215 protein-coding genes and 1 other RNA gene (1 of these 216 only partly in view) are annotated in these 225,930 nt (G+C 68.4%); 135 read left to right on the forward strand and 81 right to left on the reverse strand.

All coding sequences use genetic code 11. The annotated features are described in order from the left end of the window. Nucleotides 1-92: 92 nt before the first annotated feature. The 7 genes from ACZ5ZX_RS26770 to ACZ5ZX_RS26800 all read right to left on the reverse strand — a co-directional run bounded on the left by ACZ5ZX_RS26770 (nt 93) and on the right by ACZ5ZX_RS26800 (nt 5,697). A complete protein-coding gene (locus ACZ5ZX_RS26770; protein WP_465504725.1) occupies nt 93-281 on the reverse strand; it encodes a hypothetical protein in 189 nt (62 codons plus the stop codon). Between the two features lie 112 nt (nt 282-393). Continuing rightward, nucleotides 394-744 carry a GntR family transcriptional regulator gene (locus ACZ5ZX_RS26775; protein WP_465504726.1) on the reverse strand — a complete coding sequence of 117 codons (351 nt, stop codon included), beginning with the start codon at nt 742-744 and terminating at the stop codon, nt 394-396. Between the two features lie 648 nt (nt 745-1,392). Beyond that, entirely contained in the window at nt 1,393-2,067 is a 675-nt protein-coding gene (locus tag ACZ5ZX_RS26780) for a hypothetical protein (protein ID WP_465504727.1), read from the reverse strand. Between the two features lie 28 nt (nt 2,068-2,095). Then, the gene (locus ACZ5ZX_RS26785; protein ID WP_465504728.1) at nt 2,096-2,641 is read right to left on the reverse strand and encodes an NUDIX hydrolase; all 546 of its coding nucleotides are present in this window, start codon (nt 2,639-2,641) and stop codon (nt 2,096-2,098) included. After that, nucleotides 2,638-4,032, reverse strand: coding sequence for a coenzyme F420-0:L-glutamate ligase (locus ACZ5ZX_RS26790; RefSeq protein ID WP_465504729.1), 1,395 nt, complete (start codon nt 4,030-4,032; stop codon nt 2,638-2,640). The genes ACZ5ZX_RS26785 and ACZ5ZX_RS26790 overlap by 4 nt, the downstream gene beginning before the upstream one ends. Beyond that, nucleotides 3,968-4,966: a 2-phospho-L-lactate transferase gene (gene cofD, locus ACZ5ZX_RS26795; protein ID WP_465504730.1), complete on the reverse strand. Its 999-nt coding sequence runs from the start codon at nt 4,964-4,966 to the stop codon at nt 3,968-3,970. Before cofD ends, ACZ5ZX_RS26790 begins: the two co-directional genes overlap by 65 nt. Next, complete coding sequence (locus ACZ5ZX_RS26800) at nt 4,963-5,697, reverse strand: GNAT family N-acetyltransferase (RefSeq protein WP_465504937.1); 735 nt, start codon at nt 5,695-5,697, stop codon at nt 4,963-4,965. The genes cofD and ACZ5ZX_RS26800 overlap by 4 nt, the downstream gene beginning before the upstream one ends. Before the next feature lie 52 nt (nt 5,698-5,749). On the opposite strand from ACZ5ZX_RS26800, the gene ACZ5ZX_RS26805 reads away from it, so the two are divergent. The 3 genes from ACZ5ZX_RS26805 (at nt 5,750) to dapC (ending at nt 7,465) form a co-directional block, all read left to right on the forward strand. After that, nucleotides 5,750-5,944, forward strand: a complete 195-nt coding sequence (locus tag ACZ5ZX_RS26805; protein WP_465504731.1) for a hypothetical protein — start codon at nt 5,750-5,752, stop codon at nt 5,942-5,944. Between the two features lie 112 nt (nt 5,945-6,056). Then, the gene (gene fdxA / locus ACZ5ZX_RS26810; protein ID WP_016331413.1) at nt 6,057-6,377 is read left to right on the forward strand and encodes a ferredoxin; all 321 of its coding nucleotides are present in this window, start codon (nt 6,057-6,059) and stop codon (nt 6,375-6,377) included. Then, entirely contained in the window at nt 6,374-7,465 is a 1,092-nt protein-coding gene (dapC, locus tag ACZ5ZX_RS26815) for a succinyldiaminopimelate transaminase (protein WP_465504732.1), read from the forward strand. Before fdxA ends, dapC begins: the two co-directional genes overlap by 4 nt. 106 nt (nt 7,466-7,571) lie before the next feature. Here the strand turns inward: dapC and ACZ5ZX_RS26820 are convergent, their stop codons facing one another. After that, nucleotides 7,572-8,180 carry a TetR/AcrR family transcriptional regulator gene (locus ACZ5ZX_RS26820; protein ID WP_465504733.1) on the reverse strand — a complete coding sequence of 203 codons (609 nt, stop codon included), beginning with the start codon at nt 8,178-8,180 and terminating at the stop codon, nt 7,572-7,574. A gap of 79 nt (nt 8,181-8,259) precedes the next feature. Here ACZ5ZX_RS26820 and ACZ5ZX_RS26825 point away from each other — a divergent pair, with 79 nt between their 5' ends. After that, nucleotides 8,260-9,663, forward strand: a complete 1,404-nt coding sequence (locus ACZ5ZX_RS26825) for an FAD-dependent monooxygenase (RefSeq protein WP_465504734.1) — start codon at nt 8,260-8,262, stop codon at nt 9,661-9,663. Here ACZ5ZX_RS26825 and ACZ5ZX_RS26830 read toward each other — a convergent pair. The 3 genes from ACZ5ZX_RS26830 to ACZ5ZX_RS26840 form a co-directional block, all read right to left on the reverse strand. Continuing rightward, nucleotides 9,639-10,610: a CHAD domain-containing protein gene (locus tag ACZ5ZX_RS26830; protein ID WP_465504735.1), complete on the reverse strand. Its 972-nt coding sequence runs from the start codon at nt 10,608-10,610 to the stop codon at nt 9,639-9,641. The genes ACZ5ZX_RS26825 and ACZ5ZX_RS26830 overlap by 25 nt on opposite strands. Before the next feature lie 117 nt (nt 10,611-10,727). Continuing rightward, nucleotides 10,728-11,714, reverse strand: coding sequence for a 2,3,4,5-tetrahydropyridine-2,6-dicarboxylate N-succinyltransferase (gene dapD / locus ACZ5ZX_RS26835; protein WP_465504736.1), 987 nt, complete (start codon nt 11,712-11,714; stop codon nt 10,728-10,730). 28 nt (nt 11,715-11,742) lie between these two features. After that, nucleotides 11,743-12,132, reverse strand: coding sequence for a hypothetical protein (locus tag ACZ5ZX_RS26840; protein WP_465504737.1), 390 nt, complete (start codon nt 12,130-12,132; stop codon nt 11,743-11,745). A 48-nt stretch (nt 12,133-12,180) separates the two neighbouring features. Here ACZ5ZX_RS26840 and dapE point away from each other — a divergent pair, with 48 nt between their 5' ends. Then, nucleotides 12,181-13,254 (forward strand): succinyl-diaminopimelate desuccinylase, encoded by a 1,074-nt coding sequence (gene dapE / locus ACZ5ZX_RS26845; RefSeq protein WP_465504738.1) that lies wholly within the window; start codon nt 12,181-12,183, stop codon nt 13,252-13,254. Between the two features lie 39 nt (nt 13,255-13,293). On the opposite strand, the gene ACZ5ZX_RS26850 is transcribed toward dapE, so the two are convergent. Then, nucleotides 13,294-14,550, reverse strand: a complete 1,257-nt coding sequence (locus tag ACZ5ZX_RS26850) for a helix-turn-helix domain-containing protein (protein ID WP_465504739.1) — start codon at nt 14,548-14,550, stop codon at nt 13,294-13,296. A 312-nt stretch (nt 14,551-14,862) separates the two neighbouring features. Between ACZ5ZX_RS26850 and ACZ5ZX_RS26855 the strand changes: the two genes are divergently transcribed. Next, nucleotides 14,863-20,142: a type I polyketide synthase gene (locus ACZ5ZX_RS26855; RefSeq protein WP_465504740.1), complete on the forward strand. Its 5,280-nt coding sequence runs from the start codon at nt 14,863-14,865 to the stop codon at nt 20,140-20,142. Here ACZ5ZX_RS26855 and ACZ5ZX_RS26860 read toward each other — a convergent pair. The 5 genes from ACZ5ZX_RS26860 to ACZ5ZX_RS26880 all read right to left on the reverse strand — a co-directional run bounded on the left by ACZ5ZX_RS26860 (nt 20,078) and on the right by ACZ5ZX_RS26880 (nt 27,146). Further along, the gene (locus ACZ5ZX_RS26860) at nt 20,078-21,133 is read right to left on the reverse strand and encodes a chitinase (RefSeq protein ID WP_465504741.1); all 1,056 of its coding nucleotides are present in this window, start codon (nt 21,131-21,133) and stop codon (nt 20,078-20,080) included. The two genes, ACZ5ZX_RS26855 and ACZ5ZX_RS26860, sit on opposite strands and share 65 nt — an antisense overlap. A gap of 206 nt (nt 21,134-21,339) precedes the next feature. Beyond that, nucleotides 21,340-22,938, reverse strand: a complete 1,599-nt coding sequence (locus ACZ5ZX_RS26865; RefSeq protein ID WP_465504742.1) for a M28 family peptidase — start codon at nt 22,936-22,938, stop codon at nt 21,340-21,342. A 95-nt stretch (nt 22,939-23,033) separates the two neighbouring features. Then, the gene (locus ACZ5ZX_RS26870) at nt 23,034-25,298 is read right to left on the reverse strand and encodes a M4 family metallopeptidase (RefSeq protein ID WP_465504743.1); all 2,265 of its coding nucleotides are present in this window, start codon (nt 25,296-25,298) and stop codon (nt 23,034-23,036) included. A 278-nt stretch (nt 25,299-25,576) separates the two neighbouring features. Then, nucleotides 25,577-26,899, reverse strand: coding sequence for a helix-turn-helix domain-containing protein (locus tag ACZ5ZX_RS26875; protein ID WP_465504744.1), 1,323 nt, complete (start codon nt 26,897-26,899; stop codon nt 25,577-25,579). A gap of 37 nt (nt 26,900-26,936) precedes the next feature. Beyond that, nucleotides 26,937-27,146 carry a DUF397 domain-containing protein gene (locus ACZ5ZX_RS26880; RefSeq protein WP_465504745.1) on the reverse strand — a complete coding sequence of 70 codons (210 nt, stop codon included), beginning with the start codon at nt 27,144-27,146 and terminating at the stop codon, nt 26,937-26,939. Between the two features lie 183 nt (nt 27,147-27,329). Here ACZ5ZX_RS26880 and ACZ5ZX_RS26885 point away from each other — a divergent pair, with 183 nt between their 5' ends. The 3 genes from ACZ5ZX_RS26885 to ACZ5ZX_RS26895 all read left to right on the forward strand — a co-directional run bounded on the left by ACZ5ZX_RS26885 (nt 27,330) and on the right by ACZ5ZX_RS26895 (nt 30,668). After that, entirely contained in the window at nt 27,330-29,192 is a 1,863-nt protein-coding gene (locus tag ACZ5ZX_RS26885; RefSeq protein ID WP_465504746.1) for a glycoside hydrolase family 9 protein, read from the forward strand. Nucleotides 29,193-29,304: 112 nt separating this feature from the next. Then, a complete protein-coding gene (locus ACZ5ZX_RS26890) occupies nt 29,305-30,090 on the forward strand; it encodes an LOG family protein (RefSeq protein WP_465504747.1) in 786 nt (261 codons plus the stop codon). Continuing rightward, nucleotides 30,090-30,668 carry an LOG family protein gene (locus ACZ5ZX_RS26895; protein ID WP_465504748.1) on the forward strand — a complete coding sequence of 193 codons (579 nt, stop codon included), beginning with the start codon at nt 30,090-30,092 and terminating at the stop codon, nt 30,666-30,668. Before ACZ5ZX_RS26890 ends, ACZ5ZX_RS26895 begins: the two co-directional genes overlap by 1 nt. Before the next feature lie 309 nt (nt 30,669-30,977). On the opposite strand, the gene ACZ5ZX_RS26900 is transcribed toward ACZ5ZX_RS26895, so the two are convergent. Further along, the gene (locus ACZ5ZX_RS26900) at nt 30,978-31,652 is read right to left on the reverse strand and encodes a lysophospholipid acyltransferase family protein (protein WP_465504749.1); all 675 of its coding nucleotides are present in this window, start codon (nt 31,650-31,652) and stop codon (nt 30,978-30,980) included. A gap of 51 nt (nt 31,653-31,703) precedes the next feature. Between ACZ5ZX_RS26900 and ACZ5ZX_RS26905 the strand changes: the two genes are divergently transcribed. Next, nucleotides 31,704-32,606 (forward strand): glucosyl-3-phosphoglycerate synthase, encoded by a 903-nt coding sequence (locus ACZ5ZX_RS26905; RefSeq protein ID WP_465504750.1) that lies wholly within the window; start codon nt 31,704-31,706, stop codon nt 32,604-32,606. A 68-nt stretch (nt 32,607-32,674) separates the two neighbouring features. Here the strand turns inward: ACZ5ZX_RS26905 and cydC are convergent, their stop codons facing one another. From cydC to ACZ5ZX_RS26925, 4 genes are read right to left on the reverse strand one after another with little or no spacing between them, the layout of a single operon-like run. Next, a complete protein-coding gene (gene cydC, locus ACZ5ZX_RS26910) occupies nt 32,675-34,228 on the reverse strand; it encodes a thiol reductant ABC exporter subunit CydC (RefSeq protein ID WP_465504751.1) in 1,554 nt (517 codons plus the stop codon). After that, on the reverse strand, nt 34,225-35,784 hold the full coding sequence (cydD, locus tag ACZ5ZX_RS26915) for a thiol reductant ABC exporter subunit CydD (protein WP_465504752.1): 1,560 nt from the start codon (nt 35,782-35,784) through the stop codon (nt 34,225-34,227). Before cydD ends, cydC begins: the two co-directional genes overlap by 4 nt. Nucleotides 35,785-35,793: 9 nt before the next feature. Further along, nucleotides 35,794-36,786, reverse strand: a complete 993-nt coding sequence (locus tag ACZ5ZX_RS26920; RefSeq protein WP_465504753.1) for a cytochrome d ubiquinol oxidase subunit II — start codon at nt 36,784-36,786, stop codon at nt 35,794-35,796. A gap of 3 nt (nt 36,787-36,789) precedes the next feature. Beyond that, entirely contained in the window at nt 36,790-37,968 is a 1,179-nt protein-coding gene (locus tag ACZ5ZX_RS26925) for a cytochrome ubiquinol oxidase subunit I (protein ID WP_465504754.1), read from the reverse strand. A 140-nt stretch (nt 37,969-38,108) separates the two neighbouring features. Here ACZ5ZX_RS26925 and ACZ5ZX_RS26930 point away from each other — a divergent pair, with 140 nt between their 5' ends. From ACZ5ZX_RS26930 to ACZ5ZX_RS26960, 7 genes are read left to right on the forward strand one after another with little or no spacing between them, the layout of a single operon-like run. Continuing rightward, nucleotides 38,109-38,435: a helix-turn-helix transcriptional regulator gene (locus tag ACZ5ZX_RS26930; RefSeq protein ID WP_465504755.1), complete on the forward strand. Its 327-nt coding sequence runs from the start codon at nt 38,109-38,111 to the stop codon at nt 38,433-38,435. Continuing rightward, the gene (locus tag ACZ5ZX_RS26935; RefSeq protein WP_465504756.1) at nt 38,432-39,106 is read left to right on the forward strand and encodes a permease prefix domain 1-containing protein; all 675 of its coding nucleotides are present in this window, start codon (nt 38,432-38,434) and stop codon (nt 39,104-39,106) included. The genes ACZ5ZX_RS26930 and ACZ5ZX_RS26935 overlap by 4 nt, the downstream gene beginning before the upstream one ends. After that, the gene (locus ACZ5ZX_RS26940; protein WP_465504757.1) at nt 39,103-39,777 is read left to right on the forward strand and encodes a permease prefix domain 1-containing protein; all 675 of its coding nucleotides are present in this window, start codon (nt 39,103-39,105) and stop codon (nt 39,775-39,777) included. The genes ACZ5ZX_RS26935 and ACZ5ZX_RS26940 overlap by 4 nt, the downstream gene beginning before the upstream one ends. A gap of 28 nt (nt 39,778-39,805) precedes the next feature. Next, nucleotides 39,806-40,480 (forward strand): permease prefix domain 1-containing protein, encoded by a 675-nt coding sequence (locus ACZ5ZX_RS26945; protein ID WP_465504758.1) that lies wholly within the window; start codon nt 39,806-39,808, stop codon nt 40,478-40,480. Next, nucleotides 40,477-40,779: a DivIVA domain-containing protein gene (locus ACZ5ZX_RS26950; RefSeq protein WP_465504759.1), complete on the forward strand. Its 303-nt coding sequence runs from the start codon at nt 40,477-40,479 to the stop codon at nt 40,777-40,779. Before ACZ5ZX_RS26945 ends, ACZ5ZX_RS26950 begins: the two co-directional genes overlap by 4 nt. After that, the gene (locus ACZ5ZX_RS26955) at nt 40,776-41,225 is read left to right on the forward strand and encodes an SRPBCC family protein (protein WP_465504760.1); all 450 of its coding nucleotides are present in this window, start codon (nt 40,776-40,778) and stop codon (nt 41,223-41,225) included. The genes ACZ5ZX_RS26950 and ACZ5ZX_RS26955 overlap by 4 nt, the downstream gene beginning before the upstream one ends. Next, nucleotides 41,218-41,787 (forward strand): DNA-3-methyladenine glycosylase I, encoded by a 570-nt coding sequence (locus tag ACZ5ZX_RS26960; RefSeq protein ID WP_465504761.1) that lies wholly within the window; start codon nt 41,218-41,220, stop codon nt 41,785-41,787. Before ACZ5ZX_RS26955 ends, ACZ5ZX_RS26960 begins: the two co-directional genes overlap by 8 nt. Nucleotides 41,788-42,136: 349 nt before the next feature. Here ACZ5ZX_RS26960 and ACZ5ZX_RS26965 read toward each other — a convergent pair whose 3' ends face one another. Beyond that, nucleotides 42,137-42,931: an enoyl-CoA hydratase-related protein gene (locus tag ACZ5ZX_RS26965; protein ID WP_465504762.1), complete on the reverse strand. Its 795-nt coding sequence runs from the start codon at nt 42,929-42,931 to the stop codon at nt 42,137-42,139. Between the two features lie 195 nt (nt 42,932-43,126). Between ACZ5ZX_RS26965 and ACZ5ZX_RS26970 the strand changes: the two genes are divergently transcribed. Together ACZ5ZX_RS26970 and ACZ5ZX_RS26975 are read left to right on the forward strand one after the other, a co-directional pair. Next, on the forward strand, nt 43,127-43,294 hold the full coding sequence (locus ACZ5ZX_RS26970) for a DUF3117 domain-containing protein (RefSeq protein ID WP_005155393.1): 168 nt from the start codon (nt 43,127-43,129) through the stop codon (nt 43,292-43,294). A gap of 90 nt (nt 43,295-43,384) precedes the next feature. Next, on the forward strand, nt 43,385-44,860 hold the full coding sequence (locus ACZ5ZX_RS26975) for a leucyl aminopeptidase family protein (RefSeq protein WP_465504763.1): 1,476 nt from the start codon (nt 43,385-43,387) through the stop codon (nt 44,858-44,860). Nucleotides 44,861-44,867: 7 nt separating this feature from the next. Here the strand turns inward: ACZ5ZX_RS26975 and ACZ5ZX_RS26980 are convergent, their stop codons facing one another. Together ACZ5ZX_RS26980 and ACZ5ZX_RS26985 are read right to left on the reverse strand one after the other, a co-directional pair. Beyond that, entirely contained in the window at nt 44,868-45,479 is a 612-nt protein-coding gene (locus ACZ5ZX_RS26980; RefSeq protein WP_465504764.1) for a phosphatase PAP2 family protein, read from the reverse strand. A 69-nt stretch (nt 45,480-45,548) separates the two neighbouring features. Further along, nucleotides 45,549-46,433, reverse strand: a complete 885-nt coding sequence (locus tag ACZ5ZX_RS26985; RefSeq protein WP_465504765.1) for a LysR family transcriptional regulator — start codon at nt 46,431-46,433, stop codon at nt 45,549-45,551. 105 nt (nt 46,434-46,538) lie between these two features. Between ACZ5ZX_RS26985 and ACZ5ZX_RS26990 the strand changes: the two genes are divergently transcribed. Further along, nucleotides 46,539-47,798 carry an MFS transporter gene (locus tag ACZ5ZX_RS26990; RefSeq protein WP_465504938.1) on the forward strand — a complete coding sequence of 420 codons (1,260 nt, stop codon included), beginning with the start codon at nt 46,539-46,541 and terminating at the stop codon, nt 47,796-47,798. Nucleotides 47,799-47,811: 13 nt separating this feature from the next. Here ACZ5ZX_RS26990 and ACZ5ZX_RS26995 read toward each other — a convergent pair whose 3' ends face one another. Then, nucleotides 47,812-48,465 carry an O-methyltransferase gene (locus ACZ5ZX_RS26995; RefSeq protein ID WP_465504766.1) on the reverse strand — a complete coding sequence of 218 codons (654 nt, stop codon included), beginning with the start codon at nt 48,463-48,465 and terminating at the stop codon, nt 47,812-47,814. Nucleotides 48,466-48,663: 198 nt separating this feature from the next. Here ACZ5ZX_RS26995 and sigE point away from each other — a divergent pair, with 198 nt between their 5' ends. Beyond that, nucleotides 48,664-49,263: an RNA polymerase sigma factor SigE gene (sigE, locus tag ACZ5ZX_RS27000; protein ID WP_016331450.1), complete on the forward strand. Its 600-nt coding sequence runs from the start codon at nt 48,664-48,666 to the stop codon at nt 49,261-49,263. Then, entirely contained in the window at nt 49,260-49,970 is a 711-nt protein-coding gene (locus ACZ5ZX_RS27005) for an anti-sigma factor family protein (protein ID WP_465504767.1), read from the forward strand. The genes sigE and ACZ5ZX_RS27005 overlap by 4 nt, the downstream gene beginning before the upstream one ends. Before the next feature lie 9 nt (nt 49,971-49,979). Here ACZ5ZX_RS27005 and ACZ5ZX_RS27010 read toward each other — a convergent pair whose 3' ends face one another. Continuing rightward, nucleotides 49,980-50,651, reverse strand: a complete 672-nt coding sequence (locus ACZ5ZX_RS27010; protein WP_465504768.1) for an LppU/SCO3897 family protein — start codon at nt 50,649-50,651, stop codon at nt 49,980-49,982. A gap of 161 nt (nt 50,652-50,812) precedes the next feature. Between ACZ5ZX_RS27010 and ACZ5ZX_RS27015 the strand changes: the two genes are divergently transcribed. Continuing rightward, entirely contained in the window at nt 50,813-52,354 is a 1,542-nt protein-coding gene (locus ACZ5ZX_RS27015; protein ID WP_465504769.1) for a S1C family serine protease, read from the forward strand. A 55-nt stretch (nt 52,355-52,409) separates the two neighbouring features. Further along, nucleotides 52,410-52,829: a Sec-independent protein translocase protein TatB gene (tatB, locus tag ACZ5ZX_RS27020; RefSeq protein WP_465504770.1), complete on the forward strand. Its 420-nt coding sequence runs from the start codon at nt 52,410-52,412 to the stop codon at nt 52,827-52,829. A 126-nt stretch (nt 52,830-52,955) separates the two neighbouring features. Here the strand turns inward: tatB and ACZ5ZX_RS27025 are convergent, their stop codons facing one another. From ACZ5ZX_RS27025 to ACZ5ZX_RS27040, 4 genes are all read right to left on the reverse strand, one after another. Continuing rightward, nucleotides 52,956-54,101 carry an Mrp/NBP35 family ATP-binding protein gene (locus ACZ5ZX_RS27025; RefSeq protein ID WP_465504771.1) on the reverse strand — a complete coding sequence of 382 codons (1,146 nt, stop codon included), beginning with the start codon at nt 54,099-54,101 and terminating at the stop codon, nt 52,956-52,958. A gap of 157 nt (nt 54,102-54,258) precedes the next feature. Further along, a complete protein-coding gene (locus ACZ5ZX_RS27030; RefSeq protein ID WP_465504772.1) occupies nt 54,259-54,768 on the reverse strand; it encodes a DUF1003 domain-containing protein in 510 nt (169 codons plus the stop codon). After that, nucleotides 54,761-56,080: a magnesium transporter MgtE N-terminal domain-containing protein gene (locus ACZ5ZX_RS27035; protein WP_465504773.1), complete on the reverse strand. Its 1,320-nt coding sequence runs from the start codon at nt 56,078-56,080 to the stop codon at nt 54,761-54,763. Before ACZ5ZX_RS27035 ends, ACZ5ZX_RS27030 begins: the two co-directional genes overlap by 8 nt. 44 nt (nt 56,081-56,124) lie before the next feature. After that, nucleotides 56,125-57,036 (reverse strand): aminoglycoside phosphotransferase family protein, encoded by a 912-nt coding sequence (locus ACZ5ZX_RS27040; protein WP_465504774.1) that lies wholly within the window; start codon nt 57,034-57,036, stop codon nt 56,125-56,127. 88 nt (nt 57,037-57,124) lie between these two features. Between ACZ5ZX_RS27040 and ACZ5ZX_RS27045 the strand changes: the two genes are divergently transcribed. Continuing rightward, nucleotides 57,125-57,976, forward strand: coding sequence for a slipin family protein (locus ACZ5ZX_RS27045; RefSeq protein WP_465504775.1), 852 nt, complete (start codon nt 57,125-57,127; stop codon nt 57,974-57,976). A 44-nt stretch (nt 57,977-58,020) separates the two neighbouring features. Here ACZ5ZX_RS27045 and ACZ5ZX_RS27050 read toward each other — a convergent pair whose 3' ends face one another. Together ACZ5ZX_RS27050 and ACZ5ZX_RS27055 are read right to left on the reverse strand one after the other, a co-directional pair. Beyond that, complete coding sequence (locus ACZ5ZX_RS27050) at nt 58,021-58,668, reverse strand: DUF4190 domain-containing protein (RefSeq protein ID WP_465504776.1); 648 nt, start codon at nt 58,666-58,668, stop codon at nt 58,021-58,023. A gap of 49 nt (nt 58,669-58,717) precedes the next feature. Next, nucleotides 58,718-59,074, reverse strand: coding sequence for a DUF4190 domain-containing protein (locus ACZ5ZX_RS27055; RefSeq protein WP_465504777.1), 357 nt, complete (start codon nt 59,072-59,074; stop codon nt 58,718-58,720). Nucleotides 59,075-59,296: 222 nt separating this feature from the next. On the opposite strand from ACZ5ZX_RS27055, the gene ACZ5ZX_RS27060 reads away from it, so the two are divergent. The 8 genes from ACZ5ZX_RS27060 to ACZ5ZX_RS27095 all read left to right on the forward strand — a co-directional run bounded on the left by ACZ5ZX_RS27060 (nt 59,297) and on the right by ACZ5ZX_RS27095 (nt 67,671). Next, the gene (locus ACZ5ZX_RS27060; protein ID WP_410605431.1) at nt 59,297-60,493 is read left to right on the forward strand and encodes an acyl-CoA dehydrogenase family protein; all 1,197 of its coding nucleotides are present in this window, start codon (nt 59,297-59,299) and stop codon (nt 60,491-60,493) included. A 473-nt stretch (nt 60,494-60,966) separates the two neighbouring features. Then, the gene (locus ACZ5ZX_RS27065) at nt 60,967-61,554 is read left to right on the forward strand and encodes an OmpA family protein (protein ID WP_465504778.1); all 588 of its coding nucleotides are present in this window, start codon (nt 60,967-60,969) and stop codon (nt 61,552-61,554) included. Between the two features lie 131 nt (nt 61,555-61,685). After that, the gene (locus tag ACZ5ZX_RS27070) at nt 61,686-62,201 is read left to right on the forward strand and encodes a YflT domain-containing protein (RefSeq protein ID WP_465504779.1); all 516 of its coding nucleotides are present in this window, start codon (nt 61,686-61,688) and stop codon (nt 62,199-62,201) included. A gap of 248 nt (nt 62,202-62,449) precedes the next feature. Then, nucleotides 62,450-63,772 (forward strand): ABC transporter substrate-binding protein, encoded by a 1,323-nt coding sequence (locus ACZ5ZX_RS27075; protein ID WP_465504780.1) that lies wholly within the window; start codon nt 62,450-62,452, stop codon nt 63,770-63,772. Next, a complete protein-coding gene (locus tag ACZ5ZX_RS27080) occupies nt 63,769-64,719 on the forward strand; it encodes a carbohydrate ABC transporter permease (RefSeq protein ID WP_465504781.1) in 951 nt (316 codons plus the stop codon). The genes ACZ5ZX_RS27075 and ACZ5ZX_RS27080 overlap by 4 nt, the downstream gene beginning before the upstream one ends. Then, nucleotides 64,719-65,561 carry a carbohydrate ABC transporter permease gene (locus tag ACZ5ZX_RS27085; protein WP_465504782.1) on the forward strand — a complete coding sequence of 281 codons (843 nt, stop codon included), beginning with the start codon at nt 64,719-64,721 and terminating at the stop codon, nt 65,559-65,561. Before ACZ5ZX_RS27080 ends, ACZ5ZX_RS27085 begins: the two co-directional genes overlap by 1 nt. Before the next feature lie 3 nt (nt 65,562-65,564). After that, the gene (locus ACZ5ZX_RS27090) at nt 65,565-66,746 is read left to right on the forward strand and encodes an ABC transporter ATP-binding protein (protein ID WP_465504783.1); all 1,182 of its coding nucleotides are present in this window, start codon (nt 65,565-65,567) and stop codon (nt 66,744-66,746) included. Between the two features lie 163 nt (nt 66,747-66,909). Continuing rightward, nucleotides 66,910-67,671, forward strand: coding sequence for an NPP1 family protein (locus ACZ5ZX_RS27095; RefSeq protein ID WP_465504784.1), 762 nt, complete (start codon nt 66,910-66,912; stop codon nt 67,669-67,671). Nucleotides 67,672-67,678: 7 nt separating this feature from the next. Here the strand turns inward: ACZ5ZX_RS27095 and ACZ5ZX_RS27100 are convergent, their stop codons facing one another. Beyond that, a complete protein-coding gene (locus ACZ5ZX_RS27100; protein WP_465504785.1) occupies nt 67,679-67,879 on the reverse strand; it encodes a PspC domain-containing protein in 201 nt (66 codons plus the stop codon). A 229-nt stretch (nt 67,880-68,108) separates the two neighbouring features. Between ACZ5ZX_RS27100 and ACZ5ZX_RS27105 the strand changes: the two genes are divergently transcribed. Further along, nucleotides 68,109-69,059, forward strand: coding sequence for a hypothetical protein (locus ACZ5ZX_RS27105; protein WP_465504786.1), 951 nt, complete (start codon nt 68,109-68,111; stop codon nt 69,057-69,059). A gap of 48 nt (nt 69,060-69,107) precedes the next feature. On the opposite strand, the gene ACZ5ZX_RS27110 is transcribed toward ACZ5ZX_RS27105, so the two are convergent. After that, the gene (locus ACZ5ZX_RS27110) at nt 69,108-69,785 is read right to left on the reverse strand and encodes a TetR/AcrR family transcriptional regulator (protein ID WP_465504787.1); all 678 of its coding nucleotides are present in this window, start codon (nt 69,783-69,785) and stop codon (nt 69,108-69,110) included. A 121-nt stretch (nt 69,786-69,906) separates the two neighbouring features. On the opposite strand from ACZ5ZX_RS27110, the gene ACZ5ZX_RS27115 reads away from it, so the two are divergent. Next, entirely contained in the window at nt 69,907-71,424 is a 1,518-nt protein-coding gene (locus ACZ5ZX_RS27115) for an MFS transporter (protein ID WP_465504788.1), read from the forward strand. A 72-nt stretch (nt 71,425-71,496) separates the two neighbouring features. Here ACZ5ZX_RS27115 and ACZ5ZX_RS27120 read toward each other — a convergent pair whose 3' ends face one another. The 3 genes from ACZ5ZX_RS27120 to corA all read right to left on the reverse strand — a co-directional run bounded on the left by ACZ5ZX_RS27120 (nt 71,497) and on the right by corA (nt 74,244). Next, complete coding sequence (locus tag ACZ5ZX_RS27120) at nt 71,497-72,336, reverse strand: chromosome partitioning protein ParB (protein WP_465504789.1); 840 nt, start codon at nt 72,334-72,336, stop codon at nt 71,497-71,499. Further along, a complete protein-coding gene (locus tag ACZ5ZX_RS27125) occupies nt 72,333-72,980 on the reverse strand; it encodes a metallophosphoesterase family protein (protein WP_465504790.1) in 648 nt (215 codons plus the stop codon). Before ACZ5ZX_RS27125 ends, ACZ5ZX_RS27120 begins: the two co-directional genes overlap by 4 nt. A 175-nt stretch (nt 72,981-73,155) precedes the next feature. Then, the gene (gene corA, locus ACZ5ZX_RS27130; protein WP_465504791.1) at nt 73,156-74,244 is read right to left on the reverse strand and encodes a magnesium/cobalt transporter CorA; all 1,089 of its coding nucleotides are present in this window, start codon (nt 74,242-74,244) and stop codon (nt 73,156-73,158) included. 248 nt (nt 74,245-74,492) lie between these two features. On the opposite strand from corA, the gene ACZ5ZX_RS27135 reads away from it, so the two are divergent. Both ACZ5ZX_RS27135 and ACZ5ZX_RS27140 read left to right on the forward strand, forming a co-directional pair. Next, nucleotides 74,493-75,071 carry a MaoC family dehydratase gene (locus tag ACZ5ZX_RS27135; RefSeq protein WP_395882848.1) on the forward strand — a complete coding sequence of 193 codons (579 nt, stop codon included), beginning with the start codon at nt 74,493-74,495 and terminating at the stop codon, nt 75,069-75,071. A 33-nt stretch (nt 75,072-75,104) separates the two neighbouring features. After that, nucleotides 75,105-76,211, forward strand: coding sequence for a DUF2332 domain-containing protein (locus ACZ5ZX_RS27140; RefSeq protein WP_465504792.1), 1,107 nt, complete (start codon nt 75,105-75,107; stop codon nt 76,209-76,211). Between the two features lie 268 nt (nt 76,212-76,479). Here the strand turns inward: ACZ5ZX_RS27140 and ACZ5ZX_RS27145 are convergent, their stop codons facing one another. Continuing rightward, entirely contained in the window at nt 76,480-76,908 is a 429-nt protein-coding gene (locus ACZ5ZX_RS27145; RefSeq protein WP_465504793.1) for an NUDIX hydrolase, read from the reverse strand. 138 nt (nt 76,909-77,046) lie between these two features. Between ACZ5ZX_RS27145 and ACZ5ZX_RS27150 the strand changes: the two genes are divergently transcribed. The 7 genes from ACZ5ZX_RS27150 (at nt 77,047) to ACZ5ZX_RS27180 (ending at nt 82,274) form a co-directional block, all read left to right on the forward strand. Continuing rightward, the gene (locus ACZ5ZX_RS27150; RefSeq protein WP_465504951.1) at nt 77,047-77,256 is read left to right on the forward strand and encodes a hypothetical protein; all 210 of its coding nucleotides are present in this window, start codon (nt 77,047-77,049) and stop codon (nt 77,254-77,256) included. Nucleotides 77,257-77,279: 23 nt separating this feature from the next. Next, a complete protein-coding gene (locus ACZ5ZX_RS27155; RefSeq protein ID WP_465504794.1) occupies nt 77,280-77,840 on the forward strand; it encodes a PH domain-containing protein in 561 nt (186 codons plus the stop codon). 178 nt (nt 77,841-78,018) lie between these two features. Further along, nucleotides 78,019-78,882 (forward strand): PHP domain-containing protein, encoded by an 864-nt coding sequence (locus tag ACZ5ZX_RS27160; RefSeq protein WP_465504795.1) that lies wholly within the window; start codon nt 78,019-78,021, stop codon nt 78,880-78,882. Continuing rightward, a complete protein-coding gene (locus ACZ5ZX_RS27165) occupies nt 78,879-79,508 on the forward strand; it encodes a MarC family protein (RefSeq protein WP_410577993.1) in 630 nt (209 codons plus the stop codon). The genes ACZ5ZX_RS27160 and ACZ5ZX_RS27165 overlap by 4 nt, the downstream gene beginning before the upstream one ends. A gap of 761 nt (nt 79,509-80,269) precedes the next feature. Beyond that, complete coding sequence (locus ACZ5ZX_RS27170) at nt 80,270-81,139, forward strand: RecB family exonuclease (protein ID WP_465504796.1); 870 nt, start codon at nt 80,270-80,272, stop codon at nt 81,137-81,139. Nucleotides 81,140-81,166: 27 nt separating this feature from the next. Then, nucleotides 81,167-81,511 (forward strand): hypothetical protein, encoded by a 345-nt coding sequence (locus ACZ5ZX_RS27175; protein WP_465504797.1) that lies wholly within the window; start codon nt 81,167-81,169, stop codon nt 81,509-81,511. A 118-nt stretch (nt 81,512-81,629) separates the two neighbouring features. After that, nucleotides 81,630-82,274: a hypothetical protein gene (locus tag ACZ5ZX_RS27180; RefSeq protein ID WP_465504798.1), complete on the forward strand. Its 645-nt coding sequence runs from the start codon at nt 81,630-81,632 to the stop codon at nt 82,272-82,274. A gap of 42 nt (nt 82,275-82,316) precedes the next feature. Here ACZ5ZX_RS27180 and ACZ5ZX_RS27185 read toward each other — a convergent pair whose 3' ends face one another. Both ACZ5ZX_RS27185 and ACZ5ZX_RS27190 read right to left on the reverse strand, forming a co-directional pair. Continuing rightward, nucleotides 82,317-83,711 (reverse strand): Rv3212 family protein, encoded by a 1,395-nt coding sequence (locus tag ACZ5ZX_RS27185; protein ID WP_465504799.1) that lies wholly within the window; start codon nt 83,709-83,711, stop codon nt 82,317-82,319. Nucleotides 83,712-83,746: 35 nt separating this feature from the next. Then, nucleotides 83,747-85,354, reverse strand: coding sequence for a DEAD/DEAH box helicase (locus tag ACZ5ZX_RS27190; protein ID WP_465504939.1), 1,608 nt, complete (start codon nt 85,352-85,354; stop codon nt 83,747-83,749). Between the two features lie 463 nt (nt 85,355-85,817). On the opposite strand from ACZ5ZX_RS27190, the gene ACZ5ZX_RS27195 reads away from it, so the two are divergent. The 3 genes from ACZ5ZX_RS27195 (at nt 85,818) to ACZ5ZX_RS27205 (ending at nt 88,158) form a co-directional block, all read left to right on the forward strand. Then, nucleotides 85,818-86,471 (forward strand): ferritin-like fold-containing protein, encoded by a 654-nt coding sequence (locus ACZ5ZX_RS27195; RefSeq protein ID WP_061988445.1) that lies wholly within the window; start codon nt 85,818-85,820, stop codon nt 86,469-86,471. A gap of 61 nt (nt 86,472-86,532) precedes the next feature. After that, nucleotides 86,533-86,763 carry a DUF3107 domain-containing protein gene (locus tag ACZ5ZX_RS27200; RefSeq protein WP_005167610.1) on the forward strand — a complete coding sequence of 77 codons (231 nt, stop codon included), beginning with the start codon at nt 86,533-86,535 and terminating at the stop codon, nt 86,761-86,763. A gap of 114 nt (nt 86,764-86,877) precedes the next feature. Then, nucleotides 86,878-88,158, forward strand: a complete 1,281-nt coding sequence (locus ACZ5ZX_RS27205) for an acyltransferase family protein (RefSeq protein ID WP_465504800.1) — start codon at nt 86,878-86,880, stop codon at nt 88,156-88,158. 462 nt (nt 88,159-88,620) lie between these two features. Here the strand turns inward: ACZ5ZX_RS27205 and ACZ5ZX_RS27210 are convergent, their stop codons facing one another. Further along, nucleotides 88,621-88,947 (reverse strand): DUF4873 domain-containing protein, encoded by a 327-nt coding sequence (locus ACZ5ZX_RS27210; RefSeq protein WP_465504801.1) that lies wholly within the window; start codon nt 88,945-88,947, stop codon nt 88,621-88,623. Next, nucleotides 88,944-89,723, reverse strand: a complete 780-nt coding sequence (locus ACZ5ZX_RS27215) for a TetR/AcrR family transcriptional regulator (protein ID WP_465325348.1) — start codon at nt 89,721-89,723, stop codon at nt 88,944-88,946. The genes ACZ5ZX_RS27210 and ACZ5ZX_RS27215 overlap by 4 nt, the downstream gene beginning before the upstream one ends. Nucleotides 89,724-89,775: 52 nt before the next feature. On the opposite strand from ACZ5ZX_RS27215, the gene ACZ5ZX_RS27220 reads away from it, so the two are divergent. Then, complete coding sequence (locus ACZ5ZX_RS27220) at nt 89,776-90,684, forward strand: AurF N-oxygenase family protein (protein ID WP_465504802.1); 909 nt, start codon at nt 89,776-89,778, stop codon at nt 90,682-90,684. Then, nucleotides 90,681-91,604, forward strand: a complete 924-nt coding sequence (locus tag ACZ5ZX_RS27225) for an alpha/beta fold hydrolase (RefSeq protein ID WP_465504803.1) — start codon at nt 90,681-90,683, stop codon at nt 91,602-91,604. The genes ACZ5ZX_RS27220 and ACZ5ZX_RS27225 overlap by 4 nt, the downstream gene beginning before the upstream one ends. A 110-nt stretch (nt 91,605-91,714) precedes the next feature. On the opposite strand, the gene ACZ5ZX_RS27230 is transcribed toward ACZ5ZX_RS27225, so the two are convergent. Continuing rightward, the gene (locus ACZ5ZX_RS27230) at nt 91,715-92,251 is read right to left on the reverse strand and encodes a carboxymuconolactone decarboxylase family protein (RefSeq protein WP_465504804.1); all 537 of its coding nucleotides are present in this window, start codon (nt 92,249-92,251) and stop codon (nt 91,715-91,717) included. A 167-nt stretch (nt 92,252-92,418) separates the two neighbouring features. On the opposite strand from ACZ5ZX_RS27230, the gene ACZ5ZX_RS27235 reads away from it, so the two are divergent. Next, entirely contained in the window at nt 92,419-93,840 is a 1,422-nt protein-coding gene (locus ACZ5ZX_RS27235; protein ID WP_465504805.1) for an amidohydrolase family protein, read from the forward strand. Between the two features lie 75 nt (nt 93,841-93,915). On the opposite strand, the gene ACZ5ZX_RS27240 is transcribed toward ACZ5ZX_RS27235, so the two are convergent. Next, on the reverse strand, nt 93,916-94,539 hold the full coding sequence (locus ACZ5ZX_RS27240) for a TetR/AcrR family transcriptional regulator (protein ID WP_037316399.1): 624 nt from the start codon (nt 94,537-94,539) through the stop codon (nt 93,916-93,918). 321 nt (nt 94,540-94,860) lie between these two features. On the opposite strand from ACZ5ZX_RS27240, the gene ACZ5ZX_RS27245 reads away from it, so the two are divergent. The 3 genes from ACZ5ZX_RS27245 to moeZ all read left to right on the forward strand — a co-directional run bounded on the left by ACZ5ZX_RS27245 (nt 94,861) and on the right by moeZ (nt 98,266). Continuing rightward, nucleotides 94,861-95,718, forward strand: coding sequence for an alpha/beta fold hydrolase (locus ACZ5ZX_RS27245; RefSeq protein ID WP_465504806.1), 858 nt, complete (start codon nt 94,861-94,863; stop codon nt 95,716-95,718). Nucleotides 95,719-95,798: 80 nt separating this feature from the next. Then, nucleotides 95,799-96,968, forward strand: a complete 1,170-nt coding sequence (locus tag ACZ5ZX_RS27250) for a DUF3152 domain-containing protein (protein WP_465504807.1) — start codon at nt 95,799-95,801, stop codon at nt 96,966-96,968. 119 nt (nt 96,969-97,087) lie between these two features. Then, nucleotides 97,088-98,266, forward strand: a complete 1,179-nt coding sequence (moeZ, locus tag ACZ5ZX_RS27255; RefSeq protein ID WP_465504808.1) for an adenylyltransferase/sulfurtransferase MoeZ — start codon at nt 97,088-97,090, stop codon at nt 98,264-98,266. A gap of 253 nt (nt 98,267-98,519) precedes the next feature. On the opposite strand, the gene ACZ5ZX_RS27260 is transcribed toward moeZ, so the two are convergent. Continuing rightward, a complete protein-coding gene (locus ACZ5ZX_RS27260; RefSeq protein WP_465504809.1) occupies nt 98,520-99,500 on the reverse strand; it encodes a hypothetical protein in 981 nt (326 codons plus the stop codon). A 106-nt stretch (nt 99,501-99,606) separates the two neighbouring features. Here ACZ5ZX_RS27260 and ACZ5ZX_RS27265 point away from each other — a divergent pair, with 106 nt between their 5' ends. Then, the gene (locus ACZ5ZX_RS27265; protein ID WP_465504810.1) at nt 99,607-100,404 is read left to right on the forward strand and encodes a TIGR02569 family protein; all 798 of its coding nucleotides are present in this window, start codon (nt 99,607-99,609) and stop codon (nt 100,402-100,404) included. Nucleotides 100,405-100,769: 365 nt separating this feature from the next. On the opposite strand, the gene ACZ5ZX_RS27270 is transcribed toward ACZ5ZX_RS27265, so the two are convergent. From ACZ5ZX_RS27270 to ACZ5ZX_RS27280, 3 genes are read right to left on the reverse strand one after another with little or no spacing between them, the layout of a single operon-like run. Next, nucleotides 100,770-103,010 carry an FtsX-like permease family protein gene (locus ACZ5ZX_RS27270; protein ID WP_465504811.1) on the reverse strand — a complete coding sequence of 747 codons (2,241 nt, stop codon included), beginning with the start codon at nt 103,008-103,010 and terminating at the stop codon, nt 100,770-100,772. Beyond that, nucleotides 103,007-103,687, reverse strand: a complete 681-nt coding sequence (locus tag ACZ5ZX_RS27275; protein WP_465504812.1) for an ABC transporter ATP-binding protein — start codon at nt 103,685-103,687, stop codon at nt 103,007-103,009. The genes ACZ5ZX_RS27270 and ACZ5ZX_RS27275 overlap by 4 nt, the downstream gene beginning before the upstream one ends. 26 nt (nt 103,688-103,713) lie before the next feature. Beyond that, entirely contained in the window at nt 103,714-104,238 is a 525-nt protein-coding gene (locus tag ACZ5ZX_RS27280) for a PadR family transcriptional regulator (protein ID WP_465504813.1), read from the reverse strand. A gap of 189 nt (nt 104,239-104,427) precedes the next feature. Here ACZ5ZX_RS27280 and ACZ5ZX_RS27285 point away from each other — a divergent pair, with 189 nt between their 5' ends. The 6 genes from ACZ5ZX_RS27285 to ACZ5ZX_RS27310 are packed head-to-tail and all read left to right on the forward strand — an operon-like array spanning nt 104,428 to nt 113,287. Further along, nucleotides 104,428-106,497, forward strand: coding sequence for a molybdopterin oxidoreductase family protein (locus ACZ5ZX_RS27285; RefSeq protein ID WP_465504814.1), 2,070 nt, complete (start codon nt 104,428-104,430; stop codon nt 106,495-106,497). Beyond that, a complete protein-coding gene (locus tag ACZ5ZX_RS27290; RefSeq protein ID WP_465504815.1) occupies nt 106,494-107,921 on the forward strand; it encodes an FAD-dependent oxidoreductase in 1,428 nt (475 codons plus the stop codon). Before ACZ5ZX_RS27285 ends, ACZ5ZX_RS27290 begins: the two co-directional genes overlap by 4 nt. Before the next feature lie 47 nt (nt 107,922-107,968). Next, nucleotides 107,969-109,339: a nitrate/nitrite transporter gene (locus tag ACZ5ZX_RS27295; protein WP_465504816.1), complete on the forward strand. Its 1,371-nt coding sequence runs from the start codon at nt 107,969-107,971 to the stop codon at nt 109,337-109,339. Next, on the forward strand, nt 109,339-111,843 hold the full coding sequence (gene nirB, locus ACZ5ZX_RS27300; RefSeq protein ID WP_465504817.1) for a nitrite reductase large subunit NirB: 2,505 nt from the start codon (nt 109,339-109,341) through the stop codon (nt 111,841-111,843). The genes ACZ5ZX_RS27295 and nirB overlap by 1 nt, the downstream gene beginning before the upstream one ends. Beyond that, nucleotides 111,840-112,187 carry a nitrite reductase small subunit NirD gene (gene nirD / locus ACZ5ZX_RS27305; RefSeq protein WP_465504818.1) on the forward strand — a complete coding sequence of 116 codons (348 nt, stop codon included), beginning with the start codon at nt 111,840-111,842 and terminating at the stop codon, nt 112,185-112,187. Before nirB ends, nirD begins: the two co-directional genes overlap by 4 nt. After that, entirely contained in the window at nt 112,184-113,287 is a 1,104-nt protein-coding gene (locus tag ACZ5ZX_RS27310) for a uroporphyrinogen-III synthase (RefSeq protein WP_465504819.1), read from the forward strand. The genes nirD and ACZ5ZX_RS27310 overlap by 4 nt, the downstream gene beginning before the upstream one ends. Before the next feature lie 5 nt (nt 113,288-113,292). Here the strand turns inward: ACZ5ZX_RS27310 and ACZ5ZX_RS27315 are convergent, their stop codons facing one another. Continuing rightward, nucleotides 113,293-114,411, reverse strand: a complete 1,119-nt coding sequence (locus ACZ5ZX_RS27315) for a DNA glycosylase AlkZ-like family protein (RefSeq protein WP_465504820.1) — start codon at nt 114,409-114,411, stop codon at nt 113,293-113,295. Nucleotides 114,412-114,595: 184 nt separating this feature from the next. Continuing rightward, nucleotides 114,596-114,991, reverse strand: a complete 396-nt coding sequence (locus ACZ5ZX_RS27320) for a DUF3224 domain-containing protein (RefSeq protein WP_465504821.1) — start codon at nt 114,989-114,991, stop codon at nt 114,596-114,598. Nucleotides 114,992-115,053: 62 nt separating this feature from the next. Between ACZ5ZX_RS27320 and ACZ5ZX_RS27325 the strand changes: the two genes are divergently transcribed. From ACZ5ZX_RS27325 to ACZ5ZX_RS27335, 3 genes are all read left to right on the forward strand, one after another. After that, complete coding sequence (locus ACZ5ZX_RS27325; protein WP_465504822.1) at nt 115,054-116,022, forward strand: helix-turn-helix transcriptional regulator; 969 nt, start codon at nt 115,054-115,056, stop codon at nt 116,020-116,022. Further along, nucleotides 116,015-116,815, forward strand: coding sequence for a uroporphyrinogen-III synthase (locus ACZ5ZX_RS27330; protein ID WP_465504823.1), 801 nt, complete (start codon nt 116,015-116,017; stop codon nt 116,813-116,815). Before ACZ5ZX_RS27325 ends, ACZ5ZX_RS27330 begins: the two co-directional genes overlap by 8 nt. Nucleotides 116,816-117,186: 371 nt before the next feature. After that, nucleotides 117,187-118,476, forward strand: coding sequence for a sensor histidine kinase (locus ACZ5ZX_RS27335; protein WP_465504824.1), 1,290 nt, complete (start codon nt 117,187-117,189; stop codon nt 118,474-118,476). A gap of 577 nt (nt 118,477-119,053) precedes the next feature. On the opposite strand, the gene ACZ5ZX_RS27340 is transcribed toward ACZ5ZX_RS27335, so the two are convergent. Continuing rightward, a complete protein-coding gene (locus ACZ5ZX_RS27340) occupies nt 119,054-119,896 on the reverse strand; it encodes a siderophore-interacting protein (protein ID WP_465504825.1) in 843 nt (280 codons plus the stop codon). A 14-nt stretch (nt 119,897-119,910) separates the two neighbouring features. Further along, nucleotides 119,911-120,234: an MGMT family protein gene (locus ACZ5ZX_RS27345; protein ID WP_465504826.1), complete on the reverse strand. Its 324-nt coding sequence runs from the start codon at nt 120,232-120,234 to the stop codon at nt 119,911-119,913. Between the two features lie 54 nt (nt 120,235-120,288). On the opposite strand from ACZ5ZX_RS27345, the gene ACZ5ZX_RS27350 reads away from it, so the two are divergent. Both ACZ5ZX_RS27350 and ACZ5ZX_RS27355 read left to right on the forward strand, forming a co-directional pair. Next, nucleotides 120,289-123,513 (forward strand): ATP-dependent helicase, encoded by a 3,225-nt coding sequence (locus tag ACZ5ZX_RS27350; RefSeq protein WP_465504827.1) that lies wholly within the window; start codon nt 120,289-120,291, stop codon nt 123,511-123,513. Further along, the gene (locus tag ACZ5ZX_RS27355) at nt 123,510-126,764 is read left to right on the forward strand and encodes an ATP-dependent helicase (protein ID WP_465504828.1); all 3,255 of its coding nucleotides are present in this window, start codon (nt 123,510-123,512) and stop codon (nt 126,762-126,764) included. Before ACZ5ZX_RS27350 ends, ACZ5ZX_RS27355 begins: the two co-directional genes overlap by 4 nt. Before the next feature lie 208 nt (nt 126,765-126,972). Here ACZ5ZX_RS27355 and ACZ5ZX_RS27360 read toward each other — a convergent pair whose 3' ends face one another. Next, a complete protein-coding gene (locus tag ACZ5ZX_RS27360; RefSeq protein ID WP_465504829.1) occupies nt 126,973-127,359 on the reverse strand; it encodes a DoxX family protein in 387 nt (128 codons plus the stop codon). 89 nt (nt 127,360-127,448) lie between these two features. On the opposite strand from ACZ5ZX_RS27360, the gene ACZ5ZX_RS27365 reads away from it, so the two are divergent. Next, entirely contained in the window at nt 127,449-128,525 is a 1,077-nt protein-coding gene (locus tag ACZ5ZX_RS27365) for a potassium channel family protein (RefSeq protein WP_465504830.1), read from the forward strand. A 149-nt stretch (nt 128,526-128,674) separates the two neighbouring features. Continuing rightward, nucleotides 128,675-129,082 (forward strand): hypothetical protein, encoded by a 408-nt coding sequence (locus tag ACZ5ZX_RS27370; RefSeq protein ID WP_465504940.1) that lies wholly within the window; start codon nt 128,675-128,677, stop codon nt 129,080-129,082. A 92-nt stretch (nt 129,083-129,174) separates the two neighbouring features. On the opposite strand, the gene ACZ5ZX_RS27375 is transcribed toward ACZ5ZX_RS27370, so the two are convergent. Beyond that, nucleotides 129,175-130,257, reverse strand: a complete 1,083-nt coding sequence (locus ACZ5ZX_RS27375; RefSeq protein WP_465504831.1) for a neutral zinc metallopeptidase — start codon at nt 130,255-130,257, stop codon at nt 129,175-129,177. Between the two features lie 217 nt (nt 130,258-130,474). On the opposite strand from ACZ5ZX_RS27375, the gene ACZ5ZX_RS27380 reads away from it, so the two are divergent. From ACZ5ZX_RS27380 to ACZ5ZX_RS27405, 6 genes are all read left to right on the forward strand, one after another. After that, nucleotides 130,475-131,575 carry a DUF7847 domain-containing protein gene (locus ACZ5ZX_RS27380; RefSeq protein WP_465504832.1) on the forward strand — a complete coding sequence of 367 codons (1,101 nt, stop codon included), beginning with the start codon at nt 130,475-130,477 and terminating at the stop codon, nt 131,573-131,575. Then, complete coding sequence (locus ACZ5ZX_RS27385) at nt 131,569-132,210, forward strand: DUF4129 domain-containing protein (RefSeq protein WP_465504833.1); 642 nt, start codon at nt 131,569-131,571, stop codon at nt 132,208-132,210. Before ACZ5ZX_RS27380 ends, ACZ5ZX_RS27385 begins: the two co-directional genes overlap by 7 nt. After that, entirely contained in the window at nt 132,207-133,331 is a 1,125-nt protein-coding gene (locus ACZ5ZX_RS27390) for a DUF4350 domain-containing protein (RefSeq protein WP_465504834.1), read from the forward strand. Before ACZ5ZX_RS27385 ends, ACZ5ZX_RS27390 begins: the two co-directional genes overlap by 4 nt. Before the next feature lie 44 nt (nt 133,332-133,375). Beyond that, nucleotides 133,376-134,335 carry an AAA family ATPase gene (locus tag ACZ5ZX_RS27395; RefSeq protein ID WP_465504941.1) on the forward strand — a complete coding sequence of 320 codons (960 nt, stop codon included), beginning with the start codon at nt 133,376-133,378 and terminating at the stop codon, nt 134,333-134,335. Beyond that, the gene (locus ACZ5ZX_RS27400) at nt 134,335-135,621 is read left to right on the forward strand and encodes a DUF58 domain-containing protein (RefSeq protein WP_465504835.1); all 1,287 of its coding nucleotides are present in this window, start codon (nt 134,335-134,337) and stop codon (nt 135,619-135,621) included. The genes ACZ5ZX_RS27395 and ACZ5ZX_RS27400 overlap by 1 nt, the downstream gene beginning before the upstream one ends. 115 nt (nt 135,622-135,736) lie before the next feature. Further along, nucleotides 135,737-136,519, forward strand: coding sequence for an RICIN domain-containing protein (locus tag ACZ5ZX_RS27405; protein WP_465504836.1), 783 nt, complete (start codon nt 135,737-135,739; stop codon nt 136,517-136,519). A 406-nt stretch (nt 136,520-136,925) separates the two neighbouring features. On the opposite strand, the gene ACZ5ZX_RS27410 is transcribed toward ACZ5ZX_RS27405, so the two are convergent. Continuing rightward, entirely contained in the window at nt 136,926-137,933 is a 1,008-nt protein-coding gene (locus ACZ5ZX_RS27410) for a stage II sporulation protein M (protein ID WP_465504837.1), read from the reverse strand. Between the two features lie 62 nt (nt 137,934-137,995). On the opposite strand from ACZ5ZX_RS27410, the gene ACZ5ZX_RS27415 reads away from it, so the two are divergent. Continuing rightward, a complete protein-coding gene (locus ACZ5ZX_RS27415; protein WP_465504838.1) occupies nt 137,996-138,955 on the forward strand; it encodes an RDD family protein in 960 nt (319 codons plus the stop codon). Between the two features lie 465 nt (nt 138,956-139,420). On the opposite strand, the gene ACZ5ZX_RS27420 is transcribed toward ACZ5ZX_RS27415, so the two are convergent. Next, entirely contained in the window at nt 139,421-140,875 is a 1,455-nt protein-coding gene (locus tag ACZ5ZX_RS27420) for a neutral zinc metallopeptidase (protein ID WP_465504839.1), read from the reverse strand. A gap of 101 nt (nt 140,876-140,976) precedes the next feature. On the opposite strand from ACZ5ZX_RS27420, the gene ACZ5ZX_RS27425 reads away from it, so the two are divergent. The 13 genes from ACZ5ZX_RS27425 (at nt 140,977) to ACZ5ZX_RS27485 (ending at nt 157,523) form a co-directional block, all read left to right on the forward strand. Beyond that, complete coding sequence (locus ACZ5ZX_RS27425; protein ID WP_465504942.1) at nt 140,977-142,746, forward strand: DUF2207 domain-containing protein; 1,770 nt, start codon at nt 140,977-140,979, stop codon at nt 142,744-142,746. A gap of 1 nt (nt 142,747) precedes the next feature. Next, nucleotides 142,748-144,355: a DUF2207 family protein gene (locus ACZ5ZX_RS27430; RefSeq protein WP_465504840.1), complete on the forward strand. Its 1,608-nt coding sequence runs from the start codon at nt 142,748-142,750 to the stop codon at nt 144,353-144,355. A 21-nt stretch (nt 144,356-144,376) separates the two neighbouring features. Further along, nucleotides 144,377-145,681, forward strand: coding sequence for a M16 family metallopeptidase (locus ACZ5ZX_RS27435; RefSeq protein WP_465504841.1), 1,305 nt, complete (start codon nt 144,377-144,379; stop codon nt 145,679-145,681). Further along, complete coding sequence (locus tag ACZ5ZX_RS27440; protein WP_465504842.1) at nt 145,678-147,057, forward strand: M16 family metallopeptidase; 1,380 nt, start codon at nt 145,678-145,680, stop codon at nt 147,055-147,057. The genes ACZ5ZX_RS27435 and ACZ5ZX_RS27440 overlap by 4 nt, the downstream gene beginning before the upstream one ends. Further along, the gene (gene nudC, locus ACZ5ZX_RS27445; protein WP_465504843.1) at nt 147,054-148,067 is read left to right on the forward strand and encodes an NAD(+) diphosphatase; all 1,014 of its coding nucleotides are present in this window, start codon (nt 147,054-147,056) and stop codon (nt 148,065-148,067) included. Before ACZ5ZX_RS27440 ends, nudC begins: the two co-directional genes overlap by 4 nt. Nucleotides 148,068-148,078: 11 nt before the next feature. Continuing rightward, nucleotides 148,079-149,437, forward strand: coding sequence for a DUF2786 domain-containing protein (locus tag ACZ5ZX_RS27450; protein ID WP_465504844.1), 1,359 nt, complete (start codon nt 148,079-148,081; stop codon nt 149,435-149,437). Between the two features lie 154 nt (nt 149,438-149,591). Beyond that, entirely contained in the window at nt 149,592-149,840 is a 249-nt protein-coding gene (locus ACZ5ZX_RS27455; RefSeq protein WP_465504845.1) for a hypothetical protein, read from the forward strand. A 904-nt stretch (nt 149,841-150,744) separates the two neighbouring features. Beyond that, nucleotides 150,745-151,995 (forward strand): ROK family protein, encoded by a 1,251-nt coding sequence (locus tag ACZ5ZX_RS27460; RefSeq protein WP_465504943.1) that lies wholly within the window; start codon nt 150,745-150,747, stop codon nt 151,993-151,995. A 64-nt stretch (nt 151,996-152,059) separates the two neighbouring features. Next, a complete protein-coding gene (locus ACZ5ZX_RS27465) occupies nt 152,060-153,388 on the forward strand; it encodes an extracellular solute-binding protein (protein ID WP_465504944.1) in 1,329 nt (442 codons plus the stop codon). A 4-nt stretch (nt 153,389-153,392) separates the two neighbouring features. Further along, nucleotides 153,393-154,382 carry a carbohydrate ABC transporter permease gene (locus tag ACZ5ZX_RS27470; protein WP_465504846.1) on the forward strand — a complete coding sequence of 330 codons (990 nt, stop codon included), beginning with the start codon at nt 153,393-153,395 and terminating at the stop codon, nt 154,380-154,382. Then, nucleotides 154,379-155,272 (forward strand): carbohydrate ABC transporter permease, encoded by an 894-nt coding sequence (locus ACZ5ZX_RS27475; protein ID WP_465504847.1) that lies wholly within the window; start codon nt 154,379-154,381, stop codon nt 155,270-155,272. Before ACZ5ZX_RS27470 ends, ACZ5ZX_RS27475 begins: the two co-directional genes overlap by 4 nt. Further along, on the forward strand, nt 155,269-156,534 hold the full coding sequence (locus tag ACZ5ZX_RS27480; RefSeq protein ID WP_465504848.1) for a 6-phospho-beta-glucosidase: 1,266 nt from the start codon (nt 155,269-155,271) through the stop codon (nt 156,532-156,534). Before ACZ5ZX_RS27475 ends, ACZ5ZX_RS27480 begins: the two co-directional genes overlap by 4 nt. Beyond that, nucleotides 156,519-157,523 carry an N-acetylglucosamine kinase gene (locus ACZ5ZX_RS27485; protein WP_465504849.1) on the forward strand — a complete coding sequence of 335 codons (1,005 nt, stop codon included), beginning with the start codon at nt 156,519-156,521 and terminating at the stop codon, nt 157,521-157,523. Before ACZ5ZX_RS27480 ends, ACZ5ZX_RS27485 begins: the two co-directional genes overlap by 16 nt. A gap of 91 nt (nt 157,524-157,614) precedes the next feature. Here ACZ5ZX_RS27485 and ACZ5ZX_RS27490 read toward each other — a convergent pair whose 3' ends face one another. The 4 genes from ACZ5ZX_RS27490 to ACZ5ZX_RS27505 all read right to left on the reverse strand — a co-directional run bounded on the left by ACZ5ZX_RS27490 (nt 157,615) and on the right by ACZ5ZX_RS27505 (nt 160,425). After that, on the reverse strand, nt 157,615-158,124 hold the full coding sequence (locus ACZ5ZX_RS27490) for an SRPBCC family protein (protein WP_465504850.1): 510 nt from the start codon (nt 158,122-158,124) through the stop codon (nt 157,615-157,617). Further along, entirely contained in the window at nt 158,121-158,447 is a 327-nt protein-coding gene (locus tag ACZ5ZX_RS27495; RefSeq protein ID WP_465504851.1) for an ArsR/SmtB family transcription factor, read from the reverse strand. The genes ACZ5ZX_RS27490 and ACZ5ZX_RS27495 overlap by 4 nt, the downstream gene beginning before the upstream one ends. A gap of 119 nt (nt 158,448-158,566) precedes the next feature. Beyond that, nucleotides 158,567-159,934: a GntT/GntP/DsdX family permease gene (locus tag ACZ5ZX_RS27500; RefSeq protein ID WP_465504852.1), complete on the reverse strand. Its 1,368-nt coding sequence runs from the start codon at nt 159,932-159,934 to the stop codon at nt 158,567-158,569. Beyond that, a complete protein-coding gene (locus tag ACZ5ZX_RS27505; RefSeq protein WP_465504853.1) occupies nt 159,931-160,425 on the reverse strand; it encodes a gluconokinase in 495 nt (164 codons plus the stop codon). The genes ACZ5ZX_RS27500 and ACZ5ZX_RS27505 overlap by 4 nt, the downstream gene beginning before the upstream one ends. A 127-nt stretch (nt 160,426-160,552) precedes the next feature. On the opposite strand from ACZ5ZX_RS27505, the gene ACZ5ZX_RS27510 reads away from it, so the two are divergent. The 3 genes from ACZ5ZX_RS27510 to ACZ5ZX_RS27520 all read left to right on the forward strand — a co-directional run bounded on the left by ACZ5ZX_RS27510 (nt 160,553) and on the right by ACZ5ZX_RS27520 (nt 163,121). Continuing rightward, nucleotides 160,553-161,224 carry a FadR/GntR family transcriptional regulator gene (locus ACZ5ZX_RS27510; protein WP_465496199.1) on the forward strand — a complete coding sequence of 224 codons (672 nt, stop codon included), beginning with the start codon at nt 160,553-160,555 and terminating at the stop codon, nt 161,222-161,224. 52 nt (nt 161,225-161,276) lie between these two features. Next, nucleotides 161,277-162,218: a cobalamin biosynthesis protein CobD/CbiB gene (locus ACZ5ZX_RS27515; RefSeq protein WP_465504854.1), complete on the forward strand. Its 942-nt coding sequence runs from the start codon at nt 161,277-161,279 to the stop codon at nt 162,216-162,218. Between the two features lie 84 nt (nt 162,219-162,302). Then, nucleotides 162,303-163,121 (forward strand): class I SAM-dependent methyltransferase, encoded by an 819-nt coding sequence (locus ACZ5ZX_RS27520; protein ID WP_465504855.1) that lies wholly within the window; start codon nt 162,303-162,305, stop codon nt 163,119-163,121. Between the two features lie 14 nt (nt 163,122-163,135). Here ACZ5ZX_RS27520 and ACZ5ZX_RS27525 read toward each other — a convergent pair whose 3' ends face one another. From ACZ5ZX_RS27525 to ACZ5ZX_RS27540, 4 genes are all read right to left on the reverse strand, one after another. Beyond that, nucleotides 163,136-163,732, reverse strand: coding sequence for a TIGR03086 family metal-binding protein (locus ACZ5ZX_RS27525; RefSeq protein ID WP_465504856.1), 597 nt, complete (start codon nt 163,730-163,732; stop codon nt 163,136-163,138). 135 nt (nt 163,733-163,867) lie between these two features. Beyond that, nucleotides 163,868-164,488 (reverse strand): FMN-binding negative transcriptional regulator, encoded by a 621-nt coding sequence (locus tag ACZ5ZX_RS27530; protein WP_465504857.1) that lies wholly within the window; start codon nt 164,486-164,488, stop codon nt 163,868-163,870. Between the two features lie 54 nt (nt 164,489-164,542). Continuing rightward, nucleotides 164,543-165,364 (reverse strand): SURF1 family cytochrome oxidase biogenesis protein, encoded by an 822-nt coding sequence (locus ACZ5ZX_RS27535; protein WP_465504858.1) that lies wholly within the window; start codon nt 165,362-165,364, stop codon nt 164,543-164,545. Nucleotides 165,365-165,387: 23 nt separating this feature from the next. After that, entirely contained in the window at nt 165,388-165,849 is a 462-nt protein-coding gene (locus tag ACZ5ZX_RS27540; protein ID WP_465504859.1) for a low molecular weight protein-tyrosine-phosphatase, read from the reverse strand. A gap of 130 nt (nt 165,850-165,979) precedes the next feature. On the opposite strand from ACZ5ZX_RS27540, the gene ACZ5ZX_RS27545 reads away from it, so the two are divergent. Further along, complete coding sequence (locus ACZ5ZX_RS27545; protein ID WP_465504860.1) at nt 165,980-166,300, forward strand: hypothetical protein; 321 nt, start codon at nt 165,980-165,982, stop codon at nt 166,298-166,300. A gap of 352 nt (nt 166,301-166,652) precedes the next feature. Here the strand turns inward: ACZ5ZX_RS27545 and ACZ5ZX_RS27550 are convergent, their stop codons facing one another. Further along, on the reverse strand, nt 166,653-167,210 hold the full coding sequence (locus ACZ5ZX_RS27550; RefSeq protein WP_465504861.1) for a chorismate mutase: 558 nt from the start codon (nt 167,208-167,210) through the stop codon (nt 166,653-166,655). 31 nt (nt 167,211-167,241) lie between these two features. Between ACZ5ZX_RS27550 and ACZ5ZX_RS27555 the strand changes: the two genes are divergently transcribed. The 4 genes from ACZ5ZX_RS27555 to ACZ5ZX_RS27570 all read left to right on the forward strand — a co-directional run bounded on the left by ACZ5ZX_RS27555 (nt 167,242) and on the right by ACZ5ZX_RS27570 (nt 171,769). Continuing rightward, complete coding sequence (locus ACZ5ZX_RS27555) at nt 167,242-168,063, forward strand: Nif3-like dinuclear metal center hexameric protein (RefSeq protein WP_465504862.1); 822 nt, start codon at nt 167,242-167,244, stop codon at nt 168,061-168,063. A gap of 15 nt (nt 168,064-168,078) precedes the next feature. Next, nucleotides 168,079-168,816: a zinc ribbon domain-containing protein gene (locus ACZ5ZX_RS27560; RefSeq protein ID WP_044854713.1), complete on the forward strand. Its 738-nt coding sequence runs from the start codon at nt 168,079-168,081 to the stop codon at nt 168,814-168,816. After that, complete coding sequence (locus ACZ5ZX_RS27565) at nt 168,813-169,919, forward strand: bifunctional RNase H/acid phosphatase (protein WP_465504863.1); 1,107 nt, start codon at nt 168,813-168,815, stop codon at nt 169,917-169,919. The genes ACZ5ZX_RS27560 and ACZ5ZX_RS27565 overlap by 4 nt, the downstream gene beginning before the upstream one ends. Before the next feature lie 113 nt (nt 169,920-170,032). Next, entirely contained in the window at nt 170,033-171,769 is a 1,737-nt protein-coding gene (locus tag ACZ5ZX_RS27570) for a hypothetical protein (protein ID WP_465504864.1), read from the forward strand. 61 nt (nt 171,770-171,830) lie between these two features. Here ACZ5ZX_RS27570 and ACZ5ZX_RS27575 read toward each other — a convergent pair whose 3' ends face one another. The 5 genes from ACZ5ZX_RS27575 to ACZ5ZX_RS27595 form a co-directional block, all read right to left on the reverse strand. After that, nucleotides 171,831-172,097, reverse strand: a complete 267-nt coding sequence (locus tag ACZ5ZX_RS27575; RefSeq protein WP_465504865.1) for a hypothetical protein — start codon at nt 172,095-172,097, stop codon at nt 171,831-171,833. Nucleotides 172,098-172,183: 86 nt separating this feature from the next. Continuing rightward, the gene (sfnG, locus tag ACZ5ZX_RS27580) at nt 172,184-173,302 is read right to left on the reverse strand and encodes a dimethylsulfone monooxygenase SfnG (RefSeq protein WP_465504866.1); all 1,119 of its coding nucleotides are present in this window, start codon (nt 173,300-173,302) and stop codon (nt 172,184-172,186) included. Between the two features lie 33 nt (nt 173,303-173,335). After that, nucleotides 173,336-176,161: an AAA family ATPase gene (locus ACZ5ZX_RS27585; protein ID WP_465504867.1), complete on the reverse strand. Its 2,826-nt coding sequence runs from the start codon at nt 176,159-176,161 to the stop codon at nt 173,336-173,338. A gap of 31 nt (nt 176,162-176,192) precedes the next feature. Further along, a complete protein-coding gene (locus ACZ5ZX_RS27590) occupies nt 176,193-176,609 on the reverse strand; it encodes a zf-HC2 domain-containing protein (protein WP_465504868.1) in 417 nt (138 codons plus the stop codon). Between the two features lie 11 nt (nt 176,610-176,620). Next, nucleotides 176,621-177,187 (reverse strand): sigma-70 family RNA polymerase sigma factor, encoded by a 567-nt coding sequence (locus ACZ5ZX_RS27595; protein ID WP_465504945.1) that lies wholly within the window; start codon nt 177,185-177,187, stop codon nt 176,621-176,623. A gap of 260 nt (nt 177,188-177,447) precedes the next feature. On the opposite strand from ACZ5ZX_RS27595, the gene ACZ5ZX_RS27600 reads away from it, so the two are divergent. The 14 genes from ACZ5ZX_RS27600 (at nt 177,448) to ACZ5ZX_RS27665 (ending at nt 191,487) form a co-directional block, all read left to right on the forward strand. Continuing rightward, on the forward strand, nt 177,448-178,098 hold the full coding sequence (locus ACZ5ZX_RS27600; RefSeq protein WP_465504869.1) for a DUF4142 domain-containing protein: 651 nt from the start codon (nt 177,448-177,450) through the stop codon (nt 178,096-178,098). Continuing rightward, nucleotides 178,095-178,904, forward strand: a complete 810-nt coding sequence (locus ACZ5ZX_RS27605) for a ferredoxin (protein ID WP_465504870.1) — start codon at nt 178,095-178,097, stop codon at nt 178,902-178,904. Before ACZ5ZX_RS27600 ends, ACZ5ZX_RS27605 begins: the two co-directional genes overlap by 4 nt. Further along, nucleotides 178,901-180,184 carry an NAD(P)/FAD-dependent oxidoreductase gene (locus tag ACZ5ZX_RS27610; protein WP_465504871.1) on the forward strand — a complete coding sequence of 428 codons (1,284 nt, stop codon included), beginning with the start codon at nt 178,901-178,903 and terminating at the stop codon, nt 180,182-180,184. Before ACZ5ZX_RS27605 ends, ACZ5ZX_RS27610 begins: the two co-directional genes overlap by 4 nt. Next, nucleotides 180,105-180,683, forward strand: coding sequence for a COG4315 family predicted lipoprotein (locus tag ACZ5ZX_RS27615; protein ID WP_465504872.1), 579 nt, complete (start codon nt 180,105-180,107; stop codon nt 180,681-180,683). Before ACZ5ZX_RS27610 ends, ACZ5ZX_RS27615 begins: the two co-directional genes overlap by 80 nt. A 14-nt stretch (nt 180,684-180,697) precedes the next feature. Next, nucleotides 180,698-181,096, forward strand: an RNA gene (gene rnpB, locus ACZ5ZX_RS27620) — RNase P RNA component class A. A gap of 153 nt (nt 181,097-181,249) precedes the next feature. Further along, on the forward strand, nt 181,250-182,113 hold the full coding sequence (locus ACZ5ZX_RS27625; protein ID WP_465504873.1) for an SCO6745 family protein: 864 nt from the start codon (nt 181,250-181,252) through the stop codon (nt 182,111-182,113). A gap of 442 nt (nt 182,114-182,555) precedes the next feature. After that, entirely contained in the window at nt 182,556-182,822 is a 267-nt protein-coding gene (locus ACZ5ZX_RS27630) for a hypothetical protein (protein WP_005166545.1), read from the forward strand. Nucleotides 182,823-182,831: 9 nt separating this feature from the next. Beyond that, entirely contained in the window at nt 182,832-183,308 is a 477-nt protein-coding gene (locus ACZ5ZX_RS27635) for a hypothetical protein (protein WP_465504874.1), read from the forward strand. A 3-nt stretch (nt 183,309-183,311) separates the two neighbouring features. Next, on the forward strand, nt 183,312-186,275 hold the full coding sequence (locus tag ACZ5ZX_RS27640) for an ATP-binding protein (protein WP_465504875.1): 2,964 nt from the start codon (nt 183,312-183,314) through the stop codon (nt 186,273-186,275). After that, nucleotides 186,272-188,437 carry a magnesium transporter gene (locus tag ACZ5ZX_RS27645; protein WP_465504876.1) on the forward strand — a complete coding sequence of 722 codons (2,166 nt, stop codon included), beginning with the start codon at nt 186,272-186,274 and terminating at the stop codon, nt 188,435-188,437. Before ACZ5ZX_RS27640 ends, ACZ5ZX_RS27645 begins: the two co-directional genes overlap by 4 nt. Before the next feature lie 3 nt (nt 188,438-188,440). Further along, entirely contained in the window at nt 188,441-189,037 is a 597-nt protein-coding gene (locus ACZ5ZX_RS27650; RefSeq protein WP_465504877.1) for a hypothetical protein, read from the forward strand. Nucleotides 189,038-189,041: 4 nt separating this feature from the next. After that, on the forward strand, nt 189,042-190,040 hold the full coding sequence (locus ACZ5ZX_RS27655) for a C40 family peptidase (RefSeq protein ID WP_465504878.1): 999 nt from the start codon (nt 189,042-189,044) through the stop codon (nt 190,038-190,040). A gap of 102 nt (nt 190,041-190,142) precedes the next feature. Then, a complete protein-coding gene (locus ACZ5ZX_RS27660; protein WP_465504879.1) occupies nt 190,143-191,255 on the forward strand; it encodes a hypothetical protein in 1,113 nt (370 codons plus the stop codon). Between the two features lie 34 nt (nt 191,256-191,289). Beyond that, entirely contained in the window at nt 191,290-191,487 is a 198-nt protein-coding gene (locus tag ACZ5ZX_RS27665; protein ID WP_016331585.1) for a hypothetical protein, read from the forward strand. A gap of 307 nt (nt 191,488-191,794) precedes the next feature. On the opposite strand, the gene ACZ5ZX_RS27670 is transcribed toward ACZ5ZX_RS27665, so the two are convergent. After that, nucleotides 191,795-192,427 carry a hypothetical protein gene (locus ACZ5ZX_RS27670; protein WP_465504880.1) on the reverse strand — a complete coding sequence of 211 codons (633 nt, stop codon included), beginning with the start codon at nt 192,425-192,427 and terminating at the stop codon, nt 191,795-191,797. A gap of 1,020 nt (nt 192,428-193,447) precedes the next feature. Next, entirely contained in the window at nt 193,448-194,035 is a 588-nt protein-coding gene (locus ACZ5ZX_RS27675) for a hypothetical protein (RefSeq protein WP_465504881.1), read from the reverse strand. Nucleotides 194,036-194,284: 249 nt separating this feature from the next. Here ACZ5ZX_RS27675 and ACZ5ZX_RS27680 point away from each other — a divergent pair, with 249 nt between their 5' ends. The 8 genes from ACZ5ZX_RS27680 to ACZ5ZX_RS27715 all read left to right on the forward strand — a co-directional run bounded on the left by ACZ5ZX_RS27680 (nt 194,285) and on the right by ACZ5ZX_RS27715 (nt 200,639). After that, on the forward strand, nt 194,285-194,743 hold the full coding sequence (locus ACZ5ZX_RS27680; protein ID WP_465504882.1) for a hypothetical protein: 459 nt from the start codon (nt 194,285-194,287) through the stop codon (nt 194,741-194,743). A 116-nt stretch (nt 194,744-194,859) separates the two neighbouring features. Next, the gene (locus ACZ5ZX_RS27685) at nt 194,860-195,330 is read left to right on the forward strand and encodes a hypothetical protein (protein ID WP_465504883.1); all 471 of its coding nucleotides are present in this window, start codon (nt 194,860-194,862) and stop codon (nt 195,328-195,330) included. A gap of 122 nt (nt 195,331-195,452) precedes the next feature. Continuing rightward, nucleotides 195,453-196,358 (forward strand): hypothetical protein, encoded by a 906-nt coding sequence (locus tag ACZ5ZX_RS27690; RefSeq protein ID WP_465504884.1) that lies wholly within the window; start codon nt 195,453-195,455, stop codon nt 196,356-196,358. Between the two features lie 51 nt (nt 196,359-196,409). Next, a complete protein-coding gene (locus tag ACZ5ZX_RS27695; RefSeq protein ID WP_465504885.1) occupies nt 196,410-197,069 on the forward strand; it encodes a hypothetical protein in 660 nt (219 codons plus the stop codon). 290 nt (nt 197,070-197,359) lie between these two features. Then, nucleotides 197,360-197,857: a hypothetical protein gene (locus ACZ5ZX_RS27700; RefSeq protein ID WP_465504886.1), complete on the forward strand. Its 498-nt coding sequence runs from the start codon at nt 197,360-197,362 to the stop codon at nt 197,855-197,857. Then, the gene (locus ACZ5ZX_RS27705) at nt 197,854-198,483 is read left to right on the forward strand and encodes a DUF3558 domain-containing protein (RefSeq protein ID WP_465504887.1); all 630 of its coding nucleotides are present in this window, start codon (nt 197,854-197,856) and stop codon (nt 198,481-198,483) included. Before ACZ5ZX_RS27700 ends, ACZ5ZX_RS27705 begins: the two co-directional genes overlap by 4 nt. A 34-nt stretch (nt 198,484-198,517) precedes the next feature. Beyond that, complete coding sequence (locus tag ACZ5ZX_RS27710; protein WP_465504888.1) at nt 198,518-199,828, forward strand: WXG100 family type VII secretion target; 1,311 nt, start codon at nt 198,518-198,520, stop codon at nt 199,826-199,828. Between the two features lie 61 nt (nt 199,829-199,889). Further along, nucleotides 199,890-200,639 (forward strand): ESX secretion-associated protein EspG, encoded by a 750-nt coding sequence (locus tag ACZ5ZX_RS27715; protein ID WP_465504889.1) that lies wholly within the window; start codon nt 199,890-199,892, stop codon nt 200,637-200,639. A 6-nt stretch (nt 200,640-200,645) separates the two neighbouring features. On the opposite strand, the gene ACZ5ZX_RS27720 is transcribed toward ACZ5ZX_RS27715, so the two are convergent. Then, nucleotides 200,646-200,987, reverse strand: a complete 342-nt coding sequence (locus tag ACZ5ZX_RS27720) for a hypothetical protein (protein ID WP_465504890.1) — start codon at nt 200,985-200,987, stop codon at nt 200,646-200,648. Between the two features lie 1,274 nt (nt 200,988-202,261). On the opposite strand from ACZ5ZX_RS27720, the gene ACZ5ZX_RS27725 reads away from it, so the two are divergent. Beyond that, nucleotides 202,262-203,143, forward strand: a complete 882-nt coding sequence (locus ACZ5ZX_RS27725) for a helix-turn-helix domain-containing protein (protein WP_465504891.1) — start codon at nt 202,262-202,264, stop codon at nt 203,141-203,143. A 28-nt stretch (nt 203,144-203,171) separates the two neighbouring features. Beyond that, nucleotides 203,172-203,627, forward strand: coding sequence for a DUF397 domain-containing protein (locus ACZ5ZX_RS27730; RefSeq protein ID WP_465504892.1), 456 nt, complete (start codon nt 203,172-203,174; stop codon nt 203,625-203,627). On the opposite strand, the gene ACZ5ZX_RS27735 is transcribed toward ACZ5ZX_RS27730, so the two are convergent. After that, complete coding sequence (locus ACZ5ZX_RS27735; RefSeq protein WP_465504893.1) at nt 203,539-204,600, reverse strand: hypothetical protein; 1,062 nt, start codon at nt 204,598-204,600, stop codon at nt 203,539-203,541. The two genes, ACZ5ZX_RS27730 and ACZ5ZX_RS27735, sit on opposite strands and share 89 nt — an antisense overlap. A gap of 309 nt (nt 204,601-204,909) precedes the next feature. Here ACZ5ZX_RS27735 and ACZ5ZX_RS27740 point away from each other — a divergent pair, with 309 nt between their 5' ends. Together ACZ5ZX_RS27740 and ACZ5ZX_RS27745 are read left to right on the forward strand one after the other, a co-directional pair. Beyond that, nucleotides 204,910-205,203 carry a helix-turn-helix domain-containing protein gene (locus ACZ5ZX_RS27740; protein WP_465504894.1) on the forward strand — a complete coding sequence of 98 codons (294 nt, stop codon included), beginning with the start codon at nt 204,910-204,912 and terminating at the stop codon, nt 205,201-205,203. A gap of 214 nt (nt 205,204-205,417) precedes the next feature. Continuing rightward, nucleotides 205,418-206,725 (forward strand): helix-turn-helix domain-containing protein, encoded by a 1,308-nt coding sequence (locus tag ACZ5ZX_RS27745; protein WP_465504895.1) that lies wholly within the window; start codon nt 205,418-205,420, stop codon nt 206,723-206,725. A gap of 884 nt (nt 206,726-207,609) precedes the next feature. On the opposite strand, the gene ACZ5ZX_RS27750 is transcribed toward ACZ5ZX_RS27745, so the two are convergent. Continuing rightward, the gene (locus ACZ5ZX_RS27750; protein ID WP_465504896.1) at nt 207,610-208,023 is read right to left on the reverse strand and encodes a GntR family transcriptional regulator; all 414 of its coding nucleotides are present in this window, start codon (nt 208,021-208,023) and stop codon (nt 207,610-207,612) included. Nucleotides 208,024-208,154: 131 nt separating this feature from the next. Between ACZ5ZX_RS27750 and ACZ5ZX_RS27755 the strand changes: the two genes are divergently transcribed. From ACZ5ZX_RS27755 to ACZ5ZX_RS27795, 9 genes are all read left to right on the forward strand, one after another. Continuing rightward, on the forward strand, nt 208,155-208,550 hold the full coding sequence (locus ACZ5ZX_RS27755) for a hypothetical protein (RefSeq protein ID WP_465504897.1): 396 nt from the start codon (nt 208,155-208,157) through the stop codon (nt 208,548-208,550). A 190-nt stretch (nt 208,551-208,740) separates the two neighbouring features. Beyond that, complete coding sequence (locus ACZ5ZX_RS27760; protein ID WP_465504898.1) at nt 208,741-209,025, forward strand: hypothetical protein; 285 nt, start codon at nt 208,741-208,743, stop codon at nt 209,023-209,025. Continuing rightward, nucleotides 209,018-209,236, forward strand: coding sequence for a hypothetical protein (locus ACZ5ZX_RS27765; protein ID WP_465504899.1), 219 nt, complete (start codon nt 209,018-209,020; stop codon nt 209,234-209,236). Before ACZ5ZX_RS27760 ends, ACZ5ZX_RS27765 begins: the two co-directional genes overlap by 8 nt. A 43-nt stretch (nt 209,237-209,279) precedes the next feature. Further along, nucleotides 209,280-209,528, forward strand: coding sequence for a hypothetical protein (locus ACZ5ZX_RS27770; protein WP_465504900.1), 249 nt, complete (start codon nt 209,280-209,282; stop codon nt 209,526-209,528). Nucleotides 209,529-209,531: 3 nt separating this feature from the next. After that, nucleotides 209,532-209,771, forward strand: coding sequence for a hypothetical protein (locus ACZ5ZX_RS27775; RefSeq protein WP_465504901.1), 240 nt, complete (start codon nt 209,532-209,534; stop codon nt 209,769-209,771). A gap of 80 nt (nt 209,772-209,851) precedes the next feature. Then, the gene (locus ACZ5ZX_RS27780; protein WP_465504902.1) at nt 209,852-211,228 is read left to right on the forward strand and encodes an FtsK/SpoIIIE domain-containing protein; all 1,377 of its coding nucleotides are present in this window, start codon (nt 209,852-209,854) and stop codon (nt 211,226-211,228) included. Nucleotides 211,229-211,316: 88 nt separating this feature from the next. Next, on the forward strand, nt 211,317-212,669 hold the full coding sequence (locus tag ACZ5ZX_RS27785) for a replication initiator (protein ID WP_465504903.1): 1,353 nt from the start codon (nt 211,317-211,319) through the stop codon (nt 212,667-212,669). Nucleotides 212,670-212,694: 25 nt separating this feature from the next. Then, nucleotides 212,695-212,856, forward strand: a complete 162-nt coding sequence (locus ACZ5ZX_RS27790; protein ID WP_465504946.1) for a helix-turn-helix domain-containing protein — start codon at nt 212,695-212,697, stop codon at nt 212,854-212,856. Nucleotides 212,857-212,867: 11 nt separating this feature from the next. Beyond that, nucleotides 212,868-214,112, forward strand: coding sequence for a tyrosine-type recombinase/integrase (locus tag ACZ5ZX_RS27795; RefSeq protein ID WP_465504904.1), 1,245 nt, complete (start codon nt 212,868-212,870; stop codon nt 214,110-214,112). Between the two features lie 155 nt (nt 214,113-214,267). Here the strand turns inward: ACZ5ZX_RS27795 and ACZ5ZX_RS27800 are convergent, their stop codons facing one another. Beyond that, complete coding sequence (locus ACZ5ZX_RS27800) at nt 214,268-215,233, reverse strand: ATP-binding protein (protein ID WP_465504905.1); 966 nt, start codon at nt 215,231-215,233, stop codon at nt 214,268-214,270. A gap of 134 nt (nt 215,234-215,367) precedes the next feature. On the opposite strand from ACZ5ZX_RS27800, the gene ACZ5ZX_RS27805 reads away from it, so the two are divergent. Continuing rightward, nucleotides 215,368-216,777 (forward strand): RNB domain-containing ribonuclease, encoded by a 1,410-nt coding sequence (locus tag ACZ5ZX_RS27805; RefSeq protein WP_465504947.1) that lies wholly within the window; start codon nt 215,368-215,370, stop codon nt 216,775-216,777. Further along, entirely contained in the window at nt 216,774-217,535 is a 762-nt protein-coding gene (locus ACZ5ZX_RS27810; RefSeq protein ID WP_465504906.1) for a helical backbone metal receptor, read from the forward strand. The genes ACZ5ZX_RS27805 and ACZ5ZX_RS27810 overlap by 4 nt, the downstream gene beginning before the upstream one ends. 342 nt (nt 217,536-217,877) lie before the next feature. Here the strand turns inward: ACZ5ZX_RS27810 and ACZ5ZX_RS27815 are convergent, their stop codons facing one another. Both ACZ5ZX_RS27815 and gabT read right to left on the reverse strand, forming a co-directional pair. Further along, nucleotides 217,878-219,308, reverse strand: coding sequence for an aldehyde dehydrogenase family protein (locus tag ACZ5ZX_RS27815; RefSeq protein ID WP_465504907.1), 1,431 nt, complete (start codon nt 219,306-219,308; stop codon nt 217,878-217,880). Further along, complete coding sequence (gene gabT, locus ACZ5ZX_RS27820; RefSeq protein WP_465504908.1) at nt 219,305-220,636, reverse strand: 4-aminobutyrate--2-oxoglutarate transaminase; 1,332 nt, start codon at nt 220,634-220,636, stop codon at nt 219,305-219,307. Before gabT ends, ACZ5ZX_RS27815 begins: the two co-directional genes overlap by 4 nt. A gap of 108 nt (nt 220,637-220,744) precedes the next feature. Here gabT and ACZ5ZX_RS27825 point away from each other — a divergent pair, with 108 nt between their 5' ends. Next, complete coding sequence (locus tag ACZ5ZX_RS27825; protein WP_465504909.1) at nt 220,745-222,229, forward strand: PucR family transcriptional regulator; 1,485 nt, start codon at nt 220,745-220,747, stop codon at nt 222,227-222,229. Nucleotides 222,230-222,298: 69 nt separating this feature from the next. Here ACZ5ZX_RS27825 and ACZ5ZX_RS27830 read toward each other — a convergent pair whose 3' ends face one another. Together ACZ5ZX_RS27830 and ACZ5ZX_RS27835 are read right to left on the reverse strand one after the other, a co-directional pair. After that, a complete protein-coding gene (locus ACZ5ZX_RS27830; protein WP_465504910.1) occupies nt 222,299-223,036 on the reverse strand; it encodes a cache domain-containing protein in 738 nt (245 codons plus the stop codon). Nucleotides 223,037-223,068: 32 nt separating this feature from the next. Further along, the gene (locus ACZ5ZX_RS27835) at nt 223,069-223,812 is read right to left on the reverse strand and encodes a FadR/GntR family transcriptional regulator (protein ID WP_044854736.1); all 744 of its coding nucleotides are present in this window, start codon (nt 223,810-223,812) and stop codon (nt 223,069-223,071) included. A 164-nt stretch (nt 223,813-223,976) separates the two neighbouring features. Between ACZ5ZX_RS27835 and ACZ5ZX_RS27840 the strand changes: the two genes are divergently transcribed. Beyond that, entirely contained in the window at nt 223,977-225,398 is a 1,422-nt protein-coding gene (locus tag ACZ5ZX_RS27840) for a gamma-aminobutyraldehyde dehydrogenase (RefSeq protein WP_465504911.1), read from the forward strand. 20 nt (nt 225,399-225,418) lie between these two features. After that, nucleotides 225,419-225,930, forward strand: partial view of an ABC transporter ATP-binding protein gene (locus tag ACZ5ZX_RS27845; RefSeq protein WP_465504948.1) — the start only. The gene runs 583 nt beyond the window's last position; 512 of the gene's 1,095 nt are visible here — the first part of the coding sequence; the start codon lies at nt 225,419-225,421; its stop codon lies off the right edge, out of view.

Here is a 225,930-nt window from a genome sequence, read left to right on the forward strand (position 1 = left end):
ATCACCGCCCACGCCCGATCCGTCAGCTCACCACGACCCACCACACAGTCATTGTCTGCACACGATCATGAACAAGATCCGCAGGACACGCCCTAGTTGCCCCAGCCCTGCGGCGGGTAGGTCTGCTGCTGGCTGGGGTATTGCGGCGGCTGCTGCGGGTACTGGTGGTACGGCAGGGCGGGCGGTCGCGGCTTGCTGTTCGACTTCACGAGGAAGTAGATCCCGACCCCGGCCCCGGCCAAGACCAGGAAGCCGACCACCAACACCAAAAGGAAGACCATGCCGAGAGCCTAACCGGGCTCCTGCTCACCGGCCCGGCGGCGGCTTCGGCTTCGAGCGTCTGGATCAGGAAGAAGATCCCGAACCCCGGTGAGCACGAGGAAGCCTGCTCGGTCAGCCCAGCGCGGCGTCGACGATCGCTTTGGCTTCGTCGCGGTCGAGACCCAGTTTCCTGGTCAACGCCGCGTAGTCGGCCGCCGCCTGCCTGGCACGTTCGCGGGACTCGTCACCGACGGCGCTGACGAACGTCCCCGCCCGGCCGCGGGTTTCGATCAGGCCCGCTTCCTCGAGTTCCCGGTAGGCCTTGGCGACGGTGTTCGGGGCGATGCCGAGGTCTTCGGCCAGTTTGCGCACGGTCGGGAGTTTCGCCCCGACGGGCAGCGTGCCGTCGTTGATCTGTGCCGCGTAGCCGGTGCGCACCTGCTCGAAGGGCGGGACCGAGGAGTTCGGATCGACCCTGATCATGCGATATCTCCCTGCTGGAATGCCGTGAAGGCCTCCTTCACCACCCTGAGGGTAGGGAACCGGCAAAGTCGCATAAGTGCTGGCCGGCTGCACCTCTAGAGCGGGACAAGACGAACGCGTTGTGGTGGACGCGGCGGGAGCGGGCCCACGCAAGGGGCCTCAGCCGGGTCCGGACTGTCCATAAGGGGCACTTTTCGAGACAAAAATGCCCGATTTGGGCATCTTGCACGGTTTCGCGAGGGGGTCGTGAGTGGTGTTTCGTGTTCTAGCCCGAATCGCCACTCACGACCCGGGCTGAGTCGGTGGTTTCGCGTGGCTGGATGGATGACACGCGGGAGGGGCAGGTTTCGTCGCGTGTTCTCCGTTCACTCACGTGTGCTCTCCGTCGGATCACGCGTGTCGCCCGATGGCAGGTACCTAAGACACCAGTGGCCCTCACCCGAATCGCCACTCACGACATTCCCGCGAAACCGCACCTGTAGCCCCGCGGTGTCCAAAATCAGGCCTGCCCTACCTCGGCTCGCCCTTGATCAACGGAAGATCAGGGACGTTGAGTGTCCCTGATCTTCCGTTGATCAAGCTCTACCTTGACTTTGCCGGGGCCCTGACCCTGAGAGTAGGGAAGGAGGCCTTCACGGACATCCGGGGCTACTGGCGGGGCGGGACCACCTGGGTGGCGTCACCCGCACCGCCGGTCACGACCTGCGTCCGGTCGCCATCCGCCGGGGAGACGACCTGGGTCCGGTCGGCGTTCGCGGACGACACGACCTGGGTGCGATCGGCACCGGCGTCCGCCTGCTGCTGCGGGGAGACGACCTGCGTGCGGTCGGCACTCCCGTCGATCGGCGGCCCAGCCTGCGGAGGCGGCGGCGGGAAACCGGGCTGAGCCATGCCGGGCGCGCCGAACGGGTTGGGCGCCGGGGCGCCGGGCGGCGCGAAACCCGCCGGGGCGCCGGGCGGCGGCGCGAAACCCGCCGGAACCGGGGCCGGGGGCGGCGGGAAGCCGGGTGCCTGCCCGTAACCGGGCTGAGGCGGCGGAAAACCGGGCGGGGGCTGCTGCTGCCAGTTGCCCTGCGGTGCCGGACCGCCCGCGGGCGGGGGAGGGGGCGGGAAACCCGGAGCCGGGCCGCCACCGCCGAAGTTCGGGTTCTGCGGGAAGGTCATCGGCGGCTTCTTCGCCTGGTTGGCCTTCACGATGATCACCACGATCACGATGATGATAATGATGATCGCCAAAATCAGCAGCACCCAGCCGGAGCCGTCGCCGTCCCCGCTGCTGTGCACCCGGACCCGATCCAGGTATGGCGTCAGCGTCGTCAGCATCATTCCCCCTTAAACGTCAGCCGACACCTTAACGGCCGGACGTCGCGGGCAAGGCGGCTTCCACCAGTTCGGCCAGATCTTCCGACCCTTTCGGCAGGGAATTCACCGGCCACCAACGAAGATCGTCCGATTCGTCGCTTTGTACCGGTTGCGCTCCCCGTGGTGCGCGCACGGCGAAACGCACGTCGAAATGCCGGGTCGGGACGCCGAGTGAGCAAGTGATCGGGTGGACGTCGAGATGCACCGGCGCCGGATCGATGACCAGGTCGTGAATGCCCGATTCCTCCCGTGCCTCGCGCAAGGCCGCGTCCGCGAGCGTCGCGTCACCCGGTTCGCAATGCCCGCCGAGCTGGAGCCAGCGGCCGACTCGCGGGTGCAGGGTGAGCAGGACGTTCTCCGCGTCGGCGTCCAGGAGTACGGCCGACGCGGTGATGTGCCCCGCCGCGCATTCGCGACGGCAGACGTCGTCGCGGGCGGCGAGGAAGCCCAAATAGGCCTGCCGCAAGGATTCCTGGGCCGCGTCCACGGGCCGCCAACTGGACAAAGTGGACACGACGTTCTCATGCAGGGTCACAGTTCGAGAAGTCCTTCACCGGGTTCGCCCGCGCCGCGGGCGGGTGGCAGGGCGGCGGGATGTCCGATCGCGACCGCGCCGAGCGGCTCCCAGCGCGCGTCCAGGCCGAGGACCTCACGCACGATGCCGGCCGCGAAGATGGTCGAGCCGATCCAGCACGAGCCGAGGTCTTCGGCGGCGAGCGCGACCAGCAGCCCTTGCACCGCCGCACCGCCGGCGACGGTGAACATCGTGTGCTCACAGGCGTTCCGGCGGTCGTCGCGGTAGGTGTGCGCGCCCTCGGCGACGAGGAACGGCACCACGACCTCGGGCGCTTTGTACAGGATGTCGCCGCGGCTGAGCCGTTTCGCGACCTGCTCCGGGGTGAAGCCGTCGCCTTCGAGATCGGCCTGCCATGACGCCTTCATCGCGTCGAGAAGCTTGCGGCGCAAGCCTTCCTCGCGCAGCCACACGAACCGGACCGGTTTGGTGTGGTGCGGCGCGGGAGCCGTCAGCGCCGTCGACACGGCGCGGCGCAGTACCTCGGGATCGACCGGCTCGTCGGTGAAGGACCGGATCGACCGCCGCGCGAGCACGGCTTCCCGACGGCCCTGCGCGATGGCTTCGTTGGTGCCGAGCCGGAACAGGTCCTCTTCCACCGGCCGGAGCAGTTTGCGGGCGGTGGATCCGTCGTCGGTCAGCTGAAGGCCGCGCACGACGGCGACCGGTGTCCCGCCGAGTTTGCCCTTCACCAGATCAGCGGCGGCGGCGAGTTCGTCGGCGATCGCCACTTCGGTCACCGCGAGTTCGTTGCCCTGACTGTCGACCTCGCCCGCGTAGGAATGCAGCACACGCAAACCGGACGCGCCGATCGCGGCGTCGGTCTGCCCGACCCGCCACGCGCGGCCCATCGTGTCGGTGACCACGACCGCGACCTCGACGCCGAGCCGCTCGCGCAGCCCGTTCCGCAGCGCGAGCGCGGAGGCGTCCGGATCGGACGGCAGCAAAGCGACCTCACCGGAGGCCACGTTCGACGCGTCCACGCCGGACGCCGCCTGCACGATGCCGAGTTTGTTCTCGGTGATCACCGTCCGGTTGATCCGCGCGATCACGCGGACAGACTCCTCCTCGACGAGCCTGCGCCGGGCGGCGTCACGCTCCTCGGGATCGGCCGGGACGCGGATCAGCATGCCCTCGGCCTTGGAGACGATCTTGCTCGTCACGACCAGGACGTCACCCGAGCGCAGCCAGGGGGCCGCCGTGACGATCGCTCCGGTGAGGTCGTCGCCGGGGCGGAACTCCGGGAGGCCCTCGACCGGCAGGATCTCGATCTTCGCGGAAGCGTGGTCAGTCAACGGAGACTCCCGCCAGGTCGAAAGCGGCGCGCGCCATCGCCGCGGTCGCGTCCACATCGGACATCAGCAGGGGGACGTCGCGGACGGCGACCCCGGGTACGTCGACGGTTTCCCCCTCGGCGACCAGCCAGCCGTCGAGCACGCCTTCCGGAGACTCCTTGCGAGAGCCGTAATGCCGCCCGACGGCTTCCGCGGACGTCTCCACGCCGATCGCGCTCAGGCAGGCGTCGGCCATACCGCGCAACGCCTTCCCGCCGATGATCGGCGAGATGCCGACGACCTTGGCGCGCGTCTTCCGCAGCGCGTCGCGCACGCCGGGGACGGCGAGGACGGTGCCGACCGAGACGACCGGGTTGGACGGCGCGAACAGCACGAGGTCGGCACCCGCGATCGCGTCCAGCACGCCCGGCGCCGGTTTCGCCTCGTCGGCGCCGACAGCGATGATCGAGTGCGCCTTCGGTTCGGCGCGGTAGCGCACCCACCACTCCTGGAAGTGGATCGCCTTGCGCTGCTCCGGGTCTTCGGGATCGTCGATCACGACGTGCGTTTCGACGCGGTCGTCCGACATCGGCAGCAGGCGGACGCCCGGCTGCCAGCGGTCGCACAGCGCCTCGGTGACCTGCGAGAGCGGATACCCCGCGCGCAGCATCCGCGAACGGATCAGATGCGTCGCGATGTCCTTGTCACCCAACCCGAACCAGGTCGGCTCGGCGCCGTACTCGGCGAGCTCTTCCTTGACCGTCCAGGTCTCGCCGGAGTGCCCCCAGCCGCGTTCTTCGTCGATCCCCCCGCCGAGGGTGTACATGCAGGTGTCCAGGTCGGGGCAGATGCGCAGACCGTGCATCCACACGTCGTCCCCGGTGTTCACCAGCGCGGTCACCTCGTGCGGCGATTCCGGGGCGGAACCGATCGCGGGCAGACCCAGTGCTTGTTTGACCCCCAGCAGGAAGCGGGCTCCGCCCACTCCACCGACCACAATGACGACCTTCACGACAGGCGATCCTCGCACGCGTCCGGACCCGGGGCCCAGTAGCGGTACCTGTGGTGCTCCGTACAGCCCAGGCCCTCGTACAGCTTCAGCGCGCCGGAGTTCCCCATCGCGACCTGCAGCACGGTGCCCGCGGCGCCCTGAGCGGCGGCCCAGTCGCCGATCGCGTTCATCAGCCCGCGTGCCAGTCCCCGGCGCCGGAATCCGGAACGGACCTCCAGCCGGGCGATGTGCAGCCACTCGCCGACGATCGCGCCGCGCACCGCCCCGGCCGTGACGCCGTCGAGTTCCACGACCCCGAAGCCGACCTTGCCGGTGCCGAGGACGTGGCGCGGCGCCTCCGCGGGCTCGGTGCCGCCCGTCGTCAGCTCCCACCATCCGGACGTCGGCTCGTCGAGGACCACCGCTCCCGCCGAGGTCCCGCGCGAGAGCGGTCCGGTCATCACGCGTACCTCGTGCGCGGGCCGGTGTTCCACATGGTGGACCCAGCCGTGGGCTTCGATGGCGTCTTCGGTCGACGTGTTTTGGATCACCTGGACGACCGGCGGGATGGCATGATCGTGGGCGAAGTCACAGACCTCCCGCAGGGCCTCTGGCAGCGGTTTTCCCGGGTCACCGATCGCCAGGGCGCTGTTGGCGCGGGCGGTGAACCCGGCCGCCCAGCGCAGCCGCCAGTCGCCGATCCGGCTCTCCAGCAGGGGAGGCCAGGCCTGACTGCAGGTGAGCTCGAGCATTTCCGCACTGTTCACGGTTAGATTGTGTCAAGGAAGGCAGTGGAGGGACCCGATGAGCATCGCGCGCAAGGACGATCGCCACAACGAAGACCTGGTCCGCGAGATCTCCGACGGCTTCAACCGGGCATTGGGCGCGGAAAAGGCCGTCGAGGAGAAGAACGCGGAGGCGGCGAAGCCCGCCGCGCCGAAATTCGTCATCACTGGGGACAGCAGGGCCACTCCGCCGCCTCGCCGGAAGGACCGCTGAAGGGCACATACCCGGAGTACGGATAAGGGTGGCCTAAGCGGGCCGGTCGCGCCCGTGGGCGCGTAATGTCCCGTTGCAGACTGGTGAAGCAGAGACAAAGCAGGAGTGCGCAGTGACCTACGTGATCGCCGAGCCCTGCGTCGACGTGCTCGACAAGGCGTGTATCGACGAGTGCCCCGTGGACTGCATCTACGAGGGTGACCGCATGCTGTACATCCACCCGGACGAATGCGTCGACTGCGGTGCCTGCGAGCCGGTCTGCCCCGTCGAGGCGATCTACTACGAGGACGACGTCCCCGACGAGTGGAACGACTACACCAAGGCGAACGTCGACTTCTTCGACGAACTCGGCTCGCCCGGTGGCGCCTCCAAGGTCGGCAAGACCAGTCACGACCCCGCCTTCATCAAGGCTCTTCCCCCGCAGGGCGAATGAGCCGGGTCGCTCTTCCTGATTTCCCCTGGGATTCCCTCGCCGGAGCCAAGGCGAAGGCCCAGGCACATCCCGGCGGCATCGTCGACCTGTCGATCGGCACGCCGGTGGACCCGGTCCCCGAGAGCGTCCGCGCGGCACTCGCGTCCGTGTCGGACATCCCGGGGTATCCGACCACGCACGGGATCCCCGAGCTGAGGGCCGCCGCGATCGAGGCACTTTCGCGGCGGCACGGCATCGAAGGTGTCCCCGAGGCGGCCGTGCTGCCGACGATCGGTTCGAAGGAACTGGTCGCCTCGCTGCCGCGGCAACTGGGCTTCGGCCCCGGTGATCTCGTCGTCATCCCCGAGGTGGCGTATCCGACCTACGAGGTCGGCGTGCTGCTGGCGGGTGCTTCCCTGCTGCGCGCGGACAGCACGATCGCGCTCGGCCCGCAGCGGCCGTCGATGCTGTGGCTGAACTCGCCGTCCAACCCGACCGGGCGCGTGCTCGGTGTCGACCACCTGCGCAAGGTCGTCGACTGGGCGCGGGAACGTGGCGTCGTCGTGGTCTCCGACGAGTGCTATCTGGCGCTGGGCTGGGAAAGCGAGCCCGTGTCGATCCTGCACCCGTCGGTGCACGGCGGTTCTCTCGACGGCCTGCTGGCCGTCCACTCGCTGTCGAAGTCCGCGAACCTCGCCAGCTACCGCGCCGGCTTCGTCACCGGCGACCCGAAGCTCGTCGCCGGACTGCTGGAGATCCGCAAACATTCCGGGCTGATCGTGCCGCGTCCGGTGCAGGAGGCCATGGTCGCCGCGCTGAAGGACGACGAAGCCCTTGCCGGGCAACGGGAACGCTACGCGCGCCGACGGCTGGTGCTGCGGAAGGCGTTGCTGGACAGCGGTTTCGAGATCTCGCACTCCGAGGCGGGGCTCTATCTCTGGTCCACGCGCGGGGAATCCGCGCTCGACACGGTCGACTGGCTCGCCGAGCGCGGCATCCTCGCCGCGCCGGGCACCTTCTACGGGCCGACGGGCGGACAGCACGTCCGGATCGCCCTGACGGCGACGGACGAGCGGATCGACGCGGCCGCGGAACGCCTCGCCTCCTGAGTTTGACTCGGTTTACGCCCCGTGTAGCGCGCCATGAAAGGTCCTTTCCTTGCAAAATTTGCAAGGAAAGGACCTTTCATAGCGCGCGCGGGGGTGGCGGGGGAGCTCAGGGCACATCGCGACCGGTGAAACCCCGGTAGATGAACCGCGTCAGCGCCTCGATCGCTTCCTCTTCGGAGACCGACGACGGGTCCAGCAGCCACGTGTGCGCGAAGCCGTTGACCAGTTCGGCCATCATCGCGAGCGTGAGCCGTTCCGACGCGGGCAGTTCCATCCCCGCCGCGGTGATGTACCCGAGGTGGCCGACGATGTCCGCCGCCTGATCGGCGCCGAAGCGGGCGAAGGTGTGTGCGAAGTCGTCGTTGACCATCGCGGCCTGGCGCAGCGCGAGCATCGTCGCCGCGTTGTCGCGATGGAAGTTCCAGTACTCGCGGACGTGCCAGCGCACGGCGTCCGGGTCGGTGAAGTCGGCTTTGTGCTCCGGTGAGGACGCGTTGACGTCGCTCGCCGCCGCGAGGTCCGCGAGGAGCGCTTCGAGCAGCTCTTCCTTGCTCGCGAAGTGGTTGTAGAACGAGCCCGCCGCGCGTCCGGCTTCCGCCGTGATGTCGGTGATCTTCGTGTTCAGGTACCCCTTCGCCGCGAAAACGCGCTTCGCCGCGTCCTTCAGCGCGACCTCGGTCTCCGCCGCCTTCTCCTTGCGGCTCGTCACCGTCATCGGCACCTCCTTGACACGGAAGGTTAGCAACGGTCATAGTGAATCAGGATTCACTGAATCATAATTCACTGGAGGAGAGATGACCGAGGTTCTGATCGCGGGAGCCGGGCCGACCGGGCTCACGCTGGCCATCGATCTCGCGCGCCGCGGCGTCGGTGTGCGGATCGTGGAGAAGGCCGAGACGTTCTTCGAGGGCTCGCGCGGGGACGGGCTGCAGCCGCGCACGCTGGAGGTTTTCGAAGATCTCGGCGTGCTGGACGCGGTACTGGCCGCCGGGCAGCCACCGGTACCGATGAAGCTCCACCTGGGCGGCGAGGTCGTCGGCGAGCGGATGATGGCCGAGCTCGTCGAGCCGACGCCGGACGTGCCGTATCCGAACGGCTGGTTCCTCGGCCAGTCCCGGACCGAGGGGATCTTGCGCGACCGGCTCGCCGAATTCGGGGTCCAGGTCGAGCTCGGCACCCCGCTGCTCGGGTTCGAGCAGGACGCCGACGGCGTGACCGCCGAACTGCCGGGCGAGCGGATCCGGGTCGACTATCTCGTCGGCGCGGACGGTGGGAAGAGCTTCGTGCGCAAGGCGCTCGGGATCGCGTTCGAGGGGACCACCGACGAATCGATCCGCATGCTGCTGGGTGACGTCCAAGCGGAGGGGCTCGATCGCGCGTACGGGCATTGGTTCGCGAAGCCCGAAGACCCGATGTCGGGGATCGTGCTCACGCCGCTTCCCGGGGTGCCGCACTTCCAGTTCGGGGCACCGCTGAGTGAGGAGGAAGTCGAGGCGTCGCTGGAGACGTTGCAGTCCCGGCTCGACGAGCTGTCCGGCGGCGGGGTCCGGTTGCACGATCTCGCCTGGTCGACGGTGTGGCGGCCGAACATCAGGCTCGCCGAGCGGTTCCGGGACGGTCGTGTTTTCCTCGCCGGCGACGCGGCGCACGTCCACCCGCCCACCGGCGGGCAGGGGCTCAACACCGGCGTGCAGGACGCGTACAACCTGGGCTGGAAACTCGCCGACGGTTCGGCCGGGCTGCTCGACAGCTACGAGCCCGAGCGGCGCGGGGTCGCGGCGCGGGTGCTGAAGATCAGCACCGAAATCCTCGAGAAGTACAAGGAAGGCTCGGAAGACGCGCACGAGCGCGGTGAGAACACGCGTCAGCTCGACATCGGATATCGCGGCGGCCCGCTCGCACCCGAGGCGACCGGCCGGATCCGGCCCGGCGACCGCGCGCCGGACGCGCCACTGGCCGACGCGAACGGCAAACCCGTCCGGCTCTTCGAACTGCTACGCGGTCCGCAGGCCACAGTGCTGGTGTTCGGCGACGGTCCCGCCCCCGACGGCGCGCGCCGGATCCTTCCCGCGGGCAGCACACTGTCCGATGTGGACTTCGAGGACGTCGGCGGGCACGCCTTCGCCGCATACGAGGCCGAGAACGGGCGCCAGGTGCTGATCAGGCCGGACGGCTACCTGCGCGCGATCACCGCCTGAGCGGCCGCGTCGACCTCGGCCCACACATCGCGCCACACGGCACGGACCTCGGCCCTGCGCAGCAGCTCCTTCTCCGCGATCCGGCCGGCGATGAAGGCGACCTCGGCGTCGACAGAGGCGACGACGGTGCGCATGCGATCGGCGGCGACGCAGGCGTCCTGGTGGTCCCCGAGGACGGTCTGGAAGTTCTTCGTGGCCTTGATCAGCCGCTGGATCCGCTCCGCTTGCTTCTTCTTCGCGGCGGGCTTGGCCATCTCGGCGGCGTAGCGGAGTTTCTTGCCGTAGATGCGAAGCGCGTGAAGGTCGTCGTCCGGGGGATTGGACGGAAGCGCCTTCACGGCCTTCGCGAGCTTTCGATGCGGCTTCGCGAGGCCGGCGATGAGATCCGCGGAGGTGGATCCCGCCTCGGAGGTGCCCTCCTCGGCGGCGGGCTGCCGGGCGAGACGGCCGATGTCCTGCACCATCGCGGCGTACCGGGGACTGGCGAGCGCGCGGGTGAGCCGCCGCTTCGCGACTCCGCGTTCGGTGACGAACTTCGAGACCAGACGACGCGCGGCAGGCTGGTCGCGCACCTCGAACTCCGCGACGACCTCCCGCAGATGTCCGATCAGGACGTCGTAATCCCGGACGTCACCGAGTGACTGGCCGAGCCAGCCGAGCTCCGCGCGCACCGGTTCGGCGTCCGGCCCGACAAGGCGGCCCGACAGCTTGAGGACACTGCGCATGCGGCGCAGCGCGACCCGCATCTGGTGCAGGTCTTCGGGGTCGGCGCCGGATTTGGTGCCGGGTTCGTGCGCGAGGAGCGCGCGGATCTCGACGTCGAGTTTGACCCGGACGTGGGTGGCCGCCGGATCGTCCGGCCCGGCCTTCGCGGGCCGTTCGCCGAGCCCGAGTGCGGCCGGGGTGGTCGAAGGGACGTTCTTGCGCGGCGGGGCCTCGGCTGTCACAAGATGAATTCTAGGTGAACCGACGAGGTGGTCCAGGCCGTGAGAGAAGCAAGGGACCTTTGCTCTCGCTCTCCGGGGGAGAGTGATAGCAAAGGTCCCTTGCTCTCTTTTCGCAGGTCAGTTGGCGTGCAGGGCCGCGTTCAGCTCGATGCCGACGCCGGTTCGGGCGACGACCTCGACGGCGCCGGTTCCGGAATTCCGCCGGAACACCGCACCCGAGATGCCGGACAGCTCCAGCGCCTTCACGACCTTGCCCTCGAAGGTCACCTTCGTGCCCGCCGTGACGTACAGGCCTGCCTCGACGACCGAGTCGTCGCCGAGCGAGATGCCGACGCCGCCGTTCGCGCCGATCAGGCAGCGCTCGCCGATGGAGATGACCTCCTTGCCGCCACCGGACAGCGTGCCCATGATCGACGCGCCGCCGCCGACGTCGGAACCGTCGCCGACCACGACACCGGCCGAGATCCGGCCCTCGACCATGGAGGCGCCGAGCGTGCCGGCGTTGTAGTTGACGAAGCCCTCGTGCATGACCGTGGTGCCGTTGGCCAGGTGCGCGCCGAGACGGGCGCGGTCGGCGTCGGCGATGCGGACACCGGTCGGCACGACGTAGTCCACCATCCGGGGGAACTTGTCCACGCCGTAGACGGTGACGTTGCCGCGCGCCCGCAGCCGCAGCCGGGTCGCCTCGAAGCCCTCGACGGGGCACGGTCCGTGGTTGGTCCACACGACGTTCGCCAGCAGGCCGAAGATGCCGTCGAGGTTAGCGCCGTGCGGCCGGACCAGCCGGTGCGACAGCAGGTGCAGGCGCAGGTAGACGTCGTGCGCGTCGCCGGGGGCGTCGGCGAGACGGGCGACGGTCGTGCGGACCGCGACGACCTCGACACCGCGGTCGGTGTCCGGACCGAGCTGGGCCGCGGCGGCCTCGCCGAGAGCCTCGGAGGCCTCTTCGGCGGTCAGCCGCACCGTGCCGGGCTTGTCCTCGGCGCTCTCGGTCAGCTTGGGCAGCGGGAACCAGGTGTCCAGCACCGTGCCGTCGGTAGTGACGGTGGCCAGTCCGACGCCGGTGGCGCCGGTCGTTTCGGGATCAGGGGTCTGCTCGCTCACGCCCTGAACGGTAACCCAGTGACCTGCGTCAACCTCCGACGAGGCTCTTCACGCTGGTCAACGCCGCCGACATGTCGACGAGCGCCTGGCCGCACGCGCCGCCGGGTGCCGGCTGGTCCTGGCAGTTCGCGGTGCGGAACGCGGCGATCGGGCGATCGAGGGCGTCGGCGCTCGTCGAAAGGTCCGGCCTGCGCTTGCGGACGCTGCCCGCGGCGCTCGAGAGTTCGGTGACGTACTTCTGGCAGCCCTTGGGCGACTCGGCCCCCGGTGTCAGGTAGCACCGGTCGGTGGTCAGTGCCTTGAGCTTGATCGGCAGCACGTCCGGACCGGCGCTCCGGGTCGGTTTCACCGTCACCGGGACCTCGCCCGATCCGCAGCCGCTGACTAGCAGGAGAAGGGCGACCAAGACCGCTCGCATGCGCACTCCCTCACGGTAGCCCTGCGGCCCCGCCGGTACGGTGCGGGCATGCCTTCGCTCGATCTGCACGCGGACCCTGTCGACCTCACCGCCGCGCTGGTGGACATCTTCAGCGTCTCGGAAGAGGAGAAGGTCATCGCGGACGCCGTGCAGGCCGCGCTGGAGACGCAGGCGCCCCACCTCGAGGTGATCCGCAACGGCGACGCCGTCCTCGCCCGCACGAACCTCGGCCGTCCTTCGCGGGTGGTGCTGGCGGGGCATCTCGACACCGTTCCGGTCAACGAGAACCTGCCGGTGCGCCGTGAGGGGACCGGTGACGACGAGATCCTGCACGGCCTGGGCACCGTCGACATGAAGAGTGGCGACGCTGTCTTCCTGCACCTCGCCGCCGCCCTGCGCGAGCCTCGGCACGACGTCACCTTCGTGTTCTACGACTGCGAAGAGATCGAAGCGACGAAGAACGGTCTCGGCCGTATCGAGCGCGAGCTGCCCGAGTGGCTGCGAGGCGACCTCGCGATCCTCGGCGAGCCTTCGAACGGCGGCATCGAGGGTGGCTGCCAGGGCACGATGCGGATCGAGATCCGCGTCGAAGGCGTCCGGGCGCACACCGCGCGCGGCTGGATGGGCGTCAACGCGATCCACGGCCTCGCCGAGCCGCTGCGCAGGCTGGCCGAGTACACCCCGCGAGTGGTCGACATCGACGGCCTGACCTATCGCGAGGGCCTGCAGGCCACGAAGATCGGCGGCGGGGTCGCGGGCAACGTCGTCCCGGACGAGGCCGTGCTCACGATCAACCACCGCTTCGCCCCGGACCGGAGCTCGGAGCAGGCCGAGGCACACCTTCGCGAGGTCTTCGAGGGCTACGACGTGAAGGTGGTCGACTTGTCGCCAGGCGCTTTGCCTGGCCTGAGCGTCCCCGCGGCGGCCGAGCTGGTCGCGGCGGCCGGTGGCAAGGCGGTCGCGAAGCTGGGCTGGACCGACGTCGCGCGCTTCGCCGCTCTCGGGATCCCGGCGGTGAACTTCGGGCCCGGCGACCCGACGCTGGCGCATACGCGACAGGAGCATGTGCGGGCCGGTGAGATCCGCCAGGTTGCCGCGGTGCTGCGCGCGTTCCTCGGCTAGGTTCGCGCTGACCTGCGGAAAGAGAGCAAGGGACCTTTGCTATCGCCCCGGCGAGTCCTCTTCCGCGCCCAGCAGGAGCAGTCCACGCCGCAGCAGGTCCGCGGCCTCTTCGACGCGCCCTTGGTCGAGAAGCAGCCCTCCCGCTTTGTCGACCGAAGCGGCCAAGACGCCGCGAGCGTCGTGGAGCGCTGCTACGTCGATGGCGTGCGTGAAGCCCGCTTCGGCGGCTTCGAGATCGCCACGGGCCAACGCCAGTGAGCCCCGCTGGAACATGAGCGAAGCGGAGTGCGGAGAGTCCGCAGGGATGGCTTCGGCCGCTTCGGCGAGCAGCGCGGCGGCGTCGTCGAGGCGACCGAGTTCGCGGCAGAGGTCGGCGAGTTCCAGGGTGACGGCGTGATCGGGCGCGGCCGCCCTTGACGCGCGAAGGTCCGCGAGAGCGCCTTCGAGGTCGTCGGCACGACGGACCAGGGCCCGCGCGAACAGACACCGGGCCAGCACCGGCCGCAACGCGCGCTCGTGAAGCAGATCGTGCAGCACCGATACGGCGGCGGCGGCGTCGGCCACCCGCCCTCCGCCGAGGTAGGCCTCGACCAGTCGTCGTTGGTTCTCGGTGAGTTCGGTCAGGATCTGCTCGTCCCCGCGAGCCAGCCGTAGCGCCTCGCTCGCGTGCTGCGCGGCCTGAGCGGTCTCGCCGAGGCGGAGGTGCCCTTCGGCGAGGTATCCCCGCAAGGTCAGCAGGAGCAGCGGATGCGGATAGCCGTCGAGGCTCGTGTCGAGCGCGGTCCGGAGCAGGTGCATCCCGTGGTGCGGCTCGCCCCAGCCGATCAGGACGTTCGCCCGCAACGCCATGGCCAGTTCGCGGTACGGCGGGATGTCCTCGCTGAGGGCGGCTTCGGCGGCGGCTATCAGTCGCGGCCGATCGTCGCTCTCGCTGTACCGCGCGAGCCACAGCCAGGCGAGTCCTGCCTGGCGCGCCCGGCCGATCCGCTCCGCCCGACGAGCCAGCCGCCGCATCTTCGGAGCCGAGCCGTTCCCCGAGAGGAAGTCCGAAGCGGCCATCGCGATGTCCAGATCGAGCCGGACGTCGTCGCGGGGCGAGGTCACGCCGAGCAGTTCGCCGGTGTCGACCCCGAGCTGGGTGGCGAAGTGGCGCAGCGCGTCACCGGACGGGGTCCGCGCCCCCGTCTCGACGGACGAAACGTACGCGGCGGTGTAGTGCGGCTCGGCGAGTTCACGCTGGGTGAGGCCGCGCTCGGCGCGCAGCCGTCGCAGTCGTCCACCGACCTCCTCGCCCATGTCCGAGAACGATACGGCCGAGCACGCAGAAAGCGCCTTCGGCTCCCTCGGCCGCGGCGCCCGCTACGGCACCGAGAAACCGATCCCCTTGCTCATCGGTCGGAACCTCTTGACGGCGGCTGTCCGAAGATCGGGCATTTTCGCTGGTCGAAAGTCTCGACGTGAGGTGAGTGCTTGCGCCGTGCCGCGGCGAGGTGTTCGGATGCTCAGTGAGGTCACCGATAATTGTTTCGGTTCTTACTGACGATTCCTGATCCTGATTTCTTATTGTCGCGAACCCCCTTTCGATATTCTGTCAAGAATGGACGAACAATGGTCGCTTCGAGTGTGTATGACGGTGAGGCCGTTGCCATCGTCGGCATGGGATTGAGGCTGGCAGGGGGGATCGGTGGCCCCGGTGAGCTGTGGCGATGCCTGGTCGAAGGACGTTCAGTGGTCGGCGACCTGCCCGAGGGGAGGTGGGCCGCGTATCGGGCGTCCGGACCGGCTGCTTCGGCGGCGGTGAACGGGGCGGTCAGTCGCGCCGCCTACCTCGAGAACGCAGGGGGATTCGACGCCGACTTCTTCGGTGTCACGCCGCGTGAGGCGATCTACATGGACCCTCAGCAACGTTTGATGCTCGAGGTGGTGTGGGAGGCACTGGAGCACGCGGGGATCGCACCGTCCTCTTTGGCCGGGAGCGACGCCGGGGTGATCATCGGGGTCGGTGGCGGTGAATACGGGCAGATGCTGCTCGCCACTCCTGAACAGATCGAGCCTTGGAGCAGTATCGGCGGGAGCTACTGCGCCGTCGCCAACCGCGTGTCCTACTTCCTCGATCTTCACGGACCGAGCTTCGCCGTGGACAGCGCCTGTTCGTCGGCGCTGGCGTCGCTGCACCTGGGCGCTCAAGCCCTGCGGGCAGGCGAATGCGAAGTCGTGATCGCCGGCGGTGTCAATCTCATCGCGGCTCCGGCCCAGACGCTGTCGCTGGGGGCCTCGGGCGCGCTGGCGCCGGATGGCAGGAGCAAGCCCTTCTCCGCCGCGGCTGACGGATATGGGCGAGGGGAAGGAGCCGCCGTCGTCGTCCTGAAGCGGATGGCGGACGCCCGTCATGACGGCAACGAGGTGCTGGCGGTGGTGCGGGCGTCCGGGATCCGGCAGGACGGCCGGACGAACGGCATCATGGCGCCGAACGGCGAGGCACAGATAGAGATGCTGCGCGGCATTTACGATCGGGCGGGAATCAGCCCCTCGGCGGTCGATTATCTGGAGGCGCACGGAACGGGCACCCCCCTCGGGGATCCGGTGGAGGCCTCGGCCGCGGCGACCGTGTTCGGGGCAGGCCGATCGGGCGAGAAGCCGCTGCTGATCGGTTCGGCCAAAGGCAACGTGGGACATCTGGAAGCGGGCGCCGGCGTCGTCGGTGTCATCAAAGCGGTCTTGGCGATGCGGAACGAGGTCATCCCGCCGACGGTCGGCGCCGGCGAGGGCGTGAACCCGGCGGTCCTGACGTCGCGGGCGGTCAGGGTGGTCGCGGAGGCGACCCCGTGGAAGCGCCGCACTGACCGGCCGAGACTGGCCGGTATCTCGAGTTTCGGATACGGCGGCACCATCGCGCACACCGTCCTCGAAGAGGGCGATCCGGTGACGGCCGGACCGTCGGACGAACGCGACGGCAGGCCGAGGACCTTGGTCCTGTCCGCCGCGTCGCCGGCGGCCTTGCGCGAGTCCGCGGACCGGCTGGCCACCGCATTCGAGGTGGAGCGACTCGACCTCGACGCCGTGGCGGGAACGCTCGCGGTGCGCCGCTCACACCTCGCGTGGCGGATGGCGGTGGTCGCCGAGAACAGGGCGCAGGCCGCCGATCGCCTGCGGGCCTGGTCGGTCGAGGGAGACGCCGGCCTGGTGCGCCTACGCAACGGTGGCGTACCGACCCCGCCGGTCTTCGTCTTCTCCGGACATGGTTCCCAGTGGGTCGGCATGGGCCGGGAGCTGCTCGCGCGCAGTGCGGAGTTCGCTGGGGTTTGCGAGGAGTTCGATCCGATCTTCCGCGAAGAGGCGGGGTTCTCCCTGATCTCCGCGTTGGAGAGCGATGACCTGACCAGAACCGACCGGATTCAAGCGATCCTGGTGGCGATGCAGCTCGGCTTGACCCAGGTGTGGCGGGCACAGGGGGTCGAGCCGGCGGCGGTCGTCGGGCATTCGATGGGCGAGATCGCCGCGGCGGCGGTCGCCGGAGTGTGGAGCCGCCAGGACGCGGTGCGGTTCGCGTGTCGCCGGGCTTCGCTCTTGAAATCGGTGGCGGGTCGCGGTGCCATGGCGGTGCTGGACATCCCGTTCGGTGAGCTCGAGGCGCGGCTCGCCGGCGAGGCCGGCCTGGACGCGGCGGTGGAGCCCGCGCCGGGCTGGTCCGTGGTGTGCGGCGACGCGCACGAGGTCGCCGCGTTCGCGGCCGAGCGGGAGCGGAAAGGCACCGTCGTCCGCCGTGTCGCCTCTGATGTCGCCTTCCACGGTGTCCACATGAATCCTCTGCTCGGCGATCTGGGCGAAGCGGCCGCGGATCTCGAGATCGGGCCCGCCCTTCTCCCGCTCTATTCGTCTTCGCTCACCGACCCGCGATCGACGGCTCCGCGAGACCCGGCTTACTGGCAAGGGAACATGCGGAACCCGGTGAGGTTCGCCGGCGCGATCACGGCGCTGCTGGAGGACGGATACCGGCATTTCCTCGAAGTCTCCTCACATCCCATCGTGCGGCAGAACATCGACCAGACCGCGGAGCAGCTCGGCGTGGACGGGGTGACGACGGCACATTCCTTGCGGCGCGCCGAACCGGAGCTGGCGGAGATCGCCGGACAGCTGGGTGTGCTGCACTGCGCCGGCGCGCTCGTGGACTGGCGGAAAGCCTGGCCGGAACCGCCGAGCGCCGACCTGCCGCTCACCGCGTGGCAGCACCAGCGGTTCTGGCTGCCGGACGCCGTCAACGACCAGGGCGGTGAGCACGACGCCGCTTCACACCTGCTGCTGGGGGCGCGCACCGCGGTGGCCACCACTCCGCCCGCGACCGTATGGCAGACGAGACTGGCACCCGGCAACCGGCCGTACGACGAGCCGCATACGGTCCACGGCGCGGATATCGTGCCCGCGGCGGTCCTGCTCGGCACGTTGATCGCCGCGATCTCTCCGGAGAACGGTGAACCACGACGGCTGCGCGACGTGGCCTTGCGCACGCCGTTGCCCGCCGAACAGGATCGCGCGGTGCAGGTCGTCGTGCAGGACGGTGTGGCGGTCTTGAGCTCGCGGCCGCCTGGCGCGCACGCCGACTCCGGCTGGATCACCCACACGTCCGCGCGAGACGGTGGACCGGTCGCCTTGGGCCCGGACGCGGCCGACGGCGACGAATCGGCGAGAGGCGACGGCGAACCGGTCGGCAACGAACACGTGCTCGACCTGCTCCGGCCGCTGGGAGTCTCCGGGTTGGCCTTCGAGTGGCAGGTCGATCACCTGGAACACGACACGCGGGCGGTGACGGCCACCGTGTCCCTCGCCGGCCGCGCGCCGAGCTGGGTCGTCATCGCCGACGCGGCCATGACACTGGCTTCGTTGCCGCTGGCCGACAAAGGCGTGTACCGGATGCCCGCCGCCGTGGAATCCGTGGAGTTGCACGGCCCTTCTCCCGCGGAGGCCCACATCGAGGCGCGGCTGCGCGAGGGCAGTGCCGACACCATCGACGTGCGACTGCGCGGGCTTGACGGGACATCGGTGGCACGGTTCACCGGTCTGCGGTTCGGAGTCGTCGACGCCGAGAGCGCGCAGGTCGCCGATCCCCCGGTGTTCCTGCATGGGATGAGCTGGCAGCCGGTGGAGACTTTGCCCTCGACGGCCGAACCCGCTTCAGTCACCCTTGTCACGCCGGAGTCCACGCCGGACGCGGATCGGCTCGTCCGGCATCTCAGCCGGAACGGTGTCCAGTGCTCCCTCGCCGACGGCACAGGGACAGCGTGGAACGGTGAAGGTGGGCAACGGCATGACATCCTGTTCCTGGCTCCGGCGACGACGGCGAGCGGCGCGATCGACACCGGCTACGAATCGGTTGTGCGGAACCTGATTTCACTGGTGCACAGCACGCAGGCGGCGATCCGGTCCGCCGGATCCACGCGGCTGTGGGTGCTCACCAACGGCGCACGCGAGTGCGTGGACGAGGCCGCGCTGGCCCAGCGCCCGCTGTGGGGAGCGACGCGGATCATCGCCGCGGAGCACCCGGAACTGCGGTGCGGCGTCATCGATCTGGACGATGACGAGACGGGAACGCTCGATCTTCTCGCCGAGGTGCTCCGGCGGCCACCGAATGAGGACTGGCTCTCGATCGGCGCGGGTGTGCTCAGGGCCGCCCGTGTCGTTCCCCGGCCCGATCGCGCGCAGACTCCGCGTACCCGGCTGAATCCGGACGCCACCTACCTCGTCACCGGTGGACTCGGGGCGCTCGGTCTTGAGGCGGCGCGGCACCTGCACGCGCGTGGCGCGCGCAACCTGGTGCTCACGAGCAGGACCGGCCTGCCCGATCGGTCGAGCTGGCCGGAGCAGCGCACCGGCGCCGTCCGCCGCGCGATCGATGTCATCGAAGAACTGGAGAGCGCGGGAACGACCATACGTCCGCTCGCCCTGGACGTGACCGACTTCGAGCTGGCGCGGGCCGTCCTCACGCCGGAAGCGCTGGGGCTACCGGAGATCCGCGGCGTCGTCCACGCGGCAGGCACCGTCCGCGGCTGCCTCGTCGACACGTTCGACGAGGGGCTCGCCCGCGACACCCTCCACGCGAAGGTCAAGGGTGCGCTGGTGCTGCATCGGTTGTTCCCGCCGGGCTCGCTCGACGAAATGGTCTTGTTCTCCTCCACCGCACCGTTGGTCACCCTGCCGGGTGTCACGGCCTACGCCGCCGCCAACACCTTCCTCGACGGGCTGGCCGCGCACCGCCGCGGTCGAGGCACGGACACCGTCGCGATCGCGTGGACCGCGTGGCGGGACACCGGGATGGGGCGCCTCAACGCTGACAGCCTGCAGAGCATGCAAGCCCAGGGGTTCGGTGGCATCACCCCGGCCGAAGCGCTCCAGGTATGGGACTGTCTGCACACCGTCGATGACGGCTACGCACTCGTGGTGCGTCCGGTCGGACCTCCCCACGGAGGCCGCCGCGCGCTCTTCGAACACGTCGTCGATCCGGCGGACCCGACGCGGGATGGCCGATCGAGCACTCCGCGGGCGTCGCTTCGTGACCTGCCCGAGGAAGAGATCCACGACGCGGCGATGGCCGAAGTGTGCCGCCTGGTCGCCGAGGTGACCGGCGTACCCGTGGAGCGGGTGGAGCCGGATCGCCCGTTCAGCGACATCGGCCTCGACTCCGTCATGAGCATCTCGATCCGAGGCAGGCTTCAGCAGAGCACCGGGGTCGAGCTGCCCGCGAGTGTCATGTGGACACACCCGACCCCGGACACTCTGGCGCGGTACCTCGGTAAGGGCGCGGCGTCTGGCCAGTGGCATGAGGCGGGACTCAGCGACCCTGCAACGCCTTCACGTTCTGCCCGAACGTCCAGTTCCGCGAGCCGTCCCAGTTGATCGACCAGGTCATCAGGCCCTTGAGCGACGGAATGCTGCGCCATGCCTGGGAAACCAGGCTGGGCGACATGTACCCGCCACCGGCACCGGCTTGCGCGGGCAGCCCAGGGGCCTGCTTGTCGTAGGGAACGCGGATCGTCTGGCCCTGGATCACCAGACCCTTGTCGAGGCAATTCGTCTGCGCGACGAAACCCTGAACCGTCCCGGCCTGATACGAATCGCCCGAGCAGCCGTACATGCTTCCGTTGTAGTACTGCATGTTCAGCCACCACAGCCTGCCGTTGTCCGCGTATTTCTTGACGATCGGCAGGTAGGCGCCCCAGATCGATCCGTAGACCACACTGCCACCGGTGACGTACGCGGTTTCCGGTGCCATGGTGAGCCCGAAGTTCGCAGGCATCTGGGCGAGTACACCGTCGATGATGCGGATGAGGTTGCTCTGCGACGGCGAAAGCGAGTTGATGTTCCCGTTGCCGACGAGACCGGTCTCGATGTCGATGTCGATCCCGTCGAAGTTGTACTTCTTCAGGATCGGCACGATGGTCGAAACGAATTTGTCGGCGACCGCGGTGGAGTTGAGGTCGATTCCCGCGGCGGCGCCCCCGATCGACATCAGGATCGTCGCGCCCGCGTCCTTGGCGGCGCACATTTCGGCCGGGGTCGCGACCTTCACAGTCGCGTCCATCCCGTCCTCCCATTTGACCGTTCCGTCGGACAGGATGACCGGAAAGGCGGCGTTGATCACGTTGTACCCGTTGGCTTTGATCCGCGCGTCGGTGATCGGGATCCAGCCCATCGGCGGATGGACGCCGTTCGAAGCGCCGTCCCAGTTCTCCCAGTAGCCCTGCAGGACCTTGCCCGCGGGTTTCGACTTGACCGGGCAGACATCGGCGTCCACCGAGGCCTGCGCCGGGGTCAGGACGACGAGGGTGGTGACGGCGAGTACCGCCGCGCCGGTGATTGCGAGCAGCCGTGAGACGCGACCGAACATACCCAGCTCCCATCTCGAAAGCGGTTGTGAACGAACAGGAAGCGGCCGTTCGGCTCAACATAGGTCGCCGTGCATGAGTGGCGCTACCGACGATCGGGTGGTCTAGACCAGATATCGAAAAGTTGTCCGGAATTCTCCCGGTGAAAGCACGAGGGCCATCTCACGAGGCCGGGTGTCCTCGTGAGATGGCCCTGGTATTCAGGTGGTCAGACGGTGATGGTCCAGCTGTCGAGTGTGCCGGTGTCCTGAGCGTAGGCGTCGTAGATCACGAGCGTCCACGTGCCGGAGGCCGCCTCACCGGTCACCGGGACCGAGTAGTTCCGGGTGTCGAGATCGGTGCACGGCAGGGAACCGGTCGGCTTCACCGAATACGTGCTCCCGTCCGGGGCCTTCAGGCTGATCCTCAGGTCCTCGGAGCAGGTGTGCGTTCCGGTGATCGTCACCTTCACCGGCGAGACGGCGTTGCCGGTCGCGGTGGAGGTGATCGGGCTGTTGACCGTGGCGTAGTCGTTGAGCGCGTAGTCGGTGCCGTTGCTGAACGTGCGCACGCCTCCGGTGCCGACGGTCAGCGTGTACTGCGCCGTGCGGTCCACCGAGACGCCGTCACCGGTCACCGTGATCGTGCTGGTGCCGTTGGGCGTGCTCGCCGACGTCGCGATGGTGAGCGTCGAGGATCCGCCGGACTGGACCGACGCCGGGTTGAACGTCGCGGTCGCCCCGGCGGGAAGCCCGCTCGCGCTCAGCGAAACCGCTTGCGCCGAACCGGAAGTCGTCGTGGTGTTGACCGTGACGGTCGCCGACTCTCCCGCTTGGACGGTGCCCGACGTCGGCGAGAGGCCCAGCGAGAAGTCGTTGCCCGTCGGTGCGCTGACGGCGAGCTTCCAAAGCGCGTAGGCGATCGCGTCGCTGTTCTTCTCCAGCGGGGTGTCCGGGATGTTGGACAGCGTGTCGCAGGCGCGGTGGTAGCAATTGTCGAACGGTGCCCCGGCCGTACCGCCCCATTTCTGTTGCTGCGCGGAACTCTTCGTGTAGCCGGCCCCGGTCGCGAGGCCGCCGACCGGGATACCCGCGCTCTTGAACGACGCGTGGTCCGAACGGCCGTCGCCCTCGGTGTCGCCTTCGGTCTGGATGCCGATCGAGGTGAAGTACTCGTCGAACATCGCCTTCACCGAAGCGACGTCGTCATAGACGAAGTAGCCCCAGTTGGTCGAGCCGATCATGTCGAAGTTCAGGTAGGTCTTGATCTTCGTGCGCTCGGTCGAGGGCAGGTTGCTGACGTAATACTTGGAACCGCGCAGACCGGACTCCTCGTCGGCCCACCAGCCGAAGCGGACCCGCTTGGCCAGCGTCGGGTTCTCGCGGGCCAGCGTCAGCGCGACTTCGAGGATCGACGCCGATCCCGAACCGTTGTCGTTGATGCCGGGACCCGCGCTCACGCTGTCGAGGTGCGCGCCGAGCATGATGACCTGGTTCGCGTCGCCCTGCGGCCATTCCGCGATCACGTTCTGGCTCGAACCCGCGCAGGTCGTGCAGGTCTGCAGGGTCACGTTGTATCCGGCGGCCCGCAGCTTCTGCTCCACATAGGACACGGACGCCGGATAGCCGGGACGTCCGGAGGCGCGGTTGCCACCGTTCTGGTTGGCGATCGTCTGCAACGCGCTGAGATGCGCTTTGACGTTGGCGAGTGAGATGTCCGGTGCGGCGGTGCTGGTCGCGGCCGTGACCGCTTGCGCGGGCGCCGTCACGACACCCAGTACGGCGGCCATGCCGACCACGGCCACGCCTAGTCGCTTTCCCCACTTCATTGCCGGGGTTTCCTTCCGGTAGTGGTCCGTGAAGGCCACCTTGAGGGACTCAGAGTCCCTCAAGGTGGCCTTCACGGATCGTTGGTGCGGAGGAGCTAGAGAGTGATGGTCCAGCTGTCGAGCGTGCCGGTGTCCTGGGCGTAGGCGTCGTAGATCACGAGCGTCCAGGTGCCGGCGGCGACCTCGTTGGTCACGTTCACCGAGTAGTTCCGGGTGCCGAGTTCGGTGCACGGCAGGGAACCGGTCGGCTTCACCGAATACGTGCTGCCGTCGGGGGCCTTCAGGCTGATGCGAAGGTCCTCGGAGCAGGTGTGCGTCCCGGTGAGGGAGACCTTCACCGGCGACACGGCGTTGCCGGTCGCGGTCGAGGTGATCGGGCTGTTGACCGTGGCGTAGTCGTCCAGCGCGTAGTCGGTGCCGTTGGTGTAGGTCCGTTCACCGCCACCGGTGCCGACGGTCAGCGTGTACTGCGCGCTGTGCGTGCCGCTGGCCGCCGTGCCGGTCACCGTGATCGTGCTGGTGCCGTTGGGCGTGCTCGCCGACGTCGCGATGGTGAGCGTCGAGGACGCGCCCGACTGGACCGAAGCCGGGTTGAACGACGCGGTCGCCCCGGCGGGGAGGCCGCCGGCGCTCAGCGAAACCGACTGCGCCGCACCGTTGACGGTCGCGGTGTTCACCGTGACGGTCGCCGACTGTCCAGGCTGGACGGTGCCGGAGGTGGGGCTGACACCGACCGAGAAGTCGTTGCCCTGCGGGGTGCACGAGGTCGGCTCACCGGTCGCCGCGGTGACGCTGATCGCTTCCCACGCCGCCTTGGTGGTGTTGAACTCGGTGCAGGAACCCGGGTACAGCGCGAGCGCCGCTTCGAGGGTGGCCTTGCGGGCCGCCTTGTGGTTCCAGCTGGAGGTCTTCTTCAGCAGGCCGTTGTAGAAGATCTTCGCGGCCTTCTGGATGCCGAGACCGGTGATCGAGGTGTTGTTGCAGGTCGGGCTGGCCGGCTTGCCCGCGGGCGCGGTGCCCTCGGCCAGCAGGTAGAACCAGTGGTTCTGCGGACCCGCCGCGGCGTGCACCTCGGTGTTCGGGATGGACGAGGAGTAGCAGTTGGGGTTCCCGGAGATCTTGCTCGGCTGGTACATGTAGCGGATCGGGCCCTGGCCGACCAGGTTCACGCCCTCGCCGACCTCGTAGTCCGGGGTGTCCTTGGCGTTGTTGGCGTAGTGCTCGGTGATGGCGCCGAAGATGTCACCGGTGGACTCGTTGAGGCCGCCGTTCTCGTTGCCGCTGCCCGCGCCGCCCGGGGTGGTCTGGAAGATGGCGTGGCCGTACTCGTGCGCGACGACGTCCATCGAGGTGGCCTGGCGCTGGTTGTCCTGCGAGTGGCCGAAGGTCGTCGAGGAACCGTCCCAGTAGGCGTTGACCTGGTTGAGGCCGACGGAAGCCGGGAAGCCGCCGCCACTGCCGTTGATGCCGTTACGGCCCAGCCACTCGCCGAGCATCTTCCACTCGGTCTGGACGCCGAAAAGCGTGTCGACACAAGCGGTTTCGAGGTTGGTGCCGGAACCGTTGCCCCAGTTGTCGTCGGGGCCGCTGTACACCGCGCCGTTCTGCGGCTTGCAGCTGATGTTGGTGCGCTGCGGGTCGCGCATCGAATAGGTGCCGCCGGAGTTCGTCGTGTCGATGGTGACGTTGCCGACGTAGTAGCTGTTCCCGGCACCCAGGGTGCCGACCTCGTTCGACGTGCCCTGTGCGTGGGTCGGGAAGTTGGACTGCTTGACGTCGTCCCGTGTCTGCAGGATCGCGCCGGTGACACCGTCCACGAACACGTGCAGGTTACTCGGCGCATCCGCCTTCTTGCCGGCGACGACGACCTCGTAGGCGAGCTTGGGGGAGTTCCCCGCCAGCACGACCAGATTCGGCGCGGTCACCTTGTCTACTGTGGACAGTTGGCCGCGGGCGACCTCGGTCGCCTTCGCCGCGGAGACCTTGGCCTTGGTGTCGACCGAGATCGTCGCGGTCTCCGCGGCGCTGGTGCCGTGGACGCGTCCGGCGCCGTCGGCGACCACGACCGCGTCCCCGCCGACCACCGGCAGGCCACGATAGGTTCGTTCGTAAGCGGCGTAGAAGAGTCCTCCGCCACCTGGGGTCAGCCCGACGCGGCGGAAGCCCTCCTGGGCACCCTTGCGCAGACTGTCCACACCGGCTGCGGCGGCCTGGTCGGCCGCGTTCGCGGCCACGGAATCGGGGCTCGCGGGCTGGATGGTGGCGGTGGTCGCGTTCGCCGGTGTCGCCGGGAACGTCAAGCTCATGGCAAGGCCGGCGATGGCTGCCAACCCTGTTCTGAGCCCTCGTTGAACGGTCATGGGGAACCTTCCATGGGCAGGACCGTGTACCCGGACGGCCAACGGCGCGGCGGGGAAGGAGACCGGAGCGGGAACACGGCGGGGACGGGGAGCGTGTCCGCCGAAGATAACTGGAGTTATCCCGATGGACACGTCCGAGTAAAGGAGCCGGTAACCGGAGGAGTCAATGGGCCGGATGGCCTAGCCGGACGGCCGAAGATCATTTCGCGAGGAATAAAATCCCTGTGTAGTAAGGATTTTCCCGCCAGTCGCGATATATGGCGACTTTCGTATGGTTTTCAGTCCAGCGGCCCGGAATCGGACATAGCGGCCGCACGAATGCCGCGCCGATAGGCCACTGACGCCGCTTCGATCAGCCCGCGGGCGCGCAACGTGTCACCCAAATGCAGCGAGGTCGCCACGAGTGCGCCGCGCAATTCCGACTTTTCCTGTGCGGTGGCGGCTTCCTCCAGCAACGCGGTCGCCTGTGGCAGATCGCCGCGCGCGCGGGCGATGAGTCCCAGTAGGCGGAGAACCTCAGCCTTGGCTTCGATGTCGGGGGATCGATCCAGAAGCGGGCGGATCCCCGCGGCCAGTTCGGCTGCCTCGTCGAGCGCGCCTTGGCGGCGCCGGACGTCGGCGAGTTCGATCGTCGCGCCGAGTACGCCTTCCCGGGAGCCTGCCTTGGCCAAGAGATCGCGGGCGAGCAGCAGTTCGGCGTGCGCGTCGTCGAGTTTGCCCAGCCGCCGCCACAGAAAGCCGCGGGCCCAGCGGCTCCGTGCGGCGTCGCGGTCGTAGCCGATCGAGGTGAACAGCCGCAGCGCTCGCGAAAGATCCTTTTCGGCGCGGTCGACCAGACCGATCGCCTGCCACAGCTGGGCGGCCTGCCGGTGGTAGCGCGCGGAGATGTCTTTGCGGTGTGCGGAGGCGAGCGCGCGCCGCCCCTCCTCGGCGGCCCGCCGGGCTCGGCGGAGCGCGCCCATCTCGATGAGCGGGTGGATGAGCGCGGTCACCAGTGCCAGTTCCGCGTCGGGATCGACGGGGCCGGTGGAGCGGAGTTCGGCGAGTGCGGTTTCGACGAGTGCGACCGACGCGCCAAGATCACCCGATAGTGCCCGGCAGGCGGCGACCCGATTGACGATCATCGCGCGCAACCGGGGCGACGCGGCTTCGGCGAGTTCCATCGCGTGGGCGAATCCCTCGGCCGCCGACGGGATGTCGTACCGCTGCCACTGGACTTCGCCGAGATAGAACCGCGCGTGACACTGGACGTCCGCCAGCCGGTACGCGGCCGCCTGGTCTTCGATCCGGGCGAACTCCCGTTCGGCGGCGTCGAGGCCACCCTGTTGAAGTTCCCGATACGCCGTCTCGAGCGCGGCGGTGAGATCCTCGGCCGCGCCCGGCGGCCTGCCGAAGCGGAGTTCGTCCTCGGTCAGTCCGAGCCGCAGCGCGAGATGGGCAAGGACATCGTCGGAGGGCACGCGGCTGCCGGACTCGACTTTGGCGAGGAAACCGCGGTCGTAGCGGGGCTCGGCGAGCTCACGCTGGGTGAGCCCGCGAGCCTTGCGCAACCGCCGGATCCGCGCGCCGAGCGGTTCGGCCTCGGTTCGCAGGGACGGCATCGGACCACGGTAGACGATTTCCGGCCCGGTGCCCGGTTCAGCCGGACAGGTGAGTGAGGAGCGCGGCGAAACCGCTCGCGGGGAGGACGAGAACCGGCCTGACCTCGGGCGGGAGTTCGCACTGTTTGGTGTCCCGGATGCCGACGAGTGCGCCGTCGGTGCCGACTTCGACGCAGGCGTTCTCTTCGAAATGCGTATAGCTCGACTTGTGCCAGCCGGACAAGCGCTCGTGCCAGGTGAGGGTCATCGGAACTCCATTCGGTCACCGGTCGGATACCCGCAAACCATGCTTCGAACCCTGTGGGTTTCCGACGGGCAAGCGAACCCTCCTGTCGGGTGAAACGGACATATTGACTCGGGGGCGTCCTGCGGGCTAGCGTCTTGCGCCATAAAAAGGAAACTTTCTTAACTAATTACGAGCGGGGCGCCGATGATGGTGAGTTCCTGGTCCCGGGCGGTGGCCGCGGTTTCGGCACTGGTCCTCGGGGGTTTGACGGTTCCGGCGGTTTCGGCCGTGGCGGCGGTGCGCGGTGAGGTGCGGGTCGATCAGGTCGGCTACGGCATCACCGAAACCAAGTACGCCTACCTTCTGTCCAGCGCGCCGGGGTCCTTCTCGGTGGTCGACGAACGCGGCCGGACCGTCCATCGTGGACGGACCGGAGCCTCGCTCGGCGCGTGGAACGCGAAGTACCCGGCGGTGTACCAGCTCGACCTCTCGAAGGTCTGGCTGCCGGGCAAGTACCGGATCGAGGTCAGCGGCGAGACCAAGGCGACGTCGCCGACGTTCCGGGTGGACACGAAGCAGCGGCTCTTCACCCCGCTTGTCCGTGCCACCAACGAGTTCTTCCAGGCACAGCGCGACGGGGACGACATCGTCCCCGGCCGTCTCGACCGCAAACCCTCGCACCTGGCGGACAAACAGGCCACGGTCTACGACTGGCCGGTGTTCGTCGGCGAGGGCGGCGACGAGATCGCCGAACCGCTGAAGCCGATCGGCGGGCCGATCGACGTCGAGGGCGGCTGGGTCGACGCGGGCGACTTCGTCAAGTTCACCTCGAATACGGCGTACTCGCTGGCGGAAATGGGTCACGTCCTGCGTGAGGGCTACGATCCCGTGCTGGCCAAGGAGGTCACGCTCGGCCTCGACTGGCTCGACAAGATGTGGGACGAGCGGACCAAGACGCTCTACGCCCAGGTCGGGATCGGTACGGGCAGTGAGAAGTTCGGCTTCCTCGGCGACCACGACGTCTGGCGGAACCCGCACGACGACGACGCGCTCGAGGTGAAACCCGGTGACCCCAAGTATTTCGTGAAGCACCGGCCCGTTTTCCCGGCGAACCCCGGCGGGGCGGCGCTCAGCCCGAACCTCGCCGGCCGGGTCGCCGCCGCGTTCGCGCTCGGCGCGCAGGTGGAGGCGCGGCGGAATCCGGTGCTGGCCGAGAAGTATCTCGCCGAGGCCGCGTCGGTCTTCGCGCAGGCCAAGACCGAGAACGTCGGCGAACTCGTCACCGCGTTCCCGCACGCGTACTACCCGGAATCGTCTTGGCGTGACGACATGGAACTCGGCGCGGTACAGCTCGCCTTGGCGGGCAAGGCTTTGCGGGATCCGCGGGCGGCAGAGTGGACGCGGCAGGCGGCGCACTGGGCGAAGGCGTATATCGACCTCGAAGAGAAGAGCACGCTCAACCTGTACGACACGAGCGCGCTGGCGCACGCCGAACTGGCGAAGCTCCTGCGGCACGGCGTCCCGGGTGCGGCGCTCGGGCCGAAGGAGCTGATCGGCGACCTCCGGCGTCAGCTCGACGAAGGTGTCGCGAGTGCGGCTCAGAGTCCTTTCCGGACGGCCGTCTCGGTGAAGGACTTCGACGCCGCCAGCAAGAGCTTCGGATTCGCCGCGACCGAGCGGCTGTACGCCGAGGTGACCGGTGACCGCCGGTACGCCGCGTTCGGCTCGCAGCAGCGGAACTTCACCCTCGGCACGAACGCGTGGGGCGTCTCGCTGGTCGTCGGTGTCGGCACGACGTCGCCGAAGTGCCCGCATCACCAGGCGGCCAACCTCGCGGGTGAGGAGAAGGTGCTCTACGGCGCGGTCGTGAACGGTCCGAACGGGGCGGAGCACTTCGCGGACCTGCCCTTCCCGGCGGGAGCGAAGGAGTGCACGAAGCCGTACGACGCCTTCGACACGACCGAGTCGCGCTACACCGACGACCTCGCTTCGTGGCCGAGCAACGAACCTGCCATCGACTTCACCTCGACGGCGATGCTCGCGTTCGCGCTGGCGGGACGGTCCTGACCGGAACGTGGGGCTCGCGGATCGGCGCGAGCCCCACGTTCGGGTAGCCGACAACTCCTGTTCGCGGCGATGCCACCGCTCCGGACGGTGACGACGTCGTAGTCTTGGCGGGGTGAGTGAGACAAGCGAGTTCCCCGACGGCCAGTACCCGGAACGTCCGATCGAGCGCCACAAGGGCCCGGTCGTGCTGCGGCGGGATCGCCGTGACCAGGGCAGCACCACCGACCAGCGCCTGCTGGACTCACGCGGGCCGAGCGACTGGGTGCACACCGACCCGTGGCGGGTGCTGCGGATCCAGGCGGAGTTCGTCGAGGGCTTCGGCGCGCTGGCCGAGGTCCCGCGCGCGGTGACGGTGTTCGGTTCGGCACGGACCAAACGGGACCACCCGGAGTACGAACTCGGCCGCAAGATCGGCGGCGCGCTCGCCAACGCCGGTTTCGCGGTGATGACCGGCGGCGGCCCCGGCGCGATGGAGGCGGTGAACCGCGGCGCCAACGAGGCGGGCGGGTTCTCCGTCGGCCTCGGCATCGAGCTGCCGTTCGAGCAGGGCCTGAACCCGTGGGTCGACCTCGGCGTCAACTTCCGGTACTTCTTCGCCCGCAAGACCATGTTCATCAAGTACTCGCAGGCGTTCATCTGCCTGCCCGGCGGCTTCGGCACCCTCGACGAGCTGTTCGAGGCGCTCACCCTGGTGCAGACGAAGAAGGTCACGAAGTTCCCGGTCGTGCTGTTCGGCAGCAAGTACTGGGGCGGCCTGTACGACTGGATCGCCAGTTCGCTGCTCGCCGAGGGAAAGATCGGCCAGAAGGACCTCGAACTGCTGCACGTCACCGACGACATCGACGACGCCGTGCGCGTCGTGCAGGAGTCGTACAAGGCGTGGGAGGACACCCACTGATGGCGGCGCCGCGCAGGGTATGCGTCTTCTGCGGCTCGTCGATGGGCTTCGACCCGCGGTATGCCGACGAGGCACGGGCACTGGGCACGCTCCTGGCGACGCGGGGGATCGGGCTGGTCTACGGCGGCGCGTCGGTCGGCACCATGGGGGTCATCGCGGACGCCGCGCTGGCCGCGGGCGGCGAGGTGATCGGCGTGATCCCGGAGGCGCTGGGCAGCGTCGAGATCGCGCACGCCGGCCTGACCGAACTTCACGTCGTCGCCGACATGCACCAGCGGAAGGCGAAGATGGCCGCGCTGTCGGACGGCTTCCTGACGCTGCCGGGCGGGGCCGGGACGCTGGAGGAACTGTTCGAGGTGTGGACGTGGGCCCAGCTCGGACTGCACGAGAAGCCGATCGGGCTGGTCGACGTCGGCGGGTACTACGCCCCGCTGCTGAAGTTCGCCGACCACATGGTGTCGGAGGGCTTCCTGTCGGCGGGGTACCGGGACATGCTGCTGATCGACTCGGACGCTTCGGTCCTTCTGGACGGCTTCGCGGACTACGTGGCCCCTCCGCGGCCTAAGTGGGCGAAGTAGGGCTTGGGTAGCGCGTGAAGGCCTCCTTCCCTCGGCTCAGCCGAGGGAAGGAGGCCTTCACGCGCAGTTTGGCGACGCCTCGGTCCGTAAAGGCCTCCTTGCCTACCTTGAGGGTAGGGAAGGAGGCCTTCACGGCATCTCGCCCAGGCCAGTCATGCGCGGAATGCGCCTAGTGTCGCCAAAGTCCGAATCGCACGTGCAATGAAAGGTCCTTTCCTTGCAAATTTTGCAAGGAAAGGACCTTTCATTGCAGCGGAGAGGGTGAGCGCAGGAGTAAAAGGGAGCAAGGGACCTTTGCTACCGCCTACCTCAGGCAGCGCTCTGATCAGGGCGTTTGTGGTACGAGTCGACGTACTCCTGCCCCGAAAGCTCCAGGATCGCGTACATGATCTCGTCGGTCACCGAGCGCCGGATCGCCGGTGACGAATCCTGTCCCTCATACCGCGAGAAGTCCAAAGGCGAGCCGTAGGTGACGGTGATCTTCGCCCGGCGCGGGATGCGCTTCCCGGCGGGCTGCAGGTGTTCGGTGCCGGAGAGCGCGACGGGGACGACCTTCGCGCCGGTCGCCAGCGCCAAAGCCGCGACGCCGGTGTGGCCGCGGTGCAGCCGCCCGTCCAGCGAGCGGGTGCCCTCGGGGTAGATCGCGAACGCGCCGCCCGCGTCGAGCACCTTTCGCGCCGCCTCCAGCGCGGCGAGACCGGCTTGCGCGTTACCGCGTTCGACCGGGACGTAGCCGAGGCCGCCCAGGAACCCCGCCATCAGTTTGCCCTTGAGCCCGCGGCCGGTGAAGTACTCCGCCTTGCCGAGGAACTTGACCTGCCGCATCGCCGTGAAAGTGATCACGCCGGTGTCCAGCGCCGCCCGGTGGTTGGGTGCCAGCAGCACCGGGCCCTCGGCGGGGATGTTCTCCACGCCGCGGATGTCGGGGCGGTACAGCGCCCTGACCAGCGGGCCCAGCACGAATCGGACGAGTAGCGGTAGCAAGGTTCCTCCATCGACAGGGTGTCGGACTCCAGCATGGCACGATCACTACTCATGAGTTGGTTCGAGCGGCGTACGTGGCAAAACCCCGATTGGACGCTCGACGACATCGTCGCTGCGAAGGGTGACCGGACGGTTTCGGTCGTGCTACCGGCACTCGACGAAGAGGACACCGTCGCCGGGGTCGTCGGCACGGTCCGGCCTCTGCTGGGCACGGTCGTCGACGAGCTGATCGTGATGGACTCCGGCTCCACCGACGCCACCGCCGAGCTCGCCGAACGCGCCGGCGCGCGGGTGGTGCACCGCGAGGACGTGCTGCCCGAGCTGCCGCCGGTGCCGGGCAAGGGCGAGGTGCTGTGGCGGTCGCTGGCCGCGACGACCGGTGACCTCGTCGTGTTCCTCGACTCCGACCTCGTCGACCCGGATCCGGCGTTCGTGCCGACGTTGCTCGGCCCGCTGCTCTGCGAGGACGGCGTCCACCTGGTCAAGGGCTTCTACCGCCGGCCGCTGCGCCTGGAGAGCAGCGGCGGCGGCCGGGTCACCGAGTTGCTGGCGCGACCGGTCCTGTCTGCGCTGCGCCCGTCGCTGTCCGGGCTCATCCAGCCTCTCGGCGGCGAGTACGCCGCGACGCGCGAGTTCCTCGAGTCGGTGCCGTTCGCGGCCGGGTACGGCGTCGAGATCGGGCTCATCCTCGACGCCGAAGCGCGCTACGGCCTCGAAGGGCTCGCACAGGTCAACCTCGGCGTACGCAAGCATCGCAACCGTTCGCTGCTTCAGCTGGGCGTCATGGCGCGGCAGATCCTCGGGACGGCGCTCGCGCGGTGCGGCATCAAGTCCGACGACCCGGCCCAGCTCACCCAGTTCGTGCAGTTAGAGGACGAGTGGCTGCCGGAGGTGGCCGAGGTGTCGATCAGCGACCGGCCGCCGATACGGGAGATGCGGTGCGGCTGGTCGTGAGTGGCGATTCGGGTTCTAACCCGAATCGCCACTCACGACCACCTGTACCGATACGCCACTTGCCCCTCCTAACCCAGTCGTAAGATCTCGTCGAAGCCCGCGACGTGCGCTTCCCGATGCGTCACGAGGACGACGGTGCCGCGCGTGGCCGCGAGAACGTCGGCCAGGACGGCGTCGCCGTGCTCGGGGTCCAGGCCCTCGACGGGCTCGTCCAGCACCAGGATCGGTGGCGCGGCCAGCACCGCCCGCGCCAGCACGAGCCGCTGGCGCTGCCCGCCAGAGAGAGCGTCACCGTCCGAGCCGACCTCACGGTCCAACGGCAGGTCGAACCCCGCCGTCGCGCAGGCTTCGAGCAGCTCGGCGTCCGTGGCGCGGGGCTTCGCGAGCAGCAGGTTCTCCCGGACCGTCGTGTGGAAGACGTGCGCGTCCGCGAGCGCGCCCGAGACCACCGACGGCAGCAACGTGGGGTCGTACTCGTCGAGCGGTTTCCCGTTCAGCTCGACCCTCCCGGACGTCGGCGCCACGAACCCGAGCAGCACGTTCAGCACCGTCGTCTTCCCGGCGCCGCTCGGCCCCAGGATCCCGACGCGCTTACCCGGCGGAAGGTCGAGGTCGACGCCTTCCAGCGCCGGCGCCCGGCCGGGGAACCGCACGCCGACCCCTTCGAGCCTCAGGTGCCCGGGTTCGGGTACCAGGGTTCCCCGCGGGGGAGCGGGTTCGGTCAGCAGCGCGCGCACCCGCTCGGCCGAAGCCCGGACCTCGACCCAGCGCTGGGCCGCCGCGGTCAGGGGGAGCACCAGCTCGAACACGGTCAGCGCACCCAGCGCCAGTGCCGCCGTCAGCGGCGTCGAAACCCCGGCGGTCAGCGCGATGGTGACGCAGGTCAGCAGCTGGACCAGCATCCCGGCGGCGGCGAGCAGGCTGGTCCGGTTCGCCGTGGCCCGGTCGCGCGCGGCGAGCGCGTCGACGGCGGTGTGTGCCGCGTCCACAGTGGACTCGTGGACGCCGTACGCGATCAGCTCACGTCGTCCGGTGATCAGCTCGACCGCCCGTTCCGCGAGGTCGGCCCGTGCCGGGGCGCTCTGCTCCGCCGCCACGCGGGTGATCCGCACGCACAGCCACGGCAGCGCGATTCCCGCGACGGCGAGACCGAGTGCCAGCACCAGACCCGCCACCGGACTGATGATCAGCGCGACCGTGGTCGAGGCCAGTCCGGCGAACGCGGCGACCCCGGCCGGCAGGAGGCAGCGGAGGATCGCGTCCTGCACCGCGTCCACATCGGACACCAGCCGGGTCACCAGGTCACCACCGGAGTGCCGGGAGACCCGGTGCGGCAGCAAGGAGGTGTACACCCGGGTCCGCAACGCGCCGAGATAGCGCAGGACGACCTCGTGCCCGGCGAGCCGCTCGGCGTACCGCAGGCCGCCGCGCAGCAACGCCAGCGTCCGGACGGCGACGATCGCCACGGTCAGCGACGCCAGCGGCGGCTGCTCGGCCGCCTTCAGCAGCAGCCACGCGGCGGTGGCCATCAGCGCCAGCCCGGCCAGTTCGGCGCCGGACGCGATCAGCCCGGCGCGGATCAGCCGGACGACATCCTTTGTGGACACTCCCCAGACGTTCACACCAGTTCCCGTTCTCTCACGGTGCCACCGCGGATTTCGACGACGCGGGTGGCCAGCGCGGCCATCGCGGGCCGGTGGGCCACGAGTACCGCCGTCCGGCAGGCGAGCAGTTCGCGGGTCGCGCCGAGCACGGCGGCTTCGGTCTCCGCGTCGAGCCGCGCGGTCGGCTCGTCGAGCAGCACCAGTCCCGCTTCGGTACGGGCGAGCGCCCGTGCGAGGCCGAGCCGTTGCCGCTGCCCAGCCGAAAGCGGCGCACCCAATTCCCCGACCCGGGTCCGGTAGCCGTCCGGCAGACCTCGCACGACCTCGTCGAAAGCCGCCGCGCGGGCCGCCGCCTGGACGTCCGGCACCTGGCCCATGGCGATGTTCTCCTCGACGGTCCCCGCGAACAACGTCGGCCGCTGCGGCACCCACGCCGTCCCCGCCCGCCACGGCCCGGGATCCAGTTCCCGCAGGTCGACGCCGTCGACGAGGACCCGGCCGGACGTCGGCGTGAGGAACCCCAGCAGCACCGCCAGCAGCGTGCTCTTCCCGGAACCACTCGGTCCGACGAGCGCGATCTGCTCGCCCGCGTCGATCGTCAAGTCCACTTCGGACAGTACGACGTGCTCGCCGTAGGCCACGCTGACCTTCTCCAGCACGATCTTCGGCGCACCGCGCCGGGCGACCTGTGAGCCGCGGACGACCTTCGCCGGACGGACGGCGAGTGCCTCCCGCAGGGTCGCGAGTCCCTCCGCGCCGGCGTGGAATTTCGCCCCGGCCGCCCGCAACGGCAGGTAGGCCTCGGGGGCGAGCAGCAACACCAGTACCGCGGTGCGCACGACCATCCCGCCTTCCAGCAGCCGGAAGCCGATCGGCACCGCGACCAGCGCCACCGACAGCGTCGCCACCAGTTCCAGTACCAGCGCGGACAGGAACGCGACCCGCAGCGTGCGCATCGTCGCGTCCGTATGCGCGTCCGCCATCGCCCGCACCGTCTTCGCCTGCGCCTCCGCCCGCCCGAACACCTTGAGCGTGCCGAGTCCGCGCACGACGTCGAGGAAATGCCCGCCCAGCCGGGAAAGCAGCCGCCACTGCTTGACCGTCTTCGCCAACGCGAGCTGGCCGACCAGGATCGCGAACACCGGGATCAGCGGCAGGGTCGCGGTGATGATCAGCGCCGAAGCCAGATCCGCGGCGAACAGCCGGACGAGCACCGCGACCGGCACGATCGCCGACAGCACCAGCGTCGGCAGATAGCCGGTCAGATACGCGTCACCGGCGTCGATCCCTTTGGTCACCAAGGTCGCGACCTCACCGGGCTTCTCCACCTCCGCGCCGAGAAGCCGTTTGCGCAGACCGGCTTTGACCGTCGCCGCGAACCGGCCGCCGACGGACCCTTGGCCGCCCGCGAGCAGCACACGGGCCGCGATGGCGGCCACGAGCGTCCAGGTCACACCGCCGCCGGTGAGCAGCGTCGCGAGACCGTCCGCCTGGGCGAGAATCGCCACCGCGGTCAGCGTGCCGAGGACGGCCAAGACGCCGAAATGGCGCCGCAGTCCGGGAAGGGGAGGCATCACGGGCTCCTAGAAGTGCAGCAGCGAGCGCTGGTCGACCCGACCGGCGTTCCGCCGCCAGGTCACCCACTGCACGGCGGCGATCACCACCAGCGCGGGCGGACCGACGATGGTGAGCAGACCGAGCGTCTCGGTGCCGGCGGCGGCTTCGTTCAGGCTCAAGGAGAATCCGCCGTCCACAGAGGACACCAGCGCGTCCGGCAGGCGCAGTGTCCCGACGGCGAGCACCGGCGACGCCGACAGGACCATCGTGGCGACCAATGCCGATTTGTGCCGTCCCGCGCGCAAGGCCGCGGCCGCGGCTCCCAACGCGCCGAACGCCAGGACGATCGCGGGCAGCACGGTCCACGACGCGGTGGTCTCGAAGGCACCCCAGCCGACCGCCACGACCAGGAACGCGAACGCGGGCGCGAGCAGCGCCTTGGCCGTCCGGTTCGCGCGGGCGGTGAAGCCGGACGGGGCCCGGACGGCGAGGAAAGCCGCTCCCTGCAAGGCGAACAGCGCGACGAACCCGGCGCCCCACAGCAGCGCGTACGGTTCGAAGGCGGCGAGGACACCGCCGGTCGGCAGCCCCGCCGCGTCGAGCGGGAGCCCGAGGACGAGGTTGCCGAGGAACACTCCCCAGGACACCGCCGTCACCCAGGCGCCGACGGTGATCGCCAGCGTCCAGGTGCCGCGTCCGGCGTCCGGCCGCCTGCTGCGCAGCTGCACCGCCGCGGTGAACGTGACCAGCCCGAGCAGCAGGGTGACGACAGGCACGTACGCCCCGGAGAAGACTTTTCCTTCCAGATGCGGGAAGGCGCCGAACAGGACGCCGACCGCGGCCACCAGCCAGACCTCGTTGGCCAGGAAGAACGGACCGAACGCGCCGAGCACCCGCCGTCGTTCGCCCTCGTCGCGGCTGAGCCTGCCGAGCAGCATCCCGACGCCGTAGTCGTAGCCGGCCAGCGCGAAATAGCCGGCCGTCAGGAAACCGAGCACACACCACCACAGGATCACCATGGGTCAGACTCCGCTCAGGACGGGAAGTTCGGCACGAGGCGCCGTCGCCTCTTCTTCGGGTTCCGGGCCGCGTTTGGCGACCCGTGACATCAGCACCCAGTCGGCGATCGCGAGTACCGCGAACAGCGCCGTGAAAGCGATGAACGAGAACAGGATCTGACCGGCGGGGATCGACGCGACCGCGTCGGCCGTGGTCAGCTGCCCGCGGATCAGCCACGGCTGACGCCCGATCTCCCGCACCAGCCAGCCGAAGATGGCGGCGATGAACGGAAGCGGGATGGCCAGCACCATCACATACAGCAGGGGCCGCACCTTGGTGATCCAGTTCCGGTACAGCAGCAGCGTGCCGAGGATCGAGGCGAGGAAGGCGATGAACCCGATCTGGATCATGAACCCCAGTGGCGCGCCGACCAGCGGCTCCGGCGACTTGAGCTTGTCGGGATGGTACTCACCGAGCGGCCCGAACTGGGCGAAGCCGAAGCCGATCACCATCGTGCTGCCCACCAGTGAGGTCAGCACGCCGATCCGCATCGAACGCCGGAAGAACTCGATCTCCTTGGTGCGCTTGATGAAGTGGTACGCGCTGACGCCGACCACGAAGAAGCCGCCGGTCATGAGCGCGGCGCTCAGCACGTGCGGCAGCGACATCGCCAGCGCCGGGTTGGTGAACAGCGCGCCGAAGTCGTCGAGTTTGAGCACCCCGTTCTCGGTGTGTGTCCCGACGGGGTTCTGCAGGAACGAATTGGCCACCATGATGAACAGTGCCGAGGCGTACGCGGTCAGCGTGATCAGCCAGATCAGCGCGAGGTGGACCCATTTGTTCAGCCGCCCCCAGCCGAAGATCCACAGCCCGAGGAAGGTGGATTCGGCGAAGAACGCCACCAGCGTCTCGATGGCCAGCGGCGCGCCGAAGACGTCGCCCGCGACCGCGGACAAACCGGTCCAGGTCAGCCCGAACTGGAATTCCATCACGATTCCGGTGACGATTCCCAGCGCGTAATTGATCACATAAAGCCTGCCCCAGAAGCGTGTCATCCGCATCAGCTCGGGCTTGCCGCCGAGTGCGGAGCGTGTCTGCATCACCGCGACGAGTGTCACGAGCCCCAGTGTGAGCAGCACGAACAGGAAGTGGAACGAGGTCGTCGTCGCGAACTGGAGTCTCGCGATCGGGAGTGCGTCCATGCCGATGCACTGTATACGTAGGCTGGCTACATGTAGCCACTAAATCTATGAAATCGGGGTGATCTAGGGGACATTCCCTGAGGTGCTTCCGGGGAGAACCCCGGTACCCTGATGATCGATGATGTGTAGACTGTCTATCTATGAAGGCCGACAGTCTGCGCGGGCACCTCGACGCGCTGCTCCTCGCCGTCCTCGACGGTCGGAAGCTGCACGGATACGCCATCATCGAGGCGCTCCAGCTGCGCAGCGACGGCGCGCTCGACCTGCCGACGGGGACCGTGTACCCGGCGCTCCGCCGGTTGGAGCGCGCCGGATTCCTCGCCAGCGAGTGGGACGTGGTGTCCGGTCGCAAACGTCGTACGTACAGGCTGACCCGCTCCGGGCAGAAGGCGCTCGCCGCGGAACGGGCGGAGTGGCAGGAGTTCACCACTGTCATAGGTGGTGTCCTCGGGGGGAGCACGGCATGAGCGCGATCGAGCCTTACCTCTCGGAGCTGGACAGACGGTTGCGCGGATCGGCGGGGGCGAAGGCCGATCTGCTCACCGAGGCGAGGGACGGTCTGCACGACGCGGCCGAGGCGTACCGCGAGGGCGGTGCCGCGGCGGCGGAAGCCGAACGACGGGCCGTCGCCGATTTCGGTCCGGTGGGCGTGGTCGCCCGCGCGTACCAGCGGGAACTGGCGCTGCGTGGCGACATCGGCACCCTGTGGAAGGTCATCGTCGGTGTCCCGCTGTTCCAGCTGTCCTGGGAGCTGGCGCGGATCTGGACCTACGGCGACTGGGCGAAGATGGGGAAACCGACCCCGCAGTGGTACCTGTTCGTCGTCGATCTCTCGGGTGTCTTCGTCGTCGTCTCGCCGGTGATCGGGGTCGCCGCGCTGCTGGGCACCCGCTGGCTCGGGCGGCGGCTCGACGGCGAGCGGCTGGGGACGGTGACGCGATGGACCGTGGGCGCCGCGGCGATCGCGAACCTCGTGGCGATGCTGTTGCTCGCCGTGGGCACGGTCGTCCTCGACCCGGCACGGATGGACATGAGCCTGGTGTGCAACGTGCTGTCTGTCGGCTGGGCGGCGTTCAGCTTCTGGCTGATCCCGCTCGCGTTCCGGTCGTGGCGGCCGCGATCCTTGACGGTCGCATGACCGCGATCGAGGCGTACATCGGCGACCTGGGAAGCCGGTTGCGCGGATCGGCGGGGGCGAAGGCCGATCTGCTCACCGAGGCGAGGGACGGTCTGCGCGACGCGGCCGAGGCGTATCGCGAGGGCGGTGTCGCAGAGCTGGAAGCCGAACGGCGGGCAGTCGCCGATTTCGGCCCGGTCGATCTGATCGCCCGCGCCTATCAGGCCGAGCTGGGACTCCGTCGCGACATTCGCGTGCTGTGGGAGCTGATCGTCGGTGTGCCGGTGCTGATGTTCGCCTGGGATCTCGCCAGGGCGCTGAGCTTCGGTGACTGGTCGCGGTTCGGTGACGCGCCGCCGTCCTGGTACCACCGCGTGATCGACGTGGCCGACATCTTGGCGGCGCTGTCCCCGGTGGTCGCGGTCGCCGGGGTGATCGCGGCACGACTGCTCTCCCGGCGCGGCGACGGCGGGCCCGCCGCCCGCGTGGTTTCGCTGGCGCTGGCCGTGGCGGTGGGGGCGAACCTGCTCGCCGTCACGATGTACGGCGGCGCGACCGGGGTGCTGGAGCCCGCCCGGCTGGTCGTCAGCGTGCCGTGCGTGGTGATGTCCGCGGCGTGGATCCTGTTCAGCTTGCGGCTCACGGTCGCCGCGCGCCGCCACCGGCGGCCGGAAATGGCGATCGCGGCCTGACCGCGCGGAGTTTCGGGAGAACTACGGCATGACTGTGATCGAGGCCTATCTCGGTGACCTGCGCGCGCGGCTCGACGGCCCGGCGTCGGCGAAGCGGGACCTGCTGCGCGAAGCACGGGACGGGCTCAACGACGCCGCCGACGCCTACCGCGAGGGCGGCTGGAGCGAACAAGAAGCGCAGAAGCGCGCCGTCGCCGATTTCGGGCCGGTGCACCTGATCGCGCAGGGCTACCAGGCCGAACTCGGGATGCACAGCGGCACCCGCACGCTCTGGAAACTGATCCTCGGCGTGCCGTTGATGCAGCTCGCCTGGGATTTCGCCCGCAAGTGGACCTTCGGTGACTGGTCGCAGCTCGCGACGCCGACACCGGCTTGGTACAAGTACATCGCCCAGCTCACCCACGGTTCGGTGTTCCTTGTGCCGGTGCTCGGCCTCTTCGCGCTCGTCTGCATGCGCTGGCTCTCCCGGCGGATGGACGGCGTCCGGCTGGTCCGTACCGCCGGCGTGCTGATCGGCGAGGCCGTCGGGCTGAACCTGCTTTCGGTGGCACTGCTGGTGTTCGCCACCGGGTTCATCGACGCGTCGCGGCTGTTCCTGTCCGTGCCGTGCGGGATCCTGATGGTCCTCTGGGTGGTGCTCAGCGTGCGACTCGCCTTGCTGGCGAGACGATCGTGGCGTTCGTGTGCCACGATCGTCGCGTGACGACCGCCCTGATCTACCTCGTAGTCATGCTGCTGGTGGCCGCAGTGGTGTTTCTGCTGGCCGCCGTGGTGTTCGGCCGGGGTGAGGAACTGGCCCCGCTGCCGCCCGGCAGCTCGCCGACCAGGCTGCCCGCCGAGGACATCACCGCCGAGGACGTCGACGCCGTCCGCTATCAGCTGGTGCTGCGCGGTTACAAGATGTCCGAAGTGGACTGGGTGATGCGGCGGCTCGGTGTCGAGATCGACGAATTGCGGTCAAGGGTGGCCGAGCTGGAGGCCGAGCGCGAGGGCGCCCAATGACCGACGTCGTCGTCTCCGTCGACGTCGCGGTCCCCGCCGGGACGGCTTGGCTCGCGCTGACCGACTGGGAGCGCCAAGGCGAGTGGATGCTCGGCACCGACGTCAAGGTCGTCGAGGGCAACGGACGCAGTGTCGGCTCGAAGCTGTCGGCCTTCACCGGCGTCGCGGGGATCGGGTTCACCGACACCATGGAGATCACCAGCTGGGAACCGCCGCTGCGCTGCGTCGTGCGGCATCTCGGCAAGATCGTGCAGGGCACCGGGGTCTTCCAGGTGATCGAGAAGGGGCCGCATTCGTCGACCTTCGTCTGGGCGGAGCATCTGCGGCCGCCGTTCGGCGTCGTCGGGCGGCTCGGCTGGCCGGTCGCGAAACCGGGATTCGAGCTGGGACTGCGGCTGAGCCTGCAAAGGTTCGCGAAATACGCGGAGGGGTACCGGGTTGGCTGAGGCGGGTCTGCTGGGTTCGGACGGGGTCAAGCGGTGTTCGTGGGGCAACTCCGCCCCGGACTACGTCGAGTACCACGACACCGAATGGGGCGTCGAACTCCACGGTGACGAGGAGTTGTACGAGCGCCTGTGCCTGGAGTCGTTCCAGTCCGGGCTCTCGTGGATCACGATCCTGCGGAAGCGGGAGTCGTTCCGGAAGGCGTTCAAGCGGTTCAAGCCGAAGAAGGTCGCGGCCTTCACCGACGACGACGTCGCCCGGCTCATGGAAGACGCGTCGATCGTGCGGAACCGGGCGAAGATCCTGGCGGCGATCACCAACGCGCGCGCGATCGAGCAACTGGACGGTTCGCTGGACGACCTGCTGTGGTCGTTCGCGCCCGGGTCGCATGTCCGGCCTCGCACGATGGCGGACGTCCCGGCGATCACCGACGAGTCGAAGGCGATGGCGAAGGAACTCAAGAAGCGCGGTTTCGTCTTCCTGGGGCCGACGACGTGTTACGCGCTGATGCAGGCGACCGGGATGGTCGACGACCATGTGAAGGACTGCTTCCGGGCCTCGTGAGGCGAAGGGCTGGCTCGCTCGGGCGTGCAGGTCTTCGGCCCACGTGATCGCGTGCGGGACCTCGCGTCCGTAGACCTCCGCGAAACCGCCGGTGAAGACGAAGAGCGGCAGCCAGCATTATGGCCGGCGCTCGCACTGGGTCACCTTCGCGGATCCTGCGCGCCGGAGCGCCCGCGAGTGGCGCGGCTTTCGTCTGGAGGCGGGGCGGCGTCGGGATCACGCCAAGACGCTAGCCGTTGCTGCCCGGAACCGGTCCCGGTCCCGGTCCCGGTCCCGGTCGTGCGAGGAAAGGTCCTTTCCTCGCAAATTTTGCCAGGAAAGGACCTTTCATTGCACGCCGCGCGGGGGGTTACTTGCCCTGGAAGTTCGGCTTGCGCTTCCCCACGAACGCCTCGACGGCCTCGGTGTGATCGGCCGTCGCGCCGAGCGCGGTCTGGGCCTCGTCCTCGGCGGCCAGCGCGGCTTCGAGGGACGACTCGGCCGCCACCGACAGGACGTTCTTGATCTTCGCGTACGCGACCGTCGGGCCCGCCGCGAGCTTCGCGGCGACCTTCTGCGCGCGAGCCGCCAGCTCCTCGTCGGGGACGACCTCGCCGACCAGGCCCAGCGTCAGCGCCTCGGCCGAGTCGACCGTGCGCGCCAGCAGCATCAGCTCGGCCGCGCGGCCGAGGCCGATCAGCCGCTGCAGCGTCCACGACGCGCCCGAGTCCGGTCCGAGGCCGACGTTCGCGAACGCCATCAGGAAGTTCGCCGACGTCGCCGCGATCCGGAGGTCGCTCGCGTAGGCGAAGGCCGCGCCCGCGCCCGCCGCGGGACCGTTCACCGCCGCGATCACCGGCTTCGGCATCCCCACGATCGTCTTGACGATCGGGTTGTAGTGCTCCTTGACCGTGTGTAGCGGCGCCGGGTCACCCGCTTGCAGCAGTCCGACGTGCTCCTTCAGATCCTGCCCGGCGCAGAACGCCTTGCCCGAACCGGTCAGCACGACCGCGCGGACGCTGTCGTCGGCCGCGGCTTCGGTCAGGCCCGCCAGCAGCAGTTCCTTGAGTTCGACGGTCAGCGAGTTGTACGCCTGCGGCCGGTTCAGCGTGAAGGTGCGCACGCCATCGGCGTCGGCGGTCAGCAGAACGTCGGATGTGGTCACGGGATCTCCTAGTCGGCGAAACTGCGGTCTGGGGGAAGTCTTTCAGCCTCGCGAGCCGCATACCAGCACCGATACGGCGGCAAAAGATCGGTCCGCGTTCGCGCTCGGCCGCTGATGAGGGACAATGGACAGTAGACCCGGCTGGCTTTGACGAGCGCGACCCGGGCGCGCCGGTTGAGACGGAGGGAGCACGCTATGGCGGCCATGAAGCCCCGGACCGGAGATGGTCCCCTCGAAGTGACTAAGGAGGGGCGGGGCCTCGTGATGCGCGTACCACTCGAGGGTGGTGGGCGCCTCGTCGTCGAACTCTCCGCGGAAGAAGCGAAGGATCTCGGCGCGGCCCTGCAGGAGGTCACCGGCTGAGCCGGACCGCACCTACGTTCAACCACCCGCACCCCGGTCTCCCTTCGGAGGCCGGGGTCGCGGTTCATCTGCGCCCGGAGGTCGCTCACTGTGCGTAACCCGCTACCCCCCGTTCCGGGGAAGCTGCTCGAACTCGAGGTCTCGGCCGATCTGCGGCGCGGTACGCCGCTGGCCACGCTGATCGCGGCGCCGTCCGAAGAGGACGGTGACGCCGGCCTCGAGGAGATCGGGGGCGTGCGGCCCACCGGCAAGGCCGGTGACGTGCAGACCGTGCCCACCGGCGGCATCCGCTGGCTGGCCGGCGTCGGCGACGGCGAACCGCGTCACTACCGCAAGGCCGGTGCCGCGCTGGTCCGCGCCGTCTCGGCGGCGCTGGACGAAGACGTCAAGGCGGGGCAGAAGGCGTTCCGTGCCTTCGCCGTCGAACTGCCCGAAGACGCCGGTGCCGAGCACGTCGAGGAGCTGGCGTTCGGGCTGCTGCTCGGCGGCTACCGGTTCACGGTGACGGCCGACGAACCGAAGCCGAGCCTGCGGACAGTCCGGTTGCTCACCCGCCACGAGCGGGCCGTGCCCGCGTACGAGAAGGCATTGGAGCGGGTCCGCGAACTCGCCGCGGCCGCCTCGTTCGCGCGTGATCTGGCGAACGCGCCTTCGAACGTCAAGACGCCCGCCTGGCTCGCCGACACCACCGCGCGCGTGGCGGGTGGGATTCCGAACCTGACCGTCTCCGTGCGGGACGAGAAGTGGCTGGCGGAGCAGGGCTTCGGCGGCGTCCTGGCCGTCGGTGGCGGCTCGGCCGCGCCGCCCCGGCTGATCGAGCTGGAGTACCGGCCGCGCGGGGCTGCGACGCATCTGCTGCTGGTCGGCAAGGGCATCACCTTCGACACCGGCGGTCTCTCGATCAAACCGGCCGACGGCATGCACCTCATGCGCACCGACATGGCGGGCGGCGCGGCGATCATCGCCGCCGTCCGCGCGATCGCCGCGCTGCGTCTCCCGGTCAAGGTGACCGGGCTGGTGCCCGCCGCGGAGAACCACGTGTCCGGCTCCTCGTACCGGCCCGGCGACATCGTCCGGCATTACGGCGGCAAGACGACCGAAGTGGGCAACACCGACGCCGAGGGCCGCATGGTGCTGGCCGACGCGCTCGTCTACGGCATCAAGAAGCACAAGCCGGACGCCGTGATCGACGCGGCGACGCTGACCGGCGCGATGAAGGTTTCCCTCGGTGTCCGCACCGGCGGCGTGTTCGCCACCGACGACGCGCTCGCGGAGCGGGTCACGAAGGCGGGCGAGCGGGTCGGCGAAGCGTGGTGGCGGATGCCGCTGCTGGAGGATCTGGCCGAGACCGTGCAGGGCTCGCTCGGTGACGTCCGGCAGGCGCCCGGTGGCCCCGGCGGGATCGTCGCGGCGCTGTTCCTGCGGGAGTTCGTCGGTGACGTGCCGTGGGCGCATCTCGACATCGCCGGACCCGCGCGGGCCGACAAGACCTACGCGGACGTCGTGCCCGGAGCCACCGGTTTCGCCGCGCGAACGCTGGTCGAACTGGTCGCTTCCTACGCCTGACCTGCGGCTACGTGCGGGGCGGGAGCAAGGGACCTTTGCTGTCGCCCCGCACCGGCAGCCGCGGCATGGGCTGGGTCGGGGCGTCACCCGCGTGCGCGGTGAGGCGGCGGGCGAGCCCGGTCGCGGGGCCGGTCAGGAACCGGATCACGAGCCACGCCGTCACCGCGCCGAGCGCGAACCCGGCGAGGACGTCGTGCGGATAGTGCGCGCCCACGAACACCCGGCTGAAGCCCATCAGCAGGGCGCCCGAGAGCGCCCACGGCGCGAGGCGCCGCCAGGTCAGTGCCAGTCCGACGGCGGCGGCCGCGGCGATCGTGGAATGGTTGCTGGGGAACGACCAGTCGTCGAGCGGCGGGCAGTGGACGAGCGTGACGAGGTTCCGGCAGGGCCGGTCCTCCTGGAGGACGCTCTTCACGCCTTCGCTGATCAGGTACGCGATCGAGGTCGCGGTAGGCGGCAGCAGCGCCACGGCGATCCGCACGGGCGAAGTGCGCGCCCTCCACAACATCCAGGCGAAGAGCGCCACGAAGACGAGCAGTCCTGCTTCGGTGAACACGATTGCCGCCGCCTGGAGCCAGCGCGGGCTCTCACCCGCCAACTCCACGATGTCGTCGTACATTCACCCGAAGTTAGCGAAAACATCGCGTCGGTGGGATGGACGAACGGCACCCATCGACCTTGACGATCGTCACCGGGGCTGGGCGCGGACCCGCTCCCGGAATCGCGCGACCGCGGGCGGCAGGACGACGTCCTTGCGCCACGCCAGCCCGATGGTCCGCCCGACCGGTGGCACCAGCGGGACTTCGGCGACACCGGCCGGACTGCCGGGTTCGAAGCGGGGGAGCAGCGCCACCCCGAGCCCGGCCGCGACCAGTCCGCGCACGGTGTCGGACTCCTGCCCCTCGAAGGCGATCTTCGGTTCGAAGCCGACCGCGGCGCACAGGTCGTCGGTGATCGTCCGAAGGCCGTAGCCGGTCTCGAGGAGGACGAATTCCTCGTCCTTGAGGTCTTCGATGGCGGCGCTCGGCTGGCCGGCGAGACGGTGCGACGTCGGAACGGAGAGGAAGATCTCCTGCTCGGCGAGTACGGCGGTGTCGAGGAGCGGGTCGTCGACGGGGGCGGGCGCGAGCAGCGCGAGGTCGAGTTCGCCGCTGGTCAGCCTGTCGACCATGTCCTGCCGTGAGCCTTGGACGAGCGTGAAGCGTACGTGCGGGTGGTCCGCGCGGTAGCCGCGGAGCAGTGTGGGGACCAGCGACCGGCCGAGCAGGTGCAGGAAGCCGAGGACGATGTGGCCCGATTCGGGGTCGACCTCTTCCCGGGCTTGGCGGACTCCGGTGTCGACGGCGGCGAGGGCGCGTTCGGCGGCGTCGGCCAGGAGTTCCGCGGCGCGGGTGAGCCGGATGCCGCGGCCGTCGGGGACGGTCAGCGGGGCGCCGAGCGCGTCGCCGAGCGCCGAGATCCGGCGGCTCACCGTGGGCTGCGGGACGCCGAGCAGTTCGGCCGCGCGTGTGACGTTCGTCGTGCGGCGGAGTGCGGTGAGGAGCGCGAGCTGAGGAGCTAGCTGGGCAGTCATCCTTTCATTCAGCATGGTATCGATTGTGGCAGATGAACGTATTAGACGTATTGGTTAGCGCGGCTTAGCTTCGAGAACGTGCCTGCAACCGGAACCACACGCCGCGTGACGATCGCCGTCGCCGCGGCCGGGATCTCGTCGTTCGCCCTGCTCTACGCGCCGCAGCCGGTGCTGCCGCAGCTGGCCGAGCAGTACCACCTCGATCCCGGCGGCGCTTCGCTGGCGGTGAGCGTCGCGACCGGCGCGCTCGCGATCGCCGTGCTGCCGATCGCGGCACTTTCCGAGGTCGTGGGGCGGCGTCCGGTGATCATCGCCTCGGTGGTCGCTTCGGTCGTGTTCGGTTTCCTGCTTCCGCTGGCGCCCAGCTATCCGGCGCTGCTCGTGCTGCGGGCGCTGCAAGGGGTCGCCATCGCGGGGTTCCCCGGAGTGGCCGCGGCCTACCTCGCGGAACGGCTCGGCAAGGCCGGGCTGGCGGCGGCCGTGGGCGCGATGATCGCCGGGAACACAGTCGGCGGGATGGTCGGCAGGCTCGCGGCGGGGTTCACGGCCGGTCCCTTCGGCTACCACGGCGCGCTGATCGTCGTCGCGGTGATCGGGCTGGTCTGCACGGTGGTCACGGTGCTGGCCCTGCCGCCGGGGGAGCAAGGGACCTTTGCTATCACTTCGGGAGATCGTCGCAGGTCAGAGGTGCTGCGCGAGCAGGGCAGGGCGGTTCTGGTGGGGCTCGGCGCGGCCGTTCGCAGGCCGGTCCTCCTGGTCCAGTACGCCGTCGCGCTCCTGGCGATGGGCTCGTTCGTCGCGCTCTACAACGCCGCCGGATTCCGGCTGACCGGCGAGCCGCTGGACCTCTCATCCGCGATCGCGTCGCTGGTCTTCCTCGCCTACGCGATGGGCTCGGTCTCGTCGGCGACCGCGGGCAAGCTCGTCGGCCGCTTCGGACGTCGCCGGTCGCTCGCGGGCGCTTTGCTGCTCACGATCGCCGGAGCGGCGCTGACGCTGCCCGATTCGCTGCCGCTCGTCATCGCCGGATTCGTCGTGCTGACCGGTGCCTTCTTCGCCGCGCACGCCGTCGCCAACGGCTGGGCCGCCGCGGAGGCGCCCGAGAACGCCCGCGGCCAGGTCGGCGGGCTCTACACGCTTTCGTACTACCTCGGCAGCAGCGTCGGCGGTGCCGCCGGGGCGACCGTCTACGGGCACGCGGGCTGGACCTGGCTGATCGCCCTCACCGCCTGCTGGCTGGCCCTCGCCGCGGTGGCCGTGGTGGCCGGGACGCGGCTGAAGGGGCCTTTCCCCGCATCGCACGCGGTGAAAGCGTCCTTCACCGCGTCTGATGCGGGTAAAGCGTCCTTCAGCCCCCGGCGATAGCAAAGGTCCCCTGCTACGCGATCGCGGCGACCAGCAGCCCGCCGCCCACCGGCAACAGCGCCGGAACCAGCCGCTCGTCCTCCCGGAAGGCCCGCGCGACCTCGCGCAGCGCCAGCGTGTCCGGATCGCGCCGTGAGGGATCCGTCACCCTGGTGCCCGAGACGTTGTGGAACGCCAGTATCCCGCCGGGCCGAAGCAGTGCGACGGCCTTCTCGTAGCAACTCGGGTACTCGATCGGGGCCGAGTCGACGAACACCAGGTCGTAGCCGCCGGGGGTGAGCCGGGGCAGGACGTCGAGCGCGCGGCCCATGATCAGCCGGGTCCGCCCCGGCGGATAGCCCGCCTCGCGGAACGCCGCCCTCGCCGCCCGGTGGTACTCCGGTTCGATGTCGATCGAGGTCAGGATCCCGTCGTCGACCATGCCCCTGAGCAGGCACAACCCGCTCACCCCAGCCCCGGTCCCGACCTCGACGACGGCCTTCGCGCGCAGCGTCGTGGCGAGGAAACGCAAGGTCGCTCCGGCGCCCGCGCTCAGCGGACCGCACCCCAGATCGGCCGACCGCGCCCGCGCGGTGGCCAGTACCTCGTCGTCGGGGTGGTACCCATCGACGATGAGGCCGACGTCGGCGGTCTCGGCAGGCGAGCCCGCATGCGTCCCGGAATTCACACGCGGAGGTTAGCGCTGCTTATCGACAAAAGAGCGAAGACTCCCTGGTACCGACTTCTCAGCCTCCTCTCAGTCCAGTCTCACTAGAAACATAAGCAGGCCGGACAGACTGGTCCTCGACAACGGGAACACCGTGCACATCGCCCGCGTTGGGTGGAGTAGTTGGGAGAGACGCTGATGGAGGTGCCTACTTCCCCGATGCAGGAAACGATGCAGGACCAGCACGCGGACCAGGTCACACCGGTGACCGTGGACGAGGCCGCATGGACGCCGCCGTCGTGGGACGAGGTGGTGCGTGAGCACGCCGACCGCGTGTACCGGCTGGCGTACCGCCTGACCGGTAACGCCCACGACGCCGAGGACCTGACGCAGGAGACCTTCATCCGGGTCTTCCGCTCCCTCGCGTCCTACAAGCCCGGCACGTTCGAAGGCTGGCTGCACCGCATCACCACGAACCTCTTCCTCGACATGGCCCGCCGCCGCTCGCGCGTGCGGATGGAAGGCCTCCCCGAGGACACCGACCGCATCGTCGGTGACGACCCGAGCCCCGAGCAGGTCTACTCGGACACGCACCTCGACCCGGACCTGCAGGCCGCGCTCGACGAGTTGCCGCCCGAGTTCCGTGCCGCGGTCGTGCTGTGCGACGTCGAAGGCCTCTCGTACGAGGAGATCGGCGCCACTCTCGGTGTCAAGCTCGGCACCGTGCGCAGCCGGATCCACCGTGGCCGCCAGGCGCTTCGCGCTTCCCTGGAGCGTCGTCGCGCCGCGGCGCAGGAGTCTGCGAAGGTGGGGGTATGACCGCACCGCGAGGTTGGGGACTCCCCGAGTCGCATCTGCTTCCGGACGCCATCGTCGCCTTCGTCGACGGCGAGCTGTCCCTCGGCGCCCAGGACAGGGCGTCGGCGCATATCGCCCGCTGTCAGTCGTGCGCGGCCGAGGTCGCGGCGCAGCGGCAGGCCGTCAACGCCGTGAAGCAGGCAGGAGCTCCGTCCATGTCGGCGGGTTTCCTGGCGAGCCTGTGCTCCATCCCGCAGAACACCGAACTTCCCAGCGCGCCGGACAATCTGGCGATGACCGCCGACGGTCAGCTGGTGGCCATCCAGCGGCCCGACAGGGTCGCCGGCCTGCGCGACACCGGAGTGCTGGGCGGCAAAGGGGTTTTGGGAGGCAGTGGGGTTTTGGGGGGCACAGCGCCGTTGGGATCAACGGCGCCACTGGGCCAGTCGCCGAACGTCCTCGGCGGCGGCCGGTTCGGCCTCGCCCGGCGCAAGTACGCGCAGGGCGCCGGAGTCGTCGTTTCCGGTCTGGTGCTGAGCGCCCTCGCCCTGGTCGCGACCTCGGGTGACGGCAGCGAAGACCAGCCGAACACCGGTCTCGTCCCGCCGCAAGGCGTCAACGCCGGACTGCTGCCCGCGCAACTGGGCGGCGGCCGATCCGAACCGCCGCGCAGCCCCTCGCCGACCCCGAGCACGTCGACCGCACCCGTGCCCGTGTCGGCCCGCTGATCTGCTTCTTCAGGGCTTGCCGAAACAGATCGTCACCGATTTGAACCGTGGATCCATGTAGCCCATGTAGGTCAGCGTCTTCTCGGTGTTGTCCGGGCAGCCCGTGCCCAGCGCGTTCGCGGGCGCGGTGGTCAGCACCTTCAGCCGCGCCTTGCCGCACTCGAGAAGTTTCGGCGGCGTCTTGCTCTCGATGTCGTCGAAGCAGGCTCCGATCTGGCCGTTGATACCGAGGCACAACGCGACGCCTTCCCCGCGCATCGGCGTCGGGATCGCCACTCGGTAGAAACCTTCCGAGCAGTTCCAGTCCCCTTTGTTCACGCCGACGACGCTGACCATGTACGGGGTGTTGGGCGTGTTGCACGGCGTCTTCACCGCGTCGGCCTCTTTGCCCGCGCCGGTCAGGACGACGCAATCGCCGACTTCCAGCTTTCCCGCCTGCTTCTCGGGTCCCGCGGCCGCCTTCGCCACGATGAGCAGCCCGGCGAGGCCGCCGACCACCACGACCGCGGCGACGAGCAACAGCACCTTCACCTTGGTGGACAGGCCCTTCTTGGGCGGTCGCTGCGGCCACCCTTGCTGAGGCTGCTGGGGCCAGTGCTGCTGAGGCTGCTGCTGCGGCGGGTACGGCTGCTGCGGCCACTGCTGCTGAGGCGGGAATTGTCCCCCGTGATGCTCCGACATGCCCGTTAGACTGCCAGAGGTGCGACATGGTTGCCTCAAGTGTCACATTTATGACCGTCGAGGCGGAATCAACGCGCACTTCACCGTGGTCACGGCAGAATCAAGGGCGAGGCTTGGCGTACTCTCGCGTCCGGCCAACCAGATCTCAGCCCCGGGGAATGATGACCGAGCAGCCGAACGCGAATCCGCAGCAGCCTGGTGACCCGGCGGGGGATCGGCTGGCGCCGCGCCCGCTGGCCCGGCCCGCCGTCGATCCGGCACAGGCGGCCACGTTCGGCAGGCCGCACGGCGTCGACGGCGCCTTCGACAAGCTGTATCAGCCCGGAACGAACGGGCAGGCCACGCCGGGCCTGAACCTGGCGCCGCCCACCCCGGAATCGCTCGCCGAGGCCTTCCGCCGCCCACCGGGCGCCGAAGGTGTCGTGCTGGAGCGGCCGCACGGGTCCAATGGCTCTGAACCGTCCGGAAACGGCGCTGAAGGCCCGCTCTGGACCACTACGTCGGATCCGTGGCGTGACCCCACCTCCGGCGCGGTACTCGCCGGTCCCGCCGTGCAGGCGGACTCGGAGGAGGAGAATGACGCGAAGCGCCCGCAAGGCGCGCTGTTGAGCCTGCCGGAAGTCCTCTTCGGGCGGCGGGTGCAGACGAAGGCGCTGGCGATGCTCGCGGCCGTCGCGCTGGTCATCGGCGCCGCCGGCGGGCTGATCGGCTGGTGGTTCGCCGACACCGGCACCGAATTGACCGGTGAGGCCAGTATTTCCGAGGCCGACGCCGCCAAAGAGCGGCCGGCTGGCTCGATCGCGGACATCGCCCACCGGGTGGCGCCCGCGGTGGTCTCGCTCGAGGTGTTCAAACCCGGCGCCGACGCCGGTCAGCAGGGCTCCGGCGTCGTCATCGACACCCAGGGCTACGTGCTCACGAACGAACACGTCATCTCGGCCGCGACGGCCGACTCGGCCACCAAGATCACCGCCGTCTTCGTCGACGGCAAACGCGTCGAGGCGAAGGTCGTGGGTTCCGATCCGAAGACCGACCTGGCCGTGGTGAAGGTCAACGTCGAGAACCTGACGGCACTGCAGGTCGGGAAGTCATCCGACCTGGCCGTCGGCGATTCGGTGATCGCCGTCGGTTCGCCGCTGGCGCTGCAGAACTCGGTCACCGCCGGCATCGTGAGCGCGCTCAACCGCCCGGTGACCGCGGGGGGCGACGGCGGCAGCGCGCCGGTCATCTACGAGGCCATCCAGACCGACGCCGCGATCAACCACGGCAACTCGGGCGGCGCGCTCGTCGACGCGACCGGTGCGCTGGTCGGGATCAATTCGGCGATCCGCTCGTCCAGCGCCGAGGGCGGCAGCATCGGCATCGGCTTCGCGATCCCGAGCGACTACGCGGTGAAGATCGCGAAAACACTGATCAGGGACGGAAAGGTCGTCCATCCCGACATCGGCATCAACGCTTCGTCGACCGTCGCGGGGTCCAACACCATGGGCGCCCAGGTCCGCAACGTCGCCCCCGGCGGCCCGGCCGCGGCGGCCGGGATCAAGGAGGGCGACGTGATCACCGAGGTCGGCGGACGGCTCGTCCGCGACTCGGCGGAGCTGCTCGTCGCGGTCCGCGCGCGCGAGGTCGGCGAAGTGGTCCCTGTCCGGCTTGTCCGGGATGGGTCGTCACTCGTGGTGGACGTGAAACTGGCCTCGGACTAGCCGGTCCGGCCGGGTACCCTGAACGGGGAAGACGCCGAGGCGGAGGTTCACACAGGTGTTCGAGAGTGTCGGCTGGGGCGAGATCCTCATCATCGTCGTCGCGGGTCTTTTCATCCTCGGTCCGGAACGGCTGCCCGAAGCGGCGTCGTGGCTGGCCAAGAGTGTCCGCAAGGTCCGTGATTTCGCGACCGGGGCCAAGACGCAACTGCGTGAGGAGATGGGCCCGGAGTTCGACCAGTTGCGGAAGCCGCTGGAGGATCTGCGAGGCCTGCGGAACTTCGACCCGAAGCGGGTCGTCACCCAGCATCTGTTCGACGGTGACCCGGATCCGCTGGGGCTCAAGGATGTCAACGGCACCAACGGTTCGAACGGGACCAACGGGGCTTCGAAGCCCAACGGCTACCCTGCGACCACCGCGCAACCCGAGCCGCTGAAGCCGGGGGAGCGCCCGCCGGTCGACCCCGACGCCACCTGACCCTGAGGCATTTAGCCCTCTGGATGCGGTCGTCGCCTCCTCCACAAGTGTTATGAACGGGACTTTCATTGCAAAATTTGCAATGAAAGTCCCGTTCATAACATCCGCTGGGGCCGCCCGCGGAGGTCAGCGGCCCGCAGGAGTGACGTTCAGCATCATCCCGGCCAGCCCGCGTGCCCGGACGGTGAGCTTCTTCGCCGTCTCCTTGAGCACGAGCGCCGCCGGGGCGTCCGGCTCCGCGAGCACGATCGGCGTCCCCGCGTCGCCGTGGGTCACCACGCGCGGGTCCATCGGCACCTGGCCGAGCAGTGGCACGGGTGAGCCGACTGACTTCGACAGCGAGTCGGCGACGGACTGCCCGCCACCGGAGCCGAAGATCTCCATCCGCCCGCCGTCGGGCGTTTCGAGCCACGACATGTTCTCGATGACGCCCGCGATCCGCTGCCGCGTCTGCAGCGCGATCGCGCCCGCGCGTTCGGCCACCTCGGCGGCCGCCTGCTGCGGGGTGGTGACGACCAGGATCTCCGCGTTCGGGATCAGCTGCGCCACTGAGATCGCGATGTCGCCGGTGCCCGGCGGCAGGTCCAGCAGCAGGATGTCCAGATCGCCCCAGAACACGTCGGCGAGGAACTGCTGCAGCGCGCGGTGCAACATCGGCCCGCGCCACACGACCGGCGTGTTGCCCGGGGTGAACATGCCGATCGAGATGACCTTCACGCCGTGCGCCTGCGGCGGCATGATCATGGTGTCGACCTTGGTCGGCTTCTCGTGTGTGCCGAGCATCCGCGGCACCGAGTGGCCGTAGATGTCCGCGTCGACCACGCCGACGGAAAGCCCGCGCTCGGCCATCGCCGCCGCGAGGTTCACCGTCACCGACGACTTGCCGACGCCGCCTTTGCCGGACGCGACACAGTAGACCCGCGTCAGCGAACCCGGCTGCGCGAACGGGATCACCGGTTCCGTGGCGTCACCGCGCAGCGATTTTCGCAGTTCCGTGCGTTGCTCGTCGTTCATCACGTCGAGCTCGACCCGGACGTCGTTGACGCCGGGGAGCTTCGCGACGGCGTCGGTCGTGTCCTTGGTCAGCGTCGCCTTCAACGGGCAGCCGGCGACCGTCAGGTAGATCCCGACGGTGACCACACCGTCCGAGCCCACCTCCACGCCCTTGACCATGCCGAGGTCGGTGATCGGTTTCTTGATCTCCGGGTCGTACACGGCCTTCAGCGCGGTGCGGACATCGTCGACGCTGGGGAGTTGCTGCGTACTGGTCACACCTCCATGTTACGTACCGGTAGGCGGAGCTGGACGAACCCGCCCTGGCCGAAGGCCCCGGGATCACAGCGGCTGGGCGCCCTGGGGCGAGAAGTCACCTGTTTGACCAGCGTGCGCCCTGGCGATGGGATCGCGGATGGGGGCACATCCGCAAAGATCAAGTACCGGTAGGGGCACGGTCGGGTTTGGCCTTGCGCGGCTTGGCGTCAAGATCCTCCCGGAGGCGGTCGAGTTCGCCCCGCAGGAAGTCGCGGGTGGCGACCTCGCCGAGCGCGATCCGCAGCGAGGCCAGCTCCCGCGCGAGGTATTCGGTGTCCGCCTTGGTCTGCTCGGCCCGGTTCCGGTCCTCCTCCAGGGAGACGCGGTCGCGGTCGTCCTGCCGGTTCTGCGCCAGCAGGATGAGCGGCGCGGCGTAGGCGGCCTGCGTCGAGAACGCCAGGTTCAGCAGGATGAACGGGTACGGGTCCCACTGCAGCGAGACCGCCGTCATGTTCAGCGCGATCCAGACGATGACGGTCAGGGTCTGCCAGAACAGGTACTTGCCGGTGCCGAGGAACCGCGCGACCCGTTCGGTGAGCCTGCCGAAGGTGTCCGGGTCCATGTTCAGCCTGAACCGGCCTTGACCGCGGGGCTGGTCCAGCCGCCGCCCGGACGTCAGTTCAGGCACGTTCGGCCTCCTCGGTCTCCGCAGTGGTCTCTTCGGTGGTCTCGCCGGTGCTGTCGTGCAGGCCGGTCTCACGCCAGCCTTCCGGGAGCAGGTGGTCGAGCACGTCGTCGACGGTGACCGCGCCGAGCAGATGGTCCTCCGTGTCCACCACCGGACCGCAGGTGAGGTTGTACGCGGCGAAGTAGCGGGTGACTTCGGCCAAGGTGGCGTTCGGCCGCAGCGCGGGCAGCTGGGTGTCCACCGTGCTCGCCACCATCTCCGCGGGCGGTTCGCGAAGCAGCCGCTGGAAGTGGACGACGCCGACGAAGCGCCCTGTCGGCGTCTCAGTCGGCGGACGGCAGACGAACACCATGCTCGCCAGTGCCACCGGCAGGTCGGCGTTGCGGATATGCGCGAGCGCCTCCGCGACCGTGGCGTCCGGCGTCAGCACCACCGGTTCGGGCGTCATCAACCCGCCCGCGGTGTCGGAGGAGTACTCCAGCAGCCGTTTCACCGGCGCGGACTCCTCGGGTTCCATCAGCTCCAGGAACCGGCTCTGCTCGGCGGGCGCCAGTTCGGCCAGCAGGTCGGCGGCGTCGTCGGGGTCCATCGCTTCGAGGATGTCGGCAGCCCGTTCCTCGGCGAGGTAACCCAGCAATTCCTTCTGGTCGTCCTCGGGGAGTTCCTCGATGACGTCGGCGAGGTGCTCGTCGTCCATCGCGTCGGCGACCTCATGTCGCCGTTTCAGCGGCAGATCCCGGACGGTGGCGGCGACGTCCGCCGCGCGCATGGTGTCGAACAGCATCAGCAGCTGCGCCGCGCCCTGGGTCTGGCCGGTCAGGTCGGTGAGCCCCAGTCCGGACACCTCCGCCCACGGCAGCACCTGCATCGGCGCGCGGCGCCTGCCGAGACCGAGCCTGCTCGACCGCTCGCGGATTGCGAGTTTCGCGAGCACCCAGTCCCGGGTCCGCGTCGGCTCCATGGCTGCGTCGACGACGGTGACGCGAGTGTCCGAGCCCGCGAGCGTGGCGTGCGCGTCGAACAGCTGCCCGACCACGAGGACCTCGTTGGGCCGCTGATGGAACCGGCGCATGTTGACCGACCCGGTGGCCAGCGTGATCGCGGTGGGCTCGATCGAGGTCACCCGCAACATCGGCACGAACACGCGCCGCCGCGTCGTCAGCTCGACCACGATGCCCAGGATCCGCGGCGGCTGCTGGTCGAGCCGGAGGCCCGCCACCAGATCCCGCACCTTGCCGATCGATTCGCCATCGGGTCCGAAAACCGGCAAACCGGCCAGCTGAGCTGCGAATACCCTGTTCACGGCTGCCATATCCGAAGGTTATCGGCTCCCGGGCCGGGGGACGATTCGTGTGATCATCGCAATGCCCACGCGGCGATCTCCGGGACGGTGGCGTAGGCCGGATCTTCGGCGATGCTCTCGGGCGGCGTGCCCTCGGCGAGGTCTTCGTGCAGCCAGATCCAGTTCTGCACCGCGCGGACGAGCGTCCACGCGCGCGTTCGTTCGGCGTCCACCCCCGCCGCCGCGGTGAACCAGCGGATCTTGTCGTCCATTGTGGACTCGCCCGCCCGGTTCCAGAGGATCGAGATCGCGCCGAACTCGAGGTCACCCGAGAGTGGTTTGGGGTCGATCACCAGCCACGGCTCGCGTTCGCCCGCCAGGACGTTCTCGAAGTGCAGGTCCTCGTTCACCATCAGCTCACCGGCGTCCGGCCCGAGGTTCACGCAGAGTTCCACCGCCGCGTCGATGTACTTCCGGTCGAACGGCTCGCCGAGATCGCTCCAGGTCTCCGCGAGTTCGCTTGCCAGCTCTTCGGCTTCTTCGCGAAGGGACCGCCGCAGCGCTTCCGGGGCCGGGACGGCCAGCCGCCGCGCGAGTGCGCCGACGGTCTCGACGGCCTCCTGGATCGGCTCGGTTTCGAGTGAGCGGGTGGCGTCGAGCCGCTCCAGCAGCAGGACGCCGTCCTCGGGAACGTTGTCGTACATCAGCACGGCGCCCTGACCGGCCCATGTGGACAGTGCGAGCGGTTCGTCGTCGGATTCCTCGTGCGGCCAGCCGAGTTTGAGGATCGCGGGGCTGCCGTCGGACCGGCGGACGGGCTGGGCGACGCCGACGAAGCCGTGCATGGCCGCGCCGTCGTAGCCGAGATTCCATTTGCGGGTGTACTTCTCGGCGAGGAAGGGCAGGGAGTCGAGCCATTCCGCGGCTCCGGGGCCGAGTCCGGCGGCGCGGTCGAGGAACTTGGGCGGGATCTTGAAACCGGTCACGATCTCACCTTGGCAGGCCTGTCCAGCCTGTTTCTTCCGTGACCTGCCGGGCGTACCGTGAAGAGCGAGAACAACCCCGGGAGCAGCCATGGTGGTGGAGATTCTCAGTGCGGTCGCCGTCGCGGGCGGTGCGTGGCTCGCGGCCGGCCTTCGGGTGGTGAAACAGTACGAGCGCGGTCTCGTGTACCGGTTCGGGCGGGTGCGCCCGGACATCCGGCAGCCGGGGCTCGCGATGCTGGTGCCGTTCGCGGACAGACTGCAGAAGGTCAACATGCAGATCGTCACGATGCCGATCCCCGCGCAGGACGGCATCACCCGCGACAACGTCACCGTGCGGGTGGACGCGGTCGTGTACTTCAAGGTGATCGATCCGGTGCTGGCCGCGGTGAACGTGCAGGACTACCGCTCGGCCGTCGGGCAGGTCGCGCAGACCTCGTTGCGGTCCATCATCGGCAAGAGCGATCTGGACGATCTGCTGTCCAACCGAGAGCGGCTCAACGAGGGCCTGGAGCTGATGATCGACAGCCCGGCGCTGGACTGGGGCATCCACATCGACCGGGTCGAGATCAAGGACGTCGCGCTGCCGGAGTCGATGAAACGCTCGATGTCACGCCAAGCCGAAGCCGAACGCGAACGGCGTGCGCGGGTCATCTCGGCCGACGGGGAACTGCAGGCGTCGTACAAGCTCTCGCAGGCGGCCGCGACCATGGCCGACACCCCGGCCGCGCTGCAGTTGCGCTTGCTGGAGACGGTCGTGCAGGTCTCGGCGGAAAAGAACTCGACCCTGGTCCTGCCGTTCCCGGTGGAACTGCTGCGCTTCCTCGACGCGAACACGCCGAAGCGGGAGACGCCGCCTTCAGAGGCTTCAGCGGCTTCAGAAGCCAATGGTCAGGTCGCGCCTGCGCCTCGCGAACCGGACGACGCGGCACCGCGCCCCTGAGGCGATAGCAAAGGTCCCCTGCTCTCTTTCCACAGGTCAGAGAGCTAATCCAGCTTGCCGTTCATGCCGAGGATGATCAAAGTGCCGAAGAAGCCCGAGTACAGCGCGATGACGACGTAAGCGATGATCACCGCCGCGAGCGCCATGCCCCGCCCGCCCGCCTCGCCGCGGTTCGCCTTCGCCAGCCCGATGTGCCCCAGGATCAGCCCGACGATCACGGTCACGAGCGAGCAGATCCCGACGAGCGAGCACACCAGTCCGGCGATCGCCATCCCGTTGTCCTGCGAGCGGCGGGGCATCGACGCCGCGTACGGGTTGTACGGCGGGTAAGAGACCATCGGCTGCGGCACGGGTGCGTACTGCGGCACAGGTGCGTACACCGGCGCTGAAGTGTCCGGAGCCGCGAAGGTGGGCTGGACAGGTTCGGCGGTCAGCGGGTCGATGGCCTGCGCGTACGGCTCCGGCGGAGCGGGAGGCGGTTCTTCGGCGGGCTTGGCCTCGAACGGGGCGGGCGGCTCGAACGGCGGGGGCGGCTCGAAGGGCGCGGGCGGCTGGAACCGCTGTGGTTCCGCGGCCGACGGGTTCGACACCGTTTCGGACGCGGAAGTCGGATCCGAGAACGTGGTCGAGTCGGTGTAGGACGACGTCGAGTCGTTCGTCGACGGAGTGTCCTGCGAGTCGGAACTGCTCATCCGGTTGGCCCCCTGGTTCGTGCGGGACACCACCGTATCCGGGAACGGCTCACGAGACGCCCGCGGCACCGATCGCCAGCACCACGAAAACGAACCACAGGATGACCGGGATCAGCCACAGCGCGGTGACCACGTAGCCGACGACCATCCCGGCCTGCGCCAGACCCTGGCCGCCCGCTTCGCCGCGCTTGGCCTTCGACAGCGCGATGTGCCCGAAGACGATCCCCAGTATCGCCGGGAAGCACATGACCAGCCCGATCAGCGAGCACACCAGCGAGGCCACCGCCATGCCCTGGTCCGGCGGCCGCAGTGCGCCGTAGGGCTGCCCGTAGTACTGCTGCGGAGGCTGATACGGCTGGAGACCGTAGGGCTGCTGCTGCCCATACGGGTCGTGCGGATTCGTCATGCGGGTCCCCTCGTCGGCTCCGGACCGTACCGTCAGGGGAACAGACGTCCGGAAGCGCGCGGGCGTTTCCTGTTCAGCGGAAAGCCCCGCGCTTCGCGGCGCTGCCATGGCCACGGATGGCGGACGCGTGACTGCGCTCATAGCGAGGTCCCCGGCCAGGCGTCATACTCACCGGTAACCCAGCGCCGGGAGCCCGGTGCGCGCGAATTTTAGGGAGCAGCGATGGCTCGCCTCGCCCAGACCGCCGGCTTGACCGACGTGCAGTCCGAAATCCTGGCCACGGTCCGCCAGTTCGTGGACAAGGAGGTCATCCCGCGCGCGCAGGAGCTCGAGCACTCCGACACCTACCCCACCGACATCGTCGAGGGGATGAAGGAGATGGGCCTGTTCGGGCTCACCATCCCGGAGGAGTACGGCGGCCTCGGTGAATCGCTGCTGACCTACGCGCTCGTGGTCGAGGAGATCGCGCGCGGCTGGATGAGCGTCTCGGGCGTCATCAACACGCACTTCATCGTCGCGCACATGATCTCCCGGCACGGGACGCCGGAGCAGAAGCAGCACTTCCTGCCGCGCATGGCGACCGGTGAGGTCCGCGGTTCCTTCTCGATGTCCGAGCCGGATCTCGGTTCCGACGTCGCCGCGATCAAGACCCGCGCCCGCAAGACCGATGACGGCTACGTCATCGACGGCTCGAAGATGTGGCTGACCAACGGCGGCAGCTCCAACCTGATCGCGCTGCTCGTCAAGACCGACGAGGGTGCCGAGAAGGCTCACCAGAACCTGACCACGTTCCTGGTCGAAAAGCCCGAGGGCTTCGGCGAGGTCGCACCCGGCCTCACCATCCCCGGCAAGATCGACAAGATGGGGTACAAGGGCGTCGACACCACCGAAGCCGTGTTCGACGGCTTCAAGATCGGCGCGGACAAGGTCCTCGGCGAGGCCCCGGGCAAGGGCTTCGCGTACATGATGGACGGTGTCGAGGTCGGCCGGGTCAACGTCGCCGCGCGGGCCTGCGGGATCGCGATCCGCGCGTTCGAACTGGCGGTGGAGTACGCCCAGCAGCGCAAGACCTTCGGCAAGGCGATCGCCGAACACCAGGCGGTGGCGTTCAAACTCGCGGAGATGGCCACCAAGGTCGAGGCCGCGCATCTGATGATGGTCAACGCCGCCCGGCTCAAGGACTCCGGCGAACGCAACGACGTCGAAGCGGGTATGGCGAAGCTGATCGCGAGCGAATACTGCGCCGAGGTCACCCAGGATTCGTTCCGCATCCACGGCGGCTACGGCTATTCGAAGGAATACGAGATCGAGCGCCTGATGCGCGAGGCGCCGTTCCTGCTCATCGGCGAGGGCACCAGCGAGATCCAGAAGACCATCATCAGCCGGGGCCTGCTGCGGGAGTACAAGAGCCGGAGTTAGGGTCGTGAGTGGCAATGAGGGTTCTAACCCTATTTGCCACTCACGACCCCACGCGGAACCGCGCATAACGTCATCAATCGGGCGCCGAGTCTCCGAAAGGTGTCCCTTGTGGACAGTCGCGCGACGCCCCGCCTCAACGGGCAGGTCCTCGCCTGCCGCCAGACAGCGAGCCGATCACGCCACATTTGCCTTACCCCTCAATAGCCCCTCGGCTGGGGTAACCCGGACCGGCGAAGAATCATTCAAGATTTCCGGGGTCGATGCAGCGCGCTCGCGTGCTTTTGTTCACCCAAGGTGTCATTCGCGCCGTGGTGACGAACTGATCGTGGGGTTTGAACCGGGATGAAGCCGGACCGGGATACCCCGGGTGACATTTCCCGGTCTTCATCGCCTTGTCCTGCGCCTTTTCCCGATTTTCGCCGCCCTCGCGTCCGGCGTACGTTCCGGCTGAACGTGCTCACGGAGGAGGGAAAGTGACTCGACGGACAAGGATCAGTGGAATCGCTCTCGCGGCTTTCGCGATTCTGACCGTCGCCGGATGCGGCGACGACAACAAGGACAATGGCGCCGCGGCGGCATCGTCCGCGGTGAGTTCCGCGGCGTCCGGCCAGAACGGCATGCCGGGCGACGGGGCCCAGAACGGCGACGGCAAGAACGGCGACGGTCAGAACGGCCAGAACGGTGACGGCCAGAACGGGCAGCCGGACGCCGCGGCCGTACAGGGACTGCAGACCAAACTCGACGAGGTCCTCAAGGCCTCGCCGGTGCGGTTCTCGCCGCAGAGCGCCGAGCTGACCGACGAGGCGAAGGCGACGCTCAAGAAGGTCGCCGAAGCCGCGGCCGCGGTGCCGGCGGTCAAGGTCGCGGTCGACACGCACGCGGGTTACCCCGACGCCGCCAAGGCGACCGAGCTGTCGCAGAAGCGGGCGGACGCGGTCAGCAAGGCACTCGCCGACGGCGGGCTCGCGGCCGACCGGGTCAAGGCCGAAGCGAAAGGCAGCGAAGGGGTCGACGGCGACGACACCAAGGCCATGACCGTGGAGGTCAAGGCCGCTCAGTAGCCTCGCCACCCATGCCCGGCCCCCTTCGGACGTCACACCCGTCCGGAGGGGCCTTCTCTCGCCCGGACAGCTGGTTCGCGCCTCGCGCCCGTCCTTGAGAAGATGGACCGGGACGGGCGAGAGGTGATTACGTGAGTGCTCCCTTTGGCGGAGGTGGCGGGGCCGCGGGTGGGTTGCCCAGGCTGCCGACACCGCCTTCCGGCTGGCCGATCGGCTCCTACGCGACGTACGGCGAAGCTCAGCAAGCCGTCGGATTCCTCGCGGAGAAGGAGTTCGGGGTCTCCGACGTGACCATCGTCGGAGTCGACCTGATGCTCGTGGAGCGCGTCGTCGGCAGGCTGAGCTGGGGCCGGGTGCTGGGCACCGGCGCGGTGTCGGGCGCGTGGTTCGGCCTGATCATCGGGTTGCTGCTGGGCATGTTCAACAACCAGGGCTTCGCCTGGCAGCCCATGATCGGCGGGGTCGTGCTCGGCGTGCTGGCGTGGACGGTCTTCGCGGCCATCAGTTACAGCATGTCCCGCCGCGACTTCTCCTCCGCGAGCCAGCTGGTCGCCGGTCGCTACGACGTGCTCTGCCAGCCGCGTTCGGCCGAACGCGGCCGCGAACTCCTCGCCCAGCTCGCGTTGGGCGGCCGTTCCACCAGGTGACCCTGGAGCCGGACCACTGACATTCGGCGGTACTGATTCACCTGTTCGCCGCGCGATCCGCTGAATCGTTACCGATACTGCTTGCGGGCGGTGATCGCCCGGAATAGGTTGCACAACACCAGTCGGGCGGTCGCGTACTCCAGCGTGCCCGCCCGAGCACTAGCACGTCGGGGTGCTGGCGCGCGGCTTCTTCAACGCGTCCTAGTGCCGCCACATCCCGGGCGTGCGCGCGGGTGAGGGAGGCCCTCATGGGGAAGAGGATGAGCGCGAGCCGGAGGGGCCGCTCACCGGGCCGCGCCGGCGCGCTGCTCGGCGCGACAGCGCTGACGGCGGGCCTGTTGGCGGGCTGCGGGGCACCGGCCGGGCTCAAGATCAATGTCTACTACGCGCCCGAAGACAACTTCCAGTCCGTTGTGGACGATTGCACCAAGGCCTCGGGCGGGCGCTACGAGGTCGTCTACAACAAACTCCCGCGACCGGCCGACGGCCAGCGGGAGCAGATGGTCCGCCGACTGGCGGCTGGGGATGATTCGCTCGACGTACTGGGGTTGGACGTCACCTGGGTCTCCGAGTTCGCCGAAGCGGGCTGGGTCGACGAATGGACTGGGGCGGCGAAAGCCGAGGCGACCGCCGGTGTCCTGCCGGGGCCGCTCGAAACCGCCACGTGGAACGGAAAGCTCTACGCGGCGACCAAGAACACCAACGTCCAGCTGCTCTGGTACGACGACAGGCTGACGCCGAATCCGCCGAAGACCTGGGACGAGATGATCCAGCAGGCCCAGGCGCTCAAGGCACAGGGCAAACCGGCGAACGTCGTGTTCACCGGCGCGCAGTACGAAGGCCTCGTCGTCATCTACAACACCCTCGTCGAGTCGGCGGGCGGCAAGATCCTTTCCGACGACGGCAAAGCGGTCGTGATGGACGAGGGCGCGGTCAAGGCGCTCGAGATGCTCAAGAAGGTCACCACGGCCGGGATCACCGACGCGTCGCTGACCAACTCGAAGGAGGACGAGGTCCGCCAGTCGTTCCAGCGCGGAAACGCCGCCTTCGAGCTGAACTGGCCGTTCGTCTACGCCTCCTACGCCAAGGAGAAGAAGAACGACCTGCAGCACTTCAAGTGGACCACCTACCCGGAGCTCGAAGCGGGCAAGCCCGCCAAGACCACGATCGGTGGCTACAACCTGGCGGTCAGCTCGGCCTCGAAGCACAAGGCCGAGGCCTACGAAGTCGCGCTGTGCCTGCGCAACGAGAAGAACCAGAAGTTCTCCGCGCTCAAGGACGGTGTCCCGCCGACGCTCGAATCGCTCTACACCGACACGGCCCCGCTCGACCCGACCGCGGCCGTCGGCGACGACAACCCGAGCATGGACACGAAGTATCCGATGCGGGAGACGATCCTGGACGCGCTCAAGGACGCCGCGGTGCGCCCCTTGACCCCGGCGTACCAGAACGCTTCGACCGTGTTGTCGAAGGTGCTTTCCCCGCCTTCTGAAATCGATCCGCGGAAGACGGCGGAGAAGCTGCGGGAGCTGCTCGCCGAAGCGCTCCAGTCGAAGGGAGTGATCCCGTGACCGTGCAGGAAACCGCCGGTTCGGCGACCAAGGCCGAGCCGGGCAAGAAGACCAAACCCGTGCTCAGCGAAGGAAAGAAGGCCGAGCGCAGGCTCGGGCTCTGGCTGTGCGCTCCGGCGGCGTTCGTGATGATCGCCGTCACCGGGTACCCGATCGTCTACTCGATCTGGCTTTCCCTGCAGCGCTACGACCTCCGGTTCCCGGCACGGCAGGAGTTCGTCGGCCTCGAGAACTACATCTCGGTGCTGTCCAACGAATACTGGTGGACCGCGTTCGGGACGACGATGGGCTTGACCGTCGTTTCGGTCGCGATCGAGCTCGTCCTCGGGATGGGTCTCGCGCTGATCATGCACCGGACGCTGGTCGGCCGGGGCCTCGTGCGGACGGTCGCCCTGATCCCGTACGGCATCGTGACCGTGGCCGCGGCGTTCTCCTGGTACTACGCCTGGACGCCGGACACGGGCTACCTCGCCAATCTGTTCTTCCCGGACAGTGCGCCGTTGACCCAGTACTGGCCGTCGCTGGCCATCATCGTGCTGGCCGAGGTGTGGAAGACGACGCCGTTCATGGCGTTGCTGCTGATGGCGGGGCTGGCGCTGGTGCCGGACGATCTGCTGAAGGCGGCGGCGATGGACGGCGCGACGGCGTGGCAGCGGTTCACCAAGGTGATGCTGCCGGTGATGAAGCCCGCGATCCTGGTGGCGCTGTTGTTCCGCACCCTGGACGCGTTCCGCATCTTCGACAACATCTTCGTGCTCACCAATGGCGCGCAGGACACGTCGTCGGTCTCGATGCAGACCTACAACAACCTGGTCAAGGGCTTGAACCTCGGGATCGGGTCGACGATGGCGGTGCTGATCTTCCTCACGGTGGCGATCATCGCGTTCATCTTCATCAAGGTGTTCGGCACGGCCGCACCCGGCAGTGACAATGGGGGTAAGCGCTGATGGTGATGGGTGGAGCGGTCACTTCCGGCCGCAAACTCAAGTGGGGCCTTGTCGACATCCTGGTCCTGGTGTTCGCGCTGTTCCCGGTGCTGTGGGTGATTTCGCTTTCGTTCAAGACCAAGGAGACCTTGGACGACGGGAACTTCATCCCGTCGGAGTGGACGTGGCAGAACTACGCGGACATCTTCGCGACCACGGAGTTCATCCGGGCGCTGGTGAACTCGATCGGGATCGCGATCATCGCGACGGTGATCGCGGTCGTCCTCGGCACGATGGCGGCGTACGCGATCGCGCGGCTGGACTTCCCCGGAAAGCAGCTGCTGGTGGGGATGTCGCTGCTGATCGCGATGTTCCCGCAGGTGTCGCTGGTGACGCCGTTGTTCAACATCGAACGTGAGCTGGGGCTGTTCGACACCTGGCCGGGGTTGATCCTGCCGTACATCACGTTCGCGCTGCCGCTGTCGATCTACACGCTTTCCGCGTTCTTCCGCGAAATCCCGTGGGAGCTGGAGAAGGCGGCGAAGATGGACGGCGCGACCCCGGGGCAGGCGTTCCGGAAGGTGATCGCGCCCTTGGCGGCGCCAGGGGTGTTCACCACCGCGATCCTGGTGTTCATCTTCTGCTGGAACGACTTCCTGTTCGCGATCTCGCTGACCTCGACCGAGTCCTCGCGTACGGTCCCGGCGGCGTTGTCGTTCTTCACGGGGTCCTCGCAGTTCGAAGACCCCACCGGGACGATCTCCGCGGCCGCCGTGGTGATCACCGTCCCGATCATCTTGTTCGTGTTGTTCTTCCAGCGTCGCATCGTGGCGGGGCTGACGTCCGGTGCGGTGAAGGGCTGACCCATGGCTGAAATTGTTCTCGAGAAGGTGTCGAAGAAGTACCCGGACGGCGCCCTCGCGGTGTCCGAAGTGGACATCACGATCGCCGACGGTGAGTTCATCATCCTGGTCGGGCCGTCCGGCTGCGGGAAGTCGACCACACTGAACATGGTCGCCGGGCTGGAGGACATCTCCTCCGGCGAGCTGCGGATCGACGGCGAGCGCGTCAACGAACGGGCGCCGAAGGACCGTGACATCGCGATGGTGTTCCAGTCCTACGCCCTCTATCCGCATATGAGCGTGCGGGAGAACATGGCGTTCCCGCTGCGGCTGGCCAAGGTCGACGACAAGATCGTGCGGGCGAAGGTCGAAGAAGCCGCGCAGATCCTCGACCTGACCGGGCATCTGGACCGCAAACCGGCGAACCTCTCCGGTGGGCAGCGGCAGCGGGTCGCGATGGGACGCGCGATCGTCCGTAACCCCAAGGCGTTCCTGATGGACGAGCCACTGTCCAATCTGGACGCGAAGCTGCGCGGTCAGATGCGGACCTCGGTGTCGAAGATCCAGAAGCAACTGGGCACGACGACGCTCTACGTCACGCACGACCAGACCGAGGCGATGACCCTCGGCGACCGGGTCGTCGTGCTGCGGGCGGGTTACGTACAGCAGATCGGGTCGCCGCAGTTCCTCTACGACAACCCGGCGAACCTGTTCGTGGCCGGGTTCATCGGCAGCCCGTCGATGAACTTCGTGCCGGCGACGCTGGAGAACGGCATCGCGCGCAGCGCGCTGGGCGACATCCCGCTCACCGACCGGGTGCGACGGCTGGCCGAGGCCGCCGACGCGCCGCGCGAGGTCATCGTCGGCATCCGGCCCGAGCATTTCGAGGACGCCGCGCTGATCGAAGCTTCCGCTCGCGAGGGCGGGGCGACGTTCACCGCCCACGTCGACGTCCTCGAGTCGATGGGTTCGGAGAAGTTCGCGCACTTCTCGGTCGAGGGGGAGGTCGCGTCGTCGGCCGACCTCGCGGATCTCGCCGCCGACAGCGGCTCCGCGGACGTCCCGGGTGCCGAGTCGCAGATCGTGGCCCGGCTCTCCGCGTCGTCTTCGGCCGCGGAGAACCAGAATGTCGAGCTCTGGTTCGACGCGGACAAGATCAAGCTCTTCGACGGGTCCAGCGGCAAGAACCTGACCTACACCGAATAACTCGCCTCACCCGGAAGCGCGTGAAGGCCCCCTTCCCTCGGCTCAGCCGAGGGAAGGGGGCCTTCACGTAACTTCCCCACCTTCGGCGGTTTACGATCACCGGCCGATCCGAGACCCTCAGCCCGACGCGCGGAACACCGCAACTGAGCGAAGGGCGCCTGTCTTGACGAAGAAGCTGCCACGCCGTCTCCTGCAGGGCCTCATCGGAGCGGTTCTCCTCACCACGCTCGCCCCGGCCGTCGCCTGGGCCGACCCCCCACAGGCCTTGCCGACGAACGCGACGGAGGCCGACAGCACCTGGCAGCCCGCGTTCGATTACGACACCGACGGCTGCTATCCGACGCCCGCCATCTCGCCGACCGGCGCGCTGGCTCCCGGGCTCAAGAACTCCGGCGCACTCAACGGTCAGTGCCGCGACCGATCAGACCTCGACAACACCAACTCCTACGCGCGGTCGAAGTGCAACAACGGCTGGTGCGCGTACCTGTACGACCTCTACTTCGAAAAGGACCAGGCCGTCCCGGGCATCGACTGTTGCGGGCACCGGCACGACATCGAACACGTCGTCGTCTGGGTCAGCGAAGGCCAAGCCCGGTACGTCTCGACGTCCGCGCACGGCAACTACTCCACTTACGACCGCTCCAAGGTCTCCTGGGAGGGAACGCACCCGAAGATCGTCTATCACAAGGACGGTGCGAGCACCCACTGCTTCCGCATCGCGAGCGCGACCGAACCGCCGGAGAACCACTACGGCGCTTGGCAGTATCCGGATCTCGTCAGCTGGGACCGGTTCCCGCCCGGAATCCGTGACATCCTCGTCCGCGCCGATTTCGGCAGCGCGAGCCTGGCGATCAAGGACGGTTCGTTCGCGAACAATCTGGCCAAGGCCAAGCCGAGTGGGATCCCGTTCGACCCCAACGGCTGAGGCCGGATCAGTACTCGGACTCGGGAAGGGCGAGCCAGAGCACGAGATAGACGATGAACTGCGGACCGGGCAGCAGGCAGGACAGCACGGCGAGCAGGCGGACCTTGCCCGGCGTGGTGCCGAAGCGTTTGGCGATACCGGCGCAGACGCCGCCGATCATGCGGCCCTGGCGCGGGCGGGTGAGGCGGGTGGCTACGGGCTGGCTCACGGGTTCGTCCCTCTCGATCGTCACGGTGGGTTCGGAATCGGTGGATCCGATCCGGTGCGTGAAACCCATTTTCGTCTCGCGGCCGTCCGGCCGCATCCCACCGGGGGACGAAACGCACCCCTAAGGGCGTGAAATCGCGGTAAAGCATCCACCTGGGAAAACGACGAAGACCCTGTGTTCTTCGCCCGTAAGGGCTGGCGTTCCCGGATCTTTTGACGATACTGCTCCGGTGCCCTCGAAGAGCCTGATCGCAGTCATCTGTGGCTTGTTCCTCGCCGCGGCCTGTGCCACACCGGAATCCGCGACCACGCCGCCGCCGACTACGGACCGCGACGAAGCCCTGACCGCCTCCGAGGCGCTCGGGGAATACTCGTCGCTCGATTACTGCAGCCTCGTCGACCAGCGAAAAGTGATCGGCGGCGGAAACGCGGTCAAACCGCCGCTGACCTCTTTCGAGTTCTGCCGCCTGGAATTCGTCGAGGGCGCCAATCGCTACACCGTCACCACCGGCCCGGTCGGCGCCGGGCAGGACCCGAACAATCAGCCCTACGAATACGGCGGATCGCTGCCGGAGGGTGTCAGCGTCCAGCAATCGACGTTCAACGAGAACACCACCTGCACGCGGCTGCTGACCTTCGCCGACGGGATCCGGCTGTCCATCATCGTCACCTCCGACAACGTGGACGCGGCCGACCAGGCGAACCGCTGCCGGATCGCCGACGCGACGGTGGGGAGTGCGGCGGGGGTGATCGCCGCGCGCAAGGTCGGGCGGCTGAACCTCGACCAGCGTTCGTGGGGCCGAGTCGCCCCATGTGCCCTGCTCGACCAGCACGAACTCGACGCCTCCGCCGGAGCGGAGAGCAAACCCGCCCCGGCGCTGTCCGGGCACAACTGCATCCGCGGCAAGGTCAGCGTCTCGCTGTCGGTGGACGCGGACACCACGCCGGGCGCGACGGAGGCGCTGGGCGGGCGGCAGGTCCAGGTCACCACGTCGGGCGCGTTCTGTCAGGTGACCACGCACCGGCCGATCCCGGGCACCCCGGACCGGGTCGAGCAGGCGACGCTCTCGGTGGTCGGCGTCGACGGCTCTGATGACGCTGACGCCACCGGCGACGCCGGGGGAGCGACCTGCGCGGCGGCGCGGGAGGCCGCGGTGGCGGTGTTCCCGAAGCTCCCGTAGCCCTCCGACGCGCGCAAGGACCGCGTTCAGCGGACTAAACGCGGGGGATCAGCGGAGCTTGGGCAGCCGGAAGGAGCACATCGCTTCGTCCAGCGCCTCGGCGTCCAGCGGAGGATGCGGCAGCGGGGTGGCGCGACCGGGTTCGGCGCGCAGGCCGTCCAGCAGCATCGCGAGGCAGCGGCGCCACAGGTCCGGCTGGATACCGTGCGTGAACTCGATGACCGAGCCGATCATCTGGTGCAGCAGCGGTATGTCCGTCGGCACGAAGTCCGCGCGGAGGGCGCCCGCCGACTGAGCGCGCTCGACGAGTTGTGTGATCAACGGCACCATGCGTGCCTTCGCCTCGGCGACGCGCTCGTGGCCGAAGACGTTCGACAGCATGACTTCCCGTAATCCGCGGTCGCCGGCGTGCAGTTCGGCCGCGCGCCAGGTGAAGCCGACGAAGCCCTCCCAGGGGTCTTCGGCGCGAAGCGCTTCTTCGGCGAACTGGCGGATCGTCTCGAACTGGTCGACGAACATGGCCTCGACCAGGTGTTCCTTGCTGGGGAACCGGCGATAGACGGTGCCGACGCCGACGCCCGCGTGATGCGCGACGTCGTCCAGCGTCGCTTCGAGCCCGCGCTCGCCGAAGACGTCACGTGCCGCCGCGATGATGCGCTGCCGATTGAGTTCAGCGTCGCGCCGCAGCGGCCGCGCCGGTGCGGCGGGAGCGAGGTCCCGAGCCATGGGGCCAGCTTAACAAACAAAGTAGAGGACGCTTCTCCGCTTTTCGGGTACGTTGGCAGGGAAAGGGGAGATACCTACTCCACATAGCTTCTTCGTCACTATCGGTGAGGAAACCGCCCGTATGCCTGAGTCATCCACCGCTGTCGCCACGCCGCCGGGGGACGCGGCCACGCAGCACCCCAACCCGCACCACGCCAGGAGATGGCTGATCCTGGTCGTGATCGGTCTCGCCCAGCTGATGGTGGTGCTCGACGCCACCGTCGTGAACATCGCGCTCCCGTCCGCGCAGCAAGACCTCGGCTTCTCGAACGACGCCCGGCAATGGGTCGTCACCGCTTACGCGCTCGCGTTCGGCAGCCTGCTCCTGCTGGGCGGGCGGCTCGCGGACCTCTTCGGCCGCAAACGCGCCTTCCTGGTCGGCCTTGCCGGCTTCGCCATCGTCTCGGCGATCGGCGGCGCCGCCACCAGCATCGAAATGCTGCTCGTCGCCCGCGCCGCGCAGGGTGCCTTCGGCGCTCTTCTCGCCCCGGCGGCCCTCTCGCTGCTCACCACGACCTTCACCGACCCGAAGGAACGCGGTAAGGCCTTCGGCGTCTTCGGCGCGATCGGGGGTGGCGGCGCGGCGATCGGCCTGCTGCTCGGCGGCGTGCTGACCGAATACCTCGACTGGCGCTGGTCGATGTACGTCAACATCATCTTCGCGGTGATCGCGTTCGCCGGTGCGGCCGTGCTGCTGAAGAACGCCGAAAGCGAAGGCCCGCGTCCGAAGCTCGACATCCCGGGCACGATCACCGCGTCGGCCGGCCTGTTCGCGCTGGTCTACGGCTTCGCGAACGCCGAGCGTGACTCGTGGTCCTCGATCTCGGTCTGGGGTTTCCTCGCCGTCGGTGTCGCGCTGCTCGCCGCGTTCGTCGTGATCCAGCAACGGGCCGCGCATCCGCTGCTGCCGTTGCGCGTCCTGCTCGACCGTGACCGCGGCGGCTCGTACCTCGCGATGTTCCTGCTCGCCATCGGGATGTTCTCGATCTTCCTGTTCCTCACCTTCTACATCCAGCTGAACCTCCGGTTCACGCCGGTGCAGAGCGGGGTCGCGTTCCTGCCGATGGTCGCCACCCTGATGGCCAGCGCGACGTCGGCGACGGCCGTGCTCCTGCCGAAGTTCGGCGCGAAACCGTTGGTGTCACTGGGAATGCTGATCGCCGGACTGGGCCTGTTCTGGCTCTCGGCCATCGACACCACCAGCACGTACGCCAGCGGCGTGCTCTTCCCGCTGATGGTCATGGGCGTCGGTATCGGCCTCGCCATGGCGCCCGCGATGAGCGTCGCGACCTTCGGCGTCGACACGCACGACGCCGGTGTCGCGTCGGCCGCGGTCAACACCGCGCAGCAGGTCGGGGGCTCGATCGGGACCGCGCTGCTGAGCACGCTCGCCGGGAACGCCGCGACGTCGTTCCTGGTCGGTAAGACGCCTTCGCCGCAGCTAGCGGCCGAAGCGGCGGTGCACAGCTACACGACCGCTTTCGTGTGGGGCGGGTGGATCTTCGTCGCGGGGGCGGTGATCTGCGGGCTGCTGCTGCGGTCCGGTGCCCCGGCGAAGGCTCCCGAGGGGGCTGAGGCTCCGGTCGCGGTGCACATGTAGGGGATGCCATGAAAGGTCCTTTCCTTGCAAAATTTGCAAGGAAAGGACCTTTCATGGCACGCGCGGAGCGCGTCAGCGGGACTGTGACCGCACGGCTTCGAAGACCTCGTCGTCCCATCGGTGCGTCCGGATCAGCCGGTACCGTTCGCACGCCACCCACAGATACGCCTCGGCGTCCGTGCGCGAGCCGATCATGTCGGCCTGCCGCAGCATCGCCACCACCGGCACGTACTCCTCGTCGAACCACCGCTGCGCCAACGTCGCGCGATCCGAGTAGCGGCCTTCGTCCTGCATCAGCCGGAAACCCCACGCCTCCACGTGTTCACCGAGCCGCGCGTAATCCCACGGATCCGTGAACACCACCGAAGCCCGCGCGTGCCCGGAAAGCGGGACGCGCTCCAGGAACAGCCGCCGATAGTCCTTCACGATCAGGTCGCCGCGGTACCGGATCCCGCTCGGGTCCAGTTTGGTCCGCACCTCGGTGATCATCGCCTCTATTGTGGACAGTCCCATCGCGTGTGCCACCGAAACGCGGTGATGTCCGTCGATGATGAAATGCAGTTCGCCGACGCGGTACACCTCGATCGGCGGGATCGACTCGCCGCGTCTGGTCGCGAGCGCCAGTCGTTCCCAGCGTTCGCGGACGCGGCCGGACGTCGGGCGGAAGCGGCGGTCGAAATCGCGGCCGCGGTCGACGCTGCCGACGATCGAATCGAGCCGGATCACCCGCGACCCGATCCTCCGCTCGCCGAGATAGCCGAGCGCGTCGACCACCTCGTTGAACGGCAGCATGATGTTGACGTCGTCGGGCTCGCGGCGCAGCCAGGTCGCCAGCCGGGACAGGACCTGTCGCCGTCGTGCGCGGAGGAAGTCGTGTTCCGCGTCCGCCCGGGGAAAACCGGTGTCCTTCATAAGAACTCCATGATCCGGTGCCCGACCACGTTGCGTACCGTGGTTTCGCCGACCACCCGGTCCGGCACGGGTTCGCCGTGCGGGTGGATATGCCCGTGCAGCAACCATTTCGGCCGCAGCAACTCGATCGTGCGATGGAGACAGTCGAAGCCGCGGTGCGGTGGATCCTCGCGGTCACCGCAGTGCCGCGGCGGCGCGTGGGTCAGCAGGATGTCGACCTCCCGTCCGTCCCGCCAACGCCGGAAGCGCGCCCGGCGCACGAGCCGCCGCGCACGCCGCGCCTGCTGGCGTTGCGTCCACTGGTTCGGGCCGTCGTTGTAGCGGACCGAACCGCCCAGCCCGGCGACCCGGAGCCCGCCGACGTCGACGATCCGGCCGTCCGCGTTCACCCCACCCGCCGGGCCCGGCCACTCCGCGGGAAAACCGTCCTTCATGGACAGTCCGCCATAACGGGTGTAGCCCGACAGATCGGGATCGTGGTTGCCAGGGACGAACACGCACGGCACGTCGAGCGCGCTCGCCAGGAACTCCAGATAGTCGTACGGCAGGTCGCCGGCGCCGATGACGAGGTCGGCCGGGTGGTTGTGGACAGCGGAGGTCCACAACCGCTCTTCGACCTCGTCCGCGACGACCAGCGCCTTCATACGCCCCAGCGTAATGCCGGGCGCGTTATTTGGTGCCGTGCGCGAACGCGGGGTCCTTGGCGATGATCGCGATCACGATGCCCAGCCAGACGACGCAGAAGGCCAGCGCCCAGAACTTGAGGTTGGTCAGGATCCGTGGCATGAGGAACTCCAGAACTACCGAAGGGGAAGAAGGTCAGAGCCAGCGGTTCTTCCTGAATATTCGGTAGAGCAGGATGCAGACGCCGAAGATGATCGTCATCGCCAGCGGGTAGCCGAAGCGCCAATGCAACTCCGGCATGTAGTCGAAGTTCATCCCGTAGATGCCGGCCAGCGCCGTCGGGACCGCGATGATCGCCGCCCACGCGGTGATCTTGCGCATGTCGGTGTTCTGCTGGAGCGTGATCTTCGCCAGCGTCGCGTCCACCAGCGTGGTCAGCAGTTCGTCGAAGTTCGCGACCCGTTCCGCGACCGTGGTGAGGTGGTCGGAGACGTCGCGGAAGTACGAACGGACCTCGTCCGGGATCAGCCGCGTGTAGCCCTCGGCGAGCCGCTGCAGCGGAGTGCCCAGCGGCATGACCGCGCGCCGCAACTCCAGCACCTCGCGTTTCATGAAGTAGATCTGCTCGGCGCTCACCTTGGAGCGCGGCGCGAAGACGTGCGTCTCCATTTCGTCGATGTCCGACTCGATCGCGGTGGTCACGTCGAGGTAGTGGTCGACGACGTGGTCCGCGATCGCGTGCAGCACCGCGGACGGCCCGAGGTCGAGCCGCTCCGGGTCCTGGTCGAGTTCGCGGCGCAGCCGGGCCAGCCCCGAGTGGTTCCCGTGCCGCACGGTGATCACGAAGTCGCGGCCGAGGAACGCCATCAGCTCGCCGGTCTCGACGATCTCGTTCGCCGTCGCGGGCGACTCGTGTTCGACGTAGCGGACCGTCTTCAGCACCATGAACAGCGTGTCGTCGTAGCGTTCGAGCTTGGGCCGCTGGTGCGCTTCGAGCGCGTCTTCGACGGCCAGTTCGTGCAGGCCGAAGGTGTCCGCGATGCCCTGTATCTGGACCGCGTCCGGCTCGTGCAGGCCGATCCAGACGAATCCGGCGTGCCGCTTGCGCACCTCTTTGATGGCCTCGGAGTGCGACCACCGGCCGGGCAGGCGCTTGCCCTCCACGTACACCGCGCAATCGACGACGTACGCCGAAAGGGGGACGGGCAACGGGCGTTCGGGGACGCTCTTGGCGCGGCCGTTGCTCCGGCCGCGAAGGCCACCGAGCGAGGGAATGGCAGGCATGGGATCTCCTGGGCAGACGTCGTGCGTTGTGCGCGAAGACGACGGGCCAAGCGGTCGGGGGGCCGCTCGGCTAGGCCAGCGTTCCCGGTTTCGTCAGCCCTACCAGGTGGGGAACCGGCGAGACGTGAAAGCGGGAACGCTGCGACTACTAGGAAGCGGACTATCGCCACTGGACATCGGGTTCCTCACCTCCTCGGCTCGGCGGACGGTTACGCAGTGGTGTTGGTCGCGTTGACGACCCGACACCAATGGTCGAGGGTACTCCTCAACATGAAGGCCTGTCGTTCCAGGCTCACGCCGCGTTACTCGTGCAGGAGGAATGGGTGCAGTTCGGTCGCTATTACGAAGAGTTCGAGGTCGGCGCGGTCTACAAGCACTGGCCGGGCAAAACGGTCACCGAGTACGACGACCACCTGTTCTGCCTGATCACCATGAACCACCATCCGCTGCACCTCGACTCGCACTACGCCGAGGAGACCACCGACTTCGGCAAGAACGTCGTGGTCGGCAACTACATCTACTCGCTGCTGCTCGGGATGTCGGTGCCGGACGTGTCCGGCAAGGCGATCGCGAACCTCGAGGTCGAGTCGCTGAAGCACGTGAAACCGACCTTCCACGGCGACACCATCTACGGCGAGACCGAGGTGCTGGACAAGACGCCGTCGAAGTCGAAGGACGATCGCGGCGTCGTCTACGTCGAGACGCGCGGGTACAAGCAGGACGGCACGATCGTGTGTGTGTTTCGTCGCAAGGTGATGGTGCCGAAGCGGTCCTACGGTGACACCAGGGGCGGTGAACAGCCCGGCCGCCCCGTTCCGCACGAATAATGGGTGTCACGAACGGGAAAAGGGAGCGCGTCGATGCCCATCGGGCTGGATGAGATCAAGAGCAGGCTGCGGAAGTTCGCGACGGTCGAGGCGGCCGGTGTTTCGCCGCTGTACGAGCACCTGGCGGCCAAGGCGGCCGAGGACGACGACGTCGCCGGGCTGCTGACCGACGCCCGCGGTGGCGAGGCGCGCGGGACGTTGCTGATGGCGACCGCGCACCGGCTCATCCAGGCCGACCCGATCCACCCGCTTTCGCGGTACTACCCGTCCGTCGGCGGCTTCGACGGCGTGGACTCGGAGACGTGGCCGCTGTTCCGCTCGTTCCTGCTGGAACGGGCGGACAAGGCGCGGGCGATCATCTCTTCGCGCTACACGCAGACCAACGAGGTCCGCCGTGCCGCGCTGCTCTACCCCGCCGTCACGACGGCGGCGAAGGAGGCGGGCGGCAAGATCGCGCTGCTCGAGGTCGGCTGCAGCGCGGGGCTGCTGCTCGGACTGGACAAGTACGCCTACCGCTACCAGTGCGCTGGCGGCGAGCAGCTCACCGCCGGGCCGGCGAAAGCCGCCGTCGGCCTGCACTGCGCGCTCGACCTCGCCCCCGGCGCCGTCACGCCGAAGGTGCCGAAGAAGCTGGCGATCACCGCCCGCGCCGGTCTCGACCGTGCCCCGGTCGACCTGAGCGACGAAGACGAACTGGCCTGGCTCGAAGCCTGCGTTTGGGCCGACCAGCCGGATCGGATCCGGCTGCTGCGCACGGCCGCGGCCGCACAGGGCAAACAACGGCCGGAACTCATCACCGGCGACGCCGTCGACGACCTCGCCTCGGCCGCCGCCACCCTGCCCGCCGACGTGCCCCTGGTCGTGCTGACCAGCCACGTGCTGGCGTACCTGGGGGAGCGGCGGGCGGACTTCGTCGACGCGCTGCGGAAGCTGGCCGGGGATCGGCCGCTGTGGTGGGTCAGCGAGGAGTTCTACGGCGCCGCCTTGGAGCCGTTGCTGCCAGGGCGGGCCGAACTGGCCGACACCAACGGCGGGACGGCCGTTCTCGGGCTCGTCCGTTGGGAAGGCGACACGCCGGAGGTGCGGGCGCTCGCCAGGACGGCGCCGCACGGGCAGCGGATGACTTGGCTGCCGGTTTAAGCCTTTCGCAGTGCATCCCCGTGGTCCGTGAAGGCCTCCTTGAGGGACTCGTCCTTGTTCACCCACTGGTGTGGAGCTTGTATCGGTCGCCGGTCCACGGGTCGTGATCAAGGCGTGAGACCGGGGACCACACCCTCGCGCAGGTCGGGCGCCGGTACACAAATGTGAGGCCTTCGCGGAAGATGTCGGTAAAGCATCGCGGAGGATAATTTTCACCTCTCGCGCTGCTTTATCCTCACGTCATTTGCCAAAACGGGCACGGCATTTGTCACACCGACGAGATATTCCCGGTCGGCAACACGCCCCAGTCGCGGAGAGTGACGAACAGCAGTTCGGCCAACCGGCCGTCTTTGTCGAGTTCGATCAAGGTGGGGGCGTCGATCCAGCGAGCGTCGGCGGCGTCGTCACCGGCACGGAGAGTGCCGCCGGTGACCGAGCAGGCGTAGTCGTGGATGTCGTACGGGCCGCGCCGGACGTTGCCGACGAATGTGCCCGGCGTCACGTCCAGTCCGGTCTCTTCCCGCATTTCGCGGATCACGGCCGCTTCGTCCGATTCGCCTGGTTCGACCCGCCCTCCGGGGACCGACCACAGTCCACGTCCGGGTTCATTCGCCCGCCGGATCAGGAGGATTCGCCCGAGTTCGTCGTGGACGATGCCGCCGACGCAGCGGACGGTGCTGTCCGAAACGGTGTTCATTCCCGAATGGTAGACGCGGACGTCCTGACAACGACTGTCCTATACACGGAGAGTAGCCGTACGGTACACTTCCCCTCGCCGGCTGACCCAAGCGCGGGACTTCCCTCCCGCGCGGGTGGAAGGTGCGGTACAAAATGAATGGTCAGTATCCGCAGTCAGTCACCGCAAGAGACAGGATTGATCGCTGTGAACGCGAAAAAGCTCCTCACTTTCGCAGGAATCGCGTTGGTGCTGTTCTTCGTGATCGCGCAGCCAGGTCAGGCCGCGGGCCTCGTGGGAAACATCATCGGCTTCCTGCGTGACTCGGCCGAATCAGTGATCACCTTCGTCAGCAACGTCTTCAGCTAGCGGACGGCGGATACTCTATCGGTATGTTCGCCCCACGCGATCCAGACGAGTATCTCCTCGACACCGAGCGGCGGGTCATCAGGATCCGCCGGCACTGGGCTGTGTTGTTGTGGGACACCTTCGAGGCGGTCGCCCTCCTGGCGATCTGCGTCCTGGTGTCCTACCTGCTGCCGCCCGCCGCGTGGGTGATCCAGAACATCCTGTGGTACGCCGCGTTGCTGGTCGTGCTGCGCTTCGCGTACATCGTGATGGAGTGGTGGGTCGAGCGGCTGGTCGTCACCGACAAGCGGTTCGTGATGACCACCGGCGTATTCACCACGAAGGTGCTGATGATGCCGATCACCAAGGTCACCGACCTCACCTACGAACGTTCGGCGTGGGGCCGGATGATGGGGTACGGCACGATGGTGGTCGAGTCGGCCGGTCAGATCCAGGCGCTGAACCGCATCGACTACCTGCCGCGGCCGGAAGAGTTCTACGACACGATCTCCGAACTCGTCTTCGGCGACAAGCAGAAGCAGGCCGAGCGCTTCTCGATGATCAAGGCCCAGCGCGCCGCGCGCGGTAAGAAGAAGGTCGGCTAACCGCTGATACCGACTCAGCGGTGACCCAGGTCTTTTGATCTTTGGGAGTCGCGCGCCTTTTGGCCGCCAGGCCTCAGGGCCGCGATGGCAGGGCGCCGTCGTCGTCCGCTGCAACGCAGGTCACCAAGTCGCGCCCTGGCAGCGCGGCCCTGATCAGCGCGATAGATACTGAGCCTCGATGCGCATCGACCTGCACGCCCACTCCACCGCCTCCGACGGTACCGACAGCCCGGCCGGGCTCGTCGCCGCCGCCGCGAAGGCGGGCCTCGACGTAGTCGCGATCACCGATCACGACACCACGGCCGGCTGGGCCCCGGCCGCCGAGGCGCTCCCGCCGGGCCTTTCACTGGTGCCCGGGGCCGAGCTGTCCACGATCTCCGTCGATCCGGTGACCGGGCGGCACGTCAGTGTCCATCTGCTCGCGTACCTTTTCGATCCCGAGTCGGCCGCGCTCGTCGCCGAGCAGACCCGGCTGCGTTCGGAGCGGCGGTGGCGGTTGCGGGTGATGGCCGAACGGATGGCCGCCGACGGTCTGCCCGTCGATCCCGACGAGGTCATGTCGCTGCTGCCTGAGGACGGTTCGGCCGGACGCCCGCACCTCGCGCAGGCCTTGGTGCGGGCCGGTGTCGTCTCGTCGGTGAACGAGGCTTTCGGCAGCTATCTCGGCAACGGCAGCGGATATTTCGTGGCGCGGCAGGACACCCTCGTGGAGGACGCGATCGACATGATCGCGGAAGCGGGCGGTGTCACCGTGATCGCGCATCCCTTCGCCTACACCAGGGGCGCGACCATCACCGTCGACGTTCTCGCCGACCTCGCCCGGCGCGGCCTGACCGGGGTCGAGGTCGACCACCCGAACCACGACGAGGAGACCCGCGTCCAGCTGCACGGGCTGGCCGGGGAGCTGGGACTCGTGCGCACCGGGTCGAGCGACTACCACGGCACGAACAAGACCATCGACCTCGGCGACGAGACCACCGACCCGCTCGCGCTGGAGGAACTCGTCTCGCGGGCGACCGGGTACGAGGTCGTGACCCGGTGACGATCACGGACTTCTTCGACGCGCGCCTGTTCATGAGCGCGACGATCACGCTGATCGTCATCATGGACCCGCCCGGTACGGTGCCGGTGTTCCTGAGCCTGACCGGTCGCAAGTCCGTGGCTTTCCGCGCCAAGGCCGCGCGGCAGGCGGTGCTGGTGTCCCTGCTGGTGATCTCGCTGTTCGCCGTCGCGGGACAGGCGATCCTGTCGTATCTCGGCATCGGCATCCCCGCGCTGCAGGGCGCGGGTGGGCTGTTGCTGCTGCTGATCGCGCTGCAGTTGCTGACCGGCAAGACCGGCGGCGAGGCCGAGGCGGCGGGCGACGACGTCAACGTCGCGCTGGTGCCGCTCGGGACGCCGCTGCTCGCCGGTCCCGGTGCGATCGCCGCGACCATCGTCTTCGTACGACAGGCCGACGGGCACGTCGGCGCGTACGTGGCTCTCGCGCTTTCGATCGTGACGGTGCACTTCGTGCTGTACCTGTGCATGCGGTACTCGGGCGTGGTCATCCGGCTGATCAAGGAAAGCGGGATCACGCTACTGGCGAAGATCGCCGGTCTGCTGCTGGCCGCGATCGCCGTCGAACTGGTGGCGAACTCGGTGAAGGGCTTCATCGCGGGGACCTGACCTGCGGGACGACCCCGGCGATAGCAAAGGTCCCTTGCTCCCTTTTGGGGCTTCCGGTCTCGGTTGTTGCGCGTGAAGGCCCCCTTCCCTCGGCTCAGCCGAGGGAAGGGGGCCTTCACGCGCAACGGCGCATCGCGTTCGCGGGCGTGCGCGGCGGCGGGATGATCTGCCGTGAAGGCCTCCTTCCCTACTTTGAAGGTAGTGAAGGAGGCCTTCACGGACCGGCGCACGCTGAGCAGGGGATCGACGCCGGGGCTGCACGAGGGTGGTGGTTCCCGCGGTCTCACCCTTGATCAACGGAGGATCCGGGACACTCAACGTCCCCGATCTTCCGTTGATCAAGCTCGTGCTCACTCACGAGACCGAGCGGGGAAGATTCCGGACGCTCAACGGCCGGAATCTTCCCCATCCGGACCGCCCCGGCAACCCGCACACGCTCCACGTCAGTAGGTAGACAAAGACAAGTCCCTCAAGGGGACCTTCACGGACCGGCGCACGCGCAGCAGGGGATCGACGCCGGGGCGATACCAAAGGTCCCTTGCCGTCGTTCCGCGCAGCGCAGGTGCTCTCCGGGCAGTTTCCGGCGATCGTCCATGAAGGAATTGGGACACTCAACGTCCCAATTCCTTCATGGCCACCGGACGAACCCGGGGCCACGGGGCCCGGCGCACCGGCGATAGCAAAGGTCCCTTGCTCTCTTCCTGGGGATCCCCTCGAAAAGTGTCGGTGGGGGTGCGTAGCGTTGCGGGCGGGGTGATCCGATGGAGCAGATTGGTTTCGACTTCGGCGTCGAGGCGCCGCGCAAGCTGACGAAGGTCTCGCCCGCGCGCCTCGCGACGTTCGAAGATTGCCCGCGCCGCTACCGCATGTCGTACCTCGACCGCCCGTCCCCGGCCCGCACCGGGGCGTGGGCGCACAGCACGCTCGGCGCGGTGGTGCACAACGCGTTGCGGGCGCTGTTCGACCTGCCGGTGGTCAAACGCGTGCCGCAGCGGGCGATGGCGCTCGTCGCCGAGCACTGGAAGGACGCCGGGTTCGAAGACACCGACCAGGCAGCCCGGTATCGGGCCCGCGCGAAGGCCTGGGTCGCGGATTACGTCGAGCACAACGACGTCAGCGTCGATCCGGTCGGGCTGGAGCGCTGGGTTTCGGCGCCCGTCACGCTCGAACCGGGCAGCGGGCCCAGCCTCATCATCGAGGGCCGTGCCGACCGCATCGACCAGCGTGGCCGGGAACTGGTGATCATCGACTACAAGACCGGTCGTCGTGAGCCGGACGAGTACGAGGCTCGGTCTTCGCAGGCTTTGGCGCTGTACGCCGTCGCGGCCGCCCGGACGCTGCGCACGCCGTGCTACCAGGTCGAGTTGCATCACGTGCCCACCGGCACCATCGCGGCCGCCGAACACACCGAGCAGAGCCTCAAACGGCATCTCCAACGCGCCGACGAGACCGCCGGGGATCTGCGGCTGGCGACGGATACCCTGAGCGCGGGCGGCGACGAGGACGTGTTGTTCCCGGCGCGCCCTGGCCGCCGTTGCGCATGGTGCGATTTCCGGCCCAGTTGCGCGGCGGGTCAAGAGGCCGGCCCCGCGGCTCAGCCGTGGGATTTGCTGGCGCCCCTGAAATCCTGAGATCTTGACGATTGGACAGGCGAGGACGTGTCGTCATCGGACACCGAAGAGCTCGCGACCACTCCGCTGCCCGTGAGCCCGGACGAGCCCACGGCGACCCGACGCGGAAATTTCTGGCGCGGCCTGACCGGTTCGCTCGCGGCCGGGATGGTCGTGCTCGCGACGTGCGTCCTGGTGATCGCCGGGATCTGTCTCTTCACCGCCGCACCGGGGCCAGGTCCCTTGATGCTGATCGGTCATCCGGTCGCGGCGGTACTCGCCGTGCTGGCACAGCGGACCGTTGACGCGCGGAACGGCCGCGTCGCGGGCTTCGCGGGTCTCGGCGTCGTGGTGAGCGTGACGGCCGCGCTGAGCCTGTTCTGGTGGAGCTGAATTCGGCAGGAAAGTGCCACGCTGACCCAAAACCCCTTCTGTCGCTGCGAAACTGTGCGGTACCGGGCACGTCGTGGAAGACCACGCTGCCCAGCAGCGAAGACGAAGGGCACCGTTGATGACCTACCCACCCCAGCCAGGACAGCCCGATCACGGCCAAGGCGGGCAGCAGTACCCAGGGCAGCAGCCCCCACCGCAGCAGTACCAGCAGGGCACTTACGACCAGAGCGGCGCGTACCAGCAGCCGCAGCAGTACCCCGGCTATGGCCAGCAGCAGTACGGCCAGAACCAGCAGTACCCCCAGGGCTTCGGCGGGCCGCCCGCGCCACCGAAGAACACCAAGACCGGCCTGCTGGTGGCCATCGCCGCGGCCGCCGTGGTGGTGGTCACGCTGGCCATCACCGGGTTCGTCGCTCCCGGGTTCTTCCTCGGCGACGACAAGGCCGACAAAGCGGCAAGCCCGGAAGAGACCGCGCGGGCGGTCGTCGCGGGCATCAACGCCCACGACAAGACCGCGTTGAGGGCGCTCAAGTGCGTGAACGCGGACCAGGACATCGACCAGGCCATCGAGCATGTCGACGACGTGGCGAACGCGACGCTCGGCGAGTTCACGAAGGTCTCCGAAACCGAGTACTCGGTGGTCGTCAAGCTGAGCGTCGAAGGGCGCTCCCGTACCGCCGCCGGCACGCTCGCCGATGAGGGCGGCCAATGGTGCTGGAAAGAACTCGGCCGGTCCCGCGCCAAGACCTCGACGACGCGCTGACGGGCGCCGGGGGAGCAAGGGACCTTTGCTATCGCCTGCCGGTCACTTGAGGGCGGCCAGTGTGGTGCCGCGCTGCTCCAGCAGCACCGGCCCGACCGAAGAGAGCCGCACGGGGCCGTTGTAGCCGTGCCTGTCGACGCCGACGGTGCGGATCGTGGTGCCGGTCAGCTCGTCGAGGACGGCGAGGCCGCCCTGGATCGGCACCACCAGCTGATCCCCGAAGGTCACACCAGGGCCCACGGCGTTGTTCAGCGTCCAGCGCGGCGTGAGGTCGTCCCGCGAGAACGCCATGGTCTTCGAACCGGTGAACCAGTAGACGCCCTGCGCTGTCCACGCGGTCGCCATGATCCCGCCCACCGGGTCCTGCGCGATGTCCGCGGCGGGCACGTCGAGCGGGTACGCCGACTTCTGCGTTCCGTCGGCGCCATAGATGACCAGCAGCTTCTGTTCCGGCAGCACGATCAGGGCGAGATCGCCGGACATCGCGACGACTTTCGCGTTCTTCCCGGCGAGCACGCTGCTGTAGTCGACCTTCGGTTCGTCGGCTTCGTCGTTGGTCGCGCGGTAGACGGTGAAGCGGTCGGCCGGGTCACCGGGGCAGCGTTCGATCACGCCGATCTTTCCCGACGCGGCGGCCACCGTGCCGTAGGTGCAGCCTGACCGGGGTTGTTTGTTCGGCTGGACGACGGCCGGGACCTCGCCGTACTCCATGCTCTTGACCAGGTCGTCGCGCCAGGTGTTGAGCAGCTTTTTGCCGGTCGTGGTGACGTGCGAGCCGTCGACGACCAGGCGGGTGCCGAGTTCGGCGTCGCCGTTGCGCTGCGCGGTGCGACGGCCGGTGCCCGTGTCGAGCTGGGTGACTTCGCTGCAGCCGGTGTCCTTGCGGTACACCGCGTCCACCTTGATCCCGGCGAGCGCGACGGTGCACAGCTCCAGATCGCGGGAGTAGCGCCATCGGACGGTGCCGGTCAACGGATCCCGCCCGAGTACCTCGCCCTTGTCGGCGGTGACGACGCTGTTGGCCTCACCGATCGGGACGGGTGTCGCCGAACTCGGTGCCTGCCACAGCTCGGTCAACGAGCCGGGCACTTCCGCCGGGGACAGTGGGAGCGCGGGCGGCACGGTGGCGGCGACCTGCGCGACCGTGGCCGCGTTGTCGCTGTTCACCCCGATGACGACGCCGGTGACGGCGACGACCACCACGATCGCGGCGGCGTACACGCGATCCCGCGTGCGGTTCCATGGCGACCGCCTGGCGCGTTTCCCGCCCAGCGGCGGCTCGGTGGCCACCGGCGGGACGGGTTCGGCGTCCAGCACGTCTTCGGTGCCGATCGCGGCCGTCGTTTCCGGCTCGTCGCCGTTCGGCGTCTGTTCGGGTTCAGCGGGCACGTGCCGCGCCGGATCGTCGTCCGGCGCGGCTTCCCAACGTTCGCTCACGTGCCCCTAGCTCCCCATGTCCGCGCTGAAGGTGCTCAGTCTGCCGACGCAGGTGTATCAGAAGTCGCCGAGGGACGGCGACGGCGGCGTCGGCGAGCCGGGCGCTCGGCACTGTCGCCTGCTTCCTTCTCGACCGCGGGACCGCTGACCTCGGGGCTCGGCTTCGCGGCGCCACGGCTGCGGCGACGTGTGCGAGTGCGGCCTTCCGAGGAGCCTTCGCCTTCGGTGCCTTCAGCGGAAGCCGAAGCCGCCGCGGCGGCGTCCGCGGCCTCGATCTCGGCGGCCGCGTCGGCTCCACCGCGGGTGCGCTTACGCGGCGCGCGGGTGCGCTTGCGGGGCGCCTCTTCCTCGTCGGTGCTCCGGCCCTTGGCACCGCGGGGACCACGGCGCTTGCCGCCCAGGTCCTCTTCGACCTCGGCCGAAAGACCAGCGCGGGTTCGCTTTCCCAGCGGGAGACGCCCGGTGGTGCCCTCGGGGATGCCGAGGTCGTCGAACAGGTGCTTGGACGACGAGTACGTCTCGGCGGGCTCGGGCATGTCGAGGCCGAGGGTGTCGGAGATCAGCTTCCAGCGCGGCTCTTCGTCCCAGTCGACGAGGGTGATCGCGACACCGGTGCGCCCCGCGCGGCCGGTGCGGCCGATGCGGTGGACGTAGGTCTTCTCGTCCTCCGGCGTCTGGTAGTTGATCACGTGCGTGACGTCGTCGATGTCGATACCGCGGGCGGCGACATCGGTGGCGACCAGCACGTCGACCTTGCCGGCGCGGAACGCGCGCAACGCCTGCTCGCGGGCGCCCTGGCCGAGGTCACCGTGCACGGCGGCGGCCGCGAAACCGCGTTCCACCAGCTCGTCGGCGACCTTCTGCGCGGTGCGCTTGGTGCGGGTGAAGATCATCGTCAGGCCGCGACCCTCGGCCTGCAGCGCGCGGGCGATCAGCTCGGGCTTGTCCATCGAGTGCGCCCGGTAGACGAACTGGGTGGTGCGCTCGTGGATCGCGCCGGCGTCGTTCTCCTCGGCACGGATATGCGTCGGCTGGGTCAGGAACGTGCGGGCCAGCGTGATGATCGGGCCCGGCATGGTCGCCGAGAACAGCATCGTCTGCCGCTTGTCCGGCACCATCCGCAGGATGCGCTCGATGTCGGGCAGGAAGCCCAGGTCGAGCATCTCGTCGGCCTCGTCCAGCACCAGACCGCGGACCTTGCCCAGCACCAGGTGCTTCTGCTCGGCCAGGTCCAGCAGGCGGCCGGGGGTGCCGATGACGACGTCGACGCCGCTGCGAAGTGCCGCGATCTGCGGCTCGTACGGGCGGCCGCCGTAGATGGCCAGCGTGCGGATGCCGAGGTGCTTGCCCGCGCCCTTGAGGTCGTTCGCGACCTGGATGCACAGCTCGCGGGTCGGCACGACGACCAGCACCTGCGGGGTGCCGTCACCGGGGACCTCGACGCGGTGCAGCAGCGGGACACCGAAGCCCAGCGTCTTGCCCATACCGGTGCGGGCCTGGCCGATGAGGTCGTCGCCGGCCATGGCCAGCGGCAAGGTCAGTGCCTGGATGGCGAAGGTACGCTCGATCCCGGCCTCACTCAGCGCCTTCACGATCTCCGGCTTGACGCCGAAGGACGCGAAGGAGGGGGACTCGGGTTCCACCGGGGCGCCCGCCTGCAGCGGGTGCGACACGTCCAGCGCCGCCGGGCCGGTCTCGCTGTGCTCCAGCGCGACTGCCTCCGGGACTTCGGTCGTGGTGTTTTCGACGGTGGTGGATTTGTTCGTGGTCAGGGTGCTCGCCTCTCTCGTGACCAGCGCGCACTGCCCTGGTCACCGGATCGACACTCGACCACGAGGTTTCGCTCGGCTCCGCGCTACTGGCGCTGAAGCGGCCCTTCGTGGGAATGCCGCAGGATGGCGTGCACGCACATCATTCTTGTGCTGACCGGGGCCGCACGGGCTGTCCTTCAGCCGCAGCAGCGTCCCGGTCCGGACGGAAGATCCGTCGTTTCTCGTCGGCCAGTCTACCTGGTCTGCGGTTTTGCGATAGTCCCCGCCGCGCCGGGGAGGGTGGGATCGGTCTCTTCCCCACCTCAGGGGTGTGTTCGGCGATACCCTCTTCGCCGTGACGGAGGCAAAGCAGATCAGCGAGGGCGTAGTCGATTTGCTCGGCGTACTCGCCTACGGGGAATTGTCCGCGTTCGACCGCATGGCCGAGGACGCGCGCACCGCGCCGACGCTGTCCGGCCGGGCCGCGCTGGCGTCCATGGCCGCCGCCGAGATCGGGCACTACGACCTGCTCACCAAGCACCTCGCCGGGCACGGCATCGCGATCGAAGACGCGATGCGGCCGTTCGTCGGGCACATCGACGCCTGGCACGCCTCCACCAAGCCGCGTTCGTGGCTGGAGTCGCTGGTGAAGGCCTACGTCGGCGACGGGCTCGCGGCGGATCTCTACCGCGAGATCGCCAGCTGGCTCGACCCCGAGACCAAGGATCTGGTGCTCACCGTGCTCGCCGACACCGGGCATTCCGCCTTCGCCGAGCGCGAAGTCGCGGCCGGGATCGAGGCGGACCGCAAGGCGAAGGACAAGCTCGCGCTGTGGGGCCGCCGCCTGCTGGGTGAAGCGCTGACGCAGGCCCAGTACGTCGTCGCCGAGCGGGACGGGCTCGCGGAGCTGATCGTCGAAGGCTCCGGTGATCTTTCGGGAATCGCGGCGCTGTTCCGCCGGTTGCAGCAGGGGCACACCAAGCGCATGCAGGTGCTCGGGCTCGGCTGAGGTTCCTTCGGCTAGCCTTTGGCGGACAAGTAATTTCGAACTTTCTCAGCGGAGGTCCCACGTGGAGGTCAAGATCGGCATCAAGGACACGCCGCGGGAGCTCGTGGTGTCCAGCAGCCAGTCGCCCGACGAGGTCGAGGAACTGGTCGCGAACGCCTTGAGGGCCGGCGACGGGATCTTCCGCCTCGACGACGAAAAGGGCCGCAAGTACATCGTGCCCACCGACCGCATCGCCTACGTGGAGATCGCGCCGTCGGACGTCCGCAAGGTCGGTTTCGCCGTCGGTGGCTGACCCGATCGGGTAGTAGTCGCATGTCACAGCGGCGTCACCACTGCGTCTCAGCTCGCTCTCAGATTTGATCGTCACGCTGATGCGGGGACGGCAGGGGGCTAGCCGAGAGATGAGGTGGACGGCGTCACTGTGATCGACCGCGCGCTGGTGGACGGCGCGCGCACGGTTCCCGAACATGGCAAGCGGGTCGCGGGGCGGCTGACCGGTATCGACGTCGCCCGCGGCCTGGCCGTACTCGGCATGTACGCGGTGCATGTCGGCCCCGATCCCGCCAAAGGCGGCGTCGGGGTGTTGTTCAAACCTTTCGAAGGCCATTCGGCGGCGCTGTTCGCGGTGCTGGCGGGTGTTTCGATCGCACTCATGTCCGGCGGGCGACGGCCGAAGCAGGGTCGGGCCCGGACGCGCGTCGCGCTCAAACTGGCGACGCGCGCGCCGCTGCTGGTGGCGCTGGGGCTGTGGCTGACCAGCCTCGAAACCGGCTACATGGTGATCCTGGCCTACTACGGCGCCTGTTTCCTCTTCGCGATCCCGTGGCTGCGGGCGGGCGCGAAGACACTGGCGATCGCGGCCGTCGTCGTCGCTGTCGCGGCCCCGCTGCTCTCGCATCTGATCAGGGCGCAGTTGCTGCCTCGTGACCTGCTGTTCTTCGCGCCCGACCTGACCGCGGACGACATCACGTCGACAGGGCTGCTGAAGGCCGCGACCGTGCTCGTCCTGACCGGCACGTTCCCCGCGCTGACGCTGATGGCGTACGTGTTCGCCGGGATGTCGATCGGGCGGATGGACCTGACCTCTCGCAGCGTGTGCCGCCGCCTGTTCTTCGGCGGATCGGCGCTCGCGGTGGGCGGGTACTTCGTATCCTGGCTCGCGACCGGGCCGCTCGGCGGCATGCAGGCGGTCTACCGCTCGCTGGAGCCGGCCGCGGCGCAGATGGGGATGACGCCGTCCGAGTTCTTCCGCCTCCACCAGACCTGGATCCACGGCACGCCGCCGACCACGAGCTGGGCCTGGGAACTGCTGCCGACCGGGACCTCGTACACGCCTTTCGACCTGGTCATCTCGATCGGGATCGCGGCGGTGGTGATCGGCGGATGCCAGCTGCTGATGCCGAAGTTCGAGCGCGTGCTGCGGCCGCTTTCGGATCTGGGCGGGCGGGTGCTGAGCGCGTACGTGCTGCATTTCGTGGCGATCGCGCTGCTGTGGGACGAGAGCGACGGCGATTCGATCTTCAGCGTGCTGCACTTCGTCGAGTTCTCGGTGGTCGCGCTGACCGCCGCCGTGCTGTGGCGGAAGTTCGTCGGGCGCGGGCCGCTGGAATGGGCGATGAACAAGCTGTCGAGCTGGCCGAAGTACGTGGGCGCGGTGGTGCGGATACCCGCTCAGCGACGCGGCTGATAGCGCGTGAAGGCCCCCTTCCCTCGGCTGAGCCGAGTGAAGGGGGCCTTCACGCGCGTTGGGGTTGTTGGTGTCGCCGCGCAGGTGATAGCAAAGGTCCCTTGCTCTCCTTCTGTGGGCAGCCCCGCCCGGTCGTGCCAGGAAAGGCTCTTTCCTTGCAAATTTCGCAAGGAAAGAGCCTTTCATTGCACGCGTGACCCGAGCCTCCGCGCCCGGAGGCTTCACGGCACCTGAGGACCCCCGGCGATAGCAAAGGTCCCTTGCTCCAGGCCTTGGGTCTGACCTGTGGATCGCGGGGTGGGTACGGCCATCTCGTCGATGAAGGATTTGGGACGTTGAGTGTCCTGATTCCTTCATCGACGAGCTACTGCCACGCCGGGTGCGGCTCTCGGGGTATGAGCCGGGGCCGTGGGTGGCATCGGCGCCTAGCGAAGTGAAGGGAGCCTTCACTTCCCAAAGGCTTCAGGCGTTCAGTTCGTTGAGTTCTTCCAGGCTGGTCGGCACGTGGAACGGCGGCGTGCTGGTGCCCATGATGCGGTAGCGGTCCCACGGGTCCGGGTCGGAGAGTTCGCCCTTCGCGCTGTACTCGCCCGCGCGGATCTCGACGGCGGTCTTCTTGCCGCCGGCGGCCGCGGACACCTGCGCGTTGGTGGCCACCCGGCCGTACCAGCGGTAGTACCCGTCGATGGGCTGGAAGTAGCCCCGCAGCTCGACCGTGGCCGGGACCTCGGTCCCGTCGATCACGAGGACCGCTTCGCCGGAGTAGCCGTCTTCGTCGTGCTCGCTCATTGACCCTCCACCTGTTTCTCCTGGCTCTTGCGCATCTGGACGACCTTGTTCTCTTCGAGCGGCAGGTTCGGGTCGATGACGATGCCCTGCTGCCGGGAGAGGCCGTCGATCGCGGCCCAGATGATCTGTGTCAGGTACTCGACGACACTGTCGCGGCCCATCGAGCGCCGGTCCAGCCACCATTCGCCGGTGCTCTGCACCATGCCGACGATCCCGTGCGCCCACGGTTCGGCGGCGCCGGAGTCCATGTTGAACATCCGCATGTAGTCGCCGAGCAGCGCGGTCAGCGCGGTGGCGATGAGTTCCTTGTCCTCGGCGACGACGTCGGATTTGACGACCACCTTCTCCTGCAGGCCGCCGCGCGCGAGCAGGCGGTACAGGTTGGGGTGCTCCTCGATGACGCTGAAGAACGCGTCGAGGGCCATCCGGATACGGGGGACCGGGGCGAGTTCGGCGTTGATGGCCGGGATCAGCCGCTGGAAGAGGATCTCCGTACCGCGTTGCCCGAGTGCGACGTACAGGTCGGCCTTGTCGTCGAAGTGCCTGTACAGCACGGGTTTCGTGACGCCGGCTTCGGCGGCGACGTCCTCCATGCCGAGGTCCGGGCCGTGGGTGTCGAGTGCCCGGAGGGCGGCCTCGACGAACTCCGCGCGGCGCGCGATCCGGTGCTTGCGCCAGCGGTCGCGGCGGGCGTCACCCGTGTCGGCTTCGTCCGCCGTGGGGTGCTTGCTCGACTGCTTGCTGTTGCGCTTGACACGTTCGATCACCCGAGTCATGCTACCAGAGGTAACTGTTACCACAAGTTACAGATAGGGGTGTGTGTCGGCAATGACGCGGGCGCTGAAGGAAACGGACCGGGAGAAGACAGCCGAGCGGCTGCTCAAGTCCTCCGCCAACAAGTTCTACGACCCCGACGTCGACATCGACTGGAACGCTCCGCTCGTGGACGGGAAGCGCTACATCCCGGCACACCGTTCCTCCCTATACGGCACGAAGCTGTGGGACTCCCTGTCCGAGGAACAGCGCATCGAACTCGGCAAGCACGAGGTCGCGAGCGTGGCCACGACCGGGCTGTGGTTCGAAATCCTCCTGATGCAGATGCTGCTCAAAGAGGTCTACGACGAAGACCCGACCAGTTCGCACGCGCAGTACGCGCTGACCGAGATCGCGGACGAATGCCGTCACTCGACGATGTTCGCGCGGATGGCGGCGCGGATCGGCTGCCCCTCGTACGGGCCGGTGCCGTGGCTGCGGCGACTGGCGAAACTGATGCCGTCGATCAGCTACGGGCCCGCGCGCTACGGAGCGATCCTGGTCGCCGAAGAGGTCCTCGACCGGCTTCAGCGCGAGCAGATGAACGACCCGGAGATCCAGCCGCTGGTGCGCATGGTCAACCGGATCCACGTGCTCGAGGAAGCCCGGCACGTCACCTTCGCCCGCGAAGAGGTCACGCGCGGGATGGCGAAGCTGTCGAAGAAGGAAATCGTCTACCAGCAGTTCATCATCGCGCTCATCTCGTACTTCGTGACGCGGGCCTTCATCAACCCGCGCGTCTACAAGGCCGTCGGTATCCGGCCGCGCGACGGCGTCGAGGCCGCGCTCAACAACCCGAATTGGCGCGAAAGCATCCACTGGGCGGGCGAGAAGATCATGCCGTTCCTGCAGGAATCCGGTCTGGTCGGCAAGCCCGGTATGTACTTCTGGCGCAAGTCGTTCCTGCTGCCGGGGAAACGATGAGGAGCGTCAAGCAGCGCGGCGTCGTTTCCTGGGACCCGTCGCGCGAACACCGCTTCGTGACCAGTGACGGCACCGCTCTCCACGTCGAGACGAGCGGTCCGGCGGATTCCGAGCTCACCCTGGTGCTGGTGCACGGCTGGACACAGGACCACCGCACCTGGGACGGCGTGGTCTCGCGGCTCGGCGATTCGGTCCGGACCCTGCGCTACGACCTGCGCGGGCACGGCGGTTCCGCGCCGGCGAAACCGGGGACGGCCACGATCCCGACGCTGGCCGACGATCTCGCCGAACTGATCGAAGACCGGGTGCCGAACGGCCCGATCGTGCTCGCGGGACATTCCATGGGCGGGATGACGATCATGGAGCTGTCCAGGCGGCACCCCGAACTCGTGTCCCGGCGCGTCGCCGGTGTCGCGTTCGTCGCCACGTCGTCCGGTGAGATGGACCGGATCACCCTCGGCTTGCCGGGGATCGCGGGCAGCGGCGCGGCGAGGTTCGAACGGCGGCTCGCGAAGCTGCTCGCGAAAAACCGCCGGGACGCCTTGCCGTTGCCGCTGTCCGTGGTGCGCCCCGGCGCGCGCTTGCTCGTCTTCGGCCGGAAGCCGCGACGGGCGGACGTGGACTCGGTCGCGGAGCAGCTGCTGTGCGCGCATCCCGCGAGCGTCGCCGGGTTCCAGGACGCGATCTCGCGGCACGACTGCCGCGTCACGCTCGCCGCGCTTGCGGGGACACCGGTGATCGTGCTGGCGGGGGAGCGGGACCGGCTCTGCCCGACGCCGCACGCCAAGGTCATCGCCGACGCGCTGCCGGAGGCCGAGTTCGTGCGCTACCCGGGTGCCGGGCACATGCTGCCGCAGGAACGGGCACAGGAGGTCTCGGACCGCATCGCGGCACTAGTCCGCCGCGTCGCGAGGGTCTGAAAAGGGAGCAAGGGACCTTTGCTATCGCTTTCGGTGGGGCGAGCGATAGCAAAGGTCCCTTGCTCTCCGCGCTGATCGGACGGGCGCCCGGTGATCACCGGGGCGGCCCGCTAAAGGTGTGTGTAGCCGATTTCCCTGAGGCGGACGCCGGTCGCCCGGTAGGCGTCTTGGTCGTCCGGAGCGACTGTGGCCAGCCCGTCGACGTAGCGGTTGAACATGCAGAACGCGGCCGCGATCAGCACCGTGTCGTGGACCTCGAGGTCTGTCGCGCCCTCCGCGCGGGCGGCGGTGACCAGGTCTTCGCTGACCGATTTTCCGCCTTCGCGAACAGCGAGCGCGACGTGCAAAAGCGCCTTCACCTTCGCCGACAGGGGTGCACCGTCGACGTCCTTCCAAGCCGCTTCGACGACCGGCATACCGCCTTCGAGTGCTTCGGCGGCGACGGCGCCGTGACTGCGTGAGCAGAAGGTGCAGTCGTTTCCGCGCGAGACCACCGCGGCGATCAGTTCGCGTTCTCCCACGCTGAGGCTGCTCGGCCCGCGGAGCAGGACTTCGGCGAGTTGCCCGAGCGGCGCGGCGGTCTCCGGCCGGAAGGCGAACAGCCCGGTGATGCCGGGCAGGTTCTCGTCGAGAGCGATATGGGGCATGGGCTACTCCTCGCGGATGTGCCGAAGCGGTCTCCGAAGTCCTATCCGAAACCAGGCCCATCGCGGTGCCGCTGGACGGACCAAAGCGAGAGCAAAGGTCCCTTGCTCTCGTCCGCGGTCCGCTAGCGTGATCTCGCAACGCTGCTTTCGACTGGGGAGTTGGAACGATGAAACAGCGCGGATCCATCCTGTCCGTCTTCACCCTCACCCTCGCCGTGGTCCTCGGCGCCGCACTGCTCAACGGTCTCGGCGGCAAGTCCGTCGAAGCCGGGAGCGACGCGGAATTCACCGGCGCCGGTCGCGTCGTCATCCGTGACGCCTCGATGGTGCTCACGATGGACCCGAGCCTCGGCGAAGGTCCGCTCGGCGCGCTCGCCGACGCCGACGTCGTGCTGGAAGGCTCCAAGATCAAGCAGGTCGGCAAGGACCTCCAGACCGGCGACGCCCGGGTCGTCGACGGTCGCGGCAAGATCGTGCTGCCCGGCTTCGTCGACCTGCACAACCACCTGTGGCAGTCGCTCATCCGCGGCTGCGCGGCCGACAAGGAACTCATCGGCTGGCTCGGCAAATGCGTCATCCCGTTGTACCGCGCGCCGGTGACCGACGCGGACGCGTATGCGGGTACCAAGCTCGCGGCCGCCGACGTCGTCTCGACCGGGATCACCACGGTCACCGACTGGTCGCACGCCTTCAACACCGACTTCGCCAAGGGCGGTCTCCGGGCGCTCGGCGAGTCGAAGCTGCGGTTCACCTTCTCCTACAACGGCACCACTGACCCCGCTTTGCAGGACGAGATCCGCCGCGTGAAGCGCGAGGTCATCGATCCGAACCCGTTGGCCCGCCTGCAGATCGGCACGCATCCGTCCACCGGGAACTTCCCGAGTGTGGAGGCGTCGGAGAAACTCGCGCGCGAACTCGGCGTTTCGCTGAACGTCCACCTGCTCGAATCGAAGGCCGACCTGACCGCGGGCCAGATGGACGCGCTCCGGCGGGCGAACGCGCTGCATCCGGGGCTGGTGACGAACCACGTCATCCAGACCACCGACGCCGACCTCGACGAACTCGCGGCCGCCGGGGTCGGCGTGGCGCACAACCCGTTGTCGAACATGCGGCTCGCGTCGGGCGTGATCCGGCTGCCGGAGATGAAGAAGCGGAACATGAAGGTCGGGCTCGGCCTCGACGGCGGCACCAACGACACGAGCGACATGTTCAACGTGATGCGGGCGGCCGTCGGTCTCCAGCGGGCGACCGCGACGGATCCGGCGGTCTATCCGACGACGGCGGAGGTCCTGCGCATGGCGACCCTCGGCGGCGCGGAAGTGCTCGGGATGGACAAGGAGATCGGATCGCTGACCCCGGGCAAGCGGGCGGACCTGCAGCTGGTCGAGGCCCAGTCGGTCAACTTCGCGCCGAAGGTGGACTGGGTGAACCAGCTGGTCTTCAACACCCAGCCCGCGAACGTCTCGTGGGTGTTCGTCGACGGCCGTGCTCTCAAGCGCGAAGGACGCGTTGTCGGTCTCGACACCGCGAAGGTCGTCGCTGACGCTCAGGTCGCTGCGGACCGCATCAAGAAGCTGCTGCCCCAGTAAGCCTGGACGCGCGTGAAGGCCCCCTTCCCTCGGGTCAGCCGAGGGAAGGGGGCCTTCACGCGCTAAACGCGGGGGTCAGTGCTGCAGGGGGAAGCCACCGCCGATGCCTCGCCAGGCGAGGTTGGCGGTGAGGGCGACGGCCTCTTCCCGGCTCATCGACTTGTGGTGCGCCAGCCAGAATCGCGCGCTGACCTGCGAGAGACCAACGAGGCCGACCGCGAGCAGCCGCGCCTTGTCCTCGTCGAGGCCGGCGTCGGCGGTGATGGTCTCGGTGATCGCGTCGACGCTGGCCGACGTCGCCCGGTCCACCGCCTCCTGCACGGCGGGCTCGCCGCGGAGGTCGGACTCGAAGACCATGCGGAAGGCGCCGGCGTCACCGTTGACGAAGTCGAAGAACGCGCCGACGGTCGCCGGGACACGCTGCTTGTTGTCCGTGGTGGAGTCGAGCGCTTCCTTGACCCGCCGCACCAGTTCGTCGACGTGGCTCTCCAGCAGCGCGATGTAGAGGTCGAGCTTGCCGGGGAAGTGCTGGTAGAGGACCGGCTTGCTGACCCCGGCCTCTTCGGCGATCTCGTCCATCGCGGCGGCGTGATATCCGTTCGCGGCGAACACCCGCTGCGCGGCGGCCAGTAGCTGGGCGCGGCGTTCCGTCCTGGGCAGGCGGACGCCTCGCGCCTGCAGTCGCGCCATTTCTGTCATCGTTCCTCCAGTTCGAGGCACTCGTCTCCGCCGAGAACGCGTCAGCCTTGTTCGAGGCAATCTTTCCGCCGAGAACTCATCAGCGCAGTCGAGCGGGGCTCCGCCGGGCGGGGTCACCGCCGCGTGAAGTGAACTCGAGATTACTCGCCGGTACGGCCGGACCGCCAAGGGTCGGGCATCCTTGATGCTGTGTCTTCTTCAGTTTCCCGCGCCGCCGGGGACCGCCCGCCACTGACCCACGTACCGCTGTCGCGCAGGTCATTGCCGTCTCTGGACCCCGCGCCGTCACCTTGGCCCGGGGAAACACTAGGTGTCGGCGGGGTGAAATTGCACATCCGCCGGACTCCTGGCGGCCCCGAGACGGCGGTCTACGTCCACGGGCTGGGTGGTTCGTCCACGAACTGGACCGACCTCGCCGCGCTCTTGGCGCCTCAGGCGGGCGGCACTTCGATCGATCTGCCGGGGTTCGGCTACTCGGAGCCGCCCGACGGATTCGACTTCAGTCTCGACGCGCACGCGGAGATCGTCGCGCGGCACATCGAAAGCCTCGAAACCGGGCCGGTGCATCTGTTCGGCAACTCGATGGGCGGCGCGGTCGCGCTGCTCGTCGCGGCACGTCGTCCGGAACTGGTGAAGACACTGACGCTGATCTCGCCCGCGATGCCGGATCTCCGCCCCAGCATGAAACGGCTGTCCGACCCGAGGATGGCGTTCGCGTACCTGCCGCTGATCGGTCCGCGGGTGCGTCGCAGCCTGGCCGCGCTCGGCCCGCGTGAACGCGCCATGCAGGTCATCAACCTGTGTTTCGCCGACCCTTCCCGCTTCGCCGAGAGCAGGCTGAACGAACTGGAGGAAGAGCACAGCGCCCGAGCCGGCTTCGCCTGGGCCGCGCCCGCCTTGGCCCGCAGCACGTTCGGCATCTTCCGGACGTGGTCCGCGCGCGGTCCCGCGTCGCTGTGGGCCGTCGCGCCGACGGTCACCACGCCGACGCTCGTCGTGTGGGGGCAGCACGACCGGGTGATATCCGTCCGGCGCGCCGAGCGCACCGCTCGGCTACTTCCGCACGCCCGGTTGCTCGTTCTGCCCCGAACCGGCCATGTGGCGCAGATGGAACGCCCGAATGTCGTAGCGAAGGCCGTTTTGGGGATGTGGGAATCGGTCGAATCGGGCACCTGGTAGCCCATTCGGGTGGGCGGAACACGCCGCGCGACGCGCCGGTCGATCACAACATCACAGTTCGGTTATGGCACCCTGGTGCCGTGGACCGGGTGAAGCAGGACGCGCAGGGTGAAGGTCGGCGGTCTCAGTACTCCGCATCCGCCCGTCGTTCGTCGCGCCCCCAGCCCCGGACCTCCGATGTCCCGCGCACCGGCCAGTACCGGCCGGCACCGCCGCCGTCGCAACGCCTGGACGAAGATCGCTACCGCCCCGGTACCCGCCGGACCAGCGCCCAGCCGCTCAGCGCGTCCTGGAAGCCGCACGAGCCCGCCGCGAAGGCCGGTGACCGCAAGGCCAAGGGCAAGAGCGGCATCGGCCGGTTCGCCAAGACCTACGGCTGGCGGGTGTACGCACTGCCGATCCTGGTGGTGATCACCGCGCTGGTGGTGTTCAACACCGCCACCGGCCCGCCGGAGCCGATCGCCTCCGACGGGACGAGCCTGGCCTCGGCCGACGGTTCCGCCGGCAACGGCGGGGAGCCGGGCGCGGGGGTGGACGGAGGCGGCGACGTCCTTCCCGAGAACCCCGCCAAGCCGGTCGACCTCAAGATCCCGACCGCGGATCTGCCCAAGGGCGCCAACTTCACCGAGTCCGGCAAGGGCACCTATCACGTGGTGCCGGGTTCCGGGCCGAAGGTGGGCACAGGACAGCTCTTCACTTACACGGTCGAAGTCGAGGACGGCATCGATTCGGCGAGTTACGCGGGCGACGACAGTTTCGCCAGCGCGGTCGTCGACACCTTGTCCAGTCCGCAGAGCTGGACGTGGGACGGGAAGAAGGCGCTCCAGCGTGTGGACGCGAGTTACCCGAACCCCAGCTTCCGCGTGAGCCTCACCACACCGAACACGACGCATCGCGCCGACGTCTGCATGTTCCAGATCACCTATGAGACGTCGTGCTACCGGGCGAGTTTCGACAAACGCGTGGTGATCAACCTCGCCCGATGGGTGCGCGGCGCGATGGCGTTCCAGGGCGATATGACCGGGTATCGCCAGTACGCGATCAACCACGAGGTCGGCCACGCGCTGGGCGGCAAGCACGTCGGTTGCCCGGTGGACGGCGGGATCGCGCCGGTGATGATGCAGCAGACCTTCGGCGTCTCGAACAACTTCGTCGCGCAGCTGAACAACCTTCCCGGCGGGGACAGGGGCAAGGTGCCCGCCGACGGCAAGGTCTGCAAACCGGGGTCCTGGCCCAACCCGACCCCCTAGGTCCACACCATCCCACCTGCTGGAATTTCCCAGGATATGAAACGAGGGAAGGCGTTTTCGCTTCTCGGTGTTGTAGATACTGGGATGCGAACCGCGATCCACGCGAGATGGAGGACCCGATGTCAGGCACGCTGCCGCCGCTCGTAGAGCCGGCCGCCGAGCTCACCAAGGAAGAGGTGGCCCGGTACAGCCGTCACCTGATCATCCCGGACGTCGGGGTGACCGGGCAGAAGCGGTTGAAGAACGCCAAGGTGCTGGTCATCGGCGCCGGCGGCCTCGGCAGCCCCGCGCTGCTGTACCTGGCCGCGGCCGGTGTCGGCACGCTCGGCATCGTCGATTTCGACGAGGTCGACGAATCGAATCTGCACCGCCAGGTCATCCACGGCCAGTCCGACATCGGCAAGCTCAAGGCCGCGTCGGCACAGGAGACGATCGCCGAGATCAACCCGTTCGTGAAGGTGCACCTGCACACCGACCGGCTCGAGTCGTCGAACGCGCTCGAACTGTTCGAGCAGTACGACCTGATCCTCGACGGCACCGACAACTTCGCGACGCGGTACCTGGTCAACGACGCCGCCGTGCTCACCGGCAAGCCGTACGTGTGGGGCTCGATCTACCGGTTCGAGGGCCAGGCGAGCGTGTTCTGGGAAGACGCGCCGAACGGCAAGGGTCTCAACTACCGCGACCTCTACCCCGAGCCGCCGCCGCCCGGCATGGTCCCGTCGTGCGCCGAGGGTGGCGTGCTGGGTGTGCTGTGCGCGTCGATCGGTTCGATCATGGTCAACGAGGCGATCAAGCTGATCACCGGCATCGGTGAGCCGCTGCTGGGCAGGCTCGTCAGCTACGACGCGCTCGAGATGAAGTATCGCGAGGTCAAGATCCGCAAGGACCCGGAGACCCCGAAGATCACCGAGCTCATCGACTACGAAGCGTTCTGTGGTGTTGTGTCCGACGAAGCCGCTTCGGCCGCTTCGGGACACACGATCACTCCGGCGGAGCTCAAGGCCAAGTTCGACAAGGGGGAGAACTTCGCCCTCATCGACGTCCGCGAGCCGCACGAGTACGAGATCGTGAACATCAAGGGCGCGACGCTGATCCCGAAGGACAAGATCCTCTCGGGCGAGGCGCTGTCGGAACTGCCGCAGGACAAGCCGATCGTGCTGCACTGCAAGTCCGGTGCGCGTTCGGCGGAGGCGCTGGCGGCACTGCACAAGGCCGGGTTCAAGGACGCGACCCACCTCGGTGGCGGCGTGCTGGCCTGGGCGCGGCAGATCGACCAGAGCCTGCCGACCTACTGAGGTCTCGGTCCCGCTGACCTGCGAAAAGGGAGCAAGGGACCTTTGCTATCGCTCGCTTGGTGTGGCTAAGTAAGCGGGAGCAAAGGTCCCTTGCTGTTCTTAGCGCCTCGCTTGGGACGATCACCGTCTCAAGCGTGGCGCTCGCGCCGGCCTGGTTCGCGGCCACGGAAATAGGCACACTCGATGTCCCTTTTCCACACAGGCTCTGCGGCGACCAAGCGATAGCAAAGGTCCCTTGCTCCCGTCCGGCCGCTCAGCCGCCGAAGCCGATCGAGCCGCCGGTGAAGATCGCCCGCACGAATCGCGCGTATCCCGCGGGTACGTCGGTCCGGTGCCCGCCGCTCGCCTTGGGCAGGGCCGCCATGATCTCGGCGTCGGTCAGCGGGCGCGTCTTCGCGGCCAGCTCCCGCAGTTCCGACGGCTTCCAGTTGTGGTTGCCCGCGAGGTGCAGTGACACCGCGCCGCGTCGCTGGATGAACTCGATCCGGTCGGCGTTCTGGCGCAGAAACTCGCCTTCGCCGACCTGGGTGCACGTCGCGTTCTCAAGCCGCCAGTCCGTCTTCACCGACGTCTCGCAGCTCTCGACGGCGTCGGTCACGAAGGTCCACACGGGCGAGACCCACAGCATGGGGCTGTACTCGAGAATCAGCGAGCCGGAGTCTTCGGTCGCTTTGCCCGGAAGGCGTTGTGCGCCGAGATCGGCCGCGAGGGTGCGTTCGTGCGGGACGCCGGTCGAGGCCAGCCGTCGGGCGGCGGTGTCTTCGGGGAGCGCGGCGGGGACGGCGATGCCGCCTGCCGCCAGTGCCACGCCGAGGACCGCGGCGCCGGTCCGCATCCGCCAGTCTCCGACGAACAGACCTGCGACGATCGCGACCGGCAGTCCGAGGAACGGCACCGCCACCCACTCGGCGGGCTCGAAGGCTTCCGCCACTTCCACCACGAAGATCGCGCCGAGTACACCGGAAATCCCGACGACGAACGCCCACGCCAGCCTCGGCCAGGGCCGCACCGTCAGCGGCGAGACGTTCCGCGCGGCGAAACCGGCCAGGTACGCCGTCGCGATCGACACGATCGGGACGGGTAACGCCAGCCAGGGAACGTGCAGGAAAGCGGCGAGCACGAGCAGCCAGCCGACGGTGATCGCGCCGAGGGTGCCCAGCAGCCACAACGATCCGAGCTGGAGGGCGGCGAGCTGTCCATCGGTGAGCCGACCCTGCGCCGTTCGGGGGACCATGGCCGAAGAATGGCAGGTCAGAGTGATGGTGTCTTGAGTATCGCTACTCAAGTGACCAGCGCGTCTTCTCGTTAGTGGCGTGGAGGACGAGGTAACGTCCCGTGCCGTGCGTGCCACCCTAGAAAGCCCTCCGGATCACGTCTGTTCGGCGTTCGGCGGACGTGACGGTGACGCGGAGCCGCTGCCAGGCACCACCGCCTGGCGCTACGGCGATCTCGTGCTGAAGCCGGTCGTGGACAAGTCGCGGACCTTGTGGACGGCCCGGGCGCTGGAAGCCGTGAACGAGCCCGGTCTGCGGGTCGCGAAGCCGGTCCGGTCCAGTGACGGCCGGTGGGTGGTCGGCGGCTGGTCGGCGAACCGGTTCGTGTCCGGGACGGCCGAGCACCGCTACGACGAGGTCGTGCACGCGGCGGTCAAACTGCACCGCGCGACGGCGGGCTTGCCGCGGCCGGATTTCCTGGGACGCCGCACCGACATCGAGGCACTGGCCGACAAACTCGCCTGGGGCGAAGCGGATATGCCGCTCGACGAGAACAAAGGTGGCCGCTGGTTCGAGGTCTTGGCAGGCTCCCGAAGACCGATCAAGCTGCCGGACCAGGTCGTCCACGGAGAGCTGCTCGCCGGGGTGCTGTTCGACGGCGACGAGGCGCCCGGGATCGTCGATTTCGTTCCGTACTACCGGCCTGGTGAATGGGGTGCCGCGATCGTCGCGGTCGACGCGCTCGCCTGGGGTGGCGCCACCATCGCACTTCTCGAACGCTGGGCGCATCTCCCGCAATGGCCCCAGCTTCTCCTGCGGGCCATCCTCTTCCGCTTGGCCGCCAACGCCCTCGACCCGCGGTCGACGCGAGCGGCGCACGACGGGCTCCGGGCCGCGGCCCGCGATGTGAGCGCTGTGCTGTGAGTCCGTGAAGGCCTCCTTGAGGGACTCTGATTCCCTCAAGGGGAACCCGCATTTGGGTACCTACGCCTCGTGCCCGATCACGACCGGTGGACCGGCGATCGAGCGGGGAAGATTCCGGACGCTCAACGTCCGGAATCTTCCCCACCCGGACCGCCGCGGCCGCCCCTCGGCGAATCCTTTATGGACAGTTGGAGAGCCTCGGGGACACCGCTTGCCCCAGCGTCGAAGCGTGATGTCCTGAAGGACCCCGTTGAGACCTTCAACGTCTCAACGGGGGCCTTCAGGACACGCCACCTTTGAGTTACCCCTCAATAAGTTCCTGGCATTGGCCCCCAAGGTAGGGAAGGAGGCCTTCACGGACCGGCCTATTCGGTCCGCAGGCTTTCCAGCCGCGCGGCCGAGCGCACCGCCGGGAACGCGGACGCGGTCACCACGAGGACCACCGCGACAGCGGCGGCGGCGAGAGCGCCCACGCCCGCCCAGTCCACCACCAGCGGATTCGTCAGCAGGCGGGTGGCCAGCGCGGCGATGCCGACCCCGGTCGCGATCGCGACCACCACCCCGAGCAGCAGCGGAATCCCGTTCTGCCACAACAGGGACCGCATCACGACGCGGACCGGCACCCCGGTCGCGGCCAGCGCCGAAATGGCCCGGCGCCGCTCCCGCACCTGTTCCTGGGCGAGCACCAGAAGGCTCACCCCGGCCAGCAGGAGGATCAGCAGCGCCCCGGCGAACAAGCCGTCACGGACATCGCTGTACATCCTGGCCTCGTCCGTCTGCTTCTTCCCGTCCACGGTGGTCACCTGCGCGCGCCAGGCGAACGGGGCGATCGCGTTGCGAACCCTTTCGATGAAGTCCGGGTCCGCGGTCGACGACCGCAGGGTCGCGTTGGCCGCCGCGCCGGTCAGGTCGATACCCGCCGCCGCGGCGGGGGTCAGCAGGAGCTGTGCGCCCGGATCGAAGGCGGCCCCGCCCGGCGGGCCCGTGACCGGCCGCGGATCGGCCGGAACAGTCCAGCGCTGTTCGCGTTTCGCGTCGTCGACCAACGTCACCGTCTGTCCACTGTGGAATGTGGTACCGCGTTGCCCGTCGGCCAAGGTGAAGACGTCGCCGTCGGCGCACGCCGGCGCCTCCGTCGTGGCTTTGATCGTGGCGCAGTCCGCGACACCCACGAAGACCCCGGCCTCGATGGCGAGCAGGCTCCGGAGAGACCGGAAGTCCTGCGCGCCCGGGATCTCCCGTACCGCCGCCAGCACCTTGTCCGCGGGCGCGCCATAGGAGTTGACCTGGATGGCGTCCTTCGGTGAAAAGTGACGCGCGGTGTAGAAGGCGGCCTGCCCGGCCAGCAAGGACTGCAGTGCGATCGCCCCGGCCACGACGACGCAAAGCCCCGCGACGACGCGGGAAGGTGTCCCGCTGTCGGTCTGCAGCCGCCGGATGGCGAGCTGGAACGCGGGCGGCCCGCCCCGGATCCGCGAGACCGCGCGGTCCAGCAGCCACGGCAGCAGGGCCGGAATGCCGACCAGCAACGACAACGCGCCCGCCATCATCGCGGCACGGGCGAGTTCGCTGCCGATGGCGTAGTCCGGCACCAGCAGCGCGATACCGGCGACGACGAGCAGGAGCCGCCACCACGACCGCCGCCGGACCGGCGACGCCTCGCGGACCGTGCCGAGCGGTTCGACGATCGTGTGGCGTTGCGCGGTCAGTGTCGCCACCACGGTCAGTGCCGGGACGACCAGCGCGATCAGGACCACCAGTGGCCACGACGGCGTCAGATCGGCGGGGAAGAGCCCGAAGCGGAACACCTGCAGTTCCGCGATCTGCCCGCGCAGGAGCAGGAACAGCCCGGCCCCGGCGAGCAGTCCGGTCGCCGCGCTCACCAGCGTTTCGGCCGCAGCCACCCGCCGGACCTGCCAGGCTGTCGCGCCCGCCAGCCGGAGCGCGGCGAGCCGCCGGTCCCGTTCCGCGCCGCCGACCCGGGAACTCGTGCCGATGAAGATGAACACCGGCGTGAGCAGGGCGACGATCCCGATCAGCAGCACCACGAGTACGCCGACGGGGAGCGGTTCGCCCGGTCCGTAGCCACCGAAGGCGTAGATCGGGCTTCCCGGCAAGGACCCGTCCGTTCCCAGATAGGCGGTCAGGTCACCCGGGTTCCGCAAGGCCTCTGCCTTGATGAGCCCGGCCGGTTCACCCGCGAACCGTGGCCGCAGGAGTTCACCGGCGTCCGAGTCGAGCAGTTCCTTCAGTCGCGGCGAAACGACGACCTCGCCCGGCGCGGGAATCCGGTCGAGCCCCGGCGGTATCGGTGAGTCCGGCCCGGTCGCGTGCACGTACCTGAGCCCGATCGGCTCGCCGCGGAACTCGGTCGTCAGCTCGGTGAAGGTCAACGGGGAGATGTCGGAGGTCGCGTGAAAGTTCGCGTAGGCGGCCCTGTCGCGCTGTTGCCTGCTTTCGTAGGCGTTGCCCACCGACGCGGCGACCAGCAGGATCGCCACCGCGAGCCCGATCCCGACGGTGCCGAGCACCAGCCTGACGATCGAGCCCCGGCCGCCCCCGACGGCCAGCCGGAACCCCAGCGTCAGATCTTCCCACCGGCTCATCGGGTCACCGCCGGTTCGCGTGTCTTACCGTCCCGCACGATGACCTCCCGGTCGGAATACGCGGCCACCCGTGGTTCGTGGGTGACCAGGACCACGGCGGCGTTCGTCTGCTTCGCGGTCTCCGAAAGCAGCCTCATCAGCAGCTCGCCGCTGAGGGAGTCCAGCGCGCCGGTCGGTTCGTCGGCGAAGATCACCGACGGTTCGGTGATCAGCGCCCTGGCCATGGCGACCCGCTGGCCCTGCCCGCCCGACACCCGGCCGGGCGGACTGCCCGCGACCTCGCCGACCTCGAGCCTGTCGAGCCAGGTCCGCGCGAGCCGTTCCGCCGGGCGGCGTTTCATCCCGCCGAGCCGCAGCGGCAGCGCGACGTTCTCCAGGCAGGTGAGCTCGGGGACGAGCTGCCCGAACTGGAAGACGAAGCCGAATTCGGTGCGCCGCAGAGCGCTGCGTTCGGCGTCGGACATCGCCGACAGCGCGCGGCCGCGGAACGACACCCGTCCCTCGTCCGGGCGGATGATGCCGGACAGGCAGTGCAGCAGGGTCGATTTGCCCGATCCCGACGGCCCCATGACGGCGACGATCTCGCCGGACGCCAGTTCGAGCCCGGCCCCGGCCAGCGCCTGGTCAGGGCCGAATGCCTTGTGCAGGCCCAGGCCTTGTAACAACGATGTTTCCACTGTGAGTCCCCCGGATTGTGAGCGGCTCAGCGCCCGAGCTGACGCGCGAGGTCATCGAGACGGGCGGCCGTGAGTTCCAGCCACCGCAGATCCGCTTCGAGATGGAACAGCGCGTGATCGCAGATGAGCTGGTCGGCGAGGTCGCCGGTGGTCTTGCGCGCGGTGAGCTCCCGCATGACGCGGAGGTGGGAGCCGCGCTGGGCGTCGAGCAGGTCCTGGGCGCCGCGGCCGGACATCAGCGCGAGCACCACCTTGGTGTAGAGCGTGTTCTGCAGGTAGACGGAGGGATTTTCCGGGCTTTTCAGCCATTCCTCGACGTTGCTGACGCCGGCGTCGGTGATGGCGTACCGCTTCCGGTCCGGTCCGCCGCCCGCTTCGACGCCGTTCTCTTCCACCAGCCCGTTTTTCAGGAGCCGGTTCAGTGTCGAGTAGACCTGCCCGTAGTGCAGTGGGCGGTCTTGCCGGAACTGTTTGTCATAGAGCTGTTTGAGGTCGTAACCGTGCTTGGGACCGGCTTCCAGCAGGCCGAGCAGGGTGTTCCCGATGGACATGCGGTGACTATACACAGTGTGTATACGCCCGGTCTATACATCGAGTGCATAGCCCTCGACCTGGCGACGTGACCTCACGGTGTGACCTTCGCCGTCGGCAGGCAATGTCAAACGCCTGAAACATTCAGGAGTTTTCAGGTAACACGGCCTACCTACCTTCAAGCGCAATCGACGCCTTAGGAGGTGCCCGTGCCGCTCGCCGCCCCCACCACGACCGCGGTGGACACGCACTGCCCGTACTGCGCCCTGCAGTGCGGGATGAGCCTCGACGGCGCCCGCGTCGCCCCGCGCGACTTCCCGGTCAACGCCGGGGGCCTGTGCCAGAAGGGCTGGACGTCGGGAGAACTGCTCACCTCGCCTTCCCGGCTGACCACGCCGCTGATCAGGGTCGACGGCGAGCTCCGGCCCGCGAGCTGGGAGCAGGCGCTCGACCTCGTCGCGCGACGGCTCACCGAGATCCGGGCGGCCAAGGGAGCCGATTCGGTCGCCGTCTTCGGCGGCGGCGGGCTCACCAACGAAAAGGCCTACCTGCTCGGGAAGTTCGCCCGGATCGCGCTCGGCACCTCGCAGATCGACTACAACGGCCGGTTCTGCATGTCGTCGGCGGCCGCCGCCGGGATCAAGGCGTTCGGCGCCGACCGCGGGATGCCGTTCCCGGTCACCGACCTCGCCGACGCCGACGCCGTCCTGCTGATCGGCGCGAACCCGGCCGAGACGATGCCGCCGTTCACCCAGCACCTGCGCGGCGCGGATCTGATCGTCGTCGACCCGCGCCGGACCGCGACCGCCGAACTGGCCGGATTGCACCTCGCCCCGGCGCCGGGTACGGATCTCGCTCTCGCGCAAGGGATCCTGCACGCCGTCGTCGCCGACGGCCTGCTGGACCAGTCCTATGTGGACAAGCGGACCAACGGCTTCGAGGAGCTGTGGCGTTCGGTCGCGGCGTGGTGGCCGGAGCGGGTCGAACAGATCACCGGCGTCTCGGCCGCCGACCAGCGCAAGGTCGCCGCCAAACTCGCCGCCGCCCGCAACGCCTACATCCTCACCGCGCGCGGCACCGAACAGCACGCCAACGGCACCGCGATGGTCAACGCGTGGATCAACCTCGCGCTCGCGCTCGGCCTTCCCGGCCGCGCGGGCTCCGGATTCGGCTGCCTGACCGGGCAGGGCAACGGCCAGGGCGGGCGCGAACACGGCCAGAAGGCCGACCAGCTGCCCGGCTACCGCAAGATCGACGACCCCGCCGCGCGCGAGTACGTCGCCGGGGTCTGGGGTGTGCCGCCGGAATCCCTGCCGGGGCCGGGCCGGTCGGCCGTCGAACTGCTGGAAGCGCTCGGCACCGAAGACGGACCGAGCGCGCTGATGGTGTTCGGCAGCAACGTCGTCGTCTCGGCGCCCGGCGCCGGACGCGTACAGGACAAGGTGTCCTCTTTGGACTTCCTGGTCGTCTCGGATCTCGTGCTGTCGGAGACCGCGGCGATGGCCGACGTCGTCCTGCCGGTCACCCAGTGGGCCGAAGAGGACGGCACGATGACCAACCTCGAAGGCCGGATCCTGTTGCGCCGCAAGGCGATCGATCCGCCCTCCGGGGCGAGGACCGACCTCTTCGTACTTTCGGAACTGGCCAAGCGCCTCGGCCAGCCCGAGGGACGGTTCCCGTCCGACGCGGAGACCGTCTTCACCGAACTCCGCCAGGCGTCCAAGGGCGGCGTCGCCGACTACTCCGGCATCACCTACGACCGGCTCCGTGACGGCGAAGCGCTGTACTGGCCCGTTCCGGCGGAAACGCATCCCGGCACGCCGCGGATGTTCCTCGACTCCTTCGCCCATCCGGACGGCCGCGCGCGGTTCGTGCCGGTGGACCACGTCGGCCCGGCCGAGGTGCCCGACGCCGAATTCCCCTTGCAGGCCACCACGGGCCGGGTCCTGCAGCACTACCAGTCCGGGGCACAGACCCGGCTGGTCAAGGAGCTGAACGACGTCGTTGCGGAGGCCTTCGTGGAAGTTCACCCGGACACCGCCGCGCACGCGGGACTGGCCGAGGGAGACCTCGCCATCGTGCGGTCGCGACGCGGGGAGACCCGTGCCCGGATCCGTTGTGTCGCGTCGCTGCGCCCGGATCTGGTGTTCCTGCCGTTCCACTTCCCCGGTGAAGGCCGGGCGAACCTGCTGACCAACCCGGCGCTCGACCCGACCAGCCGGATGCCCGAGTTCAAGGTGTGCGCGGTCGCGCTCGCCCCGGCCGAGGCGGCCGCGTGAGCGCCCGGTCGGTGGTCATCGCCGGATACGGGATGGCGGGTGCGCGGCTGGCCGACGACATCCGCCGCCGCGATCCCGACGGCGAACGCGTCCGGCTCACCGTCGTCGGCGCGGAGACGCACGCCGCCTACAACCGGGTGCTGCTCTCGTCGGTGGTCGCCGGGACGATGCGGCCCGAGGTCGTCCGGCTCCACGACGACGACTGGCCGTCCCGCACCGGGGCCGATCTGCGCCGCGGGGTCGCCGCGACGTCGATCGACCGGGCGGCGCGGCGGGTGCACCTCGATGACGGGTCCACTGTGGACTACGACGCGCTCGTGCTCGCCACCGGCGCCAATCCGTGGATGCCGCCGGTCGAGGGGCTCGAACCCGGTCCGGACGTCGTCGCGTTCCGCACACTCGACGACTGCGCCCGCATCCTCGACGCCGCCAAACTGGGCGCCCCGGTCGCCGTTCTCGGCGGCGGGCTGCTCGGCCTGGAGGCGGCGCGCGGCCTCGCGGGGCGCGGAAACCTCGTCACCGTCGTGCATCCGATGCCGCACATCATGGAACGTCAGCTGGACGCGGAAGCCGCGCGGGTGCTGACCAGGAAGCTCGAAGAACTCGGCGTCGGTTTCCGGCTCGGGGTCGGTGCCGCGCGGTATGTCAGTGGTGACGGGCTCAAACTCGACGACGGTACGCACGTACCCGCGGATCTCATCGTCGTCTCGACCGGGGTCCGGCCCGAGACGAAACTGGCCGTGGATGCCGGGTTGACCGTCGAGGGCGGCATCGTCGTCGACGATCTGCTGCGGACCAGCGACGGCCGGATCCACGCGATCGGTGACTGCGCGAAGCACCCCGGTGCGTTCGGCGGACTCGTGCAGCCCGCGTGGGAACAGGCCGCCGTCGTCGCGGATCTGGTCACCGGGACGAAATCCGCGTCACGCTACCGCGGCACCCAGCCGGTGACCCGGCTCAAGGCGCGCGGGATCGACCTCACCGCACTCGGCGAGACGATGACCGGCGCGGACGACCCGACCGCCGAAGTGCTCACCTTCAGCGACCCGGCGGGCTGCCGCTACGGCAAGCTCGTCATCCGGGAAAACCGCGTGGCGGGCGCGATCCTGCTCGGCCTTCCCGACGCGGCCGCGACGATCACGCAGTTCTACGACCGGGGCACCCCGGTGCCGGAAGACCGGCTCGCCGTCCTTTTGGGACGCGCGCTGCCCGCCGGGGCGCCGTCGGCGTCGAGCCCGGCCGATCTGCCCGCGTCGGCGGTCATCTGCCGCTGCAACGCGGTGACCAAGGGGCGGCTCGTCGAGGCTTGGCGCGCCGGCGCCACCGACGTGCCCGCCCTCGCCGGAGCGACCCGCGCGACGACCGGCTGCGGCGGCTGCAAGGACGCCGTCAGCGGGGTCGCGAGATGGCTGGCCGCGCAGTGATCCGGCTGAAGGAAACCCGAACGACGTCCACCAAGAAGGAGGCCCCCATGACCGCCGGGAGCGTTCACCGCGGCAAGCGCTGGATCGAGCACTGGGACCCCGAGAACGAGCAGTTCTGGGAAGAGACCGGGAAGAAGATCGCGCGGCGGAACCTGTGGTTCTCCGTGCTGGCCGAGCACATCGGCTTCTCCGTCTGGACACTGTGGTCGGTCATGGTCCTGTTCATGGGCCCGAAGTACGGGTTCTCGGCCGCCGACAAGTTCCTGCTCGTTTCGACCCCGACGCTGATCGGCGCGCTCATGCGGCCGCTCTACACCTTCGCGGTGGCGAAGTTCGGTGGCCGGAACTGGACGATCGTCAGCGCGCTGCTGTTGCTGGCGCCCACCATCCTGGCCGCGATCGCGATGGAGCCGGGCACCTCGCTCGGCACGTTCCTGCTGATCGCCGCGCTCGGCGGGGTCGGCGGCGGGAACTTCGCGTCCTCGATGACCAACATCAACGCGTTCTATCCCGAGAAGCACAAGGGCTGGGCGCTCGGGCTCAACGCGGGCGGCGGCAACCTCGGGGTCGCGGCGATCCAGCTGATCGGCCTGCTCGTCATCGGCACTGTCGGCGCGACCGCGCCGCGGCTGGTGCTGGCGATCTACATCCCGCTGATCGTGGTCGCGGCGGTCTGCGCGTACTTCTTCATGGACAACCTCGCCTCGATGAAGGGCGACACCAAGGCGATGCGCGAGGTCGTCAAGGATCCGCACACCTGGGTGATGTCGTTCCTCTACGTGGGAACGTTCGGTTCGTTCATCGGCTACAGCTTCGCCTTCGGCCTGGTGCTGCAGAACCAGTTCGGGCGGACCCCGCTGCAGGCGGCCGCGGTGACCTTCCTCGGGCCGCTGCTCGGATCCTTCTCCCGGCCGACGGGTGGCTGGCTGGCCGACCGGATCGGCGGCGGCAAGATCACCTTCGTGACGTTCGTCGGGATGGCCGCGGCGACCGTGGTGCTGATCCTGGCGTCGACGTCGAACTCGCTGGCGCTGTTCACCGTCGCGTTCATCGTGTTGTTCGTGCTGACCGGGATCGGCAACGGCTCGACGTACAAGATGATCCCGGCGATCTTCCGCGCCAAGGCGAAGGTCGCGATCAGCGAGGGCGCCGACGAGACCCTCGAACTGCTGAAGGCGCGCAAGCTTTCCGGCGCGTTGATCGGGTTGGCCGGTGCGATCGGCGCGCTGGGCGGGTTGTTCATCAACCTGGCGTTCCGGCAGTCGTTCGCGGACACCAAGAGCGGGGTGCCGGCGTTCATCGCCTTCCTCGTCTTCTACGGACTGTGCTTCGCCGTCACGTGGGCGGTGTACCTGCGGAAACAGCAGGCGGAGGTGGCGAGCACCCGAGGTCTGGCGCTCGCCGGGGCGGAGGTCTGATGCGGAAACTCGTCGTCGCGGGACATGGCATGGTCGCGCACCGGCTCGTCGAAGCCGTGCGCGCGGAGGACAAGACCGGCGAATGGCAGGTGGTGGTCCTCGCCGAGGAGGCGAGGCCCGCGTACGACCGTGTCGCCTTGACGTCCTATGTGGACACTTGGGATCCGGCTTCGCTCGCCCTTGAAGGCGCCGACTACGCCGACGACCCGCAGGTGGAACTGCGGCTCGGCGACGCGGTGACGTCGGTGGACCGTGACCGCAAGGTCGTCGTCACCGAGTCCGGGTACGAGCAGCCGTACGACGCGCTCGTCCTCGCGACCGGTTCGCGGCCGTTCGTCCCGCCGGTGCCCGGTCACGATCTCCCGGGTTGCTTCGTCTACCGGACGATCGAAGACCTCGACGCCATCCGGGAAGCCGCTCAGCGGCCCGGCCGCGGTCGTCGTTCGGCGGTCGTCATCGGTGGTGGCCTGCTCGGGCTCGAAGCCGCGAAGGCGTTGCGGGACATGGGTCTCTCGCCGCATGTCGTCGAGATGGCGCCGCGGCTCATGCCGCTGCAGGTCGACGAGGGCGGTGGTGGCCTGCTGCGGCGGCTGATCACCGACCTCGACGTGACCGTCCACACGGGAACGTCGACCGACGCCATCGAACCGGACGGCGAGCGGTACATCGCCAGGCTCGGCAACGGCACCGAACTCGACGTCGATCTGGTCGTGTTCTCCGCCGGGATCCGGCCGCGTGACGATCTCGCCCGCTCGTCCGGCCTGGAGGTCGGCGCACGCGGCGGCATCCTGGTCGACGAGTCCTGCCGGACCTCCGACCCGGCGGTGTACGCCATCGGCGAATGCGCCGCCGTTGCCGGAAAGGTGTACGGCATCGTGGCGCCCGGTTACGCGATGGCGGAGATCGTCGCCGCACAGCTGACCGGTGGCGAGGGCACGTTCCCCGAACCGGACATGTCGACGAAGCTCAAGCTCATGGGCGTCGACGTCGCCAGCTTCGGTGACGCGCACGCGGCCACCGAGGGCGCGCTGGAGGTCGCGTTCAACGACGCTGTCGCCGGGACCTACAAGAAGCTCGTGATCTCGGACGACTCGAAGACGTTGCTCGGTGGGGTGCTGGTTGGTGACGCGAGCGAGTTCAACACGCTGCGCGCGATGGTCGGCAGGCCGCTGCCGGCCGAACCGGGCGCGATCCTCGCCCCGGCGGGCGGCGGATCGGCGGTCGGGGTCGACGCGCTCCCCGACGCGGCGCAGATCTGTTCCTGCAACGCGGTTTCCAAGGGCGCCATCACGCACGCGATCACCGAAGAGGGTTGCGATTCGGTCGCCAAGATCAAGGGCTGCACGCGGGCCGGGACGGCGTGCGGGTCGTGTGTCCCGCTGCTGGGCAAGCTGCTGACCGCTTGCGGCGTCGAGCAGTCCAAGGCGCTGTGCGAGCACTTCTCGCAGTCGCGTGCGGAGCTGTTCCAGATCCTGCAGGCCACCCGGATCAGCACGTTCAGCGAGATGATCGACCGGTACGGCACCGGAACCGGTTGCGCCATCTGCAAACCGGCGATCGCCTCGATCCTGGCCACACTGGGCAACGGGCACATCCTCGCCGGTGAGCAGGCGACCCTGCAGGACACCAACGACAAGTTCCTGGCGAACCTGCAGCGCAACGGCACCTACTCGGTGGTCCCGCGGATCCCCGGTGGCGAGATCACGCCGGAGAAGCTCATGGTCATCGCGCAGGTCGCGATGGACTTCGGGCTGTACACCAAGATCACCGGCGGACAGCGGATCGACCTGTTCGGCGCCACCGTCGACCAGCTTCCGCTGATCTGGCGGCGGCTCGTGGACGCGGGGTTCGAGTCGGGGCACGCGTACGGGAAGTCGTTGCGCACGGTCAAGTCCTGTGTCGGTTCGACGTGGTGCCGTTACGGCGTCCAGGACAGCGTCGGGCTCGCGATCGAACTGGAGCTGCGGTATCGCGGACTGCGTTCGCCGCACAAGCTCAAGTCCGCGGTTTCGGGCTGTGCGCGGGAATGCGCCGAGGCACGGAGCAAGGACTTCGGCATCATCGCCACCGACAAGGGCTGGAACCTCTACGTCGGCGGGAACGGCGGCGCGACCCCGCGGCACGCGGATCTGCTGGTGTCCGAAGTGGACACTGAGACGCTGATCCGCACGATCGACCGGTTCCTGATGTTCTACGTCCGCACGGCCGACCGGCTGCAGCGCACCGCGCCGTGGGTCGAGGAGATGGAAGGCGGTCTCGACCACCTGCGCGCGGTGATCGTCGACGACAAGCTCGGCATCTGCGAGGACCTCGACGCGGCGATGGCCAAGCATGTCGGGGACTACGCCGACGAATGGCGCGGGGTGCTGGAGGATCCGGAGAAGCTGGCGAAGTTCACCTCGTTCGTCAACGCGCCGGGCACACCGGATCCGACGATCTCGTTCCGTACCGAACGCGACCAGAAGGTGCCCGTGCTGCTGGGCATCCCGGAGGTGAAGCAGTGACGACCTCGATCGAGCGCACCTGGACCGCCATCTGCGCGGCGGGCGCCGTGCCCGAATGGTCCGGCGTCGCCGCCCTGCTCGACGACGGCGTGCAGGTGGCGATCTTCCGGCTACCCGGCGACCGGTGGTACGCACTGTCCAATCTGGACCCGATCAGCGGTGCCGCGGTGCTTTCGCGGGGGATCGTCGGCGATGCCGGCGGTGTCCCCGTGGTGGCTTCGCCGGTGTACAAGGAACGTTTCGACCTGCGGACCGGCGAATGTCTCGACGCCGAGGGTGTCTCGGTCGAGGCTTACCGGGTCCGGGTCACCGGGGGCGTTGTGGAGGTGGAGGCTTCCCCGTGACAGAAGTCCTTCCCCTGGCGGGATTCGTCATCGGTATCACGGCGGCGCGACGAGCTGACGAGCTCGGCGCGCTGTTCGTGCGTAAAGGCGCGACCGTGCGGTACGGCCCGGCGATCCGGATCGTGCCGCTTTCCGACGACACCGAACTGCGATCGGCGACCATGCGGCTGCTGGAAGACAGGGTCGACGCGGTCGTCGCGACAACCGGGATCGGCTTCCGCGGCTGGATCGAGGCCGCCGAAGGCTGGGGACTGGGGGAGGAGCTGCTGGACCGGCTCGGGAAGTCCGCGCTGCTCGCTCGCGGCCCGAAGGCGCAGGGAGCGATCCGTGCGGCCGGGCTCTCGGAGGACTACTCGCCGGGTTCGGAGAGCAACGCCGAGGTCCTGCAGCATCTGCTCGATTCCGGGGTGGAGGGCCAGCGGATCGCGGTGCAGTTGCACGGTGAGCCGCTTCCGTACTTTGTGGACAGTCTGCGGGACGCGGGCGCCGAGGTGATCGAGGTGCCGGTGTACCGCTGGGTCGGGCCTGCCGACCCCGGCCCGCTCGACCGGCTGCTGGACGCGGTGCTCGACGGCTCGGTGGACGCGTTGCCGTTCACCAGCGCGCCGGCCGTCGCGTCCATGCTGGGGGTCGCGAAACGGACCGGTCGGCTCTCGGGAATCGTGCAGGCACTGGAAAAACGGGTCGTGGTGGCCTGTGTCGGGCCGATCACCGCCGGGCCGTTGGCCGCGCTCGGGATCCCGACGGTACAGCCGACGCGCTCGCGGATCGGGGCGCTGGCGCGGACGGTGTCCGACGCGCTCGAAGCCCGCTCGCCACGGCTGACCGCGGGCGGGCGGAGCATCGAACTGCGCGGGCAGGCGGCGTTGGTGGACGGGCAGTGGTGCGACATCGCGCCCGCACCGATGGCGCTGCTGCGGGCACTGGCGGAGTCACCCGGCCGGGTGTTCTCCCGGCGGGAACTGATCTCCGCGTTGCCCGATGGCGGCGAGGAACACGCCGTCGAGACCGCCATCGGACGGCTGCGGAACTCACTGGGGTCGCCGAGGCTGGTCCAGACGGTGGTGAAACGGGGGTATCGCCTGGCCGTCGACCCGTGAGGTGGTCAGGAGAAGGTGACGTGGAGATCGGGGAATTCCCGGGCCGCGGCGACCCGGGCCGCCTCCTCCTCGGCCGCCTTCCGCACGGCCGGGCGGAGCGCGTCGAACGGGGTCACCGTGAAGTCGAGCCGCTTCTTCCCGCTCGCCTTGGCCCGCCAGACCCCGGCGATCTCGCCGTCGGCCAGCAACGCGCCGGGGTTGCCGAGGATCTTCCAGACTTCCTTCTGCTGGGCCTTGTCCGGCACCAGCACGGCGCGATCCCGCGCCTGGACGAACGGATCCAGCGGCGGCAGCAGGCGGACCACGTCCGGCTCCGGCGGGTTCTCCAGCAACGGCACGCTGTCCTGCGGCAGGAACGCCTTCTTGCCGTCGACACGGACCTCGACCAGCTTGTCCGGCCACATCGCGCCGACACCGGTTCTCGTCGTCCCGACGTAGGCGGCGGCGTCGCCGGGAGCGGCGGGGCCGTTGATCCGCAGGTAGCCCTCGACCACCCGCGTCGCCGCCTTGGCGTCGGGAGCGGTCTTCAGGCGGCCGCGCTTTTCCAGCGGCGCCAACGTCGCCGGGCTCGCGCCCGGTTCCAGCCGGACCCCGGCGTGGATCGACGCGACCCGCATCAACTGCTCGTAGATGTGCACGACACCACAGCCGCGGCAGGCGTACGACAGGCCGTCGGGGATCAGTTTCGTGACCGCGCCGCTCACCGTGCCCTTGGTCTGCCGGCCGGTGACGACCTCCCGGATCGCCTTCGCGGCGGTGAACAGGGCGTCCGTCGCGGACATTCCCGCGGCCTCGACCTGCTTGTGCTGCCACAGGATCCGGGCCATCGCGTCCTTTTCGTCGAGTGGCACGAGCGCGGCCCTGATCCCGTCCAGTTCGGCGCGGCGATGGAAATGCGGTGCGCCGCGGTGCGTCCAGGCGAGCACGAACCGGCCGTCTTCCCAGACCGCGGGTGTGAGGTCGCCGTCGATCCGGGCGGCGAGGCCCAGCAGTGCGGTGTCCCGCATGGAGTCCTGCAGGCCGAGGTCGAATACGGCCGCCGCGGCCGCGTCCGTCACCTCGCGGTGCAGTCCGTGCGCCGCGATCCGGTACGCGAGCACCTGCTCGCGGTCGACCTCGAGCACCTGTCCTCCTAAGTGTCTGTTGGTGAACCCGCGTCCGCGATCGCGTCGGCAGGGCGCGACCTGGTCATATCTCTCACGTTGGTGACAGAGGCGCCCTGCCACCGCGATAGCGGGGCCTTCGGCCAGGGCGGGTTCACGCGTTATGTCCCTTTTGCGAGGCACGTCGCAGCTCCGCCAACAGGCTCTAAAGCGCGTAATCGAACGTGTACGACATCGTCGGCTCACCGAGGACGCCCGTGGTGGTACCGGTGCCGGTGATCCCGGCGAGTTCACCCGTTCCGGAGCCTTCGACCACCGAGAACGTGGACGAGATGCCCTTCGCGTCGAAGCCGGTGTCGTGCTTGATCACGAAGCTGCCCTCGCGTCCGTCCACAACGCCCTCGACGCGTTCGAAGCCCGGCGCGGTCGTGCCGCCGCCGTCGTAGCCCTCACCCGCGTAGTACAGCAGGTAGTCGACGATCGACTCGCCTTCGATCAGCCCGCTGTAGGCGAGTGTGGCGTGCGCGTAGGTGACGCGCGGCCCACCGTCGGTGCCGCTGACGATGTTCTCTTCCCAGTTCTTCATGGCGAACGTGTTCATGGGACCTACCCTGACAGCCAAACCTGTCAGAACATGTCAGGTTTTTCGGCGATACTGGATCCATGCGCGCGAGCAGACTCCTGTCGGTCCTCCTCCTGCTGCAGAACCGCGGCCGGATGACGGCCGACGAGCTGGCCGCCGAGCTGGAGGTGTCGGTCCGGACGGTCTATCGCGACGTCGAGGCTCTGTCCGCGGCCGGCGTGCCGGTGTACGCCGATCGCGGGCGCACGGGCGGATATCAGCTGGTCGACGGCTATCGCACCCGGCTGACCGGGCTCACCGAAGAGGAGGCGCAATCGCTTTCGCTCGCCGGTCTGCCCGGCGCGGCCGCCGAACTCGGGCTGGGCACCGTCCTCGCCGCCGCGCAGCTCAAACTGCACGCGGCCCTGCCGTCGGAACTGCGCGCCGGGGCGAGCAAGGTCTCCGAACGGTTCTTTCTGGACGTCCCGGGCTGGCACCGCGGCATCGAGAGCCTGCCGCGACTGTCCGAACTGGCCGACGCGGTGTGGCATACGCGGCGGATCAAGGTCCGGTACGAACGGTGGGGGCAGCGGAAGGTCGAGCGTGTCCTCGATCCGCTGGGCCTGATCCTCAAGGCGGGGAACTGGTACCTCGCGGCACGGTGCGAGGGGAACGACCGGACCTACCGGGTCTCCCGCATCGAGGAGCTCGAAGATCTCGGCGAGACCTTCGAACGGCCGTCCGGCTTCGACCTCGCGCGGTACTGGCACGAGTGGTCGGAGCAGTTCGAAAAGCGGATGTACTCGCGGGTGGCGGTGGTCCGGCTGAACGAGTTCGCCCGCATACTGGTGCCGTTCTATCTGGGCGCGGTCGGCGTGCGGGCGTTGCGGGAAGCAGCCGCCGAGCCGGACGAGGACGGCTGGCTGACGATGGACCTGCCCGTCGAGCCGGGAGAACCGGCCGTCGGTGAGCTGCTGCGCTTCGGCGGGAACCTCGAAGTGCTCGAACCGCCGGAACTGCGCGAGCGGCTGGCGGAGGAGATCAGGAAGATGGGCGCGCGTTATGGCTGACCTGGGCGGCATCACGATCGGGATCACCGCGGAACGGCGGGCCGACGACTTCGTCGCGGCACTGGAACGGCACGGCGCGACGGTGCTGCACGCGCCCACGATCCGCATCGTCCCGCTGCCGGACGACACCGAACTGCGCGCGGCGACGGACGCCGTGCTGGCCGCACCGGTCGGGTTCACCGCGGTCACCACCGGTGCCGGATTCCGCGGCTGGCTCTCGGCCGCCGAAGGCTGGGGCCTGCGCGAACCGCTGCTGGAACGGCTGGCGGCGTCGCGGATCTTCGTGCGCGGACCGAAAGCGGCCGGTGCGGTGCGCGGTGAGGGACTTCGTGAGGAATTCTCCGCGCCGGAAGAGAGCAACGCCGAACTGTTCGAGGGATTGCGCGACGCCGGGGTCCGCGGGGCGCGGGTCGCCGTCCAGCTGCACGGCACCCTGCTGCCCGAACTCACCGGGCTGCTGCGGGAGTCCGGCGCGGACGTCGTCCAGGCGCAGCCGTACCGCTGGCTTTCGCCGGAGAACGTCGAACCGGTGCACGCTCTCGTCGAAAGTGTGCTCGCCGGGCGGGTGGACGCGCTGGCGTTCACCTCCGCGCCCGCGGCGACGAATCTTCTCGCGCTGGCTGGATCGCGTCGCGAGGAACTCCTCGCCGCCTTGCGAGGCCCGGTGTTGTGCGCGTGCGTCGGACCGGTGACCGCCGCGCCGCTGGAAGCCGCCGGGGTGCCGACCGTTCAGCCGGAACGGCAACGCCTCGGCGCGTTGGTGAAACTCCTGGTCGCGGAGCTGCGCTCCTGAGGGACTCTGACTAGTGGTGCAGGTGGGGCGAACGTGGCGAACGCCGAAGTCCGTGAAGGCCTCCTTGGCGAGCACTGACTTGTTGACCTACTGGTGGAGGTCTCGCACCCGTACCGGGGACCTGAGTGAGGTGCCCTTGATCAGCCTCTGAACCGGTGGCGATCCCCGCTGTCTATGAAGGATTTGGGACACTCAACGTCCCAAATCCTTCATTGACACGCTCGACGGCTCGCCCTGCCTCACGGACCGAGCCACCCTTGCCCTGCCCCTCGAACAGAACCGCCAAGCACGAGGCGGGCGCATTCGGCCGTCTTGACGGGGGTGATCCCCTTTGCCAGGCTCGACATACCGGACGCACGGGAGGGCGGCGGATGTCCGAGTCGCAATCGGTCACCTTCGTGCGCGCCATGTTGCGACGGGGATCTTCGGTGCTGGGTGCCAGCCCGCCCGATGAAGCACCCGACCCCGATTCCGTGCCCGATTGGCGCTATCGCGAGGATTCCGCGGATTCGCTGCTGACGCGCGCGATCCGCTATTCCTCGCTCGGCCCGATCTTCTACCGCGTGGCGGCCTTTCCCAAGGTGTACCTCGGTTTCCTGGTCGCGAACGGCTCGGCCGGAATCGTGCCGGTGCTGAGCACGACGATCTTGGCGGTGTTGCTGAACGTCTTCGCCGTCTGGTGGGTAGTGCGGGGCCGCGGCATCCGGGCGAAGACGTCCGGACGGCTGATGTACGCCGATCTCGCGGTGGGCGTGGTGCTCGCGTCGGTCGTGGCCGCCACCGCGCCTGCCGACATCCAGCCGTTCGCCGTCGATGTCGCGTGGACTTGGCTGGTCGGCACGGTGGCGTTGTGGACGTTGTCGTTCGGGCTGCCCGCCGCTTTCCTGGTGGTGCTCGGGGCCTTGCCGTTCCGCCTGTTCCTGACCTGGATCGGCGGCCTTCCGCTCGACGACCCCCTCGCGGTGAGCCGTTCGGTGGGTTGCATGGTCGCGCTTCTCGTGGCGATGGTGACCACGGCGGGGATCCTGATCCTGCTCGGCGTCGGGACACGGTTCGCGCTGGGGATCGGGATGCGTCGCGGTCAGCGCGCCGAGCGGCTGCGGACCCGGCGGGTCATGCACGACTCCGTGCTGCAGACGTTGGAAGCGATGGGCATGGAGGCGCCCGACGACGATTCCGCGGCCGTGCGACGGCTCGCGGAGATGCGCGCGACGGCGCGGGCGCAGGCCGCCGAACTGCGGCGCGAACTCACCGGCCCAGAAGCGCCGTCGGCTCGCGGCCTCGCGGCGGATCTCGCCGAGGTCGCCACCGAAATGGCGCGCGACGGCCTCCGCACCCAGCTCGTCGCGGCCGAGACCGAGGAGGACTACCGCCTCTCGCACGCACGCCGGACCGCCATCCGCGACGCCGTTCGCGAAGCACTCCGAAACACCGTGAAGCACGCCGGGACCAAGCAGGTCGTGCTTCGCGTCGAAGAGCGCGAAGGCGGCATCGCGGTCATCGCGCGGGATCAGGGGACCGGCTTCAGCATGCTGGACCGGCCGCCGGGCTTCGGGATCAGCCAGTCGATCATGGCGCGGCTGGCGGAGGTCGGCGGGCGGGGGACGATCGACTCGCATCCGGGGCGCGGGACCAGGGTGACGCTCTGGGTGCCGCACTGAGACGGCTGCCGGCAGCGTCTTACTGGGGAGCGCGTGAAGGACCCCTTCCCTCGGCTCAGTCGAGGGAAGGGGTCCTTCACGCGCAGCTGGTGTGACTGCTGATGCTTGCGGGCCGCATGCGGCGATCACAAAGTCCGTGAAGGCCTCCTTCCCTACCCTGAAGGTAGTGAAGGAGGCCTTCACGGACTCCGTGTCGGAACCGAAGGTGACTTCCGCGGTGTCGGTTTCACGCGCATCAGGACCGGGCAAGCCCATGCCGAGTGGGGACCGGCATTGCCGCACTGACCGTCTCGTGAGTGGTATGACGGTTCTGGCCAAGGGTGTTTGCGGTACCTACGGCGCGTGAGTCCGTAGCGGCAGGGCCGTGAAGGACTCCTTGAGGGACTCAGAGTCCCTTAAAGTTCCCCTCACCCGCCCCGGAAGGCCGTCACAAGCCTCAACGGCACCACCTGTCACACCGGGAGCGCGTGAAGGACCCCTTCCCTCGGCTCAGTCGAGGGAAGGGGTCCTTCACGCGCAAGCCCATTACATGATGGCGAGAAGGTTCGCTCTAACGACACTTACTACTCGCGAGGGTTCAGTCCTCCTCGGCCGGAACCTCACCGTTCTCGATCTGCCGCATCGTTTCCCGTCCGGCCGCCTCTTCGCTCAGCCCCTGTCGCCAGTACCCGGTGAAACAGATCGCCCGCTTGTCGATTCCGCGCTCCCGCACGAGATGCCGCCGCGTCAGCTTCACCATGTTCGCTTCGCCCGAAATCCACGCGTACGGCGTCCCGCCCGGCAGGTCGGCCTTCCGCACGGCTTCGAGCACCGCGTCGCCGACAGGACCAGAGCCGACAGGACCAGAGCCGCGCACCACCCAGTGCAGCTCGACGGCCCCCTTCGTCTCGAAGACCTGCCGGTCCTCGCGGTCGCCGATCTCGACGTAGACCACCGCCCTGGCCCCGGCGGGCAGTGCCTCGACGATCGCGCCGATCGCCGGGATCGCGGTCTCGTCACCGACCAGTAACTGCCAGGTGGTGTCCGAAGGCACCTCGTAGAGGCCGTGCGGGCCCAGGAACGCGACCTTGTCGCCCTCCGAAGCGCGCGCGGCCCACGCCGAGGCGGGGCCTTCGTCGCCGTGCAGCACGAAGTCGATGTCGATCTCCCGTGCCGACGGCCGCAGTGCGCGCACGGTGTAGGTGCGCATCGGCGGGCGGACGTCGTCGGGCATCGCGAGGTAGGTCCGGTACCAGGAAAGCACCTCGTCGCCGTTCAGCGGCGCGGGCAGCACGGGCTCGGCCTGGCCGGGCTGCGGGAAGAACACCTTCAGGTACTGATCGGGTGCCTGGTCCACCAGCGACGCCCCCGAGAAGGTCACCCTGCTCATATGGGGGGTGAGCCGACGGACAGCGGTCACCTCCGCCTCGATAAAACTCATTAGGCGAGGCTAACCTAAAATAGAGCTCCGGGACCAGCGTCGTCGCCGGGATCACGCTGCCATCGGTATTTTCGCAGGTCGACGCGCTGTCCGTCGGCCAGGACGCCCTCCGCGCGCAGTCGTTCCAGCTGTTCCTGGACCAGATGCGGCGCCGGTGTCCCGTCGGCGCGCAGAATGCGGTGCCAAGGCAGGTCGTGGCCGTCCTCGCCGAGGATCCGCCCGACCAGCCGCGGTGACGGCGCACCCGAAACCGACGCTATATCCCCATAAGTCGCGACCGAGCCGGCGGGCACGCTCGCGATGACCTCGCGCACCCGCTCGTGCAGTTCGTCATCCATGGGACCACTTTGCCGTGCCGCTGCGAGGTTGTGTCGGCGGGGCGTGGTTCCATCGTGGGCGTGAACGGGCGGCGAACAGCGGCAGGAACCGACGCGCGGCTGGTCCGCACGCCGGTCACCGGCACGCCGTCCTTCCAGTGGGATTCCGGCGCCCGCCGCCTGCTGGCCGCCCCCGACGGCTTCCGCCGGGTCCTCGGCGGCCCCGGCACGGGCAAGACGGCGTTGCTGGCGTCGGCGGCCTCGCGGCGCATCGCCGAGGGCGCGGATCCGGCGAGCGTGCTCATCCTGACCACCTCCCGCAAGGCGGCCGACGTCCTGCGTGCCGACATCACCCACCGGCTCACCACCGATCCGGAAGAGGATCCGCTGCCCCGCACGATCCGCGAGCCGCTCGTGCGCACGGTGCACTCGTACGCCTACGCGCTGTTGCGGATGGAGGCCCAGGCCGACGATCTCCCGCCGCCCCGGCTGCTGGCCGGAGCCGAACAAGACGTTGTCGTCCGCGAACTGCTCGCCGGCGACCTCGAAGCGGGCGCGCTCGACTGGCCGGAGCAGCTGCGCCCTGCGCTGAACGTGCCCGGTTTCGCCGAGGAACTGCGGGATCTCCTGCTCCGCGCCGCCGAACGCGGGCTGGGCCCGGAGGATCTGGTCGAACTCGGCAGGCGGCGCGGCCGCGACGAATGGATCGCGGCCGGACGCTTCTGGAGCCAGTACGAAGAGGTCACGCTGCTGCAGGGGGCGGGCGGCAACGCGCTCGGCGTCGCGAGCGCGCCCGCGCTGGACGCGGCGGAACTGGTCACTTCCGCGCTGCTGGCGCTGGAGGACGACGAAGAACTGCGTGAACGCGAACAACGCCGGATCCGGCACCTGTTCGTCGACGACGCGCAGCATCTCGACCCGCTGCAGACCCAGCTCATCCGGCTCATCGGGCACGCCGCCGACGAGTTCGTCGTCGCGGGCGATCCGGATCAGTCCGTGTTCTCCTTCCGCGGCGCGGATCCCCGGCTGTTCGCCGACGCGGACGAAGACGGCGAGCGCACGGTCCTGCTGACCACCGCGCATCGGCATGCCCCGGTGATCCGCACCGCGGTCACGAAACTCGGCTCCGTGCTGCCCGGTTCGGCGCCGCAGCGCAAACTCGTGGACGCGCCGGACGCCGAGGGTGGCGCCGTCCGTGTCCGCCTGATGCCGACCCCGGCCGCCGAGGCGAGCTGGATCGCCGATCAGCTGCGCCGCGCGCATCTCGTCGACGGAGTGCCGTGGTCGGAGATGGCGGTGCTTGTCCGGTCTCCCGCCCGGACTTTCCTTGTCCTGCAACGTGCTTTGCGTGCGGCCGGGGTGCCGATCGGTTCGGCGACCGAGGAACTGCCGCTCGCGAAACAGCCCGCGGTCCGGCCGTTGCTGGCGATGCTGCGGCTCGCCGCCGATCCGGAACTGCTCGACGTCGACCTCGCCGAGATGTTGTTGTCGTCGCCCTTGGGTGGCGCGGATCCGCTCGCGCTGCGACGGCTGCGTCGCGGCCTGCGCAGGTTGGAACTCGCCGGGGGCGGACAGCGGTCCAGCGACGAGCTGCTGGTGGAAGCCTTGCGTACCAACGACGTCCTCACCGGCTTGGCGGAGGCCGAAGCCCAGCCGATGCGCCGCGTCGGCGGCCTGCTGCACGCGGCACACCAAGCCGTGGTGCGGGGCGACGGCGTCGAGCAGGTGCTGTGGGAGCTGTGGCAGGCCAGCGGTCTGGAGCAGCGATTCCTGCGGCTGGTCGATCGCGGCGGTTCACTGGGCTCGCAGGCGGATCGGGATCTCGACGCGATCGTCGCGCTCTTCGACGCGGCCGGTCGCTATGTCGACAGATTGCCGAAGTCGAGTGTCGCCTCGTTCGCGGATTACCTGTCCGCGCAGAACATCGCCGGTGACACGCTGGCGCCCGCGGCCATGAAGAGCGAAGGCGTTTCGCTGCTCACCGCGCACGCGGCCGCCGGTCGCGAGTGGACGGTCGTGTCGGTCGCCGGGGTCCAGGAGGGCAGCTGGCCGGATCTGCGGCTGCGCGGTTCCGTGCTCGGCGTCGAGCGGCTGGTGGACCTCATGTCCGGCGTCGACGACGAGAAGGTGTCCGCCACCGCGCCGATCCTCGCCGAAGAGCGGCGCCTGTTCTACCTCGCCGCGAGCCGGGCGCGGAAGACGTTGCTGGTCAGCGCGGTCGCGGGGGAGGACGAGCAGCCCTCGCGGTTCATCGACGATCTGGAGGAGAACGGCGCGGACGACGGCGGACTCGACTCGCGGATGAAACCGGCCGAGCGGTCGCTGGTGCTCGCCGAACTCGTCGGCGAACTGCGCGAGGTCGTCTGCGATGAGGCGTGTGAGCCCGAAAGGCGGCAGCGCGCGGCCCGTCAGCTCGCGAAACTGGCGGCCGCCGGAGTGCCGGGAGCGCATCCGGGCACCTGGTACGGCCTCCTCGAACCGTCGACCGCTGAGCCCGTGCACAAACCGGGCGATCTCATCCGGATCTCACCGTCCACTGTGGAGGTTCTGGTCAAATGCCCGCTGCGGTGGCTGATCGAACGCCACGGCGGCAGCGATCCGGCGCAACTGGCCGCCGTCACCGGCACCCTGGTGCACGGGCTCGCGCAGGCGGTCGCGGGCGGGAGCAGTGACGAGCAGATCCGCGCGGCGCTCGACGAGGCGTGGGTGCGCGTCGACGCGGGGGCGCCGTGGTTCTCGCGCCGCGAGCGCTCGCGGGTCGAGCAGATGCTGCGGAACTTCATCTCCTGGCTGGAAACCAGCCGCAAGGAACTGATCGAAGCAGGCGTCGAGCAGGACATCGAGGTCGAACTCCCGGTCGGCGACGCGGAGAACAGCGACGTCCGCGTGCTGCTGCGCGGCCGCGTCGACCGGGTGGAGATGGACAAGGACGGCCGCCCGGTCGTCATCGACATCAAGACCGGCAAGGTCCCGATCTCGGCCTCGGACGCCGAACAGCATCCGCAGCTGGCCGCGTACCAGCTGGCCGTGCTGCTCGGCGCGGTCGAGGGCGGCTCGAAACCCGGTGGCGCGCGGCTGGTCTACGTCGCGAAGTCCAACAACAAGACCGGCTCCACCCAGCGTGAACAGGCGCCGCTGGACGAGGACGGCGGCAAGCAGTGGCTCGAACTGGTGCGCTCGGCGGCCGGATCGGCCACCGGCCCGGAGTACGGGGTCACCGAGAACCCGGACTGTGATCGTTGCCCGGCAAGGGGTTGCTGTCCGCTGCGGCCCGAGGGCAGGCAGGTGACCGGCCCTTGATCTCCGATCTTCAGCGCCGTCAGGTCGAACCGGGCGAGATCGCCCGCGCGCTCGGCCTGCACAGCCCGACCGACGAACAGGCCGAGGTCATCGCCGCGCCCATCGAGCCGTCCCTGGTGGTCGCGGGTGCCGGTGCGGGCAAGACCGAGACGATGGCCGCGCGCGTCGTGTGGCTGGTGGCCAACAGTGTCGTACCGCCGGAACGCGTGCTCGGCCTGACCTTCACCCGCAAGGCCGCCCGGCAGCTCGGTGAACGCGTCCGCACCCGGTTGCGCCGTCTCGTCGGATCGGGGCTGCTCGACCGGATCGATCCGACCGGTGACCTGCGCATGACGGTGACCGCCGGGGAACCGACGGTGCTCACCTATCACGCGTACGCCGGCCGGTTGCTGTCCGAACACGGGCTGCGGTTGCCGGTCCAGCCCGGTGTCCGGCTGCTTTCGGAGACGTCTTCGTGGCAGTTCTCGCATCGTGTGGTGTCCACTTGGGACAATGACCTCGACACCGATCGCGTGCCCTCCACGGTGACGGCGCAGTTGCTGGCGCTGGCCGGGGAACTGGGCGAGCATCTGGTCGAACCCGAACGGCTCGCGCAGTACACGTCGTGGCTGTGCGAGGTCATCGAGAACGCGCCTCGGGCCAAGGGGCAACGCGCCGCGCTGCCGCAGAAACTGGCCGAAGTCATGACGGCGCAACGGTTCCGGCTCGCGCTCCTGCCGCTGGTCGAGGCGTACCACGCGCGGAAACGGGCCGAGGGCGCGCTCGACTTCGCCGACCAGATGTCGCTGGCCGCGCAGCTCGCCAGCAGCTATCCGGCGGTGGTCGCGGGGGAGCGCGAGCGATACGGCGCGGTGCTGCTCGACGAGTACCAGGACACCGGTCACGCCCAGCGCATCCTGCTGCGGTCGCTGTTCGGCGGTGTCGAACATCCGCCGATGCCGGTGACGGCGGTGGGCGATCCGGCGCAGGCCATCTACGGCTGGCGCGGGGCGAGCGCGGCCAACCTGCCGAGGTTCACCACGGACTTCCCGCGCGACAACGGCGAACGGCTCGTCCCGGCACTCGATTTCGGGTTGCTGACCAGTTTCCGTAATCCACCCGAGGTGCTGGAACTGGCCAACGCGATCTCGGAACCGTTGCGGGAGCGAGGTCTCGGTGTCGCGCGGCTGCGCGCGCTGGAGGGCGCGGGTACCGCCGACATCGCCTCCGCGTTGCTGCCGGACGTCCGTGCCGAACGCGAATGGGTCGCCGACGCGGTGGCGAAGCGCTGGTTCGAAACCATGGAGGAGACCGGGAAACCGCCCACGGCGGCGGTGCTGGTCCGGCGCCGCGCCGACATGGCGCCGATCGCGGCCGAAATGCGGGCCCGCGGGCTGCCGGTGGAGGTCGTCGGACTCGGCGGCCTGCTCGACGAACCCGAGGTCGCGGACCTGGTCAGCACGTTGCGCGTACTCGCCGACCCGCTCGCGGGCAGCGCCGCCGCGCGCTTGCTGACCGGGGCGCGGTGGCGGATCGCGGCGGCCGATCTCGCGGCGTTGTGGCGTCGCGCGGGCGAACTCTCCTCGCCGGAGCCCTCGGCGAAGTCCGATGTGGACGAACCAGTGCTGGTGACCGAACGGGTCGAGCAGGCTGGCCTCATCGACGCCATCGACGATCCCGGTACGCCGGAACGGTATTCACCGGAAGGGTACCGGCGGATCCGGCGCGTGGGCGCCGAGCTTTCGGCCTTGCGCCGCCGTCTCGACCAGTCGCTGCCCGAACTGGTCGCCGACGTGGAACGCACGATGCTGCTCGACGTCGAGTCGCTGGCCCGTCCCGGACCGGCGGGCCGCGCGCACCTCGACGCCTTCGCCGACGTCGTCTCCGATTTCGCCGAGACCTCGCCGACGGCCACTCTTTTGTCCTTTGTGGACTACCTGAACACCGCCGCGCACGCGGAAGACGGGCTTACCCCCGGCGAGGTGGAGGTCGTCCCGGACCGGGTGCAGGTGCTGACCGTGCACTCGGCCAAGGGGCTGGAATGGCGCATCGTCGCGGTTCCGCATCTGGTCAAGGAGGTCTTCCCCGGCAGGCGGCGTTCGTCGTCGTGGCTGCGGACGTCGACTTCGCTTCCGGCCGCGCTGCGCGGCGACTCCGAGGACCTGCCGGAGCTGCGGATCTCCGAGGGCTATGACCGCAAAGAAGTCCAGGAAGCCTTGGAACTGCACGAAGAAGGTTTCGTGGCACGAGAGGCGGATGAGGAGCGGCGGCTCTGCTACGTCGCGCTGACCCGTTCCGAGCACACGCTGCTCGTTTCCGGGCACTGGTGGAACGAGAGCAGCGCGCGGCCGAAGGGGCCTTCGGAGTTCCTGCTCGAAATCGGCGAGGTGATGCGGGCGAACTCGGTCGGCCGGATCGAGCATTGGGCCGACGAGCCCGAGGGTGACGAGGAGAACCCCCTGGTCGCCGACTCCCGCCGCTCGCGGTGGCCGGTCGATCCGCTGTGGCCGCGGCGTGAGGGTGTCACCAATGGCGTCGACATGGTGCTCGATGCCATGGAAAACGCCGAAGAAGGGGACGTCGAGGAAGAGGAGGATCCGGACGGCTGGATCTCCGACACCAAGGTGCTGCTCGAAGAGCGCGCACGAGCGCAGAACCGCGTCCAGCAGGTCGTGCTGCCGCCGCATCTCTCGGTGAGCCAGCTGGTCGAACTGTCGGCGGACCCCGCCGCGCTGGCGAGGCGGCTGCGGCGGCCGCTTCCGGTGCGCCCCAACACTTACGCGCGCCGGGGGACGGCGTTCCACGGCTGGCTGGAGCAGCGGTTCGGCGGCGAACAGCTGCTGGAGATCGACGATCTGCCTGGTGCGGCGGACGTCGGCGAGGCGCCGGATTCCGAGCTGGAGGCGCTGCAGACGGCGTTCGAGAAGAGCGAGTGGGCGAACCGGGTGCCGCACGCGGTCGAGGTCCCGTTCTCGGCCGACGTCGTGGGCGTGACCGTGCGCGGGCGGATGGACGCCGTGTTCGCGGACGCCGACGGCGGCTGGACCGTCGTCGACTGGAAGACCGGGGCGGTGCCGGAAAAGGAGCGGCTCGCGCCGCTGGCCGTGCAGCTCGCGGCGTACCGGCTGGCGTGGGCGGCACTGAAAAAGGTGCCAGTGGAAAAGGTGCGGGCGGCCTTCCACTATGTGAAACACGACAAGACCGTCCGCCCGGCGGATCTGCTGGACGCCGAAGGCTTGCGAGACCTGCTGCGGAGCGTCCCGACGATCTAGCGTTTCGTCCTCTGGACGCGGGTCAGGCGCCCGGCAAAGTCGCATAAACGCTGGTCAGTACACCGACAGGCCGGTCAAGGTCGTGAGTGGCAATGAGGGTTCTAACCCTATTTGGCACTCACGACCCCACCCCGACTCAAGCTCCGCCACCGGCGCATGCGAACCCGCCACGCTCGCCCAAGATCGCATTCAGAGGACGAAATGCGGGTCAGGCGCGGTCGCGGACCTTCAGCGCCCAGGTCACGAGCGGGATCTGAAGCGGAACGCGGGCCCAGAAAGCCGCTCGCCAATGCTTCGGCGCCTTTCGGCGATCGGCGTCCACGGCCATCTTGACGTTCCCCGGCAAGACCACGACGAACAGCAGCGCGGCCGCGAGCCCGCCGAGACGGCGCGTTTTCGGCGCGGCGATCGCGGCGGCGACCCCCAGTTCGGCGACACCCGAACCGTAGGTCCACGCGCGAGGCGAACCGGGAAGCTGCTTCGGGATGATGGCGTCGAACGGTTTGGGCTGGAGGAAGTGCAGGACGCCCGCCGCGCCGAGGAGGCCGGCGAGGAAATACGCGGGCCGCTGCGACGGCTTGGATTCCGAAGACATGCCCTGAGCTTCGCATACCGCGCTGAAGGCGAGGATCTTCGGCTATCCTCGGCGACCGTGAGTGACGCGGACCAGGCCGGAGCCTGTGCATGAGGGTTCTCAAGCGTTTCCCGGTCCGGCTGAGCGACCGCCCGGACCACGAGCTCGTCGGCGTGATCCGGATGCCGGAACTGACGGTCAGCCCGCTGCGGTCGATCCTCAAACGGATCATCGGCGCGATGCTCGCCCTGCTCGCGACCGTCCTGATCGTCTACTTCGACCGGGACGGCTACCGCGACGCCAACGGCGACGGGCTCAGCCTCCTCGACAGCCTCTATTACGCGACGGTGTCGCTCTCGACCACGGGGTACGGTGACATCGCGCCCGCGACGTCGTCCGCGCGGCTGGTGAACGTCCTGGTGATCACCCCGCTGCGGGTGCTCTTCCTCATCGTCCTGGTCGGTACCACCCTGGAAGTGCTCACCGAGCGCTCCCGCCAGGCTTTCAAGATCCAAAAGTGGAGGACGAAGGTGCGTGACCACACGGTCGTCGTCGGATTCGGCACGAAGGGCCGGTCGGCGGTCAACGCGCTGCTCGGGGACGAGAACGTCGAGCCCGACCACATCGTCGTCGTCGACACCGAGCAGCAGGCCCTCGAAGCGGCCACTTCGCTCGGCCTGGTGACCGTGCACGGCTCGGCCACCCGCGCCGACGTGCTGCGGGTCGCCGGTGTCCAGCGGGCCAAGGCCGTCGTCGTCGCCCCGAACCGGGACGACACCGCGGTACTGGTCACGCTGACCGCGCGCGAACTGGCGCCGAAAGCCCACATCGTGGCCTCGGTGCGGGAGGCGGAGAACGTCCACCTGCTGAAGCAGTCGGGCGCGAACCAGGTCGTGGTGTCGAGCGAGACGGCAGGCCGCTTGCTCGGTATGGCGACGTCGTCGCCGCTGGTGGTCGACATGGTCGAGGACCTGCTGACCCCCGAGTCCGGCCTCGCGATCGCCGAACGCCCGGTGGAACCGTCCGAAGAGGGGGGCTCGCCGCGGCATCTGTCGGACATCGTGCTCGGCCTCGTCCGCGGCGGCGTCCTGTACCGCGTGGACGCTCCGCAGGCCGACGCGATCGAGCCGGGCGACAAGCTGCTGTACGTCCGCAAGGTGACGGCCGCGGAGACCATCGAACGCTGACCCCTCGGCGGTAGCGGGGGACCTTTGGTATCACCTTCGCAGCCGGGAGGGTTCGCTGTGTTTTGCCGCCCGGTTCTGGGAGCATGGCGATCGTGCGCAAGCGATCGGACCCCGCCAGAGGGCTCACCCCGGGGTGGAACTCCCTGGCCGTGGCGGCCGGTGCCGGCCTGCTGGTGATCTTTCTGGCCTGGCTCGCCGGGCCTGGTCTGTTCGGCATCACGAACGAAACTCCGGGGACGACCGTGAGGGCCGAGGTCGTCCAGCCCGCGCCCTGTACGGGCAGCGGCGCCACCGAGACCGTCAAGTTCGAATTCGGCGGCCAGCCCAGGGAAGGCTCGCTCAACGCCTGTGGGCACGGCAAGGGCGAGCGGGTCGAGGTCGTCGTCCCCGACGGCGCCACAGGTGCCACTGTCCCGGTGCACGCGGCCGACGCGGCGACCGGAGCGAGCGACGCGCGGCGTCCGCTCGGGCTGGCACTGCTGGTGTTCAGCTGCTTCGCCGGCGGGATGTACGTCTTCCTCGTCCTGCGTGGGCCGCGGCGGCTCGCGCCCGCGTGACCGGACTGGCCTGGTCAGGAGCGTGTGGATTTTGCTTCGTCTAACGCAACAAAATCCACACGGTCACGCATCGCACCTTGGCCTGCGAGGCGTCAGGAGACGGCGCTGGCCGGAGCCGAGAAGGTGTTGCAGTCGGCGATCCGGTTGTTGCTCGCACCGGCCCGCCACCAGGACGCGTAATGCGCGTTCGTCCCGTGGTCCTGGCTGCGTGAGGTGTTGTCGCCCCGGGTCTCCTGGTCGTTCCAGGCCTTGTTGTACATGTCCCGGCTGACCGTGCCGCCCTGGTCGACATGCGCGCCGAGGAACATCCCGGAGAAGCACTGCGCCTGCAGTTCCTTCCGCCGCGACATCTCCAGCCCGGCCGGGCTGTTCTGGCCGGCGTCGTAGATCTTCTGCCAGGCCGCGTCCATCAGCCCGGCGACCTCCTGCACGTGATGCCCGTACTCGTGGGCGAAAAGCGCGAGGTAGACGCCGGGATTGTTGCCGTACTGGTCGGTCTGCAGACCCCGGAACGGCACGTAGAGGTTGTTCTCGCAGTAGTAGGCCGCCGTCGCGATGCCCACCTGGATCGTGCCGCATTCGGTCTCGAAGCTGGCGCCGGTCGGGAAGTGCAGGGCGGGCGGGGTGAACGGCAGGCGGTAGGCCTCGAGGAAGGGGCCCCACGCGTTGTCGAGGCATTTGCCCGCCGCGGTGAAGAACGCCTCCGCCGCCTGCTGGCTGCTCTGCCACTGCGGCAGCGTGCAGACGCGGTTCTGCAGGCCGGCGTTCGGATCCTGGAGCATCGGGTGGTCCGCGAGTTTGAGGATCTTCTGCGGCCCGTTCGAAGTGGACGGCGCCCTGGACGGCGACGTCGGGAACGGATCCGGCGAGGACGAAGGCGACGACGACCCGCTCGGCGGCAGGGCGGCCGGGGAAGTCGGGCCGGGGGAGTTCTGGTAGCCCGCGTTCGCTACGTGATCGTTGTCGTCACGATTGAGTGAAACGATCGCCACCAGACCGAGGACCAGTACGGCGACCGCGCCGAGGCAGATCCCGATGATCGCGCCGGCCGACCGGCGCGGCGGCGTCGGGAACTGGTGTGGCGCGCCTTGCCACGGGGCAGGGGGCTGGCCGTGCACCGGCGGTGGCTGGACGGCGCCGCGTGGCGGCCACTGGCCGTGGGGCGGTTGCGTCATCAAGTCGGTCCCGGGTGGTCCTAGGGGCGAACCGGGGGTACCCGGCCCGAATGTTCAGCATAACGAGCTAACGGCGCACCCTCCCATTGCTCGCTGCAGAGGGTATCCATGGTGAGGCGAGCGGTCACCCATCAGTGTCGTCACCCCAGCTCTGGCTGGGTGTCGGACCCTCTGGAAGAGTGTGCGTAAGCCACGCGAACGGGTAAGGGGTTGTCGCATGACGGAGACCGGGGGACCGTCCGGGCCGGAAGGTGCCGAGACGCCGAAGCCGCAGGCGGACGCACCGACACCGCCGCGCGGTGAAGTGCCGCCACCGCCTGCGCCGGAGCAGCAGTGGCAGTCCCCGTCAGGGGCGGCACCGCCGCCTCCCCCACCGTCCTATCAGCCCCCGCGGCAGCAGTATCCGGACTGGAAGGTCGGGCTCGGCAGGCCAGGGGTCATCCCGCTGCGCCCGCTGAACCTGACCGACATCCTCGACGGCGCGATCACGACCATGCGCCGGTACTGGCGGATGGTCTTCGGCGCCGCCGGGGTGACCGCCGTGCTCACCGCCGCCATCGACCTGATCGGGTTGCTGCTGGTCGACACGACCGAGGACCTCGAGCGGATCCGCGATCTCGGCCCGGCGGCCACGGATCAGGAAGTGATGAACCAGCTGCTGGGCATGCTCGGCGGATCGCTGGCGGTGAGCTTCATCAGTCTCATCGCCACCATGGTCGGGACGACGCTGCTCACCGGCTTCCTGACCGTCCTGATGGGCAAGGCCGCGCTGGGCAAGCCGGTCGTCTTCAAGGAGGCGGTGAAGGAGGCGGCGGCGCGGCTCCTGCCGCTGCTCGGGCTGACCGTGCTCTACACGCTGGCGATCCTGGTCGCGGCGATCTTCTGTCTCATCCCCGCGATCATCCCGTTCACCTTCTGGGCGCTGGCCAGTCCGGCGCTGCTCCTGGAACGCGGCACCGTGCGCGAGGCGTTCCGTCGTTCGGTGAAGCTGGTCTCGGGGATGTTCTGGCGGGTCTTCGGAATCCTGCTGCTGGCCGCCGTGATCTCGGGGTTGCTGGCGTCGATCATCACGACGCCGTTCAGCTTCGGCGCCTTCATGTCCGTCTTCACCGATCCCCAGCAGGTGTACATCCCCTCGACCGGTGACCTGATCCTGCAGTCGGTCGGCACCGTGATCGCGCAGACGATCGTCGGGCCGTTCACCGCGCTGGTCACCGTCATCCTCTACATCGACCAGCGGATGCGCCGCGAGGGCATGGACATCGAACTGGCCCGTGCCGCCGGCATCACGCCGCCGCCTCCGCCGCAGGCATGGTGACGCGTTTCCTCACCGAAGTCCCGGTCGACATCGACCGGGACACCGCCCGGCTGCGCGCGGCCGAGGAACTCTCGGGTCCGGCTTACCAGGCCGCGAAGCCGAGTTGGCTGTCCGAGGCGTTCAGCTGGGTCCTCGAAAAGCTGCTGAAGTTCCTCACCACCGTCAACAGCGCCGTGCCCGGTGGGATCTTCGCCGTCGTGGTGCTGATCGTCGTGGTGATCGTGCTGTTCGTGGTGATCCGGCTGCGGTCCGGTCCCTTGGCGACCTCGGCCAAGGGGGAACGCGCGGTCTTCGCCGGGCGGCGCAAGCCTTCCGGTGAACACCGCAAAGCGGCCGCGGAGGCCGCGGCGCGGGGCGACTTCGACGACGCCGTCCGGGAGATCTTCCGTGCCGTGGTGCGGTCACTGGAGGAACGGGCGCTGCTGGACGAGAAGTCCGGCCGGACGGCCGACGAGGCCGCCATCGAAGCCGGACGGTTGCTTCCGGACGTCGCCGACGCACTGCGCGCCGGCGCCCGGTTGTTCGACGATGTCCACTATGGAGGGATACCGGCCACCGAGGCCGGTTACCGGTCCTTGTCCGAATTGGACGATCGCTGCCGCCGTTCCCGGCCCGTCGCGCTGGCGGCCGGATGACCTCGGTTTCGCCCGACGCCCGCCGGATCTGGCGCGGGGTGCGGCTCCCGCTCGCGGTGATCTTCCTCGTCGTGCTGACCGGCACGCTGCTGGTCCTCGCCAGAGGTGAGCAGACCCCCGGCGCCCTCGAACCGGGTTCTTACGAGCCCGGCGGCAGCCGCGCGCTGGCGACCCTGCTGGAACGGGAAGGCGTCAAGATCCCGGTCGTGCGCACCGCCGCCGCGGCCAAAGGTGTCGCGAGGGACGCGACCGTCTTGATCACCCAGCCCGCCTACCTGCCCGAGAACACGTTCGCCGAAATCCGGCGGAACGCCAAGCACGTCGTACTGGTGCAGCCGAGTCCCGGCATGCTCGAGGAGATCCTTCCCGGGGTGCGCTCGACCGGTCAGCTGGAAATCCAGACCCGCGCCCCGGACTGCCAGGCGGCGGATCCCGTCGCCGCGGGCAGCGCGACGATGGGTGGCTTGAGGTACACGGCCACGCAGCCGCGAGCACAGGATTGCTACGGCGGTTCGTATCTCGAAGTCCCCGGTTCACAAGCGACGGTGACCGTGCTCGGCTCTCCCGACCTGCTGACCAACAAAGAGTTGTCGGCCGAGGGCAACGCGGCGCTCGCCATGCGGCTGCTCGGGAAGCACGAACGGCTGGTCTGGTACCTGCCGACGCCGGCGGATCCGTCGCTCGAAGCGGAGAAAAAACCGCTGTCCGAACTGATCCCGGCCGGCTGGTCGTACGGGGCTTTGCAGGCCGGGATCGCGGTCGTCCTGTTGGCGCTGTGGCGCTCCCGGCGGCTCGGGCCGGTGGTGACCGAACCGATCCCGGTCGTGGTGCGCGCGGCCGAGGCCACCGAGGGCAGGGCTCGGTTGTATCGCAAGGCGAAGGCCGCCGCGCACGCCGGGGAGACCCTGCGTGAAGCGGCCCGCGCGCGGCTTCGGCCGTTGCTGGGACTGACCCGCGACGCCGAACCCGCGGCACTGGTGGAATCCGTCGCCGCGCGGACCGGCCGGGCCCCGGTCGAGATCGGCGCGCTGCTGTACGGGGATCCGCCCGCCGACGACGCCGCGCTGGTGCGGCTGGCGGACGGACTCGACGTCGTGGAACGAGAGGTGGAGCGGTCTTGAGTACCGAACAGACCGAACAGACCGGACAGTCCGGCCAGTCCAATGTGGATGGTGCGGCCGAGGCGCGGGCGGCACTGATCGCGTTGCGCGCCGAGGTCGGGAAGGCCGTCGTCGGCAACGACGCGGCCGTCACCGGGCTCATCATCGCGTTGCTGTGCCGGGGACACGTGCTGCTCGAAGGCGTTCCCGGCGTGGCGAAGACCCTGCTGGTACGCGCCTTGGCCGCGGCGCTGGACCTGGAGACGACCCGGGTGCAGTTCACGCCGGACCTCATGCCGGGCGACATCACCGGCTCGATCGTCTACGACGCGCACAGCGGCGAATTCTCCTTCCGCGAGGGCCCGGTGTTCACGAACCTGCTGCTGGCCGACGAAATCAACCGCACGCCGCCGAAAACGCAGTCGGCACTGCTGGAGGCGATGGAGGAGCGGCAGGTCTCCAACGACGGCAAGACCCGGCCGTTGCCCGATCCGTTCATCGTCATCGCGACGCAGAACCCGGTCGAATACGAAGGCACTTACCCGCTTCCCGAGGCGCAGCTGGACCGGTTCCTGCTGAAACTGACCATGCCGACGCCGTCGCGCGAGGACGAATTCGGCATCCTTTCCCGGCACGCGCAAGGATTCGACCCGAGGAACCTGGTCGCGGCCGGGCTGAAGCCGGTCGCCGGGGCCGCCGAACTCGACGCGGCGCGGCGCGCGGTCGCCGGGGTCACCGTGCGCCCCGAGGTGCTCGCCTACATCGTCGACGTCTGCCGGGCGACGCGGGCGCTGCCGTCCGTGCGCATCGGTGTCTCGCCGCGTGGCGCGACCGCGCTGCTGGCCGCGACGCGCGCGTGGGCGTGGCTCGCCGGCCGCGACTACGCCACCCCGGACGACGTCAAAGCCTTGGCGCGGCCGTCTTTGCGGCACCGGCTCGATCTGCGGCCCGAAGCCGAACTCGAAGGCGCGACCGCCGACGGTGTGCTGGACCGCGTCCTCGCGTCCGTGCCCGTCCCACGCTGATGGCCGTCACCGGGCGGCTCGGGCTGCTGGCGCTCCTCGCGGCGCCGGTGGTCGGCCTCCTGCTGCCGTCGTGGACCGGGATCGGGCTGGCGGCCGCGGTCGTTCTTCTGTTGGTGGCACTGGATCTCCTGCTCGCCGGCAGTGTCCGGCGGCTGCGGTTCGCGCGGTCCGGTGCGACGTCCGTCCGGCTGGGGGAGGCCTGCGAGATCACGCTTACCGTCGCCAATCCCGGTGGCCGCCCGGTGCGCGCGTGGCTGCGGGACGCCTGGCCGCCCAGCGCCGGCGCGGACGACCGGCACCGCTTGACCTTGCCCGCGGGCGAACGCCACGTCGTGACCACCCGGCTCCTGCCGACCCGGCGTGGCGACCGGCGGGCGGTCCGGATCACCGTCCGGTCGACCGGCCCGCTCGGCCTCGCGGCACGGCAGGGTTCGCACGAGGTGCCGTGGACCGTGCGGGTGCTGCCGCCGTTCCACAGCCGTAAGCATCTGCCGTCGCGGCTGGCGCGGCTGCAGCAGCTCGACGGCCGTAACGCGGTACTGATCCGTGGGCAGGGCACGGAATTCGACTCGTTGCGCGAGTACGTGATCGGCGACGACGTCCGCTCGATCGACTGGCGGGCCTCGGCGCGCGCGTCCGACGTCATGGTGCGGACCTGGCGCCCCGAACGCGACCGGCACGTGGTGCTTGTCCTCGACACCGGCCGCGTTTCGGCTGGCCGGGTCGGGGACGCGCCGCGGCTCGACGCGGCGATGGACGCCGCGCTGCTGCTGGCCGTGCTCGCCGCGCGGGCGGGTGACCGCGTCGACCTCTTCGCCTACGACCGTCAGGTACAGGCCGCGGTGCAGGGTTCGACGGAACTGTTGCCCGCCTTGGTGAACGCGATGGCGCCGCTCGAACCGTCACTCATCGAAACCGACGCGCGCGGGATGGTCGCGGAGGTGCTGCGGCGGACCCGGCGGCGCGCGCTGGTCGTCCTCCTGACCGGTCTGGACGCGGCGCCGCTCGAAGAAGGCCTGTTCCCGGTGCTGTCCAAACTGACCTCGCGGCATCAGCTGGTGGTCGCTTCGGTGGCCGACCCGCGGGTGGCCGACATGGCGGCGGGCCGTGGTGACGCGGAGGCCGTCTACGACGCCGCCGCGGCCGAGCGGGTGCTGGCCGAACGGCGTCAGGTCACCGCGCGGCTGGCGCGGCACGGGGTCGAGGTCGTCGACGCCGTGCCCGAGGACCTCCCGCCGCGGCTGGCCGACCGGTATCTCGCGCTGAAGGCGGCCGGGCGACTCTGAGGTCCTGTGCGCTTCGGCTGAACCCGATGGTGTGGTGCCGGTTGGCGGCGGGCGCCACGGCCTGTTAGGTCGGAAAGGGATCCAGACCGACAGGACGACAGGATTGGGGTTCGGCTTGCGCAGGATCGTGCTGTTCTTCGCGTTGCTCCCGGTTGTGCTCCTCGTGTCGCCCGCTTCGGCGCAACCGGCCGGGACGCCGGTCTACCTCGCGGACGGCGGCGGAACCCTTTCGCTGGCCGCCACCGACGGCAAGCCGGTCCTCGCCGACGCGAAGGACGCCGCGGCGCAATGGGTGTACGACAAGGCGGCGCTTTCGTACAAGCATGTCGCGAGTGGACAGTGCCTGGCGACGATCAGCCCCGTCGACGGCGTCGGGGTCAAACTCGTGGCGTGCGACGGCAAAGACCGTTACCAGCAGTGGCGCCGCAACGCCGGGCTGCCCGGACTGGTCCTGCTGGCGAACGTGGCGACCGCGCGCTGCCTGACCGCGGAGGCGCCGACCGCCGGTGCGCGGCTCTACCAGGAGGTCTGTTCGCTGCCCGGCCTGTCCAACACCTGGGCCGCCGGGGTGCGGACGCTCGCGATCCTGTCCGGCAACGGCCAGCGGCTGTCGTCGAAGTCGCCAGGGCAACCGTTCGCCGTCCGGGTGATCGGGGAGAACGGCCAGCCCGCGGCCGACGTCCCGGTGAACTTCTTCGTGCGTGCGGCGCGGCCGAAGAACGTGCTGGTCTTCGAGGGCGGTGCCGAGACCGCGTCGGCGAAGACCGGTGCCGACGGTTCGGCGACGAGCCCGAAGATCGTCCTGACCGAACCCGGCGAGTTCGAGATCCGGTTCGCGGGCAGCGCGAGTCTGGAGGACGGGAACAGCATCGCCTTCGAGGGCAGCTGCACCTGCTAAGGGGGCCATCATGTACTGGGGAAGGTGTGAAGGGCTGAGTCGCGGGGAGGGCCTTCACGCGCCGTCGTTGTGGCTGGTGGGGCCGCTACCGGGCTCCCCTGCCGGAAGCCGGCCTCGACTCGGGTGTCCGCAAGAGACCCTTTCCGGAGACAGGTGTCCAACTTGAGCAGTTTGCATGGTTTCGGGATGGGGTCGTACTTCTAGGCATCAATCAGACACCGAGCCGGTTGGTGACGGCGGGAGCCAGCCGCGACAGGGTCGCGAGCGCCACGCTTGAGACGCTGATCGTCCCCGGCGAGGCGCATGAGACATCCGGGCTCCTCACTCCTCATGGTCACACCCGGAACCGCGCCAGGGCACGCCACACGCACGACCGTCCATGACCTTCCACCCGTGAGCGGCCGGCTCAGCCGGCTTCTGGTCGGGAATCACCGGCGTATCGCCAGTCGACATCGCCCGTTTCCCCCGCTTTCGCGGCCTTTCGCCCGACCACGAATACGTAGAGCAAAAAGGCGACTTCGGCGATCACGCCGATTCCGACCCGCGCCCAGGTCGGCAGGCCCGACGGGGTCACGAAGCCCTCGATCACGCCGGAGATCAGCAACACCACGGTCAGCCCCAGCGCCATCACCACGACCGACCGCCCCTGCTCACCGAGTGCCGCCGTCCGGGAACGGCGTCCGGGGTCGACGACCGTCCAGCCCAGCTTCAGTCCCGTCCCGGCCGCGACGAACACGGCGGTCAGTTCCAGCAGGCCGTGCGGGAGGATCAGGCCGAAGAACACGTCGAGCCGTCCGGCCGAGGACATCAGCGCCGCGCCGATCGCGAGGTTCAGCGAGTTCGCCCAGAGCGCGTAGATCACCGGGAGACCCAGCACGACGCCGAGGAACAGGCAGGTCGCCGCCACCCACGCGTTGTTGGTCCACACGCGTGCGGCGAAGGAGCCCGCGGGGTCGGACGAGTAGTACGTCTCGTACTTGCCGCCCGGCGCGGTCAGGTCCTTGAACTCCTCCGGCGAGGCCAGCGACGCGAGCACCTGCGGGTCACCGGCGATCCACACCGCCGCGATCGCCATCACCGCGATCGACGCCGCCGCCGACGCGAGCCACCAGCGCCTGCTCAGGTACAGCGCGGCCGGGAAGCGCTGGGTGAAGAACAGGCCGACCTCGCGCCAGGCCGGGTTGTGCGAGCCGGTGACGGCCGAGCGCGCCTTCGCGACCAGGCCGGACAGCTGCGCGACGAGCGCGGGGTCGGGCGCGACCGAGCGGATGATCGAAAGGTGGGTCGCGACGCGCTGGTACAGCGTCACCAGCTCGTCGGCGTCCTGGCCGCTGAGCTTCCCGGCACGGCCGACGAGGTCACGCAGCCGGTCCCATTCGGCCTGATGCGCGGCGACGAACACGTCCACGTCCAACTCGGAGCCCTCCCCGGCGATCGTCCTTGGTCGCCCAGCCTATTCGTCACTACGCTTGCCAGGTGGAACAAGAGTCCGAACTCGTCACCGGCGAGGCCGTCGTCCTGGACATGCGCGCGGCGAAACTGGCCAGCCGAGGGCTCGCCATGATGATCGACGTCGCCCTCCAGCTGATCGCGCTGTTCGTCGCGATGCTGGTACTGAGCCAGGTCATCGTGTTCGGCGACGAAGCGCTGATAATGACCCTGTTCCTGGTGACCCTCGTGCTGATCATGGTCGGCTACCCGGTGATCTTCGAGACGCTCAGCCGGGGCCGCACGCTCGGGAAGATGGCGCTCGGCCTGCGCGTGGTCCGCACGGACGGTGGTCCGGTCCGGTTCCGGCACGCGCTCGTCCGCGGGCTCGCCGGGTTCTTCGTCGACTTCTGGGCGCTGGGTCTGCTCGGCGTCGTGGCGGTGGTCACGTCGCTGCTGTCACCCAACGGACGCCGGGTCGGCGATTACCTCGCCGGCACCCTGGTGATCCGGGAACGCGCGCCCGCCTCCCGGACGCCGTACGTCGGGATGCCGCCGGAGCTGGCGTACTGGGCCTCGCAGCTGGACTTGACCCGGTTGCCGGACGACCTCGCGCTGGCCGTCCGCCAGTACCTGAGCCGGACGAGCGAGCTGCGTCCCGAGGCGGTCGAGGCTCTCGGATACGGGCTCGCGCAGCAGATCGCGGCGGCGATCGGGGCGCCGGTGCCGCCGGGGGTGCCGTCGTGGGCGTACCTGTCGGCGGTGCTGGCGGAGCGCCGCCGCCGGGATCAGGCGAAGCTGCAGCACGCGCCGCTTCAGTCTGCCGTGCAGTACGTGCCGCCGGTGCAGGCCCAGCCGGTGCAGCAGCCGTACCCACAGCCCTATCCGCAACCGCAGCCGTATCCACAGCCGTATCCGCAGCCGCAGCCGCAGGCCGCCGCTCCCGCGCCGGTCGCCCAGCCGGTCCCGCCGCCTGAGCCGGAGAACCCCTTCGCCCCACCCGGCTGACCCCCGCCACGCCGGCGGGCACGCCACGCCTCGGACGCCGTGAAGGCCTCCTTCCCTACTTTGAGGGTCAGGGTCCCCGGCAAAGTCGCGATTTTGCAGGTGAGTCGACTATTCCTGCGCTGCAGCGGGGCCGCCTGCACCGGTGGCGGAGCTTGAGTGTCCACAAGGGACATCATCGAGCGATTGAGCGCCCGATTGATGTCGCTATGTGCGGTTCTGCGTGGGGTCGTGAGTGGCGAATAGGGTTAGAACCCTCATTGCCACTCACGACCCCCGCCCAAAACCGCGCAACTTGCCCAAATCGGGCACATTTGTCCAACAAAGTGTCCCTTATGGACGATCAAGAGCCGGGTGAGGCCCCTTGCGCGAGCCCGCTTCCTCCGGGGCCACCTGGCTGACCCCGGCCAGGCCTTCACGGCGTGTCGGGTGACCAGGAGCGCCGCATTTAGAGGACGAAATGCGGCCTCAGGACACTTCGGACGAGTTCGCCGCCCACGTGTTGCACTGGTACATCCGGTTCTTCTGCGCGCCGTGCTGCCACCATGAGATGGCGTGCGCGTCGGAACCGTGGTCGCGCGGGCCGCCGTTGTGGTCGCCGCGGTCCTGCGATCCCCACGCGTCCCGGTACATCGCCTGATCGACCGAGCCGCCGCGGCCCACCGTCGAGCCGAGGAACGTCCCGGAAAGGCACTGCGCCGAAAGTTCGTTCCGCCGCGACATCTCCAGGCCCGCCGCCGAGTCGGTGCCCGCTTCGTACCGTGCGTCCCAATAGGCGTCCGAGATACCGGAAAGCGCCTGGATGTGGTGTGCGTACTCGTGGGCGAAGACGGCCAGGTAGACCCCGGGCCGGTTGCCGTACTGGTCGACCTGGAGGCCTTCGTACGGCATGTACAGCGTCTCGTTCTGCGAGCAGTAGAACGCCGCCACCGAGCCGTTGCTGGCGTCACCGCACGGGCTCGACCAGTTCTTGCCCGACGGGTACTTCACGGTCGGGATCCGGAACGGCAGTTTCGTGTAGTTCATGACCTGTTGCCACACACTGTCCAGACAAGGCCGCGCGCTCTCGAAGAAAGCCGACGCCGCGTTCGGGTTGTTACCCCAGCGCGAGAGGTTGCACGCCTGGTTCGGCAGGCCGACGTCGGTGTTCAGCCACAGCGGGTTGTCCGCCAGCTTGTGCTGCGGTTGCGGGCCGGACGGTGCCCGGCTGGCCGAGGTCTCGCGGGTCGAGCCGGTCGAGCCGGTCGAGGTCCCGCGCGTGGCGGTCGAATCACGCGAGCTGGTGCCAGTCGTGGTGGAGGTGTCACTGGACGTGGTCGTCGTCGAGTAGTCCGAAGTGGACGTGGTCGGGTAGGCGCCGGTCGTGTACCCGGCGTCCGCGACGTGGTGTGGACCGCTGTTCGCGATGGCGATCACCATGATCAGCCCGCCCATCACCGCCATCACGGCCACGATCGCGACGGCCGCGATGACACCGCCGTTCGACTTCTTCGCGCGGTATCCGCCGTAGGGCATGAACGCCGGCTGCGTGAAACGCGGGCCGTAGGGAAGCTGCGGCGGGCCGACGGCACCGGGCTGGAACGGGACCGGGGCGCCGATCCGCGGCGGCGGAAGCGGAGCCGCGCCCGGCGGGGGGAGCGGTGTCCCGCCGCTCGGCGGACCCGGCCGGTACGGGGGCGGGATCGGCGTCGGCTGGGAGATCGGCGGCCTGCCAGGGCCCGGCTGACTCGGGCGACCAGGCGGAACCGGGCCGCCACCTGGGCCCGGCCGGTTCGGCGGCGGAACCGGCGGCCTGCCCTGCGGACCACCGCGAGGCGGCAGCGGGCGCGCTCCCGGCGGCGGGAGCGGACGGCCACCCTGCGGAGGCCGTGGTGGAGTCGGCCGGTGCCGCGGATCAGGCGGGCCGGGCGGCTGGTGGTTCATCGAGTGGATCCCCCATGCGGTCTGCAACGCCTTCCGCCCCAGGTGGCGGGTTTCGGCGTTTCGGCGGTCAGCATAGATCGGCTGGCCTAGAGTGTGTGGCTGTGTTGACGAAATGGGGGACGGCGGTCGTGGCCGTCGCGGCGAGCACGGCCTTGATGGCCCCGCCGACGGATTCGAACGTTCCGGAGGCGCCCGAAGCGGGCCCTTCGCTGACGAACGCGCCGCAATTGCCGAAGCCGCCGCCGCTCGGCGCGCGCGGCCAGCTCGGGCTGCTGCAGCCACCGAGCGGCGCGGCCACGAACGTGGCGGTGAAGGTGGAACGCGACGGTTCGGTGTCGATCACCGAGCAGGTGACCGTCCCGGGTGGACAGCACCTGGTACGCCGGATTCCGTTGAAGGTCCCCGCCACCGACGAGCAGGACCGGGTATACGGCATCCGTGACGTCTCGGTCGAAGGCGCGGGCAAGACCGAGCTGACCGGCGAGCAGCTGGTCGCCACCTTCGACGGCGGAGCGGCCACCCTCAAGTACAAAGTGGACGGAGCGGTCGCCGACGTCGGCGGCGCGCAGCAGGTGCGCTGGCAGGTCGCGAGCGGCTGGGACGGCGAAGTGTCCCGGGTGTCCGCTTCGTTCAGTGCGCCGACCCGCGAAACGCCCACAGTGGACTGTTTCGCCGGGCCGCTCGGTTCGGACAGGCAGTGTTCGCTCGCCGAGACCGACCACAGCGGTGTCGTCCGCATCGAACAGGACAAGCTCGCGGCCGGGGAGCGGGTCGACCTCGCCGTCCAGCTCCCGGCGGGCACCGTGCCTGCCAACGCGCGCTTCGAGCGCGTCGACTCGGTCGGCGGCGCGTTCGCGCTGACCACGCTCACCGGCATCGGTTTCGGGGTACTGGCGCTGTTCCTCGTGCTCGGCGCGCTCGCCGTCTGGCTGGCGCGCCGTCGCGACAAGGGCGCGCTGACCGCGGGCACCGGTCCGGTCGACGTCCTCATGCGTGACGGTGATCGTGTCTCCTTCGCCTCGCCGGACGGCGTCCTGCCCGGCCAGGTCGGCACGGTCGTCGACGAGACGGTCGACGTCGTGGACGTCAGCGGCACGGTGGTCGACCTCGCGGTCCGCAACTACCTGTGGATCGCCGAGGTCCGCGGCGCCGGAACCGTCGACTGGCAGATCGCCCGCCGCAACGCGCCGGACGAGCACCTCGTCGCCTTCGAGCGCGAGATCTACACCGCCCTCCTCCCCGAGGGCACCGATTCCGTGCTGCTGTCGGAACTCCGCGGCCGCGGCACCGTCGACCTCCGCGTCGCAGGCGAGGCGATGTACGCCGACGTCGTGCACAAGGGCTGGTTCTCGCGCCGTCCGGACAAGAGCCGGAGCAAGCTCACCTTGGCGGGCGTCGGCCTGGTCGCCCTCGGTCTCGTGGGCACCGTGGTGCTGACGTTCACCGCCGGGCACGCGCTGCTCGGGGTCGCGGTGGCGCTCGCCGGGCTCGCCGTGCTGCTGGGCGCGTCGTGGGTGCCGCCGAGGACCTCGCGCGGCAGGCGTCTCGTCGGCCAGGTGCGCGGACTCCTCGAATACCTGCACACGGTCAAGGTCGCCGACATTCCGTTGGGGGACCGGGAGATGGTGTTCTCCCGGTCGCTGCCGTACGCCATCGTGCTCGGCGACACCGAACACTGGCTCCGGACGTTCGAGGCGCTCGACCCGTCGGCGGACGGTTCGGCCGGGCTGTACTGGTTCGGCGGGCTCGAAGGCGATCGGGATCTGCGCCGGTTCGCCGCGCATCTGCCGTCGTTCCTGTCCGCTTTGGACGGTCTGCTCGCCGAATCCGGTCACCTGCGCTCCATCCGCCCGGAACCGGTGCCCGCCTGACGTGAAGATCTGCTTGCTGGCCGTCCTCCTGCTGGTGCTGGGCGCGGCTCCGGCGTCGGCGCGAGACGAACCGCAGCTGCCCACGCTGCCCAACAGCGCGGAGATCTCGCTCAAGGTGGAACGCGACGGCGCGCTCTCGGTCGTCGAGGCCGTGTCCGTGCCGAGCGAAGCGACGATGACGCGCCGCGTCCCGTTGCGGACCGCCGCCCCGCGCGACCGCGACCGGATCATCGGCATCCGCGACGTCGTCATCGAGGGTGCCGGCAATTCCGAGCTGACCGACGACGAATTCACCATCCGGCTCAAGGGCGGCACCTCGATCGTCCGGTACACAGTGGACGGTGCGGTCGCCGAAGCCGACGGCCTGCTGCGGGTCGGCTGGCAGATCGCGGGAGGCTGGGATACCGGTCTCGAACTGGTGCGCGCCGGCTTCGCCGCGCCGGTCATCCCGAACGCGGTCACCTGTTACGCCGGTCCCGAAGGTTCGCGCGCGCACTGCGGGACCGCGCAGATCGGGCATTCCGGACTGACCCGGTTCAGCCAGCAGAACCTCGCCGCGGGACAGCGGATGGAGATCTCGGTCGAGCTGCCCGGCGGCACCGTCCCGGCGAACGCGCGGCTGGAGCCGTCGAAGACCTTCGCCGGGGCGTTCGTGCTCACCGCGCCGGTCGGCTGGGCGTGGGGTGGCTTCGCGCTCGCGCTGATCGCTGGTGCCGTGGCGCTGGGCGTGCTGCGACGGCGGGACAAGCGTCCGGGTGGCGCGCTCCCGGTCCGGCTGCTCACCGGGAAGGACGATCAGGCCGCGTTCGCGTCACCTGAGGGCGTGCTGCCGGGACAGGTCGGATTCGTCCTTTCGGGGCGGGCCGACGCCGTCGATCTGGCGGCGACGGTCGTCGACCTCGCGGTCCGGAACTACCTTTGGGTGAGCGAGGAGCCCGGCGAACTCACCGACTGGCGGTTGGTCCGCCGCAACCCGCCGGACGAGCAACTCACCGCCTTCGAACGCGCGGTGTTCGACCTCCTGCTTCCGGAAGGGCGGGAGTCGATCCTGTTGTCGGAGATCCAGGCCGCGGGTATCGGGGTCGGCGCGGTGCGGGGAGCGCTGCGCGACAGCGTCGTCGAGCGTCGCTGGTACTCGCGGGGGCCCGGCAAACTCACCCGGGCCGGCCTGCGGGTCTGCTTCTACGGCTTGTTCCTCACCGTCCTGCTGGCGCTGACCGTCGGCTACGCGCAACTCGGGCTGATCGTCATCGCCGCGGGCGCGGTACTCGCCGTCACCGCCCGTTGGCTGCCGGTGCGCACGGGTGCGGGCGTCGCGTTGCACCGGCGGCTGCTCGGCGTCCGCGACGCGGTGCTGGCGACCAAGGCGACGGCCGTCCCGAAGCTCGAACGCGAGGTGCTCCTGTCGCGGGCGCTGCCCTACGCGCTCGCTCTCGGCGAACAAGAAACCTGGATCGCCGGCTTCGCCGGGCTCAAGGGGCCGCCCAAGATCTACTGGTACGGCAGGGAAGCCGCCGAAGAGGCGGAGATCGCGCGGGTGAGCGACTTCACGGCCGCGCTAGTGGGAACCTTCGCCGCGACCCGCCAGGGTCGTCGCCTGAAGTCGTGACCAAGCCGTAGGGTGGTGCGCATGGCCGATCCCGAGCTTGTCCGATTCACCCTCGACAACGGTCTGCGCGTGGTGCTCGCGCCCGACGAGACCGCTCCGGTGGTGGGTGTCAGCGTCCACTACGACGTGGGCTTCCGTTCCGAGCCCGAGGGGCGCACCGGTTTCGCGCACCTTTTCGAGCATTTGATGTTCCAGGGGAGCGAGAGCCTGGAGAAGCTCGCGCACTTCCGGTACGTCCAGTCGAGTGGTGGCAGCTTCAACGGCTCCACCCATCCGGACTACACGGACTACTTCGAGGTGCTTCCCGCCGCGGCTCTCGAGCGCGCCCTGTTCCTCGAAGCGGACAGGATGCGGGCGCCGAAGCTGACGCAGGAGAACCTGGCCAACCAGATCGACGTGGTCAAGGAGGAGATCCGCCTCAACGTGCTGAACCGGCCGTACGGCGGGTTCCCGTGGATCCTGCTCCCGCCGGTGCTGTACTCCACGTTCCCCAACGCGCACAACGGTTACGGCGGTTTCGAGGATCTCGAACAGGCCACCCTTGACGACTGCGCGGCCTTCTTCGACACCTACTACTCGCCCGCGAACGCGGTGCTGACCGTCGCCGGTGACTTCACCGTCGAGCAGGCCCGCGAGCTGATCGAGAAGCACTTCGGCGACGTGCCGCACCGGCCCGCGCCTCAGCGCCCGTCGTTCGCCGAGCCCGCCCCCGAGGGCGAACTGCGCGGCGAGCACGTGGACCCGCACGCCCCGCTGCCCGCGGTCGCGCTCGGTTACCGCATGCCGGATCCGATCAACGACCTCGACGGCTATCTGGCGAACCTCGTGCTCGCCGGCGTGCTGACCGACGGCGACGGCTCCCGGCTCCAGCAGCGCCTGGTGCACCGCGAGCCGCTGGTCGTCGACATCGGCGCGGGCGCCGGGCTGTTCGGCCCGTTCGAGGCCCGCGACCCGGACACGTTCACCATCACCGCGATCCACCCGCACGAGGTGAGCACCGAGCAGGTCCTCGCCGCGCTGGACGAGGAACTGGAGAAGCTGGCGGCCACGCCGCCGGAGGAGCAGGAACTGAAGAAGGTCACCGCGCGCTGGGCCGCGAGCCTGCACTCCGAGCACGACAAGCTGGTGTCCCGCACGCTGGCGCTGGGCTCGTTCGAGCTGCTGTACGGCGACGCGTCGCTGGTGCACCGGCTCGCCGAGAAGATGTCGGCGGTCACCGCGGAAGCCGTTTCGGCGGCGGCGAAGGCGCTGCGGCCGGATTCGCGCGCCGTCCTCGTCATCCGTCCGGGCAGTGGATCTTCAGAGCAGGAAGGTACCGAGCAGTGAGCGCACCGCACCGCACCGCCGAGGAGATCGGCCGCACGGCCGCCGGGCCGCGTCCGGTCCCGTCGCTGGGGACGCAGCGCGCCGCCGCCGATCTGTCCCATGTGGACACCACGCTGAGCAACGGGCTGCGGGTGCTCGCCGTCCGCAAGGCCACCGTGCCGCTGGTCGAGCTGCGGATGTGGATCCCGTTCGCCGGTGACGACGCGCTGCACCCGGCGACCGCCGAGGTGCTGGCCGAGACGCTGCTGACCGGCACCGCTCGCCGCGACCGCATCGAGGTCGACGCCGATCTGGCGCTGATCGGCGGTGACCTGGCCTCCGGTGTCGACCCGGAGCGGCTGGCCATCACCGGTACGTCGCTGGCCGACGGCCTGCCGACGATGCTCGACGTCCTCGCCGACGCGCTCACCGGCGCGTCGTACGCGGACGCAGAAGTGGAACGGGAACGCGAGCGGCTCATCGAGCGGATCGCCGTCTCGCGCACCCAGCCGAGGACGATCGCCCGCGAGGCGCTGCAGAAGCACCGCTACGGCGACCACCCGGCGACGCGTGAGGTGCCGAAGGCCGAAGACGTGGCGGTCGTGACGCCGGAGCAGGTGCGCGCGCTGCACCAGGCTTCGGTGCTGCCGCGCGGATCCGTGCTGGTGCTCGTCGGCGACATCGACCCGCAGACCATCATCGGCGACCTGGAGAAGGCGCTCGGCGGCTGGGCTTCGGACCGCTCCGCCGTCCGGCTGCCCGCGCTGCCCGAGCTCACCGGCGGCGACGTCCTGCTCGTGCCGCGCGCCGGTGCCGTGCAGTCGCAGATCCGGCTGTCCGCGCAGACCGTCCCGCGTACGGACCCGGGTTACGCCGCGCTGCAGCTGGCGAACCTCGCCTACGGCGGGTATTTCTCGTCGCGGCTGGTCGAGAACATCCGTGAGGACAAGGGTTACACCTACAGCGCCCACTCCGGATTCGAGTTCACCGACCAGACCGCGGTGGTGAACGTCGACGCGGACACCGCGACCGACGCGACCGCGGCCGCCCTGCTGGAGACGCGCTACGAACTGGCGAGGCTGGGTCTCGTGCCGCCGACCGCGGACGAGGTCGAGTCGGTGCGCCAGTACGCGATCGGTTCGCTTGTCACGTCGGCGTCGTCGCAGGGCGGGCTGGCCGCGCAGCTGTCCGCGCTCGCCGCGACCGGGCTGGGCGCCGAATGGCTCGCCGGGCACCCGGAGCGGCTCGCCGCGGTCACCGCCGAAGACGTGGCCAACGCCGCGCTGGAGTACTTCGCGCCGAAGCGGTTCACCGGGGTCGTCGTCGGCGACGCCGACGTGCTCGCGCCGAAGCTGCGGGCATTGGGTGACGTGACCGTCGGGGAGCCGGCTGAATGAGGACACCGTTCGGGCTGGGGGCGCTCCCGACGCTTTCGCGCTCCACGGCGGACCGTCAGGAATCCTTGCGCACCAACCCGGACAGGCTCGCCGCGCGCTGGCCGGACGCCCGGGTCGTGCTGCTCGACGAGCACTCCCGCACCCCGGTGGTGGAGGGTTCCGGCACGCTCGCGACCCGCAAGACGCAGGACTTCGGCGCCGAGCCGCCCGCCGACGCGATCTTCCTGGGGGAGTGGCAGGGCACCGACTTCTGGTCGCTGCCCGGCCACCCCACCGGGGAGACCGAGACCGTCGAGATGGCGGGCAGCTGGGGCGTCGTCGAACAGGTCCCGCGCCACGAAGGTGAGATCTGGGTCGACCTGCGCGGCTACGGCGACCTGCTCGACGACACGTCGGCCGGGTTGTTCACCACCGCGCAGGCGCTGCGGAACTGGCACCGCCAGGCGAAGTTCTGCACGCGCTGCGGGAGCTCGGTCGAGGTGATCCAGCTGGGCTGGGCGAGCAAATGCTCCGGCTGCGGCCGGGAGGAATACCCGCGCACCGACCCGGCGGTGATCTGCCTCGTGCACGACGACGCCGGTGTCGACGGCGAGCACGTCCTCTTGGCGCGCCAGCCGATCTGGCCGGAGAACCGGTACTCGATCCTCGCCGGTTTCGTCGAGGCGGGGGAGTCGCTCGAAGGCTGTGTCGAGCGGGAGATCCGCGAGGAGGTCGGCGTCGAGGTGCGTGACGTGCGCTACCTCGGCAGCCAGCCGTGGCCGTTCCCGCGGTCGATCATGCTCGGTTTCACCGCGCGGGCGGACATCTCCTCGACGATCGTGCCCGCGGAGGGCGAGATCGAAGAGGCGTTCTGGGTTTCGCGCGAGGAGGTTCGGGCGGCGTTCGCGAACAGTCAGCTGCGGAACGCGGGCGCCGTGCCGACGCCCATCGCCGGTGGCAAGCGGCAGCTGGTGCTGCCGGGGAACTCGTCGATCGCGCGCGTGATGCTGGCGGCTTGGGCCGGCGTCTGACAAGGAGTTCAGTGGGTAAGAACAACCGCCAGAAACGTGCGGCGAAGAAGCGTGCTCGCGCGGTACGCGGCCCCACGGCGCCCAAGTATGACGCCGGATTCGACGAGTTCACCGTGCCTCCGGCTGGTCCGCCGCGGCGGCTCACCGTGGAGATGATCGCCGAAGGACTGGCACAGGCCGCGTTCGAGCACTACGCCGACCACGCGCCGGGGGATGCCACCGATTTCCCCGACCGGGTGGTGGCGGATCTCGCCGGACCCGATCCGGTGGCCGAGCCCCGTGCGGTGGCCATCGGAGCCGGGATCGCGGTGGCGGAGGAACTCGGCAGGGTCTGGAAGTCGGGTTGGACGCCCGCCGACGTCTGGGAGTTCGTCCGCCGGGAGGAGAGCGCGCCGGTGGCCGCCCTGCTGGTGGACCACGTCGCCGACGATCTGGCGAAATACGCTCCGTCCACTGTGGACGAACGATGGGTGAGGCAGGTCCAGGATCTCGGCGGTGAGATCTGGTGGAAGCGCGATCGGCCGCATCTGCTGCACTGGGCCGATCGGCACGGTGCCGACCTCCGCCAGGCATTATGGGCCACGATCAAGATGCTCGGTCTGCTGATGAAGCTGCCTGAGCTGCCACAGATCGTGCCGCTGCCGGGTTCGGCATCGGCGCGGGTGTCCGCCTCGGCCAACGGGGTCGACCGCAAGGTGCTCACCAAGGTGCGTGGCCTGCTGGCCAAGGCTGAATCCACGGAGTACCCCGAGGAAGCCGAAGTCTTTTCGGCCAAGGCACAAGAGTTGATGAACCGGTACGCCTTCGAGCGTGCCTTGCTCGACGCCGACGCGAACCGAAAGCAGGCAGCGGGGTCGATCAGGGTCTGGCTGGACGCGCCGTATGTCGAAGCCAAATCGCATCTCGTCGCCGCGATCGCGAGGGCGAATCGGAGTAAATCGGTCTTCTACAGCAAACTGGGATTCGTCGCCTTGGTCGGTGAAGCGATGGACCTGGAGATCACCGAAATGCTGGCCACGTCGCTGCTGGTACAGGCGACCCGCGCGATGGTCGCCGAGGGCAAGCAGATCAGCCGCAACGGTACGTCTCAAACCCGGTCGTTCCGGCAGTCCTTCCTGGTGTCGTACGCCGTCCGCATCGGGGAGCGGCTCGAAGAGGCGAGTTCCCGCGCTCACGACCCCGTCGAGGACAAGCGGTTGCTTCCGGTGCTGGCCGCCCGGTCGCTGGTGGTCGAGGAGACCTTCCAAAAGATGTTCAGCAATACGGTCCAGCGCTCCGCGACGGTCAGCAACGGAGCCGGCTGGGAAGCGGGCCGGGCGGCCGCGGACCGCGCGGACATCGACATCGAACGCCAAGCCGTCGACGTCTGAGCCATCCAGCTGCGTGATCAGGCACCTCTTCGCGGCCGTTCGGCGTTTCGGTGCCGTGAGCGGAGTTCGTGATTCGCTCACGGGCGCGAAGATCGTTCGTTAAGCTCCCGGCGTTCCACTTTCTGGATCGACTAGTCAGGACACTGGGGAAAACATGAAGAACACGTTGCGGCGGTTCGCCGTCGCCGGAGCCGCTGTCGCGGCCATCGCCTCGTTCAGCGTCGTGAACGCCGGAGCGGCGCAGGCCTCGGACTACGAGTACTTCGATACATACGAGAACCAAGATCGGTGCGGATCCGTCGGCTACCACGGCCAGATGGTCGGGGACTGGACCGGGTGGATGTGCTACCCCTCCAACGTGATCCCCTGGGCGTACGACCTGTACGTGCAGCCCAACTTCTGATCGAACGCGTAGCCGAAGGGCCGCTCAGGACGCTCCTGAGCGGCCCTTTGTCGTCTGGCGCGCCTTTCCACCCCGGTTCTTTTGCACGTGAAGGCCCCTTCCTTCGGTTGAGCCGCAATGCCAGGAACTTAAGGTCGGTGGCGTGGTGCTGTTTTGGCGTGTTTTCCCTGTTCGGGTGGTCCGGCTCCAGCGGGTACCGGACGTTCGGGCGGCGCTGGTTCGCCGACGAGGGTTGGTGGGTCCGTGAAGGCCTCCTTGAGGGACTCAGAGTCCCTCAAGGAGGCCTTCACGGACTTGTAAATACGGGCAAATACTACTCAAACGGACAATTTATCACGGTAAGCGTCCTTTGTGGACGATCAGGGAAACCTCGGGCACTGTCGCTTAAGTTCCTGGCATTGCGGCTGAGCCGAGGGAAGGGGGCCTTCACGCGGCTCAGCCGCAGGGGGCCGGCAAAGTCGGCATCGTGCAGGTCGGGGACCTCTTCGTCAGGGCGCGGGGTCACACCCCTTGTCGAGCTTGATCGGCAGAGGATCAGGGACATGTCCCCAGCCCCCGAGTGTGGTGGATTTGGGACGTTGAACGTCCCGAATCCTCCATGCTCGAACCCTGCAGGCGCCGGTGATGCCACAACCGGACCACCGAGAACAGCGTCGACCAGCAACTCTGCGACTTTCCCGGGGCCCTGGGCTCAGCCGAGGGAAGGGGGCCTTCACGCGCAATGCCAACCTTTGCTCACCGTGCCCCCACGTGTACCCGCTGCGCGGAACACCGCAAGCGTTACCTCCCCGTTTCCCCACCCCGTTGACGGCTGTGGTTCGGCTCACTACAGTCCCCGGAAACCGTCTGTAAAGTTTCCTAACGAAGTCGGGAGCGAGCCACAGTGCGAGCCGGTAGTCCGCGGATGCTGCGCGAGATCAACGATCGTGCGGCCATCGAGGTCCTCCTCCGCGAGGGCCCGCTGACGCGCTCCGAGCTCGAGGTCGCGATCGGCCTTTCGAAGCCCGCGACGGCGCAGCTGCTCACCCGTCTCGAACAGGACGACGTCGTCGGCAAGGCGGGCGTGCGCGGCGGTGGCCGTGGGCCGAGGGCGCAGCTTTGGCAGGTCAACGGCGGTCTCGCCTACGTCGCGGCCGTGGACCTCACACCCCAGAAAGCCGACTTCGTCGTCGCGGACGTCACGGGCGCGGTGCTGGCCGAGTACCAGGTCCCGTTGCCGGTCCACGAGGGCGCGGACGTCGTCGGCACCTTCGGCACCGCGCTCACGAAGGTCGCGAACGACGCCGGACTCGCCGCCACCGATCTCCGCCAGGTCGTCATCGGCGCGCAGGGTGCCTTCGATCCGCGCACGGGTCTGCTCTCGTCGGCGCCGCACATCCCCGGCTGGCTCGGGTTCGACGTGCCGCGCAGGCTCAGCGCGGAACTCGGCGTCGAGGTCACCATCGAGAACGACGTCAACCTCGTCGCCATCGTCGAAATGACCGTCGGACAGGCCGTCGGGCTGGACGACTTCGTGATGATCTGGCTCAGCGACGGCGTCGGTGGCGCGGTGGTGGTCGGGCGGCGGCTGCTGCGCGGCGCGACCGGCGGCGGTGGCGAGATCGACTGGATGCGCGTTCCCGATCCGGTTTCGGTGGCCCGGCGAGGAGAAAAGCCGCGCGCCGGAGACCGTTTCGGTGACCTCGTCGCCTCTCCCGCGGTCGTCGAACTGGCCGCCGCGCACGGGATCGAGGCCGTGGACGGCGCGGACGCGGTCACCAAGGCCCGCCAAAGCGCCAACGAACCCTTCCTCGACGACCTCGCCCGCCGCGTCGCGGGCGGCGCGGCCGGTCTGATCGCGGTCGTCGACCCCGAACTCGTGCTGCTGTCGGGTGACACCAGCCGCGCCGGTGGCGAGGAGTTCGCCGCGCTGGTCGCGAAAAGGCTGCACGAACTCGTCCTGCCCCGCACCCCCGTCGGGGTCGCTTCGGTGCAGGGCAACGCGGTCCGCGCGGGCGCCCTGCAATCCGCGCTCGCCACCGTCCGCAGGGACGTCTTCGGCGTCAACACCCCTTCGCTCCTCGGGCCCCGCAGGTCCGGGGCGGGAGAGCCGGACCCGATCGCGGCGATCCCGGATTCACGAACAGAACCACCGTCTCCCGCCCCAACCAACTAGGAGGAGGGTCATGAGTTTCACGACCCAGGTTTCCAGAAGCGGCCGCCGCTGGCGCGGCTCGATAGTGCTCGGCGCGGTCACCGTCGCCGCACTGGTGTCCGCCTGTTCGGGCGCCGCCGGCGGCCCGAACGGTGGTTCGGGCGACGCGGCGGCCGCCCCCGCCGCGGACGCGAAGCTCACGCTGACCGTCTACAGCAAGTTCACCGATCGCGAGTACAACGTGGTCACCGCCGGGCTCAACAAGCTCAAGGCGAAGTTCCCGAACATCGAGATCAAGCACGAAGGCCAGCAGGACGACGACAAGATCACCCAGTCCATCCGCGGTGGCAACCCGCCGGACGTGGCGATCTCGTTCTTCACCGACAACCTCGGCGCGTGGTGCTCCACCGGCAGCTTCCAGGATCTCAAGCCCTACATCGACCGCGACAAGATCGACCTGACGCAGATCCCCGACGCGGTCCGCAGCTACACCGAGTTCCAGGGCAAGCGCTGCGCCATGCCGCTGCTCGCCGACGTCTACGGCTTCTACTACAACAAGGACATGTTCGCGGCGAAGGGCATCACGTCGCCGCCGAAGACGACCTCGGAACTGTTCGAGGCCACCAAGAAACTGACCGAGTTCAACCCGGACGGCTCCATCAAGGTCGCGGGCTTCCTGCCGTCGATGCCGTTCTACGCCAACATGGCGCAGTACTGGGCCCCGAACTTCGGCGCCAGCTACCTCGGCCCGGACGGCCAGTCGCATCTGGCCGACAGCCCCGAGTGGAAGGCGATGTTCGACTTCCAGAAGCAGCTGGTCGACTTCTACGGCGGCCACGCCAAGGTCGAGCAGTTCAAGGCCGGGCTCGGCGAGGAGTACTCGGCGGACCACGGTTTCCAGCGCGGCAAGCTCGCGATGATGATCGACGGCGAGTACCGCACCGCGTTCATCAAGGACCAGGCGCCGGAACTGAAGTTCGGCACCGCGGCCCCGCCGGTGCTCGACAGCAAGCCGGACCGCTACGGCGGCGCGTTCACCACGGGCACGATCATCGCGATCCCCAAGGGCGCCAAGAACCCCGGTGCGGCTTGGGAACTGATCAAGCAGGTCACCCTCGACACCGCGACCCTGGTCGACCTGTCGAACGGCCTGAAGAACGTCCCCAGCACCAAGGCCGCGTTGACCGACCCGAAGCTCGAGGTCAACCCCGAGTTCAAGACGTTCCTCGACCTGTACAACGGCGGGAAGCTGCTGCCGAACCCGTCGACCCCGATCGGTGACGCGCACCTCAAGGCGGTCAACGACTTCGCGGAGAAGTGGCAGGCCGGGAACATTCCCGACATGGCCGCGGGCCTGAAGCAGGTCGACGCGCAGATCAATGACGAACTGGCCCAGAAACGCGCCGGCGGCTGATCGCATGACATCGACCCTGGATCCCAGGGCGGTCGCCTCCCCTTCCGCGTCCACCCGGACGCGGAAGGGGAACGCGGCGCGCCGCCGTCGTACGGTCTTCTACTTCATCGCCCCGGCGATGCTCGGGTTCCTGATCTTCTTCGGGTACCCGCTGATCGCCACGGTGTACTACTCCTTCACTCGTTACGACCTGATCAACGCGCCGGAATTCGTCGGCTTCGACAACTACATCCGGATGTTCACCAGCGAACAGCTGGTCGGCACCGCCGCCTACAACACGCTGTGGCTGGTGATCGTCCTGACGTTCTGCCGGGTGGTGTTCTCCCTCGGCGTGGCGTCGATCATCTCCCGGCTGAAGTCGGGCGTCGGCCTGGTACGGACGCTCTGCTATCTGCCGTCGCTGGCCCCGCCCGCCGCGGCGACCCTGGCGTTCGTGTTCCTGTTCAACCCGGAATACGGCCCGGTCAACGCGTTCCTGCGGACGGTCGGCATCGACGGCGGGCTGTGGTTCAACGACCCGGCGATGTCGAAGCCCGCGCTGACCCTGCTGGTGATGTGGGGTTCGGGCGAGCTGATGATCATCATCCTGGCGGCGCTGCTCGACGTGCCGCAGGAACAGTACGAGGCCGCTCAGCTCGACGGCGCCGGGCCGGTCCGCCGGTTCTGGCACGTCACGCTCCCGTCGATCTCGCCGGTGCTGCTGTTCGGTGTCGTCAACTCGATGATCTTCGCGCTGCAGTTCTTCACGCAGGCGATCGTCGCGGGTTCGGCGGCCGCGGGCGCGGCCGACGTCGCGGGCAACACGAGATTCATCGGCGCGCCACAGAACTCGACGCTGACCTATCCGGTCTGGCTGTACGTCCAGGGTTTCCGGTACTTCAACATGGGCTACGCGGCGGCGATGGCGGTACTGCTGTTCATCGTCTCGGCCGGGTTCACCTGGATTCTCGTGCGGCAGCTCCGTAAGTCCCAGCACCAGGAGGAGGGCGGATGACCACCCTGGCCGAGCCCCGGCACACCGCCCCGGCGTCCGAACCGCCGAAGGTGCGGGTGCGGCGCCAATGGGACAAGAAGCTGTACTGGATCGCGACGCACAGCCTCGGCATCGCGATGGGCGTGATCTTCATGCTGCCCATCCTGTTCGTGTTCCTCACCGCGGTGATGTCCAGCGATCAGGCGCTTTCGTCGAATTTCTGGCCGAAGGAATGGCACTTCGAGAACTTCATCGAGGTGTTCGAAAAGGCGCCGCTGCTGCAGTACTTCGGCAACAGCATGCTCTATTCGACGCTGGCGACCGCCGGTGCGCTCATCTCGGCGATCCCGGCGGCGTACGCGCTTTCGAAACTGAAGTTCCGCGGGCAGAACCTGTTCTTCATGCTCACCGTGGCCGCGATGATGCTGCCGCCGCAGGTCACCGTCGTGCCGCTCTACGACCTGTGGGTGCGGCTCGGGTTCACCGGGACGCTCGTTCCGCTGATCGTGCCGTACTTCTTCTTCGACGCGTTCTCGATCTTCCTGCTGCGGCAATTCTTCCTCACCATTCCGAAGGACTATCTGGAAGCGGCGAAGATCGACGGCTGCAACGAGTTCCAGGCGATGGTCAAGGTGCTGATCCCGATGGCGAAGCCGGGTATCGCGGCGACGGCGATGTTCTGCTTCCTGTTCACCTGGAACGACTACTTCGGTCCGTTGCTCTACACCGGTGAGACCCGGGACAGCTGGCCGCTTTCGCTGGCGATCGCGTCGTTCCGCGGGATGCACCACGTGGAATGGAACCTCACCATGGCGGCCACCGCGCTGATCATGCTGCCGGTGATCGTGCTGTTCGTGTTCGCGCAGAAGTCCTTCGTCAAGGGCATCACATTCACAGGGGTCAAGGGATGAAACTGGCAGTCGTCGGTGGCGGGTCCACCTACACACCCGAGCTGATCGACGGGATCGCCGGACGACGGTCCACTTTGGACGTCGACGAGATCGTGCTGATCGATCCGGACGCCTATCGGGTGGAGGCGGTCGGTGACTTCAGCAACCGGTTGCTGAGCCACGCCGGGCATCCGGCGCGGGTCCGGACCACCGCCAACCTCGAAGAGGGCGTCGAGGGTGCGTCGGCGGTGCTGATCCAGTTGCGGGTCGGCGGGCAGCGCGCACGGCGCGGGGACGAGACCTTCCCGCACGTCTGCGGCTGCGTCGGACAGGAGACCACGGGAGCGGGCGGCCTCGCGAAGGCGTTGCGCACCGTGCCGGTGGTGCTCGACATCGCCGACAGGGTAAGGAAAATCGCCGGTGACGACACCTGGATCGTGAACTTCACGAACCCGGTCGGCATCGTCACGCGCGCGCTGCTGAACGAGGGGCACCGCGCCGTAGGGCTGTGCAACGTCGCGATCCACCTCCAGCGGACGTTCGCGCATCTGCTCGGTGCCGGGGTCGACGACGTCAAACTCGTGCACACCGGGCTCAACCACCTGAGCTGGGAACGCCAGGTTCTCGTCAACGGCGAGGACAGGCTGCCGGAGTTGCTCGCGGAGCACGCGGAATTCCTCGGTGAGCACGTTACCGCGCCGGTGGAATGGATGCGGCGGATGAACGTCGTGCCGTCGTACTACCTGAAGTACTACTACGGGCACGACGAGCAGGTCATGAAGCAGCGCACCGAGCGGCCGCGCGCGGACGTCGTCAGCGACGTCGAAGAGGAACTGCTCAAGGTGTACCTCGACCCGGAGGTGGTGACCAAACCGGAGCAGCTGGAAAAGCGGGGCGGTGCCTACTATTCCGAGGCCGCGGTGCAGCTGGTGCACGCGCTCACCTCGGGCGGGCCCGCGGAGGAGCACGTCGTCAACGTCCGCAACGAAGGGACTTTCGACTTCCTGCCGGACGACGCCGTCATCGAGGTCCCGTCCCTTGTGGACGGCAAGGGGCCGAGGCCGATCCCGCAACCGCCGGTGGAGCAGCGGTTCGCCGGGCTCATCGCCGGGGTGACCGCGTACGAGCAGCTCGCGCTGGAAGCGGCGATCAAGGGCGGGCGGGACCGGGTGGCCGACGCGCTGCTCGCGCATCCGCTGGTCGGCCAGTACACCAAGGCGGATCAGCTCGCGGACACGCTGGTGCAGGTCAACCGCCAGTTCCTGCCGTGGGCGGGGGCATGACGGCCGGCTCACGGGATGTCGTCGTCGCGATCGACGGTGGCAACAGCAAGACCGACGTCCTGATCGTCTCCCGGGACGGGCGGGTGCTCGGGCAGTCGCGAGGGCCGGGCGCGTCCCCGCAGAACATCGGGGTCGACGCCAGTGTCCGCGCGCTGGAAAAGCTGGTGCTGGAGGCCCTTCGCGGGGCAGGGCTTCCCGACGAGCGCCCGTTCGCGACGCATACGTCGGCCTACCTCGCGGGACTGGATTTCCCGCAGGAGGAGGCGATCCTGCACGCGGCGCTGGCCGCGCGCGGCTGGAGTGACACGCTGATCGTCGGCAACGACACGCTCGCGCTGCTGCGCGCGGGCAGTTCCGACGGCACCGGGGTGGCGGTGGTGTGCGGCGCCGGAATCAACGGCGCCGGGGTCAGCGCAGACGGCCGGGAGCACCGGTTTCCCGCGCTGGGCAAGATCTCCGGCGACTGGGGTGGCGGCTACCGGCTGGGCGAGGAGGCGCTGTGGTGGGCCGTCCGCGCCGAGGACGGCCGTGGGCCCGGTACCGCGCTGCGGACCGCCGTCGCCGCGCATTTCCAGGCCTCGTCGGTGCTGGAAGTGGTGCAGCGCCTGCATTTCGAGGAGCTGCACACCGATGCGATCCACGGTCTGTGCCCGCTGCTGTTCGCCGTCGCGGCCGACGGCGACGAGGTGGCGCAGGACGTGGTCGACCGGTTCGTCGAGGAGGTGGCCGTGCTGGTCGCGGTCATCCTGCGGCGGCTCGAACTGACCGAGGAGGCACCGGAAGTCGTCCTCGGCGGGGGAGTGCTGACCGGGGTCGGCGCGCAGGTGATCGCGGAGATCGAGCGGCGGTGCCTGAAGGTGGCGCCGCGCGCTTCGATCCGCGTCGTCGACGTCGCCCCCGTGGTCGGCGCGGCGCTGTTCGCCCTGGACACCATCGGTGCCCCCGACACCGCGAAGGTCGCGCTGAAGGCCGCCACCAGACGGGTCTAGAGCGGGCTGAAGGGGCCCTTCACCGCATGCGATGCGGTGAAGGGCCCCTTCGTCGCGTCTTATGCGGGGAAAGGGCCCTTCAGCTCCCGGCTCAGGAAGCGGCGGGGACGAGCGGGGAGTCCGTCTCCAGCAGCGACTTGAGATCCGACAGCACCCAGGGCCAACCGCCACCGGCGTTCTCGCCCGGTCCGGCGTCGATGTCCTCCTGCGAACCGTTGAGCAGCGCGGCCATCAGCGGCGCGCCGGTGACATCGTGGGTGACGGTCAGCCGGGTGCCCGCGGTCTTCGTCTCTTCGATCTCGTAGGTGAGTTTGGTGTAGGGCTCATCATCGAAGGCGGGGTCCATCCGCAGCTTCCAGGTGATGACCAGTTTGCGTGGCGGGTCGACTTCCAGAACCTCACCGTCCACGAGGTCGTCGGTGAAACCGGCTTGGACGAACTCCGGTGTCGGGTGGGTGGCGTGCTTGCCGCCCGGCCGCAGGTCGTAGTCGACGAGGCCGGTGTAGCCGTACTTCTGCGACCACTCGGGCTTCGTGATGGCGGCCCAGATCTTCTCCGGGGTGGCCTTGATGTAGACGCGGTAGACCTGGGTGTCGGTCATGAGGGCTCCTCGTTCTCGAGTTCGGCTTTGAGGTCGAGCAACGCGGTCACGTTGCGCTCGGTGAACTTGTCGATCCACCTGTCGTGGATCTGCCGGATCGGAACCGGGTTGAGGAAATGCTTCTTCTCCCGGCCTTCCTTGCGCGTGACGACAAGTCCGGCTTCTTCCAGCAGTTTCAAATGCTTCATCACGCCGAAGCGGCTCATGTCCACTTCGGACTCGAGTTCGGTCAGCGTGCGACCGTCACGCGCGAACAGCCTGTCGAGCAGGAACCGGCGGGTCGGATCCGCCAGGGCCTTGAAAACCAGGTCGTCGTCGGGCACGTCGAAAGAATAGGTGACCAAAAGGTCACATGTCAACAGAACGTTCCGGGAAGCGCGTGAAGGCCCCCTTCCCTCGGCTCAGCCGAGGGAAGGGGGCCTTCACGCGCATCGGGCTTCGGTTACAGGAGGGCGCCCAGCGGCAGGATCAGCGCGATCGCGACCACGGAGATGACCGTCTCCATGATCGACCAGCTCTTCAGTGTCTGGCCGACCGAAAGCCCGAAGTACTCCTTGACCAGCCAGAAGCCGGCGTCGTTGACATGCGAGAAGAACAGCGACCCGGCGCCGATCGCCAGCACCAGCAGCGCGCTGTGCGACGGGTCCATGGTCGCCGCGAGCGGCGCCACGATGCCCGCCGCGGATACGGTCGCGACCGTCGCGGAACCGGTGGCGAGCCGGATCGCGACCGCGACCAGCCAGCCGAGCAGCAGCGGCGAGAGGTTCGCGCCGGTCGCCAGGCCGGTGATGACGTTGCCGACCCCGGCGTCGACGAGGGTCTGCTTGAACCCGCCGCCCGCGCCGACGATGAGCAGGATCCCCGCGATCGGCGGAAGCGAATCGCCGATGGTGGAGGACATCTTGCCGCGGGTGAAGCCGGCGGCCCGGCCGAGGGTGACCATGCCGAGCAGGACGGCGGCGAGCAGGGCCACCAGCGGGTCGCCGATGAAGTCGAGCACGCGGCGGACGTGGTTCTCCTTCTCCAGCAGGATGTCCGCGAGCGCCTTGCCCATCATCAGCACGACCGGCAGCAGCACGGTCGACAGCGTCGGGAGGAAGCCGGGACGTCGTCCGTCCGAAGAGGACGATTCCGGGACGAGCCGTTCCGGCGCGACGGCGTCCGGCACCATTTTCGCGGCCAGCCTGCCGAACAGCGGTCCGGCGATGATCACCGTCGGGATCGCGACGAGCAGGCCGAAGGCCAGGGTGAGACCGACGTTCGCGTTCAGCGCGCCGGCGGCGGCGAGCGGGCCGGGGTGCGGCGGGACGAGGCCGTGCAGCACCGAAAGTCCGGCGAGTGCCGGGATTCCCAGCAGCAGCAACGGTTTCCCGGTGCGCTTGGCGACCAGCAGGATCACCGGGATCAGCATGACCAGGCCGATCTCGAAGAACATCGGCAACCCGATCAGCGCGGCGACCAGCGCCATCGCCCACGGCAGGGTGCGGTCACCCGCGCGGCGCAGGATGGTGTCGACGATCTGGTCCGCGCCGCCGGAGTCGGCGAGCAGTTTGCCGAGCATCGCGCCGAGCGCGATCAGCACGCCGACCGAGGCGACGGTGGAGCCGACTCCGGAGCTGAAGCTCTTGATCAGCTTGTCCACCGGCATGCCGCCGACGAGCCCGAGAACGCCCGAGCCGAGGATCAGAGCCAGGAACGGATGCAGTTTCGCCTTGGTGATGAGCACGACGATCACGGCGATGGCGAGCACCGTCGCGCCGATGAGGCGCGTGTCGTGTCCGGTCCAGGCGGCGGCGAGGGTGGTGGTCATTTGCGGTCCTCGAGAGCGGAGAGGGCGGAGGTGATGATCTCTTCCGGCGTGTTCGCGATGTCGGCGACGAGGCCGGATTCGTCCGGCCGCAACTGTTCGAGGTCGGCCAGCTGACTGTCCAAAAGGGACACCGGCATGAAATGGCCGGAGCGGGTCTTCATCCGGTCGGCGAGCAGGGCGCGGTCACCGTGCAGGTGCAGGAACCAGACGTCGCCGCCACCGCGCAGGACGTCGCGGTAGCGGTACTTGAGCGCGGAGGACGTGACGACGCCGCCCGAGTCCTGGTGGTCGCGGATCCAGCCGGCGATGGCTTCGAGCCAGGGTTGCCGGTCTTCGTCGTTCAGCGGGTGGCCGGAGCTCATCTTGTCGATGTTCGCCTTCGGATGGAACGTGTCCGCTTCGGCGTAGTCGACGCCGAGGCGTTCGGCGAGTGCCGTGCCCACGGTCGTCTTGCCCGAGCCGGAAACGCCCATCACCACGATGACGGTCATCCGTACCTCCCACGTCGTTGTAGCCGGGACGAGTACAGCTCAAAAGTACTACTTAAGCAATATGAAGTACTACTTAATCGAATCAGAACGCTAGGGTCACCAGGTGGGCAATGACAGGCATGCCGAAATGCTCGACGCGCTCGGCTCCGCGATCGCGAACGGGGAGTTCGCGCCGGGTTCGGTGCTGCGGTCGGAGGAGCTGCAGGAGCGCTTCGGCGCGTCGCGCACCGTGGCACGCGAGGTCGTCCGCGTACTGGAGACGATGTGCCTGACCAGCAGCAAACGCCGGGTCGGGGTGATCGTGCGCGACCCGGGGGAGTGGAACCACTACGACCCGCGGCTCATTCGCTGGCAGCTCGACGGCACCGAGCGGAAGACCGCGCTGCGCACGCTGACCGAGCTGCGCTCCGCCGTCGAACCGAGCGCGGCCCGGTTCGCCGCGCTGCGGGCGACCCCGGAAGAGGGCGGCCGCCTGCGCGCGCTGGCCAAGCGGCTGGAGGAGACGGCGCACCAACGTGATCTGGTGACCTTCCTCGGCCACGACGTCGCTTTCCATGACCTGCTGCTCTCCTCGTCGCGGAATCCGATGTTCGCGCAGCTTTCCGCGGTCGTCGCCGAAGTGCTCGCCGGGCGCACCGGGCACGGGCTGATGCCGGAGGAACCACAGCCCGAGGCCGTCGCGCTGCACGTCGAGGTCGCGGCCGCCGTCGACGCCGGTGACCCTGACCGGGCCGAACGCGCCATGCGGGACATCGTCAGCCAGGCGCGCGACGAGATGGCCGTCCTCCTGGACGGATGATCTTCGAGTAATCTCTGCAGGTCTTCGAGGGAACTGCATGCAGGGGGCGACGGTGAGCGCGGCACGCGCGATCGGTTTGGTGTTGGGGGTGGCGGCCGACGGGGCGATCGGGGACCCCAGGTCGCGGCGCCCGGTGACGGCGTTCGCCAGGGCGGCCTCGGCGGTGGACGCGAAGGTCCGGTCGAAGCATCCGGTGGCCGGACTGCTGTGGACCGGAGGTCTCGCGGGCTCCGCCGTGCTGGCGGGTGTGCTCGCCGAACGCGCCGGACGGCGCAGCCCCGTCCTGCAGGCGACCACGACCGCGGTGACCACCTGGGCCGTACTCGGTGCCGCCGGGCTCGCCGCGCACGGCACGTCGCTGGCCAGGGATCTCGAAGAAGGCGAACTCGAGACCGCGCGCGGCACACTGTCCACACTGGACCCCCGGGTCGCCGACGACCTCGGCGTCATCGGGCTTTCGCGCGCTTCGGTGGAGATGCTCGCGGAAAACACCTCGAACGTCGTCATCGCGCCGCTGGTGTGGGGAGCGCTGGCCGGTGCGCCCGGTCTGCTCGGCTCGCGCGCGATCAGCCTGCTGCGCGGCCTCGGCCGGGGCCGACCAGAGAAGTACCGCTGGTTCGTCGCCCGGCTGGATGAAATCGTCCACCTCGTGCCCACCCGGATCGCGGCCGGGCTGACCGTGCTCGCGGCGCCGGTCGTCGGCGGCTCGGCGGGCGGCGCGTGGCGGGCGTGGCGACGGGACACGACCGCGCACCCGAGCCCGAACGCGGGCCGCGTCGAGGCCGCGTTCGCCGGCGCGCTGGAGATCCGGGTCGGCGGGCGGACGGTGTACCCGCACGGGGTCGAGGAACTGCCGGTGCTCGGTATCGGCCGCAACCCGGACGCCGGGCACGTGACGCGGGCGGTGGAGCTTTCGCGGGTGGTCGGGTGGCTGGGCGCGATCAGCTCGGTGGTGCTGGCCGCCCTCGTCGGTCTGCGGCGGCGGCGCGGGTAGCAAGGGACCTTTGCTCTCACCTAGGCTCCTGACCTGCGCGAAGGGAGCAAGGGACCTTTGCTGTCACTCCCGTGGGAGGAGCCGATGACCGCGACCCGGCACTGGGCGGAGCAACTGGCCGCGTGGGCGATTCCGGACGACATCCTCAGCGGCGCGCCCGAGTCACCCTGGGTGCTCCCGCGTCAGGTGTTCGTCCGTCGAGCGGACGCCCGGATCGCCCGGCCGGTGGGCGCGACCCACGCGGCGGCCGTCGCGGCGCTGGCCACCCCGGGCACCGTCCTCGACGTCGGCGCGGCCGCCGGGGCGACGAGTCTGCCGCTGCTCGGCCGGGCACCGGTCCGGGCGCTCACCGCGGTCGACGCGGACACCGAACTGCTCGCCCATTTCGCCGACCGTGCGCACACCCTCGGCACGACCGCCCGCGTCGTCGAAGGCCGCTGGCCCGAGCAGGCCGGGCCGGCGGGTGCCGCCGACGTGGTCGTCTGCGGGAACGTCCTCTACAACGTCGCCGACCTGGGCCCGTTCGTCCGGGCGCTGACCGCGGCCGCCCGCCGGACGGTGATCGCCGAGATCGCGGCCGCGCATCCGCTCACCGAGCTGAACCCGCTGTGGCGGCGCTTCCACGGCATCGAACGCCCGGCGGGCCCGACCGCGGAGGACTGCGTCGCCGCGTTGGCCGAACTGGGCGTCGAACCCAAGGTCGAGCGATGGCGTCGAGAGCCCGAAGCCGAGTACGCCACCTTCGCGGAGCTGGTCGACGTCACCCGAAGGAGGCTTTGTCTTCCTTGGGAGGCGGAGTCCGAAGTCGAGGCCGCCCTCTTGGACCTCGGGGTCGACCCGGCGGTACCACCGGATCTCGGCTCCTCGGGCCGCGAACTGGTCACCCTCAGCTGGTCGGTCTGAACGGGACTGTCGAGTTACCGCAAGCCACTCGATCCCCGGCTGTCCACCGCCCGGCCGAGGAACGCCAGCAACCGGGTCAGCTCGTCGGCGTCCGCGGGCGGGGTGAGCTCCGGTCCGAAGAACCCGGGACGGCGCACGACATGGGCGCGAGCCCATTCGAAGGCGACGTCGACGAGCGGGCGAGCGGGCCGGACGTCCATCCCGAGGGCGTATCCGATGTCCCAGGTGTGGGCGAGGTGATCGGTGATCAGCAGGGTGACGATCGCGGCCAGCGGGACTTCGCCGATCCCCGTGATCGAGGTGATCCTGGCGAGCGCGTCCGGCGTCAGCGCCGCGACCGACTCCTCCCGCGCCGCCCGCCAGGTCCGCAGCGGATCGTCTCCGGCCAGCACCGCCGGATGCGGCGCGCCCGGCGCACCCACCGGTTCCCGGTAGTCCTCGCCGGTCGCCCAGGCACGCATTTGGCGCTGGCCCCAGATCACGTGCCCGGCGACGTCGCGCACCGACCACTCGGAGCACATCGACGGCTTGTCCCACTGATCCGGCCGGACCGCCGCGAGGACCGCGTCGAACCCGTCCTGGGCGTGCCGGTACGACTCCATCGTTTCCATCACTGTTCCCTTCCTCGGACTGTCGTGCACCCCGAGGACGAACGGGAAGGGCGCGACTCGACACCGGAGGGGGAGCAAGGGACCTTTGCTCTCGCCTAGGCCGCTGACCTGCGGAAAGAGAGCAGGGGACCTTTGCTATCGCTCCCGCCGCGCCAGCTGCGCCCGCGCCGGGCCGTCCAGCGGATCGCCGCGCCGCTCCAGCTCCGCGTCGATCCGCGACCGGTCGGCGGGCTGCTTGTTCCCGCCGAACTTGAACTTCGCCCGCACCCCGGTCACGGTCAGCTCGACGCCCCGGATGCCGGGCAGCAGCCGCTTGTCCGGTGCCTCGGTGGAACTCACCGCGACCCGGCCACCGGAGGGCTCGAAGTGCGCGAGCTGCCGGTTCAGGAGCGCCGCCTTCTCCGCGGCATCGTCGATCAGCCGGACGTCGCATTCGAGCTGGACGGACGCGTAATACGACGTCGGGACGCCGTGCGCCGGGTCGGCCGGGGTGTTCCAGTCGGAGCGGATGTAGGTGTGGTCGCCGGCCACCGAGAGCAGCGCGCGTGGGTGCTCCTCCAGCAGCGGCCAGACCGGGTTGGGGCGCGCGAGATGCAACAGGACCGTCCGGTCGCCGTCGTAGGTGAAGTGCACCGGATTGACGACCGGCAGGTCACGACCGGAACCGCCGGCGATGAGCTGGCCGAAGTCGTGTCCGCAGAGCCAGGCCCGCCATTCGGCGTCGTCGTGGGCGGCATCCCACGGGTGAATCAGCATGATCGAATACGAACACGGGAAATGGCCTCATAAAAGGGCCATTTCCGTGTCATATCAAGTGGCCACTTCGGACCGTTCGTCCTCGGCCAGCATCTCGGCGACGCTCTTGCGGCGCTGCGGCCGTTCCGTGGTCAACGCGCCGCCCGGTTTCAGCTCGCGGACGGTGAAGTACAGCCAGCCGAGCAGCGCCATCGCCCCGAACGCGATCCACTGGAGCGCGTAGGAGAAGAACGGCCCGGCGTCGGTCTGCGGCAGCGGCAGCGCGCCCAGCACCCCGGGCTGGCCCACGTCGAGCTGGAAATAACCCGGCCGGATGTCCAGCTTCGCGGCCCGCGCGACGACCTGGGAATCGACGACGTAACTCTGCAGTTTCCCGCCGGTCGACTCGTCGGCGAAGGCGTCGCGGTTCTTCCCGTCCCGCTCGTCCTGACGAGCCCGTGTGACGATGTCGACGGTCCCGGTGGGCGGCGGGGCGATGGGCAGGGCGCGTGACTTCTCGTCGAGCCGCACGTACCCGCGGTTCACCAGCACCACGGTGCCCTCGACGGTCCGGAACGGCGTCAGTACCTCGAAGGCCGCTTCGCCCTGGATGGAGCGCAGACGGGCGACGACCTCGGCTTCGGGAACGTACGTGCCCTTCATCGCGACCAGGTGCCATTCGGTGCGCTGATCAGGGGCGGCGCCCGCGGGGAGCAGCTCGTCCAGCGACTTCGGTTGCCCGGTGAACGACTCCCGCAGCGCGGTGTTCTGGTGCTCGCGCTCCGCGTTGCGGGAGAACTGCCACGGCGCCAGCAGGGTGAAGCAGCAGACGGCGAAGGTGAACACCACCAACGTCAACGCCAGCCAGCCGGGCTTCAGCAGGAACTTCAACCGCACCCCACCACGGTAAGCGGTCCGCCTCAGGCGTGTGCGCGCACCCAGTCCAGCAGGCCCGGAACGGACCGCTCGATCATGCCGAGGACGTCCTCGAAACCGTCGTCCTCGCCGTAGTACGGGTCCGGGACTTCGGCGCCTTCGGGTGCCGACGGATCGAATTCGCGCAGGAGGCGGACCTTCGATCGGTCCGACACCTTCCGCCGGAGGAAGGACAGGTGGCTCTCGTCCGCGGCGAGCAGCAGGTCGGCGGCGAGATGCCCGCGGTCGACCTCCGCCGCCACATGACCGGTCGGGTACCCGTGCTCCGCCAGCTTCGCTCGGGCCCGCTTGTCGGCGGCTTCGCCGACGTGCCAGCCACCGGTGCCCGCGCTGGACACCTGGACGAGGTGGTCGAGACCGGCTTCCTCGGCCTTCGCGCGGAAGACGAGCTCGGCCATCGGTGAGCGGCAGATGTTGCCGGAACAGACGAAGACGATGTGCAGCACCCGATCAGTGTGACCGCAGAGAGAGATCGACCGCTCACCGGCTCCGAACGGCAACCGGGCGCGCGAAGCTGGAAAGCCGGGGCGAAGCGGGAGTAGACCTCCTGAAGAGAAACACGCAGGAAGGTCGCGTATGAGCGCACCCACACCCACCGTCGAATCCCCGGCAACCGGGCTTCGCTGGTACCGCATCACCGTCAAGCATCCGCACCCCTACGAGGTCGGGCGGATCCTCTCGGAGCACCACTTCGTCCAGGCGAGATCGCCGAAAGAGGCGATGACCAGGATGCCGTTGCACCTCCGTACGAGCGCTTCCGTCGCGCCGTACCAGGTCGACCACTCCGACGTCCCCGATCACGCGACGAAGGCGTACCGGGCGATGCTGTGGACGGGCCGCGTAATGCGCGCGGCCGGCCGCTGGGCGGTCAACAAGGACGCGAAGGCGCTGGACTGACCCGGGAGCGATAGCAAAGGTCCCTTGCTCTCTTTCCGCAGGTCAGGCGCTTAGGCGATAGCAAAGGTCCCTTGCTCGCTTCGCGCGGGGCGGCCGGGCTGTCTCGGGGGTGACTGTGTGGATTTTGTTTCATCTAACGCAACAAAATCCACACAGCCCCCGGCGATACCAAAGGTCCCTTGCTCTCTTTCCGCAGGTCAGGCGCTTAGGCGATAGCAAAGGTCCCTTGCTCGCTTCGCGCGGGTCGGCCGGGCTGTCTCGGGGGTGATTGTGTGGATTTTGTTTCATCTAACGCAACAAAATCCACACAGCCCCCGGCGATAGCAAAGGTCCCTTGCTCCCGTCCCGCAGGTCAGGGGTGGGAGCAGGCCGACCGCACGGCGTCGCCGAGAGCGACCGAGTGCAGCCGGTCCAGTTCGCGTCGCGCGTCCACCAGCCGCACCGTGACGTCGAGCCGCACGTCGCAGGATCGCCGCGCCCGCGCGTCCCGGGTCGTCGCGAGTTCGGCGAGCAGGCCCGCGTTGAGCCGGTCGATCACCGGCCGGACCTCGGTCGCGAGGTCGGGCCGTTCGGGCGGCCGCGAGCCGGGGTCCTCGGTCCATCGCGCGTACAGGCCGCGCTGCACGAGCTTGTTCGCTTCGATCTGGTCGCGGAAGAACCGCACCACCTCGGCAGCGTCGAGGCCGAGGCCGGGTGCCTTCGCCGCCACCGAGTCGAGGATCTGCTGTTCGCGCGCCGGGTCGTCGATCGGTGACGGCGTGCCGAACTTCGCGGCCGCGACCTTGTCGGCGATCTCCACGCGCTGAGCGGCCAGCTCGGTCAGCGTCCAGAAACCGGAGGACGCCGAGGCGGGGGCGGGCATCGCCAGCGGTCCGGCCACGAGCAGCGCGCAGAGCACCCGAAGTCGCATGCCCGGAAACGCTACATGCGAAAATCCCCGGGTGCCCGCGTTAGCCGAAGTCATCGCCGCCCTGGAGCAGGCGTACCCGCCCGAACTCGCCGAATCGTGGGACGCCGTCGGACTCGTCTGCGGCGACCCGGCCGAGAACGTGGACAAGGTCCTGTTCTGCGTCGACCCGGTCGAAGAGACCGTCGACGAGGCGATCGACGGCGGCGCGCAGCTGATCGTCGCGCACCACCCGCTGTTGCTGCGCGGTGTCCACGGCGTCCCGGCCGACAGCACCAAGGGCCGCCTCGTGCATCGCCTGATCCGCGCCGGAGTCGCCCTCTACTGCGCGCACACCAACGCCGATTCCGCGTCGCCCGGCGTCTCCGACGCGCTCGCCGAGGCCATCGGCCTGACCGTCCTCGGCCCGCTCGATCCCCGCGAGGACGGCGTCACTGGCATCGGCCGCATCGGCGAACTGCCCGCGCCGGAACCGCTCTCCGTCTTCGTCGAACGTGTCGCGAACGCCTTGCCGCGTACGGAACCCGGCGTCTACGGCGCGGGCGATCCGGACCGGCTCATCCGCCGCGTCGCCGTTTCCGGTGGTTCCGGCGACAGCTATCTCAAGCGGGCCACCGCCGCCGGAGTCGACGCCTACGTCACCGCCGATCTCCGGCACCATCCGGCGGGGGAGCACCTCGCCGACATCGCCGAAGTCCCCGCACTGGTCGGCGTCACGCACTGGGCGAGCGAATGGCCGTGGTGCGAGCAAGCCTCGGCCGTCGTCCGCGCCGTCTTTGCGGGTAACGTCGACATTCACGTCTCCACGAGGTGCACCGACCCGTGGACGCTACGGGCCACCCGAACCGAGCACTAAGAATCAAGGAGCACCGTGAAGGCTGACCCCGCCATCCAGCGCCAGCTGCTCGAACTCGCGAAGGTGGACGCCGAACTTTCGCGTACCGCCCACCGCCGCCGCACCCTTCCCGAAATCGCCGAGATCGACGCGGGCGAGAAGACCGTCCGCGAACGCCGCGACGCGCTGGTCTCGGTCCAGACCGCGGCGTCCGACCTCGACCGCGAGATCGCCCGGCAGGAGAAGGAGATCGAGTCGGTGCGCGCTCGCGGGGACCGCGACCGCAAGCTGCTCGAATCCGGTTCCGTCGCGGCGAAGCAGATGGCCGACATCGAGCACGAGCTGAACAGCCTCACCCGGCGTCAGTCCGCGCTCGAAGACGACCTCCTCGAACTGATGGAACGCCGCGAGGCGCTCGAACTCGACGCCCAGCGCACCAGCGCCGAGGTCGCCAAGGCCGAGAACGAGGTCGCCGAGGCCATCCGCCGCCGCGACGAGCAGTTCGCCGATTTCGACACCACGCAGGCACGCCGCGACGAAGACCGCGCCAAGCTCCTGCCGCGCTTCCCGGCCGACCTCATCAAGCTCTACGAACGCGTCCGGGCCCAGAAGGGCATCGGCGCGGCGCTGCTGCGGGCCCGCCGCTGCGGTGCCTGTCAGCTGGACATCGACCGCCGCGAGATCGCCGAGATCAAGGCCGCTCCCGAGGACAACGTCATCCAGTGCGAGAACTGCGGCGCCATCCTGGTCCGCACCCTGGAGTCCGGCCTGTGACCGAGCACGTGCTCATCGAGGCCGACGGCGGTTCGCGGGGCAACCCCGGGCCCGCCGGGTACGGCGCGGTCGTCAAGGACGCGGCCACCGGCGCGGTACTCGCCGAGCGCAAGGCCTACGTCGGCATCGCGACCAACAACGTCGCCGAGTACTCCGGCCTGATCGCCGGGCTCGCCGCGGCCGCCGAGCTCGGAGCGTCCACAGTGGACGTCCGGATGGACTCGAAGCTCGTGGTGGAACAGATGTCCGGGCGCTGGAAGGTCAAGCACCCGTCGATGCAGCCGCTGAACGCCGAGGCCAAGGAACTAGCGTCGCGCTTCTCGCGAGTGCGCTACGAATGGATTCCGCGCGCGGAGAACTCGCACGCCGACGGGCTCGCGAACGAGGCGATGGACGCCGGGGCCGCGAAGAAACCAGAAGAGATCGTGAAGCAGGACAGGAACAGCCCCGCAGGCTGGACCGGCGCCACCGGGACACCGACCAAACTGCTCCTCGTGCGGCACGGCCAGACGGCGATGTCGGTCGAGAAGCGCTACTCCGGCCGCGGCGACGTACCGCTCACCGAGCACGGCAAGCAGCAGGCGGCCGCCGCCGCGAAACGGCTCGGCTCGATGGAAGGCCTGGTCGTCGACGGCGAAGCCGCGCCGATCATCGCCTCGCCGCTGATCCGCACCCAGCAGACCGCGCAGGCGATCGCGGACGCGCTCGGCGGCCGGGTCGAGACCCATCCCGGGCTGATCGAGACCGACTTCGGAGACTGGGAAGGCCTCACCTTCAAAGAGGCCATGGACCGCGACCCCGAATTCCAGACCGCCTGGCTTTCCGACACCTCGATCGCGGCGCCGGGCGGGGAGAGCTTCGACGGCGTCCACCGCCGGGTCCGCAAGGCCCGCGACGAGCTGATCGCGAACTACGGCGGGCGCACACTCGTGCTGGTCAGCCATGTCACGCCGATCAAGGCGCTGCTGCGGATGGGCCTCGACGCCGGGCCGTCGCTGCTGTTCCGCCTGCACCTGGACCTGGCCTCGCTGTCGATCGTCGAGTTCTATCCGGACGGCAACGCGTCGGTCCGCCTGGTGAACGACATCTCGCACCTGTCCTGACCCGAAGAGTGTGGCGCGGATCACGCCTGGATATGACGCGTCGTCCGCCCCGGATGGGGTATTGGCTACAGTTTCGACGACGGGCACGTGAACGAAAAGGCGAAGACGGGGACATGACGGCGAGCGCACTCAGCGAGGCTTCCGAAAAAGACGTGCCCGGCCCGGCGGAGACGCCGGCTTCTCGCGGCATGGCCGCCCGGATCGCGCCTTACCTGGCGATTCTCGCCGGTGTCGCGGCGCTCGCCTGGCACGCGACCCTCTATGGCCACTGGATCGTCGACGACGCGGCCATCACCTTCTCCTACGCGCGCAGCTTCGCCGACGGGATCGGCCCGGTGCTGCAGCCGGGGCAGCCGTCGGTCGAAGGGTGGTCGAACTCGACCTGGCTGGTGCTGCTGGCGGTCGGCAAGCTCATCGGGGTCTTCGACAGCGGCATGCTGTTCGGCCTGCCCGACTACGTGCTGTTCCCCAAACTGCTCGGTCTCCTGTTCACCGCCGGGACGCTGACGGCCTGCCACGTCGTGGCGAAGCAGGTCTTCGCGCGCTTCGCCTGGCTGGCGACGCTGGTGGTGGGGCTGACGCTCGCCGCGATCCCGTCCTTCGTCATCTGGACCATCTCCGGACTGGAGAACTCCCTGTTCGGGATGGCGGTCGCCTGGCTCGCCGCGCTGCTGTTCGTCGCGGTGCGCAAGGACACGGTGCTCACCGCGAAGGTCGCCATCTGGTGCGGGGTGCTGGTCGCGTTCGCCGCGCTGACCCGCCCCGAAGGTCTGATCTACGGCGGCGCGTACCCGCTGGTCGTGCTGTTCCAGCTGCGTAAGCCGCTGCTGGGGAAGAGCGTCAAGTTCGTCGTGGTCTCGGTGGTCGCGTTCGCGATCCCGTTCGGCGCGTACCTCGCCTGGCGGATCGCGGAGTTCGGCAGGCTGCTGGCGAACCCGTCCATCGCGAAGGGGCAGGGCCTGCCCGGCCTTTCGGCGCTGAAGCAGCCGTTCGAGCTGGTCGGCTACGCCGGTGTCGCCGGGACGATCCTGCTGGCGCTGACCATCGGTTACGCGCTCTTCCGCGCGGAATGGCGCCGCAGCCTGATCGCGTTGCTGGTGCCGCTGGCGCTGGCCATCATCGCCTATGGCGTGATGGTTCCGGACTGGATGGGCCAGCACCGCTTCGCCACCCCGATCTGGATCCTCGCCGTGCTGGCGGGGACGCTGTCCGCGGGCGAACTGCTGCGCCGTTCGCGTGCGGTGCTGCGGACCGTCGTGGTCCTCGTGCTGGTCGCGGCCTCGATCCCGTCCGGGATGGGCTTCGCGTCGGCGTCGGAGAAGTTCCAAGAGGTCCCGACGGTGCCGGCGTGCCTCATCGCCGACCGCTTCGGCCGCGGTTTCAACACCATCGCCGACATTCTCGGCCTGCAGCAGGCGTCGTTGCTGCTGCCCGACCTCGGTGGCTCGTCGATGACCAGCCGCCTGCACCTGGTCGACATGGCCGGGCTGGTCGAGGCGAACGTCGCCGACTTCGTCAAGAACGGCGATATGCCGGGGCTGCGTGACTACGTGTTCGACCAGGTCAAGCCGACCTTCATTCACTCGTGGGGCCCGTGGGCGGCGGGGAACGGCATCACCGTCGACCCGCGTATCGATCGCGACTACGAGCCGATCTTCGTGTACCCCGGCGCCGGGCCGCGCAACGGCGACTTCGTCCGCAAGGACGCCGTTTCCAGCCCGGAGAAGCTGAAGGCGGCCCAGGACTACGCCGTGAAGACCCTGCCGGACGTCGAGAGGGCGCGCTTCGGCGGACCGCTCAAGGACTGCGGGCCGACCATGCACCCCGGCGAGACCGTCTACCTCCCCTGACCACGACGAAGGCCGCTTTCCCCAGGTGAGACCTCGGGAAAGCGGCCTTCGTCGTAGGCGGTTAGGTCCGTTCCGTGTAGTCGAAGCCCCACGAGGTCCCATTGGGCCGGTAGCAGGCCTTCACGATCCTGTAGTAGCGGGCGTAGTCGGACTGCTCGTCAAGGCAGACGTCGTACTTCCAGAACGGCCCTGCGTAGCGGATTTCACCGGCTTGGGCGGGAGTCGCCGCGAGAAGGAGCGGTGCGATCGCCGCCGCCGTGCAGGCGGCGGTGATCGCGGCGAGCTGACGGAGTGACCTTCGCGCCTTCGTCCGTTCGACTTGCTGCATGTGATCCCCCAGGATCCTCGGGTTCCGGACAGGACGGCCACCGTATCCCGGTGCGCTGCCAAACCACTGTCGCCGCAACCAGAGGACTAAACGCGCAGGGGTTCCGGGGTGGCGGCGCCCCGGTCCAGGTCCGCCTCCTTGGCCCGGATCACCGGCAGCACGTGCTTCCCGAAGTACTCGACGTCCTCCAGGTAGTGCAGGAAGCCGAGCAGCAGCAGGTTCGCCCCGCGCTTCTTGTACTCGATGGCGCGGTCCGCGATCTGCTCCGGCGTGCCGATCAGCCCGGTGCGGAAGCCGTCGTTGTACTGCACCAGATCCTTGAACTCCGAGTCGGCCCACATCCCCTTCTTGTCCGAAGTGGAGCTTCCCGCCTGCTTGACGGCGTTGCGGAACCCTTCGACGGCGTCGGTGTTCGCCTTCGCGACGATTTCGCGTAGCACGGCCTTCGCCTCGCTCTCGGTCTCGCGCGCGATCAGGAAACCGTTGAGGCCGAAGCGGACGGTGTGGCCGTTCTCGGCCGCGTAGCCGCGGACCTCCTGGACCTGCTCGCTGAAACCGTCGAAGTCCTTGCCGTTGCTGAAGTACCAGTCGGAGACCCGGCCTGCCAGCTTCCGCGCCGCGGTGGAGTTGCCGCCCTGGAAGATCTCCGGATGTGGCCGCCCGACCGGTTTGGGTTTGATGTCGAAATCGTGGATCCGGTAGAAATCGCCGTTGAATTCGGCGTGGTCGTCGGTCCAGAGTTCCTTCAGTACGCGAATGAACTCTTCCGAACGACGATACCGTTCGTCGTGTTCCAGCCACTGTTCGCCGAGGTTCGTGAATTCGTCCTTGAACCAGCCGCTGACCACGTTGACCGCGGCGCGCCCGCCGGAGATCACGTCCGCGCTGGCGATGAACTTCGCGAGCACGCCCGGATGCCACAGTCCGGGGTGGACCGCCGCGATCACCTTCAGCCGCTGCGTCGCGAGCAGCAGCGCGAGACTGAACCCGGTCGATTCGTGCTGGTAGGCGGCACCGTAGCTGGCCGTGTAGCGGACCTGGCTCAGCGCGTATTCGAATCCGCTGTTCTCCGCGAGGACGGCGAGATCCCGGTTGTACTCGTATCCCCAATCGGTGCGCTGCTCGATGTCGCTGGTGACCAGTCCACCGCTCACATTGGGGACCCAATAGGCGAATTTGAGTGGTTCGGCTTCGATTCCCGGCATGCTGCGGAGTGAACCCGCCGTCCCCGGAAACCGTCAATCGACGTCCACGCGCTGGGAACGGCCGAGGGTGGAACTCAATTCGGTCCTTCCGGTGATCCCCAGTTTCCGGTATGCCCCGGACAAATGGAGTTCGACCGTGCGGCGGGTCAGGTGCAGCGCTTCGGCGATCTCGCGGTTGGTGAGACCTTGCGACGCCATCAGCGCGACGCGGTACTCCTGTTTGGTGAGCCCGTGTTCGTTGTCTTTCGCCGTCGTCAGGCTCGCCCGCGCGTCCCGCAGTACCTCGGCGGCCCGCCTCGCGAGCGGCCGCGCCCCGCAGTGGTCGCTCGACTGCGCGGCCCGCCGCAAGGTGACGATCGCCTTCTCGCTCTGCCCGTGCCTGGCCTGCAGGGTGCCGAGTTCGGTCAGCGCCTCGGCCAGCGCCAGTTTCGCGGTCGACCCGCCGAGGACGTCGACGGCCCTGGTGAGCAGGCGTTCGGCCTCCTCGTCGTCGCGGACGAGACCCGCCGTGGTCAGCGCGCCGCCGAGGACGCGCGGCGCTCCCCAGCGTTCCGCGGCTTCGAGATCCTCTTCGGCGAGCCGGGCCGCCGCGTCGGTGCGTCCGAGCGCCAGCGCGGCGCGGACGGCGTGCGTCCGCCAGGGCGCGAAACCGGGGAAACGCATGCCGTGGTGTGCGAGACGGCGGCCGCAGGCGCGCAGGTCTTCGTAGCCGAGTTCGGGTTCGCCCGTGGCCGCCCGGAGCCTGCCGCGGGCGTAGAGCAGGTAGTTGTGCGTGAAAAGTGCTTGTGTGGCACCGAAATCGATCTTTTCGAGCAGGGCGTTCGCGACGTCGAACCGGCCGAGGTCGACCGAGGTTTCGATCAGCCTTGCCGCGCACAGCACGGCCACCGGGCACTGGCTGGTGGCGCCGCGCTCGTCGAACTGCCGCACGAGGGTTTCGTAGTGGACGCTCGCCCGCACCAGGTCGCCGCCCGCCTGCAGGGCGATACCGCGGGCGAGGGTGGCGAGGGCGCCCTTCGGCAGGTGGAAGTCCCACGGCAGGCGTTTGGTGTCGAGCACCTGGCAGAGCCTGTCGGTGAGGGCGGCCTCGTCGGCGAGCACGGCCGTCGCGAGCGTGAAGAAATAGGGCTGCTCGAACAGTTCGGGTTGATTGCCGGACAGCGCCTCCCCGAAATGGCGGACGGCGTTCGCCGACGAGTTCCCGCTCCGTACCGAATCGAGCGCGAGCAGACCCGAGCGGCTCTGCTGCGCGGCGGGGTCGTTCAGCGGCGCCCACTGCTGTTCGAAGTCGCGGAAGTCCGGCGGTGGCCCCAGTCTGCTGCCCGCCTCGGCGAGGTAGGTCATGCACAGCAGCGGCCAGACGGCGTCGGGCCCGCCCGCGTCGAGCCGCGCGGCGAACTGGCCGGCGGAGTTGATCGCCAGCCGCGCGTCCGGGCCGCAGCACAGCGAAAGGATCATGGCGGTCGCGACGAAGGCCGCGGTTTCGCGGTCGTCGATGTGGTCGACGGCCTCGCGCACCCTGGCGGGCGCCAGATCCGGGTCGCAGTGGAACTCCGCGTGCGCGAGCTGGAGCAGGATCGCCATCCGCTTGCGTTCGCTGAGCCGTTCCTCCAGCGCCCGCAGCAGGAACCGGACCGAAAGCTCCGGGTCGCCCTTGACGACCGAACACCGGGCGGCCTGCCGCAGGATGTCGACCGCCCAGGGGATCCTGATCGCGGTCGCCTCCAGCAGATGGGCCCCGATCCGCTCCGGCGGCGCGCCCGCGTCGTGCAGGAGCCGCGCCGCCCTGGCGTGACTGACCGCCCTCGTGGCGAGCGGCATGTCGGCGAGCACCGAGTTGCGGACGAAGCGGTAGGTCAGCGCGGGCTGATGGCTGTCGGTCAGCAGGTGCACGCGCACCATCGTGTCGATGGCTTCCAGCGCGGTGATCTCGTCGACGCCGGCGAGCTGCGCCAGCAGGTCGAAACTCGCGTCCTCGCCGAGGATCGCGACGGCTTCGAGCATTTTCGGCGCGGCGGTGTACTCGTGCATGCGGACCCGCAGGACCTCGCCGACCATGGCCGACCCGGCGGTGTCCAGCTCCATTCCGGGGACCAGGCGACGACGCAGCGCGGTGAGCAGGTACGGGTTGCCGCCGGTCACCTCACGGCAGTCCTCGGCGAACCGGCCGGGGGAGATACGGAGGAGTTCGGCGACGTGCCCCGTGCCGAGCCCGCGCAGCCTGATCGCCGCCGGAGTGCAGCCGGACATCTCCATGAGGGCGACCTCGCCGGTCTGCAGATGTCCGATCAGCGAGGTCAGCACGATCATCACCGGCAGCTGCTCCACGCGGTGCCGGATGTAGGCGAGGCAGCGCATCGACCACGGATCGGCGAGGTGGATGTTGTCGATGCCGAGGAAGACCGGTCCCTGTTCGGCGGCGTGCCGGACGATGTGGAAGAAGGCGTCGAGCGCCTCGGTCTGTTCCTGCTCGTTCCGGGGACGGCGGTCGGGCAGGATCTCGGTCGCGTGCGGTGCCCGCGGGCGGGGGGATCCCATGGCGGCGGGGGCGTGGGTGAGCCCCTCGATCAGCTGACGGGCGACGCCGCCGCTCAGCTGGGTCTCCAGCCTGGACGCGGCGGCGATCGCGACGGTGAATCCGGCCGCCGTCGCCAGCTCGCCCGCCGCGGCGAGCACCGACGATTTGCCCATGCCGAACTCGCCGACCACCACCGCGCTGGTGGCGCGCCCGTGGAGGGCGGCCCGGAACAGCCTGGTGATCGTGTCCAGTTCGCTGTCGCGGCCCAGCAGTCCGGCGGCGCGGCGCTTCGGTACCGAAGGCCCGCCGAAGGGACTCTCGGGATTTACTTCGGTATGCACCGTAGAGACCTTCGTGTCGGCTTGCGGCAGACTACTGGAACGTAAGCGGTAGTGGGAGTAATCGCTGGTCGGAGTCACCGGCCGGCCCGTCGAGGGGAGCCGGGGACGAGATGTCCGGATCCGAGGAGGCGCGCCGGTACCGGCCGGACGACCGGTGTGACGACATCAGGGCCGCGACGACGCACGCCAGGAGCACCACCACCAGGTTGGCCGTGATCAGCGACAGCCGCCCGCAGCGCCGGACGGCGATGGCGCCGGGACGGCGCGTGGCCGTGGCGCCGGGCGACAGGTAGCGCAGGTCGGCCTTCGCCAGCGCGCCCTCCACCGACGTGAACTCCGCGACCTGGCGGCCGCAGCGCTCACAGGCCTTCAAGTGTTTTTCGAAGGCGTATGCCTCGGCTTGATCGAGCACGCCGAGCACATAGGCCGCGACATCGGTGTGTTTCACCTTTCGCTTCCTCATCGCGAACCCAGCTCTCCTAACGACCGTCGCAATGTCTTCATAGCCGCGTACAGCCGTGATTTGACCGTTCCCTCCGGGATTCCCAATATCACCGCCGCCTCCCGGACCGTATGTCCGGTCAGATATGTCTCGTAGATGACAGCCTGGTATTTGCGGTCCAGATATCGTAGCGCTTCGGAAATGACGAGCGCGGACAGTGACTGATCCGTCTGATCCGCTATTTCGGCGTTTTCGGAACTGTCCAGCTCCACCTCCTGAGGTCGGGCCCGCCGGTTTCGCCAGCCGTCGATCACGATCCGCCTCGCGACCGTGAGCAGCCAGCCGCGCAGCATTCCCGGCTCGCGGTTCAGTGTGTCGGAATGCTGCCAGGCGCGAATCAGCGTCTCTTGGACCACGTCCTCGGTCCACTGTTGGTCGTGGCCGGTCAGGTACATGACCTGGTTGAACAGATTCGTCCGGAAATCCTTGTACAGCAACGAAATAAGCTCGTCGGACGGATCGTCGGACAGGTCGGTCGCGTGCCGATCGCGGCCGAACTGACACCCTCTGCCCACTGCTTCCATAAGGTTTGCGACCTCCCCAGCGGTGGAGGATTTCACGAGTCCGTACACCGTAGCGCAGACTATCGCCGTAAGCCATGTGCAGTAGTCATCTATTTACAATTAGTTGCCCCCGGTACGTATGGCGGCGCAAAACGGTTCTAAATGACTAGTGTGATGCACATCACACTACCTTGGGTACGCAAAGATCGAACCGGCCGCTCCGCTTTGCCGTACTCCCAGTGAGGCACTGAACGGCAATGGGCTGCACGGGGACGGGTGAAATGATCTATCGACTGCTCGGTATGGTGATCGGTTGTCTTGCGATATGGGTCGGCTTGCCTGCCGACGCCTATGCGGAAATCGACGCCCATGACCGGGAACTGCTCGTAGGGGTCCGGCAGGCGGGTCTATGGGAAGGCCCGGTCAGTCGTCAGGCGGAACAACGCGGGACCGGGCAGCGGGTGCGCGAGGTCGGTCGCAAACTCGCGGACGACCACGATCGGCTCGACACACAGGTCCGCGAACTCGCCGCGAAGGCCCGCGTCGAACTCCCCAGCGAGCCGACCGAGGAACAGCGATCCTGGGTCGACGAGATCTCTGGTGCCGCCGGCGCCGACTTCGACCGCCTCTACGTCAACCGCGCCCGCGCCGCGCACGGGAGCATCTTCGGTCTCGCCTCCCAGGTCCGGGCGGCCACCCGGGACGACGCGATGCGTTCCTTCGCCCAGACGGCCGTCGACACCGTCATGCGGCATATGACCCTGCTCGAAAGCACCGGTATCGCCGGGACGGACTCGCTGATGGTCGTCTCCACCGGCGGCAACGAACTCGACGGCGGCGACATCGTGCTCGGCGTGCTCATGGTGGGGATCGCGGGCGGCGCGACCTTCGGCCTCGTACGCCTGCTCGGCTCGCCGGGCAGGCACGCATGACGGCCTCACTCCTCGCCCTCATCCCGGCCCCTTCGCCACACGACAGCGGGGTGCGGGACATCGCCACGCTTTCGGCCCGGTTCGCCTACGTGACGATGTGCCTGACGCTGGCCTGGGGCGTGCTGAGCGCCACCGGCTGGATCCGGCGGATCACCGGGCACGAGGCGCTGCGCGGCGGTCATATCGTGCTCGCCGCGTTCACCCTCGCGACCGGCGTGGTCCACGGGTTGTCCTACCTCTTCCTCGACGACGATTCGTTCGGTTTCTTCATGCTGCTGATCCCGTTCGCGGGCGGCGGGTTCGCGCGGCACGCGGCCGGTGTCGTCGGCCTGGAACTGTTCGTCGCGGTCTCGGTCACCGCCGCCTTGCGCCGCAGTGTGGTCACCCGCAGCTGGCAGCGGTTCCACCAGGTCAGCTACTTCTCGGTCGGTCTGCTGGCGATCCACTCCTGGCTCGGCGCGGCCGCGAACGGCACCCTCGCGACGGTCTGGCTCGGCGGGATCACCGTGCTCACCCCGGCCGTCGTGCTCACCGTGCTCCGGGTGCTGCCGCTACCGGCGCTGGTCCGCCTCGGGCTGCTCGACGGCGCGTCCGGCCGGGCCCAACCGGTCCGGATCTCCGTCGACGACAAGAAATGCCACCGCTACGCCATCTGTCAGGCGGAAGCGCCGCAGGTCTTCCAGCTCACCGGCGACGGTCAGCTGCGCTATCTCCGAAAACCCGGCGCGAAACAGGTGCCGCGGGTACAGGCCGCGGCCAGAGCTTGTCCGATGCGAGCCATCCAACTGCAAGGGGCGGGACAATGAGCGAACGGATCGTCGTGGTCGGCGGCGGGCTGGCCGGGCTGCGGTGCGCGGAACGGCTCCGGGAACTGCGGTTCGACGGTGAACTGGTGATCGTCGGCAACGAGCCGGATCTGCCCTACCACCGGCCGGCGCTGTCGAAGCAACTGCTGACCGGCGAGACACATCCGGCGGAGATGATGCTCGCCAGGCTCGACGAGATCGACGCCGAATGGCGGTTCAACACCCCGGCCACGCATCTGCAACCGGGCCGCCAGGTGGTCCACCTGCCTGGGGCGGAGGAACTGCGCTACGACGGTCTCGTCATCGCCAGCGGCGTCGAACCGCGGCGCCTGTCCGGGGTGCCGCACGGGCATCCGCGCGTGGTCGTCGTCCGGACACTGGCCGACGCCGCCGAACTGCGCGACAACCTCGCCGCCGACCACGGGCCGGTCGCGGTGCTCGGCAGCGGTTTCATCGGCTGCGAGGTCGCGGCGAGCCTGCGGGCGATGGGCCGCGAGGTCACCATCATCGGCCGGTCGGCGAATCTGCTCGGCGAGGCCGTCGGCAAGCACATCGGACAGAAACTCTCGGCGCTGCACCGGGCACGGGCGGTGCGGCTGCGGCTCGGCGCGTCCATCGAGAACTGGCAGACGACGGCGAACGGGCTGCGGCTGCGGTCGTCCGACGGCTGGATCCTCGACGTGTCCTGCGTCGTCGTCGCCGTCGGGACCGTCCCGTCGATCTCGTGGCTGCGCGGGTCCAAACTGCCGCTCGACGACGGCGTCGTCTGCTCGCCCACCTGTCACGTGCTGGGGATGGGCAACATCGTGGCAGCGGGAGACGTCGCGCAGTGGCCGAACCTGCGTTTCGACGAGACACCGAGGCGGGTCGAGCACTGGCTCAACGCCGTCGAAATGGGCCGGGCGGCCGCGGAGAACCTCCTCGCCGGGCCGCAGGCCGCGCAGCCGTTCGCGCCGGTGCCGCGGTTCTGGTCCGAACAGCACGGCGTGCGGATCCAGGCGGGCGGCATTCCCAAGCTCGGCACGGACACCGTCGCGCTCGCCTCGCCCGTCGGTGGCGAGAAACCCGTCACCGGCTTCGTGCGCAAGGGGCGGCTCGTCGGCGTCGTCGGCCTCGACAGCCCGTCCGCCGTCCTGCATTGGACCAACGAGATCGCGGAGCAGAACCCCGTCAGCCACCCAGGAGAAACGGAGAAGTCGGATGCGCCGATCGCGGTTGACCATGCTCCTCGTCATCGCGGCGCTCGTCGTGGGCGCCGCGATGTGGTGGCAGGCGGCTGATTCCGGGGAGCAGGCGGCGCTGACGGCCGGGGCTCCGGTCACCGAAGCCCTCCCCAGCCCGCGTACGCCGCAGACCAGCACTCCACGGCGGACGAGTTCTCCCACCGAGTCGGCGCCTCCGCCAGGCAGGCAGCTCACGGCCGTCTACATGACGAAGATGGGGCAGGCCGTCCTCGACGACACCGGCGCCGTCCTCTTCCGCTACGAACACGACAACCCGCACAAGGCCCGCTCGGCCTGTCACGGGGACTGCGCCGCGGTGTGGATCCCCGTCACGACCGCGGGGACGCCGAGGGTGACCGGCATCGACCCCGCGCTCGTCGGCACCGTCAAACGTCCCGAAGGCGCCAAACAGGTGACCTTGGCAGGCTGGCCGCTCTACAAATTCGCCAACGCGCGGCCAGGGGAATGGACCGGACAGGGCACCGGCCACGTGTGGTTCGTCATCAAACCCGACGGGCAGCGCAACCTGAACTGCCTCCCCGCGCCCGTGCAGTAGGATTCGCCGACGGACGAGTCGGCGGGGCGGCCGCGAGCCGGGAGACCGGTTCGAGGAAAGTCCGGACTCCACAGGGCAGGGTGGTTGTTAACGGCAACCCGGGGCGACCCGCGGGAAAGTGCCACAGAAAACAGACCGCCTCCGTTCGCTTCGCGGGCGGGGGTAAGGGTGAAACGGTGGTGTAAGAGACCACCAGCGTCCTGGGTGACCAGGACGGCTAGGTAAACCCCACCCGGAGCAAGGTCAAGAGGGAGCCGCGAGGCTCCTGCGCAGGCGTTCGAGGGCTGCCCGCCCGAGCCTGCGGGTAGGCCGCTCGAGCCCGTCGGCGACGGCGGGCCTAGATGGATGGCCGCCACTCGCTCCGCCGCAAGGTGGAGCGGGGACAGGATCCGGCTTACACGCCGGCTCGTCCGTACTCCTTCCCCTCGCTCAGGCGCGGGGCTGAAGGGAACCTTCCCCTCATCTCACGCGGTGAAGGGCGCTTTCCCCGCGTGAGATGAGGGGAAAGCGTCCTTCAGCCCCTTTGGACGCTGCGCCCCCTGTCTACTTGCCGGTAGGGTGCCCGCATGGGCGAAGCGAGTCGGGTCTCGGGACGGTTCCGCGGGACGTTCGATGTACTGCATTCCCTCAGCTACTTCGCACCCGAAACGGAAGCCGCGCTCACCGACGCGGGCCTCCGGCCGGGGCGCATGACCTACTTCGCGGGCCGCGCGGCGCCGATGGGCGCGGTGGGCCCTGGCGTCGTCGCCGCCACCTTCTACAACTTCAATCCGGAGCTGGTCGCCCGCTATATCCCGCGCGCGTGGACGCTGGCCACCCCCGACCGGATCATCGAGGCCCGGTTCGAAGCGGTCGACGCGACGTTGATCCGGCTGCTCGGCAAGGACGTCCTGGACTCCGAAGAGGTCGCCGAAGCCGCCCAACTCGCACGTGAGGCGACCGCGGGCTGCCAGGTCGACGGCCGTCCGCTCTACGCCGGGCACGCTGACCTCGACTGGCCGAGCGAGCCGCATCTCGTCCTCTGGCACGCCATCACGCTGTTGCGCGAGCACCGCGGCGACGGCCATATCGCCGCCCTCGTCGTCCACGGCCTCAGTGGGCTCGAAGCCCTCGTCACGCACACCGCCACCGGCAAGGGTTTCCTGCCCGAGGCGGCCAAGGCGTCCCGCGGGTGGAGCGACGAGCAGTGGGACGCGGCGGCCGACGCGCTCCGCGAGAAGGGCCTCCTCGACGCCGACGGCGGTCTGACCGAGGCCGGGAACGATCTCCGTGAGCGGATCGAAGCCGCCACCAACGCGGCGTCGACCGGGCCATGGGAACACCTCGGCGAGGAGAAGACCGCGCGGCTTCACGAGCTGTGCGGGCCGTTGAGCCGTCAGGCCATCGCGGCGGGCGCTTTTCCCGCGAATGTGTTCTCTACGGGCAGATAATCACGCTATGTAGTGAAAATACGGGTCCGGATTTCGCGTTGGGTAACGGAAGCGTGACTTTCCCTTGATCGGCCTCCATGATTTTTGTCGAATGCGTGCTCACCCAGCGGACTCGCGAGAAGCCACCGAACGAGTCATGTCACACTGGTCGCGGCCAAAATCTCGCCGGTCGACCCGTACTTACAGTGAGCGGCTGCCTCGCAACCGGGTGAGTCCGTCAGCACACTGCGAAATACGGGTGGCCGGGGTTAATCCAGACGACCCTTGCAACGATGATGGAGACCGAGGATGGTCGTGGTGCTGTGCCTCGCTCTGTGATCAGTAGACAAAACGATATCTACAGAGCGCGCTTTGACCACTACGCCTCGTGACGCCATGATGTTCGAAGCACCACCGAGCCAGAACCGCGCGAACCCCCTCTCCGCGCACCGGGAGTAATGCGATGATGACCTTGACCACCCTCGACACGCTGGCCGCCGGCGAGCTCGGCACCGGCAACGTCCGCACCTGGCTGATCGACAACATCATCCCCCTGGTGCTGCTGGCCGTCGCGCTTCTTCTCCTGTGGCTGGGCGGTGGCAAAGGGGACAACGCCGGTGTCATGCGTCGTCTCGCCGGTGTCGTGATCGCGCTGGCGATCATCGGCCTCGCGGTGAGCGGCGCCGGAGTCAACGTGGGCCAGTGGATCGCCGGCCTCTTCACAGGCTGAGGGCTCGCGTTGCGTATCCGGACCGATGACGAGGTTTACCGGGTCGACGCCGTCTGGCTCGGCCCGCCGAAAGCGACTTTTCCCTGGAGAGCCCGCTACGTCGCGTGGCTCGTCGGTATCCCGGTCTTCCTGCTCGTGCTCACCGTCGAACGGTGGGCGGGCTGGAGCTTCGGGTTCTTCTCGACCGCCTGGGCTTTCGTCGCCACAATCGTGATCACCAGGTTGATCACGTCCAAGATCAGCCACGAGCGTCCGCTGGGCGCCGTGGCCGGGATGGCGGCGAAAGAGCTCAACACACCAAGAGAACGGACCACGGGCACAGGCGGCGCAGCCAGCGCATCCCGCGTCCGGGTGCGGGCGACGCGCCCGTTGCCGAAGCATCGCAGGAGACGGCAGTACCAGCACCACGGCTACGGCGGCGGCGCCGGAGCTCAGGGAACACCACGAGCGCGTCGGAGCCGCTCTGCGGCTCGGGCCGGGAGGTAGTCGTTGTTCGGTCGCGGCGGAAGCCGAGGAAAACGTGATCGTGACCTGCACCAAGGGGCCTGGAACCAGCCCCAGCAGGTTCGCTCCGCGCAGCCCAAAAAGGCTTCGGGCAAGGGGAGGCGGCTGCCCGGCGAGGCGGCCATTCCTACCTATACCCCGTCGATCGCCGCGCGAAGCATCGACGGACACCTGTTACGCACCGGTTATGAGGTTTACGCCTGGTACCGGCTCGCGCCGCAGCGCTGGTCGTTCCGGTCGGACTCCCAGCGCCGCGACCTGATCGCGGCCATCGCCGGCCAGTACGCGGAACTCCAGGGCCGCTGGCTGCACCTGCGCGTGACCAACCGGCCGTACCCGATCCGGATGTGGGCCGAGGCCCACGTGCACAACGCCGTCGGCCGTCCACAGGACGTGCCGGGCGCGCTGTCCTTCGACGACTACCTCATCGGCGAGCAGCAGCAGCTGATGGGCCGCTCGATGGCCGAGAAAGAGGTCTATCTCGGCGTCCAGGTGCAGACGCGGCGGATGATCGACCGCGCGGTCGAGAGCGCCGCCCCGGTGCTGCGCAAGATCCTGCCGGAGGCCGTCGACGCCGAACTGGCCGCGCTCGACTCCGAGGTCGAGCACCTCGACCAGGTGATCGGCTCGGCGGGGCTCGAAGGCCGCCCGGTGCACGCCGAAGAGATGTCCTGGCTGATGCACCGCTCGTGCTCGCTGGGGCTGCCCGCGCCGCGCAACATGCCCGCCGTCCCCGGCGCGGCCTGGGAGCCGGAAGACCTCGCCAGCTTCACCGACGCGGCGGACTTCCACGCCGAGCCGTACGCGCCGACGGTCACCGTCCGCGGCCGCACCGGCTCGAACGCCGGGGTCTCGCGGCATCTCGCCGTCCTCACCGTCGGCCAGATGCACGGCCTGCAGATCCCCGAGGTCGACGACCCGTGGATCCAGCACGCGGACAGGCTGCCCGCCGCCGTCGAGGTGTCCGCGCGGATCTACGTCCGGCGCCCCGAAGAGGTCGCCGGTGAGCTCCAGCGTCAGATGAACAAGGTGCGTTCGCAGGTCAAGCACTACACCGACGAGCACGAACTGGAACCGCCGCAGTCACTCGCCCGCCAGGCGGGCCGGGTGCTGGAGATCGACGACGAGATGACGTCGGGCTTCACCGCGCTGGCCACCCGCGTGCGCTCGTGGTGGCGGCTCGCGGTGTCCGGCCCGACCGAGCGCGACGCGCTGCGCCTCGCCCAGCAGCTGCTCGACCTGTACAAGCCGAAGATCGCCGTCGAACATCCTGAGGCCCAGTACGCGCTGGCCAGGGAATTCATCCCCGGCGAGCCGCTGGCCTCGGCGGCGTACATGCGCCGCGGTTCGGTCGTGTGGGCGTCCTCGTCGGTGCCGACGGCGACGGCCGAGGTGGGCGACCGCCGCGGCATCCTGCTCGGCGAGACCGTCACCGCGACTCGGCGCCCGGTGGCGTGGGATCCGTGGATGGCGCAGGAGATCCGCGACGGTTCGGGCCTGACAGCGATGGTTGCCGGACTCGGTGGCGGTAAGTCGTTCCTCGGCGGCGGCATCGTCTACAAGACGCTCCGAGCGGGCGCGCACTGGACGATCCTCGACCCGTCAGGCCCGCTGTCGCGGCTGTGCGACCTGCCCGAACTACGGCCGTACGCGCGGAACATCAACCTGCTCAACGCTCAGCCCGGCATCCTCAACCCGTACCGCGTGGTCGCCGAGCCGCAGCTCGAGCACTTCATGGACGAGGACGACCCCGAGCGCTCCTGGCGGCGGGAGAAGGCCCTCGCGGGTGCGACGCGACGCCGTCTCGTACTCGACGTCCTCACCGGGGTCCTGCCGTACGAGGTCTCGCGGATGGCGCAGACCCGGATCGTGCTGTTGCGCGCCGTCCGCGCGGTCGGTGGCCGGTTCGAAGCAGACCCCGGCCAGGTCATCGACGCGCTGCGCCGGGACTCCAGCGAGCACCACGAGCACGCCGTCGTCGTCGCGGACTTCCTCGACGAGATGCGCGAGCGGATGGCGCTGCTCATCCCGGAGACCGACGCGGACCCGTACGCCGAAACCCGTGACGACCGGATGACCGTGCTGACCATGGCGGGGCTGACCCTGCCCAAGGACGGTGTCCCGCGCGAGTACTGGACGGACGCGGAATCCCTCGGCGTCGAGATGCTGAACCTCGCCGCGTGGCTGACGCAGCGGTCGGTGTACGAGAAGCCGAAGGAACTGCGCAAGGGCGTCTGGATCGACGAGGCGTTCTTCCTGTCCGAGGTCCCGACCGGTCGCGTGCTGATGAACCGCTTCGCCCGTGACTCGCGTAAGTGGAACGTCCGGGTGCTCCTGTCCTCGCAGATCCCCGCGGACTTCCTGAAGATCCAGGGTTTCGTGGCGCTGCTGGACTCGGTGTTCGTCGGCCGTCTCGACGACGACGACGCCCAGGCCGACGCGCTGCGCCTGCTGAAGGTCCCGGTCGGCGTCGGCTACGAACAGGTCGTCGCGGCGCTGGGCCGCCGCCCCGGCTCGTCCCGCGATCTCCAGCGCGACGTCGAGCCGCGGCAGTTCATCTTCGGCGACGGCGCTGGTGGCGTGGAGCGGATCCGCGTCGACTTCTCCGGTCCGCACCTGGAACACCTGCGCCGGGTCATGGACACCACGCCGGGCTCGCCCGACGCCAAACCGTCCCGGCCCGGCAACGAACTCGCGGTCCCGGCGGAGAAGCAGTTCGTGGCGTCGCCACCGGAGGAAGACGACTTCGAGCTCGAAGAGGATCTCGAACTCGCGGCAGAACTCGAGGTCGGGCTCACCGACGAGCAGATGCTCGGCGCGCCGGACCCGCTGGCCGCCGAGACCGGCGAGGTCCAAGGCACCGTCCAAAATGGACACAATGGGAGCGGGGAAAAGGGCGAGCAGCACGCACGGGCCGGTAAGGGTGGCACCGGCAGGGATGCCGCATGAACACGGTGATCACGCTGGCGTGCGTGCTCGCGTTCGCCGCCGGCTGGCACGCGCTGCGCCGCCGCCTCAAAGAGGGGCCGCGGCCGGGTAAGAGCATGCCCAGCCGTCGCGCGACGATGTTCGTCGTCGTGCTGATCCTCGGCCTGCAGGCCGTGGCGACCGCTCCGGCGGCGTCGGCCGCGGCGTGTGGTGAGGCGCCGAACCCGGAACGGCCCGGTGCGGGCATGGTCGGCGCCCTCGACCCACCCGCGACCGCTCGCGGTGAAGGCGGCAGCCCGTACAACGTCTACGGGTACGCGGGACACGTCTGGGACACCTACGAAACCGACTGCGGTCCGCTGGCCGGCATCACCTCGCCCAACTCGACGATCGACACCTGGGCGGGCAACCAGCTCTTCAACATCGGCAAGAACATCGTCGGTGCCACGAACTCGCTGCACTACACCGTGCTGCAGGGCAGCCTCCTCAGCCCGCTGTACAACGCCGTCAAGGCCGGGGCGGAGAAGGTCTACAACAACATCTACGCCCAGTTGTTCGGCCTTGCCGCGCTGATCATGTCGATCATGTTGTTCCGCAACATCTGGCGTGGTGATCTCGCGGCGGTCAGCAAACGGGCGCTGTACGGGCTGGCCGCGGTCTGGCTGGCCGCGTCTTCCTTGGCGCTCCTGCGTTTCCTCGATCCGATCGACAACGCGATCGTGCAGACCACGACCAACATCCAGGCGGGCTTCATCGACGAGGCCAAGACCCCGCCGCCGACCCAGCCGGCTCCGCCCACGCCGCAGCCGTGCCAGGCGACCCCGGAGGCCGTGGCCGCACGCCAGCCATGGGACCGGGTGCCGACCGAACTGCATTGCCGGGTCGTCTACGACAACTGGCTGCGTGGAGAGTTCGGCAGTCCGGACTCGCCGCAGGCGCTGCAATACGGTCCGGCCCTGTTGGACGCGCGTGCCTTCACCTGGGGCCAGATCCAGCAGGGCGGGGACGCCGACGCCGCGCTGGTGGATTCCAAGAAGGCCGCCTTCAAGGACATCTCCACCAAACTCGGCCCGGCGACCGGCTACTTCACCGGTGAGGACGGCAGCCGCGTCGGCGCCGGTTTCCTTTCCCTCGGCCAGGGAATCGTCTACTCGCTGTTCCAGCTGCTGGCCAAGGCGACGGTCCTGCTCGCGCAGGTGCTGATCAGGATCTTCGTCCTGACGGCCCCGCTGATCGGCTTGATCGCGTTGCTGCAGCCGCAGATCATGCAGCGCATCCTGAAGGTGGTCGGAGCGGTCGCCTTCAACCTGATGGTGCTCTCGGTCCTCGCCGGGGTGCACACCCTCCTGCTGGAGGCGATCTTCACCGCGGGGAACTCGCTTTCCTTGCTGACGAAGATGGTGCTGGCCGGGATCATCACCGTGCTGCTGTTCATGGTCGGCCGTCCCGTGCGGCGGCTGTGGCAGATGGTCGAGATGTCCGTCGGCATGGTCGGCGGCGCGGTGCCCTCGCCACGCGGCGGGCTCTTCTCCCGCTTCCGCAGGAAGAACAACGAACCGACCCCGCAGGACGCGTTCTGGCAGAACGTCCGCGACACCGACGACGTCGTCGACGGTGACCTCCGCGGTCCTGTCGGCGCGACGGTCGGCGGCGGCCGGTTCCGGCCGGAAGCGACGATCTTCGCCAGCTCCCAGCGGCTCGACAACGGTTCCGGTGCGATCAGGCCCGCCGCGGCCTGGTCCGGCGCGCCGTGGCCGGGCGCGGTCGGCGGTGGCGGCGGCATGCCCGCGCTCCCCGCCGGTGGCGGTGGCGGCGTCCCGGTGTTCGGCCAGTACAACCCGTCCGCGGGCAATCCCGGCGACTCGATGTTCACCTCCGGCGGGCGGAGTCCGATCCAGGTACCGAGCCGCCGGGTCGACACCTCTCCGGTCGCCGACCGGCGCTGGAGCGACGAACCGGAGCCGGTCGTGGTGCCCTCGCGGATGAATTCCGCCGGTGGCGGCTACGCCATCCCCGATCAGTCGGGCACCGTGCCGGTGCAAGCCGGGCCGTCGACCCCGCGTCCTCGCCGGGTCGACCCCGAGGTCGTCGCGGGCAAACCGGTCTTCGTGCTGTACCGGCCTTCGCGCGGGCTCGAGGTCCGCGAGGAAGTCCGTGACACAGACCGCGCAATGGGTCGGTGACCCATGCCGATCCGGACCAATCGCGGGCGTACCGCGGTTTACCGCAGACTGTGGGGCTGGCCGCTGCGCTCGCCCCGGCACCTCGTCGGCACGCTGGTCGTCCTCGCGGTGGTGCTCACCGCGGTGGGCATCATGCTGCCCAAGGCCATCGAAAAACCGGGGCAGACGGCCGGTGGGCCGGGTTCTTCGGCGACCAGTACCTCGCGTCCGGGCGTCGCCGCGCCGGTGACCGTGACGTCGACGTTGCCGCCGCGGCTGACCACCCAGCCGCCACCGTCTTCCGCGCCACCTGACCAGAGCGGTGTCCGGGTCGCCAAGGAGTGGGTGACGGCATGGGCGAATCATCCGAACGGTACGACGACCGAGCAATGGCTGAACGGATTGCGTCCGTACACCACCGAGGAATACCTGGCCGGGGAACTCACGACGGTGGACCCCGCGAACATCACCGCCACGAAGGTGACCGGGGAGCCGCAGGTGGTGTCCTCGCTCGCCGGATCGATGGAGGTGGACGTCCCGACGGACGGGCCCAAGGTCCGGGTCACCGTCACCCAGCGGAACTCCGGGTGGCGGGTCACCAAATTCACTCAAGCGAGCTGACCCGATGAAGATCGGGATCATCGTCGGCGTGCTGATCGCCGCGGTCTTCGCCGCGGTGGTCACCACGGGCACGGTCACCAAGGTGGTGACCGAGCATATGGAGGCGCAGGCCGGCGGCGTCGTCAAGACCTCGTGCGACGCGTCGATCGGGCCGACCCTGCCCGGTCAGGTCGATCGCGGTTCTTCGGACATCAACAAACTCGACGACGAACAGAAGGGGATCGTCGCGCTGATCATCTCGATCGGCAAGCAGCGGTCCCTTTCGCCCCGCGCGTGGCAGGTGGCGATCCAGGCCGGGATGACCGAGTCCAAGCTGCGGAACCTGACCTACGGTGACCGCGACTCGCTCGGTATCTTCCAGATGCGGCCGTCGATGGGCTGGGGCACCGTCGCGGAGGTCACCAACCCGCCGTACCAGGTCAACAAGTTCTACGACGTGCTGCTCGCGGTGCCGGACTGGGAGAACCTGCGCCCCGGTGACGCCGCGCAGCGGGTGGAGCGGTCCGGCTTCCCCGACCGGTATCACAGCTGGGAGCCGATGGCGGCGCTCCTCGTGCAGAACGAGGGCCAGATCGTCGACGTCGTCGGCTGCGGTTCGAGTGTCGGCAGTGTCGTGCCGCCGAGCCAGGCCGCCGCGCAGGCCATCAAGTTCGCCCTCGCCGAGCAGGGCAAGCCGTATGTGTGGGGCGCCACTGGACCGAATTCCTACGACTGCTCCGGGCTGATGCTGCGGGCCTACGAGTCCGCCGGAATCATCCTTCCGCGGGTTTCCCGCGACCAGTACAAGGCGGGCGCGATGCTGCCGGTGCGGCAGGCGCAGCCGGGTGACCTGCTGTTCCTCGCCACCGTCCCGTCGAACCCGGCGACCATCCACCACGTGGCGATGTACCTGGGAGACGGCAAGATCGTCGAGGCGCAGCAGACCGGCGTCCCGGTGCACATCCGCGACTTCTCCTTCGATGAGGCCGAAGTGGTCGCGCAGGCGGTCCGTCCTGGCGTTTAGCATGGTGAACGGGTGGTTTCGCGACCGCGGGACCATCGGATTCACCCGAAGTGGCGGCCTGTCCACCGGCGAGCGGCCGCACACTGGCAGAGGATGAAGAACGTGGCACGGAAATTCGGAAGGCGAGGCAAGCCCGCGGCGGGAGTCGGCCCGGAGGTCGATCCCCGCGATCTTTTCGGTACTCCACAGCCCGCGCGGCAGGCGGCGAGGCCGGCGTCGAGCACGCCGCTGGCCGATCACCTGAACCAAGGCTGGCCGGGCGTCGACCCCGGTTACGTCGTGCTGCCGCGTTCGCTGGCCGAGGGGATGTCGCTGCCATGGCAGCAGCAGATGGCCGCCCTGCTGGCCCAGTTCCACCACGAGAACGGCCACCTCGCGTGGCCGATCTACCGAGTCGTGCCTTCGCGCTACGAAAAGCTCGTCGATCTCGATGAAGAGCAGCTGGCGGAGGCCGGCTACCTGGTCGAGATGGACACCGAAGGCGAGATGATCTACCGGGAGCGCAGCGGGCGGAAGATCGAGGACCCGGCGAACACCACGGTGCTCGTCTCCTGTCTCGACCCGATCCCGAAGCCCGCGCAGCGCCAGGCACCGCCGCCGTCGCAGGCGGCCCCGCCGTCGACCGGTCAGCCGCCGCGCGCCCCGGCGCCGATGAACATCGGGCCCGCCCCGGTGTGGCGCACGGTCGCTCCGCCCGCCGGGCCGCCCGCGCCGCCGTTGCCGGGCGCTCACCCGGCACCGCAGCCACCGCCGCCCGCGCAGACGCAGGCCGGGCCGCCTCCTGTCGCGCAACCTCCGGCTGCTCAGGGGCCGCCTCCTGCGGTGAGCGTGCCTCCGGCGACACCGGAAGCGCCGCGGTCCGCCGCGCCGTCACAGGCGGAACCGCAGCCGGAGCCGCCGCAGGCCGCGAGTCCGCCGATGCCGGTCACGCCACCGCCTTCTTCGATGCCGCCTGCCGCTCCGCCGGTGGCGCCGCCCGTGACCGGGCCGCCTTCGGGACCCTTGCCGCAACCGACGTCGCCCGGTTCGCCGCCGCCGGGCACCCCGGCCGCGCCGGAGCCCGCCACCCCGCCGCGCGGTGTGCCGATGCACCGCGGATGGTTCGACGAACTCGCCGACAACGTGCCGGAAAGCTCGAAGGTGGATCCGCCGGAGGGCGGGGAGTTCGGCCCGACCGGTGAGCCGACGGAGATCCCCTACCGCTACCGCAAGTGATGACAGGACGTCCTGGTGATGTCACGCTAGACGCATGTCGAGCGACCCGAACCCGGATCAGGGCTGGTACTTCAACACCAAGACGAACCAGGTCGAGCACCTGGAACGCGGCCGGAGCATCGACCTCCTCGGCCCGTACCCCGACGAGGCGACGGCCCGGCGGGCACTGGAGATCGCCAAGGAACGCACGCGGCAGGCCGACGCCGAAGACGCCAAGTGGAACGGCGACTGAGCCTCGCCCGCCGCCCCCGCGCGCGCGGTCGCGGACCGCGTCCATGAAGGAATTGGGACACTCAACGTCCCAATTCCTTCATCGTCGCGGTCCGAGTACCGGGCCGAGCCTGCGGAGAGAGCAAGGGACCTTTGCTACTTGGGGTTTTGCGGGCTGGTCGTCACCCCCAACAAGAGCCGTGACCTGGCATTACCGTGCACTAGTTCTCAGTAGTGGGAGACGTTGCACGGCCTGGATACGGCCTGAGGGCGGCGGGCCTGGTGCGGTCGGATCGGGGCTCGATGCCTCGATCCGACCGCTCACGCGGCTACACCGCGAGAAAGTCAGTGCCGCACCCTTGACAGGTGATCGATGCCTGCTCAAGGGTACTGCGGGCGACTCGGATCCGGCGGGAGCACAGGCAGGTCGCCACCGCCAAGTTGCTCGATCCGGGCTTTTTGGTTGTGCCCGCTTCGGCGTGCCGGTAGGCGGTGATTGCGTGGTTGATGGCGGTGATGGTGTCGGCGTAGCGGTCGGCGGTCTCCGGGGTGACAGTGGTCAGGCTCCACCCGATACGCGGATCAACGTCGACGGCAAGCCCCAGCTCCTCGGCAATCGCCCGGAACTGCTGGTTGTGGTAGCGGCCCTGCCGGGAGGTGTCTTTGACCTGGCGGGTGTGGGCGATGCCGTGCGCGGCCTCGTGCAGCAGGGTGCCGAGCACATCCACGGCTCCGCGCTGGAGTCCTTCGCCGGACACGAACAACTCCGGCAGCCGCTCACCGTCGCCGTGCTGCCACCGTCCGGCCGCGAAATGCCCCAACCGGAGAGTGCCCGCTTTGGCTCCGATGCTGCCAGAGCCGATGGTCAGCACGACGTCGGGAACATCGGCGTGGCGGGCTTGGATGATCACCCACGCCGTTTCCAGAGCGTGAACCAAGGGGCTGGTGATGGTGGCGGTCATAGCGGTGTACCTCCCTGACGGGCTTTGACACTTAAGCGTCAAAACGCTTGGTTTTCGTCGAGGGGATCCCGGCTGAACCTGGCCTGTGGAACTGAAACCGGTCTGCCCGGCCTAGCCGGTCCCCTTACCCGATAGGGAGCCCGCTTATGTGGCTGGGCTGGTGTGTCAAGGCACGCTTTCCCGCCTTGACACGGCGGACCGGCCATATAACGATCAGCGATCGAGGAAGGGGCTACATTTCCTTATTTTTTGAATCTTTGGTTCTTTTGGAGTAATAAGCTCCGGGCGTTCTAGAAGGAATAATTCGTTTCTGCTAGGTTTTCGGCGTGCCTCAGTTCCCCGTCTTCGCGGGGATGATCCAGCAAGCACGTTCTCGTGAAGGTTGGATGAGGCACGTTTTCCCTGCGAACGCGGGGATGCTCCGTACACTCACACGCGTTTAGTGCGTTCCCTGCGTTAGCGGGGGTGTTCCATATACGCGCATGCGTTTAGTGCCTTCCCTGCGTCAGCGGGGATGATCCGTTGTTTCACAACGGAGCTAAATTTCTCCCTGCTGTAGCGGGGATTGAGGAGTCCCGCTCAATTGGGCGGGGCTCTTCTGCGTTGTGCGGCTTTCGCCTTGCGGCACGGTGTCACTCAAACGCGGCGTGGATGGGTGCTCGACAATCCGGCAGAGAGCCCAGCAACGCGGCGCGTGGCGGTGAGGGGTCGAGACGCCAAGCCCGCGCGAGCACCAGTTGGTCGCCGTTGTTCGGCGTGACTGGTGTGCAGTGGTTATCGATGGCGGCTTTCGTGCCGCTGCCGGACGGGTCCGGGGACCGGCCGCCAGGCCGCACGCCCCGGTGCCCGTCCCGGCAGCGCGGCCCCGAAGGGGCCGCCTTGATAGATAAAAGAAACTCTGAACACAACACTGCGGCACGCCCGAAAATGCCGGTCAGACGCACTGTGTCCGGTGAATGCTGAACGCGTCGGTCTCACCTGATCCTGGACATCGCCACTGCTGAGCTGCGAGGCGCGTGCCTACTGGGCGGGTAGGTTCCATTCGGTGAACTGGACGCGCATTGTGTCGCGGTAGTTGTAGTCCTCGATGAGGACGGCGGCGACATTGCCTGACCGGCTTTGAAGGCAGTACCAGTTCCCGGGCTCGACGGCGTCTTCGCTTGCTTTTACGTCGATGTCGCGGGTGAACTCGTCTTTGCACCCCTCGGCGGTGGCCGCACGGTAGGCCCGTTTCATCTTTCCGCTCGCGGCGCTCACGCTCTGGTGCAGTCCACCGGGAAAGGAGAAGTCCGGGTTGGCGATGCCTTTGCCCGCGGTGCCGCTGGCGAAGCTGAGGGATTCGCCCTCTTTGATGGTCGCGCCGCCTTGCCGGACCACGGTCGGCGCGGCCGGCTGGGGCGTAGACGCGTCAGGGGTGCTCGGCGGAGTTGTCGAGACCGGCGGGGTCGCTGACGGAGGCGGGTTCGTTGTGGTGCCGGTGGTGGTGGCTGATCCGTCGCAGCGGGAGACGGTGATGCCGATAGCGGCAAGCCCTGCGAGCAGGGTGCCGATCGCCGCGATCCACTTGTGCCCCTCGGACATCTTCGATGGCTTGTCCGGCACGCTCACGTTCAGGCCCCCCGCTCTCCGTCGCCGTTCCCATCCGTCGAGCGACACTCTACGACGAACAGCGGGACCAGCACGGGGCGTTGGGGATTTCGGGAATGCGGGGCGCGCGGGCGGTGCTCATCAGTGTTCGGCCGTGGTCTCTGGAGCTGATCTGTTTGCGTCCGGGAACGGTGTTTCGGCGGCGTGTGCACAGTTTGACGGTAAGAAGGTCCGGTCGTGTCAGCGAGGGCCTGGAGGGTGTAGAGCGTCGTGGACGGCATGGGCACGTTTTGGCTGGGGTTGGCACTGTCGGTGCCGATCGCGATTGCAGTGAACCTTGCGACCCCGTTGTTGCAGAAGGGGCTCGCGGGAGCAAATGCGCGTTATCGAGCTCGCCGGGTCGCCAAAGGTGAGCGGGAAGTGAAGCTGGTAGTGGCGTTGTGTGACGACCCTGAGCAGTTTCAAGCGTTCCTGATAGAGATGACAGCGGCAGCGAATCGCCGCCTTCTTCAGGCACTGTCGTTGATGACGTTTTCCGCTGCTGGCGCGATCCTTGCCTTTGTGCTGGACAACATTCCTTCTAACGGCAGGCTAGCCGCGTTGCTGATCATGCTTTTCGCTGCCCTAGTGGCCCAACAGGCATTGATGAGTGCCTACAAGATCACGGAGAAAAAGTCGCGGGTTCTGAGGTTGGTGGGCGACGAGAAAGGCTGGCATCCGTGGTACTAGCACGGGTCATCGTTGCAAAGTCGAGAAAGTGTTACCGGTCACGCGCGTTAGTCCGTTCGTCTTGACCTCGGCTTATTCCGCGCCATTGTGAATTCTAATTCTCCACACTGGTGTTCATGAATGATGTTCATGAACAAGAAGAGAATGACGATACGGTATCGGACCACCACTGGAGCCCTGATGCGGTCGGGGATTTTGCCGAGGCTCCGGCTGCGGTGGACGGGAGCGCCCTCGTTCGACCGGAAGTGACCGCTGAGCAGGAAGCTGAGCTTGTGGCGATCGCTCTGCGGGCTACTGAGGCGATGGAGCTGACGGTGAAGAAGATGGCCGAGGTGGTGGCTAATCACAACGAGATGGTGCGCGCCGGGGGCATGGACAACGCTGAGGTGCGGGCGGACTACCAGCGTAAAGCGCGGGTGATTGCCGCTGATATTCCGCGTGGCGTGATACGCGAGTGCGGTGATCAGATGCTGCACGTGCTCGGCGTCAGTGAGGCTGAGGCGTGGCGTAGAGCCCGGCCAACCCGAGACCTGTCGGCTAACTCGACCCATAACGCTGCTCCGGACGGGTTCCGTCCTGACGCTTAAGTGTCAAGTTGACACTTAAGCGTCAAACGTGGGGCACCACGCCTTCGGGTGACACTCGACCGCTGTTTGCGCTGGTAGCGTCGACTACTCACTGTAGGGCTGCGTGAGGGTGGGTTTCGGCGATGATGCGCAAAGTGGTCCGGTTCTACGAGCTGCGAGCCGAGAAGAAAGTCGGTAACGGGACACGGACGGACCCGGTGTCGAACGACTTCTGGCTGAAGATGGCCAAACATGTGGAGGCGCTGCCTGCGGCGGATCGGCAGATCAACATCCGTGGACGCACCACCCATGGGGAGAGCCGTACTGGTAAGCAGCCCGCGACCCGCTATTTCTATATCGCCGGAGTTCGTGAGCGCGCGGAGTGGCCGGACAGTCTCAGCAGCGCGACCGGGATCGTGGGTGATCTGGAGCCCCAGGACCAGGACGCGGTGCTGGTCGAGCCGACCTACGTCGTCCCGTTCGGCGCGTCGAATCAGATCGCGGTGCTCACCATGTCGGCGGCGTCACCGCGTGTGACCGCGCTGGAGTCGTGGTTTTCGTCGATGCTGGACCCTAACGGGGTCGTGCACAATTACACCCTTGTGCCGATCATCAACTCCCGCGTCTCCGAGCGGTTGGCCGACGCTCAGGGGGCGACGATCCTGCGAGTGAAGGTCGAGCCGGACGTGGATGTCCCGGAGACGGGCGGTGGACGGATCGGTGCGGCGGCGCGGGCGGCGAAGCGGGTCTCGACCGAGACCGACATTGAACTGGGCTGGACCTTGGGGCGTCGTTCGGGGCATGAGGACACGAAGACGACGCTGTTGGAAGGGGCGCGTTGGGTGCGGGAGGACTTCGTCAAGAGTGCCGAGGTGAGCTTGGAGATCGCCGACGGCGATGATCTTAAACGGCTCAAGTATGACCTGATCAAGGAGCAGTTCACCTCGACGCAGAAGTTCGACATCAAGCGCGACGAGAGGCCGTCGGAAGTGTCGGTCCTGACTGGTATGAACAACGCCATCGAGGTGTTCCGGAAGGAGTTCTCGTAGACGGCTGATCCGCGACGGCTCAGCCGAGGTTAGGTGACCTTGGGAGGGGCCATGGACCCGGCGACCAGCGCCGAGGACAGCAAGGTCGGCCGGCTGCGTGCGCTGTGGGCGGCGGTGAGACGGGCGTGCTCAAATCATCCGCTGCGGGTCGCGCTCGCGCTGCTGGTGGGGGTGGCCGCGCATGGCGTGGTGACGATCTGGTGGCGGTTTCTGGACCCGTTCAAAAGCCTGGCGTCAGACGCGAACACGGGGACCGCGGTGACCCTGTATCTGGGGGCTGCCGCTGCGGCGGCGATCGTCGCTGGTTTCGCGGGTGTGGTCATCGTGTTCACGATCGGGTCGGAGGCTCGGCGTATCCGGTTTTTCCGGTTCGAGTCGGGTAAGCCGTTGCAACGCGCATGGCTGGCGGTGGTGGCCGAGCCGTTCGCGGCGACACTGCTGGGGTTGGTCGCGGCGATGGTCCAGGTCACCTCGGGTAAACGGGTCGCTCCGTGGCTGTTCGAGCTTGGGCTAGTCCTGCTCGTGCACGGTGCCACGTTGTTGTTGTGGCTATTGCGGGAGTTGGTGGAGATCGTCTACGCCAACGATGCCGAGGCCGACGAGAAAGACCGGGAAATCCCCGCCGACACCCTCTTTCCCGTTGTGAACTCAGACAAGCTAGCGGGGTCGGGCGCGGTGAAGCAGCCGAAGCGGCGAGGTAGGGCGCGGTAGCCACGGCGCACTCGTCCAGGATCGGCCACGATCCGGTCATCGTCGCGTTCGGGGATATCTGTCGTTCGATCGTTTCCCCTGGCCATGATGGGGCTTCGCTGTTCGTGTCATTCGATTACCGGCTTCTTCTGTTCGCCAGCGGCTTGTTACCGACGGGTGTGCCTCAACCCTCTCCACTGGGGGTGACCGATCCGCTACGGTGATATGCGCCGCTGATCGGCCTTAACCGATCAGGGCGCGACAGGTCGCACCGATCACGCACACGTGGACGAGGGGCTAGAGGGGCGGGCATGGGCGAGGGTGGCTTTTACAGTAGAGCGTTTGAGGCTGTCGGCGACATAGCGTCACAACTAGGGCAGATGGGACCTCGAACCCAGTTAGCCCTTGACGCTGCGACCACGACACCTGGTCAAGGATTCACGCTCAGTCTAGATCAAGCTCACTCAGCACTCGAAGAAGTGAACGGTTTCCTTGCCCAACTAGACCAAATGAAGTCAAAAGCCCGAAATCTTAAGCAGCTTAAGCCGCCTGCACAGGATGTTGTGAGCGTGGACTATAACGGCAAGCTCACAGCGGGGTTTTTAGCGGGCGTAACTCCGTGGACCACAACGAGCGCGGCGTTCGATGCGGCGGTCAAGCAAATCGAGAACGAGATTCGATACCTTGAGACGCTGCGTGAGAAGCTTTATAAGGCGTTAGGGATGACCGCCAACAACGACGCCGACAGTAAAGCGGCGCTCGATAAGACGAGCGCGGGCGCTGAGAACTCAGGGGGTATGGCCGGATGATGAAGACAATAAAACATGGTGCCTTAGCGGCAGGTGTCGCAGTGCTGCTGACGGCGTGCTCGTCCGGCGCGACGGAGAAAACCCCGACCCCTGCCCCATCCAGCAGTCTGGCACCGTCGAGCAGTGCGGGTTCGGCGTTGCCGTACGCGGGTGCCCCCAAGGTTCAAAACCCTTTGCCCGCCTCAGTGCTGTCGGGTGCTCCATGCGAAACCGCGCTCACCCCCGCGCAAGTCAAGCAGGCCATCGGGGTCGAAGTCGCCGGTAAGGCCGACAACACGGGAGGAATTGGCCCAAGCTGCGCATGGGTCAATCCGACCTCGCTAGGCCAAATCATCGTTGGCTTCACGACCGAAACCCACGCCGGACTGAGCGGGGTCTATGAGAACACCAAGCCAAAGAGCCAGGTATGGCGGCCTTTGCCTGATATACAAGGGTTTCCTGCGGTTGCACACTCGGACAACACTGACCGGGACTGCGCGGTTTCGGTCGGGCTCGCTGACGATTTGTCCATTGATGTCAACGGTTTTCTCGGTGACGGCAAGCGGGGCAAGGCTGATTCATGCGAAGTAACGGCGCAGATGGCAGGGCTTGTGGTGACCACACTCAAGCAGCGGGCGGGGGCGTGACCTGGTGAGTCTGTGGGATGACGCGCGGAACCTGGTGACCAAGGCCGTGCACACGGTCGAAGGCGGTGTGAAAGCCGGTCTTCACGCCGCTGGCGAATGGGTCGGTGGCTTGTTCGGTGGTGGCGGTCAGAGCGGCCGGTTAGGGCGGGTCACCTCGATCGATGAGGCGATCAGGGCGATTCTTGTCGGGTCGAGTGAGCAGTGGCATGACGGCGCGCGCACCGCGTCGGGCTTGGCTGGTGATCACCGCGCGTTGTCGTCGGAAGTGCTCGCGTTCGCGGGAAAGTTCGAATCCGCGTGGACTGGTCACGCTTCGGATGCGGCGCAGGCCCGGATGAAGAAACTGAGTTCCGCGCTCGATGTCACCAGTAACACCCTTGGGGAAAATAGTAGGAATGTGTCCGGTGTGGCTACCCACTTTGACACGATGAAAGCCAGCATTACCCCGCTCCCGAATAAGCCACCGGAGAAGAGTTTTCTGGATTCGGTGTTTCCCTGGAACACCGACACAGAGAACGCGATCAGCGACTATAACAATGCCGCCAAGCGGAACGCGGAAGCCTACGACTCGTACGCGGTCAACACCCGCGAGCAAGGCCAGCGGCTCACCGGAGACTACGGCACGCTTGGCGATTTTGACGCCGGAGATATCACGATTGCCCCCGGCCCTGGGACACCGGACGCGAAACGCGGCCCGGTCAAGGGGTTCGGCGCTGGCCGCTCCGACCGCGACACCGGACCGGGAACGGTGGCCCCGCCGTCGTCGGGACCTGCGCCAGTTGCGCCGGGACCTTCGACGAGCGCGGGACCAGGAGAGCACTCCGTAACTCCTGCCCCTGTGCGGCACCCGGCAGCACACGACGAAACAACCACCTCGGGATGGACACCACCAGCGACTAACACCGGCCCGCTCACCTCTGGCCCCGTCGTTCCTCCCGTGAACGCTCCTGGAGGACTCGACCCCCGCGCGGCGAATCCGTATCTCGGTGGTGTCGGCTGGAACCCCGCACCCGGCACGAGCGGTGGTCCGGGCACGGTAGGGAAAGGTCCGGGCGGCTCTGGCGGTGCTGGGGGTGTTCCGGGGTCGGGTCGGCAGACCGGGATGCGAGGAATGACCGAAGGAACTGCCCCGAGTGGCGGTCCGGCCTCGACGCGCGCCGGTAGCCGCCTCGGCGGGACCCCAGGGATGATGCCCCCGGCTGGAGCACGCGGTAAGGGCGAGGAAGACCGCGAACGGCAACGCAAGTACGTCCAGGACGACGACGCCTTGTTCACCGAAAAGGGCGACAAGCTGGTCGACCCGGAGACCGGGTATCCAGCCGTACCGCCGACCATCGGCAAGTAGCTTTTGACCCGGTCCCCGTCGAGTAGCTCCCTGTCGAGTCCATCATCGTAAAGGCGTGCCCGTGAGTGTGCTTGAACGCGCGGTAGTTCTTCCCCGTCAAGGGTTTCTCACCGCATGGTCGATGATCGACCTACCCGACCCGCACCCGATCATCGGCACCGATCGGCACCTGTGGACCGATGACGACGCAACCCGCGCCTTACACGAGGCAACACTGAAGTTGTTGGTGGATAAGGGTTTAGCCCGTGGCGGCAGGCTAAACCCGTTGTGGATCAGCACCATGAAACTCATGGCATCCCCGGTGAGCGAGTTCTACGCGTTCAGCCAGTACCGCGACGATTCCCACGGCGCGGTACTGATCGCCGCCAATGACACCGACGCGCTACGCGTCATCGCAGACCCGCAGGCGGTGATCATCGAGCCCATCCCCGCGACCCGGCTAGCGACCGCGCTGTTTGATTCGCTTCCGCCGATCGACCCCGCCGCCGTGCGGGCGGTGTCCATGGCGCGGGCGGAAGCTGAGGACGGGCCAGCACACCCGGACGACCCGTTAGCGGAGCCTGTGGATACTCGCGACTTCGACGAGCTGGTGTCGGTGCTTAATGCGCCTCGTGACGCCGCGCACCAACTGTATGCCGCGTGTCGCCGCGACGGTGAGCGCGTGCGGTCGAGCCCGATCACCGCGCTAGATCTGACCGGGCGGGGTCGGGTGCTGACCTACGCCACCGGCGACAGTCAGATCGTGATGCACCCGGCCACTTTCCGAGACTCGATTCTCACCCTGAACGACACCCTCGACGGACTGCGCTGACCCACTTCACGGGGGCTGTGGCGGGTCGTCGGGTTCGCGGTTGGGCCAATGCCAACCAGGCGGGAGCCGTGAGCCGTGCCGGGGCTCTGGTTCTAAGCGGGGTTCGATGGGCTGGCCGGCTTGACGCTTAAGTGTCAATCTGGCTGCCGTGGATTCCGCGGCGTCCTCACCGTCACCTTCGGCGCTGTGGTCGTGGTCAGGCTCGGTGGCGATGCGTTCGGCGATTTGCGCGACCGTGGGCCGCTTTGCGCCGCGTCTGATGCGGCGACGGCGGCGGTAGTCATAGACGGCGAGAAATACGGCGTAGGCCGCGACGGGTGCGAGGATCACTCCGGCGCTGACCAGCATCCGGCCAATGTCCACCCTTCGCCCTTCTGCCGGTGTGGAGTGGCAGCCCACGAGCGGCGCTGGGGTCGCGGCGCTCTCTGCCCGCCGTCACCCGCTCCGGTTCCGGTGATCGATCCGGAGGCGTGCGGGCTGGTCGACGGGTGGGGCGTTCGCGCGGGGCCTGGCGCGGCTCGTGGGCTGCCTGGTCCGACCGCCGCAGGCCGGACCGTGTGCCGGGCGAGACGTTGCGAGAACCACCCGGCATGTGGCCACGATTGCCGGTGCTGGGCAGAGGCGGGGAGACGGCGCGAAGGGTTCGGCTTGGAGTACAGCTCGACCGATCACGAGGTGATCGGGGCGGCTGATCGGCTCGTGTCTTGCTACGGCGCTAGGAAAGGGGCGCGTAGCCAGACACGAGAGGGAGCGCAGGCCCGCGCGGTGTGGGGTTCAATCAGCGCGGTTATGCCTCTGGGAACCCGTTTGGACGCGCACCCCTTCGCGCGTCCCCTTCCCAGGCCCCAACCGGCTAAATGCGGGTTTAGTCGGCTGGGGCTCAAACCCGGTCTCCGCTCCGCCTCGGGGGTAGCTGAAGCGGGAACCGGGGGCTTTAGTGAAGTAAGTGGCAGTGGGTTCGGATCTCGCGGTTGAACCCGAGCGGTAGCGGTTGTCCTGTGGTCTCCGATTGCGCGTGGAGAACGAGGGCATTGACGAGGCGGTGAAGGTCTCGCGCGTGGACTACCAGGTCGTCGGCGACCGGGAGACCTTCCATATTGCGTGCGATCGATTCACGAATTCCTTTGGTGTAGCACCACTCTAGAACGCTTGCGTTGACTAGGAAATTCTTCAAGTCAGTGTCAAACACGGTGCTCACCTGCGTAGATATTGTGTTGCAAGCCGGTTGCTCGCTGACACGCTAGGCAAACCCGCATCGCCCGCGGCCGTTTGGACTCGGGAATCAGTCGGCCGCAAGCGGTGAGATAACACAGAAGACCATGTGGCATGGTGATTCGCGATGCGCCTTGCACAAAATGCAAATCGGCAAGCCAACTTTCCTCGGGTCCCACCATCCATCTGTCCGGCAGAGGGTGCTTGACGGTGGAATCGATATAGTCCGGCATCTCTATTTGTCCCTTGCAGCTTTGGCGCTCCCGAATGTGCAAGCGTTCGATCGGACTTAAAGCGGAGGTGTAACTGTTTGTAGCCCTTTCGATGCTGAGTGCAATAGAATCAAATCTGATGATTTCCCACAAGTGAGAAATCATCACTAATACACGAACGGGGTAACGATGGCTGGGGTGTCTCTACGGCGTCGAAGACTGGCTAAAGCCTTTGCCAAAGCCAGAGAAGAGTCGGGCTTGACGGTGAATCAAGTAGCGGCGCTCAGCGGATTCTCGCCGTCAAAAGTCGCTCGCATTGAGACGATGCAACAGGGCATCAACGGGGACGATGCGCTGACACTGTCCACCGCTCTTGACATTCCAGCAGAGACAACAGAATCACTGGTGAGACTGGCACGCCAAGCGAAGAACCCGCGCCGAGACTGGTGGAGCTCATATAGCGACGTTTTGGGAACGGAAGCGGGTTGGATTGAACTAGAAGCCGACGCCGCAATGGTGCATAGCTTAACTATCGACGTTGTGCCTGGACTGCTTCAAACTGAGGCGTACTGCCGGGAGTTAATTACGTTTGTTCGAGGGCAAGAACCTCCAAGCTCGATTCAGAAACGAGTCGACGCGCGGCTAAAGCGTCAAGGACGCGTCAAAGATGGCGATCTCACGATGCATGCAATCATTGCCGAGCAGGTGCTTACAGGGCTCGTGGGCAATCATGCGGTCATGGCAGAGCAGCTCGATCACCTCATCGAGATGGCGAACCGCCCTAACGTCACTATTCGCATCTTGCCCCGTGAGGTCGGACCACACCACGCGCAAAGCACACCGTTTCACTGCTTCCTGCTCGACGACGGGCTAGGCGTGGTCGCCATAAACAATCTGACCGGCGGCCTTTTCATTGACGACGAGGAGCAGTACAAAATCTATAAGGACACATGGGAAAAGGATGCCGCGCTGGCGATATCCTCCGATCACTCGATAGGGCTAATGCGGGACCTATCAGTAGATCATCACAGGAGCACGGCTAGTGACGCACGTAAAGCACAAATGGAAAACGAGCGCTAGAAGCGGGGACACAGGCAACTGCGTAGAAGTGTGCCTTGACGCTAAGACAATCCTTCTCCGAGACTCGAAAGATCCTCAAGGACCCAGATTTGAGGTGTCACGCAAAATATGGCGTTCGTTTATCGCTGTCGCCGCCAACGACGATTCCGCAAAATTTTCCGGCAACCATGCTTACGTCGATAAGGTGCCAGTTCGCGCGAACCTCGATCTAACAGGCGCAACCTGGCTAGGAATCTCTAGAGCTCTTGAATATTCACGAGTGCAGCACGGTGCAGCCACTTTTATCGTTATGCAACAAGAAAACATGCACCTTGTTTTCACGCCCTCGGAATGGTCTGCATTCGTAGCGGGTATCCGAGACGGCGAATTCAACCCCCCAACCAAACGCCCCTTCTTTACGGCTCTGCTAGTTCGCGTTCGAGCGTCCATGCGATGGCTAAGCCGGCCGCGGGCGGTAAGATCCGGCCGGGATATTCAGCGGTGAATCCACCCGCTGTAGGACTTGGCGCACTGTAAGAAATTCGGGTGTCCTCGTCGCCGAAAAACGTTGGCGCGGTGATATGCGAGATGCCGCAATCGTAGTGCGCAAAATCAACGAGCAATCCTTTGGTGATCGTGTCAATGTTCAGCCACAAGATATGTCCCCGTTGCGCTACCAAGGTTGTGTAAGTGTAGGTGATTCGGCGTCGACCTTGAGGCGTAAGCGATTGCGGAAGTGGTGTCACCGTATAGGTTTGACTACTTGACTGGGCGTGGTGCGTGATTGTCTGCGGCACGCCGTCTATCGCGTAGTCGGCAAGCCTGAACACGGCCGGATTTTCAGCACTTAGATCGCCGACGGCGGGAAAGTGCCACGCCTGACCGGAGCTGTTGCGGCGCAACGAAAGATAGTCCGCATACTCGGAAACACAAGTGAAGCTGTACGGCTCATGGGTCACGGTGTCGGTGTAGTACTGGTGCGCGATCGTGGCGACGAACATCGCGCCGGGTCCGTCAGCAGGGCCGCTTCTCCATGGCGTGAGTTGTATGGATATCCGAGTATCGACATGGCGTCGTTGTCCGGCGCGTTCCACTTTGCCCACGAGGTCGCGCACAAGATCGCGCGCTAAGTCTTCGTCCCCTAAGCGGACTGCTAACGAATTCTCCACCAAGCTATTCACGGCTTTAGGCGAGAGAAACCGCGCGATATCTCGCGTCCGCACCGACACAGCGCGAATGAACGCCTCCACAAATCGCCACAAACCCTCGCGCTTAATCAGATATTCAAGCGTGACCGGGATTAGTCCCGTTGTGATAGCGGTGAAACCTGCCTCTTTGACTGGCAGCCACTCGATGCGCCGCACGGCGGGCGTGACCCCGATAGCAACCAACGCAATACCGACGATAATAAGAGCGGCCGCAAATGCGGCGGCCTTCAAGCGGAAGTATCTGTGGTGAATATCGGGGTCACTGGTCACAAATAGACACACTACAAATATCGCCCGCGTCACGCTTTTGTGCTACGACAAAGGAGGGACCCCGGCGAGTCTCGCGCCGGGGTCCCTCTCGTTGTGTGGTGTTACTTCTTCGGGCCGGTCTCGCCCACGGTGCCGACTCCACCACTGCCGCCACTGCGCATGTGCACCAGCGTCTCCGTCCGTCGAGCACCCCGCCTCTGTGCGGTGGGGTGCGGTAGGACGCACACTAGTACTTATAAGCCGCCAACAGTCAAGCTGCCAGCGGATCACCTCTGGTCTGTTGAGCCGGGAGCCGATCGGCTATGTCGCGTGCCAGAGCCCATTTTTGAAGCGGCCCGGATCCTGGGCGAGCGGATCAAGGCGCGCCGTGGGGTGCTCAAGATCAGTCAGGAGAACCTGGACGCGCGGACCGGTGTCCATTTCTCCTACATCGGGCAGGTCGAACGCGGTCTGCGGAACTTGAGCTTGCGGAATCTGCTGCGCCTGGCCGAAGGGTTGGAGATCGACCCGGCCGAGCTCATGAAGGGCCTGCCCGCACCTCCCCCGAGCCCGCCAGGGGAAGACGCGGAGGGGCGACCCTTGCGGCGTCCGCGCCGGGGTTGATCGGCGAAGCCGAACCGCTCGAACGGGCTAGGGGCTGATCGGTGCGACCGATCGGCTTGACCTATCACCACCCGCCCGCCTGCTACACACCGCGTTGGTATGCGTCTACTCTGGGTGGCGTGATCCAGCTTATGAGCTGCAATCAGGCCGGTCGGTGAACACGTCCGGCGCAGGTGAGACGCTGATCCCAGCGGCTGTCTGGGATGAGCCGCTGATGCGTGCCGCACTGCGTAAGCGGGACGTCGGCTCGGTGTTTCTGCTGCTCAAGCGGCATGGTGTGTCTCAGCGGAGGATTGCGTCACTGACCGGGCAGTCACAGTCTGAGGTGTCGGATATCGCGAAGGGCCGTCAGGTGATGGCCTACGACGTGCTCCTGCGGATCGCGACCGGTCTCAAGATTCCGCTGGGGTTGATGGGCATGGCCTATACCCCGGACACTGAAACCAGCGCGGCTCTGTCCGCTGCCCCGATGGCCGCGCGGGAGGTGACCGACACCATGCCCGACCGTAGGGCCGTTCTCGGGATCGCCGCGAAACTCGCTGTTGGCGCTGCCTTGACCAGCGCCGAGCTGACACTCCTGTCGGTGCCCGCAGTGGCCACCCCCACCCCCGCCCGCGTCGGCCGCTCCGAAGTCCAAGCACTACAGCAACTGACCACCATGCTGTGGGAGCAAGAGAAGCAGCTCGGCGGTGACACGGTGCGCGACGCAGTAATCGCGCAGCTCGGATGGGCGCGGTCGCTACTGCGCTCCACCCATACCGACGAGATCGGCAGGCAGCTCTACGCCGGGCTGGCTGATCTGCTCAGCCTGGCCGGCTGGGCCTCCCACGACGCCGGTCTACCCGGTGTCGCCGTGTCCTACCTGGGGCAATCCATGGCCGCCGCTGGGGAGATCGACGACCCAATGCGCACCGCGCTCGCGCTGGAGCAGACCGCACGCGTGTACCTGCGGCTCAATTCGCCGGGCGAAGCAGTCAAAATGACCCAACTCGCCACCGTGGCGGCTGCTCGGGCCGACATCGGCGAGCTCGACGCCCTCGTGCACTCCACCACCGCTCGCGCGCACGCGGAGATGGGCAGCGTCCGCCAGGCCCTCGACGCGCTCACCACCGCACGGGAAGCGCTCGCGGCTAGTTCCGCGGTGATCCCCCAGCCGCGCGGCTTCGACACTGCCGCGCTCGACTCCGAGACCGGCCGCGTGCTGGCTATCGCCGCGACCCATGACCGCGCCCATGCTCCAAAAGCAATCGAAACCCTGGCCGCGTACACCGCGACCACGGACCCGCTGCGGATCAAACGCCGCACGATCAGCACGAGCCAACTCTCGGCGGTGCTGTTTCGGGCCGGGGAGCCGGGCGAAGCTGTAGCCGCTGGGCAGCGCGCACTTGAGCTCGCGTCCACAGTCAAGTCGCGCCGCGTGGCCGACCACCTCGCCGATGTGCGGGCCGAAGCGATCCGCCACCCACGACACTCCGACGCGGCCGACCTCGCCTACCACATCGACACCGCCACTCGACGCTAGCCCGCGCCGTCCATCGCTACCGCGAGCCGCCGACGGTAGGCCGCTTCTACCGGTAAGCGCTCTAGTCCTTGCCGGATTAATGACCGCAGAGTCACCACGCCGGTAACGTTGGGTGCACACCTGTGACAGGTCGTAGCGTTGAGGTTTGCTCGCCGGCTCACCCGAATGCACTAACCTCGGATGCGGCGGTGGCGCTCTGGGGCCGACACGAGCGCGGATGGGCGAATATCGCACCAACCGCGATTATCGACTTTTCGTGATTAATGTGGCAGTTAATGCGCAGCGTCACCGTTCTTGTCTCGCATGGTGTACGCGGCAGCTCGAATCATTGGTGACGTGCTCTTCTTGTTGCCTAGCGTGCTAGGTGAACATCATTTATCAGGTGATCTTGCCGCCCCGATCGGGGTTGATCAATCTTCATGGTGGCGCGGTGATTAGCAGCGCGGCAACACTGGGCACCGGAAGGTTCAGACCACGACGTCACAGAAAGGAGGGCATCACAGTGAACGTGTCGACTCCGGCTCGATGGGCACGGCGCACTGGGCAACCCAGACTCGCCGTTGCGCGCCCCGTTGAGCGCACGTGCATGCGGTGCTCCTTTTCGGTGAGGCTTGGTCGAATTGGATGCGCCCCGCTCGTCAACCAGATAGGCAAGAAAGACGTGAAAGGTTCTCGCTTTCTGGGACGCTCGTACCGGGGCGACCGCGAGAATGAACAGCGGCAATGGGGCCGCGCAACGCTGATTTCCGTTACGGGGAAACACATGTAGACACCTAAAGGAGCGATATTGTCCGGCGATGACGTGACCACGGCTCGCGATGGCGACGATGATCTGCGGGTGATCGCGGATCAGCTCGCCGCACTCGAAGTGCTCTACGGTGACGTCAAGCGCCGCGTCGAGGCTTTGTCTGACGACGAGGATGTTCCTCCTCGACCTTAGTCAGACGTTGGTTAATCTCGACGTACAGCTCCCTTAGGTTCTCCAGACGGGCGAAGATCTCCCGGACAACCGGCGATTCCTCGTCGATTGTGGCGGTATCGAGCTGCGCCTGGCCGGGTCTGCGGAGAACGACTGTTCCCTTGCCGTGCCACGGCTGCACGAGCCCTTCGTCCCGCAAGACAGTGAGCGCCCGCTGCACGGTCGTGGTGGACAACCGGTGAACCTTGGACAGTTCGCGCACCGATGGGAGCATGTCGCCTATCTGGTATTCACCCGCGTCGATCGCGCTGCGCAGCCCCTCAGCCAGTTGCGTACTTGGCTGCAACGGGCCGCCAGGATCGGAAGGTGAATTCACCATGCCCATCAGCCTATCCGGGGTGGTTCACCTAATACAAGTGATACACCTGCCACACCCTCTTGACTGTGGTACCACACCTGCTACAGTCAGCTGTAGTACCACAGTTGACACACAGGATAGGAGGCGATGTCATGCAGAATCTTCCGATCAACCTCAGCGGCTTCCGGCTACTGGTGACCGAGGAGCCCGCCGTCAAGACGCGTGAGGTCGACGGCAAACGGGTGCCGGTGACCAACCGCGCCGGTGAAACGCAGTTCGTGGTCGCGGTGTTCTGTAAGCGGCAACCGGTGCCGGGGCAGGAGCAGCAAGACAAGGGTGAAGAGATCCGCGTGAACCTGCCGGTTGATCCCGGCTCCGGTTTCGACGTCGACACCCGCGTCGAGCTGATTGACCCGGTGGTGAACACCTACGAGATGCGCAACGACGCGGGGGCGATTACCGCCACGGGTCAGTGGTACAAGGCCGCGGGCCTCAAGCCACTAACCGCGCCACCAAAGACGAAGGAACGCGCCCCCGCTGCCACCTAGGGCGGCAACTCGAACCCTTGTTTCCGTTGGGGTGTAAGGCGTTTTGTTGTTTGACAAATCCATAGTGGGCCAAACCATGCCAAAAAAAGCTGCCCCTACGGCCGTCGTGTTGACACTTAAGCGTCAACACGACGGCCATGGGGGCATGGACTAACGACGTGAAGAACAACAATCAAAGGAAGGAAAGTGCATGGGAACTCGGATAGTCACCGAGGATTTGATGGTGGGCGGGCGTGGCACGCACACCGCGCACCGGGTGGATCGGTGGGTGGTGTCGTGGCTGCCGGATCGGATCCTTGATCTGAGCGCGGCGATCACCGCGATGGTTCTCGGCGACATCTACGCCGACAACCCACCCGCTGATTCTCCACGGTGGCGGCAAGCCCGCGACTACGAACGAGAACTGGGCATCGATACCACCTACCGGCCCGCGCGGCGCGCTCGCGCTGGCAGGAAAGGAGCAAGTTGTGGGTAGCAGGGCGAAGCAGAACGTGCTGGCAACGCTGATTGACATTCAGGACCAGGCGCAACTGCTGGAAGACCGCGTGACCAACGTGGCCGATCTGGTGGCCGACATCCACAGTGGACTGTCGGTGCACACGACCGCGATCACGGTCAATCTTCTGATGGCCGGTCGTAAGCTCGCCGCGCTGGTGGGCGTACTCAACGCGATGGAAAACCGCTAGACGTCTATGTGTGACAACAACTATTGGGGTGGGAGGTTCCAAGATGATCGACATGATGATCCTGATGAAGCTGGTGGAAACCTACCGTAAGACCGCAACGGCGCTCGGGGTAATCTCCGACCGGTTCGACGGGCACGCCACCGTGCTCATGACGGCTTCGGAAGGGTTGGGCGCGATGGCCCGCGGCTATGCCATCGACTTGCTCTCGCACAAACACCGCTTGAACGCGCTGGCAGAGGACCTGCTTAGCCAGATGCAGAAAAGGGCATTGCTGGGCAAGGCGAGGAGGTGAGCGATGGCGACACGCACAACACTGCTGGAGATCTCTGAGGATTTTCTCATCACGTCGAAGAAGATCCGCGAGTTCGGAGACTTCCTCGAAGCGTCGGCGGCCGTGGTCAACTCAACTAACCGGGTCATGGCCAACCAAGTGAAGGTGGCCGGCTTGAACCTGTTGATGTTGTATATCCGGATTAACGATCTCGCCGGTCATGTGGCCGATGGGGTCGACCGGCTCGCCGAGATCGACCGTTGACCGCTGCATACCGGCCTTAGTCGTGTCCTATCGGGCGTGCTCCTGGGGCCGGTTTTCCTTTGTGTAGAAGGGAAATGATCATGGCTGACTCTTCGTCGCGTCGCCGGGGTCGGGAGGTGAAGGCTCTCTTGTGGGCGGCGCGGCATCCGGGAATGTGGCTGACTCCCGCCGCTATCTGGTGGGCGGGGACCTGGTGGGATTGGCGGGCGACGGCCATCGCGCTTGCCGGTCTCGCGTTCGTCATGCTCGCTTGGTATCGGGCTCATCCCGACACGTTCGACCAGTACGCCGCACCGCATGTTCGGGCGTGGTGGCGGCGCTGGACCAGCTACCTCGGCCCGCGCTGGCATCACGTTCTACGAGCCTGCGAGCTGTCGACGGCTCACCGCAAAACGAACGAGGAACGGTTTCCACGGATCACCAGAGCCCGTTCTTATTCGTCTACAGTGGACACGCTGCATGTGCGGATCGTGGCCGGACAAAGCGAGAAGAACTATGAGAACAAGACGGCGGAACTCGCACACGCCCTACGCGTGCAACGGATCGCCGTGGAGCAGATCAAACCCGGCACTATCGGCCTAATCATCCAACGTCGCGAACCTTTCACAAAAACGATCCCGGCTCCGGAGATGCTCGAGACCTCCGACGCCGTCGACCTGGGTGATGTGTATCTCGGTGAGACCGAGTACGGGAAGCAGTGGCGTATTCCCGTACTGGGCAAGCACATCTTCGTTGCGGGCAACACCGGCGCGGGTAAGAACTCGATCCCCATGTCGATCTTGCGGTCGGTCGCGCCGATGATCCGCGACGGGCTGGTGCGGGTCTGGATCGCCGACCCGAAACAGTTCGAGTTCTCCGCACTCCGAGACATCGCCTACCGGTACGCCGCTACCGGGCAGGAGTGTGCGGATCTGGTCACCGATTACGTGGAGGATATGCAAGCGGCACAACAAGTTTTCGCCGCTGGCGGCACCCGCCGTCTGAATATCTCCCGCGACACCCCGGTCAACTTGTTGATCGTGGATGAGATGGCCGCGCTGCTGGCCTACGGTGACCCGACTATCGCGCGGCAGCTTCGCGGGCAACTCTCGCTGGTCGGCTCGCAAGGCCGAGCTTCCGGGCACACCATGATCGGTCTCGTGCAGGAACCCACGAAAGATACGGTCAGCATCAGGGACTTGTTCACCTGGCGGATCTGCCTTCGCCTGACCGTGGGAAACCACGTTGATGGGGTACTGGGGGAGGATGCGCGGGCTCGCGGTGCCCGCGCCGATGACATCCCCGATATCCCTGAAGCTGCGGGGATCGGCTATGTGATCCGGCCGCGCAAGCGGGTGCCGGTTCGTGTCCGCGCCGCCTACGTCAGCGACGCCGACATCACCGAACTCGTCCGGTTCGTCACTGCATACGGACCAATCCCCCACGGAAGCGTTCACAAAACACTATCCGCGCGGTAGCCGCAACACTCTCTCGATCCCCTCGGACGGGGCATGGCCACTCGGTCATGCCCCGTCTTGTGGTTTACCAGCTTTCTAGGAGGTTCTCATGTGGACTCTCGATGACCGCATCTCCTACCGATTGGCCGCCAAGGATTTTCCCCGCTGGCGCGACAAAGTGATTGCGGTCGGCGGCTGCGCTCGCCCGATCACATTGCACGGCAAGACTCAGATCCGCGACATCGCAACCGGGTTACTGCTGCACGGTTTCAGCGGCGCGGTGTTCACACCGTGCGGCAACCGACGCGCGACCGTGTGCCCGACCTGCTCGGCGCGCTACGCGGGCGACGCGTTCCATGTGGTGCGCGCCGGACTGATCGGCGGCACGGCGAGCGTGCCGGAATCGGTCGCGAACCGACCACGCGCGTTCGTCACGCTCACCGCGCCAAGTTTCGGCCCAGTGCATAGTGATCCCGGCTATTCGACGCGGGGCCGGAGGATTCCGTGCCGCTGCGACGAGTGCCACCACGAGGGCGACACCCGCCTCGGATCGCCGATCGACTCGGACACCTACGACTACACGGCGGCGGTGTTATGGCAAGCGCACGCCACCATGCTGTGGCAACGGTTCGTCATCCGGCTGCGCCGCGAACTCGCCGCGCTCGCGGACATCCGGGTACGAGACTTTCCTTACGCGGCAAGGATCTCCTACGGGAAGGTAGCTGAGTTTCAGCGGCGAGGGGCGGTGCACTTTCACGCCGTCACCCGAATCGACGGCCCGGACGGACCAAGCACCCCGCCGCCGGCTTGGGCAACCGATGAACTTCTGGAACAGGCCGTACGCGCGGCGGCAACGTCCACCAAGGTCACGATCGAACGGCCGGACGGCTCTCCTCTGGAGTTGACGTGGGGGCGACAGCTCGACGTACGTCATATCGCCTCGACCGCCCGCGCCTCGGTCGAAGACATCGACGGTGCGATCAGTGAAGCGCGGCTGGCCGCTTACGTCGCGAAGTACTCCACAAAGGACACCGGAGCCACCACCACGGGAAGCGACCGGCCCGTGCGCTCGCAGCGGCACATCGACTACCTGCGGGTGTCGCCGCATCATCGGCGGCTGATCCAGACCGCCTGGACTTTGGGCAGCCTGGAGCGGTACGCACCTCTCAACCTGCGCAAGTGGGCACACATGCTCGGTTTTCGCGGTCACTTCCTCACTAAGAGCCGCGTCTATTCCATGACATTCACCTCGATCCGCCTCGCCCGACGTGCCTACAGGATGGAAGAAACCCTTACCCGCCTCGGAATCTCTGGCGGTATGGAGTCGGTGGCAGTCATCAACGATTGGGACTTTGCCAGCGCGGGCTACCGCGACGACGCCGAAATCGCCCTCGCTGCTGGTATCGCCGCGCGGCTGCAATCCCGAGACAACCACGCACGAGAAGGGAGGAACCGTGTCTGAGGAGACCTTGTGGACACCAGAAGACGTGTCCGACTACCTGCGTGTGCCGGTCACAACGTTGTACCGGTGGAAATGGCGCGGCGAAGGGCCACCGGTCCACAAGACCGGACGCCACCTTCGCTATGACCCCGCTCGCGTCCGCGAGTGGTTCGCCGCACAGCAATCAAGCGGCAAATCCCTACAGTGAAAGGAAAACCTGTGGCACATATCCAAGACCGCTGGTTCCGACAGAAACGCGACGACAACGGCGAGCTACTGTTCACCGGGACCGGCAAACCAGCGCTAGAGCGGACCGACACCTACGGAGTGGGTTTACGCTACAAGGTCCGCTACCTCGACCCGGACGGGATCGAGCGCTCCAAAGCTTTCCCAGACAAGGCAAAGAAGCTCGCCGAAGACTTCCTGATTGAGGTCGAGGCGAGCAAGCGTGAAGGAACCTACCTCGACCCGCGAGCGGGTCAAGTGCTGTTCGAGACGATCGCGAACAAGTGGCTCGCCGCTCAAACCTGCGACTACACGTCCCTGGAGCTGATCGCACGAGACGTGAAAAAACACCTGATCCCCGTTTTCGGGAATAAGGCCGTGGGGGCGGTCAAGCCTTCGCACGTGCAAAAGTGGCTACGGGCACTCCAGGACGCCGAAGTCAGCGTGTCGTGTCAGGTGCGGTACTTCGCGCACTTCACCGCGATCATGGAGTTCGCCAAAGACGACAAGAGGATCCGCGACAACCCCGCACACGCCAAGAGCGTCAAACGCCCCCGCCGCATACTCACCCGCGTGCGGGTCTGGCCGGTCCGGCGTTCGCACCAGGTGCGCGCGACCCTGCCGCCGCGCTACCGGCCACTGGTCGACCTCCCACGCGGTCTTGGCCTCCGGCAGGGCGAAGTCCTGGGATTCTCCCTCGACGACGACGTGGACCGCACCCGCAACATCGCGAACATTCAGCGGCAGATCCGCATGGTGCGAGGCAAGCTCGTGTTCGCCCTACCCAAGGGCGGCAAAACCAGAGAGGTCCCGATCTCTGGCGAACTCCTGGAACTACTGGACAGCTACGCCCAGCACTTCCCCTCCGTCGCTGTCACCTTGCCTTGGCGGCACCCCGGCGGCGTGCCGGTCACGGTCCGGTTACTGCTGGTGAGCGAGACAGGTAAGCCGATCAACCGGAACGTGTGTACCCAGAGAATCTGGAAACCCGCGCTTCGGCGAGCCGGGATCGCCAAGCCGACACCAGAGGACGGTATGCACGCTTTGCGGCATCTGTACGCGTCCGTGCTTCTGGACGCGGGCGAGTCCATCAAAGCGCTCGCGGCCTACCTCGGGCACACGGACCCCGGGTTCACGCTCAAGGTCTATACCCACCTGCTGCCCGGCAGCCACGAACGCACCCGGGCAGCGGTCGACGCGCTGCTCAACAGCTCACCGGACACCGACCAAGCCGCCTAACGGCCTGGTGACGGCCCACACGCCTCAATCCGCCGCAAAACCCCAGGTAGGACCCTATGATCGACCAAACAAGGGACCTTTGCGCTCACTCGCTTAGCATGCCTAAGTAAGCGATAGCAAAGGTCCCTTGCTCTCTTCGCGCGTGAATCCGCAGTTCAGGCGTCCTGCCGGGCCAACGCGGGGCCCAGCACGAACTCCGGGTCCACCTGCGCCGTGAGGTCTTCCCCGGCGCGGCCGCTGCCCCACGCCCGCGCGTTGCGGAGGTGGAACTCGACGCCCTGACGCTGGTAGCGCGCCCAGTCACGCTGCTCGGCGTCGACGGTCGCGAGCATCGAGCCCAGCGTCTGGAGGTTGTGCGCCTCGAGTTCGCCGATCGGGCGCGCGCGGCCGCGTTCGGCGGCGCGGACGTGCCGCGAGTTCTCCATCCAGCCCAGCAGCGCGTCGCCGACCTCGTCGCGCAGGAACTCGATGTCCTCCTCTTCGGTCACCTTGTTGCCCACGACGACCAGCCGGACGCCGAAGTCCCGGGCGTAGTCGGCGTACTGCCGGTACACGCCGACGCTGCGCACGGTCGGCTCGCATACCAGGAACGTCACGTCGAATCGCGTGAAGAGGCCGGACGCGAACGCGTCGGCGCCCGCGGTCATGTCCATGACCACGTATTCGCCCGCGTCGTCGATCATGTGGTTCAGCAGCAGTTCCGCCGCGCCGACCTTCGAGTGGTAGCAGGCGACGCCGAGGTCGTCCTCGTCGAATTGACCGGTGACGCCGAGCCGCACCCCGCCGAACTCGCGGAAGCAGGCCTGGAAGATCGGGTTGTCCTCGAACGGCCGGACCAGCCGCGAACCGCGTCCGGGCGGAGTCGTCTTGATCATCGAGGCCGCGTCGGTGATCCGCGGGTTGTCGCCGCGCAGGTACTCCTTGATCAGGCCCATGTTGTCGCCCAGCGTCGGCCACGCGATGGCCTCTTCCTCGCTCGCGCCGAGCGCGACGGCGAGGTGCTGGTTGATGTCCGCGTCGATCGCCAGTACCGGTTTCCCGGCGCCGGCCAGGTACGCGGTGAACAGCGACGCCAACGTGGTCTTGCCGCTGCCGCCCTTCCCGACGAACGCGATCTTCACGCCACGGCCCTTCCTGTCGTTTTGAAAAGGGTATCGGTTTTCATTTCGGCCCGTAACGTACACCCGACCGGCCCGCACCCGAACGGGCGATCAACCGGGCCGGATCGAGATAGGGTTGGGTGGTGCCTCCACTCGTGATCAGGACACACGCGGCCGGAGGGGACTTCGGTCGCCTGCGCGCCGAGTTCTTGCTGCCGGAGACGTTCGGGCCCGACGTGCTCGCCGAGGCGGAGGCGGCGGTCGTCGACCCGCTCGAGTCGGCGGGGGAACGCGAGGACGCCACCGGTCTGCCCTTCGTCACCATCGATCCGCCCGGTGCCAAGGATCTCGACCAGGCGGTGCTGATCGAGCGCGTCGAGGGCGGCGGATTCCGGGTCCACTACGCGATCGCCGATCTGGCCGCGTTCATCCCACCGGGTGGTGCGCTCGACAAGGAAGCGCGACGCCGCGGCCAGACGCTCTACCTGCCGGACGGAAACGTGCCGCTGCATCCGCCGGTGTTGTCCGAAGGCGCGGCGAGCCTGCTGCCGGGGGAGACCCGGCCCGCCGTGCTGTGGACCATCGACGTCGACGCGGGCGGCGAGCCGACGGCGACCAACGTCCGCCGCGCGCTGGTCCGGTCCACCGAGCAGTTCGACTACGAGACCGTCCAGGCCTCGATCGACGCGGGTGACCCGCATCCGTCGGTCGCGGCGCTGCCGGAACTGGGCCGTCTGCGCCGCGAACTCGCGGTCCGGCGTGGCGCGGTCGAACTGCAGTTGCCGGAACAGGAGATCAACGGCGATCCCGACGGCGGCTGGGTGCTGGTCCAGCGGCCGCGCAACGACGTCGACGCGTGGAACGCCGAGATCTCGCTGCTCACCGGGATGGCGGCGGCGAAGCTCATGATCGAGGCCAAGATCGGGGTCCTGCGGACCCTGCCCGCGCCGGAGCCCGAAGCGGTCGATTGGCTGCGCCGGTCCGCCCAGGCGCTGAACATCGACTGGCCCGAGGGCAAGAGCGTGTCGGAGTTCCTCGCCGCGCTCGATCCCGGCCAGCCCGCCTCGATGGCGCTTTTCGCCGACACCACACGCCTTTTGCGCGGCGCCGGGTACACCTCGTTCGACGGTGAACTGCCCGCCTTGACCACCCACGCCGGAATCGGTGGCGCGTACGCCCACGTCACCGCGCCGATCCGGCGGCTGGTCGACCGGTTCGCCACCGAGATCTGCCTCGCGGTGAGCGCCGGCCGCGAGGTACCCGCGTGGGTCCGCGCGGCGCTTTCGGAGGTGCCGGACCAGATGACCGCGTCCGACACGCTGGCGGCGAAGGTCGAACGGGCCTGCATCGACCAGGTCGAGGCCTGGGTGATGGCCGAGCACATCGGTGAGGAGTTCGGCGCGATCGTCCTGCGGGCCGACGAGAACAAGGCGGAGATCCTGATCGAGAACCCGCCGGTGATGGGCAAGTGCGCGGGCGGGAAGCTGCCGGAGGGTGAGCGGATCCAGGTCCGGCTCACCGCAGTGGACGTCGACAAGCGGAAACTGTCCTTCGAGCGCGCATGATCGACGATCTCGGCGAAGTCGTCCCGCTGCGCGAACCGGCGTCGCGGGTGGTCTCACTCGTGCCGTCGCTGACCGAGGCCGTCGAGGTGAGCGCGCCGGGAAGGCTCGCGGGCGCCACCGACTACTGCACCCATCCGGTGGATCTGGACGTCCCGAGGGTGGGCGGTTCGAAGTATCCGAACGTGGACAAGGTGCTCGAACTCGAACCGGACCTGGTCTTGGCCAACTCCGAGGAGAACCGGCCGGAAGACGTGGAACGCCTGCGCGCCAACGGGATCCCGGTCTGGGTGATGGAGGCGTCGGCCACCGTGCCCGCCGCGCTGGGCTCGATCCGGCGGCTACTGACGCAGGCCTACGACCTCGCCGAGCCGGACTGGCTGGTCGAGGCCGAAGAGGTGTGGCGGGAGACGCGGCCGGAGCGGTTCCGGGCGGTCGTGCCGGTCTGGCGGAAGCCGTGGATCGTGCTCGGCCGGGACACCTTTGGCGGCGACGTCCTGCGACGCGTCGGAATCGGCAACGTCTACGCAGACGACGAAGAGCGCTATCCGCGTCCCAAGCTCGAAGAACTCCAGGAGCGCTTCGCGGCCGGGGACGCGAACTTGCTCGTCCTGCCCGACGAGCCCTACGAGTTCACCGCCGACGACGGTCCCGAAGCGTTCCCCGGCGCGACGTACGTCCTGGTCTCCGGACGCCATCTGACCTGGTACGGCCCTTCGCTCGTCGAGGCCCACTCCGCGCTGCTCCGCGCCCTCGGCTGAAGCAAGGGACCTTTGCTATCGCGGTTGCAGTCAGGTGCTCCCCGCCGAGACACGGCGCGTCCTTGACTGTCCACAAGGGACGTTTTTCGGAGACTCGGTGTCCGATTTGGGCCTGTGTGTGCGGTTCCGCGTGGGGTCGTGAGTGGCGAATAGGGTTAGAACCCTCATTGCCACTCACGACCCCCGCCCAAAACCGCGCAAACCACCCAAGTCGGACAGTCTTCTTCGGAAAAGTGTCCCTTGTAGACACTGGGGCGCGGCCCGGCTTCCGGTGGCCGGTCCGAACCGCAGGAGGGCACGCCATATTTGGCTTACCCCTCATGGTGCTCTGAATGCGGGTCGTCAGAGGGTCAGGCCGGTCAGGACGGTGACGCGCTCCTCGGTGAAGTCGGCCATCGCCGACGCCGGGCCCTCGCGGCCGACACCGGAGTCCTTCACGCCGCCGTAGGGCATCTGGTCGGCCCGGAAGCTCGGCACGTCGCCGACGAGCACACCGCCGACACGCAGCTTCGCGGACACGTCGAACGCGGTCGGCAGGTCGCGGGTGAACACGCCGGCCTGCAGCCCGAAGCGCGAGTCGTTGATCCGCCGCACTCCGTCGTCCACCGATTCGACGCGCGTGATCGAGACGACCGGCCCGAAGACCTCGTCGGCCATCACCGCCGCATCCTCCGGCACGTTCGCGAGCACGGTCGGCTCGACGGTCGCGCCGTCGCGCTTCCCGCCGGTCAGCAGTTCGCCACCCGCGTCGACGGCCGCGGCGATCCACGACTCCACCCGGGAAGCGGCGGCGGTGTTGATCAGCGGCCCGACGTCCACGCCGTCCGCCCGCGGGTCACCGGTCCCGAGCGCCCGCACCTGCTCCAGCACCTTCGCTCGAAGCTCGTCGTAGACGTCGGCGTGCGCGTACACCCGCTGCACCGAGATGCACGACTGCCCGGCCTGGTACATCGCGAACGTCGCGATCCGCTGCGCCGCGAAATCCAGATCCGTCCAATCAGGACAGACCAGAACCGCGGCGTTACCGCCGAGTTCGAGCGCGACGTGCTTGCGCGGCACGCTGTCGCGGATACCCCAGCCCACCGGCACGGAGCCGGTGAACGACACGACCGGCAGCCGGGGGTCGGCCACCAGCTTGGCCGATTCCTCGTTGCTCACCGGGAGAATCGACCAGCTTCCGGCAGGCAGGTCCGTCTCGGCGAGGATCTCGCCGAGCAGCAGCGCGGTCAGCGGCGTCGCGGGCGCGGGCTTGAGCACGATCGGCGCGCCGACCGCGATCGCGGGCGCGACCTTGTGCGCCACCAGGTTCAGCGGGAAATTGAACGGCGTGATGCCGAGAACCGGGCCCTTCGGCACGCGGCGCACCAGCGCCAGCCGTCCGGTGCCGCCCGGATCGGTGTCGAGCCGCTGCAGGTCACCGGAGAACCGGCGAGCCTCCTCCGCCGCCCAGCGGAACGTCGACGCCGCCCGGCCGACCTCGCCGCGCGCCCACTTCAGCGGCTTGCCCGACTCGGCGGTGATCAGCCGCGCCAGCTCTTCGGACCGCTCACCCAAGACCCGGGACACGTGGTCCAACGCGCCCGCCCGGACGTGGGCGGGCAGCGTCGCGAACTCCTCCTGGACGTCGTGCGCCGCCTGCACGGCGGTCTCGATGTCCGAAGTGGACGGAACGTGGTGCGTGCCCGCCTCGCTTCCGTCGAAGGAGTGACGGACGATGACGGTCTCGTCGCTGGTGACCGGCTTTCCGGCTACCCAGTAAGGAAATGTGGTCACTTGGCGGCCTCCGTGCGGACAGCGTGCTCGAGGACGGACAGGCCTTCGTCGAGCAGTTCGGTGGACAGGGAAAGCGGCGGCAGCAAACGGACGACGTTGCCGTAGGTGCCGCAGGTGAGGACGACGACTCCGGCCTGGTGACAGGCCTGCGCGATCCGTTTGGTCAGATCGGCGTCCGGTTCGGTGGTGCCGGGTTTGACGAACTCGGCGGCCAGCATCGCGCCACGCCCGCGGACGTCACCGATCACGCCGGTCTCCGCGGCCAGCTCCCGAAGTCGCGGCAGTACCGCGTTCTCGATGCGCTTCGCCGACGCCGCCAGGTTCTCCTGCCGCATGACCTCGATCGAACCGAGCGCCGCGGCGCACGCGATCGGGTTACCGCCGTAGGTTCCGCCGAGCCCGCCCGGCCCGACGGCGTCGAGCAGTTCCGCGCGGCCGGTGACCGCCGCGAGCGGAAGCCCGCCCGCGATGCCCTTGGCCGTGGCGATCAGATCCGGCACGACCTCTTCGTGCGTGGAGGCGAACCACTCGCCGGTGCGGCAGAAGCCGGTCTGCACCTCGTCGGCGACGAACACGACGCCGTTTTCGGTGCACCACTTCGACAACGCCGGCAGGAAGCCGGGCGCGGGCTCGATGAACCCGCCCTCACCCTGCACCGGTTCGAGGACGACGGCCGCGACCTGGTCGCCGCCGATCTGCTTCTCGATGCGGTCGATGGCGATCCGCGCCGCCTCGGGACCGGAGAGGCCATCGCGGTACGGGTACGACCCCGGGACGCGGTAGACCTCGGGCGCGAACGGGCCGAAACCGTGCTTGTAGGGGATGGACTTCGCGGTCAGCGCCATCGTCAGGTTGGTGCGGCCGTGGTAGGCGTGGTCGAACACGACGACTGCCTGGCGGCCGGTCGCGGCGCGGGCGATCTTCACCGCGTTCTCGACGGCCTCGGCGCCGGAGTTGAACAGCACCGAACGCTTCTCATGGGTGCCGGGTGTCAGCTTGTCGAGTGCCTCGCACACCTCGACGTAGCCCTCGTACGGCGTGACCATGAAACACGTGTGCGTGAACCGGCCTACCTGCTCCCGGACCCGGTCGACGACGGCGGGCGCCGCGTGGCCGACGTTGGTCACGGCGATACCGGAGCCGAAGTCGATCAGGACGTTGCCGTCGACGTCGGTGAGCAGACCGCCCTCGGCGGAGGTGATGTAGACGGGCAGCACCGAACTCACGCCCGCGGCGACGACGCCGGCGCGTCGCTCCTGCAGGGCGCGCGAGGCGGGGCCGGGGATCTCGGTGCGCAGCCTGCGCTGGGTTTCGGTGGTGGCGGTCACGGCCGGGCTCCTGCGGACACGGGGACGGGGTCGCCCTCCAGGATGGGAGCCGCGCCGATGCGCGTCAGCTCGACATCTTGTCGATGTCGGGGCGTAGAGTTGGACAACATGGCACTGACGCTCCGCGACCTCGCGGCCCAACGCCCGCTCGGGCTGCGCGTGCGTGCCGCCGAAGCCGAGCTCGACCGGCCGATCGGCTGGGTCCACCCCACCGAGCTGACCGATCCGCAGGCCTTCCTCGAAGGCGGCGAGCTCCTGCTGACCACCGGCCTAGCTCTCGATGAGACCACATCACCCGGGTACATCCGGCGGCTCGTCGACGCCGGGGTGGCGGGGCTCGGGTTCGGCGTCGGCCTCAGCCACGAGACGATTCCGCGGTCCCTTGTGGACACCGCGGAAGAGGTCGGGCTCCCGGTGCTCGAAGTCCCGAGGAAGACGCCGTTCATCGCGATCACGCGGGCGGTCTCCCGCGCGGTCGCGGCCGACGAGTACGCCTCGCTCGTGCGCACCGGCAAGGGCCAGCAGGAGCTGACCAGGACCGCCGTCGGCAAGGGCGGACCCGGCGGAGTGGTGCGCAAACTCGCGAAGCTGATCGACGGCTGGGTGCTCCTGCTCGATTCGGCGGGCCGGGTCACCGAAGCGTCGCCGTCATCGGCTCGGCCGTTCGCCGACGAGGTACGGGAAGACCTCGCGCGCCTGCGTGCGGGCACGCTCGTGACGGCGGTTGGGGAAGACGAGGTGGTGCTGCAGACGCTCGACACTCGGGCACGTGGCGTGCTCGTGGTCGGGACAAGCGGGCCGCTGGACGCCGCGGGGCAGCACATCGTCAACACCGCGGTGTCGCTGCTTTCCCTTGCGCTGGAACAGAACCGGGAACACGTGGCCGCTTTGCGGTACTTGCGCACCGGTTTGTTCGACCTCTTGGTGGGCGGCCAGGACGAGATCGTGATGAATGCCCTTTCCACTGTTTGGGGCGATGCGCCAGACGCGCCTTGGCGGGTGCACGCCTTCGTGGGGCCGCCGGGGGCGAGGCAGGCGTTTCACACTCTGCTTGAAGCGGAAACCGAGGCGAACGAGGTGTTCTTCGCGCACTCGGGTAGCGCGGTGATCGCCGTTACGGTCGCGGATCCCGGGGTCTCGGAGAAAGTGGTGCGGCTCGCGGCTCGCGTCGGTGGGATGCACGGCGGCGCCTCCGAGGTCGTCGCCATCGCCGAATTCGCCTTCGGAGCCCGCCAAGCCGAGCAGGCGGCCGGGGTGGCGAAAGCCAGGGGTGTGGAGTTCGTCCCCTATGCCGACCATGCTGGACGTGGCTTTCTCAGCCTGGTCGATTCCCCAGCGGCGCAAGCGTTTTCGGACAGTCTGCTGGCGCCTCTGCGGCAGCACGACGAAACAGGCCGAGGCGAACTGGTCGCCTCATTGAGGTGCTGGCTCGAACACCACGGCCACTGGGATCTGGCGTCCGCGCGGCTCGGCGTGCACCGGCACACCCTGCGCAACCGCATGCGCAAGGTCGCCGAACTGACCGGCCGGGACCTCGATTCCCCCGGCGTACGCGCCGAACTCTGGCTCGCGCTGCAGGCCGCCGGGGGCTGAAGGACGCTTTCCCCGCATGCGACGCGGTGAAGGGCGCTTTCCCCGCATCAGATGCGGGTATGGCGTCCTTCAGCCCCCAGCGGACCTGACCAGCGCGATCGGCGAATCCCCGCAGCGCCGGAGTTGGGTACCGTTCTCCGTCGTGACCGGTTCCGCGCCGGAGGACCACCACGCCGGGACGTCGACATCGCGCACCAGCGACCCCGTCGCCTGGCGCGCGTTGTTCGACACGATCACCCGGCCCTGGGCGTTGACCAGCGCCGCGCGGCCGCCGAGCCCGCGCAGTTTCGGCTGCAGCAGGCGCTCGACCTCACGGACGTAGATGTCCGCGCCGACGACACCCGCGAAAGACCCGCTTCGCTGGACCGGGACGGTGAACGTCAGCGTGTATTCGTCGGTGCAGAGGTAGTCGACGTACGGGCCGTTGATGTGACGGCGGCCGGTGTCACGCGGCACGGTGAACCACGACTGGCGGGTGTAGTCGAGGAAGTTCTCACTGTCCGGATCGAGGCTGATGACCAGCCGCGCGGGTTCGGCGTCGCCGGTTTCGGTCCACCACTCGAAGCCGAATTCCTGATCGGCCAGCGCGTTCGGCGCACTGATGAACCCGGCGCCGACGACGAGGCCACCGAGGACGTCGAAGACCTGCGGCCGGAGCCGGGTCAGATCGTCGGCGAGGGCATCGGCGGATCCGGCCAGCAGCCCTTCTGCCGCGGCCAGAACCGGCTTCAGCCTGCCGAAGACGTCCTCGACCAGGGCGGATACCTGCTCGACGACCTCGGAAGCGGCGGACGGTGTGTCGTTCACGATGCTCACCTCGGATGCGCGGATGCCGCAGCTTAAGGGCCCAGAAGGTCTAAATGCACGTCCGCCAGCCGGTCTATCGCTTCGAGGATGTGCTCCTCGGTGAGCTTCCTGGCCAGCTCGCCGTCGGCCTGCGCGATGGCGGCGGTGATCGCGCGGTGTTCGGCGTAGGCGTGCTCGCGGGTGCCGTGCGGTTCGAGCGGCAGCCACAGCAGCCCGCCTCGTTCGCTCTGCAACTGCACTTCCTCCCTCGTCAGTCGCGGCGACTGAGCGGCCGCCGCGACTTCGAGGTGGAACTGGCGCTCGGCGCGGGACGCCTCCGCGCCTGTCGCGGTGCGGATGTCCTCGGTCGCCAGTTCGAGCCGCTCGATGTCCTCCGGCGAACTCCGTTCGGCGGCGAGTTTGGCCGCGGCGCCGGCGATGGCCAGATAGTGGTCGCCGACGTCACGCAGATCCGACAGCGAAACCGTGCGAAGGCGTTCTCGCCACGAAGCGGCCGAAGGGTTCACGGGCGTCTTCACGAAGCTTCCGCCGCCCCGGCCGCGACGCGTCTCGACAAGTCCCTGCTGGCGTAGGGCGACAAGCGCTTCGCGAACGGTCACGGTCGAGACGCCGAACTGGGCGGCCAGTTCGGCTTCGCTCGGCAGCTGTTCGGAGTCGGCCAGCAGTCCGAGCGTGATGGCGTCGACCAGCCGCGCGGTGACCGCTTCGGCCCGGCCGATCTGGTCGAGCGGCGCGAACATCGCTGACCGCGCGCTGTGCGACAACCCCTTACGCATGGTGGCCCTTCACCCGTACCGCTACCCGATGGAACCAATCTTGCCCCATCGTCTTGTCATTTAACCTATGGGCTTATATGTTTTAGCTCGCTTGCCGCCCCACAAGGGAGCAAGGGACCTTTGCTATCGCCTCACGCCCCCAGGCCCAGTCGCCAGGAGCTCTCGTGCAGCAGTTGAAGCACTTCATCGGCGGTGAGTACACCGGATCCGTGTCGGGCGAAGTCGCCGACATCGTCGATCCCGTCACCGGCCGCCCGTATTGCACCGCCTCAGTCGCCGGCCCCGAAGACGTCGATCGCGCGCTCAAGGTCGCGGCCACCGCCTTCGAGCGGTGGGGCGAGACCACGCCCGCGCAGCGCCAGCTCGCGCTGCTGAAGATCGCCGACGCCGTCGAAGCGCGCGCGGAGGGCCTTGTGCTCGTCGAATCGGCGAACACCGGCAAGCCGATCGCGCTCACCGCGGCCGAAGAACTGCCGATGATCGTCGACCAGTTGCGGTTCTTCGCCGGCGCCGCGCGTGTCCTGGAAGGACGGTCGGCAGGCGAATACATGGAAGGACATACCTCTTTCGTCCGCCGAGAACCGATCGGCGTGTGCGCGCAGGTTACGCCGTGGAACTACCCGCTCCTCATGGCGGTCTGGAAGATCGCGCCCGCCCTCGCGGCCGGGAACACCGTGGTGCTCAAACCGGCCGACACCACCCCCGCGTCCACCCTGCTCCTGGCCGAGACCTGCGCCGAATTCCTGCCGCCCGGCGTATTCAACGTCATCTGCGGCGACCGCGACACCGGGCGTGCGCTCGTCGAGCACGACATCCCCGCGATGGTGTCCATCACCGGCTCCGTCCGCGCCGGGATCGAGGTCGCCGCTTCGGCGGCGAAGGACGTGAAGCGCGTACACCTCGAACTCGGTGGGAAGGCACCCGTACTGGTCTTCGCCGACGCCGACATCGAAGCGGCCGCCGAGGGAATCGCCGCCGCGGGCTACTTCAACGCGGGTCAGGACTGCACCGCGGCGACCCGGGTCCTGGTCGCCGACGAGGTCCACGACGCGTTCGTCGGGGCGCTCACCAGGCAGGCGCGGGCGACCACCACCGGCAAACCCGACGACACTTCGGTGAGTTACGGACCGCTCAACAACGCCGCCCAGCTGGCCAGGGTCGCCGGTTTCGTCGACCGGCTCCCCGAACACGCGACAGTCCACTGTGGAGGGAAAAGGCATGGGGACGAGGGTTACTTCTACGAACCGACGGTGATCTCCGGCGTCCGCCAGGACGACGAGATCAGCCAGACGGAGGTCTTCGGCCCGGTCATCACCGTGCAGCGCTTCGGCTCCGAAGCGGAGGCGCTCACCGCGGCCAACGGCGTCGACTACGCGCTCGCGTCGTCGGTGTGGACCACCGACCACCAGCGGGCGATGCGGCTGGCCGGGAAGCTCGACTTCGGCTGCGTCTGGATCAACACGCATATCCCGCTGGTCGCCGAAATGCCGCACGGCGGCTTCAAGAGGTCCGGCTACGGCAAGGACCTCTCGCTCTACGGCCTCGAGGACTACACCCGCGTCAAGCACGTGATGAGCGCGCTGTGACGACCACCGAAAGGCACGCCATGCCTCATCAAGCACCTGTCGCCTCCGCCGCGGGGGCGCAAGGGACCTTTGCTATCACTTCGGCCGAGGACGGGGTTCCCGCGATCCGGCTGCGCGGGCTGCGCAAGGAGTTCGGCCAGGTCCACGCGGTGGACGGCGTCGATCTCGACATCCCGCCCGGCGAGTTCTTCTCGATGCTCGGACCGTCCGGCTCCGGCAAGACGACCGTGCTCCGCATGATCGCGGGCTTCGAACTGCCGACGTCGGGCACGATCGAACTGCACGGCCGCGACGTCAGCCGTCTCGCCCCGTTCGACCGTGACGTCAACACGGTCTTCCAGGACTACGCGCTCTTCCCGCATATGACCGTGCGACAGAACGTCGAATACGGCCTTCGGGTGAAACGCGTCCCTCGCGCGGAGCGGCGTCAGCGTGCGAAGGAGGCCCTCGACACCGTCAGGCTCGGCGAGTTCGGTGAGCGCAAACCCGATCAGCTCTCCGGCGGCCAGCGGCAGCGGGTCGCGCTCGCCAG

Source organism: Amycolatopsis sp. NPDC033938 (genome assembly GCF_055575975.1).

Bases quoted from the DNA above. Each gene is read 5' to 3' on its own strand.
- ACZ5ZX_RS27630 (WP_005166545.1), top strand. From the start codon at position 182,556: ATGATGACCTTGACCACCCTCGACACGCTGGCCGCCGGCGAGCTCGGC.
- ACZ5ZX_RS27655 (WP_465504878.1), top strand. From the start codon at position 189,042: ATGAAGATCGGGATCATCGTCGGCGTGCTGATCGCCGCGGTCTTCGCC.
- ACZ5ZX_RS27770 (WP_465504900.1), top strand. From the start codon at position 209,280: ATGATCGACATGATGATCCTGATGAAGCTGGTGGAAACCTACCGTAAG.
- corA (WP_465504791.1), bottom strand. From the start codon at position 74,244: ATGCCTGCCATTCCCTCGCTCGGTGGCCTTCGCGGCCGGAGCAACGGC.
- ACZ5ZX_RS27010 (WP_465504768.1), bottom strand. From the start codon at position 50,651: ATGTCGGAGCATCACGGGGGACAATTCCCGCCTCAGCAGCAGTGGCCG.
- ACZ5ZX_RS27785 (WP_465504903.1), top strand. From the start codon at position 211,317: ATGTGGACTCTCGATGACCGCATCTCCTACCGATTGGCCGCCAAGGAT.
- ACZ5ZX_RS27075 (WP_465504780.1), top strand. From the start codon at position 62,450: ATGGGGAAGAGGATGAGCGCGAGCCGGAGGGGCCGCTCACCGGGCCGC.
- ACZ5ZX_RS27270 (WP_465504811.1), bottom strand. From the start codon at position 103,010: ATGAGCCGGTGGGAAGATCTGACGCTGGGGTTCCGGCTGGCCGTCGGG.
- ACZ5ZX_RS27695 (WP_465504885.1), top strand. From the start codon at position 196,410: ATGGACCCGGCGACCAGCGCCGAGGACAGCAAGGTCGGCCGGCTGCGT.
- ACZ5ZX_RS26925 (WP_465504754.1), bottom strand. From the start codon at position 37,968: ATGGACGCACTCCCGATCGCGAGACTCCAGTTCGCGACGACGACCTCG.
- ACZ5ZX_RS27550 (WP_465504861.1), bottom strand. From the start codon at position 167,210: ATGCGACTTCGGGTGCTCTGCGCGCTGCTCGTGGCCGGACCGCTGGCG.
- ACZ5ZX_RS27345 (WP_465504826.1), bottom strand. From the start codon at position 120,234: ATGGATGACGAACTGCACGAGCGGGTGCGCGAGGTCATCGCGAGCGTG.
- ACZ5ZX_RS27125 (WP_465504790.1), bottom strand. From the start codon at position 72,980: ATGAAGGCGCTGGTCGTCGCGGACGAGGTCGAAGAGCGGTTGTGGACC.
- ACZ5ZX_RS27525 (WP_465504856.1), bottom strand. From the start codon at position 163,732: ATGGAAACGATGGAGTCGTACCGGCACGCCCAGGACGGGTTCGACGCG.
- ACZ5ZX_RS27320 (WP_465504821.1), bottom strand. From the start codon at position 114,991: ATGAACACGTTCGCCATGAAGAACTGGGAAGAGAACATCGTCAGCGGC.
- ACZ5ZX_RS27700 (WP_465504886.1), top strand. From the start codon at position 197,360: ATGGGCGAGGGTGGCTTTTACAGTAGAGCGTTTGAGGCTGTCGGCGAC.
- ACZ5ZX_RS27085 (WP_465504782.1), top strand. From the start codon at position 64,719: ATGGTGATGGGTGGAGCGGTCACTTCCGGCCGCAAACTCAAGTGGGGC.
- ACZ5ZX_RS26770 (WP_465504725.1), bottom strand. From the start codon at position 281: ATGGTCTTCCTTTTGGTGTTGGTGGTCGGCTTCCTGGTCTTGGCCGGG.
- ACZ5ZX_RS26920 (WP_465504753.1), bottom strand. From the start codon at position 36,786: ATGGTGATCCTGTGGTGGTGTGTGCTCGGTTTCCTGACGGCCGGCTAT.
- ACZ5ZX_RS27530 (WP_465504857.1), bottom strand. From the start codon at position 164,488: ATGCTGATTCACCCGTGGGATGCCGCCCACGACGACGCCGAATGGCGG.
- ACZ5ZX_RS27160 (WP_465504795.1), top strand. From the start codon at position 78,019: ATGCGCATCGACCTGCACGCCCACTCCACCGCCTCCGACGGTACCGAC.
- ACZ5ZX_RS26790 (WP_465504729.1), bottom strand. From the start codon at position 4,032: ATGTGGACGCGACCGCGGCGATGGCGCGCGCCGCTTTCGACCTGGCGG.
- ACZ5ZX_RS27510 (WP_465496199.1), top strand. From the start codon at position 160,553: ATGCTCGACGCGCTCGGCTCCGCGATCGCGAACGGGGAGTTCGCGCCG.
- cydD (WP_465504752.1), bottom strand. From the start codon at position 35,784: ATGCCTCCCCTTCCCGGACTGCGGCGCCATTTCGGCGTCTTGGCCGTC.
- ACZ5ZX_RS27220 (WP_465504802.1), top strand. From the start codon at position 89,776: ATGACGCGGGCGCTGAAGGAAACGGACCGGGAGAAGACAGCCGAGCGG.
- ACZ5ZX_RS27110 (WP_465504787.1), bottom strand. From the start codon at position 69,785: ATGGCTCGGGACCTCGCTCCCGCCGCACCGGCGCGGCCGCTGCGGCGC.
- ACZ5ZX_RS26865 (WP_465504742.1), bottom strand. From the start codon at position 22,938: ATGAAGTGGGGAAAGCGACTAGGCGTGGCCGTGGTCGGCATGGCCGCC.
- ACZ5ZX_RS27145 (WP_465504793.1), bottom strand. From the start codon at position 76,908: ATGAACACCGTTTCGGACAGCACCGTCCGCTGCGTCGGCGGCATCGTC.
- ACZ5ZX_RS26860 (WP_465504741.1), bottom strand. From the start codon at position 21,133: ATGTTCGGTCGCGTCTCACGGCTGCTCGCAATCACCGGCGCGGCGGTA.
- ACZ5ZX_RS27120 (WP_465504789.1), bottom strand. From the start codon at position 72,336: ATGAAGGACACCGGTTTTCCCCGGGCGGACGCGGAACACGACTTCCTC.
- dapC (WP_465504732.1), top strand. From the start codon at position 6,374: ATGAGCCGGGTCGCTCTTCCTGATTTCCCCTGGGATTCCCTCGCCGGA.
- ACZ5ZX_RS27610 (WP_465504871.1), top strand. From the start codon at position 178,901: ATGAGCGAACGGATCGTCGTGGTCGGCGGCGGGCTGGCCGGGCTGCGG.
- ACZ5ZX_RS26930 (WP_465504755.1), top strand. From the start codon at position 38,109: ATGAAGGCCGACAGTCTGCGCGGGCACCTCGACGCGCTGCTCCTCGCC.
- ACZ5ZX_RS27230 (WP_465504804.1), bottom strand. From the start codon at position 92,251: ATGCCCCATATCGCTCTCGACGAGAACCTGCCCGGCATCACCGGGCTG.
- ACZ5ZX_RS27325 (WP_465504822.1), top strand. From the start codon at position 115,054: ATGCGCGCGAGCAGACTCCTGTCGGTCCTCCTCCTGCTGCAGAACCGC.
- ACZ5ZX_RS27210 (WP_465504801.1), bottom strand. From the start codon at position 88,947: ATGAGCGAGCACGACGAAGACGGCTACTCCGGCGAAGCGGTCCTCGTG.
- ACZ5ZX_RS27335 (WP_465504824.1), top strand. From the start codon at position 117,187: ATGTCCGAGTCGCAATCGGTCACCTTCGTGCGCGCCATGTTGCGACGG.
- ACZ5ZX_RS27745 (WP_465504895.1), top strand. From the start codon at position 205,418: ATGCGTGCCGCACTGCGTAAGCGGGACGTCGGCTCGGTGTTTCTGCTG.
- ACZ5ZX_RS27180 (WP_465504798.1), top strand. From the start codon at position 81,630: ATGACCTACCCACCCCAGCCAGGACAGCCCGATCACGGCCAAGGCGGG.
- ACZ5ZX_RS27225 (WP_465504803.1), top strand. From the start codon at position 90,681: ATGAGGAGCGTCAAGCAGCGCGGCGTCGTTTCCTGGGACCCGTCGCGC.
- ACZ5ZX_RS27520 (WP_465504855.1), top strand. From the start codon at position 162,303: ATGACCGCGACCCGGCACTGGGCGGAGCAACTGGCCGCGTGGGCGATT.
- ACZ5ZX_RS27135 (WP_395882848.1), top strand. From the start codon at position 74,493: ATGGTCGAGGGTACTCCTCAACATGAAGGCCTGTCGTTCCAGGCTCAC.
- ACZ5ZX_RS27455 (WP_465504845.1), top strand. From the start codon at position 149,592: ATGAAGAACACGTTGCGGCGGTTCGCCGTCGCCGGAGCCGCTGTCGCG.
- ACZ5ZX_RS27385 (WP_465504833.1), top strand. From the start codon at position 131,569: ATGGTGACGCGTTTCCTCACCGAAGTCCCGGTCGACATCGACCGGGAC.
- ACZ5ZX_RS27005 (WP_465504767.1), top strand. From the start codon at position 49,260: ATGACCGCACCGCGAGGTTGGGGACTCCCCGAGTCGCATCTGCTTCCG.
- ACZ5ZX_RS27470 (WP_465504846.1), top strand. From the start codon at position 153,393: ATGACATCGACCCTGGATCCCAGGGCGGTCGCCTCCCCTTCCGCGTCC.
- ACZ5ZX_RS27600 (WP_465504869.1), top strand. From the start codon at position 177,448: ATGATCTATCGACTGCTCGGTATGGTGATCGGTTGTCTTGCGATATGG.
- ACZ5ZX_RS27665 (WP_016331585.1), top strand. From the start codon at position 191,290: ATGTCGAGCGACCCGAACCCGGATCAGGGCTGGTACTTCAACACCAAG.
- ACZ5ZX_RS27090 (WP_465504783.1), top strand. From the start codon at position 65,565: ATGGCTGAAATTGTTCTCGAGAAGGTGTCGAAGAAGTACCCGGACGGC.
- ACZ5ZX_RS27295 (WP_465504816.1), top strand. From the start codon at position 107,969: ATGACCGCCGGGAGCGTTCACCGCGGCAAGCGCTGGATCGAGCACTGG.
- ACZ5ZX_RS26905 (WP_465504750.1), top strand. From the start codon at position 31,704: ATGAGTTGGTTCGAGCGGCGTACGTGGCAAAACCCCGATTGGACGCTC.
- ACZ5ZX_RS26940 (WP_465504757.1), top strand. From the start codon at position 39,103: ATGACCGCGATCGAGGCGTACATCGGCGACCTGGGAAGCCGGTTGCGC.
- ACZ5ZX_RS27720 (WP_465504890.1), bottom strand. From the start codon at position 200,987: ATGCTGGTCAGCGCCGGAGTGATCCTCGCACCCGTCGCGGCCTACGCC.
- ACZ5ZX_RS27435 (WP_465504841.1), top strand. From the start codon at position 144,377: ATGGCCGATCCCGAGCTTGTCCGATTCACCCTCGACAACGGTCTGCGC.
- ACZ5ZX_RS27400 (WP_465504835.1), top strand. From the start codon at position 134,335: ATGGCCGTCACCGGGCGGCTCGGGCTGCTGGCGCTCCTCGCGGCGCCG.
- ACZ5ZX_RS26970 (WP_005155393.1), top strand. From the start codon at position 43,127: ATGGCGGCCATGAAGCCCCGGACCGGAGATGGTCCCCTCGAAGTGACT.
- ACZ5ZX_RS26825 (WP_465504734.1), top strand. From the start codon at position 8,260: ATGACCGAGGTTCTGATCGCGGGAGCCGGGCCGACCGGGCTCACGCTG.
- ACZ5ZX_RS27505 (WP_465504853.1), bottom strand. From the start codon at position 160,425: ATGACCGTCATCGTGGTGATGGGCGTTTCCGGCTCGGGCAAGACGACC.
- ACZ5ZX_RS26985 (WP_465504765.1), bottom strand. From the start codon at position 46,433: ATGACTGCCCAGCTAGCTCCTCAGCTCGCGCTCCTCACCGCACTCCGC.
- ACZ5ZX_RS27420 (WP_465504839.1), bottom strand. From the start codon at position 140,875: ATGAACCACCAGCCGCCCGGCCCGCCTGATCCGCGGCACCGGCCGACT.
- ACZ5ZX_RS27605 (WP_465504870.1), top strand. From the start codon at position 178,095: ATGACGGCCTCACTCCTCGCCCTCATCCCGGCCCCTTCGCCACACGAC.
- ACZ5ZX_RS27755 (WP_465504897.1), top strand. From the start codon at position 208,155: ATGCAGAATCTTCCGATCAACCTCAGCGGCTTCCGGCTACTGGTGACC.
- ACZ5ZX_RS27810 (WP_465504906.1), top strand. From the start codon at position 216,774: ATGATCGACGATCTCGGCGAAGTCGTCCCGCTGCGCGAACCGGCGTCG.
- ACZ5ZX_RS27625 (WP_465504873.1), top strand. From the start codon at position 181,250: ATGGGCGAAGCGAGTCGGGTCTCGGGACGGTTCCGCGGGACGTTCGAT.
- ACZ5ZX_RS27155 (WP_465504794.1), top strand. From the start codon at position 77,280: ATGTTCGCCCCACGCGATCCAGACGAGTATCTCCTCGACACCGAGCGG.
- ACZ5ZX_RS27340 (WP_465504825.1), bottom strand. From the start codon at position 119,896: ATGAGTTTTATCGAGGCGGAGGTGACCGCTGTCCGTCGGCTCACCCCC.
- ACZ5ZX_RS27015 (WP_465504769.1), top strand. From the start codon at position 50,813: ATGACCGAGCAGCCGAACGCGAATCCGCAGCAGCCTGGTGACCCGGCG.
- ACZ5ZX_RS26870 (WP_465504743.1), bottom strand. From the start codon at position 25,298: ATGACCGTTCAACGAGGGCTCAGAACAGGGTTGGCAGCCATCGCCGGC.
- ACZ5ZX_RS27780 (WP_465504902.1), top strand. From the start codon at position 209,852: ATGGCTGACTCTTCGTCGCGTCGCCGGGGTCGGGAGGTGAAGGCTCTC.
- ACZ5ZX_RS26945 (WP_465504758.1), top strand. From the start codon at position 39,806: ATGACTGTGATCGAGGCCTATCTCGGTGACCTGCGCGCGCGGCTCGAC.
- ACZ5ZX_RS26775 (WP_465504726.1), bottom strand. From the start codon at position 744: ATGATCAGGGTCGATCCGAACTCCTCGGTCCCGCCCTTCGAGCAGGTG.
- ACZ5ZX_RS26780 (WP_465504727.1), bottom strand. From the start codon at position 2,067: ATGCTGACGACGCTGACGCCATACCTGGATCGGGTCCGGGTGCACAGC.
- ACZ5ZX_RS27570 (WP_465504864.1), top strand. From the start codon at position 170,033: ATGACGGCGAGCGCACTCAGCGAGGCTTCCGAAAAAGACGTGCCCGGC.
- ACZ5ZX_RS27050 (WP_465504776.1), bottom strand. From the start codon at position 58,668: ATGAGCAGTTCCGACTCGCAGGACACTCCGTCGACGAACGACTCGACG.
- ACZ5ZX_RS26805 (WP_465504731.1), top strand. From the start codon at position 5,750: ATGAGCATCGCGCGCAAGGACGATCGCCACAACGAAGACCTGGTCCGC.
- ACZ5ZX_RS27330 (WP_465504823.1), top strand. From the start codon at position 116,015: ATGGCTGACCTGGGCGGCATCACGATCGGGATCACCGCGGAACGGCGG.
- ACZ5ZX_RS26885 (WP_465504746.1), top strand. From the start codon at position 27,330: ATGATGGTGAGTTCCTGGTCCCGGGCGGTGGCCGCGGTTTCGGCACTG.
- ACZ5ZX_RS27035 (WP_465504773.1), bottom strand. From the start codon at position 56,080: ATGGCAGCCGTGAACAGGGTATTCGCAGCTCAGCTGGCCGGTTTGCCG.
- ACZ5ZX_RS27775 (WP_465504901.1), top strand. From the start codon at position 209,532: ATGGCGACACGCACAACACTGCTGGAGATCTCTGAGGATTTTCTCATC.
- ACZ5ZX_RS27375 (WP_465504831.1), bottom strand. From the start codon at position 130,257: ATGACGCAACCGCCCCACGGCCAGTGGCCGCCACGCGGCGCCGTCCAG.
- sigE (WP_016331450.1), top strand. From the start codon at position 48,664: ATGCAGGAAACGATGCAGGACCAGCACGCGGACCAGGTCACACCGGTG.
- ACZ5ZX_RS27825 (WP_465504909.1), top strand. From the start codon at position 220,745: ATGGCACTGACGCTCCGCGACCTCGCGGCCCAACGCCCGCTCGGGCTG.
- ACZ5ZX_RS27045 (WP_465504775.1), top strand. From the start codon at position 57,125: ATGGTGGTGGAGATTCTCAGTGCGGTCGCCGTCGCGGGCGGTGCGTGG.
- ACZ5ZX_RS27705 (WP_465504887.1), top strand. From the start codon at position 197,854: ATGATGAAGACAATAAAACATGGTGCCTTAGCGGCAGGTGTCGCAGTG.
- ACZ5ZX_RS27490 (WP_465504850.1), bottom strand. From the start codon at position 158,124: ATGACCGACACCCAGGTCTACCGCGTCTACATCAAGGCCACCCCGGAG.
- ACZ5ZX_RS27575 (WP_465504865.1), bottom strand. From the start codon at position 172,097: ATGCAGCAAGTCGAACGGACGAAGGCGCGAAGGTCACTCCGTCAGCTC.
- ACZ5ZX_RS27360 (WP_465504829.1), bottom strand. From the start codon at position 127,359: ATGTCTTCGGAATCCAAGCCGTCGCAGCGGCCCGCGTATTTCCTCGCC.
- ACZ5ZX_RS27215 (WP_465325348.1), bottom strand. From the start codon at position 89,723: ATGACTCGGGTGATCGAACGTGTCAAGCGCAACAGCAAGCAGTCGAGC.
- nudC (WP_465504843.1), top strand. From the start codon at position 147,054: ATGAGGACACCGTTCGGGCTGGGGGCGCTCCCGACGCTTTCGCGCTCC.
- moeZ (WP_465504808.1), top strand. From the start codon at position 97,088: ATGTCAGGCACGCTGCCGCCGCTCGTAGAGCCGGCCGCCGAGCTCACC.
- ACZ5ZX_RS26800 (WP_465504937.1), bottom strand. From the start codon at position 5,697: ATGCTCGAGCTCACCTGCAGTCAGGCCTGGCCTCCCCTGCTGGAGAGC.
- ACZ5ZX_RS27235 (WP_465504805.1), top strand. From the start codon at position 92,419: ATGAAACAGCGCGGATCCATCCTGTCCGTCTTCACCCTCACCCTCGCC.
- ACZ5ZX_RS27595 (WP_465504945.1), bottom strand. From the start codon at position 177,187: ATGGAAGCAGTGGGCAGAGGGTGTCAGTTCGGCCGCGATCGGCACGCG.
- ACZ5ZX_RS27260 (WP_465504809.1), bottom strand. From the start codon at position 99,500: ATGGTCCCCCGAACGGCGCAGGGTCGGCTCACCGATGGACAGCTCGCC.
- ACZ5ZX_RS27645 (WP_465504876.1), top strand. From the start codon at position 186,272: ATGAACACGGTGATCACGCTGGCGTGCGTGCTCGCGTTCGCCGCCGGC.
- ACZ5ZX_RS26820 (WP_465504733.1), bottom strand. From the start codon at position 8,180: ATGACGGTGACGAGCCGCAAGGAGAAGGCGGCGGAGACCGAGGTCGCG.
- ACZ5ZX_RS27690 (WP_465504884.1), top strand. From the start codon at position 195,453: ATGATGCGCAAAGTGGTCCGGTTCTACGAGCTGCGAGCCGAGAAGAAA.
- ACZ5ZX_RS27060 (WP_410605431.1), top strand. From the start codon at position 59,297: ATGGCTCGCCTCGCCCAGACCGCCGGCTTGACCGACGTGCAGTCCGAA.
- ACZ5ZX_RS27750 (WP_465504896.1), bottom strand. From the start codon at position 208,023: ATGGTGAATTCACCTTCCGATCCTGGCGGCCCGTTGCAGCCAAGTACG.
- ACZ5ZX_RS27500 (WP_465504852.1), bottom strand. From the start codon at position 159,934: ATGACCACCACCCTCGCCGCCGCCTGGACCGGACACGACACGCGCCTC.
- ACZ5ZX_RS27150 (WP_465504951.1), top strand. From the start codon at position 77,047: ATGGTCAGTATCCGCAGTCAGTCACCGCAAGAGACAGGATTGATCGCT.
- ACZ5ZX_RS27055 (WP_465504777.1), bottom strand. From the start codon at position 59,074: ATGACGAATCCGCACGACCCGTATGGGCAGCAGCAGCCCTACGGTCTC.
- ACZ5ZX_RS26880 (WP_465504745.1), bottom strand. From the start codon at position 27,146: ATGACCCTCACCTGGCACGAGCGCTTGTCCGGCTGGCACAAGTCGAGC.
- ACZ5ZX_RS26840 (WP_465504737.1), bottom strand. From the start codon at position 12,132: ATGCGAGCGGTCTTGGTCGCCCTTCTCCTGCTAGTCAGCGGCTGCGGA.
- ACZ5ZX_RS26980 (WP_465504764.1), bottom strand. From the start codon at position 45,479: ATGTACGACGACATCGTGGAGTTGGCGGGTGAGAGCCCGCGCTGGCTC.
- ACZ5ZX_RS27365 (WP_465504830.1), top strand. From the start codon at position 127,449: ATGAGGGTTCTCAAGCGTTTCCCGGTCCGGCTGAGCGACCGCCCGGAC.
- ACZ5ZX_RS26875 (WP_465504744.1), bottom strand. From the start codon at position 26,899: ATGCCGTCCCTGCGAACCGAGGCCGAACCGCTCGGCGCGCGGATCCGG.
- ACZ5ZX_RS27760 (WP_465504898.1), top strand. From the start codon at position 208,741: ATGGGAACTCGGATAGTCACCGAGGATTTGATGGTGGGCGGGCGTGGC.
- ACZ5ZX_RS26955 (WP_465504760.1), top strand. From the start codon at position 40,776: ATGACCGACGTCGTCGTCTCCGTCGACGTCGCGGTCCCCGCCGGGACG.
- ACZ5ZX_RS27460 (WP_465504943.1), top strand. From the start codon at position 150,745: ATGCTGCGCGAGATCAACGATCGTGCGGCCATCGAGGTCCTCCTCCGC.
- ACZ5ZX_RS27480 (WP_465504848.1), top strand. From the start codon at position 155,269: ATGAAACTGGCAGTCGTCGGTGGCGGGTCCACCTACACACCCGAGCTG.
- ACZ5ZX_RS27545 (WP_465504860.1), top strand. From the start codon at position 165,980: ATGAGCGCACCCACACCCACCGTCGAATCCCCGGCAACCGGGCTTCGC.
- ACZ5ZX_RS27170 (WP_465504796.1), top strand. From the start codon at position 80,270: ATGGAGCAGATTGGTTTCGACTTCGGCGTCGAGGCGCCGCGCAAGCTG.
- nirB (WP_465504817.1), top strand. From the start codon at position 109,339: ATGCGGAAACTCGTCGTCGCGGGACATGGCATGGTCGCGCACCGGCTC.
- ACZ5ZX_RS26935 (WP_465504756.1), top strand. From the start codon at position 38,432: ATGAGCGCGATCGAGCCTTACCTCTCGGAGCTGGACAGACGGTTGCGC.
- ACZ5ZX_RS27685 (WP_465504883.1), top strand. From the start codon at position 194,860: ATGAATGATGTTCATGAACAAGAAGAGAATGACGATACGGTATCGGAC.
- ACZ5ZX_RS27650 (WP_465504877.1), top strand. From the start codon at position 188,441: ATGCCGATCCGGACCAATCGCGGGCGTACCGCGGTTTACCGCAGACTG.
- ACZ5ZX_RS27390 (WP_465504834.1), top strand. From the start codon at position 132,207: ATGACCTCGGTTTCGCCCGACGCCCGCCGGATCTGGCGCGGGGTGCGG.
- sfnG (WP_465504866.1), bottom strand. From the start codon at position 173,302: ATGCCGGGAATCGAAGCCGAACCACTCAAATTCGCCTATTGGGTCCCC.
- ACZ5ZX_RS27240 (WP_037316399.1), bottom strand. From the start codon at position 94,539: ATGACAGAAATGGCGCGACTGCAGGCGCGAGGCGTCCGCCTGCCCAGG.
- ACZ5ZX_RS27280 (WP_465504813.1), bottom strand. From the start codon at position 104,238: ATGTCCATCGGGAACACCCTGCTCGGCCTGCTGGAAGCCGGTCCCAAG.
- ACZ5ZX_RS27380 (WP_465504832.1), top strand. From the start codon at position 130,475: ATGACGGAGACCGGGGGACCGTCCGGGCCGGAAGGTGCCGAGACGCCG.
- ACZ5ZX_RS27475 (WP_465504847.1), top strand. From the start codon at position 154,379: ATGACCACCCTGGCCGAGCCCCGGCACACCGCCCCGGCGTCCGAACCG.
- ACZ5ZX_RS27835 (WP_044854736.1), bottom strand. From the start codon at position 223,812: ATGCGTAAGGGGTTGTCGCACAGCGCGCGGTCAGCGATGTTCGCGCCG.
- ACZ5ZX_RS27115 (WP_465504788.1), top strand. From the start codon at position 69,907: ATGCCTGAGTCATCCACCGCTGTCGCCACGCCGCCGGGGGACGCGGCC.
- ACZ5ZX_RS27670 (WP_465504880.1), bottom strand. From the start codon at position 192,427: ATGACCGCCACCATCACCAGCCCCTTGGTTCACGCTCTGGAAACGGCG.
- ACZ5ZX_RS26895 (WP_465504748.1), top strand. From the start codon at position 30,090: ATGGCGGCGCCGCGCAGGGTATGCGTCTTCTGCGGCTCGTCGATGGGC.
- ACZ5ZX_RS26850 (WP_465504739.1), bottom strand. From the start codon at position 14,550: ATGGGCGAGGAGGTCGGTGGACGACTGCGACGGCTGCGCGCCGAGCGC.
- ACZ5ZX_RS27140 (WP_465504792.1), top strand. From the start codon at position 75,105: ATGCCCATCGGGCTGGATGAGATCAAGAGCAGGCTGCGGAAGTTCGCG.
- ACZ5ZX_RS26855 (WP_465504740.1), top strand. From the start codon at position 14,863: ATGGTCGCTTCGAGTGTGTATGACGGTGAGGCCGTTGCCATCGTCGGC.
- ACZ5ZX_RS27615 (WP_465504872.1), top strand. From the start codon at position 180,105: ATGCGCCGATCGCGGTTGACCATGCTCCTCGTCATCGCGGCGCTCGTC.
- dapE (WP_465504738.1), top strand. From the start codon at position 12,181: ATGCCTTCGCTCGATCTGCACGCGGACCCTGTCGACCTCACCGCCGCG.